Origin of the sequence: Embleya scabrispora DSM 41855, from assembly GCF_000372745.1 — a bacterium.
Lineage (GTDB): Bacteria > Actinomycetota > Actinomycetes > Streptomycetales > Streptomycetaceae > Embleya > Embleya scabrispora.
In genome coordinates this window covers 57,672-260,837 of the sequence record NZ_KB889741.1, presented here as the reverse complement: position 1 = coordinate 260,837, position 203,166 = coordinate 57,672, and the positions used below count along the sequence as shown (strand labels likewise).

150 protein-coding genes, 4 pseudogenes and 3 riboswitches (1 of these 157 cut by a window edge) are annotated in these 203,166 nt (G+C 71.6%); of the genes and pseudogenes, 75 read left to right on the top strand and 79 right to left on the bottom strand.

The window, feature by feature from the left end:
• Both A3IC_RS61300 and A3IC_RS0150545 read left to right on the top strand, forming a co-directional pair.
• Window positions 1-1,071: pseudogene (locus A3IC_RS61300) on the top strand (M4 family metallopeptidase); the annotation flags it as partial.
• Window positions 1,072-1,717: 646 nt separating this feature from the next.
• The gene (locus A3IC_RS0150545) at window positions 1,718-3,013 is read left to right on the top strand and encodes a YhgE/Pip domain-containing protein (RefSeq protein ID WP_020557683.1); all 1,296 of its coding nucleotides are present in this window, start codon (window positions 1,718-1,720) and stop codon (window positions 3,011-3,013) included.
• A 3-nt stretch (window positions 3,014-3,016) separates the two neighbouring features.
• On the opposite strand, the gene A3IC_RS0150540 is transcribed toward A3IC_RS0150545, so the two are convergent.
• The gene (locus A3IC_RS0150540) at window positions 3,017-3,754 is read right to left on the bottom strand and encodes a TetR/AcrR family transcriptional regulator (protein ID WP_020557682.1); all 738 of its coding nucleotides are present in this window, start codon (window positions 3,752-3,754) and stop codon (window positions 3,017-3,019) included.
• 186 nt (window positions 3,755-3,940) lie between these two features.
• Between A3IC_RS0150540 and A3IC_RS63760 the strand changes: the two genes are divergently transcribed.
• The 4 genes from A3IC_RS63760 to A3IC_RS0150520 all read left to right on the top strand — a co-directional run bounded on the left by A3IC_RS63760 (window position 3,941) and on the right by A3IC_RS0150520 (window position 9,364).
• Complete coding sequence (locus A3IC_RS63760; RefSeq protein WP_020557681.1) at window positions 3,941-4,798, top strand: FAD-dependent monooxygenase; 858 nt, start codon at window positions 3,941-3,943, stop codon at window positions 4,796-4,798.
• Window positions 4,799-4,883: 85 nt separating this feature from the next.
• Entirely contained in the window at window positions 4,884-5,483 is a 600-nt protein-coding gene (locus tag A3IC_RS0150530; RefSeq protein ID WP_020557680.1) for a VOC family protein, read from the top strand.
• A 49-nt stretch (window positions 5,484-5,532) separates the two neighbouring features.
• Window positions 5,533-9,120, top strand: coding sequence for an indolepyruvate ferredoxin oxidoreductase family protein (locus tag A3IC_RS0150525; protein ID WP_020557679.1), 3,588 nt, complete (start codon window positions 5,533-5,535; stop codon window positions 9,118-9,120).
• Window positions 9,083-9,364 carry a hypothetical protein gene (locus A3IC_RS0150520; RefSeq protein ID WP_020557678.1) on the top strand — a complete coding sequence of 94 codons (282 nt, stop codon included), beginning with the start codon at window positions 9,083-9,085 and terminating at the stop codon, window positions 9,362-9,364. Before A3IC_RS0150525 ends, A3IC_RS0150520 begins: the two co-directional genes overlap by 38 nt.
• On the opposite strand, the gene A3IC_RS0150515 is transcribed toward A3IC_RS0150520, so the two are convergent.
• The 6 genes from A3IC_RS0150515 to A3IC_RS0150490 form a co-directional block, all read right to left on the bottom strand.
• The gene (locus tag A3IC_RS0150515) at window positions 9,342-10,187 is read right to left on the bottom strand and encodes an isocitrate lyase/PEP mutase family protein (protein ID WP_020557677.1); all 846 of its coding nucleotides are present in this window, start codon (window positions 10,185-10,187) and stop codon (window positions 9,342-9,344) included. The two genes, A3IC_RS0150520 and A3IC_RS0150515, sit on opposite strands and share 23 nt — an antisense overlap.
• 61 nt (window positions 10,188-10,248) lie before the next feature.
• Window positions 10,249-10,593 carry an ACT domain-containing protein gene (locus A3IC_RS0150510; protein WP_020557676.1) on the bottom strand — a complete coding sequence of 115 codons (345 nt, stop codon included), beginning with the start codon at window positions 10,591-10,593 and terminating at the stop codon, window positions 10,249-10,251.
• A 395-nt stretch (window positions 10,594-10,988) separates the two neighbouring features.
• The gene (gene menC / locus A3IC_RS0150505; protein ID WP_020557675.1) at window positions 10,989-12,089 is read right to left on the bottom strand and encodes an o-succinylbenzoate synthase; all 1,101 of its coding nucleotides are present in this window, start codon (window positions 12,087-12,089) and stop codon (window positions 10,989-10,991) included.
• Between the two features lie 35 nt (window positions 12,090-12,124).
• Entirely contained in the window at window positions 12,125-12,910 is a 786-nt protein-coding gene (locus A3IC_RS0150500; RefSeq protein WP_020557674.1) for a hypothetical protein, read from the bottom strand.
• Window positions 12,907-14,052 (bottom strand): M20/M25/M40 family metallo-hydrolase, encoded by a 1,146-nt coding sequence (locus A3IC_RS0150495; protein ID WP_020557673.1) that lies wholly within the window; start codon window positions 14,050-14,052, stop codon window positions 12,907-12,909. The genes A3IC_RS0150500 and A3IC_RS0150495 overlap by 4 nt, the downstream gene beginning before the upstream one ends.
• Window positions 14,049-15,086, bottom strand: a complete 1,038-nt coding sequence (locus A3IC_RS0150490) for a dipeptidase (RefSeq protein WP_020557672.1) — start codon at window positions 15,084-15,086, stop codon at window positions 14,049-14,051. The genes A3IC_RS0150495 and A3IC_RS0150490 overlap by 4 nt, the downstream gene beginning before the upstream one ends.
• Before the next feature lie 396 nt (window positions 15,087-15,482).
• On the opposite strand from A3IC_RS0150490, the gene A3IC_RS0150485 reads away from it, so the two are divergent.
• Window positions 15,483-16,676 carry an acyl-CoA dehydrogenase family protein gene (locus A3IC_RS0150485; protein ID WP_020557671.1) on the top strand — a complete coding sequence of 398 codons (1,194 nt, stop codon included), beginning with the start codon at window positions 15,483-15,485 and terminating at the stop codon, window positions 16,674-16,676.
• On the opposite strand, the gene A3IC_RS0150480 is transcribed toward A3IC_RS0150485, so the two are convergent.
• From A3IC_RS0150480 to A3IC_RS0150460, 5 genes are read right to left on the bottom strand one after another with little or no spacing between them, the layout of a single operon-like run.
• The gene (locus tag A3IC_RS0150480; RefSeq protein WP_020557670.1) at window positions 16,673-17,587 is read right to left on the bottom strand and encodes an ECF transporter S component; all 915 of its coding nucleotides are present in this window, start codon (window positions 17,585-17,587) and stop codon (window positions 16,673-16,675) included. The genes A3IC_RS0150485 and A3IC_RS0150480 overlap by 4 nt on opposite strands.
• Entirely contained in the window at window positions 17,584-19,383 is a 1,800-nt protein-coding gene (locus A3IC_RS0150475) for an ATP-binding cassette domain-containing protein (RefSeq protein ID WP_020557669.1), read from the bottom strand. The genes A3IC_RS0150480 and A3IC_RS0150475 overlap by 4 nt, the downstream gene beginning before the upstream one ends.
• Complete coding sequence (locus tag A3IC_RS61290; protein WP_020557668.1) at window positions 19,380-20,588, bottom strand: CbiQ family ECF transporter T component; 1,209 nt, start codon at window positions 20,586-20,588, stop codon at window positions 19,380-19,382. The genes A3IC_RS0150475 and A3IC_RS61290 overlap by 4 nt, the downstream gene beginning before the upstream one ends.
• Before the next feature lie 23 nt (window positions 20,589-20,611).
• Entirely contained in the window at window positions 20,612-21,634 is a 1,023-nt protein-coding gene (locus A3IC_RS72870; RefSeq protein ID WP_020557667.1) for a hypothetical protein, read from the bottom strand.
• Window positions 21,634-23,115: a prenyltransferase/squalene oxidase repeat-containing protein gene (locus A3IC_RS0150460; RefSeq protein ID WP_020557666.1), complete on the bottom strand. Its 1,482-nt coding sequence runs from the start codon at window positions 23,113-23,115 to the stop codon at window positions 21,634-21,636. The genes A3IC_RS72870 and A3IC_RS0150460 overlap by 1 nt, the downstream gene beginning before the upstream one ends.
• 62 nt (window positions 23,116-23,177) lie before the next feature.
• A riboswitch (cobalamin riboswitch) is annotated at window positions 23,178-23,313 on the bottom strand.
• Between the two features lie 672 nt (window positions 23,314-23,985).
• On the opposite strand from A3IC_RS0150460, the gene A3IC_RS0150455 reads away from it, so the two are divergent.
• Window positions 23,986-25,080 (top strand): prenyltransferase/squalene oxidase repeat-containing protein, encoded by a 1,095-nt coding sequence (locus A3IC_RS0150455; RefSeq protein ID WP_020557665.1) that lies wholly within the window; start codon window positions 23,986-23,988, stop codon window positions 25,078-25,080.
• A 107-nt stretch (window positions 25,081-25,187) separates the two neighbouring features.
• On the opposite strand, the gene A3IC_RS0150450 is transcribed toward A3IC_RS0150455, so the two are convergent.
• The 8 genes from A3IC_RS0150450 to A3IC_RS64040 form a co-directional block, all read right to left on the bottom strand.
• Window positions 25,188-25,718: a hypothetical protein gene (locus A3IC_RS0150450; protein ID WP_020557664.1), complete on the bottom strand. Its 531-nt coding sequence runs from the start codon at window positions 25,716-25,718 to the stop codon at window positions 25,188-25,190.
• An 87-nt stretch (window positions 25,719-25,805) separates the two neighbouring features.
• Window positions 25,806-25,941, bottom strand: a riboswitch (cobalamin riboswitch).
• Between the two features lie 299 nt (window positions 25,942-26,240).
• Complete coding sequence (locus A3IC_RS61285) at window positions 26,241-27,032, bottom strand: ferritin-like domain-containing protein (RefSeq protein WP_020557663.1); 792 nt, start codon at window positions 27,030-27,032, stop codon at window positions 26,241-26,243.
• 59 nt (window positions 27,033-27,091) lie between these two features.
• Complete coding sequence (locus A3IC_RS63755) at window positions 27,092-28,105, bottom strand: YrhB domain-containing protein (RefSeq protein ID WP_020557662.1); 1,014 nt, start codon at window positions 28,103-28,105, stop codon at window positions 27,092-27,094.
• 188 nt (window positions 28,106-28,293) lie between these two features.
• A complete protein-coding gene (locus A3IC_RS0150435) occupies window positions 28,294-28,500 on the bottom strand; it encodes an MbtH family protein (protein ID WP_020557661.1) in 207 nt (68 codons plus the stop codon).
• On the bottom strand, window positions 28,497-34,160 hold the full coding sequence (locus A3IC_RS0150430; protein ID WP_020557660.1) for a non-ribosomal peptide synthetase/MFS transporter: 5,664 nt from the start codon (window positions 34,158-34,160) through the stop codon (window positions 28,497-28,499). The genes A3IC_RS0150435 and A3IC_RS0150430 overlap by 4 nt, the downstream gene beginning before the upstream one ends.
• Entirely contained in the window at window positions 34,157-37,477 is a 3,321-nt protein-coding gene (locus A3IC_RS0150425; RefSeq protein WP_020557659.1) for a non-ribosomal peptide synthetase, read from the bottom strand. The genes A3IC_RS0150430 and A3IC_RS0150425 overlap by 4 nt, the downstream gene beginning before the upstream one ends.
• Window positions 37,474-40,632 carry a non-ribosomal peptide synthetase gene (locus tag A3IC_RS0150420; RefSeq protein WP_020557658.1) on the bottom strand — a complete coding sequence of 1,053 codons (3,159 nt, stop codon included), beginning with the start codon at window positions 40,630-40,632 and terminating at the stop codon, window positions 37,474-37,476. The genes A3IC_RS0150425 and A3IC_RS0150420 overlap by 4 nt, the downstream gene beginning before the upstream one ends.
• 2 nt (window positions 40,633-40,634) lie before the next feature.
• Window positions 40,635-43,988, bottom strand: coding sequence for an AMP-binding protein (locus A3IC_RS64040; protein WP_020557657.1), 3,354 nt, complete (start codon window positions 43,986-43,988; stop codon window positions 40,635-40,637).
• Window positions 43,989-44,448: 460 nt separating this feature from the next.
• On the opposite strand from A3IC_RS64040, the gene A3IC_RS0150410 reads away from it, so the two are divergent.
• Together A3IC_RS0150410 and A3IC_RS0150405 are read left to right on the top strand one after the other, a co-directional pair.
• Entirely contained in the window at window positions 44,449-44,652 is a 204-nt protein-coding gene (locus tag A3IC_RS0150410) for a DUF6229 family protein (RefSeq protein ID WP_020557656.1), read from the top strand.
• Window positions 44,653-44,741: 89 nt separating this feature from the next.
• Window positions 44,742-47,648 carry a type 2 lanthipeptide synthetase LanM family protein gene (locus tag A3IC_RS0150405; protein ID WP_020557655.1) on the top strand — a complete coding sequence of 969 codons (2,907 nt, stop codon included), beginning with the start codon at window positions 44,742-44,744 and terminating at the stop codon, window positions 47,646-47,648.
• 163 nt (window positions 47,649-47,811) lie between these two features.
• On the opposite strand, the gene A3IC_RS61270 is transcribed toward A3IC_RS0150405, so the two are convergent.
• From A3IC_RS61270 to A3IC_RS63750, 11 genes are all read right to left on the bottom strand, one after another.
• Window positions 47,812-49,707: an ABC transporter ATP-binding protein gene (locus A3IC_RS61270; RefSeq protein ID WP_086018569.1), complete on the bottom strand. Its 1,896-nt coding sequence runs from the start codon at window positions 49,705-49,707 to the stop codon at window positions 47,812-47,814.
• Between the two features lie 269 nt (window positions 49,708-49,976).
• Window positions 49,977-50,570: a YbhB/YbcL family Raf kinase inhibitor-like protein gene (locus A3IC_RS0150395; RefSeq protein ID WP_245600008.1), complete on the bottom strand. Its 594-nt coding sequence runs from the start codon at window positions 50,568-50,570 to the stop codon at window positions 49,977-49,979.
• 211 nt (window positions 50,571-50,781) lie between these two features.
• Window positions 50,782-53,772 carry a helix-turn-helix transcriptional regulator gene (locus A3IC_RS0150390; protein ID WP_106669264.1) on the bottom strand — a complete coding sequence of 997 codons (2,991 nt, stop codon included), beginning with the start codon at window positions 53,770-53,772 and terminating at the stop codon, window positions 50,782-50,784.
• Window positions 53,773-53,790: 18 nt separating this feature from the next.
• Entirely contained in the window at window positions 53,791-54,132 is a 342-nt protein-coding gene (locus tag A3IC_RS0150385; protein WP_158696447.1) for a hypothetical protein, read from the bottom strand.
• 18 nt (window positions 54,133-54,150) lie between these two features.
• Window positions 54,151-62,166 (bottom strand): RHS repeat-associated core domain-containing protein, encoded by an 8,016-nt coding sequence (locus A3IC_RS0150380; protein ID WP_158696446.1) that lies wholly within the window; start codon window positions 62,164-62,166, stop codon window positions 54,151-54,153.
• 385 nt (window positions 62,167-62,551) lie between these two features.
• Window positions 62,552-63,367 carry a chitosanase gene (locus tag A3IC_RS0150375; protein WP_020557649.1) on the bottom strand — a complete coding sequence of 272 codons (816 nt, stop codon included), beginning with the start codon at window positions 63,365-63,367 and terminating at the stop codon, window positions 62,552-62,554.
• A gap of 234 nt (window positions 63,368-63,601) precedes the next feature.
• Complete coding sequence (locus A3IC_RS0150370; protein ID WP_158696445.1) at window positions 63,602-66,472, bottom strand: bpX6 domain-containing protein; 2,871 nt, start codon at window positions 66,470-66,472, stop codon at window positions 63,602-63,604.
• 62 nt (window positions 66,473-66,534) lie between these two features.
• Complete coding sequence (locus A3IC_RS0150365) at window positions 66,535-68,202, bottom strand: hypothetical protein (protein WP_020557647.1); 1,668 nt, start codon at window positions 68,200-68,202, stop codon at window positions 66,535-66,537.
• A complete protein-coding gene (locus A3IC_RS72265; protein ID WP_020557646.1) occupies window positions 68,199-68,885 on the bottom strand; it encodes a bpX5 domain-containing protein in 687 nt (228 codons plus the stop codon). Before A3IC_RS72265 ends, A3IC_RS0150365 begins: the two co-directional genes overlap by 4 nt.
• A 29-nt stretch (window positions 68,886-68,914) precedes the next feature.
• On the bottom strand, window positions 68,915-70,066 hold the full coding sequence (locus tag A3IC_RS0150355; protein ID WP_026219687.1) for an AAA family ATPase: 1,152 nt from the start codon (window positions 70,064-70,066) through the stop codon (window positions 68,915-68,917).
• A gap of 212 nt (window positions 70,067-70,278) precedes the next feature.
• The gene (locus A3IC_RS63750; protein ID WP_205354021.1) at window positions 70,279-71,214 is read right to left on the bottom strand and encodes a cytochrome P450; all 936 of its coding nucleotides are present in this window, start codon (window positions 71,212-71,214) and stop codon (window positions 70,279-70,281) included.
• Window positions 71,215-71,416: 202 nt separating this feature from the next.
• Here A3IC_RS63750 and A3IC_RS61260 point away from each other — a divergent pair, with 202 nt between their 5' ends.
• Together A3IC_RS61260 and A3IC_RS0150335 are read left to right on the top strand one after the other, a co-directional pair.
• The gene (locus A3IC_RS61260; protein WP_245600004.1) at window positions 71,417-71,836 is read left to right on the top strand and encodes an ATP-binding protein; all 420 of its coding nucleotides are present in this window, start codon (window positions 71,417-71,419) and stop codon (window positions 71,834-71,836) included.
• Window positions 71,837-72,202: 366 nt separating this feature from the next.
• A complete protein-coding gene (locus A3IC_RS0150335) occupies window positions 72,203-72,451 on the top strand; it encodes a hypothetical protein (RefSeq protein ID WP_020557641.1) in 249 nt (82 codons plus the stop codon).
• 53 nt (window positions 72,452-72,504) lie between these two features.
• Here the strand turns inward: A3IC_RS0150335 and A3IC_RS0150330 are convergent, their stop codons facing one another.
• The 4 genes from A3IC_RS0150330 to A3IC_RS0150315 all read right to left on the bottom strand — a co-directional run bounded on the left by A3IC_RS0150330 (window position 72,505) and on the right by A3IC_RS0150315 (window position 75,128).
• Window positions 72,505-72,738, bottom strand: a complete 234-nt coding sequence (locus A3IC_RS0150330; protein WP_020557640.1) for a hypothetical protein — start codon at window positions 72,736-72,738, stop codon at window positions 72,505-72,507.
• On the bottom strand, window positions 72,735-73,073 hold the full coding sequence (locus A3IC_RS0150325) for a DUF6247 family protein (protein WP_020557639.1): 339 nt from the start codon (window positions 73,071-73,073) through the stop codon (window positions 72,735-72,737). Before A3IC_RS0150325 ends, A3IC_RS0150330 begins: the two co-directional genes overlap by 4 nt.
• A 184-nt stretch (window positions 73,074-73,257) precedes the next feature.
• Complete coding sequence (locus A3IC_RS0150320) at window positions 73,258-73,824, bottom strand: GNAT family N-acetyltransferase (RefSeq protein ID WP_020557638.1); 567 nt, start codon at window positions 73,822-73,824, stop codon at window positions 73,258-73,260.
• On the bottom strand, window positions 73,824-75,128 hold the full coding sequence (locus tag A3IC_RS0150315) for an NsdA family TPR-like regulatory protein (protein ID WP_026219685.1): 1,305 nt from the start codon (window positions 75,126-75,128) through the stop codon (window positions 73,824-73,826). Before A3IC_RS0150315 ends, A3IC_RS0150320 begins: the two co-directional genes overlap by 1 nt.
• Before the next feature lie 409 nt (window positions 75,129-75,537).
• On the opposite strand from A3IC_RS0150315, the gene A3IC_RS0150310 reads away from it, so the two are divergent.
• From A3IC_RS0150310 to A3IC_RS0150285, 6 genes are all read left to right on the top strand, one after another.
• Window positions 75,538-75,771 (top strand): hypothetical protein, encoded by a 234-nt coding sequence (locus tag A3IC_RS0150310; protein ID WP_158696441.1) that lies wholly within the window; start codon window positions 75,538-75,540, stop codon window positions 75,769-75,771.
• Window positions 75,768-76,181, top strand: coding sequence for a hypothetical protein (locus A3IC_RS0150305; RefSeq protein WP_158696440.1), 414 nt, complete (start codon window positions 75,768-75,770; stop codon window positions 76,179-76,181). Before A3IC_RS0150310 ends, A3IC_RS0150305 begins: the two co-directional genes overlap by 4 nt.
• Before the next feature lie 85 nt (window positions 76,182-76,266).
• Window positions 76,267-77,109 (top strand): radical SAM protein, encoded by an 843-nt coding sequence (locus A3IC_RS66525; protein WP_245600002.1) that lies wholly within the window; start codon window positions 76,267-76,269, stop codon window positions 77,107-77,109.
• The gene (locus A3IC_RS72260; protein ID WP_245600000.1) at window positions 77,064-77,378 is read left to right on the top strand and encodes a hypothetical protein; all 315 of its coding nucleotides are present in this window, start codon (window positions 77,064-77,066) and stop codon (window positions 77,376-77,378) included. Before A3IC_RS66525 ends, A3IC_RS72260 begins: the two co-directional genes overlap by 46 nt.
• A gap of 169 nt (window positions 77,379-77,547) precedes the next feature.
• The gene (locus A3IC_RS72255) at window positions 77,548-78,402 is read left to right on the top strand and encodes a hypothetical protein (RefSeq protein ID WP_245599999.1); all 855 of its coding nucleotides are present in this window, start codon (window positions 77,548-77,550) and stop codon (window positions 78,400-78,402) included.
• 26 nt (window positions 78,403-78,428) lie between these two features.
• The gene (locus tag A3IC_RS0150285) at window positions 78,429-78,764 is read left to right on the top strand and encodes a MazG-like family protein (RefSeq protein ID WP_020557630.1); all 336 of its coding nucleotides are present in this window, start codon (window positions 78,429-78,431) and stop codon (window positions 78,762-78,764) included.
• A gap of 75 nt (window positions 78,765-78,839) precedes the next feature.
• On the opposite strand, the gene A3IC_RS0150280 is transcribed toward A3IC_RS0150285, so the two are convergent.
• Together A3IC_RS0150280 and A3IC_RS0150275 are read right to left on the bottom strand one after the other, a co-directional pair.
• Complete coding sequence (locus A3IC_RS0150280; RefSeq protein WP_020557629.1) at window positions 78,840-79,409, bottom strand: cytochrome P450 family protein; 570 nt, start codon at window positions 79,407-79,409, stop codon at window positions 78,840-78,842.
• A 177-nt stretch (window positions 79,410-79,586) separates the two neighbouring features.
• On the bottom strand, window positions 79,587-80,906 hold the full coding sequence (locus A3IC_RS0150275; protein ID WP_020557628.1) for an MFS transporter: 1,320 nt from the start codon (window positions 80,904-80,906) through the stop codon (window positions 79,587-79,589).
• Window positions 80,907-81,180: 274 nt separating this feature from the next.
• On the opposite strand from A3IC_RS0150275, the gene A3IC_RS0150270 reads away from it, so the two are divergent.
• Window positions 81,181-82,272, top strand: coding sequence for a DUF5937 family protein (locus A3IC_RS0150270; RefSeq protein WP_026219684.1), 1,092 nt, complete (start codon window positions 81,181-81,183; stop codon window positions 82,270-82,272).
• A 40-nt stretch (window positions 82,273-82,312) separates the two neighbouring features.
• Here the strand turns inward: A3IC_RS0150270 and A3IC_RS0150265 are convergent, their stop codons facing one another.
• Together A3IC_RS0150265 and A3IC_RS0150260 are read right to left on the bottom strand one after the other, a co-directional pair.
• Window positions 82,313-83,398, bottom strand: a complete 1,086-nt coding sequence (locus A3IC_RS0150265) for a helix-turn-helix domain-containing protein (protein ID WP_020557626.1) — start codon at window positions 83,396-83,398, stop codon at window positions 82,313-82,315.
• A gap of 157 nt (window positions 83,399-83,555) precedes the next feature.
• Window positions 83,556-84,539, bottom strand: coding sequence for a quinone oxidoreductase family protein (locus tag A3IC_RS0150260; RefSeq protein ID WP_020557625.1), 984 nt, complete (start codon window positions 84,537-84,539; stop codon window positions 83,556-83,558).
• 182 nt (window positions 84,540-84,721) lie between these two features.
• Here A3IC_RS0150260 and A3IC_RS0150255 point away from each other — a divergent pair, with 182 nt between their 5' ends.
• Complete coding sequence (locus A3IC_RS0150255) at window positions 84,722-86,104, top strand: MFS transporter (protein WP_245599997.1); 1,383 nt, start codon at window positions 84,722-84,724, stop codon at window positions 86,102-86,104.
• Window positions 86,105-86,278: 174 nt separating this feature from the next.
• On the opposite strand, the gene A3IC_RS0150250 is transcribed toward A3IC_RS0150255, so the two are convergent.
• The gene (locus tag A3IC_RS0150250) at window positions 86,279-87,391 is read right to left on the bottom strand and encodes a winged helix DNA-binding domain-containing protein (RefSeq protein ID WP_026219682.1); all 1,113 of its coding nucleotides are present in this window, start codon (window positions 87,389-87,391) and stop codon (window positions 86,279-86,281) included.
• Window positions 87,392-87,712: 321 nt separating this feature from the next.
• On the bottom strand, window positions 87,713-88,954 hold the full coding sequence (locus A3IC_RS0150245) for an ROK family transcriptional regulator (protein ID WP_020557622.1): 1,242 nt from the start codon (window positions 88,952-88,954) through the stop codon (window positions 87,713-87,715).
• Window positions 88,955-89,155: 201 nt separating this feature from the next.
• On the opposite strand from A3IC_RS0150245, the gene A3IC_RS0150240 reads away from it, so the two are divergent.
• The gene (locus tag A3IC_RS0150240; protein ID WP_020557621.1) at window positions 89,156-90,634 is read left to right on the top strand and encodes a carboxylesterase/lipase family protein; all 1,479 of its coding nucleotides are present in this window, start codon (window positions 89,156-89,158) and stop codon (window positions 90,632-90,634) included.
• Between the two features lie 158 nt (window positions 90,635-90,792).
• On the opposite strand, the gene A3IC_RS61240 is transcribed toward A3IC_RS0150240, so the two are convergent.
• Window positions 90,793-91,209 (bottom strand): SDR family oxidoreductase, encoded by a 417-nt coding sequence (locus tag A3IC_RS61240; protein WP_158696439.1) that lies wholly within the window; start codon window positions 91,207-91,209, stop codon window positions 90,793-90,795.
• 412 nt (window positions 91,210-91,621) lie between these two features.
• Between A3IC_RS61240 and A3IC_RS0150230 the strand changes: the two genes are divergently transcribed.
• The 4 genes from A3IC_RS0150230 to A3IC_RS0150215 all read left to right on the top strand — a co-directional run bounded on the left by A3IC_RS0150230 (window position 91,622) and on the right by A3IC_RS0150215 (window position 95,535).
• Window positions 91,622-93,091, top strand: a complete 1,470-nt coding sequence (locus tag A3IC_RS0150230) for an MFS transporter (RefSeq protein ID WP_020557618.1) — start codon at window positions 91,622-91,624, stop codon at window positions 93,089-93,091.
• Window positions 93,088-93,552: a MarR family winged helix-turn-helix transcriptional regulator gene (locus tag A3IC_RS0150225; protein ID WP_020557617.1), complete on the top strand. Its 465-nt coding sequence runs from the start codon at window positions 93,088-93,090 to the stop codon at window positions 93,550-93,552. The genes A3IC_RS0150230 and A3IC_RS0150225 overlap by 4 nt, the downstream gene beginning before the upstream one ends.
• A gap of 218 nt (window positions 93,553-93,770) precedes the next feature.
• Complete coding sequence (locus tag A3IC_RS0150220) at window positions 93,771-94,865, top strand: serine hydrolase domain-containing protein (RefSeq protein ID WP_020557616.1); 1,095 nt, start codon at window positions 93,771-93,773, stop codon at window positions 94,863-94,865.
• A 58-nt stretch (window positions 94,866-94,923) separates the two neighbouring features.
• Window positions 94,924-95,535, top strand: a complete 612-nt coding sequence (locus tag A3IC_RS0150215) for an isochorismatase family protein (protein ID WP_020557615.1) — start codon at window positions 94,924-94,926, stop codon at window positions 95,533-95,535.
• Window positions 95,536-95,677: 142 nt separating this feature from the next.
• On the opposite strand, the gene A3IC_RS72250 is transcribed toward A3IC_RS0150215, so the two are convergent.
• From A3IC_RS72250 to A3IC_RS61230, 8 genes are all read right to left on the bottom strand, one after another.
• On the bottom strand, window positions 95,678-96,049 hold the full coding sequence (locus A3IC_RS72250; RefSeq protein WP_020557614.1) for a zinc-binding dehydrogenase: 372 nt from the start codon (window positions 96,047-96,049) through the stop codon (window positions 95,678-95,680).
• Between the two features lie 11 nt (window positions 96,050-96,060).
• Window positions 96,061-96,915 (bottom strand): hypothetical protein, encoded by an 855-nt coding sequence (locus A3IC_RS72245; RefSeq protein WP_020557613.1) that lies wholly within the window; start codon window positions 96,913-96,915, stop codon window positions 96,061-96,063.
• A complete protein-coding gene (locus A3IC_RS61235; protein ID WP_020557612.1) occupies window positions 96,915-99,035 on the bottom strand; it encodes a right-handed parallel beta-helix repeat-containing protein in 2,121 nt (706 codons plus the stop codon). The genes A3IC_RS72245 and A3IC_RS61235 overlap by 1 nt, the downstream gene beginning before the upstream one ends.
• 383 nt (window positions 99,036-99,418) lie before the next feature.
• The gene (locus A3IC_RS0150195; RefSeq protein ID WP_040878870.1) at window positions 99,419-100,399 is read right to left on the bottom strand and encodes a hydroxyacid dehydrogenase; all 981 of its coding nucleotides are present in this window, start codon (window positions 100,397-100,399) and stop codon (window positions 99,419-99,421) included.
• Between the two features lie 77 nt (window positions 100,400-100,476).
• Window positions 100,477-101,421, bottom strand: coding sequence for a carbohydrate ABC transporter permease (locus A3IC_RS0150190; RefSeq protein WP_020557610.1), 945 nt, complete (start codon window positions 101,419-101,421; stop codon window positions 100,477-100,479).
• A complete protein-coding gene (locus A3IC_RS0150185) occupies window positions 101,418-102,323 on the bottom strand; it encodes a carbohydrate ABC transporter permease (RefSeq protein WP_020557609.1) in 906 nt (301 codons plus the stop codon). The genes A3IC_RS0150190 and A3IC_RS0150185 overlap by 4 nt, the downstream gene beginning before the upstream one ends.
• Window positions 102,324-102,432: 109 nt before the next feature.
• Window positions 102,433-103,770: an ABC transporter substrate-binding protein gene (locus A3IC_RS0150180; protein WP_020557608.1), complete on the bottom strand. Its 1,338-nt coding sequence runs from the start codon at window positions 103,768-103,770 to the stop codon at window positions 102,433-102,435.
• Between the two features lie 119 nt (window positions 103,771-103,889).
• On the bottom strand, window positions 103,890-105,041 hold the full coding sequence (locus A3IC_RS61230) for a substrate-binding domain-containing protein (RefSeq protein WP_020557607.1): 1,152 nt from the start codon (window positions 105,039-105,041) through the stop codon (window positions 103,890-103,892).
• Window positions 105,042-105,245: 204 nt separating this feature from the next.
• On the opposite strand from A3IC_RS61230, the gene A3IC_RS0150170 reads away from it, so the two are divergent.
• A complete protein-coding gene (locus A3IC_RS0150170) occupies window positions 105,246-107,165 on the top strand; it encodes a DUF2264 domain-containing protein (protein WP_020557606.1) in 1,920 nt (639 codons plus the stop codon).
• A 198-nt stretch (window positions 107,166-107,363) separates the two neighbouring features.
• Here the strand turns inward: A3IC_RS0150170 and A3IC_RS0150165 are convergent, their stop codons facing one another.
• A complete protein-coding gene (locus A3IC_RS0150165) occupies window positions 107,364-108,023 on the bottom strand; it encodes a class I SAM-dependent methyltransferase (protein ID WP_020557605.1) in 660 nt (219 codons plus the stop codon).
• A gap of 142 nt (window positions 108,024-108,165) precedes the next feature.
• Between A3IC_RS0150165 and A3IC_RS0150160 the strand changes: the two genes are divergently transcribed.
• On the top strand, window positions 108,166-108,753 hold the full coding sequence (locus A3IC_RS0150160; protein WP_020557604.1) for a helix-turn-helix domain-containing protein: 588 nt from the start codon (window positions 108,166-108,168) through the stop codon (window positions 108,751-108,753).
• Window positions 108,754-108,824: 71 nt separating this feature from the next.
• Here A3IC_RS0150160 and A3IC_RS0150155 read toward each other — a convergent pair whose 3' ends face one another.
• On the bottom strand, window positions 108,825-109,415 hold the full coding sequence (locus A3IC_RS0150155; protein WP_020557603.1) for a lytic polysaccharide monooxygenase auxiliary activity family 9 protein: 591 nt from the start codon (window positions 109,413-109,415) through the stop codon (window positions 108,825-108,827).
• A 266-nt stretch (window positions 109,416-109,681) separates the two neighbouring features.
• On the bottom strand, window positions 109,682-110,410 hold the full coding sequence (locus A3IC_RS0150150) for a FadR/GntR family transcriptional regulator (protein WP_026219679.1): 729 nt from the start codon (window positions 110,408-110,410) through the stop codon (window positions 109,682-109,684).
• 145 nt (window positions 110,411-110,555) lie between these two features.
• On the opposite strand from A3IC_RS0150150, the gene A3IC_RS0150145 reads away from it, so the two are divergent.
• From A3IC_RS0150145 to A3IC_RS0150125, 4 genes are all read left to right on the top strand, one after another.
• Window positions 110,556-111,080, top strand: a complete 525-nt coding sequence (locus A3IC_RS0150145) for a gluconokinase (protein WP_026219678.1) — start codon at window positions 110,556-110,558, stop codon at window positions 111,078-111,080.
• Window positions 111,077-112,477, top strand: coding sequence for a GntT/GntP/DsdX family permease (locus tag A3IC_RS0150140; RefSeq protein ID WP_020557600.1), 1,401 nt, complete (start codon window positions 111,077-111,079; stop codon window positions 112,475-112,477). Before A3IC_RS0150145 ends, A3IC_RS0150140 begins: the two co-directional genes overlap by 4 nt.
• 177 nt (window positions 112,478-112,654) lie before the next feature.
• Complete coding sequence (locus A3IC_RS0150135) at window positions 112,655-112,900, top strand: TetR family transcriptional regulator C-terminal domain-containing protein (protein WP_020557599.1); 246 nt, start codon at window positions 112,655-112,657, stop codon at window positions 112,898-112,900.
• Between the two features lie 208 nt (window positions 112,901-113,108).
• Window positions 113,109-114,893 (top strand): arginine--tRNA ligase, encoded by a 1,785-nt coding sequence (locus tag A3IC_RS0150125; protein ID WP_020557597.1) that lies wholly within the window; start codon window positions 113,109-113,111, stop codon window positions 114,891-114,893.
• Between the two features lie 165 nt (window positions 114,894-115,058).
• On the opposite strand, the gene A3IC_RS0150120 is transcribed toward A3IC_RS0150125, so the two are convergent.
• Both A3IC_RS0150120 and A3IC_RS0150115 read right to left on the bottom strand, forming a co-directional pair.
• Window positions 115,059-115,877, bottom strand: a complete 819-nt coding sequence (locus A3IC_RS0150120) for a hypothetical protein (protein ID WP_020557596.1) — start codon at window positions 115,875-115,877, stop codon at window positions 115,059-115,061.
• Window positions 115,878-115,881: 4 nt separating this feature from the next.
• Window positions 115,882-116,550 carry a papain-like cysteine protease family protein gene (locus A3IC_RS0150115; RefSeq protein ID WP_020557595.1) on the bottom strand — a complete coding sequence of 223 codons (669 nt, stop codon included), beginning with the start codon at window positions 116,548-116,550 and terminating at the stop codon, window positions 115,882-115,884.
• 235 nt (window positions 116,551-116,785) lie between these two features.
• Between A3IC_RS0150115 and A3IC_RS0150110 the strand changes: the two genes are divergently transcribed.
• Window positions 116,786-117,721: a hypothetical protein gene (locus A3IC_RS0150110; protein ID WP_020557594.1), complete on the top strand. Its 936-nt coding sequence runs from the start codon at window positions 116,786-116,788 to the stop codon at window positions 117,719-117,721.
• A gap of 267 nt (window positions 117,722-117,988) precedes the next feature.
• A complete protein-coding gene (locus A3IC_RS0150105) occupies window positions 117,989-118,303 on the top strand; it encodes a hypothetical protein (RefSeq protein WP_020557593.1) in 315 nt (104 codons plus the stop codon).
• 9 nt (window positions 118,304-118,312) lie between these two features.
• Here A3IC_RS0150105 and A3IC_RS61225 read toward each other — a convergent pair whose 3' ends face one another.
• Both A3IC_RS61225 and A3IC_RS72865 read right to left on the bottom strand, forming a co-directional pair.
• A complete protein-coding gene (locus tag A3IC_RS61225) occupies window positions 118,313-119,725 on the bottom strand; it encodes a hypothetical protein (protein ID WP_079027208.1) in 1,413 nt (470 codons plus the stop codon).
• A gap of 61 nt (window positions 119,726-119,786) precedes the next feature.
• Entirely contained in the window at window positions 119,787-126,692 is a 6,906-nt protein-coding gene (locus A3IC_RS72865; protein ID WP_052174155.1) for an RHS repeat-associated core domain-containing protein, read from the bottom strand.
• Window positions 126,693-127,056: 364 nt separating this feature from the next.
• Between A3IC_RS72865 and A3IC_RS0150090 the strand changes: the two genes are divergently transcribed.
• A complete protein-coding gene (locus A3IC_RS0150090; protein WP_158696437.1) occupies window positions 127,057-130,296 on the top strand; it encodes an FG-GAP-like repeat-containing protein in 3,240 nt (1,079 codons plus the stop codon).
• Between the two features lie 146 nt (window positions 130,297-130,442).
• Window positions 130,443-131,384 carry a ribose-phosphate diphosphokinase gene (locus tag A3IC_RS0150085; protein ID WP_020557590.1) on the top strand — a complete coding sequence of 314 codons (942 nt, stop codon included), beginning with the start codon at window positions 130,443-130,445 and terminating at the stop codon, window positions 131,382-131,384.
• A gap of 236 nt (window positions 131,385-131,620) precedes the next feature.
• On the opposite strand, the gene A3IC_RS0150080 is transcribed toward A3IC_RS0150085, so the two are convergent.
• Window positions 131,621-131,911, bottom strand: a complete 291-nt coding sequence (locus A3IC_RS0150080) for a hypothetical protein (protein ID WP_020557589.1) — start codon at window positions 131,909-131,911, stop codon at window positions 131,621-131,623.
• A 219-nt stretch (window positions 131,912-132,130) separates the two neighbouring features.
• Here A3IC_RS0150080 and A3IC_RS0150075 point away from each other — a divergent pair, with 219 nt between their 5' ends.
• The 6 genes from A3IC_RS0150075 to A3IC_RS0150050 all read left to right on the top strand — a co-directional run bounded on the left by A3IC_RS0150075 (window position 132,131) and on the right by A3IC_RS0150050 (window position 139,344).
• A complete protein-coding gene (locus A3IC_RS0150075; protein ID WP_026219677.1) occupies window positions 132,131-132,823 on the top strand; it encodes a type 1 glutamine amidotransferase in 693 nt (230 codons plus the stop codon).
• 1,016 nt (window positions 132,824-133,839) lie between these two features.
• Complete coding sequence (locus A3IC_RS0150070; RefSeq protein WP_026219676.1) at window positions 133,840-134,907, top strand: phytanoyl-CoA dioxygenase family protein; 1,068 nt, start codon at window positions 133,840-133,842, stop codon at window positions 134,905-134,907.
• Window positions 134,889-136,202 (top strand): DUF6271 family protein, encoded by a 1,314-nt coding sequence (locus tag A3IC_RS0150065; protein WP_020557586.1) that lies wholly within the window; start codon window positions 134,889-134,891, stop codon window positions 136,200-136,202. Before A3IC_RS0150070 ends, A3IC_RS0150065 begins: the two co-directional genes overlap by 19 nt.
• An 18-nt stretch (window positions 136,203-136,220) precedes the next feature.
• On the top strand, window positions 136,221-137,462 hold the full coding sequence (locus tag A3IC_RS0150060) for a type III PLP-dependent enzyme (protein ID WP_020557585.1): 1,242 nt from the start codon (window positions 136,221-136,223) through the stop codon (window positions 137,460-137,462).
• The gene (locus A3IC_RS0150055; RefSeq protein ID WP_020557584.1) at window positions 137,463-138,083 is read left to right on the top strand and encodes a GNAT family N-acetyltransferase; all 621 of its coding nucleotides are present in this window, start codon (window positions 137,463-137,465) and stop codon (window positions 138,081-138,083) included.
• 10 nt (window positions 138,084-138,093) lie between these two features.
• Window positions 138,094-139,344, top strand: coding sequence for an MFS transporter (locus tag A3IC_RS0150050; protein ID WP_020557583.1), 1,251 nt, complete (start codon window positions 138,094-138,096; stop codon window positions 139,342-139,344).
• A gap of 197 nt (window positions 139,345-139,541) precedes the next feature.
• Here the strand turns inward: A3IC_RS0150050 and A3IC_RS0150040 are convergent, their stop codons facing one another.
• A complete protein-coding gene (locus A3IC_RS0150040; RefSeq protein WP_020557581.1) occupies window positions 139,542-140,111 on the bottom strand; it encodes a MarR family winged helix-turn-helix transcriptional regulator in 570 nt (189 codons plus the stop codon).
• Between the two features lie 466 nt (window positions 140,112-140,577).
• Here A3IC_RS0150040 and A3IC_RS72235 point away from each other — a divergent pair.
• From A3IC_RS72235 to A3IC_RS61210, 7 genes and pseudogenes are all read left to right on the top strand, one after another.
• Window positions 140,578-140,820: pseudogene (locus tag A3IC_RS72235) on the top strand (glutamine synthetase family protein); the annotation flags it as partial.
• Window positions 140,807-140,944: pseudogene (locus A3IC_RS68175) on the top strand (cytochrome P450); the annotation flags it as partial. The pseudogenes A3IC_RS72235 and A3IC_RS68175, both read left to right, overlap by 14 nt.
• Before the next feature lie 61 nt (window positions 140,945-141,005).
• Window positions 141,006-141,623: a hypothetical protein gene (locus A3IC_RS68170; protein ID WP_020557578.1), complete on the top strand. Its 618-nt coding sequence runs from the start codon at window positions 141,006-141,008 to the stop codon at window positions 141,621-141,623.
• 330 nt (window positions 141,624-141,953) lie between these two features.
• Window positions 141,954-142,292 (top strand): hypothetical protein, encoded by a 339-nt coding sequence (locus tag A3IC_RS72230; RefSeq protein ID WP_245599995.1) that lies wholly within the window; start codon window positions 141,954-141,956, stop codon window positions 142,290-142,292.
• A 94-nt stretch (window positions 142,293-142,386) separates the two neighbouring features.
• A complete protein-coding gene (locus tag A3IC_RS0150015) occupies window positions 142,387-145,668 on the top strand; it encodes a lantibiotic dehydratase (protein WP_245599994.1) in 3,282 nt (1,093 codons plus the stop codon).
• On the top strand, window positions 145,661-147,019 hold the full coding sequence (locus A3IC_RS0150010) for a lanthionine synthetase C family protein (RefSeq protein ID WP_020557575.1): 1,359 nt from the start codon (window positions 145,661-145,663) through the stop codon (window positions 147,017-147,019). The genes A3IC_RS0150015 and A3IC_RS0150010 overlap by 8 nt, the downstream gene beginning before the upstream one ends.
• A 61-nt stretch (window positions 147,020-147,080) precedes the next feature.
• Window positions 147,081-148,148, top strand: a complete 1,068-nt coding sequence (locus A3IC_RS61210; RefSeq protein ID WP_158696435.1) for a PI-PLC domain-containing protein — start codon at window positions 147,081-147,083, stop codon at window positions 148,146-148,148.
• Window positions 148,149-148,554: 406 nt separating this feature from the next.
• On the opposite strand, the gene A3IC_RS0150000 is transcribed toward A3IC_RS61210, so the two are convergent.
• From A3IC_RS0150000 to A3IC_RS0149985, 4 genes are all read right to left on the bottom strand, one after another.
• Window positions 148,555-149,253 carry an HU family DNA-binding protein gene (locus A3IC_RS0150000; RefSeq protein ID WP_020557574.1) on the bottom strand — a complete coding sequence of 233 codons (699 nt, stop codon included), beginning with the start codon at window positions 149,251-149,253 and terminating at the stop codon, window positions 148,555-148,557.
• A gap of 2,140 nt (window positions 149,254-151,393) precedes the next feature.
• A complete protein-coding gene (locus A3IC_RS61205; RefSeq protein WP_245599993.1) occupies window positions 151,394-152,473 on the bottom strand; it encodes an LLM class flavin-dependent oxidoreductase in 1,080 nt (359 codons plus the stop codon).
• Window positions 152,474-152,755: 282 nt separating this feature from the next.
• Window positions 152,756-152,845, bottom strand: coding sequence for a putative leader peptide (locus tag A3IC_RS73995; protein WP_425387412.1), 90 nt, complete (start codon window positions 152,843-152,845; stop codon window positions 152,756-152,758).
• Window positions 152,846-153,000: 155 nt separating this feature from the next.
• Window positions 153,001-153,387 carry an MmcQ/YjbR family DNA-binding protein gene (locus A3IC_RS0149985; RefSeq protein ID WP_020557572.1) on the bottom strand — a complete coding sequence of 129 codons (387 nt, stop codon included), beginning with the start codon at window positions 153,385-153,387 and terminating at the stop codon, window positions 153,001-153,003.
• 285 nt (window positions 153,388-153,672) lie between these two features.
• Here A3IC_RS0149985 and A3IC_RS72860 point away from each other — a divergent pair, with 285 nt between their 5' ends.
• The 9 genes from A3IC_RS72860 to A3IC_RS0149935 all read left to right on the top strand — a co-directional run bounded on the left by A3IC_RS72860 (window position 153,673) and on the right by A3IC_RS0149935 (window position 161,446).
• On the top strand, window positions 153,673-154,200 hold the full coding sequence (locus A3IC_RS72860) for a gamma carbonic anhydrase family protein (protein ID WP_020557571.1): 528 nt from the start codon (window positions 153,673-153,675) through the stop codon (window positions 154,198-154,200).
• A 755-nt stretch (window positions 154,201-154,955) separates the two neighbouring features.
• Window positions 154,956-156,128, top strand: coding sequence for a globin domain-containing protein (locus A3IC_RS0149975; protein ID WP_020557569.1), 1,173 nt, complete (start codon window positions 154,956-154,958; stop codon window positions 156,126-156,128).
• Window positions 156,129-156,344: 216 nt separating this feature from the next.
• Window positions 156,345-157,451, top strand: a complete 1,107-nt coding sequence (locus A3IC_RS0149970) for a nitric oxide synthase oxygenase (RefSeq protein ID WP_020557568.1) — start codon at window positions 156,345-156,347, stop codon at window positions 157,449-157,451.
• 134 nt (window positions 157,452-157,585) lie between these two features.
• Window positions 157,586-157,795, top strand: a complete 210-nt coding sequence (locus A3IC_RS0149965; protein ID WP_020557567.1) for a cold-shock protein — start codon at window positions 157,586-157,588, stop codon at window positions 157,793-157,795.
• Window positions 157,796-158,147: 352 nt separating this feature from the next.
• Window positions 158,148-158,600, top strand: a complete 453-nt coding sequence (locus A3IC_RS0149960) for an SRPBCC domain-containing protein (RefSeq protein ID WP_020557566.1) — start codon at window positions 158,148-158,150, stop codon at window positions 158,598-158,600.
• Window positions 158,597-158,935 (top strand): ArsR/SmtB family transcription factor, encoded by a 339-nt coding sequence (locus tag A3IC_RS0149955; RefSeq protein ID WP_020557565.1) that lies wholly within the window; start codon window positions 158,597-158,599, stop codon window positions 158,933-158,935. Before A3IC_RS0149960 ends, A3IC_RS0149955 begins: the two co-directional genes overlap by 4 nt.
• Window positions 158,936-158,962: 27 nt before the next feature.
• Window positions 158,963-159,775: an SDR family NAD(P)-dependent oxidoreductase gene (locus tag A3IC_RS0149950; RefSeq protein ID WP_040878838.1), complete on the top strand. Its 813-nt coding sequence runs from the start codon at window positions 158,963-158,965 to the stop codon at window positions 159,773-159,775.
• 7 nt (window positions 159,776-159,782) lie between these two features.
• Entirely contained in the window at window positions 159,783-160,544 is a 762-nt protein-coding gene (locus A3IC_RS0149945; RefSeq protein ID WP_020557563.1) for an isocitrate lyase/PEP mutase family protein, read from the top strand.
• A gap of 197 nt (window positions 160,545-160,741) precedes the next feature.
• A complete protein-coding gene (locus tag A3IC_RS0149935) occupies window positions 160,742-161,446 on the top strand; it encodes a hypothetical protein (protein ID WP_020557561.1) in 705 nt (234 codons plus the stop codon).
• Between the two features lie 187 nt (window positions 161,447-161,633).
• On the opposite strand, the gene A3IC_RS0149930 is transcribed toward A3IC_RS0149935, so the two are convergent.
• Window positions 161,634-163,235 (bottom strand): ABC-F family ATP-binding cassette domain-containing protein, encoded by a 1,602-nt coding sequence (locus A3IC_RS0149930; protein WP_020557560.1) that lies wholly within the window; start codon window positions 163,233-163,235, stop codon window positions 161,634-161,636.
• 312 nt (window positions 163,236-163,547) lie between these two features.
• Here A3IC_RS0149930 and A3IC_RS0149925 point away from each other — a divergent pair, with 312 nt between their 5' ends.
• A complete protein-coding gene (locus tag A3IC_RS0149925) occupies window positions 163,548-163,751 on the top strand; it encodes a hypothetical protein (protein WP_020557559.1) in 204 nt (67 codons plus the stop codon).
• Between the two features lie 214 nt (window positions 163,752-163,965).
• Entirely contained in the window at window positions 163,966-166,008 is a 2,043-nt protein-coding gene (locus tag A3IC_RS0149920) for a S9 family peptidase (protein WP_020557558.1), read from the top strand.
• Between the two features lie 65 nt (window positions 166,009-166,073).
• Here the strand turns inward: A3IC_RS0149920 and A3IC_RS63740 are convergent, their stop codons facing one another.
• From A3IC_RS63740 to A3IC_RS61195, 5 genes are all read right to left on the bottom strand, one after another.
• On the bottom strand, window positions 166,074-166,937 hold the full coding sequence (locus A3IC_RS63740; RefSeq protein WP_052174153.1) for a DUF6777 domain-containing protein: 864 nt from the start codon (window positions 166,935-166,937) through the stop codon (window positions 166,074-166,076).
• A gap of 416 nt (window positions 166,938-167,353) precedes the next feature.
• A complete protein-coding gene (locus tag A3IC_RS0149910; protein ID WP_020557556.1) occupies window positions 167,354-168,181 on the bottom strand; it encodes an SDR family oxidoreductase in 828 nt (275 codons plus the stop codon).
• Window positions 168,182-168,527: 346 nt separating this feature from the next.
• Window positions 168,528-169,190, bottom strand: coding sequence for an SDR family oxidoreductase (locus tag A3IC_RS0149905; protein ID WP_020557555.1), 663 nt, complete (start codon window positions 169,188-169,190; stop codon window positions 168,528-168,530).
• A 326-nt stretch (window positions 169,191-169,516) separates the two neighbouring features.
• Complete coding sequence (locus tag A3IC_RS0149900; protein ID WP_020557554.1) at window positions 169,517-169,825, bottom strand: AzlD domain-containing protein; 309 nt, start codon at window positions 169,823-169,825, stop codon at window positions 169,517-169,519.
• 271 nt (window positions 169,826-170,096) lie between these two features.
• Window positions 170,097-170,807, bottom strand: a complete 711-nt coding sequence (locus tag A3IC_RS61195) for an AzlC family ABC transporter permease (RefSeq protein ID WP_020557553.1) — start codon at window positions 170,805-170,807, stop codon at window positions 170,097-170,099.
• 130 nt (window positions 170,808-170,937) lie between these two features.
• Here A3IC_RS61195 and A3IC_RS0149890 point away from each other — a divergent pair, with 130 nt between their 5' ends.
• Window positions 170,938-171,471: a helix-turn-helix domain-containing protein gene (locus A3IC_RS0149890; protein ID WP_020557552.1), complete on the top strand. Its 534-nt coding sequence runs from the start codon at window positions 170,938-170,940 to the stop codon at window positions 171,469-171,471.
• 240 nt (window positions 171,472-171,711) lie between these two features.
• Here A3IC_RS0149890 and A3IC_RS61190 read toward each other — a convergent pair whose 3' ends face one another.
• The 3 genes from A3IC_RS61190 to A3IC_RS0149875 all read right to left on the bottom strand — a co-directional run bounded on the left by A3IC_RS61190 (window position 171,712) and on the right by A3IC_RS0149875 (window position 174,311).
• A complete protein-coding gene (locus A3IC_RS61190) occupies window positions 171,712-172,503 on the bottom strand; it encodes a DUF3152 domain-containing protein (RefSeq protein WP_020557551.1) in 792 nt (263 codons plus the stop codon).
• Window positions 172,504-172,601: 98 nt separating this feature from the next.
• Window positions 172,602-173,516: a hypothetical protein gene (locus A3IC_RS0149880; RefSeq protein WP_158696433.1), complete on the bottom strand. Its 915-nt coding sequence runs from the start codon at window positions 173,514-173,516 to the stop codon at window positions 172,602-172,604.
• Between the two features lie 282 nt (window positions 173,517-173,798).
• Window positions 173,799-174,311: a SigE family RNA polymerase sigma factor gene (locus tag A3IC_RS0149875; RefSeq protein WP_020557549.1), complete on the bottom strand. Its 513-nt coding sequence runs from the start codon at window positions 174,309-174,311 to the stop codon at window positions 173,799-173,801.
• Between the two features lie 165 nt (window positions 174,312-174,476).
• Here A3IC_RS0149875 and A3IC_RS0149870 point away from each other — a divergent pair, with 165 nt between their 5' ends.
• The 5 genes from A3IC_RS0149870 to A3IC_RS0149845 all read left to right on the top strand — a co-directional run bounded on the left by A3IC_RS0149870 (window position 174,477) and on the right by A3IC_RS0149845 (window position 183,969).
• Complete coding sequence (locus tag A3IC_RS0149870; protein ID WP_020557548.1) at window positions 174,477-175,772, top strand: WS/DGAT domain-containing protein; 1,296 nt, start codon at window positions 174,477-174,479, stop codon at window positions 175,770-175,772.
• Window positions 175,773-176,033: 261 nt separating this feature from the next.
• Window positions 176,034-176,600 (top strand): NADPH-dependent FMN reductase, encoded by a 567-nt coding sequence (locus tag A3IC_RS0149865; protein WP_026219672.1) that lies wholly within the window; start codon window positions 176,034-176,036, stop codon window positions 176,598-176,600.
• A gap of 360 nt (window positions 176,601-176,960) precedes the next feature.
• A complete protein-coding gene (locus A3IC_RS0149860) occupies window positions 176,961-177,497 on the top strand; it encodes a cupin domain-containing protein (protein ID WP_020557546.1) in 537 nt (178 codons plus the stop codon).
• Between the two features lie 142 nt (window positions 177,498-177,639).
• Window positions 177,640-178,917, top strand: a complete 1,278-nt coding sequence (locus A3IC_RS0149855) for an MFS transporter (protein ID WP_079027214.1) — start codon at window positions 177,640-177,642, stop codon at window positions 178,915-178,917.
• A gap of 537 nt (window positions 178,918-179,454) precedes the next feature.
• Window positions 179,455-183,969 carry a hypothetical protein gene (locus tag A3IC_RS0149845; protein ID WP_020557542.1) on the top strand — a complete coding sequence of 1,505 codons (4,515 nt, stop codon included), beginning with the start codon at window positions 179,455-179,457 and terminating at the stop codon, window positions 183,967-183,969.
• Between the two features lie 19 nt (window positions 183,970-183,988).
• Here A3IC_RS0149845 and A3IC_RS0149840 read toward each other — a convergent pair whose 3' ends face one another.
• Window positions 183,989-185,011 (bottom strand): ABC transporter substrate-binding protein, encoded by a 1,023-nt coding sequence (locus A3IC_RS0149840; RefSeq protein WP_020557541.1) that lies wholly within the window; start codon window positions 185,009-185,011, stop codon window positions 183,989-183,991.
• A gap of 264 nt (window positions 185,012-185,275) precedes the next feature.
• Between A3IC_RS0149840 and A3IC_RS0149835 the strand changes: the two genes are divergently transcribed.
• Window positions 185,276-186,673, top strand: coding sequence for an aminotransferase class V-fold PLP-dependent enzyme (locus A3IC_RS0149835; protein WP_020557540.1), 1,398 nt, complete (start codon window positions 185,276-185,278; stop codon window positions 186,671-186,673).
• A gap of 40 nt (window positions 186,674-186,713) precedes the next feature.
• Here the strand turns inward: A3IC_RS0149835 and A3IC_RS0149830 are convergent, their stop codons facing one another.
• Window positions 186,714-188,393: an ABC transporter ATP-binding protein/permease gene (locus A3IC_RS0149830; RefSeq protein ID WP_040878855.1), complete on the bottom strand. Its 1,680-nt coding sequence runs from the start codon at window positions 188,391-188,393 to the stop codon at window positions 186,714-186,716.
• Between the two features lie 83 nt (window positions 188,394-188,476).
• Window positions 188,477-191,422 carry a helix-turn-helix transcriptional regulator gene (locus A3IC_RS72855; RefSeq protein ID WP_158696432.1) on the bottom strand — a complete coding sequence of 982 codons (2,946 nt, stop codon included), beginning with the start codon at window positions 191,420-191,422 and terminating at the stop codon, window positions 188,477-188,479.
• A 533-nt stretch (window positions 191,423-191,955) separates the two neighbouring features.
• Here A3IC_RS72855 and A3IC_RS0149820 point away from each other — a divergent pair.
• A complete protein-coding gene (locus tag A3IC_RS0149820; RefSeq protein WP_020557537.1) occupies window positions 191,956-193,758 on the top strand; it encodes a hypothetical protein in 1,803 nt (600 codons plus the stop codon).
• Window positions 193,759-193,887: 129 nt separating this feature from the next.
• On the opposite strand, the gene A3IC_RS0149815 is transcribed toward A3IC_RS0149820, so the two are convergent.
• A complete protein-coding gene (locus A3IC_RS0149815; protein ID WP_020557536.1) occupies window positions 193,888-194,262 on the bottom strand; it encodes a hypothetical protein in 375 nt (124 codons plus the stop codon).
• 245 nt (window positions 194,263-194,507) lie between these two features.
• On the opposite strand from A3IC_RS0149815, the gene A3IC_RS0149810 reads away from it, so the two are divergent.
• The gene (locus A3IC_RS0149810; RefSeq protein ID WP_020557535.1) at window positions 194,508-195,137 is read left to right on the top strand and encodes a hypothetical protein; all 630 of its coding nucleotides are present in this window, start codon (window positions 194,508-194,510) and stop codon (window positions 195,135-195,137) included.
• A 3-nt stretch (window positions 195,138-195,140) separates the two neighbouring features.
• On the opposite strand, the gene A3IC_RS0149805 is transcribed toward A3IC_RS0149810, so the two are convergent.
• A complete protein-coding gene (locus tag A3IC_RS0149805) occupies window positions 195,141-195,866 on the bottom strand; it encodes a flavodoxin family protein (RefSeq protein ID WP_020557534.1) in 726 nt (241 codons plus the stop codon).
• Between the two features lie 291 nt (window positions 195,867-196,157).
• On the opposite strand from A3IC_RS0149805, the gene A3IC_RS0149800 reads away from it, so the two are divergent.
• Together A3IC_RS0149800 and A3IC_RS0149795 are read left to right on the top strand one after the other, a co-directional pair.
• Window positions 196,158-196,559: a WXG100 family type VII secretion target gene (locus A3IC_RS0149800; protein ID WP_020557533.1), complete on the top strand. Its 402-nt coding sequence runs from the start codon at window positions 196,158-196,160 to the stop codon at window positions 196,557-196,559.
• A 3-nt stretch (window positions 196,560-196,562) separates the two neighbouring features.
• Window positions 196,563-198,689 carry a DUF6571 family protein gene (locus A3IC_RS0149795; RefSeq protein WP_020557532.1) on the top strand — a complete coding sequence of 709 codons (2,127 nt, stop codon included), beginning with the start codon at window positions 196,563-196,565 and terminating at the stop codon, window positions 198,687-198,689.
• Between the two features lie 162 nt (window positions 198,690-198,851).
• Here A3IC_RS0149795 and A3IC_RS61180 read toward each other — a convergent pair whose 3' ends face one another.
• A complete protein-coding gene (locus tag A3IC_RS61180) occupies window positions 198,852-199,487 on the bottom strand; it encodes a uridine kinase family protein (protein WP_020557531.1) in 636 nt (211 codons plus the stop codon).
• A gap of 124 nt (window positions 199,488-199,611) precedes the next feature.
• Here A3IC_RS61180 and A3IC_RS0149785 point away from each other — a divergent pair, with 124 nt between their 5' ends.
• From A3IC_RS0149785 to A3IC_RS0149775, 3 genes are all read left to right on the top strand, one after another.
• Window positions 199,612-199,932: a DMT family transporter gene (locus A3IC_RS0149785; RefSeq protein ID WP_020557530.1), complete on the top strand. Its 321-nt coding sequence runs from the start codon at window positions 199,612-199,614 to the stop codon at window positions 199,930-199,932.
• Entirely contained in the window at window positions 199,929-200,477 is a 549-nt protein-coding gene (locus tag A3IC_RS0149780; protein ID WP_020557529.1) for a TetR/AcrR family transcriptional regulator, read from the top strand. The genes A3IC_RS0149785 and A3IC_RS0149780 overlap by 4 nt, the downstream gene beginning before the upstream one ends.
• Before the next feature lie 260 nt (window positions 200,478-200,737).
• The gene (locus tag A3IC_RS0149775) at window positions 200,738-201,322 is read left to right on the top strand and encodes a TMEM165/GDT1 family protein (RefSeq protein WP_020557528.1); all 585 of its coding nucleotides are present in this window, start codon (window positions 200,738-200,740) and stop codon (window positions 201,320-201,322) included.
• Window positions 201,323-201,353: 31 nt separating this feature from the next.
• On the opposite strand, the gene A3IC_RS0149770 is transcribed toward A3IC_RS0149775, so the two are convergent.
• Window positions 201,354-202,202: a TIGR04222 domain-containing membrane protein gene (locus A3IC_RS0149770; protein WP_158696431.1), complete on the bottom strand. Its 849-nt coding sequence runs from the start codon at window positions 202,200-202,202 to the stop codon at window positions 201,354-201,356.
• Between the two features lie 204 nt (window positions 202,203-202,406).
• Here A3IC_RS0149770 and A3IC_RS68165 point away from each other — a divergent pair.
• Window positions 202,407-202,553 (top strand): annotated as a pseudogene (locus tag A3IC_RS68165) (LLM class F420-dependent oxidoreductase); the annotation flags it as partial.
• A gap of 410 nt (window positions 202,554-202,963) precedes the next feature.
• Window positions 202,964-203,122, top strand: a riboswitch (cyclic di-AMP (ydaO/yuaA leader).
• 6 nt (window positions 203,123-203,128) lie between these two features.
• Window positions 203,129-203,166, top strand: the start of a protein-coding gene (locus A3IC_RS63735) for a peptidoglycan endopeptidase (RefSeq protein WP_020557525.1). 934 nt of this gene lie beyond the right edge of the window; only the first 38 of its 972 coding nucleotides appear in the window; its start codon is at window positions 203,129-203,131; its stop codon lies beyond the right edge, outside the window.

Genomic DNA, 203,166 nt, shown 5'->3' with positions numbered 1-203,166 from the left:
AAGGAATGGAACATGCTCCGCGACTGGCTCGGTCGCAACGGCCACAACGGCACCGGCGGCAGCTGGCCGGTCAAGGTCGGCCTCAACGACGTCAACGCCTACTGGGACGGATCCTCCGTCTCCATCGGCCACAACCAGGCGAACCAGTGGATCGCCTCGATGGACGTCGTCGGCCACGAATTCGGCCACGGAATCGACCAGTTCACCCCCGGCGGCGCCGGCACCGAACCCGGACTGGGCGAATCCACCGGCGACATCATGGGCGCGCTCACCGAGGCGTACACCAACGAACCCTCGCCCTACGACGTCCCCGACTACACCGTCGGCGAAGCCGTCAACCTGGTCGGCCAGGGCCCCATCCGCTACATGTACAAGCCCTCCACCAACGGCGACCCCGACTGCTACAGCTCCTCCATCCCCAACACCGAGGAACACGCCGCGGCAGGCCCGATGAACCACTGGTTCTACCTGCTCGCCGAAGGCACCAACCCCGGCGGCGGCAAACCCGCCAGCCCCACCTGCAACAACACCACCCTCACCGGCGTCGGCGCCCAGCAGGCAGGCAAGATCTTCTACGGCGGCATGCTGCTCAAGACCAGCGGCATGACCTACAAGAAGTACCGCACCGCCACCCTCAACTCCGCCAAGACCCTCGACCCCACCTGCGGCCTGTTCAACAAGACCAAGGCCGCCTGGGACGCCGTCAGCGTACCCGCGCAGTCGGGCGACCCGACCTGCAACGGAAACCCGGGCCCCGACTTCTCGATCAGCGTCAACCCGACCTCGGGTTCGGTGCTCGCCGGTGCCTCGGTCTCGGCCACGGTCGGCACGACCACCACCTCGGGCGCGGCGCAGACCGTCGCGCTGACCGCCACCGGTCAGCCCGCCGACGTCTCGGTGACCCTGACCCCGAGCTCGGTCCAGTCCGGTGCCTCCGCGACGCTGACCGCGACCGCCGCCGCCAACGCCGCGAACGGCACATACGTGATCACCGTGACCGGTACCGGCCCCTCCGCCACCCACACCGCCCAGTACACGCTGACCGTCGGCAACGCGCCCCCGGGCAGCGCGATACGCAACGGCGGCTTCGAGGACGGCACCGCCAACTGGACGCAAAGCGCCAATGACATAACCAACAGCAACCCGGGCAACGCGCACGGCGGTTCCTGGTACGCGTGGATGATGGGCTACGGCTCCACCGCGACCGAGACCGTGAGCCAGTCCAACGTCACGATCCCGGCCGGTTCGCCGAACCTGCGCGTGTGGATCAAGACCACCACCCAGGAGACCGGCAGCACGGTCTACGACACCCTCAAGGTCAAGATCGGCTCGACCACGCTTGCCACCTATTCCAACGTCGGCGCCACCGGTGCCTACGTGCAACGCACGGTGAACCTGAGCGCCTACGCGGGCCAGACGGTCACCCTCACCTTCGCGGGTGCCGAGGACTCCTCGCTGACCACCACGTTCTTCGTGGACGACGTGAGCATCTCCTGATCACGCGCGACCGATGACGGCCTCGCTCCCGGCGCCCCACGCCGGGAGCGAGGCTTCTCGCCGTTGCCGCCGAAAGGAAGGGGGCCGGGCTTTCGCTCGTCCCGCGCATCCGGGGTTTGGTCCGCCGTGGACGGGGCGACCATCTCGCCCACGGCGGCCCCGCCCGCCGCCGTGCCTGCGCGCGGGTGGCCGGTCCGCCCCTCGGCCCGTCTGGAGAGTGATGGCCTCGAACCAGTCCGCCCCCTGGGTCGGCGCGTGGCAGGTATTGCGCAACCCGCGGATCTGGGTGATGCCTTCGATCATCGTCGGGCTGCTGGCCTTCCTGTTGTCCATGCTCTACATGGGCGGCATCCTCAACCCGCGCGCGGACCTGCACCGCCTGCCGATCGGCCTGGTCGACGCGGACCGGGGTGCGCCGGCGGGCACGGCGAACAACCTCGGCGCGCGGATCGTCGAGGGCATCGCCGCCGCGCCCGATCCGGGCGACACGGTGTCCTGGCGAGTCATGGACGAAGCCTCGGCCCGGCAGGAAATGGCCTCGGGCAAGCTGTACGGCGCGATCGTGGTGCCGGCGGGCTTCACCGCGTCGGTGGCCGCGCTGGGTGCCCCCGCGCCGGCGGCGCCGGCCGCGCCGACCCGCCCCACGGTCACCGTGCTGACCAACCCGGGGGCGGGCAGTCTGGCCTCGTCGTTGGCCACCGCCATCGCCCAACAGGCCCTGCACGCGGCCTCCTTGCAATTGGGCGCGGCGCTCACCGGCGCACCGCCGACCGGATCGGGGCAGGTCACCGCCGCGACCCGGCTGCTGCTCGCCGATCCGATCGCGGTCGCCATCGCGGTCGGCCATCCGATCGGCCCACACAGCGGACTGGGCCTGACCGCCTTCTACTACACGCTGCTCCTGGTACTGGCCGGCTTCCTCGGCGGCAACATCATCGGCAACGGGGTCGACGTCGCCCTCGGCTACATGGCGAGCGAGATCGGCCCGCTGCGTACCGAACGGCCGCTGGTGCACATCACCCGTACCCATCAACTCGCGGTCAAGTGCGCGATGTCCGCCGTGTTGTCGATGCTGACCACCACCTTGATCATGCTTGCCACGATCGGCATCCTGGACATGGACGCGGCGCATCTCCCGCTGCTGTGGGTGTTCTCGGTCTGCGCGACCACCGCGGTCGGCGTGGGCGTCCAGGCGATCAACGCGGCCTTCGGCGGGATCGGCCAGTTGGTCGGCATGTTCGTCTTCATCGTGCTGGCCCTGCCGTCCTCGGGCGCGACCATCCCGCTCCAGGCGCTGCCGCACTTCTACCGGGTGTTGTCCGTGTTCGAGCCGATGCGCCAACTCACCGACGGCGTGCGCGCCATCCTGTACTTCGACGCGCGCGCCGACGCCGGTCTGACCCGGGCCTGGCTCGGCATCGCCTTCGGCATCGTGGCCGGTCTCGCCTTCGGCTTCGCGATGACCACGTACTACGACCGCCGACAACTGCACCGCATCGCACCGAAGGCCGGGTAGCGCTCAGGCCGCCCGGTTCAGTTCCCGGAGCATCGCCGTGATGTCCGAGTGTCGGCCCTCCACGCTCCGCAGGCCGGCGATCAGCGTGTCGATGGACAACTGCACGACGTCCTCCACCGGAACGTCGCGGTAGGCCAGCCAGTCCAGGCTGATCTCGTCCAGGTAGCCCACCCATCCGCGCAGCGCGGCGCGCAGGATCGGCGGCGGCGGCTCGGACTCGATCTCGAACAGGTCCAGCACCAGGTCCACACCCGCCTGCCGGGCCGACTCGAAGATCCGCCGCACATCGGGATCGCCCAGACCGGTGCGCATGAACCCGATGAAGGTCTGGGTGTGCCCGCCGATGTACTCGAAGTGGCGCCGGACCATCCCGTACAGGCGCGCCTCGGCGCTCACCTCGTCCGGACGCGGGCGCTGGTAGTCCTGGATGTCGCGGGCGACCTGGCCCAGCGCCTCCAGGTAGATGCCGCGCTTGTCCTTGAAGTAGTAGAAGAGCAGGCCGTGCGCGACGCCCGCGGCATCGGCGATGTCGGCGATGAAGATGTCCTCGTAGGGCCGCGCGGAGAACAGTTCGACGGCCGCCTCCAGAAGTTGCCGGCGACGCTCGCCGCGCCGCCCGGTGCCCGGACCCGTGCCCGTGCCCAGCCGGTTCGACGTGCGCTTCTTCGCCGGCCCGCCCTTCGCCGGGCTGCGCCCGGCGGCCCTGGGTCGAGCCGCCTTCTCCTCTGCTCCCTCAGCCATTCCCAGAGCATATCGAGCCACGCGGTGCGCTCCGTGTCAACTCTTCGACTTGAACTCAAAGATTCTTTGACTTGAAATCAAACTCTGGTTAGCGTGGCTGCCACCTCGACCGACGCACCCGCCGACGCACCCCGTAGGCACGCGTCGCTCGTCGAGCACCGCGTTGGACCGACACAGGGAGTGCCGATGGCCGTACCGGACGTGGACGTGCCGGTGGTGGGAGCGGGCCCGGCGGGCCTGAGCGCCGCCGTGCTGCTCGGGCGGCTCGGGCGGCTCGGGATCGACACGCGCAGTCCGGTCCGCACGCTGCCGGGCATCGGCAACGACGAGATCGCGCCGGTGGGCCACCTGCTCGACGTCTACTTCGACGCCGACCTCACCGCGTACACCCGGGGCCGGCCGTATGCGGTGTGGCGGATCCTGAACCCGCAGACCCAGGGTGCGCTGATCGCGCCGGACGGCAGCACTCGGTGGACCTACAACCTCGCGTTCGACCCCGAGCGGGAGAGCCCCGCCGACTACCCGGCAAAGCGCTGCGCGGAGCTGATCCGGCACGCGGTGGGTGCTCCCGACCTCGCGGTCCGGGTACGCAGCGCGCTGCCGTCGCAGTTGGGGATCGCCATCGCGAAACGCTTCCGGTCCGGCCGGGTCTTCCTGGTCGGCGACGCGGCCCACCGGTTCCCGCCGACCGGTGGCTTCGGGATGAACACCGGCGTCCGGGACGCGCACAACCCGGCCTGGAAACCGGCCGCCGTGCTGCGCGGACAGGCCGGCGAGGACCTGCTCGCGAGCTACGAGGCGGAGCGCGTGCCGGTCGCCCGGTTCAACGCCGCGCAGAGCATGCGCAACGCCGAACGCATGGCCGGCACCGGCGTGTTGTTCACCGAACCTGGCGCACCGGCCGCGATCGAGGATGCCGCGGGGCACGAACCGCGCACCGGCCCGGCCACGGCTGTGGGGCATCGGGCCGCGCGGATGCGTGCTGCTGCGCCCGGACGGGCACGTCGCTGCGGGTGGCCGACGACCATGGCCCCGCCGACCTGACCGCACCGCTGCGCGCCGTCCCGGCCCGCACCGGCGGCGGCTTCGTCCGTACCTGACATTCACACCACGACAAGGGAGTTCGACGATGACCGCGACCCTGCGCCTCGCGCACACCGTGTTGCAGACCAACCGCAAGGCCGAGATGCGCGAGTGGTACACCCGGGCACTGGGCGCCCAGGTGGTGTACGAGACCGAGCAGATCGCCTTCCTGACCTTCGACGAGGAGCACCACCGGCTCGGGCTGATCGGCGCGCCGATTCCGTTCGAAGAGCGCACCCCGACGACCGTCGGCCTCGCGCACACGGCCTACACCTTCGCCACTCTCGACGCCCTGCTCGACCGGTTCGCCGGCCTGCGCGACGCGGGCATCCGGCCGCACGTGTGCGTCGCGCACGGCCCGACCACCTCGATGTACTACCGCGACCCGGACGGCAACACGGTCGAGTTGCAGATCGACAACTTCGCCACCGCGCAGGAGACCACCGACTACCTCACCGGGGCCGAGTTCACCGCCGACCCGGTCGGCCCGGCATTCGACCCGGACCGGTTGCTCGCGGCCTACGAAAGCGGCACCGCGATCGCCGAACTCACCACTCGGGCCTGGGCGTCGGCCGGTCCGGTGCACACCCACCCGCTGCTCGCGCTCACCGGCGACGAGCCCGCCCGGCCGGTGTGCGCCGGATGACCCGCGTTCTCGTCCGCCGCCCGCCCCGGCCGTCCAGGAGGAGCCCACAGTGAGCAGTACCACCCAGGACCGGGCGGGACCCGACGCCCGCTTCACCACGACGCAGGGCCGGGTCCTGTTGTCCGGCGTGCAGGCGCTGGTGCGGCTGGTCCTCGACCAGCGCCGTGCCGACGCCGGGGCCGGCGCCGACACGGGAGCGTATGTCTCCGGCTATCAGGGCTCGCCGCTGGGCACCATCGACCTGGAGTTCGGCCGGCAGCCCGCGCTGCTGGACGAGTTGGGCATCGTCTTCCGACCCGGCGTCAACGAGGAGTTGGCGGCCACCGCCATCGCGGGCAGCCAACTCGCCGCCGGTCGGGAGTCGCACACCGTCGAGGGTGTGCTCGGCGTCTGGTACGGCAAGTCCCCGGGGGTCGACCGGGCCGCCGACGCGATCCGGCACGGCAACCTGGTCGGCACCGGACCCACCGGTGGCGTGCTGATGCTGGTCGGCGACGACCCGGCGGCCAAGTCCTCCACCGTGCCCGGGGCCTCCGAGGCCCTGCTCGCCGCGCTCGGCGTACCGGTCTTCTCCGCAGGCGACGTACAGGAGTTGCTCGACCTGGGTCGGCACGCCATCGCCTGCTCGCGCGAGTCGGGTCTGTGGGTCGCGCTCAAGGTGGTCACCCGGGTCGCCGACGCGACCGCGACCGTCGAGGTCGGCGGCGAACACGCGCCCACCGGTCCCCCGGCCGGCCCCGGCCATCGGCCGGACGCGATGATGATCGGGCCGCGCCTGCTGAACATGGAGCGCGACCTGGTCGAGGTCCGGCTCGCCCGGGCCCGGGCCTACGGCCGCCGGCACCGCCTGACCCGAATCGCCCGGTCGGCGCCCACCGCGCGGGTGGGTGTGATCACCGCCGGTACCGCCTACTTCGACCTGTGCCGGGCGCTGGAGCACCTCGGTGTCGAGGACGACCTGGTGCGGGTGCTCAAGGTCGGCATGATCCACCCGCTGGATGCCGAGGCGGTACGGGAGTTCGCGGTCGGGCTGGACGAGGTGCTGGTCCTGGAGGAGAAGGGGCCGTTCCTCGAACCGCTGGTCAAGGAGGCACTGTACGGCGCGCCGAGCACGCCGCCGGTGACCGGCAAGCACGATCCGGCGGGCGCGCCGCTGGTCCCGCTCACCGGCGTGCTGGACGCGGGTGTCGTCGGCCGGGCCGTCGCGGCGCGACTGCTCGCCCACCACGACCTGCCCGAACTGCGCGCTCGTGCGGCCGAGTCGACCCCGCCGGCGCACCGGCGCACGCTGCCGCTGGTCGACCAGCGCACCCCGTTCTTCTGCTCGGGCTGCCCGCACAACGTCTCGACGAAGGTGCCTGCGGGCACTCTGGTCGGCGCGGGCATCGGCTGCCACGGCATGGTCACCGTCAACCGACAGGACCACGGCGACCTCACCGGGCTGAGCCAGATGGGCGGCGAGGGCGCGCACTGGATCGGCATGGCGCCCTTCCTGAACCGCACGCACCTGGTGCAGAACATGGGCGACGGCACCTTCGCCCACTCGGGCTCACTGGCGATCCGCGCGGCCGTCTCGGCGAGCGTGCACATCACCTTCAAGCTGTTGTACAACGACGCGGTCGCGATGACCGGCGGACAGCAGGCGCAGGGCAGGCTCTCGGTGCCCGCGATCACCCGGCTGCTCGAAGCCGAGGGTGTCCGGCGGATCGTGGTCACCACCGAGGACGTCCGGCGCTACCGCCGAGTCCGCCTCGCCGGCATCGCCAAGGTCCGCCCGCGCGAGCATCTGGAGGCCGTACAGGCGGAGTTGGCGGCCGTCCCGGGCGTGACCGTGCTGATTCACGATCAACTGTGCGCGATCGAGAAGCGGCGCCGGCGCCGGCGCGGCGAACTCGCCGATCCGGTCGAGCGGGTGCTGATCAACGAGTCGATCTGCGAGGGATGCGGTGACTGCGGCGCGAAGTCGGGCTGTCTGTCCGTGGAACCGGTGCAGACCGAGTTCGGCCGCAAGACCCGGATCCATCAGTCGTCCTGCACCAAGGACTTCTCCTGTCTTCAGGGCGACTGCCCGGCCTTTCTGACGGTGCGGGCGAAGGACGCGGGTGCGCTTGGCTCGTGGGTGAAGGGTGCGTGGGTGAAGGGTGCGTGGGTGAAGGGCTCGCGTCCCGGTGCGGCGCGGGCCGGTCGGGCGGATCGGGTGGGGCCGACCACGCCCGAGCCGCCGCGACCACCGGACCTGCCGCTGCCGCGATTTCGGGTCGAGGCCGAGGACCTTCGGATCCGCCTGGTCGGCATCGGCGGCACCGGCGTGGTCACCGTCGCCCAGGTGCTCGGTGCGGCAGCCGCCCTGGACGGCCTGCACACCGCCGGCCTGGATCAGACCGGATTGAGCCAGAAGGCCGGTCCCGTGGTGTCCGACGTGCGGATCTCCACGACCCCGGTCACCGGTTCGGCCACCGTGTCGGCCGGCAGCCTCGATCTGTTGCTCGGGCTGGACATCCTGGGCGCCGCGTCGGCGGCCAACCTGGCCAACGCGAACACCGGGCGCACCGTCGCGGTGGTCTGCACCGGCCTGGCCCCGACCGGCCGGATGGCCACCGACGTCACCGCGCCCGCGCCCGATCTCGTCGCCGCCCGGGAAGTGATCGACGCCTGCACCCGCGAGCGGGACAACGTCCACGTGGACGCGCGCGACCTGGCCGAACGGGTCTTCGGCGATCATCTGCCGGCCAACGTGATCATGCTGGGCGCGGCCTGGCAGCACGGCATGCTGCCGATCACGCTCGGCGCGATCGAGGAGGCGTTCCGCCGCAACGGGACCGCGGTCGAGCAGAACCTGGCCGCGTTCGGCTGGGGCCGGGCGGCGGTGGCCGAACCGGCCGCGGTGCAACGGCTGCGTGAGCCGGAGGAGGCCGTGCCGCTCTCGCCGCCGGCCGCCGCGCTGGTCGACCGGGTGTCCGGCACGCCGGGCGAACTGCGCCGGTTGCTGAGCGTCCGAGTGCCCGAGCTGATCGCCTATCAGCACGCCGGATACGCCCGCCGCTACGTCGACGTCGTCGCGCACGCGCACGCGGTCGCGGCGCGGCGTATCCCGGGCGACGACACGGTCGCCGAGGCGGTGGCCCGCGGGCTGTTCAAGCTGATGGCCTACAAGGACGAGTACGAGGTGGCCCGGCTGCACCTCGCGCAGGTCGCGGCGCTGCCGGCGGACCGCACGTTCGCGGTGCACCTGCATCCGCCGGTGCTGCGCGCGCTGGGCATGGATCGCAAGATCCGCCTGGGTCCGTGGAGCACCCCGCTGTTCCGCGCCCTGTACGCCGCCCGGCCACTGCGCGGCACCCGCCTCGACCCGTTCGGGCCCACCGCACTGCGGCGCACCGAGAGGGAATTGATCGACGAGTACGTCGAACACGTGCGACACGCGCTCGACCGACTCACCCCCGCGACCCGCGACGTGGTCGTCGAACTGTGCGAACTCCCGGACACGGTACGCGGCTACGAGGAGATCAAGCTGGCCGGTGTGGCCCGCTTCCGCGACCGGGCCCGGGCGCTGCGCGATCGACTGGCCGAACCATCCGCCCCGCCCCCCGGAGCCGAACATGCTGCCGCACCTGGTGCCGGCCCGCCGGAAACCTGACGTCCCCGCCGGGGACATCGCCGAACCGCCCGCCGAATTCCTGCGGTTCGCCGTCGGATATCCCGGTCGGCCACTGGTCGGTTGGGTCGAGGGCATCGACGAACCGCGCAACCCGATGCTCGCCCGGACGGCGGCCCCGGGGTCGATCCGGCCCCGGCCCCGACCGCACCTCGCGGTGCGCGCCCGCCGACTCGCCGACCGGTGCGAGTCGCGGCCGGCGGTCAGCGCAGGCGCCGGCGGCTGATGTTCTTCTCCAGCAGTGCGGTCGCGGTCCGGACGCCGACCGCGTCCGGACCGTCGGCCTCGGGCAATCGGCCGTCGGAGCGGATCAGTTCGGTCAGCGCCGCGTCGATGGCGGTGTGTGCGGCGAACAGGCACGGTGTGCTGTAGATCGCCGCGTCCACGCCGAGTTCGGCCAGTTCGGTGAGGGTCAGGCGTGGCGACTTGCCACCCGCGATCTGATTGAACAGCAGCGGCTTGTCGCCGACCGCCGCGCGGATCCGGCGGATCCACTCGACGCTGCGCACGCCGTCCACCAGGACCACGTCGGCGTCGGTCTTGGCCAGGGCCCGCGCCCGGCGCAGGATGTCGTCCGGTTCGGTGGCGTCGGTGCGGGCGACCACCACCATGTCGCCGCGGCAGTCCAGCACGTGCGCCAGCTTGTCCAGATACTCGTTCAGCGGAAGCACGAGTTTGCCGTCGGCGTGGCCGCAGCGCCGCGGTCGCATCTGGTCCTCCAGGATCACCCCGGACGCCCCTGCCCGAGCCAGCCGTTGCACCACGTGGCAGGCCACCTCCGGGTCGCCGTAGCCGTCGTCGATGTCGACCAGGAGGTGCTGCCGTGGGAAGGCGAGCCGCAGGCGCTCCACGAACGCAACCATGTCCGGCCAGGCGATGAAGCCGATGTCGGGCAGCCCGTAGTAGGAGGCGGCGAAACCGAAGCCGGAAACGAAGAAGCCGTCGAAGTGCCGGGCCGCGAGGGACGCGGAATACATGTCGTGAATGCCGACGAGGGGTGTGGTCTCCGCGCGGACGAGATCGTCCCGCAGGGCACTTCCGTAGAGCACGAGTTCTCCATGTGTAGTCATCCGACTACAGACGCAGTATGGAGATCGTGGTCGATTGCTGTCAATCTCTACCAACCACTCGGGTCACCTCCAGCGTCTCCACCATCCGGCGCAGCCTCGCCTCGACCCGGGCCGCGTCCCGGGCGCACACGGTGACCTCGACGGTGGCCGCGCCGAACTCGGTGGAGACGTAGCTGAGTCGGCGTACGCCATGGTTGTTGAGCGTGGTGGCGACCCGGGCGAGCACGCCGCGGCCGTGCCGCATCCGGGCCACCAGATGGGCGCTCTCGACGCCGGGGGCGATCCCCTCGGCGTTGGACCCGGTGGTGGGGGCGGGATCGCCCGGCATCGAGGCGACTTCCGCGAACCGGGGGGCTTCGAGGACCTGGGTGCCGTCGTCAACCATGGATCGGGCTCCTGTCGAAGTGGGGTGGCGTGGGATCGATTGGCTCGTGCGAATCGGAAAGAGTCCGGAAAACAGAAAGACCCCTCGCGAAGCGCGAGAGGTCTGCGTGCGGACGGTGGGCCGCAGGGAAATGGTCGTCCTGGTCAGCCCGGTGTCGGCACGCTGCCGGTAATAATCATCCGACGTCGCATGGTGTCGAAACTCGCACACCCGCCACGAGTCGTCCAACGTGTCTCATGATGCGGATGCCCAGGTCCGCTCCGTGGGCCGACGGCGACCGATCGATCAGCTGATCGATCGGTCGCCGTCGGTTGCTCGGAACATGATTCAGCGCAGGGCTCGGAGCCGGACTCGGAGCGGAGCTCGCAGCCGGACTCGGAGCGGGACCGCGATGCTCAGAACTTGATCCACTCGCTGGACGTGGTCACCGAGTCCAGGATGTCGACGATCGGGTCGATGCCCAGGCCGGGGCCGGTGGGCACGTCCAGGTGCCCGTCGGCGAGTTCGAACGGCGCGGTGATGTCGGTGGCGTAGTAGCGGCGTGAGGCGGAGGTGTCGCCCGGAAGAATGAAGCCGGGCAGCGCGGCCAGGGCCACGTTGGCGGCCCGACCCAGGCCGGTCTCCAGCATCCCGCCGCACCAGACCGGCACGCCGTGCGCCACACACAGGTCGTGGATCGCCTTGGCCTCCAGGTAGCCGCCGACCCGACCGGGCTTGATGTTGATGATCGACGCGGAGCCCAGGGTGATCGCCGCCGCGGCGTCCTCGACCGACTCGATGGACTCGTCCAGGCAGATCGGGGTCTTCATCTGCTTGGCCAACTGGGCGTGCTGGACCAGGTCGTCGTCGGCCAGCGGCTGCTCGATCAACAGCAGGTCGAACGCGTCCAGCTTGGCCAGCTGCCGCGCGTCGGCCAACGTGTACGCGGCGTTCGCGTCCACCTGCAACAGCAGGTCGTCGCCGAAGCGCTCACGCACCGCGCGCACCGGGGCCACGTCCCAGTTCGGCTCGATCTTCAGCTTGATCCGCACATAGCCCTCGTCGACGAACTGGCCGACCAGGTCCAGCAGTTCCGGAATCGAGTCCATGATGCCCACGGACACCCCGCACGGGACCCGGTCCCGGGAGGCACCCAGGAACGATCCGAACGACTGTCCGGCGGCCCGCAGTTGGGCGTCCAGGACGCCCGTCTCCAGGGCCGCCTTCGCCATCTTGTGGCCCTTGAACGGCTTCAGCGCGCGCTTGACCGTCAGCGCGTCCACCCGCTCGGGCAGCGCCGGGATCAGGAATCGCTTGAGCACGTCGACCGCGCCGTCCACGTACTCCGAGTTGTACAGCGGGTCGGACATCGCGACGCACTCGCCCCAGCCCTCCGCCTCCGGCGTGACCACGCGAAGCAGCAGGATGTCGCGTGCGGTCTCGACGCCGAAGGAGGTGCGGAACGGCGCGCGCAACGGCATGGCGATGCGGCGCAGTTCGATTCCGGTGATCTTCATGGTGCCTGGACTCCTGATCGATTGTCGGTCGGCGGTCACGCGGTGCTGTCGCGCGTGAGGATGTAGCGGGTCTTGTCCTGGAAGCCGATCACCCGGGCGCCGTCGGCGAGCAGTCCGCCGAACACCTCGCGCAGCGCGATCCGCCATTCCTTGGCGGCACCCGGGTCGGTGCGCCGCAGCGTCTCGATGTCCGCGGGAACCTCGACGAGCAGGTGTGCGGCGTCGGTGCGGCCCAGCAGCGGCCGCTCGTCCCGCACGGCCAGCGCGGTCACCGCGTCCGCCGGCACGGCGACCGGGATGGGCGTGGAGTTCACGGCCGCGATCACCTTGGGGTCGGCCAGATCCCAGACCACCAGGGCCCGGTCGGTGTCGGTGCCGCCGTTGATCGCGTCGTCGACCGAGCCGTAGAAGTTGGGCATGTAGCCGTCCGGACGACCGCCCAGCTTGGTCACGTTGAAGTGGGCGTTGCGCCGGATCAGCGGATCGTAGGTCCAGGTGATCCGGGCGACACCGCGGGCCAGCGCCCAGTTGCGCTGGTGCACCTTGAGCGCGAAGCCGGCCGCGTGGCCGGCGTGGGCGCCGGTGACGTGCGAGTGCAGCGTACGGGCGATCGGCGCCCCGAAGAACCCGACGGTGGCGCCGGTGAGACGCCCGTCCACGTAGGCCCCGGCGACGTAGTTCCCGGCGTGCGACAGTGCGCGCATCTGTTCGACGGACATCGGCGCGTTGCCCGGCCCCGTCCCCCAGATCTCGCAGAACAGGCGGAACGCGTCCTCGATCTCGTCGAGTTCGTGCAGTTCGCGAACGACCACGGCGCTCATCGGACCGCCTCGATCAGGCCCGCGAGCAGGAGCGTGCGCGGCGCCAACTCGGCCACGATCACGTGTTCGTGGTCGGCGTGCGCACCGCCGCCGACCGCGCCGAGGCCGTCCAGGGTCGGACAGCCGATGCCGGCGGTGAAGTTGCCGTCGGAGGCGCCGCCGACCGCCGCGGCGCGCAGCGGCGGCAGGCCGCTGCCGCTCGCGACCCGGTCGGCGAGGTCGAACAGCGCGCTGGAGGAGGACTCCTCCAGCGGCGGCCGGTTGGGGCCGCCGAGCACCTCGATCCGGGCGCCGGGCACGGTCGTACCCAGACCGCGGATCAAGTCGTCCACCCGCTCCTGGGCCTTGATCGTGGGCACCCGTACGTCCACGGTCACCCGCGCCCGATCGGGAACGGTGTTGGACACCGCGCCGGCCTCGACCACCGTGGGGGTCACGGTGGTGCGCCATCCGTCCAAAGCGCCCTCGTCCGCCAGGTCGGCCAGGGCGCCGAGGGCGAGCACCAGGTGGGCGGCCTCGATCGCCGCGTTGATGCCCTTCTCCGGCTCCAGGCCCGCGTGCGCGGCCCTGCCGTGCACGACCAACTCGTATTGCGAGCCGCCCTTTCGCCCGGTCTTCAGCGCCCCGCCGTCGGCGGACGCCTCCAGGACGAAGGTCGCCGCGCAGCCGCGTGCGGAGTCCTCGATCAGGGCGCGCGAGGTGGTCGAGCCGACTTCCTCGTCCCCGGTGATCAGCACGCCGATGCCGTCCAGCGAGTCCAACGAGGCGAGCGCGTGGAACATCTGGACCAGGCCGGCCTTCATGTCGAAGACGCCCGGCCCTCGGGCGATCCCGTCCACCACCGACCAGGGGTGGGTGGCCAACGAGCCCATCGGCCACACCGTGTCGTGGTGCCCGACCAGCAGGACGCGCGGGGTGCCGAACGTCCACTGAAGGTGGGTCACCCCGTCCAGCACGATCCGTTGCGGTTCGACGCCGAGATGGCGAGCGCCCTGGGCCGCGACCACCTCCGCGCTGCGCGCGACCGCTGCCAGATCGGCGGAGAACGACTCACACCGCACCAGTTCGGCCAGGTCGGCCAGCATCGCGTCGGTGTCGAACGCGTTCGAGCCGGCCGCGGAATCGGCCGTCGCGCCGGTCATCGGGCCAGGCCCAGCTCGGCACGGAACAGCCTCTGTACATTACCGCCAAGGATCGCCATGATCTCCTTCTCACCCAGTCCGCGCCGCACCAATGCCTCGGTGAGCGCGGGAAGTTCGGCCGGGCCGTTCAGCCCGGGCAGTTCGGCGGAGGCGTCCACACCGGTGTAGTCCGCGCCTTCGCAGCACGGTGGTGTGATGTCCGCGAGCACCTCTTGCAGGAAGTCGGGGCCGATCCCGACGTGGTCCACACCCACCAGGGAGATGATGTGCTCGATGTGGTCGACGAGCCCGTCGATGGTCTGCTTCGACCGGTCGGCGGACAGGAAGTCGGGCACGAAGTTGACGCACACGACGCCACCGGTCGCGGCCACACCCCGGATCTGCTCGTCGGTCAGGTTCCGGTGGTGGTCGCACAGCGCCCGGGCGCCCGAGTGGGTGGCGATCAGCGGGCGCGTGGCCTGCTCCAGCACGTGCGCCACGCCGACGGCCCCCAGGTGGGAGATGTCGAAGATGATGCCGAGCCGCTCCATCTCGCGCAGCGCCTCGACGCCGGCGTGGGTGAGCCGGCTGCCGGTGGCGTCCTCGCCGCTGCCGTCGCCCAGTGCGGACCGGCCCCAGTGCGCGATCGAGGCGACCCGTACACCGAGCCGGTACAGCGTGCGGAACAGTTCCAGGTCGGCGTCCACCCCCGGCGCGCTCTCCAGTGCCAGCACGAGCGCGATCCTGCCCTCGGCGAGCGCCGTGTCGACGTCGTCGCCGTCCAGGCACAGCTTGACCTCGTCCGGGTTGCCCTCGGCGATCGCGTGGGCGCACTCGACCATCCGCAGCGTCCGGCGCAGCGCGCCCTCCGGGCGGAACTGGTCGTCCACGAACACCGGCAATACCTGGATGTCCACCCCGCCCTCGCGCAGTTGGGGCAGCCACTGCTCTCGGAAGAAACTCGCCCACCTGCCTGGTGGTCGTTCCACCACGGCCATCAGGAGATCGTTGTGCGTGTCCGCCACGACGGCACGGGTGTGCAGTTCGGCGCTCATGTCGCGTCCTTCCGGTTGGTGTGTGAGCGACGCTAGGCCGCGCCACGTACCGGGTTCTTCGTCCGAATGACCAATGCTGTCGACACTTTCCGTCAGCGGGCACCAAAGCCACGACCGGCTCGCGGGACCGCCGTGCCGGCACCTCACCGCCGGATCCGTACCCCGCAGGAGCCCGGGCGAGGCCATAGGTGGGCCGCGACAAAGAACCCGGCTCGGCTTCGTCGCGCCGGACGATCCCCGGCCACCGGCTGTGCACCTACCGTGCGCAGGTGTCCTGGTATCCCCCGGCCCCGGTCCGGCGGGTCCGCGCCGCCAGCTCGGGGATCGTCCCCGGCCACGGCACCAGGTGAACCGGGCCTCCTTCCCGGCCCGCCCGTCCACCCCAGGGATGCGCCCGTGCCCGTCGACCGTCTGCTCCCCACCGACGAAGCCCACGACCTGATCGCCCGAACCCGGGCGTTCGCGGACCGCGAACTCGCGTCCCGGGTCGCCGGGTGTGAGGCCGACGCGAGCTACCCCACCGGTTTGTTCACCGCTCTGGGCCGGGCGGGCCTGTCCGGCCTGCCCTACCCGGTGCGGTACGGGGGCGGCGGCCAGCCCTACGAGGTCTACCTCCAGGTGGTGGAAGAACTCGCCGCGCGCTGGGCGGCGGTGGCCGGCGCCGTGGACACGCACACACTGGCCTGCCTGCCGACCGCGGCGCACGGCACCGACGCGCAACGCGAGCAGTGGCTGCCCGGCATGCTCGACGGCGCGCTGACCGGCGGCGGCAGCCGGTCCGAACCGCATGTCGGAGCCGATCCCTCGGCGGTCACCTGCCGGGCCGAGCGCACCCGCGCCGGGCACCTGCTCCAGGGCACCCAGTTCGCCCTCGCGCACGGGGGCCGGGCGCACTTCCACACCGTGTTCGCCCGCACCGGTCCGGCCCGACCGGACGTTTCCTGCTTCCTGGCCCCCGGCGCCGACGAGTACCTCTACTTCGCCGCTCCCGAGGAGGCGACCGCGTTGCGCGCCATCCCGACCACCACCGCCTATTGGGACGGGGTGTACCTGGAACCCGAGCGGCTGATCGGGGCGCCGGGTCGGGGTCTGCGGATCGCGTTCGACCTGTTGGACGCGGGCCGGTTGGGCGGCGCGGCGTGCGCGACCGGGCTGGCCCAGGCCGCGCTGGACGTCGCGGGCGCGTTCGTGACCGGGGCCGATCGGCACCTGCCGGCGGAGGCTGCGGCAGCGGTCGACTCCGCCCGGGCGATCTACCTGGACGCGGCCCGGCGCCGCGACGCGGGCATCTCGTACACGCGCCAGGCGTCGGTGGCCGAGTCGGCCGCGGTGGAGGCCGCGGTCAAGGCGACCGCCGCCGCGGTACGGATCCTGGGTGCGGTGGCCGACACCGACGAGTTCCCGGTGCGGCGGTATGCGCGCGAGGCGGCGGTGCTGCGCCGGCGGATCGCGGCGGCCGGGGGTGCGGGGGCCGGTGCCTTCGGCGCGGGCGGTGGGGGTGGCACGGGGGCGGCGGCCGGTGTACCGGTCGGCCGGCGCCACGGGTCCGGCCGTGGTGGGGCCTTGAGCGTGCGGGGGTCCGTGGTCTAGGCACAGGGCTGATGCGCGGTCTCGGTCTCGGTCTCGGTCGCCGTTGCCGGTTGCGGCGGGCCGACGGGCTCGACGCGCTCGACGGGCTCGAAGACGATCGGTGCCTCGAAGGCCGCCTTGCGGGCGGCTCTGCGCAGCGCGGCCAGCACCGCCGGGCCCACGAGCACGATGGCGACGCAGTTGGTGATCGCGCGTCCGGTGTCCCAGCCGAAGGTGGAGGTGAGCACGGTGAAGACGAAGAACCGGTGCAGGTTGTCCAGGACCGCGTCGCCGGGTACGAACGCCGGACCGACCATGCCCGGTGCGTCGGCCAGGAACGGCCAGAACCACATGTTGAGCAGGAAGCCGAAGGCGTAGGCGGAGAACACGCCGTAGCAGGCCAGCATAACGATCTCGCGACGGCCGCGCACCCGCTTGGGCAGCAGGCCGGCACCCAGCCCCACCCAGGCCGAGGCGAGCATCTGGAACGGCAGCCAGGGCCCGACCCCGGCGGTCAGCAGGGCCGAGGCGAACAGTGACGTACAGCCGAGCACGAAGCCGAAGCCGGGGCCGAACACCCGACCGGCGAGCACGAGCATGAAGAAGACCGTCTCGATCCCCGCCGTACCGGCGCCCAGTGGGCGCAGCGCGGCGTTGATCGCGGACAGGACGCCGAGCATGGCCAGCGCCTTCGAGTCCAGCCCGCCGCTGGTCATTTCGGCCAGTACCACCGCGACCACGAACGGCAGGGTGACCGCGAAGATCAGCGGCGCGTCCCCGGAGTGCGCGGCGGATTCGGGCGACGGCGAGGCGAACAGCGGCCACAGGAACATCGCCAGTCCGGCGATCGAGGCGATGGTGAGCACGAGCGCGGTGCGCGGGGTGATCCGGATCGCGCTGGTGTGACGCGTGCTCGGGGCCGGGGGGCTCATCGGGTCGCCTCCTGCTCGCGGGGGTGGGTCGGGGCAGGGAGCGGGCCGGCTTGCGGGGTGGGGTCGGGGTCGGCTTGCGGGTCCAGACCGGGGCTTGGACCGGTACCTGAGCCGGGACTTGGACCGGCACCTGAGCTTGGACTTGGGCCTGGACCGGTGCCGGGCTCGGGGCGGCGGCCAGGCTCGGGGCCGGGGTCCAGTGCCGCCGCCACGTCGGCGACGGTCAGCCACGGGAGCGGGGCCAGGATCTTGGCCACCTGCGGTGCGAACGCGGGTGAGGACACCACCACGTCCGGGGTCGGGCCGTCGGCCACGATGTCGCCCTCGGCCATCACCACGACCCGATCGGCGACCTGCGCGACGAATTCGACGTCGTGTGTGGCCAGGACCACCGTGCCGCCCGCGTCCGCCAGTTCGCGCACGACCCGAACGAACCGCCGCTTGGCGTGGTAATCGAGTCCGCAGGTGGGCTCGTCCAGCAGCACCACCCGTGGTGCGGCGACGAGTTGGATCGCCAGCACCAGCGCCAGCCGCTGCCCTTCGGAGACGTCACGCGGGTGCAGCGCGCCGTCGATGCCGGGCGCGATCCGGTTCAGGAGGGCGCGACACGAGCCCTGCTCGACCTCGGATTCCCGGTCCGCCTGGGCACATTCCGCATCCACGGTCTCCAGGTACAACAGGTCGCCGGAGCTTTGTGGGACCAGGCCGACCAGACCGCGCGCACGATGCGGCGCGGCCTTGCCCGGGTCCTCGCCGGCCACGTCCACGGTGCCGCCCTGGCGCGGCCCCGAACCCTGGAGGGCCCACAGGAGCGAGGACTTGCCGGACCCGTTGCGGCCCATCAGCGCGGTGACCCGGCCGGGGAACAGGTCCAGGTCCAGGCCGCGTACCGCGATCACGTCGCCGTAGCGGACGATGATCCGCCGCGCGCTCAGGAGCGGTCCGGCCGCTCGGACGGCGGCCCGCGCCTCGGGCGGCGTACGGTCGGCCAGACGCTCGCGCAGCGGTGGTGCCAGGCGCCGGGCGTCGCGGACCGAGAGCGGCAGCGGCGACCAGCCCGCCAGTCGGCCGAGTTCGACGACCGGCGGCGCGATGTCGCACGTGGCCAGGATCTCGGCGGGCGGGCCGTCGCGGACGGTGTGATCACCCGGCAGGTGCACCAGCCGGTCGGCGTACTGCACCACGCGTTCCATGCGGTGCTCGGCGACGATCGCGGTGATACCGAGGTCGTGCACGAGCCGGGTGATGGCGGCCAACACGTCCTCGGCGGCGGTCGGATCGAGAGCGGAGGTGGGTTCGTCCAGCACCAGGACGCGCGGATGCGCGGTCAGCACCGAGCCGATCGCGACCCGCTGTTGTTGGCCGCCGGAGAGGGTGCGCAGCGGCCGGTGCCGCAGTTCGGCGATGCCGAGCAGGTCGAGAGTCTCCTCCACGCGCTTGCGCATCACCGTCGACGGGATGGCCAACTGCTCCATTCCGTAAGCGAGTTCCTCCTCGACGGTATCGGTGACGAAACCCGCGAGCGGGTCCTGACCGACCACCCCGACCAGGTGTGCGAACTCGCGCGGCGGCTGGGTACGGGTGTCCACGCCGTCCACGAGCACGCTCCCGCGCAGGGTGCCGCCGGTGAAGTGCGGGACCAGGCCGTTGATCGCGCCGAGCAGGGTCGACTTGCCCGCTCCGGTGCGACCGACGACCAGACACAACTCACCTTCGGGGATCGTGAGTTCGACGTTGCGCAGGGCCGGTGCGCGCGCATCGGCGTAGGTGATGGTGACGTCGCGGAACCGGATCACCGGACGGATCTCTCCTTGCCGGCAGAGCCGGTCGCGGCCGGGCGGGGAGCCGGGCCGGGCTGGACGGATGGAACGGGTACGGGCGCGGTCGCGCCGAAGCGGGGTGTATCCGGCAAAGGCGGCGGGGCCAGCCACGCGGGCAGCACGCCGACGACCAGCGCGAGCACCGGGAGCGGGGCCAACTCCGGCCAGGCCAACGGGCTCAGCGACGGATAGAGGTTGCCGGCGTCGATCCGGCTGGTGAGGTGGACCAGCGCGCCGGCGCCGACCCCGCACCCGGCCACCGCGAACTCGGCGCTCCGCCAGCGGTCCGGCAGGTAGACACTGCGGTCGATCCGCCGGCCGGTCAGCACGAAGCCGATGCCCGCGATCACGATTCCGCCGGGCAGCATCGTCGCGCCCAGATAGCGTGGGGCGCTGCCGTCGAGCAGTGCGTACACCCCCACGCACACGCCGATCAGGCCCACCAGGGTCAGCATGCCGGTGAGCAGCCGGATCGATCGGGGCAGGTGCCGGTTGCGGCCGTAGCCGCGCGAGTCCATCGCGGCGGCCAGCGCGAGCGAACGATCCAGCGCGTCCTGGAGCACCGGGATGGCGATCGAGCGCAGCGCTCGCATGCCGCGCTGGGCACCGCCGCGCAGCCGGCGGGCCCTGCGCACCCGCTGCACGCTCTCCACCAACTGCGGTGCCACCGAGAGCGCGACCACCACGGCCGCGCCCACCTCGTACAGCGCCGCCGGCACCGCCTTGAGCATGCGCTTGGGACTGGCGAGTGCGTTGGCCGCGCCCAGGCAGACGATCATGGTGGCCAGGCGCAGCCCGTCGTAGAACCCGCCGAGCACGTGCTCCAGGACCACCGGGCCGAACAGGTGGATGCCCGCCGCCCAGGCGGGCAGCGGGAGTTCGGGCAGATCGAGGAGGACGTGGCCGCTCGCCGCGCCGGCGCCGAACAGGATCCGGAACAACACCCGCATCATGATGATGAACAGGCCCAGGAACAGGTACATCCGGAACGCCAGGGCCCACGGGGCATCGCTGCGCCGGTTGGCGACCACGTAACCGGCGACGGCCAGGATCAGCGCGAGCAGCAGCGGATTGGTGGTCCGACTGGCCGCGGTGGCCAGACCGAGCGCCCAGAGCCACCACGCGCCGGGATGCACGGTGCGCGGCAGGCGGCCCGCGGCGAAACGCGCGGCCACCGTCACCCGTCCCGGGCCTGCGGGCCGGTTCAACGCACCGCGCTCGTCGCGCGCCGACGTCGCACGACGGTGAAGGCGGCACCCGCGCACAGCGCGGCGAGCAGGGCGATGCCGATCAGGGTGGTGATCGGGATGCCGGAGTCCTCGCCGGTACGGGCGAGTTCCTCGCCACCGGTCCAGGTGGCCCCGGCCGGGGTGGTCCCGGAGGGTTGACCGGCAGCGGGTGGGCCGGCCCCTGGTTGGGTGCCGGTCGCGGTCGTGGACGGATCCACGACCGGCGGGGCGGCGGGTGGTGGTTCGGCTTCCATCGGGTTGCCCGCCACCCCGGGGCCCGGGGCGAGCGGGTCGACGGACCGGCTGCCGGTGGTGTCCGGTGTGTCGGTGCCGCCGGCGGGCGGCGGGTTGCCGGCCGGATCGGACCCCGGCGGTTGCGGCTTCGGCTGTTCCGGACCGGGCTGTTCGGGCTTGGGCTGTTCGGGCTTGGGGCGCTCCGACTCGGGCGCGTTCGGGGTGGGCTTGGGCGTGGGGCGGGTCGGGGCCACCCGGGGCGGCGGGTTGGAGGTCTCGGTCTTGTCCTTGGAGAAGGACCAGCCCTCGAAACTGCCGATCGGGGGCTTGCGGTTCAGCACGCCCCACTGGCTGTAGGTCCACGAACCGCCGTTGAGGGCATGCCAGTACGACCAGTAGGCGGAGGCCGGCGGCGTGTCGATGCACGGCTCGGAGTTGGCGCCCGGCTTGCCCTCGACCCGGCAGATGAACGCCTCCCCCCAGCGGGCGACACCGGTGATTTGCATGCCGGCGTTCTTCAACGCCGCCAACCCGGTGGCCTGTTCGCCCGGTGCGCAGCGCACGATGGTGGTGCCACCGAGTTCCTGGAAGTCGACGATCACGGTCACGCCGTTGCCGTCCGGGCAGAACCCGGGCGTGCCCTTGCCGGTGTCGACCGCGCGTGCGGCCGGTGCGGTGACGGTGAGTTGCGCGGTCGCGGGCAACACCAGGATCGCCAACGCGGCGGCCAGGCGGGCGATCCGGGCACGGTGCGCGGCGATCATCACGCGTGATCCCCGTTCCTGCGGCGGGCGCCCGCGCGCACCGCAAGGCCCGTACCGACCAGGCCGATCGCGAGCAGGGTCAGACCGCCGACCTGCGCGCCGGTCCGGGCCAGTCGGCCGCCGCCGGAGCCGGACCCGGCGCCGGTGTTCCCGCCCGACACCGAGCCGGGCGTGGTGATGGTCGAACTCGCCGAGGCGCTCGCGGTGCGGCCGGCCGACGTGGTGGCGCTCGGCGAGTTCGTGGCCGAACTCGCCGCGGAGGTGCTGGTGGAGGTGGTGGGCGAGGCCGTGCGCGTGGCGGTCGGCGAAGTCGTGGCCGTGGCCGTGGCCGACGTGGTGGCGGTGCCCGTGGGTCCGGTCGGGGCCTTGCCCAGGTCGCCGAGCGGGACGTCGGCGAGCACGAGCAGCGCCTGCGGCGTTGCCCGGCGCCACTGGTCGCGCTGAAACTCCGGGATGCCCTCGGCCCGGGCCGAGGTGAGGGCCTCCGCGTTGTAGGCGATCGTGCCGATCTCCCGGTCGGCGGCGCCCGCGTTGTCCTTGGTGATCTGGTGCTCCAGCACCCACGCGGCGGCCCGGTCCGACTCGGCCGGGTAGCCGGCCGCGTGCAGGGCCTGTCCGGCCAGGCCCGTGCTGTTGGTGTTCGAGGCCACCGTGGGACCCGAGCCACCGAACGAACCATCCGCGCGCTGCTTGGACTTGAGCCAGTCCGCGCCCTTCCGGGCCGCGGCGGCGGCGCCCACCGATTTGCTCTCGGTCGCGGCGGCGAGCAGGGCCTGCACCGCCATACCGGTCGAGTCCGGGTCGAGCACGGTCGTGGGCGTGTCCTGGCAGGTTGCGCCGGTGCTGCCCAACTGGCCCGGGTACAAGCGGAATCCGCCGCTCGGACACTGTTGCTTGATCAGGAAGTCCACCGCGCTCTGCGGCACTCCGCCGCTGCGAGCCAGGCCCAGCACGGCCAGCGATTGGCCGAACGCGTTGCCGGAGTCGGGACTGCCGGTGAGCTTGTCCCGGATGCGACCCGCGTCGTCGCCCGCGTCGGCCCCGGCGATCAGGTCGAGCGTCTCCGCGCGCATGTCGAGGCCGCCGAATCCGGTCGGATCGCGATCCGCGACCACCGCGGCGAACAGCACCTTCGCGGTCGCGCCGGCGATCCGCGAGCCGGGCAAGCCCCACTCCTCGGCGCTGGTGTACTTGCGCACGTTCGCCGCCACCGCGTCCGCCGCGGCGCCGAGCGCGGTCGGCTGCGAGCGAGTGGCGGCCAGCGCCATCATCGTGTCGATGGTGAGGCCCCAGTCGGGGCCCGCGAAACCGGGTATGCCGCCGGCGACCAGTTCCCCGGCCTGCCACTCGGCCGCCGCGGCGCCCGCCGCGGCATACGGGTTCGCTGCGTCGGCCGAGGCCGGCAGGACGGGGGCGACGGCGACGAGCACCGCGCCGCAGACCGCGACGGCGCAGGTGGGTGCGACGGTGAACCGGAACATCGGGGATCCTTCCGGGACTACACGAGTCCCGGTGTCCGACCGACACAGAGAGCGCCAGCGGTGGAATCCGGGCTTCAGCGTGCAGTCCACGACAGCTGGAGCCTTCAAAATCGTACGAACCCAGGCATTCCGACTCGTGGCGACCTGTCGGTCACCACCCACGGTTGCGGGACAGCGCCGGAATTCGACCGGCTTCCCCTGGGCTTCGAACTATGGAGTTGAGGTGCCGACGACATGCACCGGCGTGCGGAGCGTACGAGAGATACCGCCTCGCGGACAACCGTTCGCGCGTGCGCGGCACCATGCCGTTCGTCACCATCCGACGATGTCGGCCCCGATCCGGGGGCGGTTTCCAGCCGTTGCACGGACTCCGGGAAGGCTCCCGTTCCGGGCCCGGCCTCGGCTCGAACTGCGGGATCGACTTCGGCTCCGGCCCGAACTCCGGCTGTCCGGACGGTGATCGGGGCGAGGGTCGCCGAGCCCCCTGGCCGGAAAGCGAGTTACCCTCGGCGGCGAACTGTCCGTAGAGTGCGCAGCGTCTCGCCCGAGGATCTTCGGTGCGACGGCGGTGTCCACTCCCGGGCACCACCGTGTCCGGCCGGTTCCGGGGCGCGGCGAACCGAGTCGACTTCGGCCGCAGGGAAAGTCCGGTGTGATTCCGGCGCTGACCCGCAGCGGTGGTCCGTCCACGTCCGTGCGACGGCGAGCCCGAATGCCTGGGGCCGGAGCGTTCCACCTCCATTCCCCGTCGTGGTCTACGGGGCGGAGCCCTCGCGCCGCCGGGCCGAGACCGTCCCGCTCCCGGGTCACGGTCGAACGCGTGGCGAATTCGCCGGGCATGCCGCTTCGCAGGCCCGGAAAGGCTTCGTCATGACGCTCACCCGACCCGGCCGGAAGATCTCCGCTCTGTTCGGCGGACTGCTCCTCGCCACCGCGACCGCCGTCGTACCCGCGACCGCGAGCGCCGCCCCGGCACCCGTCGACCGGTCCGCGGCCGCTTCGATCCCGGCCGACAATCGCACCCGCGCCGCCGCCGGATGGCTGGCCCGGCAACTCGTCGACGGAGAGCGCTTCGAGACGACCTTCGACGGGGTGACCTACCCCGACCAGGGCCTGACCATCGACGCGATCCTGGCATTCGCCGCCGCCGGGGTGGCCGACGTCAACGGGGCCAAGGCCACCACCTGGCTGGCCCGCCCGGAGATCCTGTCCGGCTACATCGGCGACGGCACTGCCAACTCCTATGCCGGGGCCACCGCCAAGGCGCTGCTCGCGGCCGAGGTGCGCGGCGTGAATCCGAGCAACTTCGGCGGCGTCGACCTCCCGACCCGGCTGCGCTCGTTGCAACAACCCTCGGGCCGGTTCACCGACACCTCCCCGTGGGGCGACTACAGCAACGCGTTCAGCCAGTCGCTCGCGCTGCTGGCGCTGGACCGCACCGCCTCCGGCGCACCGTCCGCCGCGGTCGACTTCCTGGCCGGCGCACACTGTGCCGACGGCGGGTTCCCGCTGAACTTCGGCCTCGCGACCTGCACCAGCGACGCGGACTCGACCGCGATGAGCGTGCAGGCGCTGGCCGCCACCGGTCGCCATCAGGAGGCCACCGCCGGGCTCAACTGGCTCGCGGCGCACCAGCTTTCCGATGGCGGCTTCGGCACGTCGGGCGCCACCACGTCCAACGCCAACAGCACCGGCCTGGCCGGGCAGGCCCTGCTGTCCTCGTGGCGGGTGTTGCCCGGGCTGACCGCGCGGCACTTCCTCACCCAGCGACAGGTGGGCTGCACGGCCACGCCCGCCACGCGAGGGGCGATCGCGTACGACGCCACCGGGTTCGACCCGTCCACCGCGACGCGGGCCACCGCCCAGGCCGTACTGGGTCTGGCCGGCACCGGCTTCGCCGACCTGACGGCCGCGGGCGCCCTGCCCGGCGTACCGACCCTGCACTGCCCGTCGTCCGCGTCCTGACCCGGATCCGGACCACCCGCGTCGTCGGTCGCCGATCCGGGCGACCGACGACGCGGGGCCTTGCCAAGCAGGCTGAACAACCCCACATGGAGCGAGGTTCGGCCGAGCTAACGCGAAGGTGTCACGCGCGGCGGCGGGTTGGTCGAAGCGGTCTTGTCCTTGGAGAAGGACCAACCCTCGAAGCTGCCCAGCGGGGGCTTGCGGTTGGACGCACCCCACGAGCTGTACGTCCAGGTACCGCTGTTCGGCGCGTGCCAGTAGGACCAATAGGCGTTGGCCGGAGGTGTGTTCAGGCACGGCTCGGTGTCCGGGCCGGGCTTGTTCTCGATCCGGCAGATGAACGCCTCACCCCAGCGGGCGGTGCCGGCTATCTGGAAACCGGCGTTCTTCAGCGCGGCGAGGCCGGTGGCCTGATCACCCGGCGCACAGCGCACCAGGGTGGCGCCGCCGAGTTCCTGGAAGTCGACGACCACGGTCACCCCGTCGTTGGTCGGGCACACGCCGGCGCTGCCCTTGGTGGTGTCCACGGCGTACGCGCTCGGCGCCGACACCGTGACCTGCGCGGTGGCGGGCAGTACCAACAGGGCCAGTACGCCGATCAGTCGGCCGATTCGTCCCTTGTTCCGAAAGTTCTTCACGGACGGATTCCCTTCGTGCGATGGACGCGGGCGCGGACGGCGGGAACGGAGAGTCCCGGCGTCCGGCCGAAGACAGGCGTCGGCCGCGGAATCCGGGCTTCAGCGTGCAGTCCACGACAGCTGGAGCCTTCGGGATCGAATGAACCCAGGCATTCCGACTCGTGGCGACCTGTCGGTCACCACCCACGGTTGCGGGACAGCGCCGGAATTCGACCGGCTTCCCCTGGGCTTCGAACATTCGGTTGTCGCACGACGATCCGAGCGGGATCGCCGCGCGCCGACGAACCGCGTCGGCGTCCGGAGCGTACGAGAGAGCGCACCCCGCGGACAACCGTCGACCGCCGGACCCCACCGTGCCGTTCGTCACCCGACCGTTGTTGTCACCCGACGGTGTCTTGCGCCGGGGATTTCCGGATCGGACAGCATGGAGTCACGCACACACGATGTGTGATCACACGCCGGAACGAACGAACGGGTCCCGCTCCGAGGTCGGCTGATCGAGGACGCGGACCGGCGGATCGGCTACACCCCCGGCGGACGGCGATCCACCGGCGGTCGGGTCGGCAGGCGGCGGCGCGGATGTCCGGCAAGGGCGGCGGTACCCGGATCGGCCGCCCGGACCTGCGCCATCGCCGCGCGGGAGTGCGCGAAGACGTCCCGGGCGTAGCGGCCGCGGGTGGTCCGCAGGTGGGTGAGCGTCCGGCCGTGGTCGCTCACCACCATGGCCGTCGCCCCGGCGGCCAGGAACCACCAGCCGACCACCGCGGCCGCCCGGAACGCGGGCGGGGACGCCGCCAGGCAACCACGCAACCAGTCGCAGTGGAACGGGACATGGCGCTGTTCATCGGCCAGGATCCGGGCAGCCACCTCGGCGGTCAGCGGGTCGTCGACACCGTCGGCGATCGCCGCGTAGAAGGGGAGCACGACGATCTCCGAGGCCAGGATCAACATCATCTCCAGGCGCAGGCCGAAGGCCGGACGCAGCCGACGAAACGTCGCGTCCGCCCAATGACCCGTGATCCGCCCCGACCCGGCCGCGGCCAACAGATGGTCGAGCAGCCGGCCGTGATTGGCCTCCTCCGCAGCGAACAGCACGATGGCAGCGGCGTATTCGGGGTCGCCCGCCGCGACGGTCTTCGCGATCAGCAGCCGATTGTCGGTGTCCTCGCTGAACTGGAACCGCCGAAGGGTCTCGATCAGCACCGGGTCGAGACGGGCGCCCATCTCCCAGGCCGGATCCTGCTCCCCGGCCCGCCGCAACGCCTCCGCCTCGAAATTTGCCAACCACCGCCGAAAGTCCACCTCCACACCCATCCGACAGCGCTCCCCCACCGACCCCCGTCCGGCCGATGCCGAGACGATCCCGAATCACCCTACGCCGCCCCTGCGGTGCCGGTGCCGGCACCCAAATCACCCTCCGGCACGCGCAGTCGGTCCGCGGAAAGCTCGGGCGGGCGCCACTCCAGCTTCGCGGCATGGGCCAGGAAGCGTGGGTCGAGGGCCAGGTGGTACGTCTCGACATAGTGGGCGAGATCGGAGTACCAGAACCAAGTGCCGTCGGTGCGCACCGCCAAGCCGCCGATTGGCGACCGATCGCGGCTCAGTTCGTCGTAGGCCACGGTGGTGGTGGCCGCCAACACCGCACCGGCGCGCAGGTAGCCGACCACTTCGGCCTCGAAGGCGCGCGGAATCAGGCCGGCCACGTCGTGGATGCCAGGCGCCGCCGGGTCCCGACCGGTCAGCTCCCGGTAGACGCCGAGAGGTTCGTAGTCCGCCCCTTCCGGGGACCACAGCGCGGCGGGCTCCGCCGGCACGCCCGCCCCCTTCGCGCGCGGACCGGTCGGCGGCACGACCTCGAAGCATCCTTCCTCCTCCTCCGGCGGTAGCGCCCGGTCCACCACGGCTCGCAACTCCGCCTGCGGATCCTCCCCCGCCTGCACCGCCGTCAAATACCGCTGCGCCGCACTCGGCCCGAGCCCGCGCACCACCCGCCGCAACCGGCGCAGTGCGCTGATCCTGCCGTAGGTGACGATCAACGCCCGCAACTCGGCGTCGAGTTCGTCCCGCGGCCCGGGCATTCGCTCGCCCCGAACCCGAACCCGATAGGCCGACTCCCACGCCCCGGTGACGAAGTCGACCACGCCGAGCGCATGCAGGCCGCCGTCCTCGCCATCGACGATGTACGGCCCGGCGCCGATCAGGAGATATCGCCGATCCCCAGTGCGTACATAGGCCTTGGCCTGACTGGAGACGATCCACCCCAACGCGTGCCGCTCCACGTCACAAACCACCGGCCGCGAATCCGGATCCGCCGAATACGGCCGTCGCTCCCACTCCTTTGCCAAACACGCCTCGACCAACCGCACCGCGTACTCCCGCTCGATCACCGAACAAGCATGCGCCATACACACGCACCCCCGCCGGCGCAATTTCGCCACCTGAACGTCCGACCACTCGTCATGGACTCACCCGATCGCATGGCTCCGGCCGAGAACTCGGTTCCGTCGAGAACCTGTTGGGCCGATTGCGCCGACATCGCCGGTGAGCCCCGATCGGGCTCACCGGCGACGCCTCGTCAGCCGTTCATCGCTTCGCGTGTGCTGCGTGGGCGCATGTCGGTCCAGACCTTGTCGATGTGGGAGAGGCAGGCCGGGCGGGTGCCGGTGAAGCCTTCCGCGCGCCAGCCGGCCGGGATGTCGCGGTCGGTGGCCCAGATCGAGTACTGGTGCTCGTCGTTGATCACCACTCGGCAGGGGCGTTCGGGCTCGTCGTTCGTGGTCATACCTTCTCCAGCTCGGATTCGGGTTCGGGTTCGGGTAGTTTCCGGGCGAGTGGCGGCTGCGGCGTCGTCGCAGCGTCCGCCCGCTTTTTGCGGCGTTCCTCGATGCCGATCAGATCGTCCGGCATCGCGTCGGGGACCTCGTCGTCGAACCCGGCGATCACCCGATGCCGGAACGAGGCGAGTGCGAGCACGATCATCGCCGACGCGCACAGCAGATACAGGAAGCCCGTGCCGCGACCGTCGCCGACGCCGATCACTCGCCCGACGCTGGACGCCAGCGCGCCACCCGGGCTGAACAGCGGTTCGAGCAAGTGCACCGCGAGCGGCGCGATCACCCCGAAGCCCAACGGGAGCGTGGACCAGGCCACCATCGTGTTCAGCGCGATCACCCGGCCGTGGAACCGCTGCGGAACCTTGACCTGGATGATCGTCGCGTAGATGCCGTTGAGCAGGGACAGTCCGAAGAACACCCCGAAGAAGCCGATGCCGACCGGCACCGGCGAGGGCCGCAGACCGGCGACGAAAGCGAAGACCGCGATCAGCACGGTGGCCAGCAGGATGCCGCGCATCCGGTGATGCCGCGGGCCTCCCCACACCCCCATCGCCAGGCCGCCGAGCAGCGCACCCGCCCCCGCCGCCACACCGACCGCGCCCGCGGTGTGCACCGATCCGAAGGACAGGACCAGCGGTGTCATCAACACCAACATCGGCGCCAGGAAGACGTTCAACAGCGCGAAGTAGAGCAGCATGGTGCGGAATCCGGGGTGCCCCATCGAGTAGCGCACGCCGTTGGCGATCTCCTTGGCCAAGCTTTCCCGCCGGGTCTGCGCCATCGTGTCGGGGAACGGCACGAATGCGACGACGGTCACCGCGATCACGAACGTGGTGATGTCGATCAGCAGAATCCCGCCGAGTCCGATGCTCGCCAACAGCGCCACCGCGATCAGCGGCACCACCAACTGCGCCAGCCCCGTGCTCGTTTGCACGATGCCGTTGGCGTGCCCGAGGTAGCGTTTGGGCACCAGTTGCGGCACCGCCGAGTTGTAGGCGAGGCGTTGGAAGGTGGCGGTCACCGACAACACCACCAGGAGCCCGTATACCGCGCCCACGCCCAGATGGCCGCTCCACAGCAGCACCGCCATCACTACCTGCACGGCTCCCGCCGCGCAGTCCGCGGCCAACATCACCGTCCGGCGGCTGTTGCGGTCCACCACCGCGCCCGCCAACGGCGCCACCACGATCCCCGGCACCAGCGCCAGCACCGAGAACAGCGCGAATTGGGTGAGCGAATCGGTGCGCAGATAGATCCAGATCGGGATGGCGAACTCGGTCAGCGCCGACCCGGTGATCGAGGCGAGCTGCCCGAGGGCCACCGCCATGAACCGACCCATGCTCGGCCGCACGGCCGGTGTCCGGGCCGGCTCGGCATCGACAGTCGCCGATCCGACCCCGGCGACACCGGCGCCCGCGTCGGTGCCGGTGCCGCCCGAGACCCCCTCCAACCACCATCCCGCGTCCTGACCGCGCGCCGTCCGGGTCAGCGGCTCGGTCCGCTCACGAGCCATCGCCTCGTGCGTCGCGGTGACGATCTCGGCCAACTCGTCCGCCCGATAGCGCAGGAAGTAGTGGCCCGCCTCGTCGATCACCACCAACGCCGTGGCGTCGGCCATGAAGTGCCACTCCCGGTATCGCTCCTGGTAGAACTCGGTGCTCGGGTCGCGCTCGCCGATCACCGAGATCACCGGCGCGGCCAACGGCCGCATGCCCTCGGCCATCCGCCGGGTGAAGTACTCCTCCGAGGTCCGCCCGTCCTTGCGCATGTTGCGGATGATGAAGGTGACCTGCTCCTCGTCCAGGTCGCCGAGGTCGGCGCCCATGGAGGTCAGCCAGTTCAGATGCACCCGGTCCCCGCGCAACCGCTCCAGTCCGGCGAATCGCGACAGCGCGCCGAGCATGCCGCCCTCGGGTCGGGCGAACGGGAAGATCGCACCGAGGTACACCGCCTCCAACCGGCGCCCCGACTCCTCCAGGAGGTGCGCGATCTGCGCGGTCAGCGCGCTGCCCACCCCACAGTGCCCGTACAGCGCCAACGGCCCCTCGACCCGGGCCAAAATTTCGTCGGCGCACTCCCGGGCGACCTCTTCGATCGGCCTGGGCGCCTCCGGCATGGACAGGTCGTGGCCGGGGATCGCCACCGAGTACAGCGAGTGTCCGGCCGGCAGCGCATCCGCCAGCGGCTGGTACACCACCGCGCTCCCGCCGCCGTAGGGCACACACACCAGCGAGAGCACCTGCCGGCCGGCCGGTACCGGTCGGGTCAACTCGTGCAGGAGCGAACGTGGTTCGTCCTCGCCGGCCGGTCGGTCGATCAGTGCGGCGAGTTCGCGCACGGTGCGGTGCTTGAACAACTCCAACAGGCTCACCTGCCGGCTGCCGGGCGGCAACACCTTGCGCAGCCGGGCCAACACCTGCATCGCGAGCAGCGAATGCCCGCCCAGCTCGAAGAAGTCGTCGGTGACGCCGACCGGGGCAAGGTCGAGCACCGCGCACCAGATCTCGACCAGGGCCTCCTCGGTCGCGCCGGCCGGAGCCACCCGCTCGCCGCAGTCCGCCCCAACCCCGGCGTCCGGTTCCGGCAGCAGCGCCCGATCCACCTTGCCGTGCGCCTTCAGCGGCAGTCGGTCGAGCCAGACGAACCGGGACGGCACCATGTACTCGGGCAGCCGGACCAGCAGCTCCCGGCGCAGGTCGGCGCCGGCCGGCGGCTCGCCCGGATGCTCCTCGGCCGGCACCAGATAGGCGATCAGCCGCTGCGCCCCCGCCGGCCCCCGCGCGTCCACGACGACCTGCCCGACCGCGGGTTGCGCGCGCAACGCCTTCTCTATCTCGGCGGGTTCGACCCGATAGCCGCGAATCTTGACCTGCTGGTCGCTGCGTCCGAGGAACTCCACGTCGCCGCCGGGCAGATATCGACCCAGGTCGCCGGTGCGGTACAGCCGAGCGCCCGGCGGCCCGAACGGGTCGGGCACGAACCGGTCCGCGGTTGCCCCTGGCTGCCCCAGGTAGCCGCGCGCCAGCCGCTCGCCTCCGATGTGGATCTCCCCGGTGACCCCGATCGGTACCGGTTGCAGGTGTGCGTCCAGCAGGTACACCCGCGCGTTCGGCAGCGGTCGGCCGATCGGCGTCACCGTGGAGACCGGCACGTCCTGCGGTCGGACCCGGTAGGTGGTCACCCCCACCGTGGTCTCGGTCGGCCCGTAGTGGTTGACCACCGCACACCTGCCGAGCGCGGCCAGGTCGCGCGCCCACTCCCATGAGGAGCCCTCGCCGCCGAGAATCAACAGCCGCCTGGGCAGCAGTCGTTCGGCACCGGCCTCGGCCGCCAGCCCGGCCAGATGGGACGGCGTCATCTTCAGGTAGTCGACCGGGTGCCGATTCAGGTGGTCGGCGAATTCCGCACCGGACAACCGCGCGGGAATCAGGTGCAGTTCGCCACCGGTGGTCCAGGCCAGGTACAGCGCGGTGATCGCGAAGTCGAAGGACAACGACTGGGCCAGGCCATGGACCGATCCGGGCACCACCTCGAACCGTTCGCGTACACCGTCCAGATAGGCCAGCGCCTCGCGGTGTTGCACCGCGACGCCCTTGGGTCGGCCGGTGGAGCCGGACGTGTAGATCACATAGGCCAGGTTTCCCGACTCGGCCGCATCGGGCGAGCGGCCCGGATCCGACTCCTGGTCCGGGACCTGGTCGCAGGCGTCGATCGCGGCCCGTTCGCGGTCGAGCAGGATGAACGTGCCGGTGTGACCCGCCGTGCGCTCGCGCAGCGCGGTATCCGTCACCAGCACCCGCACATCCGCGTCGGCGAGCATGAACGCGAGCCGTTCGACCGGTTGTTCGGGATCGAGCGGGAGATACGCCCCGCCCGCCTTGAGCACGGCCAGGACCGCCACCGCGAGGTCGAGCGACTGCTCCAGGCACAGCGCGACCGGTGTCTCCGGGCCGACGCCGCGCCCGCGCAGGTATCGGGCGAGCCGGTCGGCGCGCGCGTCGAGTTCGCCGTAGTCGAGCGTGCGCCCCTCGTGGGTCACCGCCGGCGCGCGCGGATCCGAAGCCACTTGGGCCTCGATCGCGGCGGTCAGCGTGCGGTGTTCGGGCATCGGCCGAGCGGTATCGTTCCAGCCCGTGACGAGTCGGGCCCGCTCCTGCGGTTCGAGCAGGTCGATCCGGGACAACGGCGTATGCGGGTCGGCGACCACCGCCCGCAGCAGTGTGGTCAGGTGCCCGGCGAGCCGGGCCACCGTGCTCGCGTCGAACAGGTCGGTGTTGTAGGTGAGCAGGCCGTTCATCCCCGTCCCGGCCTCGAACACGAACAGGCTCAGGTCGAACCGGGTCACCCGGGAGTCGCCGCTGAACCAGTCGTGGCCCAGTCCGGTGAAGCCGCGCTCGCCGCGCTCGTAGTTCTGCAGCGCGAAGGTGACCTGGAACAGCGGCGTGCGGCTGACGTCGCGGGTCACGTTCTGGTCCCGGACCACCTGATCGAACGGCAGGTCCTGGTGTGCGTAGGCGTCCAGGCAGCTCTCCCGAACCCGGCCCAGGAGTTCGGCGAAGGTGGGATCCCCCGCCAGCGGGGCCCGCATGGCCAGCATGTTGACGAACATGCCGATCATCGGTTCCAGGTCCGGATGCGGACGCCCGGCGATCGGGGAGCCGACCGCGAAATCGTCCTGGCCGCCGTGCCGGGACAACACCGCCTGCCAGGCCGCGAGCAGGGTCATGTACGACGTGGCGCCGTGTGCGCGACCCAGTTCACTGATCCCCGACGCCAATTCCGCGTCCAGCGTGAAGCCGTGCGCGTCACCGCCGAACGTCTGCCGGGCCGGCCGGGGTCGGTCGGTGGGCAGCGCGAGCGTGCCCAGACCGGCCAATCGATCCCGCCAGTAGCGGGCGGCCCGTTCGCCTTCGGGACCGGCCAGCCGCTGCTGCTGCCAGGCCGCGTAGTCGCCGTACCGCACCGTCGGTTCCGGCACGGGCGATTCCAGGCCGGCCGTGAACGCGTCGTAGTCGGACATCAGTTCGTTGACCAGCAGGTGAACCGACCAGCCGTCGCCGACCAGGTGGTGCAGGACCACCACCAGCACGGTGTCCTCCCGGTCCAACCGCACCAACGCGGCGCGCATCAGCGGCGGTATCTCCAGGTGGAACGGGCGGGCGAACTCCGCACCCACCAGCGCGCTCGCCCAGCGTTCCCGGGCCTCGGCGTCGAGGTCCTCGGCAGGCGAGTGTCGGGCCACGGTGATCGGCATCGGCGGATGCACGGTGGCCACCGGGCCGCCGTCCGCGCTGGTGCCGAACGTGGTGCGCAGACTGTCGTGCCGGGACAGCAGCGCGTTCAACGCCCGTTCCAGCGCGTCCTCGTCGAGCCGTCCGCGCAGTCGCAGGGCGATCGGGATGGTGTACGCGGCGGTTCCCGGTGTCAGGTTCTCCATGAACCAAAGCGGGATCTGCGCTGAGGACAGCGGTACTCGCGCCCCATCCGGCAGGCGGGGGATCGATGCGGGGGCGGTCGTCGTGGACCTGCGCAGCCGCTGTTCCAGCAGGGTGCGCTTGGCAGCGGAGAGTTCGCCGGGACGACTCGGCGGCGCCGGGGTCGGCGTCATCGTGGGTCTCCTGTCTCGGCCTGCTCCAGCACCAGTCGTTCGGCGTCCGCTTCGGAGAGCGTGTCGAGTTCGGCCAGCAGCAGTTCCTCGATCGATGCGGCCAGACCGGCCACCGTGGGATCGGTGAACAGGGCACGGATGGGCACGGTCAGTTCGATCGCCGTGCCGATCCGGGCCACCACCCGGGTGGCCAACAGCGAATGGCCACCGAGCGCGAAGAAGTCGTCGAGCGCGCCGACCCGTTCCAGGCCGAGCACGTCGGCGAAGGTCTCCGCGACCAGTTCCTCGGCGCTGCCGCGCGGAGCCACGAACGAGGCCGCCGGCGTGGTGCGTTGTTCGGGCGCGGGCAGCGCGGCCCGGTCGAGCTTGCCGTTCGCCGTCAGCGGCAGGCGCTCCAGCACCACGAACGCGGCGGGCAGCAGGTACGCGGGCAGCGCTCGGGCCAGCGCGGCCCGCACCGCCGTCGGCTCCGGCGGCTCGGCCGCCTCGGCACCGGGCACCAGATAGGCGACCAGTCGTCGATCGCCCTGTTCCTCCCGCACCAGCACCGCCGCCTGGGCGATGTCCGGTTGCGCGACCAGGGCCGCCTCGATCTCGCCGGGCTCGATCCGGTAGCCGCGCAACTTGACCTGGTGGTCGGTGCGTCCGAGAAACTCCAGTTGCCCGTCCGGGCGCTGCCGAGCGCGGTCGCCGGTGCGGTAGAGCCGGGAGCCGGGTGGGCCATACGGGTCGGGCACGAAGTGCACCCCGGTCAGGCCCGGATGACCCAGGTAGCCCCGGGCCGGTCCGATACCGCCGATGCACAACTCGCCCGGCACGCCGGGCGGCACCGGTTCGAGATGCCGGTCCAGTACGTGCACGCGGGTACCGGCCAACGGGCGCCCGATCGGTGGCCGCGTGCCGTCCCACAGTTCGGCACGGGGGCCGGCCAAGGTGGCCGACGTGGCGATCACCGCGGTCTCGGTGGGACCGTACGTGTTGACCAGGTCGACCCGTTCGCCGAAGACCTCGCGCCAGCGCCGCGTCGAGGCGACGTCGGCCTGATCGCCGCCGATGATCAACAGCCGCAGCGCCTTCGGCCACGGCAGGCCCGGGGTCTGCGCGACCAGTTCGTGCCAGTAGGACGTGGGCAGGTCGAGCACGGTCAGCGTGCGACCGGCGTCGGTGGCGAAGAAGTCCGGCAGTAGACCGTCCGCGGGTGCCAGCACCAGGGTCGCTCCGTCCAGCAGTGTCGGATACACCTCCTCGACGTGCGTATCGAAGCCGAACGAGGCGAATTGCAGGACCCGGTCGGTGGGGGCGGTCCGGTAGCGCTCGCGCATCCAGGCCACCCGGGCGGCCAGCGCCTCGCGGGTGATCAAGGTGCCCTTGGGGCGGCCGGTGGAGCCGGAGGTGTAGACGAGGTAGGCGAGATGTTCGGGACCGGCAACGGAGGCGAGCGGTTGCTCCTGCGCCTCGTCGCCCTCGACGCCCCCGTCCCCGTCCCCGTCCCCGTCCAACAGCAGCACCGGAGGTGCGACGTCGGCGAACCGGTGCGCGAACTCGGCTCGGCACAGGACGCGTTCGGCCGCGCTGTCGGCCAGCATGTAGGCGATGCGCTCGGCCGGCAGCGCGGGATCCACCGAAAGGTAGGCACCGCCCGCCTTCAGCACGGCGAGCAGCGCGACGATCGTCTCGATCGAGCGTTCGGCGCACACCGCGATCACCGAGTCCGGGCCGGTGCCGCCGCGCCGCAGTTCCCGGGCCAGCCGGTTCGCCCGGGCGTCCAGGTCGGCGTAACCGATCCGGCTGTCACCGCACTCGACGGCATCGGCCCGCGGGGTGCGCAGCACCTGTACCTCGAAGGCCAGGATCGGGTCCGGGCAGTCGCCCGGGGGCGGGCCGGCAGCGGCGGCCGAGACCCGGGCCCGCTCGGCCGGTGGCAGCAGCGGCAACCGGGACAGCGGCGTGTCGGGTTCGGCCACGGCGCCCCGGAGCAACGTCTCGAAGCAGCGCGCGAGACGCGCGACGGTCTCGGGGACGAACCGTTCGGTGTCGTAGACGAACTCCACCACCAACTCGTCGCCTTCCGGCCACACCTCCAGGGCCAGGTCGAACTTGGCCTGCCGGAACCCGGATTCGAAGACCTCCGCGGTCACCTCGCCGAGCCGCAGTCCGGGGCCGGCGGGCGGGCGCAGGGTCAGCATGGTCCGGAACACCGGCGGGTCGTCCGGATCGCGGTCCACGTGCAGGGCGCCGAGGAGTCGTTCGAACGGCACGTCCTGGTGCTCGAACGCCTGGATTGTCACCGTCCGGGTGCGGGCCAGGAAGGCCCGGAACGACGGATCCCCCGCAGTGCTCCCGCGCAGGACCAGCGTGTTGAGGAAGTAGCCGACCAGCCCTTCGTACTCCTCCTCGTCCCGGCCCGCCAGCGGCGAGCCCACGCACACGTCCTCCTGGTCGCAGTAGCGCGCGAGCAGGGTCTGGTAGGCGGCGAGCAGGGTCATGTAGAGGGTGACTCGTTCGCGGCGGGCGAGCTGCTCGATGCCCGTGCGAAGGTCGGCGGACAGGTGGTGGGTGACGGTGCCGCCGCGCCCGGCGTGCGCGCCGCCGACGCGCGGACGGTCGGCGGGCAGATCCAGGGGTGGCGCTCCGGTGAGTTGCCGGGTCCAGTAGGTCAGTCGTTCGTCGAATTCGGGCGAGTCGACGAGTTCGCGTTGGCGCCGCACGTAGTCGACGTAGCTCAGCGGCAGCGGTTCCAGCGGCGAGGGCCGACCGGCCGTGAAGGCGGCGTAGACGGCCGCGAGTTCGCCGTCCAGGACGTTCATCGACCAACCGTCGGCGACGATGTGGTGCAGAACCAGGCAGAGCACGTGATCGTGTCCGTGCTCGTCCAGGCGCAGCAGACTCGCCCGCACCAGGGGTCCCCGGGCCACGTCGAAGGGGCGGTTGGTGCGTTCGGCGACCAGTTCGCGGGCGTGCCATTCGCGTTCGCCCGGCACGCCGTCGACGACCACCCGTTCCAGGACGAAGTCGCCGGACGGGCCGATCACCTGGGCGGGCACGCCGTCTTCGTCCGGGAAAGCCGCACGCAGGCTGTCGTGCCGTGCGACCAGTTCGGCCAGCGCTCGCTCCAGTGCGTCGGCGTGCAACGGTCCGCGCAGTCGATGGACCTGGAACATGTTGAAGGCGGCGTCGCCGGGGTTGAGCCGATCCAGCAGCCAAAGTCGTTCCTGGCCCGCCGACAGCGGTGTGCGCAGCGGGCGTTCGGGCCGGTTCGTGGGCTGCTCCGCCGGTCCGTGCCGGTGCGGGTCATGGTTTCGGGATGGGGTGTTCATGGCCGCCGTTCGCTTCGCATCGCGGAGACCGCGCTGGTGAGTCCGGTGATGGTCGGGGATTCGAAGAAGACGTGCAGCGGTACGTCCACGCCCAGGCGCTTGCGGATGCGCGCGCCGATCCGGGTGACGGTGAGCGAGTGGCCGCCGAGGTCGAACAGGTCCTCGTCGGGACGGATGTCGTCCAAGCCGAGCACCTCGCGCCAGATGGCGGTGATCTCGGCGACCGGGCCGGGGTCGTCTGTCGGCCGGCCGGCCGGATCCGGAGCCGGGTCGGCCACCCGCACTCGTGGTGGCGCGGGCAACGCGGCCCGGTCCAGTTTGCCGTTGGGCGTCAGCGGCAGGCGCTCCAACGCGACGAAGGCGCTCGGCACCAGTGCGCGGGGCAGCGTCGCGGCCAGGTGTACCCGCAGTTCGGCCGGACTCGGGGCGGCGCCCGCGCGCGGTACCAGGTAGGCCACCAAGTGCGGGCCGTCGGCCCCGTCCTGCCTGGCCACCACGGCCGCCGTCGCGATGTCCGGGTGCTCCAGCAACGCGGCTTCGATCTCCCCCGGTTCGATCCGGTGGCCGAGGATCTTCACCTGGTGGTCGACTCGCCCCAGGTACTCGATCCGGCCGTCCGCGCGGTAGCGGGCGCGGTCGCCGGTGCGATACATCCGGGCGCCGGGCGGTCCGAACGGGTCCGGCCCGAACCGGTCGGCGGTGACGCCGGGCAGGTTTCGGTAGCCGCGAGCCAGACCGCTGCCGGCGATGTACAGGTCCCCCTCGACGCCGATCGGGACCGGTACGGCCTCGGCGTCCAGGATGTACATCCGGGTGTTGGCGATCGGGCGACCGATGGTCACCTCGTCGTCGTCCGGGCCGATCTCCGCCGTACCGGACCACACCGTGGTTTCGGTCGGCCCATAGGCGTTGACCAACCGCGCCGTCCGCCCGCGCAGTTCGCGGGCCAGTGGGACCGGGAGTGCTTCGCCACCGGTGACCGCGACCACGGCGGGCTCCGCGAAGCCCGCGTCGAGCAGCATCCGCCACCCGGACGGCGTGGCCTGCACATGCGAGACGTGTTCGTCCCGGATCAGCCGCAGTAGCGCCCGCCCGTCGCGGACTTCACCGTCCTGGGCGAGGACCAGCAGTCCTCCGGTGATCAGCGGCAGGTACAACTCCACGGCGGAGATGTCGAACGAGGCCGAGGTCAGTCCGAGCCACACCGCGTCCTGGTCGCTTTCCAGCGTGTCCCGCATCGAGGCGAGCAGGTTGCTCAGCGCACCGTGTTCGATCTCCACGCCCTTGGGCCTGCCGGTGGAGCCGGAGGTCGCCAGCACGTAGGCGAGAGCGCCGGGCATCGGAGGCGTCCACCGTCGCGCCGTCCCGGCGGTCGTGGTGCCGATCTCGTCGATCAGCAGCGCGTCGGCAACGTGTGCGGGGAATCGGCCGAGCAGATCGCGCTCGGTCAACAGCACGGTCGCGGCGCAGTCGCCGAGTACGGACGCCAGCCGCGCCGGCGGGTATTCGGGATCCAGGGGCAGGTAGCCGGCGCCGGACCGCAGGATGCCCAGCAGGGCCGTCGGCAGCGCGGCGGTGCGCCGCACGCAGACCGCCACCAGGTCGCCCGACCCGACGCCGGCGGCGCGCAGCCGCTCGGCGACCGCCTCCACGGCCGCGTCCAGGTGGGCGTAGCTCAGTCGTTCCGCACCGCAGTGCACCGCCGGTGCGTTCGGGGTACGGGCGACCTGCGCGGCGAACAGTTCCGGCAGCGTCGCGGGGTCTCCGGCCCTGGTGGTGTCGTTCCAGTCGAGCAGAATCGTGGCCCGCTCGCGATCGGTCAGCACCGCGAGCCGGGACAGCGCGGTGTCCGGGGCCGCGACGATCGCGCGCAGCAGGGTGCTGTAGTGGCCCGCGATGGCCTCGGCCGTGCCCCGATCGAGGGCGTCGGTGGCGAAGTGCAGGTGCAGCGCGAGCCGGTCGGGGTCGTCCAGGCATTGCAGGTGCAGGTCGCCGCGCACGGCGTGGTTGAACATGGTCCAGTCGATGGAAGCGGGCACACCCGCGAACTCGGGTACCTCGGTGCGCCGGCGATAGCTCATCGACACCGGTGCCGGCGCCAGGCGCGGCGTGAGACCGGCCACCGCCCGGCTCAGCGGCACGTCACGCACCCGGTACAACTCGCGCAGGTCCGCGCGCAGCGCCTGCCCGAAGGCGCCGAACGGCGTCTTCGGCGACGGGTGGGTGTGGACCGGCAGTTCGTTGACGTACGGGCCGATCCGGTCGCGGGTGTGCGGCGTGCGGGTGCCCAGGCCGACGGCCACCGTGGGGTGTTCGTTGCCGTAGCGCCACAGCAGCACGTGCAGCGCGCCGAGGAGCAGCGCGAACGAGCTGATCCCCAACAGCGCGGCGGTGCCGGCCAGATCGCGCCGCAGGTTGTGGTCGACGGGTATCGGCACCGACTCGCCGGGGCCGCCGTGCGTCTCGGCGCGACCTCGGCCGGGCAACAACACCGGCGGCGGGTCCAGGGCCTCGGCGGCGAAGCGCTCCTTGGCGAGCGTGACTCGACGGGTGAAATCCGCCGCCTCACGCGCGATGCGCTCGGCTTCGGCACCTTCCTCGTGGTCCGGCGCATCCGGCGGTGCCGGCTTGGTGCCGGTGTCGAACGCCGTGTAGAGCGCGCCCAGTTCCCGGACCAGGATGTCCTTGGAGGTGCCGTCGAAGGCCAGATGGTGGACGACGACCAGCAGCACCCGGTGTCCGGGGCCCGCGTCGAGCAGGGTGAAGCGCGCGGGTGGGCCGGTGGCGGGGTCGAACGGGCGCAGCGTCTCGCGCCGGATCAGCTCCGCGATGGCATCCGCGCGCCGTTCGGGTGCCGTCGCGGCGAGCTCTTCGGTCACGAGTCGGGGCATGGTGTCGGCTGGGACCAGCCACAGTTCGCCGTCGGCTTCGCGCAACGCGCTGCCCAGGACCGGGTGCCGGGCCACGAGCGCGTCGCAGGCGTCGGCCAGGGCGCCCGGGTCGAGGTCGCCGGTGAAGCGGATGGCAAGCGGCATGTGGTGGGCGGTGCCGGTGTGGCCGGCGAGTTCGGTGAACCGGATTCCGTGTTGCACGGGGGTCACCGCGGCGCGGTGGTGGGGTTCCGGCGGCAGGGATACCGGCTGGGACTTGCGCATCGTCAGCCCTTCTCGGTGGCGGTCGGTGGGTGCACAAGCGCGTCGACGTCCCCGAACACCGGCGCTTGGGGCTGGTCGAGCGCGAGCGCCCAGGCGTCGACGAATGCCTGGGCCAGGCCCTCGACGACGGAGGGGGCGAATGCGCGCTCGTTGTACAGCAGCCAGCCGGCGATGGTGCCGTCCGGTTGTTCGGCGAGGGCAAGTTCCGGCACACCCAGATCGGGACGGCCGCCGGGAGTGGACCATTCGGCGTCCAACTCGCGTGGCAGGTCGAAGGGTTCGGAGACCAGACCGAGAAAGTGCGCCCGGTTGGACCAGCTCTCGTAGCGAATCCAGGCCGCGTCCGGAAAGCGCGGGTAGAACTCGGCGAACGGGTAGGACTGGTGCTCGTTGGCGGCCAACGCGGCGCTGCGCACCCGGGCCAGCAGTTCGCCGAACGAGGGGTCGCCGCGCAGGTCGATCCGGATCAGCAGGGATTGCACCAGGCAGCCGATCAGGTTCTCGCTGCCCGGTCGCGAACGGCCCGGTACCGGTGACATCACCACGATGTCGCGGGTGCCGGCCGTCCTGGCCAACACGCTCGTCCAGCATGCGGTGGCCAGCATGAACGCGGTCGCGCCCTGCTCGCGCGCGCTCGTGCGCAGTCGGCCGACCAGGTCCGCGTCCAGGGTGAACCGTACCGATGCGCTGTGCAGCCGATCGGTGACGTCCCGGCCGGGAAAGGGGTCGATCGCGGCGGGTGCGCCGGCCAGGGACTCCTCCCAGAAGGGCCGGGTGCGCGGCCATTGGGCGCGGGCCCAGCGCAGGTGTTCCGCGCAGGTCGGCATGGGCGGCGTCAGCGGACTGGGCCGTCCGGTGCGAAACGCCGAGTAGATCAGCGCCAGTTCACGCAGCAGTACGCCCATCGACCATCCGTCGAACACCATGTGGTGTACGGCGATGATCAATACGTGGTCTTCGGCGTCGAGTTCGATCAGCAGGGCGCGCACGAGCGGACCGCGGGCCAGATCCCAGTCCTGTTCGCGTTCGATGCGGGCGTGTTCGTGGGCGAACCGCTCGCGCTCGGCCGGTGTACCGCCTTCGGCGCGCACCCGCCGCACCTCGGGTCGCAGTTCGGGTCGTACGAGTGCCTCCGGCGCGCCGTCGACGTAGCGAAAGACGGTACGCAGCGCCTCGTGTCGGCGGACGATCTCGGCCAGGGCGGCGGTCAACGTGTCCGGGTCGAAGGTGTCGGTGATGCGAATGCCCACGCTCACCGGGCCGACGTCGCGGGTCTCCTCGGTGGCGTGCATCCAGACGAAGAAGTTCTCCTGCTGCGAGCTGAGCGGCATCGGCGCGAGTTCGGCCGACGGTTGCGAAGTGCCCGGGCGGACGGGCCGGGGATCGGCTCGGGCGGCGTCGATCCATGCGGCCTGCGCGGCCAGTTCCGGCCGGTCGAAGGCGAGCGAGGAGGGCACGTCCAGGGCGAAAAGGCGCTCGACGGCGGCGGCGAGTCGGGTGGCCTTGAACGAGTCCCCGCCCAAGGCGAAGAAGTTGTCGTCCGGGCCCGCGCCGCACGAGCCGAGCACCTCGTCCCACAGACCGCTCACCGCCACCTCGGTCGCGGTCCGGGGCACGCTCGTGCTCGGGGTGTCGCTTTCGGCCAGCCGGGAGCGCAACTGTTCCTTGACCACCTTGCCCGCCGGATTCCGGGGGAGGGAGTCCACGCGCAGGAGTCGGGTCGGGATCTCGTGCCGGGCCAACCGCTCGCCCAGGAACACCCGCAGGTCCTCGGCCGACACCTCGGCCCGCAGCACCAGCGCGGCGGCGACCATCGTGCCCATCACCGGGTGCGGCAACCCGAACACGGATGCGTCGGCGACGGCGGGGTGTTCGTACAGCGCGGCCTCCACCGCGAGGGTGGAGATCCGCGTCGCGCCGGACTTGATCAGGTCGCTTTCCCGGTCGATCAGGTACAGGTAGCCGTCGGCGTCCAGGCGACCGATGTCGCCCATCCGCACCCAACCGCCGGTGAACACCTCGGCGTCGGCCCGGGCGTCGCGGTAGTAGGTACGCGACGCGGTGGGTGGGCGCAGCCAGATCTCGCCGACCTCGCCGGTGGGCACGGGTTCGCCGTCCGCACCGACGATACGCAGGTCGTCCCGGCCGGTGCCGCGGCCCACCGAGGTGGGCCGGTCGGCGTCGAAAACCATGGTGGTCTGCGCGGGCGCCGCCTCGGTGGAGGTGTAGGAGTTGACGATGGTCGCGTCCGGAAATGCCTCGGTCAGCGCGAGCGCGGTGGCCGGCGGCAATGCGGCGGCGGTGGAGCCGAACAGTTGCACCGTGCTCACGTCGTGCCGGGTCCAGGCACGCGAGTTCACCAACTCGGTGGCCATCGCCGGGACCGTGAACACGGTCCCGACCCGGTAGGCGGCGATCAGCGCACAGAACTCCTCGGCGTCGAACGTCGGTGCGCACAGTGCCGTCGGCTCGGCGGTCAGCGCGTTCAGCAACATCGTCTGGCCCGCGTTGGTGCCGATCGGGAACGCGTGCAGGAAGTGTCGCGAGTGGGCCAACTGGCGGTGTCTGGGCGTCGGTTCGAAGCCATGGGTGAGGTTGGCGTGGGTGGCGGCGACGCCCTTGGGCGTGCCGGTGGTGCCGGAGGTGTACAGGATCTGGGCGAGGTCGTCGGGACGCGACGCGGGCAGGCCGGACGGGCTCCGGCTCGGATTCCGGTGCTGCTCGGGTCGGCGTTGATTCGGGCGGTGCGGGTCCGAGCCGTGCGGGTCCGAGCCGTGCGGGTCCGAGCCGTGCGGGTCCGGGCCGTGCGGGTCCGGGCGGTGCGGATTTGCTGTACGGCCCTCGGCTCGGGCCGCGGCGGCCTCGAGTTCGGCGGCGGGCGAGTTCCACGCGTCCGTCGGTGCCGGCCGAATTTCGGCGCCGTGCACAACCGCGGTGGCGGCGCAGTGGGTGAGCATCGTGTGCAGGGCGGCGGGCGGCAGCCGCTCGGGAAGCGGCACCGCGACCGCGCCGGCCCGGTGCACCGCGCAGTAGGCGACGGCATAGTCGGCCCATTCGCGACCGGCGAAGATCAACCCGATCCGATCTCCTTCGCGCACCCCGCGCGCGCGTAACTCGCGGGCCAGGGACGATGATCGACGATCCCACTCGGCGAAGGTGAGCCGGCTTTCCGGCGTTCCCGGCAGCAGGAAGGCGACCCGGTCGGGGTCGACGAGCGCGCGGGCGGCCAGCAGTCCCGGCACAGTCGACCCCGGCGCGGTCGCTCGCACCGCGGGGGGCTCCGGGTCGGCCGACCTCCGGCGGGCCTCGGCGGCGGTCACCTCGCGGACCGAATCGCGGTGACCGGATGCGGGCATGGGTGAGTTCTGGCTCGGCGCATGGATGTGTCTCCGGGGTAGGAGTTGCGAAGTGCAAGACGCCATGGGCAACATCGGCCCACGCAGGGCAGCGGAAACGCCGTACGGGAACCGCCGATCCGGTCATGGAGCGATGACCGTCGGCGACATGTCCAAGACTGTCAATGGACTAGACCAATGACAAGAGCCGGACGGAATCCCGGTGCGGATCCGGGCCGGAATTCGCACACCTGGGTCGCCCCGAACGCCGCACGCACCCACACCGGTTGGTCGTCCGGCGTCGGGCAAGCCGGCCGAATCACGTGCTGGGACGGCGATTTCGCCATGCCGAGACAGGGTCTGTCGCCGCCGGGCTTCCGGCGCTAACGTGAGCCTGCCGCACTTCCCTAACCCAGGGTCGATGACCGGTGAACCCGGCGTACCCGCCGGGAACGACGGGCATCGGCGGAAAGGTATCGTCATGCGCACCGCATCGAATGCCGCTCGGAACACCGTCGTCAACGCCTGGCGCTCCGGCGCCGAATCGGCCGACGGCGTGGAGAACCCCGCCGGTTCGCTCTACATCGGCGGAACCGCAACCGAACAGGGCCTCACCGAGATCGACGTCGCCGCGATCAGCTGCGGCACCGCCTGCTCCTGGTCGCGCACTCGCGCCTGTTGTTGATCCGTACCTCAACGACCCGCCGTTCGCAGCCGTCGCGTCTCGACGGGCTCCGGGCGGCGGGTCCGTCATCGATGGGTGGCGATCCGCGCATGGCAATCCCGGTCCGGCCCCGCCCGGTGGTGACGTACGACGACGCAGGCGAATTCGACGCCGCGTTGGAGCCCTTGATCGAGCCGGCCCTGGACCGCTTCCGACGCCGGCTGCACGCGGTGCCGAAGCCCCTCTCGACGGCCGAGCGGGACATCCTGCAACGAGCCGCCCACCGCTCCCTGCTGGGCGCGGTCCGCCCCAAGGCCAACCGGCTGCTCCTGCTCGAACTGCACGCCGCACGGATGTCCGGCCGGCTCACCCGGGACACCAGTGAGCAGCGCTGGGACGAATTCCTCGAAGCCGCTGCCGAAGCCCACTTCTGGCGCGAACTCGACGTGGACTACCCGGCGTTCGCGCCGCGCCTGGACCGGGTGATCCGCAATCGCTGCGCGGCGCTGCTCGCCCTGGCCCGCCGCCTGGCCGCCGACCGACCGCGTCTGACCGAACTGCTCGGCACACCGCCCGGCGAGCTGGTCGAGATCGCTCTGGACGCCGGCGACTCGCATCGCGGCGGCCGAACCGTCGCCCTGGTCCGCTTCGAAGCCGGCCGCGCGGTGTACAAGCCCCGCCCGCTGGCCGTGGACATCGCGCTCGCCACGACCTTGGACGCGCTCCTGGCCGGCACCCCGCGCGCGGACCGGATCAGGGTCCCGCGGGTCCTGCTCGGCGACGACTACGGCTGGGCCGAGCACATCGAGCACCGCCACTGCACCGACGCGCGCGAACAGGCCCGCTTCTACCAGGGCCTGGGCGAGTGGATGTGCGTGATGCAACTGCTCGGCGCCACCGACCTGCACTCGGACAACGTGATCGCCCAGGGCCCCGTCCCGTGGGTGGTGGACTGTGAAACGTTGTTCAGCCCCGAACCGAACGTGGGCGCGAGCGGGCTCGGCGACGCCTTCGACACCGCCGCAGCCTCGGTCCGCCGGACCGTGCTGCGCACCGGGCTGCTGCCCATGCGGCTGGCCCAACTCGTGCTCCAGGGTGTGGACATGTCCGCCGTGGGCGCGCTGCCCGAGCAACAACCGCGCATCCCGGTACCGGTGATCTCCGGCGCCGGCACCGACCTGGCCCGCCTGGCGATGGAGCCCGCCGAGGTGGCCGGTTCGGCCAACCTGCCCGCCCCGGACGCGGATCCGATAGCTCATCAGGACGACATCGTGCGCGGCTACCGCGACCTGCGCGGCCGACTCGACGGCCTGGACCGGGCCGGCCGACTGCGTGCGATCCTGGACGCCTTCCTCGGCTGTGACCTGCGCGTGGTGCTGCGACCCACCCAGGTCTACGTCGAGATCGCCCGGATGCTCTGGCACCCCGCGTCCCTGCACGACGAACCCGCGGCCGTCGAGCGCGCCCGGGACGTGCTGACCCGACAGGCGAAGGCCCTGCACGGCGCGCCGTCCTCACCCGAGGTGGTCGGTGCCGAGGTCGCCGATCTCCTCGACGGCGACATCCCGTTCTTCGGCGTCCGACCCGAGGACGGCCGGATGGACGGGCCGCGCGGCACCACGTGGGGGGAACCGGTCCGGTTGATCGACGCGAGCGTCGAGCGCTGGCGGGCGGGCGACCCGGAGTTCGAGGAGGTGATGATCCGTTCCTCGCTGCTGGGCGTCTATCGCGATCGCAGCGCGATGCCGGAGGCGAATCGACGCCGGGACCTGCCGGTCCGGACCGGCCGGCTGGACGAACGCCGCCGCGACCTGGCCGCCCGGATGGCTCGGGACCTGTGCGCACGGGCCGTGGTGGGCACCGACGGCACGGCCACCTGGATCGGGCCGGTCTACACCGAAGGCGGGTTCAGCGTGCGGCCGTTCGCCGCCGACTTCTACAGCGGGCAGGCCGGTGTCGCACTGGCATTGCACGCCTATCTGGCCCAGTCGCGCACCGGTCGGGTACCCAGGGTGGTCGAGCTGGAAGGCATCGCCGACGGCGCGATCCGGGCACTCGCGGCGATGGAGGACGCGGTACCCATCATCCGGGTCGGCGCGTTCGACGGGATCGGTGCGGCGGTGCGCACCTGGCTGGCGCTGGGCGCGACCTCCGGCCGGCAGTCGTACCTGGATCGGGCGATCCGGCACGCGGAGCGCGCGTCGGATCTGTTGGCCCAGGACTCGATCCTCGACGTCGCGGGCGGCGCGGCCGGGCTCGTGGTCCCGCTGCTGGCACTGGCCGAGCGGACCGGTGACGATCGTTGGCGCGGGGTCGCGCAGTCCGCCGGGACACTCCTGGTCGAACGCGCGGTCGTCGAGGACACCGAGCACGGACGGGCCGCCCGCTGGCCGACCGCGCTCTTCCCGCAGGGCATCGGCGGGTTCGCGCACGGCGCGGCGGGCTTCGACTGGGCACTGACCCGCCTGGGTCTGGTCACCGACCACCCCGAGCAGCTCGAACTCGCCCGAATGGCACGCACGTTCCAGGAAAATCTGTATCGCCCCGAGGCCGGCGCCTGGCTCGACGGCCGAGAGGCGGACCAGGTCCTGTACCTGGACTCCTGGTGCCACGGCAGCACCGGCATCGGCCTGGCCGCATGGGATCTGTACGTACGCACCGGCGACCCCACCCACCTGGACCGCGCGCTGCGCGCCGCGGCGGCGACCTGGCGCACCGGCTTCGGCTGGGACTACACCCTGTGCCACGGCGACCTGGGCTCCTGGGAACTCCTGGACACCCTCCTCCAAGGCGCCCCCGAACACCTTCGCGCCCACGTCCCCGACGCCCCCACCCGCGATCACCTGAACGCCCTCCTCCTCACCGCCCTGGAAACCTACGGCCCCCTCACCAAGTCCACCACCGACACCACAACCGGCCTCCTCCCAGGCACCGCCGGCGCCCTCCACCAACTCCTCCGCCTGAACCACCCCCACCCACACCGCCCTCCGTCGCTACTGCTGCTCGACGAGCTGTAGGAGGGGGCACCGCCGCGGCAATCAGCCCGAGCGGCGTTCGAGGCCACCTCGGCCGAAGGTCGGGTCCAACCAGCCCGGCCGGCGCTCGAGGCCAAGTAGCCGGGCCGGCGCCTGAGGCCACTCAGCCCGGCCCACGCGTGAGGCCGCGACGCCAAAAGCGAGTTCACCCCGACTCGACATACGCCGCCGCCTGCAACCGATACAGCTCCGCGTACAGGCCCCCCTCCCGCATCAACTGCTCGTGCGTACCCTGCTGCGCCACCGCACCCCGTTCCAGCACCACGATCCGATCACACTCCCGCACCGAAGCCAGCCGATGGCTGATCAGCACCACCGTCCGCCCCGCCGCCAATCGCCGGATGTTCGCGTACACCGCGTGCTCCGCCCGCGCGTCCAACGCAGCCGTCGGCTCGTCCGCGATCAACAGCCGCGCATCCCGATAGAACCCGCGTGCGATGCCGATCCGCTGCCACTGCCCGCCGGACAGATCCACCCCGGCCCGAAACTTCTTCGACAACAACGTCTCGTACCCGTGCGGCAGCCGCGAGATCAGCTCGTCCGCGCCCGCGTCCCGCGCCGCCCTCTCCATGGCCGCGCCGTCCGGATCGACCCGATCCGCGCGCCCCAGCACGATGTTGCCCCGCGCCGTCAGCGGCCAGCGGGTCGGCTGTTGCATCACCAGCGCCACCTGCTCGCGGATCCCGACCGGGTCGACCTCGGCCAGATCGGCGTCGTCCCAATGCACCGTGCCCTTGTCCGGGTGGTAGAGCGCGGCCAACAGGAGTGCCAGCGTGGTCTTTCCCGACCCGTTCTCGCCGACCAGGGCCACCGTCTCCCCGCGCCGGATCACCAGATCCACCCCGCGCAACGCCGACTCCGCGCTGCCTGGGTAGCCGAAGTACACGTCCCGCAACCGGATCTCGGCGAAGCCGACCGGCACCGCCCGGGTCGCCGACGGCCGCGAACGCGCCCTCGCCTCGTCCAGGAAGGCGTGATAGTCGGTGATGTACAAGGACTTCTCATAGAGCCGGTCGACGGCCACCATCAACGTGGCCAGCGAACCGCTCGCGGTGCGCACCGCCAACACCGCCGTACCCGCCACCGCGAGCGGCACGATCTCGGCGCGCACCAGCAGACCCAGCGCGACATAGGTGGCGCCCAAGGCCAGGCCGGACAGGGTCCGTCCGATCACGCCCACCCGGACCTGCGCATAGCCGACCCCGACCTCGGCCCGTTCCACCGACCCGGCCAGCCGCCGGAATTCGGCGAGCAACGGCCGCTCGGCGGTACAGGCGCGCACCTCCGCCGCCGCCTCCCGGGCGCTGAGCAGATCGGCGAACAGCCACAGCCGCCGATACAGCGTCATCCGCTGCACCATGCCCTCGAAGCCGATCCGGGCCGAGCGCAGCGCCGCCCACCCCTGCGGCGCGATCGACAGGACCAGCAGCGGCAGCAGTACCGGATGCAACCCGGTCACCACGCCGATCCCGACCAGCAGGCCGACCAGCGCCCCGAGCAGCTCGACCGCGTGTCCCAGGGCCAGTTGCGCGTGGTCGATGCCACGATCCCGGGCCCGAGCCAGCGCGTCGTGCCAGTCCGCGTCGTCGAACGCGCCCAGGTCCGCGCCGACCGCCGCGGCGTGCAGCCGGTTCTCGGCCACCCGGCGAATTCCCGGCGACAACCGCGCCTGGGTCGCCGCGACCACCGTCTCCAATCCCGCCCGCACGGCCGTGGCCAGCACCACCGCGACCACCGCGGGCAGCGCCGCGCCGACCCGATCCGGCGCCGGCCCCGAGGCGAACAGTGCCCCCAACGCGCGTGCGGTGGCCAGCAACGCCAGTGCGGTGGCCACCCCCGCCGCCGACTGGGCGAGCACCAGCAGCCACGTGGCACGCCGACTCGCCGCCCGGGACAGCCGCCACACCTGCGCGAGCGCGACCGGCAACCGGGTGACCATCCGCCCCAGGCCCGCGTTCGCCGCGTCCCCGTCGAAGGGAGTGTCGTACCCCTGCCCCAGCTCGTCGAACTCTCCCATTTCCGCAGGCATTTGCCCGGTCATCCGCGAACCCCTCCCGGCCGACAAGTACGGTATGCCCGGGACCGGGGTGCGCTACGGGTGCCGATGGGTTGGAAAGCCCGGCGAAATGGATCCGAAAGGGCGTTCGGCCGACAGGTGGATCTTCCCGGTGAGTCCGCCTCGCGAGCGCCCCGACCCGGCCCGCGCGTCGTACCCCGGCGACACCGGCGTCCCGCTCCGCGCCATCCCCACGGATGCCGTCCCCCGTCACCGCCAACGCACCCCCCGACCCCCTGAGCGGTCGGAAAAGGCTACGACTCGCCGCGGATCCCGGCGGAGGCGATCGAGGCCGCGGCGATGGTCCTGGCGGCGGTCCGGGTGGACGAGCCGGAGTTCAGGCCGGGGAGGGACGGCTGGTCGAGTACGTAAACGACGAACTCGTAGGTGTTCACTGTCGAGGGTGAGCAGGGTCCCTGGTAGCCGTAGAGGCTCGCGCTTCCCCGGTAGTAGATCTGCCTGGCTCCCGCGGGGACCGAGGGGCGGTAGGCGTGGTCGACGTTTTGTGGGAGGGAGGTCGTGTTCGCCGGGATGTCGTAGACGACCCAGTGAATGAGGTCGGCGTTGTCGAGATCGCGCATGACGATCGCGTAGCTCCGGGCGGCGGCCGGGGCACCGGACCAGGTCAGGGGCGGGGACTCATTCTTCTTGGCGGGGTCGTTGCCGCCCCCGCTGGTGCACTCGTGGATCTTGGGGATGAAGCCGCCGTCGACGAAGGCGGCGCTGGACAGGGCGAACGCGCTCCGGCCTGCCGACGACGCCGGTGCGATCGACGAAGCGACGGCGGGTGGGACGCCGACGGCCCAGGTGACGAGCAGCGCGCACAGCACAATTCGTGTGCTTCTCACAGGAGGCTCCCGAGGATGCTTGTGGTCCCTGTGGTCCGTCCATGGAGTAAGGGGGATACGGGGCAAGTCGGAGTGGGGCAAGCGGGGATGGGGCGCGCGTCGTACGCGTGCGGTCGAACCAGCGTATGTACGCTGGATTCCGGCGGCCAATGCCACTTTCTCCGCGAACGATGCACTTTTCTCTTGCGAACCACGCATGCGCTGCCCTGTGTTACCAGTCCGGGATCAACCCGCTGCGTCGAGCCAGCGCCACCGCCTCGGTGCGGCGGGACGCGCCGACCTTGGCCATGATGTTGGAGACGTGCACACTCGCGGTCTTGGCGCTGATGAACAGTTCCTCGCCGATCTGCCGGTTGGTCCGACCCTTGGCCAGCAGCTGCAACACCTCCTGTTCGCGCGCGGTCAACATCACCTCGCCGGCCGGCGCCGAGTCGGGATCGCCCAGCCGCGCGCGCCGCACCGTCGCGTCCACCGCGTCCCGCAGCGGCACCGAGCCCAGCCGATCCGCCGTCTCCCGCACCCGCCGCGCCAGGTCGGCCGCCTCGTCCCGGCGGCCCGCCGCCACCAGCGCCTGGGCCAACCGCAGTTCGCTGCGCGCCGCCTCGAAAACATTGCCGTAGTCGTACGCCTCGACCGTCTTCTCCCACAGCGCGACGTCCGCATCGCCGGACACCCGCGACCACTCGGCCTCGGCGCGCAGCAACCAGGCGCGGCCCTCGGATCCGCTGCGCGGATAGCGCCGGCCCGGCCAACCGGCCGTGGTACGGGCCAGTTCGATGAACTCCCGCGCCGCGGTCACCGCTTGCTGCGCACCCTCGGCATCGCCCGCCGCCCGCAGGTCGGCCGCCGTGTCGCCGATCGCCGACAGCGCCAGGGCGGACAGCCGGATACCCACGTCCGGGTAGGGGTTGCGCTCCTCGGCCAGTTCGCCCAGCACGCGTCGCGCCCAGTCGGCCGCCGCGCGGGAATCGCCGCGCCAGACCGCCTCGTCGGTCAGCACCAGGCCGCCCACGAGCGTGCCCATCCAGTTGAACGGTCGCGCCTCGAACAGGGCCCGCGCCCGCTCCACGACACCTGGCTCGCCGCGACCCAGCGGGACGTACAGTGCCGCCGAGGCGACATGCCCGAACGCCGACGAGGGCACCGCCGAGGGCACCGCCGCCAGCGCGTCGTCCCATCGGCCCAGCGTGTACAGGAGTTGGGCGCGCAGGTAGCGCATGTCGAGCGGATGCGGCGACGAGGACCTGGTGGTGCGACGGGCCAGGTCCAGGCCGTCGTCCAACCAGCGCAGGCTCTCCTGGAGCAGGCCGGACTCGAAGCTGCCCATGGCCAGGTTGAACAGCGCCCGCAGCTCGATCGTCGTGTTGCCGGCGCGGCGAGCCAACTCGCGTGCCTGGCTCAGCCGTTCCCGTCCCTCGGGAGACTGTCGACTGTCCCATTCCAGGCCGGTCAGCGAGATGATCGCGTCGGCGCGGGCGTCGTCGGTACCCAGTTCCTCGGCGGCGGCCAAAACCTGGCGACCGACCCGTCGGGCGGTTTCGTCGTCCCTGGAGTAGTACGCGGCCTGCACGAACGTGACCGCCGCCCACAACCAGGTGCGCGACAGTGGCTCGGCCGGGATCATCGCCAGTGCCTGGCGGCTGTACTCGAACGCGGCCTGAAGGTCGTCCACGCTCATCAGGCTGGACGCGAGCGTGTAACGGACGGTCACCGCGAGGTCGATGTCCGCGTTTGCGCCGAGCCGGTCCAGGGCGGTACGCGCGAAGGCGACGGCACGGTGCGCCTCGCCGGCCCCGACCGCGGCCGCGGACGCGCGCAGCATCAGCGACACGTCGTCGGTGTCGGCCAACTCCCGCGCGTTGGGCACCGCGTCCCATACCTCCAGGGCGGCCTCCAGCCAACGCATCTCCTCGGCGGGCGCACCGACGCGCGCGGCGTGGTCGGCCGCCTCGACCGACGCGGAGAGCGCACCGGGCAGGTCGTGACCGGCCCGGTGATGAACGGCGCGCTCGGCCGAACTGCCCACCCGCCGTCCCGGGTCACCGAGCAACCGCGCGAACACCCCGTGGATCCGCACTCGTTCACCCGGCAACAGGTCCGCGTACGCCGCCTCGCGGATCAGCGCGTGCCGGAACGCGTAGGTGTCCCCCTCGGCGGCCACCAACAGGTGCCGCCCGACCGCCTCGCGTAGCGCGGTGTCCAACTCGTCGTCGGGCAGATCGACGGCGTCTCGGAGCAGACCGTGTTCGACTCGGCGACCGGCCACGGCGGCGGTACGGATCACCCGCTGGGCGGTGCCCGACAACTGCTCGATCCGGGTGAGCAGCACCTCGGCCAGGCCGCTGGGCACGCCGCCGGCCGTGGCATCGGTCGCGGCACGCAATTCCTGCGCGTAGAACGCGTTGCCCTCGGCCCGCTCGACGATGGCCCGCACGGTGTCCTCGGGCAACGGGTCGGCGGCCAGGCCGCGGACCAGGCTGGCCACGTCCTCGTCGTCCATCGGCCGCAGATCCAACCGCCCGACGGAGGGCAGCCGAACCAACTCGGCCAACAGCGGGCGCAGCGGGTGCCGCCGATGCAGGTCGTCGGACCGGTAGGACACGAGCACGGTGAGCCGCTGGTACGCCGCGCCGCCCGGGCGCTGCGGCAGCAGCCGACTGAGCAGGAAGCGCAGCAGATCGCGGGTCGACTGGTCGGCCCAGTGCAGATCCTCGACCACGAGCAGCACGGGAGCCCGCTCGGCGAGGTCACCGAGCAGCGCCGCGACGTCCTCCAGCAACCGCAGCCGCACACCGGCGTCGGGCAGCGCGCCGGCGTACTCCGCCGCACCCCCGCCGGCCCGCAGCAGCCGCTCGACGGCCGGATGCGCGGCCAGCACCTCGGCGTACCGGGCATCGGCGTCCAGCCCGCGCAGCACCTCGACCAGCGGCAGATAGGGCAGCCCGACGTCCCCCAGGTCCACACAATGCCCGGTCAACACGGTCGTCCCGGCCCCGGCGGCCCGAGCGGCGGCCTCCGCGAGCAACCGCGTCTTGCCCACCCCGGCGTCCCCGGCGAGCAACACGGCGCACGGATCCCCCGCCCGTCCCCGCGCCAACGCCTCGTCGAGCCGGGCGACCTCCTCGCCCCGCCCCACCAGCGCCACGTCCCAACCCACGTCAGTCACCGCGCAATCCTCACACGCGCCAACAACACAGGACATCCCAGCTCAGCTACCGGATCACTCGTCCCAAGGCATCGAATAGCGAGGGGCACCCGCGGGTCGGCCCTCGCCGGGCGCAAGAACGGGCACATCCCCGTAGTTGCCGTCATCCGGAAAGGTCACCGCATCGATGGGCACCCAGGTTTCGACGCAACCGACCTCGATCGATTCCGTATAGGGCTTCTCGGCGAGGACGTGTCGATACCAGATCCTCATCCTCACCCGCAGCCATTCGAAGCCTCCCGGCCTGGGTTCACGAGCCGTAAGTTCGGCCTGAACGCGGCCCGTCCCCCCTGGAAGGTCCACCATCACGAGACGCGTGTCGTCCCGATCGTCATCGGATGAGATCTGTAGCGACATGACCACTACCTCGCGTTTCTAACAAGGCGCGCTTCCGTTGAAGAATGTCGTGACTTCTCTTGCCGCCGAATTCCCGCAGATATATCGCAACTCGTGAGAGGTCCATCCGCTGCCATAATCTTTACCCGCCAGAATTCCCTCGACATCCTGAATTCCATCCAAATTGAAGCTGATTCTCCCTCCTCCCGCGACTACACGGTCGATCATCTTGGCCAAGCCGTCATGAGTGGCCATTCCTCGAGGCAGAATATCGTGGAAAGTTCCATCCTTATACGTCACTGCACTTTGCATCCGGGCAAACTTGTCGAGCGTTCCCACCCCTCTTCCCCGAATCGTCTCGAGACCAAGGGCCAGGTGTATCCCACAAGCCTCATCGGAAGAGTTGTGTACCAGGATCGATACCCGCACCGCCGACACGTAGTACGAATGCGCGACGTCGACGGTCAGGTCGTGGGTGCGCTGTCGGCCGTGTACATACCGGACGGCGCCTACCTGCACCCAGGTGCCGGCGGCGGTTTGGAGGAATTGGCCGGGCTGGAGGTCGCCGGCGTTTATCCATTGTTTGAGGTCGGGAGCCCAGAAGGGGTGGTTGGTGGTGGCGATGATGGAGGCGTCGCCCTTGTCGGTTTTGACGGTGATATCGACGAAGTCCTTGTCGCCCTCGGTGGTAATCGCCGCCAGAACGGTGCGGGGTTTGGTTTCGCCGGATTCCGGGTCGGTCGCCAGGACGGTATCGCCGGGCTTGACCTCCTGGATGGCCTTGGTGCTGCCGTCGGCCATCAGCACGCCGGTGCCGGCCGGGAAGCTGTGGCAGCTCGGGTCCGCACCGGTCGGTTGGGTGCCGACCGGTGCGTTGCCGGTGATGCATGAGGAGCCCGCGCCGGTGACGCCTCGGCACTTGGAGAGGCGGGTGTTGGGGTCGCCCGGGTCGCCGGGCGGGGTGTCGACGTGGCAGTCCTGCATCGCGTCGGGGCCGAACCGGCCGTCGCAGTCGCCGATCAGGTGCAGGTCACCCGGGCCCGGGCCGGACCCACAGGAGGCGGTCGAGCCGCCCGCGCCGCAGGTTCCGGTCAGGGGTGCCCCGGAGGGTAGGTCGGGTGCCTTCGCCGTGTCCGGCACCTGACTCACCTCGACCCGCAGCGCGTGGTCCAGGTCGATCAGGCGCCGGGCGATGGTCTTCCAGTAGTGCTCGAACAGGCTGGTCCACCCGCCCGAGGTGGTGTCACCCGTCGACCACTGGTTCCACTTGTGGGTCTCGGTGTAGCGGTACCAGTCGGTGCGTTCGTAGGCGAAGGTGCTGTCGAAGTACTTGTCGACCGTCGACCAGGCCTTCCAGGACGTCGTCGTGCTGGTGCCGGTGATGTACGGGGGTGGAGGCGGCGGAGGATCTGCGGGCGGCGGAGGCGGCGGGCAACATGCGGGCTGGACGTCCACCGGCGGGTCGGTGCGCACCGCCGGGGCCTCCGGCGTCCGGACGGGCGTGGTCGAGCCGTCCGCGTTGACGACGACCCAGACCACCACGCCGGTGACCAGCGCGACCAGGACCACCGCACCGACGACGAGCAGGACTTCGGGCGTGAGCACCGACGCGACCGCGAGGACCGCGCCGCGCAGCGCCACCCGCAGCCCGGCCCGTGCCACCGGCTTGGCGGCGGATTTCACGGCGTTTCCGGCGAGCGAGATCCCCTTCGAAGCCGCGTGTTCGAGCGTGCTGACACTGGGCGTGCCCGGGATACCCAGGAAGTGCCCGGTCGGATCCCACGTACTGGTCGGATTCCCCTCGCCGTATCCGTACCGGTTGGTCGACGCCGACCCGCTCATCGGCACCGCCGCCGTATCCCTCGACGCGAACGAGCCCGTCGTCGGGTCGTACCACCGCGCCTGTGCCTGGACCCGACCCGTCGTCTCGTCGGTCCACGACCCCTGGAAGCCGATCGGCGCCTGCGCCCCCGCCGACGCGGTCACCTTCCCGAACGCGTCGTAGGAACGCGACCCCGAGATCGCACCGGTCGTCGAATCGATCAGCGCGATGGCGTCATGGTGCGCGTTGGTCAGCACGCCGTACGCCGGCGCGGCGCCCGAGGGCGGATCCGCGGCATCCGCCGTCGACTTGCGCGCCGCGAACGTGGTGTCCGGCGGTCCGTCCCGGGCGCCCAGAACGGTATCCCCGCTGCGGGTGAACCACCACCGGCCGTCCGTCGCGGGCTCCTTGTCGAACCCGTTGTAGCCGAACCGCCGGTAGCCGGCCGGATCCGTGTTGCGCGACGTGGTCAATCGGTCCAACGCGTCGTACTCGTAGGACGCCGTACCGTCGGCGGTCAATCGGCCGAACGCGTCGAAGCTCTGGTCCACGGTCGACACCGGCGCGCCCACCGCCCGGCGCGTGGTCCGCGCCAGTGTGCCGTTCGCGTCCCACGTGTAGTCCGTGGTTCCCGCAACCGGATCACTGGCCTGGACCAGCCGGTTGCGTTCGTCGTAGCCGAACGAGCTGCCGCCGGTGGCCACATGCTGCTGCGGCGTGCCTTCCCATTTCGTGGCGGCCTTGCGGTTGCCGACCTCGTCCCACGTGTAGTCCGTGCCGGTCTGCGCGGTCGGGTCGAAGTCGCTCGACAACCGGCCGGCCTGGTCGTAGGTGTACTCCTGGGTCTTGGCGCCGGCGACCTCGCCCTCTGTCCTGGAACCGATCAGGTTGCCTTCGAGGTCCCAGCGGAAGGTCTGCTTCGCGGTGACGCCACCCGCCGGGTTGCGCACGGTGTCGGTGTCCACCCGACCGGTCGCGTCGTAGGTGTAGCTGCGTGTGGCCAACTGCTTGATGCCGCGTCTTTGTTCCTCGCCGGTGACCCGGCCCGCCGCGTCCCGCGTGTAGATGCGACTGAGCTGCGAAATCGTGTCGCCGACCGTGACCAGGTCCGAGTTCTCGTAGCACCACGAGACGCCGTCGGTCGCGGCCGGGCCGACGCTGCTCCTGACCCGGCCGTCGCCGTCGTAGGTGTACCGGGTCTGGCCCACGTGACCGGTCGAGAGCGTCATCAGCCCGCGATCGTCGTATTGGTACAGGGTTTCCGCGGTGCCGCTCTGCGTGTGGGTCACCCGGCCGGCGGCGTCGTAGCCGAAGGTGCGCTCCGTCGCCTTGTCCGCGCCCGTCCCGCTCTCGCGCACCGTCCGACCCAGTCGGTCGTACTCGAACCGCCGCACCACGCCGCCCGGTTCGGCGGCCACCGTCGGATTCCCGGCCACGTCGTAGGACGTGCTCCAGGTCCGGTCGGTAATCGCCGGGTGTGCGGCCGTCGCGGGCTCGCGCCGGGTGTTCGGCAGGTTCCACGTGTTGTACGTGGTGTACGTGGCCCGCCCGGCCGCGTCGGTGACCCGGGTCCGGTTGCCGACCGCGTCGTAGCCGAACCGGGTGATCAACACCTGTGCGGCGGCCGGGTCGACGCCCTCGGACAGCGCGATCACCCGTCCCGCCGCGTCGTATTCCTTGCTCTGGAAGGTCTGGCCGAGGGTCCCGCCCCGCTCTCCACCGACCCGGGTGGCGTTGCCGGCCGCGTCGTACTCGTAGTGCTTCTCGCCCGCGGGCGCACCGTCGCTTCCCTTGGCCACCGACTCCAACAACTTGCCGTCGACGTCCCACAGGTTCACCACGGTCCGCCCGACCGGGTCCACCGTCGTGCGCAGCCGACCGGCGATGTCATAGGAGTAGGTGGTCGGCCCGTGGCCGCGCACCGTCTCGGTCCGCACCTGCCCGTCGGCGGTGTAGGTGTAGGCCGTGGACTGCCCGCCGGGTGTGTCCACCCGGATCATCCGGCCCAGGTCGTCGCTGGTGTACGTGGTGGTGAAGCGGTCCACCCCGCCGCCCGGCAGCCGTTGGAGCGCGGTCGCGGTGCGTTTGCGGTCCATCCCGTCGTACGTCCACAACTGCTGGGCGCCGAGCGAGTCGAGCCGGGACACGACATTGCCGTTGTCGTCGTGCGTGGAAGTCACCACGTACGGCGAGGCATTGTCCGAGGCAGCGGGTGCCGTCACCTGGAACATCCTGTTACGGGCGTCGTACTTCATCGTCGTCGTTCGCCCGTAGCGGTCCTGATGCTGGGTCAGGTTCCCGACCCGGTCGTAGGTCCACTGCTCCACCGGGAACTGGACGGACCCGTCGGGGTTGGTCATCTGTGGATGGGTGACCTTCACCCGACGGCCCTGCGCGTTGTACTCGGTAACCGTCACCCGAGCCAACGCATCACGCTCGTGGGTGACTTCGCCGAATGTGTTGTAGCCGATGGTGACGGTCGGACGTGCCTGCCGGGGCGCCGCGCCGTCGCCGTCCTCGACCGCCACCGGCGGTTCGACGGTCTCCCGGGCGCGGCCCAGCACGTCGTAGGTCTGCTCGGTGGTGAACGCGGGGTTCGGCGGGTCGGTGGAGCCGATCGCCGGCACGCCGCGCGGGTCGGTCGTGGCGATCAGCCGGCCCGAACGATCGCGCTTGTACGCGGTCACCGACTCGCCCGAGCAGCACATGGTGCGCACGCCCGTTGCGACCAACTGCCCCGAGGTGTCGTAGATCTGCCGCGTCGCGTCGGCCGTGGTCTGCCCGTCCGACAACACCGTCGAGGTCACCGCGCCGGCCTTGCTGTAGCCGGTGGTGGTCACCCGGTTCAGGCCGCCCGGGTCCAGGGTCGTGCTGATGCTGCGGTTGACCGCGTCGTAGCCGGACGTGGTCACCAGGCTTGCCGCACCGGCGCCTTGCACGTCCTTGACCACGTTTCCGGCCGCGTCGTAGGTGTACGTGCGCAGCGGGATGTCCCGGGTCGTGTTGGTGACCGGGTCGTAGAAGCCGCGCAGTGTCTCGGTCAGTCGCAGTCCATCGGGCGTGTAGGTGTACCCCACCCAGTGGTTCATCGCGTCCGCCACCTGGCTGAGCCGGCCGCCCGGGTCGTAGCGCCGCGCGGCGACCCGGATATCCCGGGGATCGGTCCCGGTCACACTGAATTGCCGAAGCCACGTGTCGGTCAGCCGCGTCTGCGCGTCGTAGACGAAGTCGTACCTGGTGCCCAACGGATCGTAGTTGGTGCGTACTTCGCCGAGGTAACCGTAGACGAGCGAGCCCGTGTAGATCCCACCGCTGGTCACCGTGGTCTGCCGATCCCGCACGTCGTAGGTGTAGACGGTGACTCGCTCGCGGTCGCCGCCGGCCTCCGGCGGGGTCAGATCGGCCACCCGAACTTCGAGCAGATTCCCGTTGACGTCCCGCTTGTTGGTGGTGCGTTTGTGGTGGGTCACGCCGGAGATCGAGTTCGTCACGGCCGGCTCGGTGACCGTCTCCACGTTGCCGAGCGCGTCGTAGGTGAGGGTGGTCACGGCGCCGTCGACGCGCTGCTCGACGGGTTGGCCGACCCGGTTGTGCAAGACGTCGGTGACCAGTCCGGTGGGCGTCGTCGTGCGGGTCACGTCGCCGAAGCGGTTGTACTCGTAGCGGGTGGTGCGACCGTCCGGGTCGGTCCGAGTGCGGGCGAGGCCGCACGGCTGCACCGCGCCCGCCGGTGCCTGCGGGTCGTTGACCACCGGTGGTTGCGCCTCCGGCGGCACGCAGGTGTAGGTGAATCGGGTGACCCCGCCGTCCGCGGCCGTGGAGGACTGCACCAGAGCGCTGTACCGGCTCCCGTAGGAGGCGGGAACGTAGGCATAGGTGGTCTGGTGTTGGTTGGCGTCCTGCATCATCTCGGGTTGTCCGTTGAGCGGATCGCCGGGCAGCCCGAGGTGGTTGCGGATGTGGGTGTTGACGATGGTGTTGGCGTCGCGGTACGCGTTGTGGCCGGTCGGGCGGCCGGCGGTCCAGTACGTCTCGGTGACGTTCCCGTTCTCGTCGAGCGTGGACGAGGGCAGCCCGAACGCGTTGTAGCCCCAGATCTTCGTGTTCGTCTCGGTTGACGGACCGTTGCCGGTCCAGCGATACAGCAGCGACGCACGGGCGTTGAAGGCGTACGAGGTGCGCAGCTGGTTCGGGTCGGTGACCGCGACCACGAACGCGGTGTCGGGCGTGGCGGCCGGTCCGCGCGCATACCGCCACAGCGCGCCGTCCGCGAACGTCACGGTCTCGACGAAGTCCCCGGTGTAGGACACCTTCGTGTAGTTCTTCGGATCCGGTCGCGTCGACTTGGTCAGACGCCCCACGGCGGCCGGGCTCCCATGGTCGTTGTACTCGTACATGCCGCATGCGAGCCGGACATCGCAAACCCGGGTCAGATAGCCGGTGTTGTCGTGGTCGTAGCTGACGAACCGGCCTCCGTTGGAGGTGCTGCCGTCCGCGTTGTCGGCGACGTAGATGACGTCGGCGCCGAGCCAACCGAAGTACAAACCGCGGCTCCACGGTTCCAGACCGTCGCGGATGGACTGCACATGACCCGACGTGTCGTAGGTGAAGTAGTGGATCTCTCCGCTCACCCCGACCAGCTGGTTGACTCGACCGTTGTCGCCGAACCAGTATTTGGTGCCGTCCGCCGTGCGCAGGCTTCCCGGCCCGGTGACCTCCGCTCCGGCCGATTCACCGAAGGCTGGCGTCCAACTCCCGTCGGGGTTGCGGCCGTAGCGCACCTGTCGGCCATCCGGATAGGTAACCCGCAGGAAACCGTCGGGTTCCAGGATCGATGTCATGTCCAGGATCGAGGACCAACCAACCCCGAATACGCCGCGCTTGGGGTTGGCGCTGTTGTACACCCGGACGAGCTCCAACGCACCGCCGCGCGCCGGGATGCTCATGTCCTTTTCCTGCCGGGTGTAGTTGCCCCGGTACAGACCGACCCCGGCCGGGTCCACGGCGGCGGGGTCGATGCCGAGGCGGTTCCCGCCCTCGACCGCAGGGACGATGGTCGAGTAACGCGATTGTGCGCTCCACGGTGTGGTCGCGCTGTCGTCCCGGACCCTGAGCCGCCACAGGTAGGTGGTGTTCCAGGTCATCGCAGCGGCGGGTGGCCGCCATCGGTGGTACAGCGTGAAACTGCTGCCTGGCGTGCCCACGCGCAGCCAGCCACTGTCCTGGCACGGCTTCGCCGGCTCGCTCTGCGGGCACAGTTCGTATTGCACGTCAATCGGTCGGGAACCGTCGCCGTAGACGCCGATGGACAGTTCGGTGTCGAGGCTTGCGTATGTGGCGTCGTAGGGCGGGTCGTAGATCCGTGCAGACGGCGGCTGATGCGGAAGGGTGAACGCCATCGGCGTGGCGGCCGGCACGCCGCGATCGACGTAGTAGACGCCGTCGTCCTGCACGTCCCAGACCAACTTGAACGACCCTGCGGGCAACCGCTCGATCTGGGCGTAGATCTGCGTGGTGGCCCCGACCGGCACATCGGAGGTCAGCGCGGTCGGCGTCCCGAGGAAGTTGTACAGCGATCCGTCGGCTCGATAGAGGTGGTAGCTCAGCGCGAAACTGGAGTTCGCAAGCCAGGTGTAGTTCGACTTGTTGGTGAGTGAGACCCACACGTAGCCGGCTTGAGCATAGGTGGGCACGACACTGAAGTTCCCCCACGAGTACCAGACTCCGTACTGGGCGCCGGGCGGCGCCGACGCCGGCCCGCTTCGCACCGGCCTCGGCGCGTCCCCCGGACCCGGCTGCCGACTCGGGTCCGGCACCGGCGGGTCGTCGGCCGATCTGCCGTTGTTATGCGGGAGTTGCTCCAGTCGAGGGCCCTCGGTCACCCGCTTCGGCAGATCGATGTCGGGGTGCTCGGCCGTCGGTTCGTCGAGCGCGCGGCCCTGGCGGACCAGGGTTTCGTTGGTGGCCCGCATCTCCGGGCTCAGCGCGGTCGGCGTCGGGTGCCCGGATGACTGCCGTTCGGCGACGGTTTGGGCGACCCGTTGCCGGGCCTCGTACAGGGCGTCGCCCGGCTTGGCGTCCACTCTGGCCGGCGGCGCGGGTGGCGGTTCGGTCGGAGTGGCCGAAGTCGGCCCGGTCCGTTGCGGTTTGGCCAGGGACTTGTCCGCCGCGGCGGCGTCGGTCGGGCCGGACCATGGCGACAGAAAGCCCGCCAGGAGTGCGAGTAGCACCACGCCGACCAAGCCCAAGCGAACTCGGATCCCCACCATGTCCCCCTGCCGCGCGCGGACGCGGTGGGCACATGGTGCGCCCGCGGCGTTGCCCACTGTGGCCAACCGGCAGGCCGGTTGTCAGGAGTTGATCCTGGCTCGCTGTCGGAAGCCGCAACAGGGACTGGACGCAGGGTTCATCCGGCGTTTCCCCGGCGGATGTTCGGGCGACGGCCGGCTCCGCACGAACGGGTTCGACACCGGACGCGCGGAAGGCCACCGCGGGGGCGGTGGCCTTCCATCGTGCGGGACGAGCAGGGAGGCGGAACCGGCTCGGTTCCGAGTCGATCGGCGTGGAGGTGGGGAATGATCAGGTCCGGTTCGGACCGATCCGTCGGCGCCGTTTCGATCAGCTCTTGATCGAGTAGCTGTCGCCGTAGACCTTCCAGTTCAGCGGGGGGTCGAGGTCGAGGTTGCCGGCCTTGAGGAAGACGCGCTGTTCGGTGTCGACCCGGCTGGTGTCGCTGTGCGCGTCCTCGTGCTTCATCGCGACCTTGCGGGCGTCGAGGAAGGCGTTGAGGTAGGTGGTCTCGTTGCCGCCCTGGGCCGGCGGCTTGGCCTTCTTGAGCGCGTTCGCCCGGATCGAGCTGAAGCTGTCCCGGTCGCCACCGTCGCCGTGCATGACGATCGCGTCGTAGTACATGAACTGGCCCAGTGCGCCCAGGCCGTCGGACTTGCCGCGGTTGACCGCCGGGTTGAAGTACACCCGGTCCCGCTCGTCGTCCTGGGCCTTGCGGAAGTCGGCGTCGCCGGCGGCGGTCGCCCAGGCCTTCTCGAAGGAACTGCCCAGACCCGAGTGCGAATCGGTGCCGTTGACCTTGCGCAGCGCGGGCAGGTACTTGGCCAGCACGTTGCCCGGCTTACGCGCGGTGTACAGCTCGACCAGGTCGAGCATGTCGCCGGTGCCGGAACAGAAGCCGATGATGCCGGCCGTGTATCCGCGCCCGTCGTCGATGTCCTCGATGTACTTGTATTGCGCCTTCCAGTCCAGGGAGGAGTTCTCCGCACTGGACACCAGTTGCATGGCGATGTCCTTCTTGTGCGGGTCGTCCAACCCGATACGCGCGGCGGCCTGCTGCGTCACGTTGGTCGAACTCGACTGCGAGGCGCTCGTCGCCGCGTGGGCCAGCGGCCCGGGTGCGGCGATCAGCAGTCCGGTTGCCACAAGCAGGGTCAAACGCTTGCGGGATCGTCCGAGGTGAGATTGCACGTGCGTCTCCGTTCCGGCTCTACGGCCACGTTCGGGGGGCTCCGTGTCCATCCATTGTTAGGAAAGTTTCCTAACAAGGACGAGACACATTGAAGCACTGCCGGGTTCCGCCGCCAAGGGGACCGGGAACATCTCCTGCAAACTGATTTACCGCCATCCGAGTTGGTCACAAAGTGACCTTGGGAACGGTCAGGTTCGGAAGACGGCGCGCACCATCGAACCTTCCAACACCACGATCCGGCCCGAGCGGTCCCAGAGGGTGATCCGGCCGGCGTGCGCTCGGAAACCGATCGTGTCGGGAGCGGCGCCGGGAAAGGAGACCTTCGCGGTGGATTCGGCGTCCGTGCCCGAATGCAGCACCGCTACCGCATCCGCGACGTCCACGAACGCGTCTCCGGACACGAGGACCGACTCGAAGGTGACCGGAACCACTCGGCCGGTACCGGTGATCAGCGAACGGGGCGTCCCGCCCGGCAGGACGGATCTGTCCCGCAACGTCCAACCCGGCATGTCCCAGCGCCACTTGGCGAGGTCCGCCATCCGCTCGGCGCCTTCCTCGGTCTGTGCGAGCGCCGCGCACGAGGTCGCGGTCCGCGCCACGGAGAGGAAAGGCGCCGGCGCGGCCTCCTCGCGCCAGACGACCTGCGGCCGAGTGGTGAGCGTGTCGAGCACGGTGATGATCCCTCGGTCCAGCGTCACGAGGTGTCCGCCGTCGAAGGAGTCGGCGAACTCGCGCGCGGACAACGTGGCCCAGTGCCGGACCCGCCGGGTGACCACATCCAGGCGGTGGATGTCGCAGGACACACCGCGATTTCCGATCAGCAGCGCGGTCGAGCCATGGTCCGCCAGGACGATCCGATGCGCCGTTACGTCCCACCGCGCGCGTTCGCGACCGTCGCGGCCGAGCAGCCGGGTGCCGGCCGCACCGCACGCGACCAGGACCGTGCCGTCCGGTAGTGCGGCGGCGTTCCGGACCGGCACCCGGCCCGGGAAGTGGCCGGCGCTCACCGCGATCGGTTCGGGACGTCGAGCGCACCCCGGTTCGACCGGCGCGCGCAGATCCGCCGCGGCGAGTGGGTCGGCCCGAGCCCGGAGCGCATCGAACCGCCGACGCCCGCTCCCGGTCGCGAATCCGACCGACCGGGCGGGCCGCCCGGATGCCCGCGCCAGGGCGCGCGCGGCCAGGGTGGCGAGTTCGCGATCCCAGGCCGGGTCGACGGCCGACAGTTCGGCCAGTGCGGCGGCGAAGATGTCCAGGTCGGCGCGGTCGGCATGATCGGCGCGGTCGGAGACCGGGCCCGCGCCGACCGTGGGGACCCCGGCCCCCGTCGCGGCCGCACCCGCCGCCCGGGCGGTCGCCACAGGCCCAAGCGCCGCGTCACGCTCTGCCGCCACGTTTGCGCCAGCCGCCGCCCCTCTCTCGACGTCCGCTGCCAGAAAGGCCGATACCGCCGCCCTGGCCTGCCGGACCGGGGCCTCGGTGGCGAGAAACGCCAGGAGGCGTGCGCCGATCGCGCCGCCCTGCGCGATACCCGCCGTCAGATCGCCCGCAACGGCGGGGCGCAGCTCGGGCTCGGGCCAGGCCGCCTCGACCGCGCCGAGACGATCCCCGGCCGCCTGGCACGCCCGGACCCACGCAGCACGCAGTTCGCTCGCCGTCCTGGGGTCGCCGGGCATGAGCCGCTCGATCGCCGTCGCGAACGCGCCGTACAGTCGCGCGTGCGTCACCGCGCGGTCCCGCTCACCGGCGCGCCACCACAACCCGACCACCAGGTCCGGTGCGAGCGCCCGGCTCTCGGCCAACTCGGCGGCGTCGCGGAAACGGTCATGGCGCGTGTACACCTCGACCGCCGCGTCGGGTGAGTCGAGCAGGTCCGCGAGTACGAACGCGGCCTCGTCGATCCGGCCGGTCCGTTCGAGGCGTTCGGCGGCGTCCATGTACAGCACGCGCAGTCGCTCGAACATCGCGGTTCGAGTCGGCATCCGGGCGCCCCGCGGTCCGACCCGGGCGGCCGGCCGGAGTTCGCCCGTCCGCGGCCTGGGCAGCCCGAGGGCGAGCGGCCCGGAGTGCGCATCGGCCGGACCGTCGGACAGCGCGATCGCGTTCCGCAGCGCGATCTCGAAGCGACCGCGCTCGAACGCCCGCACCATGCCGTGCAGGTAGCGCTCCTGACGCCCCGACCACACCTGGACCAGGGGGCCGCGGAGCAACAACGCGGCCAGGCGACGGCCCGGGACACGCAGGCGCCGCGCGAGCCGACGCGGCGCGAATCGTCGGGCTCCGGCTGGGCCGGCCACCGGCGTCTTCGGCTTCCGCGTCTGCCCGGTAGTTCGCCCGTCGGCGGCATACGCGCCGCGCGTGCGCCGTCGCCACAGCAGTACGGCGCCCACCAGGATCGGGCCGAGCGTCGCGATCGGGGCCCGCCCGCCGCTCAGAGCACCGAGCCCGGCGATCACACCACCGGCGCCAAGGGCGACGAGGCCGACCAGCGCGACCGCCACGAGAAACGCGACCGGCGCGCTCCGCAGGTCCGGCAGCGCCTTCGTCGTGTTCGGCCCGGTCGATTCGACGTCCCACACTTCGGCGGCGATCCGGTCCGCGCGCGCGTCGCGCCGGCCCACGCCGGCCTTCGCCCGCTGGTTCGGACCGGTCCGCAGCGGTGGCTCGATCGGCACATCGGGACGCGGATCGGGCGCGTCCAGAGCCGGCAACCGGTGGATCGGCAGCCCGTCCACCCGCAACCACGCCGCAGGCGCCAGAACGGGCAAGCCGGACAGCGCGAGCGAGAGCCGCCGACCACCCGAACTCGCCACCACATGACCCTCGTCACCAGGATCCGGCCGCAACCCCGGCTCCGTCAAAGCCTGTTCCCGGGCGACCAACGGGGTGCCGGGCGCCTGCTCGGCCCGCACCACGCGCTCCGTCCCGAGTCGCAACAACCAGCGCCCGTCCGGCAGTACGTGCAGCCCGGCCCCCGGATCCCACAGCGCCAAGACCCGCGCGGCGGCCACGTCCGGGCCCAGTACGGGTACGTCCAGCAGGAAGCCCGCGGCCCGCACGGTCCCGCGATACCCGGTAGCCCCACCGCCGTCGCCGCGCGACCCGTCGCCTACCCGGTCCATCACGCCGTCGCCAGGGTCGCCAAAAGCGCGCCGGTCACCGCGTGGCCGACCCGAATGCGACCCTCTCGGTCCCGTCCGGCGATCAACGGCAACGTCGGATGCACCGTCACCGGGTCCGGTGCGTCCGACCAGGCGCGCAGCACCCGATCCCCGTCGGGGGTGTGCGTGCGTACCAGCGAATCGTGCGCCGAGGTGCTGATCAGCGCGGCCCGGCCGTCCTCGACGACCAAGCCGATCGCCCGTACGTCGGCCGGCAGGTGCAGGCACTGCTCGGGAACTTTCGGTGCGATGCGAATTCGCCACGCGGTCGGGTCCTCGGCGCGCCATGCGAACGCGCCGCCACCCAGCACGTGATCGGTGACGCCGACTGCCGTGATCGGCTGGGGCCATCCGGTGAACCGGAGGTTTCGCCCGCCCGCGGGGATGGTCAGCAGTGGTTCGTTCGACTCCCTGCCGACACCCGGCACGATCGACGCCAGGTCGATCCGTACCGGCGGCTCGTCCGCACGCAACCGCCACCACGCTTCGCCGATCCGGCAGATCAGCGCGTCCGCCACGTGATGGATCGGCCGAATCGGGGCGTCGTCCGACAGCGCGATCGCCTCCGGGCCGAATCCGTCGACGGGCCCACCGATGCCGACCAGCTCCGGCGCCGGGCGGCCGATGACGTGCACCGCGAACTCCCCCCGCGTGAGCGTAAGTACGATCAGGCGGCGCCGGACCCAGGACGCCGCGTACGCCGTGCCGCGGAACGTGTGCCGGGTGGGTCGGGCCGGTGGTCGCCCCTCGGTGGGGATGTAGAGCGAGAGCAGGTGGCCCGGCCCCTCTCCCCGCATCAGCAGTTGTCGCGGTCGCCCGGTGAACGCGGGCAACCGCAGCGGGCCGACCGGCGCCGTACCGCCGGCGGCGGTCGACTCGATCACCGCGAACTCCCGGCCGCGCAGGGCGGCGATCGCCATCTCGGGGGCCGGCAGCGGGAGTTCCACCGTCGTGTCGGCGATGGACACCTCGACGCGCGAGGCGCCCGCGGCCGTCCACCCGGTCTCACGCGCGGTGACCACCCGACCGCCCGCACCGTCCGTACCCAGGATCCACACCTCGTCGGCGTCGTCCGCCGCGGCCAGGTGTGCGGCGACTTGCGCGCGGGTCGGCACCTGATCGAGGCGGAAGTTCAACCAGGAGCGCAGTACTCGACGCAGATCACCGGTGAGCCGGACGTGCGGATCCGTCCCGATCACGTCGACCACCAGTTGTGTGCCACGCGCCTGCGCCTTGCGGGCCAGCACGATCAGGCACGCGAGGTGGACCAGGCGCGGGGCTCCGGCCTGGAGCGGGCCCGCGTCCACGAGCACGAGCACGCGTCCGGTCGGTATCGGATCAACGAAATCGTGGTCCAGGTACAGCAGTTCACCGTCGGCCGCGCGGCGCAGGAATTCGGTGCCCAACTCCTGGGCATACAGCCACTCGGAGGCGAGCAAGCGCTCCGGATGCCCGCGCCGGGCGATCCCGCCGTAGCCCGCGAACTCCCCTGCCGGCGCGGGGCCGGGATCCGCCACCGCCAACAGCGCGTCCAGTCGCCGAACCATCGGACCCAGGGCGGTGGCGAGTCGTGGAGTCAGCGCGTCCAGCGGTTCGGCCCAGGACGCCAGCCCGTCGGGCAGCCTCATGCGTCGTCACCGGGCGTCGCCGTCCTGGCCTCCCACGCCGGGGGAGGCGGAGAAGCCACGAGAACCTTCGAAACCACCGGAGTCGGAGGAGTCGCCAGGGCCGCCAGCCGCTCGCGATCCGCCGGGCCCACCGGCATCGGCGCCGTCAGGATCCGCTCCGGCAGCAACACCACGAGGTCATCGGGGCCGATAGCCGCGCGCCAAAGCTCCGCCGAAGGCTCGGGCCGCATCGTGGTGGGCGTCAGCGCCTCGCCGTCCCAACCGAGGTAGGTCACCGCGTCCAGCCACGGGAGGTTCTCCCCCATGACCACCAACCACGCGTGATCACCTGCGGCTCGGAGCGGATCTCCACCATCCGATCGCTCGACGATTCGCGCGGCGAGGCCCGCCACGGCCGCTCCCCGGGCCAGTACGGCGGCCACCGGGAGCGGAGACTCGCGAGGATGCCAAACGGGCACGGCGGGGCCGACCACGATGGGCTCGTCCTCCGCGTCGGCCCCGGAAGCCTCGCGCCCTCCGAGCGGAGAACTCTCGTCCCGGCCTTGGCCGCCTCGCTCAACCCTCCCGACTCCGCTCTGCCCACCGCTCCCGGACTCGGCCCGCCCGTCCCTCCATTGCCCGCCCCGACCGACCGTCGCCGACCGGATCGGCTCGACCGACCCCGGCCCACCCGGCTCGCCCATTCCGGGCCGAGTCCGTTCGACGCCGCTCGTCACGACTGCACGGCCGCGACCAGGCGGTCGCGGACAGCGGCCAGTTCGGCGCCGAGGTCGGTTGCCGCGAAGCCGGCGTCGATCTCGCGCAGCACCGCCTCCAGCCGCAACCGCCGGTCGCCGTCGGTCGGACCCGACCCGAAGCGGGCGAGCAGGTCCCGTCCGTTCTCCGCGAGTCGGCGCGCCCGCGCCGCGCTGCCGTGTGAGTACTCCTCGGCGGCGTGGCACAGGCTGCCGCTGCCTGCCGCGCCGATCAGGTCGGCCAACACGTCGCGCGCGGCCGCCTGCGCGTCCGGCGTCGATGCGATCAGCGGCAGTGTCCACAGGTCGCCCGGTTCCGCTGCCAGACGCCCGTCCAAGACGGCGGCCGCGGCCACCAAGCGTTGCGAGCGCACCGCCCGACGGTCGGTGATCGGCACCCCGGCCGCCCGCATCCGGCGCACCGCGGTGGCCAGCACGGGTCGCACCGAGGCAAGCCGGCATGATTGCGCAGCTTCGGAGAGGCGATCGATGCCGGACAGCGCATGCGGCGAAACCGGAGACACAAGCCCGGGGGTCGAGAACGTGTCACCCTCCTCCAGCAGTTCCTCCAACCGTGCGTCGGCGACCGGCTCGACGAACACCCGGGCCAGGAAGCGGTCGGCGAAGGCCGCGAGTGAGGGGTCCTGCGGAACGTGGTTCGCCGCTCCCACGCACACCCGCAGCGGCGCCGCGGACACGGTGGCACCGCGCCGGAAGATCCGCTCGTTGAGCAGGCCGAGCAGGGTATTCAGGATCGCGGTGGAGCCGAGGAAGACCTCGTCCAGGAAGGCGATTTCCGCCTCCGGCAACATCCCGGCCGTCCGGATCTCGACGACCCCCTCGCGCAGGCGACGCAGATCGACCGGACCGAAGATCTCGTTCGGTTCGGTGAATCGGCCCAACATGTACTCGAAGTAGCGGCCACCGAGTTGCTCGGCGATCCGCCGCACCGCCAACGACTTGGCCGTGCCGGGAGCCCCGATCACGAGCAGATGCTCACCCGCGACCGCACACAACGTCACCACTTCGGCGACCACCTCGCGATCGACCAGGCCCACCCGCGCTGTCGCCAACGCGTCGCGCACCGCGATCGCGTCCTCCTGAACCCGCATCGTCTCCGGAACGAACACTCGGAAAGTCTATGCACCGCACACCGCACACCTGTGCGCGTTTCGGCTTACGAACGCGCCCACCGCGTCCCCGACGGCCGCATGCCGGAATCGGCATGGGCTCGGGTTCGGCACGTACCCGGACAACCCGTTGGGGTGGATGTCGGCCGGTATGCGGTGCGGTGCCGGCGCCGGGCCCGGCAAGGGTCCGAATCAGCCGGGTAACCGGTTGATTACGGACTGATTCGGAAACGATGGCAGCCAACCGCGCCGTCGCGTGGCAGCATCGTGGCATGGACGAGCATCCGCAGCCCGAAGTCGAGCCCGAATGGCTCGACCACGACGACTTCGAACGGCTCATGGCCGAGGTTCTCCCCACCCCGGAGCCACAGTTGCCGCCGCTCTCCGACAAGCGCGTCTACGAGCGCACCACCGGCGGGGACACCGGCTGATGATCGACTCGGCCGAGCGGTATGCCGGTGGCCGATGTCGGAGGCACCGGCGTTCGTAGCCCACCCCGACCGCCGCGGATCAGCGCCGAGAGGCCGATGGTCGAGGTTGGTCAATCGGTGGTCGGGGTCGGCCCGTCGCGGAAAGGCCACCGCCGCTTCCAGGCGGGCGAGCATCGCGCCGACGCAGAAGTGGATCCCCGCCCCGAAGCTCAACGAGCCGCTCTCGGCGCGCCACGGATCGAACCGCTGTGGTTCGCGGTAGCGCACGGGATCCCGATTGGCGGCCCCGATCAGCATCAGTACCTCGCCGAAGCGCGGCACCGGCACCCCGTCGACCGAGAGGCCGTCCCGGAGCGCGATCCGCGAGGTCAACTGGATCGGCGAGTCGTACCGCAGCACCTCCTCGACGAAGTCGGCCACTGGCAGGGACCGGTCGGCGAGCGCAGCGCGCACGTCGGGATGCTCGCGCAACAGCGCGAGGCCGTTGCCGAGCAGGTTCGTGGTGGTCTCGAAACCGGCCACCAGCAACAGCACCAGGCTGGCGATCAGTTCGGCGTCACCGATCGCCTGCCCCGGGTCCTCGTCACGCAGCCGCACCAGCGCGCTGACCAGATCGTCCTGCGGTCGCGCCCGGCGTTCGGCCACCAAATCCGCGAAGTAGCCGCCGAGTTCATGCCCGGCGTGATCGGCCGCGGTCGAATCGGCGTCGAGCGACATGACCTCCAGCACCCTGGTCAGGTCGTGGGCCGGGCGCCGGAAACGATGGCGGTGCTCGTGTGGGGCAGCGTGTTCACGATCGTGGCCGGTGTCGTCACGGGGGTGTGGCGGCTGGGGCGGGCGGTCGCCCGTACCGGCCGGCGGGTGGAGACGTTCACGGACGACTCGTACGACGAGACGCGCGGCGGCGATCATGGCCGAGGTGTGCGAGTTCGAGGGCCACGGGTACGCCGAGGAGTTGGCGCGGCGGCCGGAGTCGGCCGGGGACGCGCGCCGGTTCGTGTCGACCGCGCTGCGGGTCTGGCGGATGGACCACGTGATCGAGGACGCGCGCCTCGTTGCCACCGAGCTGGTCACGAACGCGCTACGGCACGCCGAGGAGGGACCGGTCCGGGTGAGTATCTGCCGCAAGGCTGCCCGGCGACGGGTGCGGATCGCGGTCGTGGACCAATCCGACACGGTGCCGCTGTTGCGTGCGGCCGGGCGGGACGCCGAGGCGGGACACGGGTTGCTCATGGTGCACGAGCTGTCGGGCGGCTGCTGGGCGACGGACCTGCTCGCCGTCGGGAAGCGGGTGCGGGCCGACATCTACGTGGGGGACGGTCGGGGTGAGTGGACGTGACGGCGATGGTCACCGCGAACTCCTCTATGTCCTGGCGTTGCTCGGGCTCTATGCGCTCCTTGCCGTCGGCATCGCGTGCGGGTAGGCACGCCCGGCGGCGGCCGGTGCATCAGCGGTGGGTGATCGGTCGGTGCGCCCGGTGCGGTAACGCGGACGTCACCGTGGCCTGGTTGTGGTGTGTCGCCTCCGATCCCGCGTGCGCCGGGGTGGGCGTGTGTGTGCCGTGCGTGGGGCAGCTCGAACAGCTCGTGTGGGAGCGCACGTACACGTGGACGCTCGGGGGCGTGGGTCGGGAGGTGAGTGGTGAGGACATGGTCGTGCAGGGAGTGCGCGGAGTTCGCGCGGCGGGGGCGTGAGGGCTCGTCGGTGGCGCTGTACAACCTGGTGCTCCACCACATCCGGGTCCACAAGACGACCGGGCTTCGGGTCGTCGGGTGCGCGGTGTGCCTGCGGTGGGACAAGCCGACTCCGATGATCAAGCCGAAGTTCGCGGCCCGGCTGCGGTTGCAGCATCACGTCGAGCACGAACTACGGATCGTGTCGGACGACGGGCGGTTGAGGTTCGCCGATATGCCTTCCGCGCCGCGGCGTGGTCGGCGGTCCGCCGCATCTTGATCCATCGTCCGCTCCCGGCCGTGCGATTCGTCGCGCGGCCGGGGCAGGCGGACTCAGCGCACCTCGATGATGGTCACGGTGACGTGCGTGTCCTCGATCTGGAACGTCGCCTCGTACAGCTCGAAGAACCCCGTGATCCGGACGTTCTTGCTGCGGGTGGGGTTGCCGACGCGCCAGGGATCGGCGGCCAGGGATCGGGTCAGTGAGGCGTACGCGGACTGTCCTTCGGGGCTCAACGACCGGATTTTCTGCTGGACCTGCCAGAGCGATTCCACGCGGTAGCTCACGTGTCCTCCTGATCGGGTGGGGGCCAGGCGGTGACGGTGTCGACGGGAAGGCCCGCGTTCAGGCGGGCGATGATCTCGGCGTTGCGGTCGGCGTCAGGGCTGCGGCGGAGCCACATCTCTCCCTGCCACTGGGCCAGGACGTGGGCGAGCTGCGAGAGGTCTCCGAGGTCGTCCGCGACCTTGAGCGCGTGGCGGAACTCGTCGTCGAACTCGGCGCGTAGGTCGGCGGGGAGTTCGGCGCGGATCTCGCCGGGGTCCGGGTGGCGCGGCCCGCCGGTGTGGATCGTGACGTCCGGCGTGTGGGGGTGGGTGTCTCGAGTGTCGTGCTCGTCCATGGGGCCAGCGTGGCACCGGGTGGGGCTTGATCGGAAGCCGCGCGAAGGAGTGCGGTGGGGGGTTGCCGGGCGCGCTCGGGTGGAGACGACTCCGCCCCGCTTCGGCGGACCGGGCGGGGCGGACCAGCGTTCGTCGGTCAATCAGCTCGACGCCCGGCGAGGGGCGTCGGCACGTGCGGGCCGGTCAGGCTTGGGCGGGCTGCCCGCCGAGTTCGAGGACCATGGCGCTGTAGACCGGCGCGCCGTCCCAGGGCTGCGACAGGCCGACGGTGCGGTAACCCCACGACGCGTACGCGGACTGCGCCGGGGCCGCCTCCGGTTCCGGGCGGACGGTGAGTGTCACCCGCTCGACGTGCAGGCCATCGAGTAGCGCGGCGTGGAGAGCGGCGGCGATACCGCGTCGGCGCCACGCTTCACGGACCGCAAGTTCGAGGATCACCCACGTGCGGTTGCCGTCCTCGCGCGTGAAGTCCTCCGCAAGGACCTGCTCGACGTTGGTCCACCATCCGGTATTGCGAGGAAGGAAGTATCCATAGGTGAAACCGATGACCTCGTCGCCGTCGCGGGCGATGACCAGCCGCATCCCCGGCCGCTGCGTGTGGAGCAGGTAGTGGTCGATGAACTGGGCCACGTCGCTGGGGCCTTCGCAGTACGGGGGTTCGGCGTAGACCTCCTCGTAGGCCGGTAGGAAGGTGTCGAGTTGTCCTGCGGCCTCTCGGCCCTCGTATCGCCCGTAGGCCACCTCGGACATCACGCTGCCCCCTTCGTTTCCACGTATTCGGCCAGTTCCTCGGCGGCTTCCCGGGCGGAGACGGCGTCGACGGCGCGTAGCGCGCCGACCACCTCGGTGAGGCGTCGTTTGACGCGGCCCGACTCGACCTCTTCCAAATCGCCCAGGCTTCCCACGGCTTGGGCGGCGCCTTCGTCCACTTCCCCGGCGCCGATCAGGCCCCGGGCCAGAGTGAGGCGGTACAGGGCCCGGTTGCGTCCGTAGTTGGCCTCCTGGTGGGCAAGCGCGGCGCGGAGGAACCCGGTCGCCGCTTGGTGGTGGCCGAGTTCGGTGTAGAGGAGTCCCTGCGCGTAGTCCAGTTCGGCATGCCCGTGGAAGGCCGCCCACTCGGGCGAGGGGCGCCCGCGCCTGTTGCGGTCGACGAGCCGCATCGCCTCGCTCATTCGGCGTCGAGCGGATGTGTCGTCGGCCAACAGCGACAGGGCGCGTGCTTCCCGGGCGGCAATGAGGGACTGGAGGATCGGCGACCCGAGGCGGGTCGCACGGTCCTGGGCAGCGCGGGCCAGGTCGAGGCCGTCGCGGGGCCGGCCCTCGTGGCATGCCTGGAGGCTCATGGAGGAGAAGACCAGGATTTCGAGGTTGGTGTCGCGGAGCATGGTCGCCGTCGTCAGGGCCTCGCCCCAATAGCGTTTCGCGTTCTCTTGGTTGTCGGCGTCGTAGTACAGCCAGCCGCAGTGTTCGGCGATCTCCCCCGAGAGGAGCCGAAGCTGACGGCCGATCGTGTCCGGGTACTTGCCGGTGTTGATGATGCGGCGGACTCGGCTCAGGTGGCGGACGGCCAAAGATCGAACGTCCCTGCCCCCGTACGCCGCGTCGAGCTGGAAGAGGACGTGAAGACCAGCCCTGAGCTCCAGGAGATGTGTGGTGCCGATGGCGCCGGTGCCTCCGGCTGGGCTCCGTGAGAGAGCTTGGGCGGGCAAGCCAACAGCGGCGGCTGCGCCGATGGAGTCGGACAGGAAAGCCCGTCGATCCACGCCGGTGCCCTTCCGTGTGGGGAGTGGTGCACTCCCCACGGTGGCACCCGGTGGCGGTCCGGGGAACCCAATCTCACTCGGGCAGACGGCGAACATGGCGTGGAGGGTCTTCCAGGCGCGCGCCCGGGGTGCAGGTGGGTCGGGTTGACGCCACCGGCGGTACTGGCGGTCGGTCAGTGTGACCGCTTCGCCGAGCACGTCGGCCGCAGCGTGGAAGGCCCGTAAAAAGTCCGCCGGCTTGTCCCAGCCGTGCGCGAGACAGGCGACCTCGAAGGGGGTCAGCTCCGGCACCGCGTCACCTCCGTGATCTGCATCACGACGACGGTAGCGACTTCCGGGGCACCTAAGACCGCTGACCTCGAAAAGTCCGCCCGAAAAGTCCGCTTGAAGGTCCGGCCGGGTCGGTTTCCCGGGAGTTGGCTTGAAAGCGAGACCCACAGATTTGTCCCCTGCCGCCGTCCGTTCCCGGTCGCACGAGACGGGCGGCACCCGGGCCCGCAGTCCCCTTCGGGCGTGGCTGCGGGACCGGTCCCCCTTTCACCCCACGCCCGGCCTGGGGAAGCGCGCCCACCGCGCGGGGTCGGGCGTGGGGCACCGACGAGAGCACGACAGCGCGTGCATGGAGGTTCGAATGGTCGAGTTGATGTCCGGGTGCGAGACGTGCGCGGATCTGGCGAGCCGAGGGCGGCGGGGCCGGTCGATGGCTCTGCACGATCTGGTGACGCACCACATCGAGGTCCACGGGACCGTGGGCCGGGTGTTGCCCGGGTGCACGGGGTGCGCCGGGCGGCAGGAGTACGCGCACATGGTCGATCCGGCCTTGGCGGAGCGGTGGCGTGTGCGGCACGGGGTGGAGCACGCGCTGAGGATCGTCGACGACGGCCCCGACCTCCCCTTGCGGTTCGCGGACATGCCCCGGGGTGGTGGGTCGTGAGGGACCGGAGAGACGTCGACCCGGAGAAGTTGCGGCGCCTGGACGATGCGATCGAGAAGGCGGGCGCTGGGTGGTATCTGCCGCGTGAGCCTCACGACTCGTACCTGACAGAGGTGTACGAACACCCCGACCGTGGGGACCTGTACGACGCCCTCGACAACCCGGACGGGGCGAAGGTCACGGTCCTCAGGGAGTTCCCGTCGAGCGGGTCGGGGCCGGTCTGGTTCAAGGTGCTGCCGGCCGGCCTCGACGTGGACGACATCGGGGCGCGCCGGCTGGTCGGTACTCCGGCTCAGGTCCACGACTGGTACACGGACTACCGGCAGTTCCTGATCGACACCGGTTGGCGAATCGCCGAGTCGACGAGCATCAACGTCGAAGTCATCGAGCCGGCTCGGCTCGTCTCCTGATTGCCCATCGAACTCCCGCCCCCGGCCGTGCTGTCGTGCGCCCGGCCGGGGAGCGGGCCCATTCCATCTCATCGTGGGGGTGCACGTGACCGCACGTCCGATCAGCACCGGGGACCAAGCAGCAAGTTGCTACTTCCGAACGACGGTTGACCACCCGTACCGCAAGGCTCTCATCCAGGTCTGCGAGCCGTGCAACGAGACGTGCAAGCACTGCTTCGTCTCCGCGACGAAGCGCGGCGCGTACATGCCGCTGGACGCAGTTCGCGGCCGGCTCATCCCGCAGCTCGCAGCGGCACGCGTGAACCGCGGGACGTTGACCGGCGGTGAGCCGTTCATGCACGCGGACCTGATCCGAATCACGGAGGCGTTCCGCGCGGCCGGGATGGGTGTCGGTGTGTGCACGAACGCGACGATGGTCACGGCAGAGCAGGTCGCCCGTCTCGCCGAGCTGGGCGTGCACATGAACGTGAGCCTCGACGGGTTCTCGCCCGAGTCACACGGCGTGTTCCGGGGCCGGCCCGAGGGCTTCCAGGAAACCGTCGACACCGTCAGGGCGTTCGGGGAGGCGGGCATCCTGCAAGGGCTGTTGTGCACGCCGAACAACCTGGCCCAGGACGAGGAGTACGGGCAGCTCTGCACGTTCGCGAAGGAGCAGGGCGCGCGGTACGTGCTGATGAATCCGCTCGGGCCGATGGGGCGCGGGGCGTCCCGCGGCTCCCAGCGGCTCCGCCGGCCGGACGACCACATGCGGCACATCCGGGACCTGGCGCTCCCGTTCGCCGATGACGACTTGGACCTCACGCTCATCCGCTTCCCGAACGACTCGAAGCCGCTGGCGGGCTGCGAGGCCGGAACGATCATCTACGTGTTCACCGACGGTGCGTGGCGATCTGCCCCTACTTGGTTTTCGCCGCGCGGACGCGGGTGAGCCAACACCCGGACACGGATTTCCTCGTCGGCAACGTCTGGGAATACGACGACGTCGCCGAACGGCTCGACGCCTACGGGAAGTTCAGCGACCGGTGGGATCTCGGGGCGAATCCGACGTGCGGCGGCTGCTCGATGTCGGCCGCGTGCGGGAAGGGCTGCCCGGCCGCGGTCGTTGCCGCCGGGGAGCGTATCGGCGCCGTCGACACGGAGCAGTGCCCAGTGGTCCCGGGGCAGTCGCGCATGCTGCCCGTGGTCGGTGCGTCGTGAGCGGGGTGTTCGTCACGATCGACGGGCCGGGCGGTATCGGGAAGTCCACGGCCACGGCGGCCGTCGCGCTGGAGTTGCGGACGATCGGCGTCGCGGTGTGCCAGACCCGGGAGCCGAGCGATACCCGGTGGGGCTGCTCGCGCGGAACGGCACCGACACGTACCGGGGTATGGCAATGGCGTGCCTGATCGCGGCGGACAGGTACGCGCACCTGAACGAGGAGATCCGGCCGGCGCTCGCGCGCGGCGAGACGGTCGTGTGTGACCGGTACGTTGCCTCGTCGCTGGTGCTCCAGGTCTTGGACGGCGTGGACCTCGATGTGGTGTGGGAGCTGAACCGGCACGCCGACTTGCCCGACGTCGCCGTGATCCTCAACGCCCGCACCGACGTGATCAAGGCGCGGCTGACCAACCGTGGCGCCCACAGCCGGTACGAGCGCGACCCCGGCAGCACCGCGCGGGAATGCGCGGCGTTCCGCGAGGCCGCTACGTTCCTCATGGCCGCCGGCGTCCGCGTCCTCCGACTCGACGCGAGCGACGAAGGCCCGGCCGCCGTCGCCAGTGCCGTGGTCGCGGCCGTCAGGGGCCCGTGGCGGTGGCTGAGGGAGTGCGCTGCGGCGCTTCCCGACGGCCGGACCGGCGCCCGGGTCGTGCTCGGAGACCTCAACGTCCTGGAGCCTGATCACTCGCCGCGCTACCGATTCTTCGCCCCGTTCGAGTACGACTTCTACGGGGCGTTCGGCCGAGCCGGGTACGCGGACGCGTTCCGGACGCTGCATGCGGACGCGCGCGAGTATTCGTGGGTCGGGAAGACCGGTGACGGATACCGCTACGACCACGCGCACGTCTCGGCCAGCCTGGGCGGCACGCTCCTCGGCTGCTCGTACGTCCACGAGCCCCGCACCGGCCCGGACCGGCTGACCGACCACTCGGCGCTCACGGTGCGGCTCGCCGTCCCCGCTTCGGTGCCGCTGCCGGTAACCGACCCCACGCAGGCTGAGGAGCCCGTGGCCGCCCTGTTCTGACACCCGTACGACCGTGGGAGAAGTGGATGGACGAGAACACCTGGGAACAGATCAACCGGCTCCGCCGCTGGTTGGACGAGAACGCCGGCGAGCAGACCGAACGGGAACGCACGTTGCTGCGCGTGCTCAAGGTCGGCGAGGAGTACGGCGAGGTCGCGGAGGCACTGCACGGGGCTCTCGCCGCAAACCCCCGGAAAGGTGCGTCGCACTCGTGGGATGACGTGCGGAAGGAGCTGGTGGACGTCGCGGTAACGGCGCTCGTCGCACTGGCGACACTCGGCCCTGACGGTGAGAAGGAGTTCGACGCGCGGCTTCAAGACCTCGTGGATCGTGTCCTGTCTCCGTCCGCAGAGAACGGGTAGCGGCCTGACCGTGTTGAAGGCGCAGCAGTTTTGGCCCTCACGGCAACGGGGGTAACGGTCGCTGGGGCTGGTTCGTTAGTAGGACGGACGTGTTTCGGCCATCGGCCGGGGCGCGTCGGGTCGCCCTCCCTCGGGTGGATTGGTGGCCGGCGGGTGGCCGTGCTCCGCCAAGCCGGCGGCCCGTTGAGCAGGGGTTCGGCGTCGTATTCGGCGCCGAACCCCTGCCGTGTTTTCGGGGTGCGCCCGGCCGTGCACCCATGGGTGCACGGCCGCGTGACGATCCGGGTAGTGTCGGGCTGAAACGGGCCGAGACGGTTCGTGTTCGTCGAGGTCGCGGCGTTTGCGCAGGTCAGAGGTGCCGACAGGAAACAATGGTGGATTGTTCATCAGGATCGACCGGCCGAATAGTTCCCACGACCGGGGGCGCGGCTCGTCGCCCAGTACCGCCGCACTGGCCTCGCGGTCCAGCACGCCGAACTCGCGGTCACGCAACACCCGATCGGCCGCCGCGTAGCCGGTGACCAGCACGAGCGTGTCGGTCACCGGCAGTACGGGGCCGAGTTCACGGGCCTGTTCGTACAGCGGGAAGGGATTCGCCCGAGTCTGCGGAGCAGTGAGCTGGTCGAGCACCGCGATCGCGTCCATGTTTGCCCTCTCGTCCCCCGTCGCCGGCCGCCGCCCCGGCCGCTACTGGTAGATCAACTGCACGCAGGGGTATGGGAGTTCCCGTACCCTCCGGTTGGCTGGAAGCGCACTCCCGTGTGACCGGACAGACCTCGTGCGGCGAGTTCCGGCCGCGCGTCCCGGATCGGCGGCAGGTTTTCACGGTGTGGGCGGTCGGGCGACACGGACCGGATTCGCCCGCGTTCCGCTTGCCGGGGTGCGGTCGTCGGGGGCCCAGCGGTGGATTGCGGCGGCTGCCGTCAGGGTGGTGGCGGTGAGGGAGGCCCACAGTACGCCCGGGCCCCAGGCGAACAGTGCCGTCAACACCGCCGGTGACGCGGCCATGCCGATGCCGTGGCCGAGTTGGAATCGGGCCAGGGCCCGGCCCAGGCGGTGGGCGGGCGTGGTCGCCACGATGAGTGCGGTGGCGCTGCCGGTGTACATGATCTCGCCGGCCGTGTAGAGCACGGACACCAGCGCGATGGCCGCCGCGCCGGCCTGGCCGCCCAGGCCGCCGGCCGCCCAGAAGCCCAGGTAGGACACGCCGAGTACGAGGCCCGCGCCGGCCGGCGCCGAGCGTCGGGGGCGGCGGGACAGCCACACCACTACGGCGATCTGCGTGGTGACGACGATGAGCGTGTTGGCCACGAAGATGCCGGCGGACCAGGCCGGGGACGCGTGCAGTTGGGTGACGAGTACGGCGGGCAGCGCCACTTCCAGCACGTTGAAGCAGAACGCGTAGGGCAGGTTGGCCACATCGAGCACGCCGATCCGGCCGCCCGTTCGCTTGCCGCCCGTTCGCTCGCCGCGCGCCCCCTTGCCACCCACCCGCGTGTCGGCCACCCGCCTGTCGGCCGCCGGTTCAGCCGCACCCCGCGACCCGGGCCGGCCGGTGCCGGTCACGCGCATCGATCGGACCAACAGCGCGGCGACGGTGTAGCCCAGCCCGGTCACCGTCGCGAGCACCCGCAGGGCTCCGGTACCGCCGGTCATCGTCAGCGTCGCGATCAACGCGCCGGCGCCCAGACCCGCGTTGCGCAGCGACCGCCCCGCGGCGAGCGCGGCGTCCCGATAGCGCTCGTCGGCCACCGTGCCGACCAGCGCGGCGTGCGCGGGCGGCCAACACTGGTCGCCGATCCCCAGGAACAGCGCCGCGACGGTGAATCCCCACACGGCGGAACCGCCCACTCCGGCACCGGTGAGCAGCAGCGCCGCCACACCCAGGACCCGGATCAGCATCGCACCGGCGACCGGCGCGCTCCGGGCGCCGCGATCGATCCACCGGCCGAGGAAGGGCACCGTGGCGAGCCCGAGCAGCATGCCGATCGACATCGCCGTACCGGCCCGAGCCACGCCCAGTCCCAGCACCTGGACCCCATAGAGGAGCAGGAACGGCCGCAACATCCCGGACCCGAGCGCGTCCACCCCGAGCGCGACGGCGTAGCGCGGACCGCCCGAGGCACGCACCAGCTCGCCCAAGGGCGGCCGCTCCGGCCGGTCCGGCCGCGTCCGCCCTCTCGGGTCGTCACCCACAGGCGGGCCCGAAGCCACAGCCGCCCCCGCGGTCACCACCGGGCTCGCAGCCACCGCCGCGTCGGAAGCCGGTCGGGTCGCGAGTGGTATGGAAGGCGGTCGCGCCGGAGTCGTCGTCATGGGCCAAACCGTCGTCGGCCCGACCCGGCCGGGTCACCTCGATTGACCGTTGTCGTCAATCGGCTCCGGCCCGCCGACCGGCACCTGCGATGATCCCGCCGTGAGCCTGACCATCGACATCACGGGGGTACCGCCCGAGCACCTGCTGTTCGGGGCCTCCCCGCTCGCCGAGTTGACCGCGATGCTGCATGTGCTCGCCGAGCCCGGGCATCACCCGGCGCACCACGACTGGGTCGCCGAGACCCGGGAGGCGCTGCGACCGGAACTGGCGGACAAACTGCTCGAAGCGGAATTCCTGTGGCGCTCGTCGCGGGCGGACTTCCTGCTGCCGGGCAGGCCCGGAGCGACCCTGGCCGACGAATTGGACGAGGTGGACCGCCTCGACGACGACGCCTACGTGTCGACCGCGCTGGTCGCCACGTGCGGAACCGACCGATTGCTCGTCGGCAACCCGTCACCGTTGCGCGACTCGAACACGCGCGACCGCGTCCTGAACCTGGCGCACGCTCGCGGCCCACGTCAGGTGTCCTTCGCGGATCGGTTGATCGCGGATCCGCCGATGGTGCGGGCCCGGGTGCGTCGGATGTTGGAGGACTGCCGGGACGCGTTCTTCACCGCGACCTGGCAGCGGGTGTACCCGCGGCTGACCGCCGATCTGCGGTTGAAGGCGGATCTGATGGCCCGGCGCGGCGTCGCCGACACCCTGGCCTCGGTCTCCCGGGCGATCGACCTGGACGGGCCCCGGCAGCGGATCGTGGTGGACAAGCTCCAGGACCACGCGACCAGCGCGGTGGGCGACGGGGTGACGTTCCTGCCCACGGTGTTCGGCGCCCCGCATCTGGTCGTGGTGCACGCACGCGGTTGGCGTCCGGTGCTCCAGTACCCGGTCGCGGTCACCGACCGGGACGTCCGGCAGCCGGTCCCGATGGACCTGGCACGGCAGCGCTTGGAGGCGCTGTCGCATCCGGTCCGGCTGCGTCTGGCGCGCACCCTCGCCCGCGGCTCGCACACCACCGGCGAACTGGCCTCGGCCTGGGAGCTGACCGCGCCCGAGGTTTCCCGACACCTGGCCGTACTGCGCAAGGCCGGGCTGCTGCGAATGCGGCGGCGCGGCCGGTATGTGCTCTACGACCTGGACGCCTCGGCGACGGCGACGCTGGGCACGGACCTGATGGCGGCGATGCTGCGCTGAGGTCGACGGGGCGGCCCCGGGGACCGCTCCGGGGAGCGACTCAGCTCGCCGTTCGCACCCGAAACACCGACCGCCCGGCCGCCGGTCCCACGTGTTCCGTGAACAACTTGGCGACCAGTTCGCCCCGACTGGCCACACCGACCTTGGCCAGCACTGATTTGATGTGGTCGCGCACGGTGTGTGTGGAGATGTGCAGCCGGCGGGCGATGTCGTCGGTGCCCAGGCCGCCCGCGATCAGGCGGGTGATCTCGCTCTCCCGCCCGGTCAGTTCGTATGCCTCGACGATGATCGCGGCCACCTCGGACGCCGGGGCCGCCTCGATCATCACCACGGTGAACGCGTCGTCGCCGCTGAGCCGAGACGCGTGGCACACCAGCCAGCGGCCGGCCCGGGTGAGCACCCGCACCCGGCCGGTCCCGGCCGCGGCCAGGGTGGCGATCCACATCGGCAGCGCGCCGTCCGCGTCCTCGCCGACCACGCTCGCGATCCGGTCGCGGGCCTGCTCGTTGGCCGAGACCAGGCGTCCGGCCCGATCGAAGAGCAGTACGCCGGTCGCCTCGTCCGCCTCCGCCAACTCCTCGACGGTCGCCTCGCCCGGCCGCAGGAAGCCGCGCAACCGCCCGGCGAGGGGAGCCGACAGGCCCGCGACCAGTTCGGTGTCGGCGGCGGTGAAGGCCGGTCGGTCCCGATCCCGGAACAGACTCACGCTGCCCCACGGACGGCCGGCCACCCGCAACACCGCGCGCAGCTCGTCGCCGAATCGGCGCGGGCGCAGGTACGCGTCGTAGAGCGGACTGGCCTCGGGACGATCACCGGTGCTCTCGCGCAGTGCCGCCGCCGGGACCCGGGCGTGCACGAGGGCACGGAACGCGTTGACCGTGTCCGGGTCCGATTCGCTGGTCCAAAACGCCGCGCAGCCACCCGCGTCGATGTTCTCCACCCGAATCGGCGCGGCGATCAGCCCGGTGAGCGGGTCGGTCGCGCGCCACACCGCCGCGTCGAACGGCACCATGCGGCGCAGCCGCACCGACGCGGTCGCGAACAGCGCGAGCGCGTCGGGCGCCTCGGCGGCACGGGCCAGCAGTTCGTCGCGTTTCCAGCCGGCGCTGTCGGGTCGGCGGGTCATCGGGGCTCCGTTCCTGGTCGGACACGCGGGCGGGCTTCGGAGGGATCGGGTCGGCGGCCCGGAATCGGGTCGACGGCCCGGAGGGGGCGGCCGAGCCTCGGGTGAGGTCGGCCGTCGGGTCGAGCGCGCGCTCGGGCCGCCCGACGATCGCGTCAACCTACGGAATCAGCAGAAGCTTCCCGGTGCTTCGTCGGCTCTCCAGATCCTCGTGCGCGCGCCGCGCCTGCGCCAACGGGTACCGCCCGCCGACGTGCACCCGCAGCGCCCCCGAGAGCATGCGCTCGAACACGTCGTGCGCCCGGCCGAGCAATTCCGTGCGATCGCGAATGTAGTCGGCGATGCCGGGTCGGGTCAGGTACAGCGAGCCGGCGCCGAGCAGGCGGCCCGTGTCGAAGTCCCGGACCGGGCCGCTCGCTCCGCCGAGCAGGACCATGGTGCCGCGGGTACGCAGGCTCGCCAGACCGCCGTCGAAGGTCGCCGCGCCGACCCCGTCGTACACCGCGTCCGCGCCCCGCCCGTCGGTGGCCTCGCGGACGCGCTCGGCGAACCCCTCGTAGCCCAGTACCAGGTCCGCCCCGGCCGCGCGGGCCCGGTCGTGCTTGGCCGGGTCGGAGACCGTCGCGATCACCCGTGCGCCGCGGGCCACCGCGTACTGGGTGAGCAGCCCGCCCAGGCCGCCGGCCGCCGCGTGCACCACGACGGTGTCGCCCGGGCGCACCCGATAGGCATCGTGGGTGAGGTAGTGCGCGGTCAGCCCGTGCATCAGGATCGAGGCGGCCGACTCGGCATCCAACCCGTCGGGGATCGGCACCAGGCGGTCCGCGGAGACCACGGCGCGTTGCGCGTAGGCGCCGTGCGCGGTGGTCACCGAGCCGTCCATGACCCAGGCGACCGGGTCACCGACGGCGACGCCGGTCACTCCCGGGCCCAGTTCGACGACCGTCCCGGCGGCCTCGACGCCGGGCACGAACGGCGTGGGTACCGCGAACACGCCTCGGCGCTGGCTGATGTCGATGAAGTTGACCCCGCTCGCGGCGACCTCCACCAGTACTCGACCGTTGCCGGGACGCGGCTCGGGGTGTGCGGGCACGGCGGTCAGGACCTCGGGACCGCCGTGATCGATGGCGATGACGGCTTGCATGGCGGGTGCTCCTCGGGTGGATCGGTACGGACGTCCTCGATCCTGTGCCGCTCGCGTCCGGGCGCCCATCCCTCACCTGGGGGATGGGCGGTGGGAACGCGCCCGTCGAGAGTGGCCCGGGTCGGTGCCGCCGGCTCGATGGTCGGGCACATCCTGCGGCATCGCGGACGAGGAGCGCGGTCGTGACGACGAAGCAGGCGGCAGCGGACGGGAGTACCGGGGAGCGGGTGGCGGCGCGGGCACCGGCGATCGGCCGACCGGTTCGCGCGGCCGGGGTGCGACTCGGACTGCTCGGCGGCCCCTCGGTGTTCGGGGTCACCGCAGCCGGGGTCGCGCTGCCGGACGTGGGGCGCGCGCTCGCGGCCGGGCCGGCGTCCACCGGCTGGGTGCTCACCGTGCACGCGCTCGCGCTCGGCATGGGGACGGCCGTGTTCGGCCGACTGGCGGACGCCCGCGGTGTGCGCTTCTCGCTGTCCGCGGGTGGCGCGTTGCTGGCGCTGGGCATGGCGGTGTGCCTGGGCGCGCCCGACCTGGGCGTCCTGGTCGCCGGGCGGTTCGTCGCGGCGGCCGGTTCGGGGGCGATGATCTCCGGCGCGCTCGCCCTCGCGGTGGCCACGGACCCGGCCCGACGGGCCCGGGTCCTGGGCGAATTCGGGGGCACGATGGCGGTGTTCGGGGCCGGCGCCACCCTGGTCGGCGGCGTGGTCACCGAGTGGATCGGTTGGCGGGCCACCCTGGTCCTGCCCGCGCTGTCGCTGCCGGTGATCGGGCTGTGCCTGCCGCTGGTGCGGCGTACCGGGGCCGGTTCGCGGCGTGCGGTGGACGCGGTGGGCGCCGGGCTGGTCGCGGTCACGGCTACCACGCTGTTGGTGCTGATCCAGTCCCCCACGTTGTCCCTGAGCACCCCGACGGTGGTCGCGCTGGGCTTGGCCGCGGCGCTCGCGCTCGGCACCCTGATGGGGTGGACCCTGCGTCGACCGCACGGTTTCGTGCCGCGTGCGCTGGTCGGCGATCGCACGATCGTGCTCACCGCGGTGATGGGGATCGGCGTGTTCGGCGCGCTGTTCTCGGTGATGTACGCGGCGCCGCAGCTGTTGGTCCGGCAGTACGGGTGGAGCGTGCTCCAGGTGGGCGCGGCGTTGCTGCCCGGCGGCCTGATCGGTTTCGTCCTGGCCCGCCGAGCCGTCGGGCCGCGTGGGCGAGGGCTGTTCGCGGTGACCGCGGTGCTCGCGTCGGCGGGCCTGCTCACGGTCGGCCTGATCTCGGGCGCGTTCGTGATCGTGGTCGCCGCCTCGCTGTGCATCGTGGCGTTCGCGGTGAGCCAGGTCGTCACCACCGGACGGGTCGCGACGCTGGTGGACCCGGCCGTACGGGGTGGCGCCGTCGGATTGCTCAACCAGGTGTACTTCGTCGGCGGTGGAATGAGCGCGGCAGCGGTCGGATCGTTGTCGACGACGATGGACCCGGCGCATGCGCTTGCCCTGGTCGCCCTGCTGCCGCCACTCGCGGCGGGCGCGGCGCTGTGGCCGACTGCCGCGAACGGGCGGGTGGACTCGGGCGGGTGAGGTGGGGGCGGGACGGGGGCGTCAGGGGCGGTTCGAGGCGGACCCGGAGCGGCTCGGGACGGTGCGAGGCGCGTCGGGAAGCCGGTTCGGGGACGTCCGAGGCGGGCCGGGAGCCGTTCGGGGGCGGGTTCACCGCGATGGGTACGGCCTCCCCTTCGATGCGGGCAGGCCCGGTCACGCGGCGATGTCGACCCGCCGCGCGTCGGGATCCGCGATGGCGAACTCGGCCAGCCGGGACGCCTCTTCGGCGACCTGTCGCTCCTGGTCCGGCGAAAGCGGCCGAAACGGCCGTATCCGCAGGCCGGTGGCGTGCACGGACCAGGTGCCGTGGACGAAGCCGTCGACCAGGAACGTGGGCAGCACGAGCGCGCCGCCCGGCATGACCAGTCGGCGGTCCTCGTCGGCCAGGATCCGGGACCGATCGACATGCCCGAGCAGCACGTTGTCATACGCGGGCAGGAAGCGGACCGGCGCCGGCCGGTCCTCGTCGGCGAGTTCCGCGTCGGGCAGGTCGTACAGCTCGCGCCCGTCGACGTCGCGCAGCGCCCGTAGCGGCATGCCCTCGACCACGTCGCGCAGCCGCTTGAGCCCGGACCAGCCCTGCACGTCGGCCACCGTCGCCGGGCCGAACGCGGCGAGATATCGCCCGATCAACTCCCGTGCCGCGGGCGCCGGATCCATCGCCCGCCCGGTCCACGCCGGGGCCAACGCCATGGACACCGACGGGCGCGTACCCCAGCCACCCCATACCCCGTCGGGCGTGGGATGCACGATCGGCAGCAGCCGCTGTACCGCCGCCGTGAGCACGGCCCCGGAGCGGCCCGGATAGCGCTCCGCCAGGAGCCGGCCCAGTGCTCGCCTGGTCAGTTGTCCCTCCCCCAGCAACTCCCGTCCGGCTGCGGCAAGTTCGGCGGGGGCCAGGCCCCGGGTCTCGCGGGCGTAGTAGCTCGGGCGCAGCTCGGTTCCGGGAGCGGGTTGGAGCAGCGGCCGGATCCAGGCGTAGTCCTCGGCCGTCGCCATGTGTTGGGTGCCGCGCAGCAGTGGGCCGCGGACGACGGTGCGGTCCGTGTACAGGGCGGTCGGCTCCGCGTGCCGCAGGTCCGCTACTCGGGTCCACAGGCCCACATAGGGCCAGTTCGGCTCCTGTGCCTGCATGGCGACCAAGTGCCGGACCACCTCGGCCGAGCTGCGGCAGGTGCGCTCGGCGAGGAACTGACGCGTCAACAGGGTTCGGTTGAGCGCCCGACGGGTGAGCACGGTTCGGAACCGGCCGGAAGGGGGTTTCATGGTCACGATTCTGCGCGTCAATGCGGCCGATTCCCTGCCGCATTCGCCGCGCCGGCGGGGCGGGGACACGTTCTGTGGGAAGTCGCCGTCATGTTGCCCGGCGCCTGGAGTGAGTAGGGCGCACGCTCGGCGACATCGCAGGTCGGGACTGAGCCGGGGCGGGGACCGAACCGGGGCCGGGGCTGAGGCCAGATCTGGGCGAAGCCCGGGCGGAGGTCGGGGCCGGGCGCAGGCCGGACGGAGACCGGGGCAGAGGCGGGGGCAGAGGCAATGGCCGGGGCCGGGGCGGTGAGGGTGACGGGCGGAGGGCTGGTGACCGGGTCAGCCCGCCGGGGTCGGCTTGTCGAGGGTGGGAACGGTGGTGGCGTCGTCGAGGGTGGCCTCTCGACTGGTTCGCAGGGCTCCGTGCAGGGTCGCGTCCGGGCCCAACATGCCTCGTACGATGGCCGGTTCCAGGTGGGGGGCACCCGCGCGGCGGCCCGCCATGACGGCGTCGATGCCGGGGGTCAGCCACGCCGCCCAGGTTGCCAGGTAGCCGCCGAGGATCACCTCGCCCGGGTCCACCAGCCCGGAGATGGCCAGCACCGCCGCGCCCACCGAGCGGCCCGCGAACGCGAGCGCGTCGGTCGCACGCGGGTCGCCGGCGCGCAGTCGGCGGTCGAGTTCGGCCAGGGCTCCGTCGACCCCGTCCCGCGCGGCCACGTCGGCGAGCCCCGCGGCGGCGGTCAGCGGCTCGGGCCCGACGTACATCGCCAGGCACCCGCGCGCGCCACACGGACAGTCGGGGCCGTCGAACGCGACCGGGATGTGGCCCACTTCGCCGGCCATGCCGTGCGTACCGGTGTGGATCCGGCCGCCGACCACCAGGCCGCCCCCGACGCCGGTGTCGGCCTTGATGTACGCGACGGCACACGGGAGTTCGCCGCCCTGTTCGGCGCGCGCATGAAATTCGGCCAGGGCCGCGACGTTCGCGTCGTTGACCACGTCCAATGGGCAGGCGAGGTCGGGCAGGTGCGCCAGCACCAGTGCGCGCAGGTCGGTCCGCGACCAGCCGAAGTCGATCGCGGCGGCAACGGTATGCCCGGACCCGGTCACCGGTCCTGCCATCGCGATCACCACCCGGGCCAGATGCGCGTCGCGCCGAGCGCGCACGACCGCCTCGGCCCGCCCGATCTCGCGCGCGAGCACCGCGGCCAGTGGCTCGGGGTCGCCGAACGGCGCGCGGTGCGGTACGGATGCGCGATGCGCCACCGCGCCGGCAAGGTCCGCGGCCATCACCTCGACCCGCTCCAGCGTCACCTGTAGCGCGATCGCCACCACCCGCCCGGGCACCAGGCGCAGCAGCCGACGCGGCCGGCCCCGACCGCCGGACGACGCGGAGCCCACCTCGGCCACCAGACCACGCCCGATCAGGTCGGCGGCCAGGGCGCTGACCGACGCGTGCACGAGGCCGGTGGCCGCCGCGACCTCGGTACGCGCGCAGGGGCCGTGCGCGGCGATCTCGCGCAGCACGAGAGCCACGTTGTGACGTCGTACCGCGGCGGTGTCGGTGGGGTTGTTCACGCAACCGATTCTGCCCCTTCGCGACCCCCGGCCCTTCGCAGCTCCCGGCCTTGCGATCCTATGGAACGTGCGGGTAGTTTTTTCAACTCTTGTAATATTTAGCGTTCGGGACCGATACTCCCCCATGGAAAGCTCGGGCGTCACCCCCCGTGCCGACCGCCGGACCGCCAGACCGACCCCTCCGCGCAAAGGATCACCCCCGTGCCCCAGCAGCCGCTCGTCACCACCAATCTGGGTCCCGTCCAAGGGTTCTGGGAGGGCCGGTCCGCCCGCTTCCTGGGCATCCCGTACGCCAAGCCTCCCGTCGGCGACCTGCGCTTCGCCGCGCCCGAGGCTCCCGAGGCGTGGACCGAACCGCTGATGGCCACCGCGTACGGCCCCACCGCCCAGCGCCGCGCGTTCGGTGACGGGCCGACGATCATCCCGGAGCCGTCGATCCCCGGCGACGACGTACTGGGCGTCAACGTGTTCACGCCCGACCCGAGCCCGGACGCCGCGCTGCCGGTACTGGTCTGGATCCACGGCGGCGGCTTCGTCGCCGGCTCCCCCGCGAGCCCGTGGTACGACGGCACCGCGTTCAACCGGGACGGCGTGGTCCTGGTCTCGCTCGGCTACCGGCTGGGCATCGAGGGTTTCCTGCACCTGGAGGGCGCGCCCGACAACCGGGGCGTCCTGGACTGGATCGCCGCCCTGCGCTGGGTCCGGGACAACATCGCGGCCTTCGGCGGCGACCCGGCCAAGGTCACCATCGCCGGCCAGTCGGCGGGTGGCGGCGCGGTGCAGACGCTGATGGTCGCGCCGTCCGCGCACGACCTCTTCCGGGCCGCGATCTCGGTCTCCGGCGCGGTGATGGAGCCGCAGAGCCGCGCGGACGGCCTCGCCGTCGCCGAACTCTTCACCTCCCGCACCGGCCTGCCCGCGACCGCCGCCGCGCTGCGCGACCTCTCGCACGACGAGTTGCTGCGCTTGCAGGACCTGCTCACCGCGCCCGACGAGGGCGCCGCCGCGCTGCCGGGCCTATTGCTGGCGCCGTTCTCCGACGGCGAGTTGATCCCCGAGGACGTACACACGGCGTTCCGCGACGGCTCGGCCACACCCGCACCGCTGATGCTCGGTGCCACCCATCACGAGTTCAACGCCGTCGCCGAATTCGAGATGTCGGACGCCCCGATCGAGGTCGCCGTCGCCATCCTCGGCTCCGCCGGCCTGCCGCCCGAGGGCGTCGAGGCGTATCTCGCCCTGCACGACGGCGCCGCCCCCGCCCAGGTGATCGGCCAGGCGATCACCGACACCCTGTTCCGCGGCACCGCGGTCTCCATCGCCGAGGCCCGGGCGGGTCAGGACCGGCCGACCTGGCTGTACGCCTTCGAATGGCTCTCCACCTCACCGACGTTCGGCGGGAAGGCCTTCCACTGCCTCGACCTGCCGTTCGCCTTCGACCTGCTGGCCGCCGAGAACGCGAAGAACGCGACCGGCCCCGACGCGCCCCAGAAGCTGGCCGACGCGATGCACGGCGCGTGGGTCGCCTTCATCCGCGACCTCGACCCGGGCGCCCAGTGGCCGCGCTATACCCGCACCCATCGCGACACGATGGTCTGGGACGCCACCCCCCGGGTCACTCCGGACGTCCTGAGTGCCGAACGCAAGATCTGGACCGCCCGCCGAACCCCGACCGGCTGAGCCGAACAGCGTTGCCCCGCCGGGTCGACGGCACGGTGCCGAGCCGCAGCCGGCCGGTCCGGCGGCGGGGTGTCCGGCCGACCCCGGATCGATGAACACGCCCGCTGCGGGGCCATGAAACACACGCCAACCCGCGGCCGGAAGAACGAACCGCGGTCCTACGCCTGCGCTTCGAGCCAGTCGCGGTGGGTCGGGCCGGACAGGACGGCGTGCGGGGAAGGAAGCAGGCCGCCGTTTTCGAACACCTCGCGGTCCGGGTTGGCCGGGTCGCTCACCTCTTCGATGCGGACCTCGTGGCCGCGTCGGGCCGGCACCGGTTCGGCCATTGCGGCGAGGTTCTCCTCGCGGGGGCCGGCGATCTCCGCGAACGGGGTGCCCGGCGACTCGGCCACCGGCCCGTCCCCCGTGGCCAGGTCGACCAAGCCCTCCGCGACGGCGCGGGCGGCGATCAGTTGGGTGCGCGTCCTGGGCACTTGGCAGACCTCGCCCTGGATCCCCCAGCTCACGAGCTCCGCCACGAACTCGTGGAACTGCGCCGCGCGCAGGATCCGAACCGGCAGCGGACCGGCCGGCACGGCCTGCTCTGGGCCGACTTGGCGGCGTTGTAGCCCGCGGTCGAGGCGTCGATGCCGATGATCGAGGCCACCACCATCCGACGTACGCCGGCCTTGACGCCCGCCTCGTGCAGATTCCCAATCCGGCGGCACCGGATCGCGTCGACACAGCCCTGATGGACTTCGGCCCGAAGATGTGACAGCCCGGGAAAGAGAATCCCGATCGGCTTTTCCGGCAGTGCTTCGGCGACACGTCGGTTCGATATGCGCACCGCCGGGTGGTCCCCGCACACCCGCCCCGCCCGGCACGCCCGCCCCCCGCCCCAGGCGGTTCGAGGTTCGACGGGCAGCGCGAGATCGGGTCGGTTGACGACCTCCTTCAATTGGTTGTACAACCATAATGATTGTACTTCAGTAACGATTGGAGAGGTGCATGTCGTCCATCGGCACCGATCAGCGCAGAAAGCTCCTCGTTCTGTTGACCTGTTGCATGAGTCTGTTCATCGTCGGGCTCGACAACACCATCCTGAACGTGGCTCTGCCATCCATTCGGAGTGATCTCGACGCCTCGGTGTCGCAGCTTCAATGGACCATCGACGCCTACACGCTGGTGCTGGCCTCGCTGCTCATGGTGGCCGGCTCGACGGCTGATCGGATCGGTCGGCGTCGGGTCTTCCAGACCGGACTCGTGTTGTTCGCCGCGGGCTCGGTGTTGTGCGGCCTGGCGCCGGGGCTCGGGTGGTTGATCGCGTTCCGGGTGGTCCAGGCCGTCGGTGGGTCGATGCTCAACCCGGTCGCGATGTCGATCATCACCAACACCTTCACCGAACCCCGCGAACGCGCCCGCGCGATCGGCATGTGGGGCGCGGTGATCGGAATCGCCATGGCGCTCGGGCCGATCGTGGGCGGCGCGCTGGTCGACTCGGCCGGCTGGCGGTCGGTGTTCTGGATCAATGTGCCGGTCGCGCTCGCCGCCATGGTGCTCACCGCGCTCTACGTACCGGAGTCCAAGGCCGCGCGCCCCAGGCGGGCGGATCCGGTCGCTCAGGTACTGGTGTTCGCGTTCCTGCTGTCGCTCACCTACGCGATCATCGAGGGTCGCGAGGCGGGGTGGTCCGCGCCGCTGATCGTCGCGTTGTTCGCCCTGGCCGCGGCCTGCCTGGCGGGCCTGCTGTACTGGTCGCCGCGGCGCGCGGAACCGCTGATCGACCTGCGCTTCTTCCGCAGCGCGCCGTTCGCGGGCGCGACCGTGATCGCGGTGTGCACGTTCGCGTCGATGTCCGGATTCCTCTTCCTGAACACGCTCTATCTCCAGGAGGCACGCGGCTACTCGCCGACCGAGGCGGGTCTGCGTACGCTGCCGATGGCGCTGATGACGTTCGTGTTCTCGCCGATCTCCGGGCGGCTGGTCGGACGGGTCGGCCCGCGCATACCGCTGGTCGCGGCCGGCCTCGCCATCGCGGCGAGCGCCGCGTTGCTGGTCGGGCTGGCCGACGACACCTCCACCGTGCGGATGGTCGCCGCGTACAGCCTGTTCGGCATCGGCTTCGGGCTGGTCAACGCGCCGATCACGAACACCGCCGTGTCCGGCATGCCGCGCGCCCAGGCGGGGGTGGCCTCGGCGATCGCGTCGACGAGTCGCCAGGTCGGCCAGTCCTTCGGGGTCGCGGTGGTCGGCACCACCATGGGATCCGTGCTGTCCACACCCGGCGGCGCCGGCCTGGCCGCCGCGACGCACGCCGGATGGTGGATCGTGCTGGGCTGCGGCGTCTCGGTCGCGGGCCTCGGTATGCTCACCACGGGCCGCTGGGCCCTGCGCACCGCCGAGCGCACGGGCGCGAAACTGATGCCCGCGGCGGCGCCGCCCGCCGGGGCGCCGGAGACGACGGACGTGAGGCAATGACGGGTTCCCCCGCACGCGACGCGGCGAGCGACGCCCCCTCGGACGCCGCGGGACGGGTCTGGACCGGGATGCGCACCCTCGTCCTGGAGCGCCACGATCGCCGCCGCCAGGTCACCGAGGCAACCGGGCTCAGCTTCGTCCGCGTCAAGGCACTGCGCCGGATCGCCGCCGGTCCGCTGTCCATGCGCGAACTGGCCGCTCGGTTGTCCACCGACAAGCCGTACACGACTCTGGTCGTCGACGACCTCGAACGCCGCGGCCTGATCGAACGCACCATCCACCCCGCCGACCGCAGGCAGCGGATGCTGGCGGTGACCCCGGAGGGCCTGCGCATCGCACAGATCGCCCGCGGCATTCTGGACGACCCCCCGGAGATCCTGCGCGACCTCCCACGGGCGGACCTGGCCGCACTGGACCGGGTGATCACCGCTCTCGTCGAGGCTGAGCACCCCGCGGAGTAGGGCGTCCCGGAATCCCCGCGGCCGGGCGAACGCGGCTCGCCGACCCGGCGGCCCACCGGACCGCCACCCGGCAGGCGAGCAACAATCGGCGTGGCAAACCCGGCGCGGCAACCCGGCACGGCACGGTCGGCCGGGCAAAACTCGACGAGGCGTCACGAGGAAGCGCGACGATGCGCGTCGGGAGGCGAAAGGGCGACGGGTAGCCGATGAGGTGGGCGATGACATCCGAGTCCGCAGGCATCCGACGACTCGTGAACGCCGGCGTTCGAGACCGGGTCTACCCCGGCGCGGTATGGGCCGTCGGCGACGCCCGAGGCACCCGCGCGACCGGAGCCGGCGGCACCCTCGACCCGCTCGCACCGATCGGGCCGTTCACCCGCGGCGACAACCGAACCCGCGGGCGAGTCGACGTACGAATGAACCCGAACACCATCTTCGACGTGGCCAGCCTTACCAAGATCATCGCTGTCTGGGCCTGCGTGGGCGCCCTCTGGGAGGACGGCGTCCTGCCCCTCGACGCGCCCCTCGCCTCGTATTGGCCCGAGGTCGCCGGTCACCCGCTCGGCGACGTCACCGCCCGCCGGCTGCTCACCCACACCGCGGGCGTTCCGCCGCACGCGGACCTGGCCCTCCACTACGGCACCGACCCGGACACCATCCGCACCGGCGTCCTGCGCGAAGTCCTGCACCGCCCGCCCGGCGAAGCCGTCGAGTACACCGACCGGGCCGCGCTGATCCTCGGCTATCTCGTCGAACACCTCGCGGCCGACACCCTCGACCACGTCGCCGGCTCCCGAATCTGGCAACCGCTCGGCATGCGCGACACCCGCTTCGGCCCGCTCCCCACCGCGCTCGGCGCCGACTGTGCGCCCACCGAGCCCGACCCGGACAGCGGGGGCCGACTCCGTGGCACGGTGCACGACCCGTCCGCACGCCTGCTCGGCGGTGTCTGCGGCATCGCCGGCGCCTTCACCGTCCGCGACGACCTGGCCCGTTTCCTTCGCCACCTGCTCGGCGCGCCTCCCGCCGACCGCGGCCCCGCCCCCGGCTTCGGTCCCGCCTGGGTCGAGGAATCGCTGACCGTCCACACCGGTGACCTCGAACCCGCCCGGGGCCTGTTCTGGCATCCGGCCCCGGGCACCCATCCGGCCGAGGGCGTCTACGTCCACTACGGCTTCACCGGCACCGCCATGTGGATCTCGGCGCGACGGCGGCGCTGGGCGGTCCTGCTCACCAACAAGGTCTACTTCACCCGCGAACGCGAGCCGCTGGCCGCCATCCGCAACGAATTCCGCAGACTGGCCTTCGGATAGGGCGTGTTCGCGGACCCCGCGGATCGGCGGGGGAACTCGGCGGGCAGGATGGGGTGGCATGACAGCGAACATCGAACCCGTGTCCGCCCTGCTGGTCGTCGACGTGCAGATGGCCTTCGTCACCGGCGCCGGCGCGGTACCGGCGGCGGAGCGGGTGGTGGAGCGAGCCGCCACGTTGATCGCCCGGGCCCGGGCGAACGGTGCGTTGGTGGTGCATCTCCAGAACGACGGGCCGGTCGGCGCGGACGACGAGATCGGCACGCCCGGTTGGAAGTTGCGGCTGCCGGTGGCGGCTGGCCCCCGTGAGGTGGTGGTTCGCAAGACCGAGGACGACGGCTTCGACGGTACGCCGCTGGCGGACCTGCTGACCCGGGCGGGCGTCACGGGTGTGGCCGTGTGCGGGGTGATGTCCGAGATGTGCGTGGGCGCGACCGCGCGGGAGGCGCTGGCACGGGGCTACCGAGTGGTACTGCCGCACGACGCGCACGCCACGTACGACATCCCGGCCGCGCCCGGCATCAGCGAGGCGGTACCGGCGCCGATGGTCTCGCGGGTGGCCGAATGGGCACTGGGCGACGAGGTCGAGATCGTCGCGCACGTCGAGGAAGTGACCTTCACCGACGCGGGAATCGCCGACCGATCCGCCGAGGACCCTCGGAACCCGGCGTAGCACACCCGCCTACGACGCAGCGCCGGTCTCGCGAGCGGGAGTACACGCGCCCTGCGCGGCGCCGTGTGACACCGCGACCGGGTGCCGGCCCCGGCGCGACCGGGGCCGCGCCGAGACCAACCCGCGCTCCCGGCGGTGGCGTTCAGGGTTTGAGCACGACCCGGCCCACGAGATCGGTGTCGTCCTCCATCAGTGCGTGCGCCCGAGCCGCCTCGGCCAACGGGAACCGAGCCGCGACACGCGCACCGATCCGCCCGCGGCCGAGGAGGTCGAGCACCGCGAGGGCGTCGCGGTGGCGGGCGCCTCGGGTGCCGACGACGGTGATCTCCAGGCGGGTGAAGTCGTTGACGGTGATCGGGAACTGGCCGGGCGGGACCTGGTTGCCGGAGGCCGGACAGAAGCTGCCGCCCAGCCGCAATGCATCGACGGCCAGGCGCAGCACGCCGGCATTGCCGGTGTAGTTGACCGCGTGGTCCACGCCGTCCGTACCGCTCCAGGCCCGGACGTGCGCCACGGCCCGCCGGACTATTCGGCTCCGCCGATCACGGCGTCGGCCGCCGGCAGGGCAATCGTGCGCGCCGTGGCCACCCTTCGCGACAGTTCCCCGTCGAATGCGGCCGACAGGAGATCGAGCCGAATCCGGTCCCGGGCCTGCTCGAACGATGGCACCTCGGCCGACGGCCCGGCCGCACCCGCCAGTTCGGCGTAGCGATCGCGCAGTCGCGACTCGGACAGGTCCACTCGGTCCGACGGCGACTCGCGTAGCGCCCGCGCGAGTTCGGCCGCCTCGTTGCGTGCGAAGCCGTCCTCGTCGTAGCTCGGCACACCCGGCACCGGACGCCTGGACGCCCGGGCCGCCGCGCGGCGCGCGTTCTCGGCTTCGAATCGGGCCCGGAATCCGGCCTCGGTCGGGTCGGCCAACACCCCGGCCTGCTGCGCCCAACGCCGCAGCACCGAATCCTGCGCCGCCGCCCGCAACGCCCGCTCCGTCAGCACCTCGTGCGGCGTCCGACCCGCGATCGGCGTCCGCCAGTACTGGGCGCGCGCCCCGGTGATCGGGAACTCCGCGACCACCTCGGCCCGCAACCGCATCGCGGCCCGACGCAACTCACCAGCTGTGAGCGGTACTTCGTCGACCGTCGCGACCACGGCGGCCGAATTGACGGCCTCCGCCCGCGAGGCCGGGCCGCCGCCGGATGCGGGTGTCGCCCGTCCGGATGCCGAGGACGGGCCCAGGAAGGCCACCGAGACACCCACGACCGCGATCGTCGCGGTCAGTGCGGCGGCCCAGCCGAGCACGCGCCGCCGGCGGCGGCACGTGACGCCCGCCTGCGGCTCGACTCCGCGCGCCGGACTCCCGGCCCGTCCCCGGCCGGACATCAGGCGACGACCTTCAGATCGAACACGTGCAACCCGGGCCCGGCAATCGGGCCGCCCGTCGGCAGGGTCACCGAATCCACCGTCCGGGACGGGTCGATCGCCAATGACGCGACCCTTACCGTGACGTCCTCCTCGGACCGTGCCGTGGCCGGATTGCGGTAGTCGGTCTGCGGCTTGTGGTGATAGGCGGCGCGGACCGCGACCTGATCGGACGGACCGGCGGCGGTGCTCCACCAGTCGCCCAGGGTGAGCGTCGCGGTCGAGGACGTGCCGTCGGTGTAGGTGACGGTGACGGTGCCGCTTTGCGCCCCGTACGCGCCCGCGCCCAGCACCACGAGGCGACTGCCGCTGCCGGTCAGCGCGATGCGCTGCCCGGCGACCTTGACGTTGTCCGGCAGACCGTACGCGCGCGGGTGCCACGTGAATTGGGCGCCGCCCGCGCCGACCGTACCGCCCGGGACGTATCCGGCCGCCGCCAGCGCCGGCCCGGAGTAGCTGCGTCCGGACAGCCCGAGGCCGCCGGTGTTCGGGTTGGCGTCGTCGCCGACCCCGACGTTGTTGTAAGCGGCGGCGATCGACGAATAGCGCGGCGCGGCCACCGCCGAGCCGTTGTAGGCGCCCCGGTTGACCCCCGCGCCACCGCCCGTCACGGGATTGCCGAAGTAGTCGTGCGTGCCCATGCCCGGCACCGCGACTCCGCTGCCCAGCGCGGGAGATCCGGCAAGCAACGCGTAACCGCTCGCGTCGGTACGGCCGGTCGCGGTGCCGGGGGCGGCCAGGCCCGGGTCGCCGGTCACGGCCGAGGGGTCTCCGATGGGTACGGTGAAGCCGCCGTGGTAGACGTTGGCCTGATACCTGATCCCCGCTCCCGTGGGCAGCGCGCCCTGACCGGCGACGAAGACGTTGTTGGCGACCAGCGTGTCCGCCGAGGCGCCACCCGGGAGTTCGACGTCCATCTTCTTGCTCGGGCAGAAGAAGGTGTTGTTGTACATCCGCAGCGGGCTGGTGTTGTCGCCCGACGCGTTGGCCCGGATCCGGCAGTCGTCCTGGGCGATGTTGAAGCGCAGGATCTGGGTGGCGTGGAAGTTGCCGAGGGCGGTGCAGTTCTGGCAGCCGAGGTAGAAGCCGCCGCCGTTGTCGTGCGAGTAGTTGTACTGGTAGGTGCACGAACCGGTGATCGCGCCGTCGCAGTCCCACGCGGTCGAGTCGAAGATGGACGGTCGTTGCCGAGTGACCTCGTTGTACTGGAACACCGGGTCACGCGAGTTGATCGGCCACATCCCGGCGAAGTTCCCGTTGACGTAGGGGTACTTGCCGCCTCCGCCGTCGTCGAAGAGGTTGTACTCGACCAGCGGCGCGTCCGAGCCGTGCACCACGATCCCGTCGCCGCCGACGCTGCGGATGGTGTTCGCCCGGATCAGCACGTCGCGGTGGAAGTCGGCGGGCTTGACCGAGATCTTGATGCCGCCGCCACCGGTGTCGTGCACCTGGTTGTCGGCGATGGTCAGGCCCTCGATCGGGCCGGCGGTCGCCCGGCCGAGCACGACGATGCCGGCCGAGGCGGAGAACCAACCCGCGTTGGCACCGGTCTTGTCGCTCCAGCCGGCGACGTCGGAGACCTCCAGGTCGCGCAACACGATCCCGTACTTGCGCTCCGGGGTGGTGGTGTCGATCTGAACTCCGGTACGCAGGGCCTGCGTGGTCGCCGGGTTGGTCACGTGGAGGCCCTGCACGGTCCACCAGCTCTGATCGACCAAGCGCACGGTGGAGGGGCCGCCGATGCCCTGGATCACCGGGCGCGGGCCCTCGCCGTAGGCGCCGATCGTGATCGGGTTGCCCGCGGTGCCGGAGCCCTTCGGGGTGAGCGTGCCGGTGCACACGGTGCCGGCGCGGAACAGGACGCGGTCGCCCGCGGCGAAGGTGCGGGTGTTGATCGGGGCGAGGTCGCCCAGTGGGTCCTCGGGGGTGGTCCCGGTGGCGTCCGGTCGGCCTACGCCGCAGTCGACGTACGTCGTGGTCGGGGATGCGGTCGTGGCTCCGGCGGCTTGGGCGGTAGCCAGGCATGCCGTGGCCAGGAGGGTCGCCGAGAGGGCGAGGGTCAGGGGTCTGAAGCCGTGCATGTGACCTCCGGTCTGGGGGGTCGTGCAAGTGCCTCCGGCCGGGGCCGGAAGATTTGTGGGCCGGGTCTCTCGGCCTCAAGCGCCGGCCGGGCTAGTCGGCCTCGAACGCCGGCCGGGCTGACGGTTTCGGCGGACCTCGCGCGTCGGTTGCTCCGGGGTGGCCTCAAACGCCGGCCGGGCTGAAATCGCGGCCCTCACACTTGAGTCGGACCGAATCCGGTACCGAAGACCGACGGGGCTGAGATTGCGGGCATCGGGCTTGGGACGGGCCGAGTCGGTGCCGGGTGCCGGCGGGGGCGAGGTGGGGGACTCGGGTTAGTGGGGTCTTTGCCTCGAACACCGGCCGGGGCGGGTTCGCGGGCCGGCCGGCGTTCGAGGTTGCTTCAGGCCGAGTGGGTCAGCGTTGCCGGTTCGACTGCGTGGCTGAAGGGGACGCCTCGGGTGTAGCGGTCGAGTTCGTCCAGGGCCAGGGCGACCATGCGGCGCAGTTCTCCGCCCAGGGAGCCGGCGATGTGTGGGGTCAGGAGCACGTTGGGCAGGTCGTAGAGCGGCGAGGCGGCCGGGAGTACGTCCGGTTCGGTGACGTCGATGACGGCGTCGAGTCGGCCCGCGACCAGTTCCTCGGTGAGTGCGTCCTGGTCCACGAGGGAGCCGCGGGCGGTGTTGATCAGCGTCGCGCCGTCCCGCATCAGCGCGAGCCGGCGGCGGTCCAGGAGGTGTCGGGTGGACTCAAGTTCGGGTGCGTGCACGCTGACCACGTCCGAGCTTCGCACCAGTTCGTCCAGATCCACCCCGCGCGCGCCCAGTGCCGCGGCCTGATCGGCAGTCACATACGGGTCGTGCAGCAGCAGTTCGAAATCGAACGGGCGGAGCAATTCGAGCACCCGGCGGCCGATCCGGGAGGCGCCGACGATACCGATGGTGCGCCGGTAGTTGCCGAAACCCGGGAACCGCGCGTCCCAGTCCACCAGGCGCCGCTCCGCGCGGTAGGCGTCCCGGATCTGCAGGACCCGCTTGTTGGCGAACAGTACGGCGGCGACGGTGTACTCGGCCACCGGCAGGGCGTTGGCCGCGGCGCCCGAGGAGACGATCAGGCCGCGTTCCCAGGCGGCGTCGGTGACGTGGTGCTTGACCGAGCCGGCCGCGTGCACCACCGCGCGCAGTCGTGGTGCCCGGGCCAACACCGCGGCGTCCAGGCGGGCGCTGCCCCAGCAGGTGAACAGGACTTCCGCCTCGGCCAGCGCTGCGGCGGCCTCGGGGCTGTCGAAGTCGTCGGCGATCAGGTCGAGATCGACGTCGGCCAGCGCGACGAGTCGCTCGCGTGCCCGGGTGTCCAGGATGCGCCCGGCCACGGACGGATCCATCGCGAGCAGGAGTCGGGGTCGGTGTCGTGCCGGTGCGGGCGCGCCGGCGGCGGGCTCGAATCGGGCGGTGCCGTTGCTCACTTGACGCTCCCCGCGGACAGGCCCGCACGCCAGTGGCGCTGGAGCGAGACGAAGGCGACGACCAGCGGGACCACGGCCATCAGAGAGCCGGTGATGACCAGCGGATAGAACTCGGGGTACGCGTGCGCGTTGGTGTTCCACGAATACAGACCCAGGCTGACCGGGTACAGCTTCTGGTCGGAGAGCATCACCAGGGGCAGGAAGAAGTTGTTCCAGATCGCGGTGAACTGGAACAGGAAGATGGTCACGAAGCCCGGCATCATCATCGGCATGGCGACCGAGAAGAAGGTCCGGATCTCGCCGGCGCCGTCCATTCGGGCGGCTTCGAGCACCTCGCCGGGGATGTATCCGGCGCTGAACACCCGGGCCAGGTAGACGCCGAACGGATTGACGATGACCGGGATGAACACCGCCCAGAAGGTGTTGACCAGGCCCACCTTGGACGCGAGCAGGTACAGCGGCAGCGCGACGGCGGTGGTGGGCACGAGCACGCCCAGCAGCACGCCGCCGAACAGCTTCTCCTTGCCGGGGAAGTCGAACTTGTCGAACGCGTAGCCGGCGAGCACGCTGATGAACGAGCCGAGCGCCGCGCCGACGCCGGCGTAGAGCAGGCTGTTGAGGTACCAGTGCCAGTAGATGCCGTCGCCCTCGGTGCTGACGGCCTTGACGTTCTCGGTGAAGTGGAATCCCTCGAACGCGAAGCCGTCGCCGCCGAACAGGCCGCCCATGTCCTTGGTCGCGGCGATCAGCAGCCAGGCCAGCGGCAACATCATGTAGAGCGTGACCAGCACCAGGGCGCCGTTGACGGCGACCTTGCCCATCAGCGCCTCGGTGGCGCGGCCCTTGGCGCGTGGGCGGCGGGCGGGCCCCGCTGCGGGTTTACGGGTGGGCGCGGGCGCGTCGGCCGCGACCCCGTCCGGCTGCTGCACGGTGGTGCTCATGCGGTCCTCCGTCCGGACGACAGGCGGGTGACGCCGAACGACAGCGCCGCGGCGAACACGGCGAGCAGCACCGAGGCGGCCGCCGCGAGGCCGAAGTCGTTGGCGCGGAAGGCGGCCGAGTAGGCGTACATGTTGGGTGTCCAGGAACTGCCCACGGCGGGGTTGGCGTCGCTGAGGATGGACGGCTCGGTGAACAGTTGCAGCGAGCCGATGATGGTGAACAACATCGTCATCGCGACGGCGGCGCGGATCATCGGGATCTTCACCGAGACCGCGATGCGCACCGGCCCGGCGCCGTCGACGGTGGCCGCCTCGACCACCTCGCGCGGGATCGCCTGGAGCGCGGCGTAGAAGATGATCATGTTGTAGCCGATCCACTCCCACGTGGCGATGTTGACGATCGAGAACAGCGCGGTGTCCGAGGCCAGGAAGTCCCAGTGCAGGCCGCCGGATTCGAGCAGTTCCACGACCGGGCTCAGGCCCGGCGTGTAGAGGTAGACCCAGATCAACGCGGCGATGATGCCCGGGACCGCGTGCGGCAGGAACAGGGCGAGTTGGAAGAACCGACGCGCCCGGGCCAGCGCCGAGTCCAGCAGGAGCGCCAGGGCGAGGGCGGTGCCGACCATCACCGGGATGTAGAGGAGGCAGTACAGCCCGATCGCGACGAATCCGTCACGGAACTTGTCGTCGCCGAGCGCGTCGGCGTAGTTGCCGAAGCCGCTGAACACGCGTCTGGTGCCGCCGAAGCCCAGGCCCGAGGTCTTCTCGGTGAACAGGCTGAGCCAGATCGCGTAACCGATCGGCACGACCATGGTGGCGATGAACAGCGCGTAGAACGGGGTCAGGAACAGCGCGGCGGTGGTCTTCCGGCGCCGGCGTCCGGCGCGCAGGGATGTGTTCATGGAACTGCTTCCTCGTGGCGGTCCCCCGGTGCGGGGCGGCTGTGGCCGAGCGCACCGGGGGCCTGCGGATCACGGGTCGGGCCGAAGTGCGGCCGCGCGGGCCGAGCGGTCAGCTCTTGACCGAGATGCCGCGCTTCTTCAGGTCCTCGACGGTGCTCCGCTGGGCCTCCTCCAGGGCGCCCACGATGCTGCCGCCGCTGGAGAGCTTGCCGAACTGGTCCTTGAGGATGGTGTTGGTCTGGGTCATCGACGGACCCCAGGTCCAGCCGGCGCCGATCTTCCCGGTCGCCTCGGTGAACAGCGGGTAGATGTCCTGCTTGCCGAAGTAGCCGGTGTCGAAGAACTGTGCCGCGGTGGGCACCAGTTCGGTGGCGGCCGGGTACGCGCTGGAGGTGCCGGAGGCGATCCGCGCGGAGATGCCCTCCTTGGTGGTGGTCATCCACTCGATGAAGGTGAGCGCGGCCTTGCTCTTCTTGCTGTCCTTGCTCACCGCGAAGGTCGAGCCGCCGAGCATGCCGTTGGACGGGGTGCCCCAGTCCGGCAGCGGCGCGACCGCCCACTTGCCGGCCAGGTCGGGCTGGCTGCTCTTGAGCACGCCCGCGCTCCACGAGGCGCCGACGATGCCGACCGTGCCGCCGCTCTTGAGGTCGGCGTTCCACTGCTGGCTGAACGAGGGCTGCACGCGCACCAGGTCGTCGGTGACCAGCTTGTTCCAGTACTCGCCGACCTTGCGCGCGTTCGGGTCGGTGAGCGAGACCTTCCACGCGTCGCCCTCGGTGCCGAACCAGGCACCGCCGGCCTGCCAGGTGAGCCCGGCCATGGTGCTGGGGTCGTCCGGGTAGAAGGTGCCGATCCGGGCGTTCGGATCGGCCTTCTTGACCTGCTCGGCGGCGGCCCGGTACTCGTCCCAGGTCTTGGGCACGGCGATGTTGTGGTCGGTGAAGAAGTCCTTGCGGTAGTACAGCGCCATCGGTGCGGCGTCCAGCGGCACCGCCCAGGTCTTGCCGCCGAGCTCGGTCAGCTTGTTCACCGACGCGGGGAACTTCGACTTGAGGCCGGACACCTTCGACGTGAGGTCCTGCACGGCCCCCTGGCTGACGAAGTCCGGCAGTTGCGGGTATTCGATGGTGAGCACGTCGGGGGCGTTGCCCGCCTTGACCGCGTTGGCCATCTTCGCGTAGCCGCCCGCGTTGCCGGACGGGATCTGCTCGTACTTGACCTGGATGTCGGGGTGCGACTTGTTGAACGCGTCCACGACCTCCTGGGTGCCCTTGGTCCAGGACCAGAAGGTGAGTTCCTGCTTCTGGCCCGAGCCGCCGCCCGGGGCGGCGGGGGCGGCGCCGGCGTCCTTCTTCTTGTCGTCGCCGCCACCACAGCCGGTGACGAGGCTCAGGGCGGTGACTATGCCGACGAGAGCCGTGCCGAGTCTGATGGATGTGCGCTGCATGGACGCTCCTGGGTCGAACCTGCATCGAAGGCGATAGCGAGCATCATTCGGTCAGGAGCGAACAGCGTCAAGAGCAAATGAACAATCGATGAAAAACGAAACTCGCTATGATCGTTCGATCACAGAGTGGCTTGGTTACTTTCGCTTGTCCGCATCGGCTCGGCCGACTCGATCGACTCCCCCCGGTCGGCCGGCTCGGTGGTGGCCCGCAACCGCAGCCTGGGCACCAGCGAGATGTGCCGCGGCGCGCGCCCGTCGTCCCCGTCGGCCAACCGCGCGGCGAGCAGCTCGACCGCGATCCGGCCCACCTCGTGCTTGGCCGGCGCGATCGCACTCAGCGGCGGATCGGCCAGCGCGGCCACCTCGTCGTCGTACGCGATCAGCGCCAGGTCACCGGGCACGTCCAGGCCCGCCGCACGCAACCGGGACACCAGCAGCAGCGCGTCCTGGTCGTTGTGCACGAGCGCGGCGGTGGCCGCGCCCGAGCGGGCCGCCTCGATCACCCTGGCGACCGCCCGGTCGAAGCCGTCCGCGTCCTCACCCGGATGCGGCGTCTCCACCCCGGCCGGATCCGGCGGGGTCAGACCCGACGCGGCCATCGCGGCGGTGTACCCGGCGTGCACGGCGGGCGTGGTCGGACTGCCCAGCCGGGCCACGAGCAGGATGCGCTCGTGGCCCAGCGTGCCCAGCCGGCGGACCGCCTGCGCCGCGCCCAACGCGTGATCGGAGGCCACCCGGTCCAGGTGTTCGAGCCCGGAGCCGATCTCGGCGCGGCGCTCCACCAGCACGACGGGCACCGGCAGTCGCCCCATCCACGCGTCCTCGCCGCCCGGCCCCGGCGCCCGCGAGGGGGTCAGCAGCAGGCCGTCCACGCCACCGCGCAACAGCTGGTCCACCTGGTCGCGGTCCTCGCTGGGCAGATAGCGCGAGATACCCAGCACCAGCCGGCCGCCGATCGCCTCGACCGCGTCCCGGGCGCCGCGCACGACCTCCGGAAAGTAGTAGGTGGCGGACGGCACGAGCATGCCCACCGTCGGCCCGTCGTGGCCGTTCGCCGGCGGCCGGCCCGGCTCCGGCACGGACGGGCGCGCGTGCGGCAGGGTGGCGCCGCCGTGCACCCGGGCCAGCAGACCGCTCGCCACAAGGGCGGTCACGTCGCGCCGCACGGTGACCAGGGACACGCCCAGCTCCTCGGCGATCTCGACCACCTTGACGCTGCCCTGTTCGCGGGCCGTTCTGAGAATGAGTTCCTGCCGCTGTTCCGCCAACACCGTGGACGTCGTCCTTCCGAATCAGCGCACGCCCGGAACGGGCCGTGCCCCCCTGCGCCCGGCTGCTGTCCGGTCACCGGCTCAGCCTAGGGCATCGCCATTCGATTTTGATTGAAAAGGATCGTTCGATCAAACCGGCTCTTGACCTGATCGATCGACCCCCCTAGCGTGTCGACGCCCGGGAGCGTCCAGTCGAGGAGATCCGTGAACACACCGCACCCCTTCGTGCTGCCCCCGGAGGACCGCACCCTGAGCCCGTACACCGGCTGGACCCGGGCGCACTGGGAGGCGGTGGCCGACGGTCTGCTCACCGCGGTGCGCCCGTACCGCTCCCCGGGCGGCGCGCTGATCACCCTGCCCGGACGCACGAGTTGGTCCGGCGAGCGCTCGGACGGCCTGGAGGGCTACGCCCGTACGTTCCTGCTCGCGGCGCTGCGCGCGGCCGGCACCGCCGCCTCCGGCCGGCCCGTCCCGGCGGCCCTGCTGGAGCCGTACGCGGACGGGCTGCGCGCGGGAACGGCCGCGCCGGGCACGGCGGATGCGGAATCGTGGCCGGCCGTGGTCGATCGCGGCCAGGCGATGGTGGAGGCCGCTTCGGTGGCCCTGGCCCTGCACCTGACGAAGGATCAGTTGTGGGATCGGCTCGACGAGTCCGTCCGCGAGCGGGCGGCCGACTGGCTCGCCGGTGCGCTGCGGCACGAACCGGTGGACAACAACTGGTGGCTCTTCCCGGTCGCGGTGGGCACCTTCCTGGAGGCGGCCGACCGGCACACCGGACAGGCCCGGGCCGCGATCGACCGCGGCCTGGCCCGGATCGAGAAGTGGTACGTCGGCGACGGGTGGTACACCGACGGCGCCGGGCGGTACTTCGACCACTACAACGGCTGGGCCATGCACCTGTATCCGCTGCTGTGCGCGGCGGTCGCGGGCGAGCCGACCGACCCGGTGCGCCGCGAGCGGCTGCGCGAGTTCCTGACCGGATACGGCCGGCTCTTCGACCGCACCGGCGCGCCGCTGCACCAGGGGCGTTCGCTGACCTACCGGTTCGCGTCCGCGGCCCCGCTGTGGCTGGGCGCGCTCGTGGACGCCACGCCGTACTCGCCGGGCACCACCCGGCGCCTGGCGAGCGGCGTGCTGCGCCACTTCCTGGACCGCGGCGCGGCCCGCGACGGCCTGCTCTCGCTCGGCTGGTACGGCCCGGACGCGGCGACCGTACAGCCCTACTCGGGCTCGGCGTCGCCGTACTGGGCGGCCAAGGGCTTCGTCGGCCTGCTGCTGCCCGAGCGGCACGAGGTGTGGACCGCGCGCGAGAGCGCCGGACCGGCCGAGCAGGCGGACGCGGACCCTGCACTGGGCCTGCCCGGTCCCGGACTGCTCGTGCACGCCGGGCACGGCGTGGCCCGGCTGGTCAACCACGGCGCCGACCACCAGCCGGCCGTGCCGGCCGCCGCGCTCGACGCCGACGATCCGCTGTACGCGCGGCTGGCCTACTCGACGCTGACCGGCCCCACACGTTGCGGCGATCCGGCGGACAACCACATCGGGCTGGTACTGGCCGGCCGGGTGACCGAACGCGGCCGGATCGAGCCGCTGGGCGCGGGTCCCGGATGGGCCGCCTCGGCGCATTCGCCCACACTCGACGGGCACCCGGTCCCGGACACCCGGATCGTGTCGGTCAGCGTGGTGCGCGGGCCGTACGAGGTACGCGTGCACCACGTCCTGGCGCCGACGGGCACCGCGGTGCGCGCGAGCGGGTGGGCGCCCGCTGCGGCAGCCGGCGCCCGGTTGCGGTCCGCGGTCGAGGGGCTCGGCGCGCGGGTGGACACCGCGTCGGTGCGCAGCACGCTGACCGGCGCGCACGGCTGGGAGCGGGCGGCCGTGCACGCGGCGGCGCACGGAACCGCGTTCGGCGAGCAGGCCGAACTGGCCGTGCTGGAGGGCACGGTGGCGACCGGCCCGCTGGTCACCGTGCTGTCGCTGACCTGGGCGGACACCGCGCTCGTCCCGGCGCCGCGGGTGACGGTGACGGCGTCGGACGCGGACGTGTGGTGGGCCGACGGCGGCGTGAGCCGGGTCCGGCGAACGGGGGCGGACGGCTGCTCCGTCACGCACGAACCCGCCTGATCGGATCCGGAACTCGGCGCCGGACCGGACTCTCGGCGCCGGATCCGATCCCGGAGCCGGATCGAACTCCCGGAGCCGACCAGGCTCCCGGCGCCGCACCCGATTCCCGGGACCGGATCGAACTCCCGGCGCCGGATCGTACCCCCGGTGCCGGGCACGCTCCCGTGCCCCATCGGCTCCGGTGGTTCCGGAACCCGCTCAGCCGGTCGGGCGACGGCGCACCATCACGGTGTTGTCCGTGCGGGTGATCGGCCGGCCCTCGGGGTCGTTCTGGATCCGCTCGTGCTCCTCCTTGCGGAGCACCTCCCACTGCCCCTCCGGGAGTTCGAGCGCGGCGAGAACCTCGTCGGGGGTCGGCAGGACCACACCGGGGTGTGGGTTCTTCTCCCACGGCGGGAGCCCCGAGTGGCCGACGATCAACAGCACGCCGCCGGGCGCGACCGTCGTGGCGGCGGTACGCAGGATCGCTTCGCGGTTCAACTCGCCGTGCGAGTGCAGGAAGTGCGCCGAGACCAGGTCGAAGGTGCCGGCCGGGAAGGTCGCGCCCAGGTCGTGCCACTGCCAGTCGATCAGCTCGGCGACCTGCTCCGCCTTCGCGTGCTCGGCCGCCCGCTCCAGGGCGATCCGGGAGACGTCGGTGGCGGTGACCCGCCAACCCCGCTTGGCGAGCCAGATCGCGTCGCCGCCCTCGCCGCAGCCCAGGTCCAGGGCCCGGCCGGGCGGCAGGTCCGAGGTCTCGCGAACCAGGGCGGCGTTCGGGTTGCCGCTCCAGATCCGGTTGCTCTCCGCATAGCGCGCGTCCCAGATTTCCGCTGCCGAGGGCTGTTCGGCGTGCTCGGTGATCCGGTCGTCGGTCATCGTGGGGTCCTCCGTGCGGTGGCGGATGCGGCCCGACCACTCCCGATCGGGCCGGGCGACGTGTGGTTCGGCGCCCGCTCGACATGGTCCGCCTGCCGTACTTCGATTGACAAACGTTGTTGCCGAGTCGGCAAATGGAGCCATGAAAAATGGCGATCTCACCTCCGTCCTGACCGCGGTCGGCCCACGCCTGCGCGCCTTGCGCCAGGAGCGGGGCACCACCCTGACCGACCTGAGCGCGACGACGGGAATCTCCCCCAGCACGTTGTCCAGACTGGAGTCCGGGCAGCGCAAACCCACCCTGGAACTGCTGCTCCCGCTGGCGAAGGCGTACGGCGTGCAGCTGGACGAGTTGGTGGACGCGCCGGAGACCGGCGACCCGCGGGTGCACGCGCGCCCGATCCAGCGCTACGGGATGACCATCATTCCGTTGACCCGGTACAGCGGCGGGCTGCACGCGTTCAAGCAGATCCTGCCGCCCGGAGTCGGCGGGACCGAACCGGAGTTGCAGACGCACGAGGGCTACGAGTGGATGTACATCCTGTCCGGCCGGCTGCGGCTGTTCCTGGGCGAGCACGATCTCGTACTCGCCGCGGGCGAGGCCGCCGAATTCGACACCCGTACCCCGCACGCGTTCATCTGCGCCGGGCCGGAGCCGGTGGAGTTCCTCAGCCTGTACGGCAAGCAGGGCGAGCGCATGCACGTACGGGCCCGCCCCGGCGGCGGGTGACCGGGCCCTGCCGGCGGAACCCGACGGACCGCCGGACAGGTCCCGGCGGTCCGCGCGTGCGAGTGGGTCGATCAGAAGGTGACGTCGGTGCACTGGTAGAAGGCGTTGCCGGTGTCCGCGATGTCCCAGACCGCGAAGATCACCGCCTTGCCGCTGCGGCCGGCCGGGAGCGTGCCGGTGTGCGAGACGGTCGCGGCGGGCTGGACCCCGTTGTAGGGGACGGTCAGGAACGGGGTGCTCTCCAACTGCGCCCGGGTGATCGGCTGGCTGGGACTCCAGCCGGACTTGGTGACGAAGTAGCGGAACGACGTGGTGGCGTGCCGCGCGGTGAGCTTCCAGGTGAACGTCTTGCTCGACCCCGAGGTCACCGCGGTGCTCGGCCACGCGCCGCCACGCGGGTCGTCGAGTTCGGCGAATCGGCTGTTGCCGCCCGCACAGAGCCTGCCGTCGGCCGGTCCGCGCGCCGGGAAGCCCTTGGGGCCCTCCACGCTCTGCGGTTCCCACTGGATCTCACCGCAGTTGGTGACGGTGCCCTGGGCGCAGTAGGCGGCACGGCTCGGCGGGCTGGTGACCCAGCCGTGCGCACCCGCCGTACCGGCCGTCATCAGGGGAAACGAGACGGCGGGGATGGTCAGCGCCGTCAGGATGGTCCTTTTACGCATGGAACTCTCCTAGGGGACGAGTGAATGCGAAGGACGTTCGAACGGTCCGGGTCCGCGTCGTACGCCTTATTTCACCGGTTGTTCACATCCGTAGTGCGCTCCTCAAGTTAAGAGGTCCAGACCACTCGGTCAATGGTCTGGACCACGCCAACGGAAGCGAAGTCCCTTTCCGGACAAAGAGGTTGGTGATCCACCGACCCCGGCAAAGCAGGCCGCAGCCGGGCACGAGTCGAGGCGCAGGCCAGGTCGCGAGTCGTGCCGGCCGGCTAGAACCGATCGGCGCCCGTCTCGAACTGCGGTGCCAGTACGTCCAGTTCGGCCATCGCGCCGACGGTGATCCCGCGGGTCAGCCGCTCCGCGCCGGCCGCGTCGCCCTCGCGGATCGCCTCGGCGAGGCGCACGTGCAGCGTGACCGCGGTCGGGTCCGGGTCCGGGAACATCACATGGTGGTGGGTGCGTCCGGTCAGCACCTCGGCGACCACATCGCCCAGCCGGGCGAACATCTCGTTGCCCGACGCGGCCAGAATCACCCGGTGGAAGGCGATGTCGTGCACGAGGTACGCCGCCAACTGCCGACCGCGCGAGGTGGAGACCATGCCCAGCGCGTGCTCGGTCAGCGCCGCGCACTGGGTCGGCGTCGCGGACACGGCGGCCAGTGCCGCCGCGGCGGGCTCGATCGCCGAGCGCAGCGCGGTCAGCGACCGGAGCTGGCGCGGGCGATCGGCACCGGCCAGGCGCCAGCGGATCACGTACGGGTCGAAGACGTTCCACTGCTCGGGCGGGCACACGGTGACTCCGACCCGGCGCCGCGACTCGACGAGCCGCATCGACTCCAGCACCCGAACGGCCTCGCGGACCACGGTTCGCGAGACCTCGAAGCGATGCTCCAGCTCGTCGGTGCGCAAAACCGTGCCGGCGGGGTGGACGCCGGCCGTGATGGCCGGCCCGAGGGACTCCAGCACCTTCATATGCAAGCCCCGGCCCTCGTTCTCCATGGCGATCAGCCTACTGGGCGGGGTGCGTCGGGCCGCCCGGATTACGTATGACTTAACGACTCCCAAGTCTTGATTAAGTATCACCTATGCGTTTGGGTATGGGACGGCGCCCGAGCACGAGCCGGGCAAGGACAGCGAGGTATCGATGAACGCCCCCCACGTCGTGGTGGTCATGGGTGTGTCCGGCACGGGGAAGTCGACGGTCGGCCGGCTGCTGGCCGCCGAGCTGCGGGTGCCCTACGCGGACGCGGACGACTTCCACCCACCCGCCAACATCGCCAAGATGTCGGCCGGGATCCCGTTGGACGACGTGGACCGTGCGCCGTGGCTGGACGCCATCGGCGACTGGCTCGCCGCACACGAGCGCTCCGGCGGCGTGGTCGGCTGCTCCGCGCTCAAGCGCGCCTACCGCGATCGGCTGCGCCGGGCGGCACCCGGGGTGATCACCTTCCACCTCGTCGGCGACCGCGCGCTGATCGCCGCGCGCCTGCACGAGCGGACCGGCCACTTCATGCCGGAGGCCCTGCTCGCCTCGCAGTTCGCCGATCTGCAACCGCTGGAGCCGGACGAGGCGGGACTCGCGCTCGACATCTCGCCCGGCCCGGACGCCATAACCGAACAGGCCGTCGCCGCGCTGCGCCGTCTCGAAGCGAATCAGGGGAACTCGTGACCACCATCGACCTGCCGACGCTGGCGGCGGGGGCGGCGGTCGCGCCGATAACCTCGGCCGGGCACGCCCGACTGGGCCTGGCGGTACTCGTCGGCATCGGCGTGATCGTGCTGCTCATCGGCCGGTTCAAGCTGCACGCCTTCCTCGCGCTGACCATCGGGTCGCTGGCGCTCGGCGCGGTGGCGGCAGCTCCGCTGGACAAGGTGATCACCAGCTTCACGTCGGGTCTGGGCTCCACCGTCGCGGGCGTGGGCGTACTGATCGCACTCGGCGCGATCCTGGGCAAGCTGCTGGCCGACTCCGGCGGCGCCGACCAGATCGTGGACACCATCCTGGCCAAGGCGAGCGATCGCACCATGCCCTGGGCGATGGCGCTGATCGCGGGCATCATCGGGCTGCCGCTGTTCTTCGAGGTCGGCGTGGTCCTGCTGATCCCGGTCGTGCTTCTGGTGGCCAAGCGCGGCAACCACTCGCTGATGCGGGTGGGCATCCCGGCACTGGCCGGCCTGTCCGTGATGCACGGTTTGGTCCCGCCGCACCCCGGGCCACTCGCGGCCATCGACGCCATCCACGCCGACCTGGGCGTGGTGCTCGCGCTGGGCGTGCTGGTGGCGATACCGACGCTGGCCATCGCCGGCCCGCTGTTCGGCCGCTACGCCGCGCGCTGGGTGGACATCGCGCCGCCGCAGAGCCTGGTCCCGGAGCGCTCCTCGGCGGACCTGGAGCGGCGACCCAGCTTCGCCGTGACCGTGGGCACCGTGCTGCTGCCGGTGGCGCTGATGCTCGGCAAGGCACTGGTCGACATCGTCGTCGACGACCCCGCCGACCGTGTCCAGCGGGTCGCGGACGTGGTCGGCTCGCCGCTGATCGCACTGCTGTCGGCGGTGATCGTGGCGATGTTCACGCTCGGCCGAGCCGCCGGGTTCACCCGGGACCGGGTGTCGACCACGGTGGAGAAGGCGCTGCTGCCGATCGCCGGCATCCTGCTGATCGTCGGCGCGGGCGGCGGCTTCAAGCAGACCCTGGTCGACGTGGGCGTCGGCCGAATGATCCTGGACATATCCCAGGACTGGGCCGTCTCGCCGCTGCTGCTCGCGTGGCTGATCGCGGTGGCGATCCGCCTGGCCACCGGCTCGGCGACGGTGGCGACCATCTCGGCGGCGGGCCTGGTGGCCCCGCTGGCGGCGGACATGAGCAGCACGCACACCGCCCTGCTCGTACTGGCCGTGGGCGCCGGGTCGCTGTTCTTCAGCCACCTCAACGACGCCGGATTCTGGCTGGTCAAGGAGTACTTCGGGATGAGCGTGGGCCAGACGGTGAAGACCTGGTCCCTGATGGAAACGATCATCTCGGTCGTCGCCGGCGGCTTCGTACTGCTGCTGTCACTGATCTTGTAGCGCACACTCCCGGCGACGAAATGCTGCCGAAGATGCGCCCGGACGCCGACCGGCGCGGCCGTGCGCGGCGAACGTCGCCCGACCGGGCCCGGCGCGGAGTACGGTGCGGGGTCCGCCGGGATCGGCCGGCAAAGCCTTGGGCCGCCGACATGTCGGGTCGTCGGCGGCCGCTTCGGGATGGCCGCGCTGCGGAGCGGGCCGACCGACCCGCTTCCGCTGGACGAGGACCGCCGCCGGGAGACCGTGCTCGAGGTGACCATGTGGCATCGCGCCCTGGTCGCCCCGAAGGTCGCCGAGAGCAACCGCCGCGAACGCGAGCACCTGAGCGTGATCGTCCGCGGCGTGCTGCGCGACGCCCGGGACAACGGCGAACTGATCGACGGCGTGGACGTCGACCGGACCACGGCCGACCTGCCGGCCTGATCGACGGCCTGAGCGCGCACGTGCTGCTGTATCCCGACCGGCTGAGCCCCTCCGCCGCGGCCCGCACGCTCGACGCCGAACTCGACCGGATCACCCGCCCCGACGGGAGCCCGGGGACCCACTGACCCACCCCGCGCCCGGCTCGACTCGCCGGCCCGGGCGGGAAAATGGCATGAGGCCGCCGGGCCCGGTGGACTAGCTTCCGCACATGGTCACTCCGGAGAAGCTGCTCATCGAGCGGCTGGCCCCGGCGTTCGCACAGGTCGCGGGCATGCCCGCCGATCCGTCGATACGTCGCGGCCGGCACGCGGACTTCCAGTGCGACGGGGCCCTGGCCCTGGGCCGACGCCTGGGCCGCGACGCGCGCGAGATCGCGGCCGAGGTGCTCCGGTACGCCGTCTTGGACGACCTGTGTTCGGCGGTGGAGATCAGCGGGCCCGGCTTCGTGAATCTCACCCTCGCGCCGACCGGACTCGGCCGGCTGCTCGCCGAAATCGCCGCCGACGAACGGCTCGGCGTGCCGCGTACCGCCAGGCCCGAGACGATCGTCGTCGACTACTCGGGCCCGAACACCGCCAAGGAGATGCACGTCGGCCACCTGCGCTCGACGATCATCGGCGACGCCGCCGTCCGGGTACTGGAATGGCAGGGCCACACCGTGCTGCGCCGCAACCACCTCGGCGACTGGGGCACCCCGTTCGGCATGCTGATCGAACACCTCCTGGACGTCGGCGAGACCGAGGCCGCACACGAACTCTCGGTCGGCGACCTGACCGGCTTCTACCAGGCCGCGCGCCGTGCGTTCGACGCCGACGAGGCATTCCGGGTCCGGTCCCGGGAACGTGTGGTCGCGTTGCAGGCGGGCGATCCGACCACATTGCGGTTGTGGCGGGTCCTGGTGAGCGAATCCAAGAAGTACTTCATGGCCGTCTACGCCCGACTCGGTGTCCGGCTCACTGCGGACGACTTCTTCGGGGAGAGTCACTACAACGACGAACTGCCGCCGTTGGTCGAGGAGTTGACCGCTCTGGGGCTGCTCCGGGAAAGCGCCGGCGCGCAGTGTGTCTTCCCCGCGGGGTTCGTCAATCGCGACGGCGAGCCGCTGCCGCTGATCGTGCGCAAGAGCGACGGCGGATTCGGTTACGCCGCCACCGATCTGGCCACCCTGCGGCACCGGCTGCGGGACCTGGCGGCGGACCGGCTGTTGTACGTGGTCGGCACGCCGCAGAGCGAGCACCTGGAGATGGTCTTCGCCACCGCGCGCGACGCCGGCTGGCACAGGGCGACCGCGTGCGACGCGAGCGGGCCCGGTGCGACCGCACGCGACGCGGTTCGGGCCACCGCGGCCGCGCGGGTCGAGCACGTCGAATTCGGCTACGTCCTGGGATCCGACGGGAAGATCCTGCGCACTCGGGCCGGGGCTTCGGTCAAGCTGGTGGACCTGCTCGACGAGGCGGTGGCCCGGGCCGCCGCCGTCATCGCCGAGAAGAACCCGGACCTGGACGCGGATGCGCGGGCGGCGGTGGCCCGGGCGGTGGGCATCGGTGCGGTGAAGTACGCGGACCTGTCCGGGGATCGGCGCAAGGACTACCGCTTCGACTACGACCGAATGCTCTCCTTGGACGGCAACACCGCGCCCTATCTCCAGTACGCGCATGCCCGAACCCGCTCGATCCTGCGGCGAGGAGGTGTCGAGGCGCCGCAGCCGATCGAACCCCTGGTGATCGGGGAGCCCGCCGAACGGGCGCTGGCCCTGCGGCTTTTGGCCTTCCCGGACGTGATCGAGGAGGTCGGCGAATCGCTGGACTTCCACCGCCTCGCCCTCCACCTGTTCGAGCTGGCCACCGCGTTCACCGGCTTCTTCGAGAACTGCCCGGTGCTGCGCTCGGAGGGCGAGACCCGGTACTCGCGGCTGATCCTGTGCGACCTGACCGCACGCACCCTGGCACGCGGCCTGGACCTGCTGGGCATCGAGACGCCCGATCGCATGTAGCAGGCCACGCCCGCGCCCTCACCCGCGTGCTCGGCGGGCGCGGGCACGGGCACGGCGCGGGCGCGGGCGCGAAAGGGCCTTCCCGAACGGGGTCGACGTGGGGGAGGGCGTCGACCCCGCTCGCCGGAAGGTCCCGGCCCCGGTCGGGGCCGCCGGGCATCGGGATCAGCCGCGGCGCCGCCGAACCCTGACCAGCACGCCGGACACGCCGGCGAAGCCGAGCAGGCCGGCCGCGGCGATCGCGGTCGGCGCGACCGGGAACGAGTCGTCCGCGGTGTGCGCCGCGCCCGGGCCGGTGTCGTTCGGCCCGAAGCCGCCCGCCAGGCCCTTGGCGTCGTAGCCGGAGCCGGGCAGCTTGTCCGCATAGGCTCGGTGCACCCGGTCCCGGTACGCCGAGACGCCGGTCCCGCCCGCGCCGATCGCGCGCTTGGCATCGGCGTTCAGCGGCAACACCCGATCACCGTCCTGCACGTACCAGGCGTTGATCTGCGGCTCGCGGAAGACGATGCCGGCAGCCGACAGGCGGGCGCCGGCCGCGGCGTAGCGGGCCTCGTCGTCGCCGTCCGCGATGTTGACCACCTGCCGGCCCCGCGGGGTGTCGGCGGTCCACACCGACGCCTTGCGGCCGTCCGCGGCCACGACCGTGGCCGCCAGGAACTCCTGCCGGGCAATCGGCACCGGCCGGGCCCCGGGCCGGGCCGCGACGAACTCCGGGGCCAGCGTGTACACGGCGACCACGTCGCCCTCGATCCTGGGCGCCGCGTCCGCCGCGGCGAGCGCGCCGTCGCGGGCGAAGAACCTGGACAGCGTGTCGAGCGTGCCGGGCGCCGCGATCACGTCGCGTGCGGCGCCCACGCTGATCGCGTCCGGCGCCGGCGGCGCGGGTACGGACGCGGCGTGCGCGGTCTGCGGGGTAAGGGCCAAGGTGAGCGCCGCCGCGAGGGTACCCGCCGCGAACAGGCGCTTGATGCCGCCTCCGGTCATGGCGTCACGCTCCGATCCGGTAGAGCGAGTGGGTCCAGGAGAACTCGTTGTTGTCCACGTACCAGTCGTGCGCGGCCCAGTTGTAGCGGTAGTTGTCCGGCCACGGGTCGCCCCAGTAGACCCAGCTCTGGGCGGTGTCGTAGCCGTGGATCACGTGCATGTGTCCGCCGCCCGAGGACCACTGGATCCGAGTCTCGATCGGCCGGTTCGCGTTGATCTCGGTCTGCACGGTGCCGTACTGGAGCCAACCGCTGACGTAGGAACCGGAGTTGATTCCGGCCCAGCGCAGCGCGGTCTGCACGTTGCCCAGCGTGGCTTGCGAGTTGGGGCACTCGGTGCTCTGCGAACGGCCGAAAGCCGCGTTGCAGAACTGGTTCTGGCTGTAGGTGCGGCCGTACCAGGTGGCGATGGTGTTGCCCGAGCCCGCCCAGCACCAGTTGCTCTTCTGCTGGGCCTGCATGGTGATGTTCAGTTTCTTGGCGGCGAGCGCGAGCGGCTGCGCCTGCTCCGCCGAGGTCTGCGTCCGTGCGGCCGGGACGAAGGCGCCCGCGGTCGAGGCGGATGCGGCCGAGGGCACCGCGAGCAGCGCGGAGAGCAGCGCGACCACCGCGAGGGTCAGCGCCGAGGTGCGGCGGCCGGATACCAGGCCCGTTCGTGGGGACGGTCGAGTCATGACGTTCCTTCCGTGACGGAGGGACGAGGTGGGGCGTGGCGCGCGTCCGGACGCGGCAAGGTGGAGCATCGGGTGTTGTCGTGGTGTGTTTCAAGACGCTTCAATGCGGGGTGAAGCGGTGGTGTGAACGCCTGGACCGGCCTGTGAACGACCCGCGACCGGTCGACTGGAACACCTCGGTCGCGAGCGCCGATCCCGACCGGTCCGCCGTGAACGTTCACAAGGGAGGCGAGCGATGCCGCGGACCGACACCCGAAACGACCCGGTCGAGGCGGAGTTGGCGCGGGCGCTGCGCGCGGGCCCGTTCCATGTGGCGTTGCGCGCGGCACTGGCCGCCCGCGGCCTGGCGCTGCACCGGGTGCAGCACCGGCTGGCCCAGCGCGGCGTGCAGGTCGGGGTGACCAGCCTCAGCTACTGGCAGCAGGGCGCGCGTCGGCCGCAGCGGGCCGAGTCGCTGCGCGCGGTGCGAGCGCTGGAGGACGTGCTGGAGCTGCCGCCGCACGCGCTGACCAGGCTGTTGGAGCCGGAGGCCACCGAGCGCACCGCGTCGCGTCCCTACCGCGCGGTGGTGGAGGAATCCGGCACGCTGGGCCGGTTGTTGACCGACCTGGAGTCGCCCGCGGACGGCGGCCTGCACACGGTGTGCCAGCTCGAACAGGTCCGGGTCGGAGCCCGCCGCGAACTCCTTGACCGCGCCTCGCAGCACGTGGTCCGCGCGCATCGCGACGGGGTGGACCGCTATCTCGCCATCCACATCGGCGACCGCGGCTGCGCGCCCGAGCAGGTCCGGGTCCGGGCGACGGAGAACTGCCGGGTGGGGCGGGTGCGCTGGAGCCGGGACGCCGCCGTGCTGGTGGCGGAGCTGTTGTTCGACGCGCGGCTGCGCTCCGGGGACACCTACGTCTTCGGCTACGGCTTCGAGGACGGCACCGGCGGACCCAGCGACGAGTACGTGCGCGGTTTCACCTTCCCGTGCGGGCAGTACGTGCTCCAGGTGCGCTTCGACCCCGCCGCTCTGCCGGTGCACTGCCGCCGGTTCACCCGAAGCACGGCGGGCGCGCCGCGCACCGACCGGCGCGATCTGACCCTCAACGGCCGGCACAGCGTGGTCCACCTGGCCGAACGGGACGTCGCGCCGGGCATCCTGGGCATCGGCTGGGACTGGACCTGATCGTCCGGGAGCTCGGCCGCTCGGGTGCCCGGTCGGGCCGGCCGGGGGTCACCCGATGGACGCAACACCGGGAGCGCCCGGACGCGCGTTGGCGTTGGATGGGCCGGGGATTGGGCATCGACCGCCGGGCCCACCCCGCCCATCGAGCACCGGTACCCACCTTCGTGCCACCGGGGCACCTGCCATCCGCCGGTGCGAATGCGCGGGCCACCGGCACCCCATGGCCACGGTGCGCGAGCCGCGTACCCGACGAAAGGAGCGACTCGCGTGAGCGACGCGATCGAGCGACCCGTCCTGCGGGCCGCGGGTTCACACCTGTATCCGGGCGCCCTGGTGCGAGTACACGCGCCGGGGACGAACGACCCGCACCGGGCCGGGACGACGCCGGGCGACCTGCTGTTCGCGGACGGCTCGCGAACGACGGCGCAGGTGCTGGTCGACCCGGACGAGCGTTCGACGCTGTGGGTCGGGAAGTACACGACCGAGCGCGGCATCGCGGTGTCCGAGCGGGTGTGGTCGGTACAGCCGTCGCCCGACGGCTCGGGCGACGTACTGCTGCGCGTCGGCGCCCGGCTGCCGTAGACCTCGCGGTCAGCCGGTACGCGCCGCCCGTACACGCTCCAGCAGGTCGCCCATGACGGCGACCGGCAGGGCCGGGTTGGCGGCGGCCGCGCCGGCGGTGTCCGGGTCGTCGAGGAGCTCGGTCAGCCGGGCGAGCGGCAGCCGCGGATCGCGTGCGGCCTCGCTCCGTACCCACGGATCCGGGTCGTGGCCGAGCTTTTCGAGCACGGCCGGGTCGGCCTCGGGGTCCGCCAGGGCGGCCAGGCGCAGTCGTCGGTTCGGGTCGTCGACGAATCGGGCCAGGCCGGCCCGGGCGAAGGCGGGCATCCGGCGCAGCAGCGACCAGTCCCGGTGCGGGTCGCTCGCGTACATCGCGAGCAGCACCTCGTGCGGAGTGTCCGCGCAGGCGTGACAGAGCGTGTGTCGGACCTCGAAGTCCGGGTCGTCGGCCAGGAGTTGCACCACATCCGCAGGCAGCCGGGGCAGACCCGCGACGGCACGCCGGAGCAGCACGTGCGCGGATCCGGCCGCGCGGCGCATCGCCCGGGGATCCTCACGGCGCTCGAACACCCAGGGCACCGGCGGGGGTTGGCCTTCGGGGACGGTGTACTCCACGGCCGCGCGTTGCTCCTCGGTGAGCCCTTCGGCCAGCGACGCGGCCAGCCGCACGGTCGGGTCGGGGTCCGTCGCGAGGAGTTCGACCAGGTCGGGCGGCAGGTGTACGTTGCCGGCCACCCGGGCCCGGGTGGCCGCGTCCGGGTCCCGGACGAGCGCCTCGGCGAGGTCGCGATCGAGGTCGGCGTGCGCAACGGCGAGCCGGCGGCGGGCCGGTTCGGGTTCGTCGGCGTAGGCGGCCGCCGTGCGTGGCAGCGGCCGGTCTCCGCGTCGGGCCGCCGCGACCGCCTCTGCGATCCGGGGGTCGGGGTCACCCCCCAGTGCCGCGCGGTCCGTCGGAGTCAGCAGCGCCCACAGATCCGGGTGGAAACGGAGCACGGCCGCCCGGACCGTCGGGTCCGGGTCGCGAGCCAGGCGCTGCCACACGTCGTGGTGCGCCCCCGGCAACATGGCGGTGCGCCGACGGATCACCGGGTCGACGTCTCGGGCCGATGCGGCGACCGCTTCCACGGGCAGCGCCAGGTCGCGGTCGATCGCGGCCCGCAGGCAGCGCACGCGCACCCTCGGTTCGGGGTCGAGCGCGAGCCGGCCGAGCAGGTCCGCCGGCAGGTGGGGATTCTCCGCCACCGTCGCGCGCACCCCCGGGTCGGGATGCCCGACCGCCGCCGCCGCGCCGGTCGGCGACAGCGGCAGGCGGCGCAGCCACTCCGCGTCGTCGCCGGGCGACGGGACCAGCGCGAGCGCGCGCTCGGCCACCGTCGCCGGCGTCGCCGGGTTCTCCGCCAGTCCCGCCACCCAGGCCGTGTGCACCTCGGGTCGATCCGTCAACTCCGTCTGCCTTTCCCCGGACCGGGCGGCCCGCCGTCGTACCGTGGTCCGGGGTGTCGGATCACCACGGGGAGCCGAAGAGCCAGGCCCACTTCTCCATCATGTCCCGAATGGCCGCGTAGATCTGGAGCAGTTCCTCTTCCCAGTCGTCGTCCGGCGCGGGACCCATTTCGGCGGTGGAGACCTTCCGCCGGTTTCCGCTGCCGTCGCCGTCGAACCATTCGATGCTGCCCCACGAGCGCTTCTTCTCCTGCACGGCGCGGAAGACGGTCAACATCTCCCAGGCCGTCTGGTATCCGTCCGAGGCGGCCTTGCGCCATCCGTCCGAGTCCGGGTACCGCTGGGCCCACATGCCGCGCAGCACCGCGTTCTGGAACTTCTCCCGGGGCGTGTTCCCGGGCAGACCCTCCAGGGTGATGGACAGCCGGGTCGATTCGTTGTTGACGGCCGCCTGGACCGAGGTCATCCACGCCGGCGGCGCGTTGCCGTGCTGGTCTCCGCTCCTGGTGTTGTCGGCGCCCGTGAAGGACTGGTTGAACGTGCGGGCCTGGGGCGAGGGTTCTTCCGCGGGATTGGTCGGGTCGGACTGTCCCGCGCGGTAGTCCCAGGCCAGCTTGTCGGAATACCTGCCGACGCCGAGCACGACGTGCTCGCAGTTGTCGCTGCCGCCGTCGTTGTGTACCAGGACCGGAGTGTGGTCGGCCTGGACGAAGTAGGTGTGCAGCCGGTCGACGGTGAGGTTGTAGGTCTTCGCGGTGGTGCTGTACGGGCGGACCGAGAGGATCTCGGCCCGGCCGGTCGGGGTGCGCAGTTCCTCGCCGGCCTTGAGGTCGGCGGCCCGGGTCCAGGCACCGGTGGTGGCGTCGAGGAATCGGTGGTCGGCGGTCGAGGTGATGGTGCGCGGACCGTCGGCGGTGCCCACGGTGACGTCGACGAAGGAGGTGTCGTCGTCGGTGACGTGGATCGCGCTGACCTGCTCCGGCCGGACCGGCGGGTCGGTGCCGCTGGAGGTGTCGGCCTCCGGCGCCGCCGCGACCCGGTCGCCGACCCGGACCTGGTCGATCGGCTTGGCCGTGCCGTCGGCGAGCAGCACCGGGGTGGCCGCGACGAAGCTGTTCTTCTTGCACTTGTCGTCGCTCTGATTGCGGGCGGGAAGTTTGCCGCCCTCCTCGAAGGCCTGTTGGGCGAGGTACAGGCTGCCCGCGGTTAGCCCGAGTTCGGCGCCGACGGCCACCGCGCTGGTGCCGGCCACGATGCCCGCGCTCGCCGCGGCGGCCGGCACCAGCACCGGTGCCGCGACCACGACCGCGGTGACCACCACGGCGATGACCACCGCCACCGCGACGACCTTGGCCGCCTTCTTGAGGAAGCTGCCCCAGCCCATGCCGCTGGGGTCGGCGATGTTGACCGGATTGCCGCCGCCGTAGGTGTACGGGTTGAGCTGGGCCGGGTCCTCGGCGACGGTCTGCGGGTCGCGGGACATGAATCGGCCCGCGCCGGGGTCGTACTCGCGGGCCCCGATGTGGGTCAGGCCGGTGGAGGAGTCCTTGGGCGCACCGAGGAAGCCCTTGTCGTCCGGCCACACGGCGGGCTGGGTGCCGCGCGCGTCGCCGTAGGGCATCGAGCCTCGGCGGGTGTGGTTCATGCTCGCGTAGTCGACGGCGAGTTGGCTGGTGCCGTGCTGGTCGGCGATCAGGATCGACGCCCTGCCGTCCGAGGAGCGGACGAACTGCCCGCCCGCGCCCGCGTAGTAGCGGGTGCCGGTGACCGAGCCGGTCGCGCGGGTGAGCTTGAGCTCGGTGCTGCCCAGGTAGAGCGTGACGCCGTCGGGTTCGCGGCGCAGCAGCCGGGTGCCGTCGGGGTCGTAGACGAAGCTGCTGGTCCTGGCCTGGCCGGCGACGGTGGTGCTGGCTGTCGCCATCCGGCCCTCGACGTCCCAGGTCATGTTCCGGTCGTCGCCGCCGACGGTGCGGCGGGTGGTGTTACCCGCGTCGTCGTATCCGTAGGAGGTGCGGTTGACGCCCCCGGGCCCGGCCGCGTCCACCGAGTCCAGGCGGTGTGCGGTGGTGTTGTAGGTGCGGGTGACGTCCTTGGCGGTGTTGCCGGTGGGATCGTGCTGCTTCTCGGTCCGGCGGTTGCCCACCGTGTCGAAGGTGTAGGAGGTCCAGTAGGCGTCGACGCCGCCGACCTTGGGCGTGCCGCCCGCGGCCGGGCCGGCCGAGCAGTTGTCGGTCGCGGTCCAGGCTTCGGTCATCCGGCTGCGGTAGTCGTACGCGAAGCACTGGGTGTCCGTGCTCGTCGCGTCGTCGCGGTTGTTCACGACCCGGACGATGTTGCCGCCGGCGTCGGTGGTGTAGTTCAGGTCGTCGAGGGTCTGCGGCCCGGCCTTCTCCCGGTCCGCGACGGACCTGACCAGCCGGCGGGTGTCCTCGGCGTAGGTCATCGTGGCGATCGTGCGCCGGCCGACGTTGCCGAATTGGGTCTGGATCGCCTCGCCGAAGGGCGAGTACAGGGTGCCGTTGACGTAGCGGGTGTTGCCCGACACGAGCGAGTTGGCCAGGCCGAACTTCGTGTAGCCGTAGTCGAGTTTCTCGGCGGGCAGGCCGCCCCAGGACTGGCCGTAGGTGACCGTGTCGAGCAGGCCGGTGCCCGGGGTGAATGCGCTGGTGGTGGTGTATTCACCGGCCAGCTTCTCCTCGCCGGGTGCGGCGGGGATGGTGACCTTGACGCCGCTGGGGTGTCCGACGGTGTCGTAGCCGGTGGTCTCCGAGACGTAGCGCAGGCCGTTGTCGATCCGGGTCGAGGAGCGGGCCAGGCCCAGGTTGCCCGGCAGGTCGTAGGCCCACTCGGCACGTACCGGGCCGGTCGTGCCGCCTTCGCGCATCGAGGTTTTGCGGCCGAGTTCGTCGTAGGTGTAAGCGAGGGTCTTGCCGCGCGGGTCGGTGACCGTCTCGACTTGGTCGGCGCCGAGCCTGCCGCCGGGCACATAGGTGGTTCGGGTGGTGCCCTGTTCGGGGTCGATCGCCTTGGTCTGCCGGCCGCGCAGGTCGTACTCGTAGGTCCAGGTGCTGCCGCCCGCGTCGATCACCTTGGTCCGGTTGCCGGCGGCGTCGTAGCGGTAGCGTGTCGCGTCGTAGGCGCTGGGCGGCGCGTCGTAGCCGGGGACGGGTGCCCCGTCGGCGGGGTTGGCGTCCTTGTACTGCCGCAGTTCGACGGTGCGGCCCACCACGTCGGTGACCTTGAGCGTCGTGGTGCCGCCGGCGGGCGGCACGGTGGCCACCCAGTTGCCGCCGTACAGGGTCCTGGTCCGCCAACGCTCGTTGTTGAGCGACTTGAACACGGACGCGGTGGTGCGCCCTTGGCCGTCGTACTCGAAGGCGGTCTGCGAGGGGATCTGCGCGTCCGCGACGGAGAGCAGTTGGCCGGTGGGCGCCTTGGCGTTGAAGAATCCGGCGTTCTCCTTGGCCTTGCGGCCCTGGTCGTCGTAGAAGGTGTCCGTCACCACCCGGCCGTCGGCTACCTGGCTCTGTACCTGACGCGGCCTCAGCAGGCCGTCGGAGAGCGTGATCTCGGTGTGGTAACTGCCGTCGTCGAGGAGCGTTTTGGTGGTCACCGCGGTGGGCGCGGACTGGCTGGGGGCGTAGCTGTAGACCAGGTTCGCCGGGTCCTTGGTGGGTCGGCCGGATAACCACACCGAGGTCAGCCGGCCGAGCGCGTCGAAGGCGGAGGTGGAGCCGCGCCCGTTCGCGTCGGTCGACTTCAGGGTCAGGCCGCGTACCGGGTCGACGGTGGTGCGTCCCGTCCAGCCCTTGGGGTTGGTGACCGCGACCTCGGTGGGGTTGCGGCCGGTTGCGGGCGTGTACGTCGTCGTGTTGACCTTGCCGTCCTCGCCGGTGACGGTCGACTCGCGGCCGTAGGGGTCGTGGGTGGTGACCGCGGCGACGCCGTAGACGGGGGTGGTGCCGTCGAAGCGCTCCAGCCCCTCCTGCCGGGTGGTGTTGCCCTTGCCTGCCACGGGGGCCTGGCCCAGCGCCCGGCCGTCGTAGTAGTTGCGGGATTCGGCGATGGTGTTCGCCGGGGCGGCGGCGACCGAGCAGCGTGCGGAGGTGTGCAGTTCGGAGGCGGGGTAGGCGAGCAGCCACGCGGTGCGGTCGGCATCGACATAGGTGGTGCGGGTGCAGGTCTCGTCGCCGGTGACCGCGATGTCGCCCTCGTCGTCGACGGTGAGCGGTTGGCCGTCCTGGTCGAAGGTCCGGTTGGTGCGTACGCTCTGCCAACCGCCGTCGGAGAGGCGGACCTTCTTGGTCTCGGTGGTGGTCTTGACCTGGCCGGCGGTCAGCGCGGGCAGCCCGGCGAGCCGGGGCCGGGTGGCGGTCTGCCGGACCACCTGCGGTTCGGTGACGGTGGACGTGGCGGGCGTGCCGCCGCGGGCGATGTCCTTGTCGTAGCCGATCTGTTCGCGGATCTGCCCGGTGAGCTCGGGGCGGTCGGTGATGCCCTGGACGGCCGCCGAACGGGTCTTGCCGTCGGCGAGCCGGTCGCCGTCCATACCTCGGAAGAACACCGTCTCACCGAGCACCGGGTCGGCCTCGCCCTTGCGCACCCGCACCGTGCCGTAGCCGCGGAACTGGTTCCAGGTGCGGTGCTTGTCGAGGGTGAACTCGTCCTCGTCGCGGTGCCAGGCGGCTCCACCGAGGTATTCGTAAGAGGTGAGCACCGTCGCCGAGCCGCTGCCGGCGACCAGGTCGTCGTCGGCGACCCGGGTGACCACGTAGGTGTTGAACCAGTCCTTGACCGGATCGGTCTGACCGTCGGGGGTCCACCACACCGGGTAGCAGCGCCGGGTGTTGCTGTCCGGCGTGGGCAGGTCGGTGGGCGTGCAGTCCTGCGGGGAGTAGGTGACCAGGGTGTCCGCGCCGGTCTCCGAGTTGATCCGGGTGATCCGGTACTTGTACAGCGGCGGTAGGCCCTCCGCCCCATCCACCCGGTTGGGCATCAGGGTGCCCTCGAAGGTGATCTTCGGCAGGGTGATCGCCGCGCTGCCCGGAGCCTTGCCGGTGTGCGTGATCGAGGCCAGCCACAGGGCCTTGCCGCCCCGGTCGCCACTGCCGGGCAGGGTCTGCTCCAGGTCCCACGTGTCGGCAGCGGTGTAGGTGGTACCGCTGCCGGACCACACCGAGGTGTCGATCCGGGTCAGCCGCTTGCGGGTCCAAAACGTCGGCGACCCGATGTAACAGGTCTTGTCCTTCTCGCAGTTCAGATCGACCGGGACGTCCGGCCAGCTCGCCGCGTGGTCCTTGTCGAAGGTGGCGCAGTCGCTCAGGCAGCGCTCGGCGTAGGTGAAGTCGACCTTGGCGGGCGCGGGTGCGCTGTAGAGGGTGTCGGCGCGGTGGCCGTATTCGATCCGGATCGGGTAGCCGCCGCGCGTGTACTCGCCGGTGCCGGTGGTCGCGCCGCTCTTGGCGTAGAAGTTCCTTTCCCGGTCGTAGAAGTAGGCGGACGCGTTGCCGTGCACGTCGGTGACGAAGTCGAGGTTCCAGCGCCAGGCCTGGGTCTTCGCCGAATCGGCGAACGCCGCCTGATGGCCGGGCTCGCCGGGGTTGTTGCCGAAGACGGGTGCGGTGTAGACCGAGTTGGTCTCCGGCTTGCCCGTGCTCCAGCCCGCCATCCGGTTCTTGCCGAACCAGTACTGGGTGCCCTCGCCCGTGGTCACCCGCCAGTACTCGTTGGCGCCGTCCACCGCGTCGCCGTCGTCGCCGTTGCCGGTGTCGGCGGCGGTGCCGGTCAGGTGCTCGACGCGGGAGCCGTCGTCGTCGGAGAGTTTCCAGGTGCCGGACGTGTCGTCGCGGACCAGTTCGGCGGACTTGCCGTTGAGCGAGACGGTGACGAACTGGCCGCCGGCCCAGCACCAGTCGCCGTCCTTGGCCGTGTTCGACCCGGGCGTGTCCTTGTCGTCCTTGCACCCCCGGTAGCGCCGCTCGATGAAGCCCTGCTCCAGGCCGCCCCAGCCCTCGCCGATCACCGACGGCTGACTGGAGGTGGACGAGGTGCGGCCGTCGACGGCGGACGAGGAGTAGCCGAGCGCCAGTTGCGGGGCCAACGCGCCCGGCGTCGGCGGCAGCGGGATCGGATCGCTCCAGGTGAAGCCACCGGCGCTGCCGCCCGCACTCCAACTGCCGGAGGGGGACAGCGAGGTGGCCTTGAAGTCGCCCGAGCCGCCGGCGGTGCCGGCGGTGGCGGCCAGCACGGTGGCTGCGGCGGGCGCTGCGCGCGGCCCTGCGGGGTCGGCCGGCGCCGCCGGGTCGGGCGCCGCGGCGACCTCGGCGGAGAGCGTGTCCGTCGCACCGTCGTTGCGGGCGGCCAACGGGATGCCCACCCGGCAGTCGGGGTTGTCCGGGGTGGTCAGCACACAGGCCGGGAACTGCACCAGGCGCAGCCGGTCCGCCCAACCGGCGCCGTGCGCGGCCCGAAACGCCCGGTAGTCGAGTTCGACCCGGACCCCGCCGGGGGCGGCACCGCCGTCGGCCCGCTGGACCGACAGCAGCACGCCGTCCAGGCCCGCCCGTACGGCGGCCCGGTGGTCGGCGACCTGCACACGCAGCCGGCTCACCGGCGCCGCAGCGTCCGCGCCCTGGATCCGCGCGGCGGCGACGCCGGCCGGGGTCAGCGCGGCGACCTTGACCGGCAGGCCCGGGGCCCGGGCGACCGCACCGGCCTGGGGCGCCGCCGTCACCCGCGCGTCCCGGTCGCCGGTGCCGCCCAGGTCGACGGTGGCGGTGCCCGCGGCCGGCCACGCGGGCCGGGGGTCGGTGAGCGGCGCGTCGCGTGTGGAGTCGCCCGGCGGGCGCTTGGCGTCGGCGGAGATCGACGTGCCGTCGATCGAGCGCTCATGCTGCGGATCCCGGACCTTGAAGTGCGATCCGTCCGCATCGGGCGAGGCCGCGACCAGGGTGCCCACGAGCACCATCGCAACGCCCGTTCCCAACATCCGGCGTCGGGTCGAACCGCCCGCCGTGAATCCGCCCCATTCCCACCGAGACACGCGAAACCCCCGTTGTGGCGCCCGACCTCCGTGATCAATGGCCAGCGAAAGCTAGCAAATATTCTCCCGGACGAATAGAGCCCGGCTGCGCTTGTCGAACGACTTTGCCGGAGAATCGACAACGGAATCCATCGCACGGTTTTACGACCGTCGAAAACGATTGCCATGCGACCGCATCGGGGTAATACCGCTTAACTCGCCCGACCCCTCCCGCCGGCCGAAAGTCGTCGCTACGCTGCGGCGGTCGCGCGGGCCTTCCCGGCCCGCGGACGCTACGAGGGAGAAAGTCGTGCGAACTCAACACCGACGCGGGCGGGCCCTGCGACGGGGCTCGGTCGCAGTGGTCGTGGCGGCGCTGTGGGCGAGCGGCGTGAGCCGGCCCACGCATGCGGCCGAGCCCGTGCCCGCCGCCGACCCGCCTGCCGCCGGCGCCGGCCAATCGACGCCGGACGTATATGCGCAGGCCAAGGCGGCAGGCCGGCCAATCGAGATCGAGGCGGATCGAACGCCGAGCACCGAGAAGTGGGCCAACCCGGACGGTACGGTGACCAGTCGGTCCTACCTGCGACCGGTGCGCACCAACATCGACGGCACTTGGCGCCCGGTCGACGCGACCCTACGGGTGGGCCCGGACGGCCGAATTTCGCCGACCGCGTCGGTATTCCCGATCTCGTTTTCGCCGGGCGGCACGGCAGTCATGGCCGGCATGACAAAAAATGACAAAAGCCTTTCCCTGTCCTGGCCGCAGCCGCTACCCCGACCGACCCTCGAAGGTGCCACCGCACGCTATCCGGAGGTCCTTCCCGGGGTGGATCTTGAATTGATCGCGGACATCGACGGGATCAGCCAGCATCTGATCGTCAAGAATCGTTCGGCCGCGGAAAATCCCGCACTCAAGGAAATCCGATATGGCCTGACCGGGGCCGGCTTGAAAGTGACCGACGGGCCGGACGGCGGCCTCGCGGCCACCGACGCGGCGGGCACGGTCGTCTTCAAGGCGCCCGCCCCCGCGATGTGGGACAGCGGCACCCGAACCGACGCCGGCGTGGTCGGCACCCGTACGGCCGCCGCGATCGCGCCACAGGGACCGGTCGCGGGCGGCGCGGAGGTGCCCGTCGACGCGGTACCCGTAGCGGTCGCGGTGGACGGCGACACGCTGCGCCTCACTCCGGACGCACGCCTGCTCGCCGCCCCGGACACCGTCTTCCCCGTGGTGATCGACCCGGTGTTCTCGGATGGTTGGCGGGAGGACTGGACCATCGCCTACAAGCGCGACAACGACTCGGGCGTGGCCGGCACCTCGTTCTTCAACGGCCAGCACTTCGACGACAAGCTCGCCCGGGTCGGCTACGAGGACGACCCCGACGCACGCAGCTACGGCACGGCCGAGTCGTACTTCGAGCTCAACACCGACGGCCTGGGCAAATCCACGATCATCTCGGCCAACGTCAACTTCTTCAACCAGAAGTCGTGGAGCTGCACCAAGAGTTCCGTCGAACTGGGCCTGACCGGCACCATCTCGGCCGCCACCACCTGGAACAACCGACCGAACTGGATCCGCACCCTGCAGAGCAAGTCCTTCGCCCACGGCTGGAGCAGTTCCTGCACACCCGCCGGCGAGGACTTCAACGCCGCCGCGGTCAAGGCCGCCGTCCAGGAGGCCGCCAACGGGAGTTGGCCGAATATCACCCTCGGTCTGCGCGCCCCCGGAGCGGCCGGCAAGGACCACACCAGCTGGAAGAAGTTCGCCAACAACCCGGCCCTGGAGGTCACCTACAACCACGCACCGGTGATGCAGGAGCACGCCGCGTGGGCGAGCCCGTGGGCTCCCGGCGGATCGGGCAACGTCGGCATCCGCTGCGACGCCGACCCCGCCACGTGGCCCACGGTCGGCAACAACGACATCGTGCTGACCGCCCGGGTGTCCGACGCCGACGGCGGCAACGTCACCGATGCGTTCACGGTCTGGGAGTACGGCGGCGACACCGTCACCGCACCCACCACCACGGTCGGCCAGAACGCCACCGGGCATGTGACCATCCCGATCGGGCAACTCCAGGACGGCCACCGCTACAAATGGATGGCCCTCGGCCGGGACGGCAACACCGACACCGGGTGGACCGCGGCCTGCGGTTTCAACGTGGACAAGATCGCACCGGGTAAACCCACCGTGACCCCCATCGACGGCAAGCGCATCGACATCGCGCAAAGCCCCGCCCGGACCCCGCGCACACTGCGCCTGCGCGCCACCGACAACGTCGGCATCGCGTCCTTCTGCTACTTCCTCGACCGCTACCTTTCCACCGGCAACGAGGGTTGCGAGGACGCCGACCGGGTCGCCGCGCAGCCGGACTCGACCACGCCGGCGACCGACGACTATTACGCCGACATCACCGTCAGCCCGAACCGCTTCCCCGAATCCCGGCTCTACGTCCGCGCGTACGACAAGGCGGGCAACCGGTCCCTGATCAATGTCGGCAGTGACGACACGGCCCATCAACTCGACTGGGCCACCGTGCCCGCCGACGGCGATGCGGTCACCATCAAGACCCAGCCGATCGACTGGGTCACCGGCCTCGACTCGCCCGACACCGGCGACTGGGACGACCGCGACGGCGACCTGGACGGCGACGGCCGACCCGACCTGGTCGGTGTCGGCGGCAACGGCAGGCTGTACCTGTACCCGGGGGCCGGCGACGGCACCCTGCACGATCCCCGGGAGATCGGCGCGACGGGCTGGACCGGCGCGAGGATCACCCACCGCGGCGACTTCACCGGCCCGTACACCACGCAGGCGGCGCCGCTCGACGGCTACGAGGACTACTTCGTGGGGCTGCCCCAGACGGACGGCGGCTACCGGGTGTTCCTGTACGCCAACGACGGCACCGGCATACCGGACTACTTCACCCGCAAGGAGATTCCGCACCCCGGCGGCGGGAACTGGCCGGCCGGGCTCCAGTTGGTCGCCCCGGGGGACGCCACCGGCGACGGTCGCCCCGATCTGCTGACCACCGAGGGCACCGCACTGGTCCTGTACCCCGGCGACGGCAACGGCGGCTTGGACCTCGGCGCGCGCCGCGTGCTCAACACCTGGGGCTGGGCGCCCTTCGACCTGTACGCCGCGGGTGACGTGACCGGTGACGGCATCCCGGACCTGATCAGTCGTCAGCACACCGAATCGACCACGGCCAACTACTACGGCAAGCTCAACCTCTACCCCGGCACCCGCGACGCGACGGGCTATACCGCGCAACCGAGCGGCGTCTACGGGACGGCCGGGTGGAATCCCGCCAATCGACCGAGCATCGCGACCGTGCCCAACGCCCAGGGCGCGGTGGAGATCCGCAACGGCACCCGAGTCTGGGTGCCCACCACCGGCAAGGAGACCCCGGACTTCTACGCCACCGCTCCCGGCGGCGACAACGGTCGGGGCGTGCTGTACTTCTACGCCGGCGGGCCGCAGACGCACGCCCCCCAGGTCCAGGTCGGCAACTCCGGCTGGACCACCACCATCACCGACATCCACTGACCGGGTCGAGCGGGGGCCGGCGCCGCGCCCGCCCCCGCTCGACGACCGATCCGGGGCCGGGTCCGGCCGTTTCGGCGTCCGGGGCGCCGGCCCATAGCATGTGGCGACGGGCCCACGACTGCGACTCTAGAGAGCAAGGAGCGTTCGTGCGAGAGATCGCCGTGTTCAGCGGTAGCGCACATCCCGAATTGGCCGCCCAGGTCTGTGCGCACCTGGGTGTCCCGCTCAGTCCGACCCGGGTGAACAGATTCGCGAACGACTGCCTGGAGGTGCAACTTCAGGCCAACTGCCGCGAGCACGACGTGTTCCTGATCCAGCCGCTGGTCGCACCGGTCCAGGAGAACCTGGTCGAGTTGTTGCTGATGTGCGACGCCGCACGCGGCGCCTCGGCGGGCCGGATCACGGTGGTGATGCCGCACTACGCCTACGCCCGCTCGGACAAGAAGGACGCGCCGCGCATCTCCATCGGCGGCCGATTGGTCGCCGACCTCATGGTCGCCTCCGGCGCGAGCCGGGTGCTGGCGATGACGCTGCACTCGCCGCAGGTGCACGGATTCTTCTCCGTCCCGGTCGACCACCTGCACGCGCTGCGCGAGTTGGCCGAGCATTTCCGGCGCTACGACCTGTCCGACACCACCGTGGTCTCGCCCGACCTGGGCAACGCCAAGGAGGCCGCCGCCTTCGCCCGAATGCTCGGCGCCCAGGTCGCCGCGGGCGCCAAGCAGCGCTTCGCCGACGACCGGGTGGCGATCAGCGCGGTGATCGGCGAGGTCGCCGGCCGGGACGTGATCGTCTTGGACGACGAGATCGCCAAGGGCAGCACGGTCCTGGAACTGCTCGACCGACTCCGCGAGTTGGGCGCCCGTTCGATCCGCGTCGCGTGCACGCACGGCCTGTTCGCCGCCGGTGCCCTCAAGCGCCTGTCCGACCAGCCCGACGTGCTGGAGATCGTCTGCACCAACACGGTCCCGATCCCCGCCGGGGAACACACCGACAAACTGCGCGTCCTGTCCATCGCCCCCGCCCTCGCCGAGGCCGTCCGCCGCATCCACAACGGCGAAAGCGTCAGCGCCCTGTTCGACACGTGATCGCCGCGTGGCGGCCGACACTCTTGCCGTTTCGAACCTCCGCCTAGGATTTCGGCAGGAAGTCGGCCAGGGCCGAAGTGACCCGGTCGGGCCGTTCCAGGGATCCGGGCGGCCATCCCCTCGGTCTCGGTGGCCCGGGCCCGGGCCTCGAACCGTGTACGCGCGCACCGCCGTGGCCAAGTCGACGCACTGCTCGGGGCCGCCGGCCCGGCCGGTGGCCTTGGATTCGCGCGGCATCATCGCGGACACACCGCGGCGCCAATCGGGGTGTCGTCGACGGCGAGCGGCGGGCGGGTCGCGCCGAAGGCGCACGCGTGCGGGTGCGAGTCGTTGCTGCCGGGCAGCGCGGTACGCCCGGCCAGATCGACCACTTCGATCCCGGGTCCGATCAGCGGCCGGATTTCGGCGTCCGAGCCGACCGCGACGATCCGACCGGCGCGGACCGCGAGCGCCTCGGCGACGGTGAACGCGGCGTCCACGGTGAGTACGCGGCCGTTGATCAGGACGAGATCGGCGCAGACCGGCATACGGGTCTCCTTGCGTAGCGGCTACACACCGGGAGTCGGCACCCGATATTATTTGAGGCCAAACGATATGGATCGACCTCGGCCTCCACAAGCCCCCGGCCGATTCTTCGACTCCGAACGACGAGACCGGCGGGCGCGACCCCACACTCGACGCCGCGACCTTGTCATCCGCGTCGGGCCGGCTTATTGTTTGGGACCAAATCAGTCTCGGAGGCTTCGTTGCGCGCCTTGATCATCCGCCACGACCACCAGTCGCACGCCGGGTATGTCGGCGCGCGTCTGGCCGAACGCGGTTTCGTGTCGCACGAGGTGACGGTCGTCCCCGAGCAGCGCTTCCACTCTCCCGATGTACGCGTCGCCTTCCCGCGCCCCACCGACTTCGACCTGGTCGTGTCACTCGGGGCGCCGTGGTCGGTCTACGACACCGCGACGATAGGCACCTGGATCGGCGAGGAACTCGCGCTGCTGGCCGAGGCGGTCCGGGCGGACGTACCCGTCCTGGGGATCTGCTTCGGCGCACAGGCGCTCGCGGCGGCGCTGGGCGGGCGCGTGGAGCGGGCACCGAGGTTCGAGTTGGGGTGGCACACGATCGAGTCGGACGAGCCGGCCCTGATCTCGCCCGGCCCCTGGTACCAGTGGCACTTCGACCGCTTCACGGTTCCGCCGGGTGGGCGTGAGACAGCCCGGTCCGCGGCCGGCCCGCAAGCGTATGTCGTGGGTCGTTCGCTCGGCGTGCAGTTCCATCCCGAGGTCACCCCGGGGATCGTGGCCGCCTGGCTCGCCGGCGGCGGCGATGCCGAGGCCCGCGAACTCGGCCTGGAGGTCGCGGCGTTGCGCCGGACGGAGACGGGTGCCCGGGAGCGGGCCGACGCTCTGGTGGACGCCTTCCTGGCGGACGTGGCCAAGATCTGAGCCGCACCCGGCGCCGGCGCGGCCGAGCGCCTTCGGCGAGCCCGTCGTCGAGACACTCGCCGCCGACCGCCCGCCGCAGCCGCAGCCGCGCCGGACGACTCGTCGTGTTCACTCGGACTTGAGGCCGAACTCCCTTACTCGCAAGCACAGTTGGGCTATTCTCCCGCTTCCCGTGCCGCTGCCTCGCGCACCCTGACGCCACATCCGCATGCGTCACCGCGCGCCCGCGAGCGGTTGCAAAAAGGATCAACGCGGGGGTTGACACTGAAAGTTGGTCTAGACCAACCTAGTGGAACGGGGATCGGAGCGGTGCTCCGGCATGGCCGTCGGCCGACCAGGCGGACCGGCCGGTCGGCGCCGCGCGTGCGCCACGGGCGTTCCACGACCCGTGCGCGCACCGAGTACAAGGAGGTAGCAATCCCGGCTCTGTCATCACGGAGAACCAGAACCTCCACGGTGCGAACGGCCGGGCGCGGTAGCGCGCTCCCTTGCCGAGACCGCCTGTCGTAAAGCCGGCTCGTCCCTTCGAAAAGGCGTATCGCGGGTCGGCGGACTCGGAGTCGGAGTCGGCGGAGGGTTCATCACCGAACCCTGGTACTGCCGAACCCTGATACCGCAGTCGGCGACTGCCTGCGTCTGTGGGCGACCATCCACCGTTGTACGAACGAACTTCCGCAGCGGTCGGCCTCACGCAACGCCATTGTCCACAATCGGCGCGACCGCGCCTGGGCGCGGCGTGGGTGCTGCGAGGAGGTCGCGTCGACGGCTGCCCCTGATCGGTCCGCGGCACGCACGAGCCCGCCGGACACGCCCCCGGCCCTCCCCCATGTCCACCACGCCCACCCGTCACACGTGAACCGCGGTGTCGGATAGGCCATTTCGGCACGCCGCCGGACCGGCTACGGCCGGCCCCGGTGCGCCCGTACCCGACACTCCCCCACACCCGATCGATCAACCGCCCCGGTGCGGTCGATGTGCGATCAGCCACGGAAAAATTCGAGCCTTGGAGTAATCACATGGCGACGCCCGACGCCTATCCGTATAGAGCAGCCTCCGATATTCCCTACTTCAGCGCGGACGGCGAAACGTACCTGGCCCCGACGCCGCTGCGTGATCTCCGGAAGTCCCGGCCCCTTCGCGTGTTGTCCGAGCAGGACTTCGACTTCTGGCAGACGTACGGGTACGTCGTGGTGAAGGAGGCCATCCCGGCCGCCGCAGCCGCTCGCCTGCTGGAATTCGCCTGGGACTTCCAAGGACTCGATCCACGACATCCGCAGGGTTGGTACTCCGACGATCGGGAGTTCCGCTCCGATCTGGACCGGGAACTGCACATCTACGGCTTCGTCGAGGCATACCACCATCAGCTCATCTGGGACAGTCGCCAGACACGTCGCGTCTACGACGCGTTCGTCGACGTGTGGGACTGCGAAGAGTTGTGGGTGACCCTGGACCGCCTCAACCTGAACCCGCCCAACATCCGGGACCGTGATCGCGCACACATCGCGCCCACGGACAAGGGGTTCGACATCGAGCTGCACTGGGACGTCGACACCACCCTCGAGGTGCCGCCGCAACGGGTCCAGGGCATCATCGCGCTCGATGCCACGCAGCCGGATCACGGCGGATTCCAGTGCTCGCCCGAGCTGTTCCGCCGGTTCGGCGAGTGGAAGGCCGGCCAACCCGCGGATCGGGATCCGATCCGGCCCGCCGCCGACCGCGGCGAATTCCCGGTGATCCGACCGGAACTCGCGGCCGGCGACCTGCTGATCTGGAACGGGCTGCTCGCCCACGGGGTGGCCCGCAACACCTCCGCGGACGGCGTCCGGGCGGTCCAGTACCTGTCCATGATGCCCGCCTTGGAATCCCACCACGAGCAACGGCGATCCCGGATCGAGTCCTGGCGTCACCTGAGCACACCGGATTGGAACAAGACCCTCGTCGGCGACGCCACCAGGCACGAATCGCTCAGGTACGGCACCGCCACGCTGAACGACCTCGGCAGGAAGCTCCTGGGGCTCGAATCGTGGCGCGGGCTGGACACCGACCAGTTCACCGGAGAGCCGGCATGCACAAAATCTGCCTGACCCTGCCCACGAACCGGGCCTGCGCCGCCACGATATCCGCCATCGCCGAGGAAGCCGAGTACGCGGCAACGCACTTCGACGTCGAGGTGCACCTGCTGATTCTCGACTCCTGCGAGGAGTCCGCGTTCACGATCCATGCCAAGGTCGTCGACGCGACGCCCGCCTCGCCGAACGTGATCGTGCACCATCTCGACGAAGCCACACAGCGGAACTTCCTACGCAGGGTCGTCGACCGGGCGGGCGTCGACACTCCGGACCTGTTCCTCGACCTGATGCTGCCCGCCGCCGTCTCCTACGGCGCCTGCACCAATCGCGCCTTCCTGATCGCCGCCGCGCTCGGGTGTGCGTCGATCCACCGCCGGGATTCGGACAGCAACTATCAGACGCTGAACGGGGAACCGGTCTTTCCCATCCACCACGAGCTGACGTCGCTCGGAAAGCGGGCTCGCGACGCGGCGTCCGGTGTGAGCGAAACCGTCCTGGATCCGGCCCACGCCGACAGGCCCGTGGTGCTGGCCGGCAGTTCCTTCGTCGGCGAACTGTCGGTGGACATCGGCGAGATCCAACGCCTGGACCCCGAGACCTATTTCGACATCGTCAGCCTGTGGGCCCCACCCGAATGGTCCGAGCAACAAAAGCGACGGCTGGTCGAGGAATCCTTCACCGGAGCGGGCACCGACCCCTTCGTCCGGGACCACTCGACCCTGACCATCGTCGATCCGATGCGGCTGGACATGTGCAACATCGCCTTCCGTCACGAGGTGTACGAGCGGGTACCGCTGCCGCCGGCGACCGACACCATCGGCAGCGACTACTTCCTCATGCACCTGATCCACGACGCCGAGTTGCCGGGTGTACTGCACAACCGCAACATCGTGAACTTCTACACCGAGGAGCGCCGCACCGACTCGGGCTTCGTCGCCTACCAGCTGCGGCTGACCAAGTTCTTCCTGTCGATGCTCTACTTCAATGCCATCTACGCCGAGATGGCGACGGCCGCCGGTGCGCTGCTCGACGCCGAACAACGCCTCCGGCCCGCCGCCGTCGCCGAACTCGCCCGGGCCGCCGCCGGGTCGGATCGTGCCGAGAACGTGCACCGGCTGCGCAGCCTCGACCGCTCCTATCGCAGCCTGGGCGGCCGTTACGCCGCCTTCGCCGACACGCTGGCCGCCCGTGGCCCGCGCCTGCTCGACGAGGCCCGGTCGGATATCGAAGACTTCACGCTGCTGATCGAGGCGTGGGAGGCACTGATCCACGCCGGCAAGGCCACGAGCGTCCACGAACCGCACCGATAGTGGGGCCCGGACCCAATCATGCACATGAACGCACACCTGCGCGCCGCCCTGGCGGCTTCCACCGAGGACCGCATCGTCTTCGATCTGACCGGCATCGAGGAGCGATACGACTCGCTGCTCGCGGAGTTGCCCGACGTCTCGGTCAGATTCGCGATGAAGGCATGCCCCGTCGACGAGGTGCTTTCCTGCCTGGCCCGCAAGGGCGCCGGTTTCGACGCGGCGAGTCCGCACGAGATCGAGCAGGCCATCGCCACCGGCGTACCGATCGAGCACATCCACTACGGCAACACCATCAAGTCGGACCGGAACATCCGGGACGCATATAGGCTCGGGATCCGGGATTTCGCCACCGACAGCCTGGAGGACGTGCGGGCCGTCGCCGCCCACGCTCCCGGTTCCCGGGTCTTCTGCCGACTGGCCACCGGCGGCGAGGGGGCCCTGTGGGGCCTGAGCCGCAAATTCGGCTGCTCGGGCACGGACGCGATCCTCGTCCTGGCGGAGGCCCGGGCCCTGGGTCTGACTCCCGCGGGCCTGTCGGTTCACGTCGGCTCGCAACAGATGACCGCCGAGGCATGGCAGGACGCCTTCGACAAGCTCGCGGACGTGCTCGCGGCGCTGAACCGGCGCGGGATCGCGCCGGACCACGTCAATCTCGGCGGCGGCCTGCCCGCCCTCGGCTACCTGGATCGGCGCGGCCGGCGATTGGATCCGCCGCTGGACAAGATCTTCGTGGTGATCCGCGAGGGGATCCAACGGCTCCGCGAAGTCTCGGCGTCGCCCCTGGACTTCCTGATGGAGCCGGGCCGCTGGTTCGTCGCCGACAACGGCGCGATCCGGGCCCGGGTCTCCCGCCTGTCCGCCAGGCAACAGCTCGACGGCGAACGCCAGTTCTGGCTGTACCTGAGCTGCGGCAAGTTCAACGGCCTGTACGAGATGGACGAACTCCGGTATGGGCTGGTCTTTCCCACCCACGAGGACGCACAGTGCGTGCCGGCCGTCGTCGCCGGCCCGACCTGCGACAGCGACGACGCCTATCCGCACGAGGAGGACCCGGTGCCGGTGCCCGGGTCGGTCGCCTCGGGGGACCCGGTCTGGATCGTCTCCTGCGGCGCCTACGTCACCAGCTACACGACCCGGGGGTTCAACGGATTCGCTCCGCTTCCGTACACCTGCATCGGCGGCGACCACGACGACGGCAACCACGCTCGGCAGCGGAGTCCATCGTCCGCCATCGACGTACTTCCGGAAGGTGTGGTGTAGATGGGACGCGACGTGCGCATCCGGCACATCACCGAGGGCGACTGGGATGCCATCGTCGCACTGGAGGCAGCCGCCCATTCCGCCGGCGCGCTGTCCGAGGAGCGGCACGCGTTGGAGTCCCGGGCCCGGTCCTCGCCCGGCACGTGCTTCGTGCTGGACTTCGAGAAGCGACCCGCCGGTTACGTACTGGCCCTGCCCTACCCGATGTTCCGCTACCCGGACCTGTCCCGGGCGGAGGACGTGGTCCACCACTCGCGCAATCTGCACCTGCACGACCTCGTCGTCGCCGAGCACGTGCGGGGCAACGGATTGGCCCGTGAACTCCTGCACCGGCTGACCACGACGGCCCGGGCGAAGAAGTACGAACGCGTCTCGCTGATCGCCGTCGGCGGCAGCGAGGGCTTCTGGTCCGCGAACGCGTTCGACGCCGTGCCCGAGGTGGCGCTCGCGCCGAGCTACGGCGCGAGCGCGGTGTACATGTCCAAAGCGCTGCGCATGTCCGAAGCGCTGCGCATGTCGGAAGCGCTGTACCGGTCCGAACCGGTGCACGAGGACCGCGATGCGAGAAGGCGAAGCCAGCCGATGGTCCGGTCTACGGATCATCCCCGGAAGACGAAGTAGGCCGATACACATGTTTCGCGTTCGCGATGACTTCCGCCGAGCACAGGTGGCGATCGCAGCACTGTTCTGTTTTCTCGGGCTGCAGTACGCCACCTGGGCATCGCGGTTGCCCGCGATCAAGGCCGAACTGGACCTGAGCGAGGCCGAGGTCGGCCTGTTGCTGATGGCCTGCGGCGCGGGCGCGGCGGCCTCCTTTCCGCTCGTCGCGGTACTGACCAGGCGGCTGGGCTCACGCCTGCTGGCGCTGTCCTCGGCCCTGGTGCTGGGCCTGCTCCTGCTCGCGTTGGCCATGGCGCCGAACTATCCGGTCGCGCTGGTGATCATCTGCTGCGACGGGGTCGCCGTCGGCTGTCTCAACGTGGCGATGAACGCGCAGGGCGCCGCGCTCGAGGTCGAGTACGGGCGCACCGCGATGTCACAACTGCATGCGACGTTCAGCGCCGGTTCGCTGTGCGCGGCCCTGCTCGCATCCGGGATGAACGCGCTGACCTCGAACCTGGCCACGCACTTCGCGGTCGCCGCGGCGCTGCTGTTGTTGCTCCTGGCCTACGCCCGACCGGGGTTGCTGACCGCCGATCGGGCGGCGGCCGAATCCGCCGAGGCCGAGCAGTCGTCGCGGTCGGACCGGCGCGGGTTGACGCTGCCGTCCCGGATCACCCTCTGGATGGGCGGTGCGATGGCCTTCGGCACGGTGACCGAAGGCGCGATGAACGACTGGTCCGCGCTGTACATGAAGGATGTCGCGGACGCGAGCGCGGAGGTGGCGCCGCTGGGCATCGCGGTGGTCTCGGTGATGATGGTGTTGGCCCGCGTCTTCGCCGACGGGTGGCGCAGCCGTTGGGGCGACGGCCGGATCGTTCGGGTCGGCGGCGCGCTGGCCGGGACCGGGCTGGCGGTCGCGCTGGCGGCTGGTGGTGTGGTGCCGGCGCTGATCGGCTTCGCGTGTGTCGGGTTGGGCGTCGCCGCGGTGACGCCGTGCGTGTATGTGGCGGCGGCCCGGTCGGGTTCGGACGCGCTGGCCCTGGTCGCCGCCATGGGCACGACCGGTCTGCTCGCCGGTCCGGCCCTGATCGGCTTCATCGCGAGCGGCAGCAGCCTGGTGTGGGGCATGGGCGCGGTGGCCGTCTCCGCGATGCTGGTGTCGGTCTGCGCCACGCGGATCCGCTGGACCGGCCCGGAGGCGGCCGCGTCGGGCCCGGCGGTCGAGCCGCGCGAGCAGCCCGGGCCGGGGACGGAGGTCGAGCCGCTCACCGGTACCTGAGTCGCCGCCGGGCACAGGTCAGGCGACCAGTTCCCGGCGGTACGTCGCGGCCGGGGCGATCGCCCGCCCACCCGGCGCCACCACACCGACCCCACCCAACGCTCCCTCTTCACCGCCCTCACCGAAGCAGCCCACCACCGACACCGACACCCCGTCCCCGCCGACCAGCCCGCACCCGGCGCGCCGTGCCCGTGGCGTCAGCCCTTCGCGCGGCGGCCGCCTCGTCGGGGCTTGGGGGTGTTGCCGGCCAGGAGATCCTGGCGGCGTTCCTCGCCCTTGGCTTCGAGGCGGGCGACGATGCGGCGTAGCGAGTCGGCGAGGGTGAGGCATTCGTCGGCGCCGAGGTCGTCGGTGACGAATGCCTCCTCGGCGTTGAAGGCCGGGAAGACGTCGGCCATCAGTTCCTCGCCGGCGGGGGTCAGCGAAAGCAGGACGAGCCGGCCGTCGGTGGCGTGTGTGGCGCGGGTGAGCAGGCCGCGCGATTCCAGGGTGCGGGCCACGCCGGTGAGCGTGCCCTTGGAGATGCCCGCCTCCTCGGCGACGCGCCGGGTCTCGCTCTCGCCCCAGATCCACACCTCCCACAGCACGGTGAACGCGGTCCAGGTGAGTTCGGCGTCGCGCAGCACCGAGTTCTCCAGGTGCTGACGCACCGCGGCGGCGGCGCGGTAGATGTTCGACACCGCGGCCATCTGCTCTCGCCGCAGCGGGATGTCGCCCAGTCGTGCCTGGACGGCCTTCTCCGTTTCGGTGATGGACCGCTTGACCACGTGCTCCGCCCTTCCTCGTCGTCCGCGTCCGGGTGGTGCCCCGATACGCCTTCCGCATCCCGAAATCTAGTCCTTGTGGCGACCTGTTTGCATCCGTACGATCAGCGGCACCCGCAAACCGTACGGGTCCAAACGAATGGGCTTCCGCCCCTCGGAGGCGCCGGGCAAGACAATCGGACAAGCGTCGACGAACAGCCCCACCGCCCACGCGGCCGCCCCCTCGCGCGGCTCGCTCGGCGTCGCACACATCGTCTTCTTCGTGGTGGCGGCCTCCGCCCCACTGACCGTCGCCGCCGGCGGCATCCCGCAGCGCCTCGCGGTCACCGGCACCTCCGGCATCCCCGCGCTCTACCTCGTACCGGCCGCCCTGCCGGCGGTGTTCAGCGTCGGCTACGCCGCGATGAGCCGGCGCATCACCGGCGCCGGCGCCTTCTACGCCTACGTCGCGCAGGGCCTGGGCCGGGTGGCCGGTCGCCGCGGCGACCCGGACGGGCACCTGCTGCGCACCCTGCGCAACCTCGGCTCGCTGGGCATCGGCGCCACCACCGGCAACCACGAGTACTGTTTTGGCCGGTTCGAGATCAACCTCGACCACTCCGACGCGCTGGGCGCGGCCGACCGGGCCTTCCGGTTCAAGGCCGCGATCAAGGAACTGGCGTGCCTGGAGGGCAGGTTGGCCACGTTCATGGCCAAACCGCCTGGAGATGCGGATCATGTTCGAGGAACTGCTGCCCCGGATCGCCGACATCCGGCTCGCGGGCGAGGTCCGCCGAGTCCGGTCCAACTTCGTCAACGGCATCAAGGAACTCCCGGTGACGGTGACCCTGGCCTGATCCCGCCGCCCGACCCGCGGCGACCTCGGCACCGTCCGGGCCCTCGGTTAGGGTGCGCCGCATGGACACTCGTGGGGGATTCACCGCAGGGGTCGCACTGTTCGCGGCGCTGTTACTGGTCGGGTGCGGGAACACCGAGGCCGGTCGGAGCCCGGTGGCGGATCGCCCCACCCTCGCCGGTACACCGCCCGCGGCGGTCGAACCCCGATTCGTGCACGTCGTCGACGTGCCCGGCTACGTGCTCGCGCCGCAGTCGGTCGCGGTCTACGGGGACACCGGCTTCCAGTCGGTCTACGTATCGGCGCAGGGCGGGCAGATTCACCTCGGCGTGGACGCGGGCGACCCGAACTCCGCGGCCTGCCCGCCGAATCCGCCGGCCGGCGAGACATGCGTGGCCGACGGCGACGCTTGGTACCGCAGCACGCCGGCCGAGCACACCTACGCCCGCGCTGGCGACGGCCTGGTCGTGTGGGTGTGGGCCGACCCGAACGAGGTCGACCGGGTCACCCTGCACGCGGCGCTGCGGGACGCCCGCCCGGCCGAGGTCCCCGCCCCGGCTCCCGGCACGCTCACGCCCCGCCCGGGACCGAGCACCGCGAACACACCGGTGGAGCGCGGCGACCTGCCACCGGTCGGCGACGGCGCACCGATGAACGACCCCCCACACCACGGCTGGTGATCCGGCGGTTCCGGACCGGACACCCCGCATGAACGGTGCCGGATCGATCCGGAGATCACGGCCGCGACGTTCGGTGCCGAAGCGCGGGTGCGAAGTTCGGCTGCGGAAGATCCTTTTCGAATGGACCCGGCGGCGCATTCGAATAGATTGCGAAGACGATAGATACTCGCCGAAAAATTGCCGCGCGGAATGTTCACGATGCAGAAGATGCCAACGGAATCGGTTAACCGGGATTCACCGGACCGCCTCATCGCATCGCAGGGCAACCCCCTTGTGAAGACGCCGGACGAGCCCGCACCCGCTCGGCATCCTTGCAGGGTAGGAGCCTGATTGCGTTTTCCACAGGGAGATTTCCGGCCGGCGCGGATGGCTGGTAATCGTTCTTGTTCGGCCGCCTATTCAACGCTTAGCGTCCTCTCCGAGATCAAACAGGTCTCCTGGATTCGCGGCACCCACCAAAGCGCTGCGACCGATATCGCGGGAGTTGTCATGAACGACAAGATTCTGCTCGAAGAAACCACCGAGACGCGCGACTTCGCCGACTTCGACCTCGACGTCCGTATCGCGGAAGGCGAGCTCGAAGCCGCCGACTTCGGTGCGGCCGGCGGCGGCTGGACCTCGCCGAGCACGTACGGCGTGCAGTCGCGCTGCCCGCTCTGCTGCGCCTGACCTGCAATTCCGGGGGTGGGCGGTGGCGCCCGCCCCCGGGTGTCATCCTTCGGCGAGAGCCGGTCACACGGGCATGGGGTCGGTGCGGAACACGGTGCGACACTCCGAGCGGAATCCTGGGCACGTCGACGGTCCCTACACGGGACGCGACGACGCGCGAGACAACCAATACGAACCGGCCGGCCCCGTCTTCGTGCGGATGGCGAGCGTGCCGCGCGGCGGGACGGACCCGGGCCCCGCGCGCGCCGCACCGGTCCCGGACACGGCCGACGCGCACACCGCCGAGGGGCTGCGCCGGATCATCGCCGACCCGCTGCTTCGCGAGGCGGTACGGGTTGCCAGCGGCAGCCTGTCCGCCGCCCTGGACCGGCTCGACGCGGGCGCGGACCTCGGGCCGAAGCGGCTGACCGGCACCGCGCTGTCGGTGACCCGGTACGCGCTGCGGATGGGCGGCCGGCCCACCCCGTTCGGCCTGTTCGCCGGCGTGACCACCGCCCACCTGGGAACATCCGCACGAGCGCGGGTGCACGGCCCCGGCACCAAGGCGGTCCGCCTGGACGCCGGCCGACTGGACGAGCGGGTGCGGGCCTGGCTCGCCGCGCCCGAGGTCCGCCGACGCGTCGACGTGGTGCTCAACGACCTGTGTCGGGTACGCGGCGACCGGCTCGTGCTGTCCGGGCCCGAGCGGGAGATCTCGGTGCGGCACAGCCCACTGGTCGCACACATCCGCGCGGCCGCACCGCACCCCGTCCCGTACCGGACCCTGCTCGATCGAGCCGCCGAGGCATTCCCCGGCGCACCCCGCGACCGGCTCGACGCGTCGGTGGCGCAACTGCTGCAACACGGCTTCCTGCTCAGCTCGATCACCCCGCACCGGCTCGACGAGGCACTGCTCGATCGCATCGAGGCCGCGGTCGAGGAACTGCCCGCCGTGGCCGCCGAAGTCCGGGCGACGCGGGCCGCGGTGCGCGAATACGAGAAGGCCCGGCCCGGCGAGGGCACCGAGTCCTGGCACCGGTTGATGGCCCTGGTCGATCCGCGCGCGGACGCCGTCCGGCCGCCGGTCCAGGTGGATCTGCGGATGGACGCCGAACTGACCCTGCCCCGGGCCGTGGGCGAGGAGGCAAGCGCCTACGCCGACGCGATGTGGACGCTGTCCGACGCGTGGGTCACCCACGAACACATGCGCGACTACCGAAATCGGTTCATCGAGCGGTATGGCACCACCCGAACCGTCCCGCTGGCCGAACTCGTGGACCCGCATCGCGGCCTGGGCTTCCCGACCGGCTACGGCGAACGCCTGGCGCCGGGCGAACAGCCCACCACCGGTTACCGACCCGGCCGCGACCGGCGGGTGCTGATCGCCGAGTTGGTCCAGGAGGCGCTGTTGCGCGAGGACCGCGAACTGCGGCTGACCCCGGACCTGATCGAACTGCTCGCCGGCACCGCGCAGTCCGAGGGCGGCGAAGCCGCCGCACCGCCGAACTCGCTCGACCTGTGCTTCCAACTCCTCGCATCCGACGCCGCCGCACTGGACCAGGGCCGCTTCAAGCTGGTCGGCACCGCGCACGCGGGCTCCTGGGTGGCCGGCTCGATGGCCGGACGCTTCGCCGAACTCACGGACAGCGGCGACACGTTGGCCAAGCTGGTGGCGGCTGCGGCGGACGTCGACGCGGTGCCCGCGCAGATCTCGTTCCGGCCGCACACCGCCCGCGCGCTGAACATGATCCAGGTACCTCGCCTGCTGTCCCACGAGATCCCGGTCGGGGTGTACACCGATCGGCGCGACCCGCACAGCCTGGACTGGCGCGAGCTGCTCGTGGGTGTGGACCCGGCCGGTCTGAAGCTGATCCTGCCCCGGACCGGACAGCGGGTGATGCCCGTGGTGCCGCACATGCTGGCCCTCGATCGCGAGGCGCCCAAGGTGGTCCGACTGATGGTGGACATCGTCTTCGGCCGGTCCCGGACCTGGACCGGATGGGACTGGACCGGCCTGGAGGCACTGCCGCTGCTGCCGAGGGTGACCTTCGGCCGGGTCGTCGTCGCACCCAAACGCTGGACCCCGGACCGTGCGATGTACGCGGGGGCCGAGGACCCGCCCGAGTTCGACCGCGCGCTGCGCGAGTGGAGCGACCGCTACGGCGTGCCGGACCGGGTGCAGGTGGTGCACTGGGACCGGGTGTACGGCCTGGATCTGGCCACGCCCTGGCACCGCACGCTGCTGCGCCACGAGGTGCGCCGGGGCCGGGTCGCGCTGCTGGAGGATCCGAGCGAGGACGGCCGCGGCTTCGGCTGGGCGGACGGGCACAGCACCGAAGTGGTCGTCCCGCTGACCCGCCGCGCCGCCGCCCGGGCGCTGCCCACGACCGCCCCGGTCGCGCCCGAACCCGCCGCCGGGCCCGCCACCGGCTACCATCTGCCGGGCGAGGACTGGTTGTTCGCGAAGCTGTACGCGACGCCGGACACCCACGACGAACTGCTCCGGGTGCACCTGCCCGCGCTGCTCGCCGACGTCGGCGAGCACGTCGACCGCTGGTTCTTCATCCGATACCTGGACCCGGACCCGCACATCAGGATCCGCCTGCACGGCGACCCGGCCTCGCTGCGCAACCGGGTGCTGCCCGAATTGGCCAGGCACGTACGGGCAATGCGCGGGGCGGGCGCGATCCGCACGATGGCGCTGGACGTGTACGAGCCGGAGACCCAACGCTACGGCGGGCCGAACGGGCCGGCGGCCGCGGAGCGCCTGTTCACCCTGGACAGCAGGTCCGCGATCGCCCAACTGGGCCTGCGCGCACGCGGTGCGCTCGCGGTGCCGGACGAGGTGCTGATCGCGGTCAACCACGCACTGCTCCTGGAGAGCCTGGGCGACTGGGACTGGCCCTCGTGGGTGGAGTACGCGTTCGTCAAGGACCCGGACCAGAGCGCGTTCCGCCGACATCGGGCGCTGGTCCGGGACCTGATCCGGCCCGGCCACACCGCCGCGGCGGTCGGCGAGCGGCTGGGCGTCCCGGCGCTGGCCCGGTTGTGGACGCGGCCGGAGTACGGTCGTGCGTACGGCGCGACCGTGCTCTCCGACGCGGGCCGCCGGCCGGCCGGCGCCGCGCACGAGAACGCCGTACTCGGGTTGTTGCACATGCAGCACAACCGACTGATCGGCATCGACCGAGCGAGCGAACAGCGCGGCTACGCCATCCTGCGCGGAATCGCGAGTGACCATCTGGGCCGGCTCGCGCACGCGCCGGGACGGTCCGGGGCAGCGGGCTCGGGCGCCGATCGCACGGGCGCGAAGACCGCGACCGGCGACCCTGTTACCGCCGAACCCGTTGCCGCCGAGGCCGCGAACGATCAGGAGAGGGACGAGCGGAATGACTGAGCCGGCGCGGGAGGGTACGACGACCACGGTCGGCGCACCCGCCGAACCCCGCTTCGCCGACCAGGCGCGTGCGATGGTGGCGCGGGTGTTGGAGCGGCTCGCCGATCCGGCGGCGGTCGCCGCCGATACCGACGTCCTGGCCGAGATGTCCTGGGACGGCGACGATCAACCGCTGTGGGTGGACCTGTCGCTGTCCAGCGGATTCCCGGGCGTCTCGCTGGCCTTCAGCGGCAGCACCCCGCGCGGACCCGAGCACGCCGCCCGGGCACACGCCCACCTGGGCAAGGCGATGGAGGTACTGGCGGGGGAGCGTTTTCCGGCGGCCGGCATCTTCACCGGGCCGGGCTCGGTCGCGTTCGCCACGCTGGTCGCCCACCGCGCGACCGGCGGGTATGTGAACGCCCTGGCCCGTATGGACGAGCACCAGCGCCGGGTGGTCCGGGCGGCGCTGCCACGCCCGCGCACCAACGCGCCGCTGAGCACGAACGGCGAGTTCGAGACCGTCCGAGGGCTCAGCGGGGTCGGCCGCTACCTGCTGGCACGCGACGCCGCCGGCGACGAGTTGCGGATGGTGCTGTCCTACCTGGTCGGCCTGTCCGAGGGGGAGATCCTGCATCGGGGTCGCCGGGTGCCGCGCTGGTGGACCCTGGCCGCGCCCAAGCTGGGCCAGGAGGTGGAGATGCCCACCGGCCATCTCAACCTGGGCCTGTCGCACGGCATCGCCGGGCCGCTGGCGCTGCTCGCGCTGGCCTGGCGGGCGGACGTGCGGGTACCGGGACAACGCGCCGCGCTCGAACAACTGGTGGCGCTGCTCGCCGAGTGCGCCGTCCCCACCGGCGACGCCCTGTGGTGGCCGGCCTTTCGGACGCTGGAGCAGTGGGCGACCGCACCGGACCCGGACGCCCCGGCGCAGCGCCCGTCCTGGTGCTACGGCGCCCCCGGGGTCTCCCGTGCGGTCCAGTTGGCGGCGCTCGCCCTCGACCGACCCGACTGGCACGAGCTCACCCGCCGTTCGCTCACCGACCTGCTCGACACGCCGATCGCGGACTGGGGCATCGACGATCCGGCGCTGTGTCACGGCTGGGGCGGCCTGCTGCACCTGCTCGGCCTGCTGGGCGAACACCTGGACGACGCCCGACTGCCCGCCGTCCGGGACGAGTTGGCCGCGCTGGTGCTGGCCCAGTATCACGACGAGTACCGCTTCGGCTTCCGCTCGACGATGACGCGCGTCCCGCAGGGCGTGGACGTACCGGCCTTCCTGGAGGGTGCGGCGGGCGTCGCACTCGCCCTGGACGCGTACGCCGAGGGGCGGGCAACGGCCGGGTGGGATCAGGCGCTCCTGGTGGCGTGATCCCGGCTCACCCGGTCGACGGGGGTCACAACGCGACCGGTTCCGAGTACGTTCCCCTGCCATGGACTCTTCCAGCGGCATACCGGCCGCCACCCCAGGATTCGGGGAACGCCCCCGATCCCGCAGCAGGTTGCGCTTCATCGGCCGGCCCGGCCCCGGGCTCCTGGTCATGGTATTCGCGCTCCTGGCCGCCCTCGTCCCCTCGACCGTCTCCGGCACCGCCACCGCGGCACCCCTCACCGCCGCGGAGCAACGTTGGGGCAACGACCGCCTCGATCAGGTCACTTCGCTGACCACGCACAACTCGTTCACCAACTACGAGGACTCGCGATGGTCCTCGGTCAACCAGTCCGAGTCCATCCGCGGGCAGTTGGACCGGGGCGTACGCGGGCTGATGCTCGACACGCACTGGTACGAGCACAGCACCGGCCTGTGCATCATCAGTTTCGGCAGCGATTGCTACCCGAGCGACGTGTACCTGTGTCACGGGGACTGCAAGGCGTTCGCGGGGGTGACCTACGCGCTGCCCCGGCAGAGCTTCGCCGGGGCGATGCAGACCGTGGTCGACTTCCTGAACGCGAATCCGCTGGAGGTGGTGACCGTGTTCCTGGAGGACTACGTCGACACCGACCGGCTCCGTCGCTCCCTGGAACAGGTGCGCGGGCTGCCGGACCTGCTGTTTCGGCCGGACACCGCCGGCGTGCGGAACAACGGCTGGCCCAGGGTGGCGGACATGGTCACCGCCGACAAGCGCCTGCTGCTCTTCTCCGACAAGCCCGGCAAGGAGGGCCTGGGCGTGATGTACGACAAGGACTGGACCGTGCAGAACTACTGGAGCCTGGGTGACCTGGGCAACGACCTGGCCTGCACGAGCCGGTGGTCCGACGTCCCGCTGAACCGGACCGAACCCGGTTTCCGCCGGTTGTTCGCGATGAGCCACTTCCGCAATGTGCCGACGATCGGGACCGCCGCCCTGGACAACGGGACCAAGCTCCGCAACCGCATCGCACAGCAGTGCGAACCGGCGGCGGGGCGGAACCCGAACTTCGTCGCGGTGGACTTCCATCGGCAATCCGACGGGAGCGGACACAGCCCGGCTTCGATCGTCGGCGAGTTGAACGGGGGGTGAGCGGCGTCGGGGCGGGCGCGGCGGCGCGGGGCAGGGCCTGAAAGCGGCGGCGCCGGCGGGCCGAGGGGCGTCGTAGGCGGGGCGGCGCGGGGCAGGTCCGTGGACGGGGTGGGTCAGGGCGCGGAGCAGGGCCGTCGGGCGGGCCCAGGCGCAGGAAGCGGGGCGTGGCCCCTGGACGCAGGGCCCGAGCCCGGGGCACAAGGCCGGCCCGGGCCGCGCCGAACCCGTCCGCGGCGGCGTGATCCGGTGATTCTCGCCGGCCGGCGGGACGACCGGCGGCACGACCCGAGTGCCGGTCGGTCCGCCGTCGGAACGCTCCATCGGAACCTCGGCGCGTTCCGATCCGGCACCCCGGTCGGACCGCCCCGCGCGGGCGGTCCGACCATCGCATCCGACCGGGTGGTCCTCAGGCGCGCTTGGCGGTGCGAGCGCTCGTCGTGCGCTTGGCGGCCGTCTTGCGACCGGGGGCGCTGCGTGTGGTGGGCGTCTTGGCGGCGGCCTTCTTGGCGGTGGTCGTCTTGGCCGGGGTCGCCTTCGCGGTGGTCTTCTTCGCGGTGGTCTTCTTGGCCGCCGTCGACTTGGCGGCGGTGGTCTTCTTCGCCGCGGTGGTCTTCGCGGTGGCCTTCTTCGCCGCGGCCTTGCGGGCCGGAGCAGCGGTCTTCGCCGCCGTGGTGGCCCGCGTGGTCGCCTTCTTCGCGGCGGCCTTCTTGGCGGTGGCCTTCTTCGCGGTCGTCTTCTTCGCTGCGGCCTTCTTGCCGGCGACGGTGGTACCGCCGGTCACGGTACCCGGCGAAGCCTTCTTGATCGCGGTCTCGCCACGGGTCAGCTTCTTGGTGCCGCCGGTGAGGTCCTTGAAGCCCTGGCCCGGGCGGAAGCGCGGCACGGAGGTCTTCTTGACCCGAACCCGTTCGCCCGTCTGGGGGTTACGAGCGTACCGGGCGGCGCGCTCGACCTTCTCGAACGAGCCGAAGCCGGTGACCGAGACCCGGTCCCCGGCGACGACCGAGCGAATGATGGTGTCCAGGACCGCGTCGACCGCTTCCTCGGCCGCAGCCCGACCGCCGAGCTTGTCGGCGATGGCTTCGACGAGTTGTGCCTTGTTCATGAGATGCCCTTCTCGGTGCGGGGGTACCGATCGCTTTCGACCGGCCGGACCATCCGACCGATCGGGTCGAACGCCGTTGCGCCAGTACCCATTTCCATGACTGTAACTCTCCGTCACACGGGGGGCATTTCGAACCACACCAAAGAAGCGCCCGAAACACCCCCTTGGATCAACGACGGGGACCCACGCGGGGATCCGCGAAACACTCGGCAAATCCTCCTGTCCGGTCCCGACGTTGACCCACCGAGGGGCAGTTTCCCCTTGTGGCGCAAGGCCCAAGGCCCCTCCCGGCGGCTTCCCGCCACTGCTCGACGACCGCCTCCACAGGTGCGGTAATCGGGAAATACTCGCCGACCCGAGCTTCCGCCGAACGGATTTCGCACTTTCGGCGTGGCAACGTCCGTCCGTGGACGTGATCCGCCTCCCCACGTCCTGCCAACTCACCGAAACCGACCCACAATCGATCCGTCCGCCCACCCCCGGGACGGCGCCGGCCGGCAAAAACGCACCCCGCCCCCGCCCAAGCGTGGAATCCCTTCTCGCCCTCACCACCACAACGCCACCACAGGCCGGTTGACGTGCGCAAACGCGCTCCGGAGCGGTTGGCATGTCGGGCGCGTGGCGCGCGGCGTGCCGGAGAGCACACACGAGACGCCCAAGAGCGACCGACTCCGAACCCCGAACCGGGCCTTCCCGCAGCCCCCGCCCAGGCGCAGCAAATCCGCCCGTCACCAGCCCGACCCGCGCCCGAATACGCCAAATCGAGCCCCCATGGCCCGTGAGCACGAAACCCGACCGCCGAAAAGCGCCCGATCCGAGCCCGAAACCCGCGAGATCGAACCGTCGCAGCCGCACCCAGGGGCCACCCAAGGCAGACCAGGCCCCAAAGCGCGGATTCCGAGCCCCCGCGGCCCCGCCGGCCACGCCGATGGAGCGCTTCGACGGCACTCCGGCGCAGACAGCCGAGCCCCGGTCACTCCGAACCGGATCCGCCCCGTCCGCAAGCCGGATCCCCCGCACGCACAGGGGAATCGCCACCGATCCAACCAATCCTGCGATCCCGCCACGGTTCGAGGCGGAGGGCCCTCCGCACACAGGGCGCTCCGGTCACCAAAAGTCATCAAGCGCGTCGAAGAGTGCACCGGACCCATCCGTGCGACAAGGCCCAGGACACCGGCATCCACCGCGCTCCGCGACTGGCCGGGGGAGGACCCGCCGCACCACGGACTCGACGCCCGAACAGGGCCCATGACGCCCGCACCCGCCGCAATCCCCCACAGGCGGCGGAAGGACGGGCCCGACACCGGAATCAACCACGAGGCCAGGCCATCTCAGCGGCGCCCGGTGGAACCCTCGTGGAGCCGCGGGAGGACGGGCTCACCAGCGCGATTTCCCCCCAAACCGGTGCGCCGCGCCGATCGAGGGCTGAATCCGCACCGGGACAAGGCGGCTACGACAGACCCGAAACGGACTCCGTGGCCGGGTAAGGCTCGTCGAGCGGCCCCGGCCCGATTCCACGTAGTGGCAAGCCGAGTCGGAATTCGGTAGCCGGCCGCCCCACCACCCGGCACTCGGCGCCACCCGCCTCCGCTGCTCGATCCGCCGCACCACAACCTGCCGTTCGACAAATCCCAACGCGGCCCACGCATCACACGGCGCACCCACACGGCCCGTTCACTCGGCGCGCCCGGCCCCACACCGCTGCGCCCCGGGCCGCCCACGGCCAGCCCACCGACGTCCCCGGCCGTTCGGCCCGCCGGGCCGCGAGGCGAATGCGCAACCCGGCGCGCAGCGAACGGACCACACCCCGGCCACGGAGTGGACGCGCACCACCAACAACACACACCGCACGCACCCGGCCACGTAGCGACAGGCAACCGGCCATACTGCCGCAGATGCCCTCATGCGCCCCGCACCCAGCCCTCCACGCGCCACGCAACCCCCCAGGCCCGCTCGCGCGGCACCGGGCCGCACACAGCCGTCCACCACACGACCCACCCCCAGCTCAACGGCCGCGTGGCGGACGAGCGGTTCCAGGCTCACCTGGTTCACTCGAATGGTCGTGGCCGGGCCGATCGGCACACCGCGGGTGGGTATGCACGAAGCTCTGCACGGGTTCGGGCGGCGTGATCCACCCGGCTCATCGGACAGGACGCGCGGGCGGAATCGGGTTCGGGTCGGTTCGCAGCAGCGGGACGACGCGTTCGCCGACCCGGTACGCCTCCTCCAGGTGCGGCCGGCCGGACAGGATGAACTCGTCGATGCCCAGGGCCGCGTACTCGGCGAGTCGTCGGGCGACCTGTTCGTGACTCCCCACCAGGGCCGTGCCGGCGCCCTCGCGGACCAGACCGATGCCCGCCCACAGGTTGGGCGCGATCTCCAGGTCTCGGGCGTCGCCGCCGTGCAGCGCGGCCATTCGGGCCTGGCCGACCGACTCCATCGCGGCGAACCGCGCCTGGGCGGCCGCGATTCGGGCCGCGTCCATGCCGTCGAGCAGGCGGTGTGCCTCGCCCCAGGCGGCCTCCGTGGTGTCCCGGGCGATCACGTGCACGCGCAGGCCGAATCGCAGCTCGCGCCCCTGTGCCCGGGCCTTCGCCCGGACCCGCGCCGCGCGTTCCGCAACGGCCGGGCCCGGTTCGCCGCACAGCAGGTACACGTCGGCGAAGCGCGCGGCCACGTCCTCGGCCGCGGGTGACGCACCGCCGAAGTAGATCGGCGGGTCGGCGCTCGCGCTCGCGCCGACGGTGGTCAGGCCGTCCTCGACCCGGTAGTGGGTGCCGTCGAAACCGTACGGTTCACCGGCCCACGATCGGCGCCGTACGGCCAGGAATTCACCGGTGCGGGCATAGCGATCCGCGTGGGTGAGGAAGTCACCGTAGGCGCGCTGCTCGTGCGGGTCGCCACCGGTGACGATGTTCACCGCGAGCCGGCCGCCGGAGAACTCGGCGAAGGTACGGGCCTGTTGCGCGGCCAGGGTGGGCAACACGAAGCCCGGCCTGAAGGCGACCGGAAAGCGCAGCGTGCTGGTTCGCTCGATCAGCGCCGAGCAGACGATCCACGGATCGGGGCAACCGGCGCCGACCGAGGTCAACACCGCGTCGAAACCCGCCTGTTCGGCCGCCGCAGCGATCTGTGCGAGGTAGCCGAGCGTGGTCGGCCGGGTGGGTGTGCGCGAGCGCGCCGACGGTGGTGGTGGCGGCGCCGACCTGGCGGCCGTCACCGGAAGTGGGCAGGAACCAATGGAATCGCGTACTCATCAGACTCATCCCGGCGGCCTGGTACGGCACGCCGACGCCTCGACCGGGCCCGGGCGGGCGCGCGTGATGCGCACCGGGGCGTGACGGGATGTCAGGACATGCGCGGCAATGGAGGAAGCGCCGTCGCGAAGGCTCGTCGATCGCGCGCCGAGCGGCGCGGCCGGAGATCGGTAATCACCGGTCGGCCGGACTTGACGGGAGCGGACGGGCGTTCGACGGCGGCGAGAGAGTAAAACGGGCGCCGATCAGGTACGGCGCGGGGAATCCGGACAGACCGCGGTCGCCACGCGCTGTAGATCGACATGAAGTCGTGCGACGAGGCGAACCGGATTCATCCGGCCGAGCGTACCGGAGCCGGCCCCCGGGCGACATGGGGCTCGGTCCCAAGGTCTCGCCTCTCGCCCGCGGTCGGGGCCCAGGGATCAGGAGCCCTCGATCGGAAATCGAGCACTCGGCCACGGCCCGGTCGCACTCGGTCGGCCCGGAGCGGCTACGCCTCTTCCGGTCGTTGTCCGGGCCAGTCCAGCTTCAGCCGTTGCAGCTTCGGCAGTTGGGCGACCACGAGGTCGTAGGAGTCCTCGATCAGGTCGCGCACCATCGTCTCCGGCAGCGAGCCGTCCAGGGTCACGGTGTTCCAGTGCCGCTTGCTCAGGTGGTAGCCGGGGGCGATCGCCGGGTGTTCGGCACGTAGTCGGATGGCGAGTTCCGGGTCACACTTCAGGCTCACTCGCAACGGTGGCGGATCGGTCAGCGTCGAGAACGCGAAGATCTTCCCGCCCACCTTGAACGTCGACAGGTCCGGATTCCGCCCGAACGGAAACTCCTCCACGGCCCCATTGAACTCGAGGCACATGCCGCGAAGCCGCTCGGCTCCCATCCCCGCCAACCCCTGCGCATCGACCATCCCGCCAGTATGCCCACAGCACAAGTCCCACCCACACAGGGCAGCACACCCGGCCCGAGGCGAGCGGCCCACGGCCGGACCCGCCGGCCCGCACCACACCGCCCGCCGCCCGCAGCCCGCCACTCATCGCCTCCGCCCCGACCCAGCCTCACCCCCGGCCGGGCCCACCCCATCTCGGCGATCCGGCGCCCGAGTCCCCCGCACTAGAGTTCGCTCGCGACGGGCCTTGCCGTGGTCCGCCCACCGACAAGGAGGACCATGACGAACCCGCTGATCGCCGCCGTGGGCGGGCATGAGCCGCAGATCGATCCCGCCGCCTTCGTCGCCGCCAACGCGACGGTGGTCGGTGCCGTCACGCTCGCCGCCGGCGCGAGCATCTGGTACGGCGCGGTGCTGCGCGGCGACGCCGAATCGATCGCGGTGGGTCCGGACACCAACATCCAGGACAACTGCACCGTGCACAGCGACCCGGACTTCCCGACCGTGATCGGCGCGCGTGTGTCCGTCGGCCACAACGCGGTGCTGCACGGCTGCACGATCGAGGACGACGTCCTGGTCGGCATGAACTCCACGGTCCTCAACGGCGCCCACATCGGTTCGGGCGCCCTGATCGCCGCCGGGGCCGTGGTGCCCCAGGGCACGCGCGTACCGCCCGGCGTCCTGGTCGCCGGCGTACCGGCCAAGGTCAAGCGCGAACTCACCGAGGACGAGCGCGCCGGCATCAAGGCAAACGGCGCCGGCTACCGGTTCCTGGCCCGAGCCCACGGCGAGATCGCCTTCGACTGACCTCGGGGCGGGCCGTCGCGGCATCGCGCAGTCGTTGCTCCACCCGGGAGAGCACGTCGGTCGACGTCATCCGGGTGGAGTCGATGTCCGTGACGTCCTCGCCGCCGCACCGGACGCCGTCGTCGGGCATGCCGGAACTCCCCGGTCGGCGTTCGACATCCGCGCCGGACCGAACTCCATCGCCGGCAACTCCACCGCGCTCGGCGGCATTCGCAACAACACGTGTGCCGTGTGACGTGTACCGCGGCTCGATTCGGCAGACCGGTATCCGGGACCACCGCATCCAACCCCAACCCGAGCCGGTGCGCAAGGGTGGCCTTGCCGGCGTCGGCCGGCCGGCCGACGGAAACCGAGGTCTCGGGCATCGGTCCTCACCGTCGTCCCGGACCGGGCGCTCCGCCCGATTTCATCCCATGCCTCGGGCCCGCGTCCAAGGAACCTCACCCCGTCGTGCGGCGGTCCGTCCGGGGCTTCGCAGCGGCCGTCGTGCGCGCCCCGCGCCGGCTTGAATTCGCCCTCCCACCAGGCATTTCATCGCTGCCATACGTGACCGTATGGCTGCGGAGAGTGCCGGGTGAAACGGCATCAAAAGTCGCAAAGGGGACTTCTGTCGATCCATAACCGGAACCGGGCCTTCGACTTGACGCCGGTACGACAACCCCATGATCGTGTTCCGGCCGCCGATGTTCCGTGAAGGACTTTCGACGGAACCGGCCGGACAACCCTCATGCGGAAGGGCTACCGATGGGCCGATTTTGGAATCTCAAGACGCAGAAATCATCCGACAAAATCTCGCGGTCGTCGCCCCCCGGGCCGCGGATGTCACGTCCCACTTCTACGCACTGCTGTTCCTTCGCCGACCCGACCTGCGCGACCTGTTCCCACCGGCGATGGACGTCCAGCGCGACCGCCTGCTGCACGCGCTGATCCGCATCGTCGGCGACTTGGAGAATGCTCCGGCACTGGCCGGATTCCTCGGCCAACTCGGTCGTGACCATCGCAAATTCGACGTCATCGCCGAACACTACGATCTGGTCGGCGAGTGCCTGGTCGCCGCGCTCGCGCGATTCAGCGGCGACACCTGGAACGACGCGGTACAGAACGCCTGGGTACGTGCGTACGGCGCGGCCGCGGGCATCATGATCGGCGCGGCCGACGAGGATGCCCTGACCAACCCCCCGCACTGGACCGCGGAGATCGTCTCGCACGAGAAGCCCGCCGACGACATCGCCCTGGTCACGGTGCGCCCCGACATACCGTTCCCCTACCGGGCGGGCCAGTACACGTTCCTGGAAACCCCGTGGTGGCCGCGCGTGTGGCGGGCGTACTCGATCGCCAACGCGCCAGGCCCGAACGGCCTGCTCACCTTCCACGTGCGTTCGGTGCCCGCGGGTTGGGTCAGCAACGCCCTGGTACACAAGGCCAAACCGGGCGATCGCATCAAACTGGGCGCCGCCATGGGCGAGATGGTCGTGGATCACCTGGCGCCCAATCCGGTGTTGTGCGTGGCGGGCGGTACCGGCCTGGCGCCGCTGAAGGCGATGGTCGAGGAACTGGCCTACTACGGCACCGATCGCTTTGTCGACCTGTTCTACGGCGCCAGCGCGCACAGCGGGCTGTACGGGCTGGAGGACCTGTTGCGACTGTCCCAGCGGGTGTCCTGGCTGCGGGTGCGTCCGGCGCTCGACGACCTGACCCTGGCCGGGATCAGCGGAGGCGTCTCCGACGTGGTCCGGGAGTACGGGCCACGCTACGACTGCGACGCGTATCTGAGCGGGCCGCCCGCGATGGTGCTGGACAGTGCCCGCGTGCTGCGCCGACTCGGCCTGAGCAAGCGACAGATCCACCATGACCCGGTCGTCGGCGCGTACTCCGCCGATGACGCGGCCCAGCCGGCCGTCCCGGTGGCCGCGGAAGCGCCGGGCTGACCCGCGGGCCGCCGCCGGCTCGTACCCCCACCAGACCCGAAACAGGCTCCCGCGACCCCCGGTCGCAGCGCCGAGCCGGTTCCCAGGAGAGCGTTGACCGAGCACAGCATCACCCGGATCCGCGGCGACCAGCCGTCGTGTCCCGTACCACACCACCCCCAAGTCCCCGCCCCGCAGCCCTCGTCCGCACTACCCGACGCCCCTCCCGAGGGCGCCGTGGACCCCGCCCGAGCCCTCGCGTTCCTCGAACGTTTCCATCGGGAGACCGGGTCACCGGTGGATCGGGACGCTCGTCGGCGCGAGATCGTCGAGCAAATCCGAGACACCGGCACCTACATCCACACCTCGGCCGAACTCGTCTGGGGTGCCCGGGTCGCCTGGCGCAACTCGGCCCGATGCATCGGCCGGTTGTATTGGAACAGCCTGGTCGTCCGGGACCGCCGGCACGTGAGCCGGCCGGACGAGGTCGCCGCCCAGTGCGCGGGACACCTGCGCGAGACCTGGCGCGGCGGCCGGATCCGGCCGACGATCACCGTGTTCGCGCCGGACGCCCCCACCGGGCCGAGGGTGCGGATCTGGAACGAGCAGTTGATCCGCTACGCCGGCTATCGCCGGGCGGACGGCGCGCTCGTGGGCGACGGCCGCAACCTGGGCGTCACCGAGCTCGCTCACGAACTCGGCTGGCGCGGCGCGGGTACCGACTTCGACCCGTTGCCCCTGATCATCGAGGGCGCGGACGGCCGGCTGCACTCGTACACGCTGCCGCCGGACGCGGTCCGGGAAATCGCGCTCACCCACCCCGAACACCCCGGATTCGCCGCCCTGGGCCTGCGCTGGCACGCGATCCCGGCGATTTCCAACATGCGCCTGGAGATCGGCGGCGTCTCCTACAGTGCGGCGCCGTTCAACGGCTGGTACATGGGTACCGAGATCGGTGCCCGCAACCTGGTCGACGCGGACCGCTACGACATGCTCCCGGCGATCGCCGCGTTGTTCGACCTGGACACCTCCAGCGAGCGCACGCTGTGGCGGGATCGGGCCTCGATCGAGCTCAACCGCGCCGTGCTGCACTCGTTCGACGCGGCCGGCGCGACCATCACCGACCACCACACCGAATCCGACCGCTTCCTGCGGCACGTCGAACGCGAGGCGGAGGCGGGCCGCACGTGCCCGGCGGACTGGAGTTGGATCGTGCCCCCGGTCTCCGGCGGCCTGACACCGGTGTACCACCGCTACTACGACGATCACGACGAGAGCACCCGGAGCCCGGCCTATCTGCTCGACGAGGCCGCCGGCCACCGCTCGGCGGGCCGGCGCGCCTGAGCATGCCCGGCCGCCGGCCGGGCGGGTGTTTCGCCGGTGGTGGGGCGGGAAATCTCGGGGGCCGCAGTCGCGACGAGGCTCCGGCCGGCGCGTCCCCCACGACACGTCGTGGCATCAGGTGAAGGAATGGATCGATGGCTACAGGCAAGGTGAAGTGGTTCAACGCGGACAAGGGCTTCGGCTTCATCGAGCAGGACGACGGCGGCCCGGACGTGTTCGTGCACTTCTCGGCCATCCAAAGCTCGGGTTTCCGCCAGCTGGAGGAAAACGCCAGGGTGGAATTCGATGTCGTCCAGGGGCCGAAGGGCCCGCAGGCGGAAAACGTCACCGTCACCACGGACTGACGCATCGCGACACGGACGAATGAGAACCGGGGCACCGCCGGGAACGACCTCCCGGCGGTGCCCCGATTCACGTCCGTGCCCGCGCCCGGACACCACCTCGTCGTCGACGGGTGACCTCCGGCGATCGGCCCGCGGCCGGCCGCGTCCAGGGCTACCGGGCAGTGCAACTCGACCTGAAATCAACAGAGTTCGTGATCCGGATCGAGTGCTCGGCTCAGTCGATCCGAGGTCGCCTGCGCCTGGTCGAATGCTCCCCCGCGTCGAGCTCGCGGTCATCACGCAACATAAGGTTGCGGATTGCTCACCCCATCGTTAGAGTCATGTGCAACCGATGGTTGCTTATTGGAGGTCCATGATGGAGTTCGGAAAGTTGGAACGCGAGATCCGCATCGACGCGTCACCGGAGATCGTGTTCGACGTGGTGAGTCGTCCCGAGCACATCAGGATGTGGTGGCCCGACGACGCGTCGTTCGAGCCTACGCCGGGCTCGGTCGGCGAACTGGTGTGGGGCGAGCGCGCCGCGGTTGAACAAATCACGGTGGTCGAGGTGGATCCGCCCCACACATTCGCGATCCGCTGGATCGCTCCCGACGGTCGACTGCCCGATGCGGACAACTCCCTCCTGATCACCTTCGAGCTGGAGCCCTCCGGTGACGGCACGATCGTGCGCCTGACCGAGAGCGGCTGGCGGGAGAAGGGCTGGGAAGCCGCTGTGCTCGAGGAGGCCTTCCACGACCACGAGCGCGGGTGGGACATGTTCCTGCCCCGACTGCAGAGCTACGCCGCTTCCGTGGTGGCGCAATGACCGTCGCCGTCGACGACGAACTGTGGTCGGCGATCGGCGATCCGATCAGGCGTCGCCTGCTCGACCTGCTGCTCGCGGACGGAGTCGGTACGCCGACCAGCCTGAGCGATCGTCTCCCGATCACGCGCCAGGCGGTCACCAAGCACTTGGGCGTCCTCGATCGCGCCGGTCTCGTGCACGCGACACCGATGGGCCGCGAGCGGCGCTACGAAGTCGACGAGGTACAGCTCGGCCGCGCCGTCCGGCAACTGAATGAAGTCGGCAAGACCTGGGATGCGCGACTGAACCGCATCAAGCGCATCGCGGAAGAGATCCAGCGTCAAAAACGCGACTGAAGAACCAATCACCTTCGGAGGACACACATGAGTGGATTGTTGCTCGGTGACAAGAACGCTGTGATCTATGGGGGCGGGGGCGCCATCGGCGGCGCGATCGCACGGGTATTCGCCCGAGAAGGCGCGCGGGTCTTCATCGCCGGGCGTACGCAGGCGAAGCTCGACGCCGTGGCGCGTGACATCACCGCCGCGGGCGGATCAGTCGAGACCGCGCAGGTCGACGTTCTCGATCAGCAAGCGGTCGAAAAGCACGCCGATGCGATCGCGGCAACGGCCGGCAGCATCGACATCGCCCTCAACGCCGTGAGCGTCATGCACGACCAGGGGACTGTGCTGGCGGACCTTTCGCTGGAGGAGTTCATGCGGCCGATCGACGGCTTTCTGCGGACGCTGTTCATCACGAGCAAGGCCGTGGCACCGCACATGGGTCGCGAGCGTCCCGGCGTCATTCTGACTTTGTCCGAGCCGGGTTCCAAACTGGCCGTGGGCGGCATCTTGGGACACAGCGTGAGCGCGGCCGGCAAGGAGGCATTCTCGCGGGTTCTGGCCGCGGAGCTGGCTCCCGCCAACATCCGGGTGATCTGCATCCGTCCGCACGCTGTGGTCGATGCGCCGGCGGCGGGTTCCTACACCAAGGACCTCTTCAAGCCGATCGCGGCAGCGGCCGGGCAGTCGGTCCAGGAGTTGCTCGAAGGCGGGGGGATGGCGCAGGGAACGCTTTTGAAGAGGTTGCCTACGCTCGCCGAAATCGCAGAGACGGCCGCGTTCCTGGCTTCGGATCGAGCCGGCGCCATGACCGCAACGATCGCCAATCTGTCCGCCGGCGCACTTGTCGACTGAGGCCGCCGTGTGCGATCAGGCCGACAAGGCCGAGCTGCTTCGTTCCCTGCACGTCCCGGGCACTCCGCTGGTGCTGCCGAACGCCTGGGACGTGGGCAGCGCCCGCGCCGTCGTCGGCGCGGGCTTCCCGGTGGTCGCGACCGCGAGCAACGCGATCGCCGCCGCTCTGGGCTACGACGATGGTGAGGGCGCCCCGAGCGAGGCGATGATGTTCGTCGCCCAACGCATCGCAGCCTCTGTCGAGGTGCCGGTCACCGTCGACGCCGAAGCCGGCTACGGGATGGCACCGGAGGAGCTGGTCGAACTGCTGAGCGGGATCGGAGTCGTCGGCTGCAACGTCGAGGACAGTGATCACGCCAACGGCGGTCTGATCGGCGTCGATATTCACGCCGCCTACATCGCGCGGATGCGCGCGGCCGCCGACCGCGTCGGGGTGCCGCTGGTCATCAATGCCCGGATCGACTCCTTCTTCCCCACCTCGCCTCTGGCCGAGGATCACAAGCGCGCCGATGCGATCAGCCGGGCCGAGGCGTACTGGTCGGCCGGCGCCGATTGTGTGTTCCCTCCCGGGGCCGGGCCGGACGACCTCCGGGCCGTCATCGCCGAGGTCGGTGCGCCGGTGAACGCGGGCCTTCCACTGAAAGGCGGGTCGCTGGACGAGCTTCGGGCGATCGGTGTCGCCCGGGTCTCCGTGGGACCCCAGCTGTACCGCAGCGCACTCGACCACCTGCACACCGATCTCCAGTCCCTCTTCGAGGCACGGAAGTGACGGGCCGGCTCGACTTCTTGCACTGCGGCAGCGGCGCGAGAATTTGCCCGGTGTCGGCGACGCGCCGGTATGTTGACTGCTTCGTGATCATGTGACGCGTTCGATTCGCTCCGGTCCGAACGCTCAGGGTGACTCGTCGCCATGGGCGTTCGGCACCGCTGTCGTTCGCAGCGCCCGACCACCCAGGGGGAACCTCGATGAAGCGTTGGCCGGCAGCCCTCGTCCTCGCGTTCGGCATCACCATCGGAGCCGGCGGCGCCCGGACCGCGGTCGCCGCCGGCTCGCACAGCCCGGCGTGCGTGGCCGACGCGTCGCCCGGACACACCCGCCGGCACCTGCCGGAGGCGGAGATCTTCGTCACCGACAACACCGCGGTGATCAGCGACCCCAACGACCCGCGACTGAACACCCGACTCAACGGGTTCGCCTGCGAGGTGCGCGCGATCATCCGCGCACACGGCTCCGATCCGGAGAAGTCCTCGCTGCTCGACGGCGTGTTCTGGTCCGGCGAGCTGCAGAACACCACCTACGAACGCTCGCGCGATTTCGACGTGGACGACATCGACGCCGCGCAGCTCAACCACGTCGCGGACGTGCTGCGCAAACGCTTCGCCCAGGAGTCGGTGCTGACCTTCGAATACCTGCGTATCGACTCGCCGCGCGCGGACGCGATCGAGGTCGAGGTGCCGGGCGTGGACGTACAGCGCCTGCACGACGGTCTGGCCGCCGACCCCGAGGCGCGCGACCGTCTGTTCGGCGGGTCGGTCACGGTGCGTGGCGGCAAGCTGATCCTGGTCGCCGACCGTGCGGACGCGGGCCTGGTCCAGCGCTTCGTCGGCACCCTGGGCGGCGACTGGTCCAAGGCCACGATCCACTACGGAGACCGGGAGTTCGTCGGCTAGAGCACACTGCGATGGGGTCGGCGCGGCGGGTGGGTGGGCGACCCGATCACCGCCGCGCCGGCGCGTTTTCGATCCGTCGCTGCCGCGCGGCCCGCGCGTCGTGCGCCTCGGGTGTGAAACGACGGGCGGGCCCGGGCGTACCCGGACCCGTCCGTACCGCTCCGGCCGGTCAGGCCGCTCCGGCCGGTCAGGCGAGCGTGACCAGGTCCAGGTAGTCCCGGCGCCACAGGTCCTCGGTGGCGTCCGGGAGCAGCAGCACCCGGTCCGGGCGCAGTGCCTCGATCGCGCCCACATCGTGGGTGACCAGCACGATCGCACCGGGATAGTCGCCGACCGCCGCGAGCACCTCGTCCCGGGAGGCCGGGTCGAGGTTGTTGGTGGGCTCGTCGAGCAACAGCACGTTGGCGCCCGAATGGACCAGGCCCGCCAACGCCAACCGGGTCTTCTCGCCGCCGGACAGCACCCCGGCCGACTTGTCCGCGTCGCCCCCGGTGAACAGGAACCCACCCAACACCTGCCGCACTTCACCGTCGCTCAGGTGCGGGGCGGCGGCGGCCAGGTTGTCCCGGACCGAACGGGTGAGGTCCAGCGTGTCGTGCTCCTGGGCGAAGTAGCCCAGACGCAGACCGGGGCCGACCACCACCCGACCTCGATCCGGCGTCTCGCGCCCGGCGAGGACGCGCAGCAGGGTGGTCTTGCCCGCGCCGTTGAGGCCCAGGACGACCAGTCGGCTGCCCCGGTCGACGGCCAGGTCGACGTCCGTCAACACCCGGTGGTCGCCGTAGGACTTGGTAAGCGCGATCGCGCCGAGCGGGATGCGCCCGCAGGGGGCCGGTTCGGGCAGCCGGATCCGGGCGACCCTGTCGGCACGCCGGGCCGGTTCCAGCTCGGCCAACATGCGATCCGCGCGACGGACCATGTTCCGTGCGGCCACGGCCGTCGCCACGTGCGCGCGCATCTTGTCCGCCTGGGCGTGCAGCGAGGCGGCCTTGCGCTCGGCGTTGGCCCGTTCGCGGGTGTGTCGGCGTTCGTCCGCGTCGCGTTGGGCGAGGTAGCCGGACCATCCGGTGTTGTGCACGTCGACTGCGGCGCGGTGCGGGTCCAGGCGGAAGACCCGGTTGACGGTTGCGGCCAACAGCGCGGTGTCGTGGCTGACCAGCACCAGGCCGCCTCGATGGCCGACCAGGAAACCGCGCAACCAGGCGATCGAGTCGGCGTCGAGGTGGTTCGTCGGCTCGTCCAGCAGCAGCGTGCCGTGGTCGGCGAACAGGATGCGGGCCAGTTCCACGCGGCGTCGCTGCCCGCCGGAAAGCGCGCCGACCGGCTGGTCGAGGACACGTTCCGGCAGCCCGAGCCCGGCGGCGACCCGGGCCGCCTCGGCCTCGCCCGGGTAACCGCCGCGGGCCTGGAATTCGGCCTCGGCTCGGACGTAGGCGCGCATCGCCCGCTCCAGCGCGGCCGGGTCCACCGCGTCGGCGAGCCCGGCCTCGGCAGCCCGCAGCGCGTGGTCCGCCCGGTCCAGGCCGCGCGCGGAGCGGATCCGGTCGGTGACGGTGACGCTTTGGTCGGATACGCGGGAATCCTGGGCCAGGTAGCCGAGCGAGCCGGTGCGGGTGACGGTGCCCGCCGCAGGTGGAATGCGGCCGGCAACGGTGTCGAGCAGGGTGGTCTTCCCCGCACCGTTGCGGCCGACCAGGCCGACCCGGTCACCGGGGGCGATATGGAAGCCGACGTCGGACAGCAGCAGGTGGGCGCCGACGCGCACGTCGACACCACGAAGGGTGATCATGGGATAACGCTCCGAAACAGCAAAGGGACACACGGGTGACGTGTAAGCGGGTCCCGTTGCTAGGAGATTCGGGGCGTAGACATGCGGGCCACGGTAACAGCCGACGTGCGGGGGTTGTCGAAGGCTTTTCGCGCAGGCTCGCGAGGTGGGATGGATCCGGAGGCAGGGCGGTCGGACCGAGGCGTGCGCGGCCGGGCGGAGGGGTTGGGCCGGCCGGGGTGGTGCCGGTCAGGTGCGGTCCGGCCGGGCGCGGACAGGTCCGAGTGGGTGATAGGGCGTAGCCCGTGAGGCGGTATCGCCGTTGAGGATGGCATGACGCACACTCGACGCATTCTCGCCGCCGTCCTGCTGGCCGCAGGCGCCGCCACGCTCGCCGCACCGGTCGCGAACGCCGACACCTCCCAGGACATCGCACTCAACACCTCGGACCCGACGGCTCCGGCCGGCACCGGCCCCAACGCGTCCGACGCCCTCAACACCGCGGTGACGTCTCTGGTGGGCGGCCTCACGAGCTGACGCCGCGCGAGGCATCAAGCCGCAACGGGCCTCGGCCGTTCGGCGGCCGCGGTCCCGGGCAGATGCGCAGGCGGGTAGGCGCGGCTGGGCAACTGCGCGAGCGCGCCGACGGTTTCACCCGCCCGGATCCCGCCGACCGAGCTTTTGCCGACCAAGGTTTCGCTGCTCCGCGAAAGTGTGGAGAGGTCGGTCGGTCGGGGTCAGCCTGAGCGGCATGTCGACGATCGAGTTGCCCCGCCAATTCGTACGTACCCGGCGCTTCTCCGCCGGTATCCCCACCGCGTTCACCGTGTCCCCGGACGGTGCCTCGGTGCTGTTCCTGCGCAGTCGATCCGGGGACGACCCGGTCGGCTGCCTGTGGCACCTGGACCTGGACTCGGCGACCGAGCGGCTGCTCGTGGATCCGGCCGCGCTGCCCGGATCGGCCGGCGAGTCCGGGATCACCGGCTACGCCGGCGACGACGCGGCGGGCCTTGCCGCGTTCGCATTGCCCAGTGGCCTGTGGGTGGTGGAGGTCGCGACCGGTCGAACCCGGCGGCTGCCCGTCGAGGGCCCGGTGCTCGACCCCCGACCGGACCCGACCGGTCGGCGGATCGCCTACCTCGCCGACGGCGCGTTGCGGGTGATCGACGTTGTCGGGTCCAACGATCGGGCGCTCGCCGAACCGGACGGCGCGCACGTGCGGTTCGGCGTCGCCGAGTACGCGGCGACCGCGTCGATCGGCCGATCGCGCGGCTACTGGTGGGCCCCGGACGGCACTCGGTTGCTGGTGGCTCGGGTGGACGAGAGCGCCGTGCCGAACTGGCACGTGTCGGACCCGACCCGCCCGGCCTCGCCGCCGCGCACGCTGCGCTACCCCGTGGCCGGCGGCGCCAATGCGCAGGTCACCCTGCGGCTCGTCACCATCGCCGGAGAGCACACGCAAGTAGATCGGGACCACCACGAGTTCGAATACCTGACGCATGCCGGCTGGGATGCCCTCGGCCCGTTGGCCGCGGTGCAGAGCCGCGACCAGCGCACCGTGCGCACCCTGGCCGTGGACCCGGCGACCGGTCGCACCCGCCCGCTCGCCGAGCAGCACGACCCCTACTGGGTACACCTGTTGCCCGGTACCCCGGTGCGGACCGAGTCCGGCGCGCTGGTCGCGCACAGCGACGCGGACGGCACCCGACGGCTGACCCTGGACGGCGTCCCGGTCACCCCGCCGGGGCTGCATGTCCGCGAGGTGTTCGGCGTGGACGGCGACGACGTGCTGTTCGGCGCTTCCGGCGAACCGACCGAGGTACAGCTGTGGACCTGGCGACCGGGCACCGAGCCGCGCCGGCTGGACACCGAACCCGGTGTACACACCGCCGTCCGCCGCGCCGGGACCCTGATCCACACCGCGCGCACCTCCGACCGACCCGGTGCCCGTACGGTGGCCCGGCGCCCGGGCGGAACCGCCGTCCCCGTGCACTCGTCGGCACACGACCCGGTTCTGCGACTGCGCGCCACCAGCTTCACCACCACCGAACGCAGCCTGCAAACCCAGTTGTTGCTGCCCTCGTGGCACCGCCGGGATACGCCGCCGCTGCCCGTGCTGGTCGATCCGTACGCCGGCCCGGCCCTCCAGCGGGTCACCGCCCAGCAGTCCCCGATGGCTTTCGTGTCGCAGTGGTTCGCCGAGCAGGGCTTCGCGGTACTGATCACGGACGGCAGCGGCACACCCGGGCGCGGGCCCGCGTGGGAGCGTGAGGTGTACGGGGACATCCTCGGGCCGGTGCTCGCCGATCAGGTGGCCGCGTTGGCCGAAGTCCTGGCCACCCGAAGGGAGTTGGATGCAAGCAAGGTGGCCGTCCGAGGCTGGTCGTTCGGCGCGATGTTGGCCATGGCCGCGGTACTGCGGCGACCCGACGTGTTCCACGCGGCGATCGCCGGGGCAGGCGTCAGCGATCAGCGGCTGTACGACACACACTGGCGCGAGCGTTTCCTCGGCCTACCCGACGAACACCCCGAACGCTACGCCGCGTGCTCGCCGCTGTTCGAGGCGGCGCGGCTGAGTCGACCCCTGCTGCTGGTTCATGGCCTGGCCGACGACAACGTGTTCCCGGCGAGCACCCTGCGGCTGTCCGGCGAACTGCTCGCCGCCGGACGGCCGCACGAGGTGTTGCTGCTGCCGGACACCGGTCACGCACCGTCGGACGAGAACCTGTTCGAAAAGCTGCTCCTGCATCAACTCGACTTCCTGCGACGGCATTTGGCTATACCGGCGGCCTGAGGTCGGTGCGGCGGGGGCGTCCCGGCCCGGCTTCCGGGCCGGGCCGGCCCGTTGCGGCGGTACGGTCAGCGCAGCGCGGGGGCGATCGACGCGGCTGCCGGACTCCCGGGTTCGGCGGATTTGCCGCCTGCGCCTCCGGGGGTGGTCGGCCGCCGACTGCCGGTCGAGGTGGAGGTGGACTTCGAGTTCGATGTCGAGGAGGCGCTTCCGGTCGGGCCGGTGACCGCGGCGGTGCCGGTGGACCCGGTGGGGGTCGCCTTCTTGCCCCGCTCGGGCAGCGGCGGCGGGGTCGCGGTGGGCGCGTCGCGGTCTCCCGCGCTCCCGGGTGGCCGGGCAACGGCGAGGTCGGGCCGGATCGGGTCGGTGATCACGAACGTCTTCACCGGCTGCTTGGCCTTCTTTACCGCAGTGGGCTTGGATCCGGTCCGCTTCCAGCCGGCGTCGGTGGTGTCCAGGCGTACGCGGCCGGGGTCCTTCTCCGGCTCGGCCAGCGGGTTTCCGCAGTTGCACTTGACCACCGGTTGTCCGTGTTCGTCGATCAACACGGCGGTACCGGCCTGCAGGATGGCGTCGAAGGCCACCAGCGCGCCGTTCTTGAGCGTGTGGTTGCGCACGAGGGTGTCGGTCCGTAGTACGACCGGCGTAAGCCGCGCCACGAACGCACGGATGGCCGGCGTACCGGCGATCTTGAGGACCTTCATCCACCGGGTCGCCGGTACCAGGTTGGCGGCCAGGCCGAGGAACCGGATCAGCTGCTCCTTGTCGCAGATCCGCGCCTTGTTGGTGCCGCCGAACAGGCCCGGGGTGTCGCCGGACAGGTTGGCGGCGGACACCTTGGGGCGCAAACCGAGGGTGTCCAGTCCGAAGTTGACCGAGAAGAACGGATCCGCACCCGGGTCGCCCGCCACGACCCCGAGCACCTTCGACACCTTCGGATCCTCACAACCGGACGCGGCACCGAGCAAGAGCGCACACGCGGTACACACGGCGACGAGCGCCGCGCGCCACGGACGCCGCCGCCGATCGGTCCTCCTCCACGCAGGCGGTGGCCAAACCTCCATCGAATCCCCCCGAAACAGAGCGGGACTTCTCCCCGATCCCGCCTCCTTCGCCCCATGATGCGCCCGAATCCTCCACAGAGTCGGCCAAACCATCACGTTTGCCGCTCCATCGATCGACCCGCCACCGCTACCCGATGCACGAAACGACGGGGCCACGCAATGGCAGGACGGCGCCGGGCGGGGCGGGGGGCTCGACATACGACGAACGCGCCCACGTCTTCCACGCCACCGTCATCGTTGCGGCGATCCGACTCCGGCTCCGCAGATGATCCGCCGTGCGGAACCTAGGCTCCCACCGCAAGGAACTCCCGGGCACCTCGCAGGGTGGTGCCCAGTCGCCCTTGTGTGGCACGGCTGTCCAGGCGAACGTCGAGTGCGCCCGGCATGGCCGCGTCGACGCGTCGTCCGACGGGAAGCTGGCAGGGGTCGAGCCCATCGCGGCGGGCGATGAGCACACCGAGCGCATGGCGGCTCAGCGCGTCCGCTCCCGCGACGTGCCGCACGCCGCCTTCCTCGGATCCCGCCAACTCCAAGAGAGCGGCGGCCAGGTCCGCGACGTGCACGGGGCAGCGGACATCGTCGGTGAACAGCACGCCGCCGCGGGTGCCGGCGGCCAGGGCATGTACGAGGCGTTCGTGCGCGGATCCGCCGTCGCCGATGATCAGCGAGGTGCGAGCCACCACGGCGTGCGGAGCGACCAGCCGAACCCCCGTCTCGGCTGCGGCTTTGGCCGCGCCATACGGGGTGACGGGGTCTGGCGGGCAGGTCTCGTCGTAGTGGATCCGGGCGCCGGAGAACACCGCGTCGCTGGAGACGTGGACCAGGCGGCAACCCTGTCGGGCAACGGACATCGCCACCCGAATCGCGCCCTCGGCGGTGACCGGCCAGTCGGCCAGGCCGCTGGATGCATTGACGACGGCACAGGGCATCACGTCCGCGATCACCCGAGCCACCTCCTCGGCCTCCCGGACATCGAGGCGATACCACCGGGCAGCCGTGGCGGAGCCGGCCCGGGTGGCAAACGTCGCGGCCGTCTCCATCCCCGCCGCCGTGGCCTGGCGTACCAGCTCACTGCCCAAGAAGCCGCTGCCGCCGATGACCAGGACCCTCATGGCATGCCACCGTAGGGGGCGCAGACACGATCCGGCCCCACCTTCGGAACATGATTCGCCGCACAGGCAGCCGGGCCGGGAGGTGGGGCGGGCGCATGGGACCGGGCCGGCCCGGCGCGTCGCCGAACCAGCCAAGCGGGCCCGGGATCGGCCGATCCGGCTGTGATCGGCGGCTTCGTGGAAAGGCCGCGTGGTCGGCCGGTGTCGGAGCGGCCCGGGCGAGCGAGTTGCACGAGGCGGTCGAACCGGGCGATGGGCGCTCACCCGGGCATGGGGCGTGCCGGCCGACGTTGGGCCCCGCTCCTGCCCGGGGCGAGTCGGCGGATGGTTCCGGGGGTTGCGGAGGTCAGGATCGGGTGAGGGTGGTGATTGCCTGCGGGATCGTGGCTTTGCCGTCGATCAGGTCCAAGCTGCGGCCGGCCGTGGCAGGTTCGTCCAAGAGGGCCACCAGAACCGCGGCGACGTCGTCGCGGGGAATGGCTCCTCGATCGGTGTGTTCGGCGAGGGTGACCAGCCCCGTGCCGGGGTCGTCGGTGAGTCGGCCGGGGCGCAGGATCGTCCAGTCCAGCTCGGGTCGAGCCCGCACGTCCGCGTCCGCCGCGCCCTTGGCCCGGAGGTAGGCGGCGAACACCTCGTCGGTACCGGCGGGCGGTTCGTGGTCGACGCCCATCGCCGAGACGACCAGGAAGCGCCGCACGCCGACCTGCTCGGCCGCATCCGCGCATAGCGTGGCGGCGGCTCGATCCACGGTGTCCTTGCGGGCGATGCCGCTGCCCGGTCCCGCGCCGGCCGCGAACACCACGGCGTCGGCACCCGCCAGGTACTCGGCCAACTCCTCGACGGGAGCCGCTTCGAGGTCGCAAATGATCGGCTCGGCTCCCACCGCGACCAGATCGTCGGCCTGCGCCGCGCGGCGAATCAGCCCCACCGCCTCGTCCCCGCGTCCGGCCAGCAACTTCGCCAGCCGGAGCCCGATCTGCCCGTGCCCACCCGCGATGACAATGCGCATGCGGTCGATGCTAACGCGCCTCCGGCGCCTCGCCCCGGCACGACGACACCCACGAACGCGACGGCCGGCGCGAACCCACCGGGCCACGCCGACGACGCGGTGGGCGACAGAAGTGCCTGCGCCCGGGCGCGCGGCCGGCTTCGCCGAGGCCGACGGGGATCGCGAGCCCGTATGCCTGCCGACGCCGCCACCGACCGGGGCCGCCGTCTCCCGGCTGACACAGTGTCGGGCAAGCGATCGTTCACGGTCCGTTGTGCAGATCGTCGGTGGCGGGTCGTCGGCTTCGGTCACGAGAAGGGGACGGCACTCGGCCGAAGAACACTTGCTCAGGAGGCCCCGGCCAGGCGCAGGAGCGCCGTCGTACCGATCGCGGCAACCACCACCACCGGGAACGGCGCCCGGCGGATCGCCAGGACGCCGGCGACCAGTACACCCGCCGGCCTGGACCAGCCGGCGAAGTCGTGCCCCTCGGTGAAGGTTCCGACGCCGACCAGGGCGATCAGGAGCACGGCGGCAGCGATCCCGAGCAGTCGGTGCGCTCGCTCGGGCAGGTGTACGCGGTCTCGGGAGAGTGGGCCGACCAGGCGAAAGGCGTAGGTCCCGGCGGCGACGACGGCGATGGCGAACAGTGGCATCAGGAGGACTCCCGGTCGAAACGGTGTGTGCCGGGCGGTCGCCGGGACGATGTGCCGGCAAGCGCGACGGCCACGTCGAGCAGCGGCATCGGGCCGACTCCGGAGGGGAATCGCCCGGCGTCGGGCCGCGTGCGGCCTGCGCCCGGAGGCACATCAGGACCGCTCCCGGGCCGTGTCGGCCCGTGCGCGCGGTGGCCGGATGGTTCCCGTGGCCGTCCACGAGCCCCGTGGATCCGCCCGAACCACCTGCGGCTCGCGCCCGGCACCCGCATCAGGCCGACCCCCCGGGCTGGTCGGGCCAGGTCGGGCGAGGTGGGCGCAGATAGGGGGTCAGGCCGAGGAGGGCGAGTAGGACCGGTACGCCGGGTGGCAGGTATGGGGTTGCGGCGAGGGCGATGGTGGCGCCGAGGAGGGCCGCGGTGCGGGTGGCGCGGTCACGGAGAGCGGGTAGGACAAGGGCCAGGAGTACGGCGGGGAAGGCCGCGTCCAGGCCCAGTGCGGTGGGGTCGCCGAGGCCGGTGCCGGCCACCGCACCGCCCGCGACGGCCAGGTTCCAGGTGACGAACAGGGCTATTCCGCACAGCCGGAAGACCGCCCGGCGCCGCGCCGGGTCGGTGTGGCGCAGCGCGAAGGCCACCGTCTCGTCGGTGATCAGGTGCGCGCCCGCCAGTCGGGTCCACCGGCGTCGCCGATCGTCGAGCACGTCCGCGACGGCGAAGCCGAACGGCAGCAGCCGGGCATTGAGGACCAGGGCGGCCAGGACGGCGGCCACCGGGCTGCCGCCGGCGAGCACCACGCCCACGGCGGCGAACTGGGCACCACCGGCGAATACCAGCACGGACATGACGATCGGTACCCATGGGTCGAGGCCGCCGGTGACGGCGATCGCGCCGAAGGAGGCACCGACCACGGCATCGGCGACGCAGACCAGGAGGATGTCGCGGACAGTGCCGCGATCGAGTGTTCGGTATGACGAACGCATGTCCGGTACAGTGAACGAAGCATTGCCCGTTCGTCAAGCCGAACGAAACGACGTCTGGAGCGAACACTTGGCCCGCCACACCCCGTCGTCCGCCCCCGAGCCCTCCCCTGCGCCGGCTGCCGGCCCGATCATGCTGATCGCGGTGTCGGTACGGCGCGAACGCGAGCGCGCGAGGTTGTCGCTGACCGAACTGGCCAAGCGGGCCCGGATCGCCAAGTCCACGCTGTCCCAGCTCGAAGCGGGCCTCGGCAATCCCAGCGTGGAGACGCTGTGGGCCCTGGCCGTCGCCCTCGGCGTACCGGTGAGTCGGCTCGTGGACCCACCGCGCTCCAGCGTCCGGGTGATCCGCGCCGGTGACGGGCCCGTCACCCACTCGGAGCAGGCCGACTACGCCGCCACCCTGCTCGCCACGTGTCCGCCCAACGCCCGCCGCGACCTGTACCGCGTCGTCGCGCAGCCCGGCGCACCGCGCGCCTCCGAACCGCACACGCCCGGCACCACCGAGCACGTGGTGCTCGCCACCGGCCGTGCTCTGGTCGGCCCGATCGAGGCCCCCGTCGAACTCGCGCCCGGCGACTACATCACCTACCCGGGCGATGCCCCGCACATCTTCGAGGCGCTGGCCCCGGACACGTCCGCGATCCTGATCAGCGAACACATCTGAGTCGAACGCACTCGGATCGAACGCACGTGGACCGATCGCGTCGGCATCGGGCGCGGCGGATCGAGCGCGGCCGGATCGTGAGCGCATCCGGGTCGAGCGGGCGCCGACGCCGCCGGCCGCCGCCGCGCACGTCGATCCCACTCTCCGTTGCCGCGCCCGAAGCGGTGGCTTGCGGGACCACCGTTGCGGACCGGCGGCCGGACGTCTTGGAGCAAACCGACGTCCGGCGCGCCGACCGGGTCAGCCCGCGGTGGGATACGGCCACGGATTGGCGCCGCACACCTTGCCGTTGCCCGCCTCGCGGCTCTTGGTCTGCTGCATCATCACCGGCGCCAGGCCGCCCGGACCGCATCGGGTGCTGTGCTGGTGGCCCAGCCGATGGCCGACCTCGTGATTGATCAGCATCTGCCGGTAGCCGCGGATGTCGTCGCCGTACGCGGTCGAACCCTGGGCCCAGCGCCAGCCGTTGATCATCACCCACGGCGTTCCGTTGGCGTTGCAGGACACGTTGGACCTGCTGGTGTCACCCACGATGGGCGAGCAGATCCGGTGCAGGGTGCCGGGACTGGACAGCCGCACCACAAAGGACGCGGTCGTTCCGTCGGTGCGATCGAAGGCCAGGGAGTCCCGGCTCCAACTGCGCGGATCGTTGAGGGTGTGCTGCACCATCGCGGCGAACAGCGTGCCGTCCAGTGCGAGGCCCTCCTCGATCTCCACCCGATAGGTGAACCGCTTGTCCGCGGCCGGCCCGGTGTCACTGCCCGGCACGGTGACGAACCGCCCACCGAGCCTGAGGGTGGGCTCCAACGGGAAGCGCAGCCCTGCCTGCGTGTCGGGATCCGACGACGCGGATGCCCGAACCGGCAGGTCTCGCTGGGCCGACGGCTGCTCGGGCAGCGGTATCGACTCGGGCGCTCGGGCGCTCGGCACCGGAGTGGCGCCGATGTCGACGGCCGGCGCGCCACCGCCGGAGATCCCGAGTACCACCGCCATCACGCATAACGCCGCGGCCATCGCGCCCACGCCGAACATCGCGCGACGTACGACGCGCGGGCGACCGGCGGAGCGGGCGTGGCCGCCGCTGCGGGCGGCGGCACGCGGTTTGGCCCGACGGCCCGTACCGCGCCGGCTCACCCCGCCCCCACGCCGGGTTCCGGAAGACGCCGGGCGACCGGTTCCCAACGGGCGCTCCGGGAGATCTCCGCACCCTCTTCGTCGGTCAGCGGCGGTCTCGGCTTGGCGTTCTGCGGCATCTTCCCGTCCAGCGGCCCGTTGGCCCAGATCAGCCGGAGCACGGTCGTACCGACCGCGACGTGCCGCCCCTGGGCCCGGAAGACGCCGTCCGGACCGAGCACGGTCTCCATCGCGAGCGGCTTACCGTCCCGTCCCGGTGCCACGCACTTGATGCTGTGCTTGAGCCCGAATTCGTCCGTGCGCTCGGCCGGGGTCTGCAAAGTGCTGGGACAGTCCGCCAAATCGCCGGGTCGCAACGACACGGAAACCACCCCGCCCGACCCGAAGGCGCCTTCCCGGGTCACCTCGGCCGAGATGCCGGTGTCGGGGTCGTAGCCGATCCGCACCGCCGACCAACTCCCCTCCGGCAGCAGGCCGGTCAGCACCTCACCGAGGTCCCGGGCAATCGCCGTGCGGGCGAGGTCGGTCCGGCCGTCGGCGGTCGCCGAGTTCGGCCGGGCCGCCACCGAGGCCGGTGTCGCCACCTGCTCGGGAGCCGCGTCGCCGTTGTCCACGGCGACCGTGGCCGCCCCTCCGATGACCACCACCGCAGCCACCGAAGCCACGATGCCACCGGTACGGATCAGGACGCGCCGTCGCCCCCGGGAGGCCGCGCGGGCCACCACCTCGGCCATCGAACGGCTGCCCTGGTGCGCCAGTTCGTCGTCGAGCCGGCGCCGGAAGGCGCGTTCCAGGTCGAGGTCGAACTCGGCATCGATGCCGAAACCGGGGCCGGAATCGGAACCGGAATCAGAACCGGGACCGGCTTCGAAATCGGCTCCGGAGCCGGGAATTGCCTTGTCGCGTGCCATGGTCACCCCCTCTCTCGTTCGATCATCGATCGGCCCCGCCGGGGCCCGTCGATGCATGTCGCCACTTCAAGTCGGCGGTGCATGTGTCCACTTGCCTGTACTCGGTGCACGTCGCTCTCTTCGGTGCACGTGTCCCCGCCCTCGGTACACGCCTTCCGTACACGCCTTCCGTGCGCGTCTTCGGTGCGCGTCCCCGACCGACGCACGCGACCGATGCGCGCACGCCGAGGGGCGAACTCGACGGCCGACCGCAACCACCGCCGGCAGCCCCCGTCGGCCGGGTCAGCCGACCAGCGGGTTGACCTCCAGCGTGCCGCGCAGTCGGGCCAGTGCGCGCGGCCCGGCGCTCTTGACCGCGGAGGTGGACATGCCGAGCATCTCGGCGACCGACTCCACGCTGTGGTCCTCCCAATAGCGCAGGACCACCACCGCTCGATCGCGTGGTGGCAGCCGCATGAGCGCGTCGATCAGCGTCATTCGCACGTCCGGGAGATCCGCGTCGGCCGCCGTGTCGGGTCGGCGCTCCAGGGCCGAAGCGTCGATGCCGGGCAGTTCGGTGGAGCTGCGACGGCGTCTGCGGTCCAGGTATGCGTTCAAGAGCACACGCTTGGCATACGCGTGCGGTTGGTCGGTGTGTTCTATCCGGCGCCAGGCCACGTAGAGCTTCTCCAGCGCGATCTGGGTGAGGTCCTCGGCGAGATGCCAATCGCCGCACAACAGATATGCCGTCTGACAGAGGCGGTGTGCCGAGGTCCGGGCGAACTCGGTGAACCCCTCGCGGCCCTGTGGGCCCATCCCGTCCTCCCTTCCTGCCGCTTCCGTCCTTGATCCATACGCATTCGAGGACCGATAGGATGCATGTGGCCTGTGTCACAGCGGGCAACGGCCCGGTCGTCCGCCGCGTCGACGGCGGGCCGGACGTGCGCGGCTGCCTCGGACCCACCACCGGAGGTTCGGAACGTGCCACGCACCCCGCCGAATCCGAGCCATCCTGCGCCCGGCGACCTGCCGTTCGTCGTGCACGAGTGGTTCGGCAGCCCCGGTGACCCCTGGTTCTACGTGCTGGTGCGCCTTCGGGGCGGCGCACCGGAGTTGGCCGACCTGCGCGAGTTGGTCCGGTCGCGCTGGGGGCCGGTGCCCCGGATGCGGCTGCGGGCGCGCCCGACGCCGACCGGACGCCGGCGCGGACGTCCGCGTTGGTTCGTGGCCGACGGCCCGGACTCGAAGCAGCACGTCGTCGCCGCGCCGGTCCCGCCCGGCCCGGACGCGCTGCGCGAGCGAGTCGGCGAGCTGCTCGGCGAGCCGCTGCGATCGACCGTGGCCACATGGCGGCTGTACCTGCTGTCCGGCCCCGAAGTCGACGAATTCGCGGTGCTGTTGCGGGTGCACCACGCGGTGGCCGACGGCGTCTCGGTGATCCGGCTGCTGGAGCGGCTGATGGGCGACGGTGCCGAGGCGGGAGTTTCCCGGCCCGGCAGCGCGGTGCGCCGGGTGCCGCCGGGACCGGCCTCGCTACGCGGGGTTCCGGCCACGGCCGCCGGGGTGCTCCGACCGAACGCGCGCCTGCCGTTCAACGGCCGCCCCGGCGAGGGTCGCCACCCGGCCTGGGTGACGGTGTCCGCGCAGACGGTACGAGCCGCCCGGCACGCGGCTCCGGGCACCGCGCGCCCGACCGTCAACGACGTGTACCTGGCGGCGGTTTCCGGGGCGCTGCGCACGGTCCTGGCGGACCGGGTGATACCGGGTCGTGTCGCCGGGCTGGTCCCGGTGAACATGCGGGCGGCGGACGAGGCGTCCCGGATCGGCAACGTGGTGTCCTTCTTCCGGATCCCACTACCGCTTACCGAACCGGATCCGCGTGCCCGGTTGGCCCGGGTGCACGCCGAGACGGCGCGCGCCAAGTCGATCGGACAGGCCGCCGTCGCGCGAACCGCCGTCGAGGTCGCCGCCCGCCTACCGCTGCACGTGACTCGACTCGCCGGCCTGATCACCATGTCCGCAGGCCATGCGAACACCAGTTGCACCAACTTCCCGGGCCCGAGGACCCCGTTGGTTCTGCTCGGCCGGCCGGCCGTCGAACTGATCGTGGCGCCGCCGCTGATGGGGTCGCAGAACGTGGTCTTCGGCTTCACGAGCCACGGCGACACGTTCACGGCCGGCGTCACCACGGACCGCGCCCATCGCGCACTGGCGGACCGGCTCGCCAGGGCCCTCGGCGCCGAGTTCCAGAAACTGGCAGCGGCCGCGGCGCCCTGAGCCGAACTTGAGCACCCTCCTTCGACCCTGCGCCGACCGGCGACGGAGGGCCGGCCGAAGACCGCGGGTCGGCGGGCGCGTGTCGCGATCGGTCCCCTGTGTGGCATGTCGGGCCATCCGTGTCGGCCCCGTCCGGGTCATACGTTTCTCGTGTACCCCGGAACGGGCACGCCGCCGATCGGTCCGGTCGCCGGCCGCTTCGCCGCGACCTCGACAGTGCGCGCCCGCCCGAACATCGAACCCCGCGAAGGAGCGCTCGCGATGAGTGACATCAAGATCCTGGGCATTTCCGGCAGTCTGCGTGCCGAGTCGCACAACACCCTGCTGCTGCGTGCCGCGCGAAAGTTCGCCCCCGGCGGCATCGACATCGAGATATACGACGGCCTGCGCGAGATCCCACCCTACGACATGGACCAGGACAATCCGGACGATCGTCCCGCCGTCGTCGCCGACCTGCGCCGGCGGATCACCGAAGCCGACGGCCTGCTGATCGCCACCCCGGAGTTCAACTACTCGATCCCCGGCGTACTGAAGAACGCGATCGACTGGGTGAGCACGGACTGGACCAAGACCGAGGGCCTGCCGCTGTTGCGCAAGCCGACCGCGATCATGGGGGCGGCGCCCACCCACTTCGGGTCGGTGCGCGCGCAACTCGCGCTGCGCCAAGTGTTCGTCTGGACGCACACCGACGTGGTCGGCAAGCCCGAGGTGATCGCCTTCCGGTCGCACGAGCGCTTCGACGACGCCGGGAACCTGATCGACGAGGCCACCATCGGCATGCTTCGGGACCTGCTCGACGCACTGGCGGGCAAGATCGACGGCAAGTAAATCGATCGATCGAGGCCGAAGTCCGCGTTCGCCCACCGGGCCGCCGGGATCCGACCGCGGGGAGCGCCGTCGGGCCGTGACGCGGTCCCGATGCGCGCGAGGGAGGGGTTTCGCCGTCACGGGGCGGCGAAACCCCTCCCGCCCGGCGCGCCGGCGCGTGCCCGCGCTGCCCCCGCTCGCCCGCCGCTCTCGAATTGACCCATCATTCCGGCATGGAAATGCACCCTTCCATGGGTCGATAGCCGCCATAGATTGATACCAACGAACGGCGCGGCCGGGAGTCGAAAGCCAAGCAGCGCACACCGACCGGCCCACCGATCCACTCGACCGACCCACCTCCTCACCTTCCAGGGAGTCACCATGTCCACGCACGCCTCGAACACCGCCGGCAACACCGCGAACGCCGCCGCCACCGCCACCGCCACCGCCACCGCTCCGATCCTGGTCCGCACCCAGGAGGCGGACATCGTCCAGGACGGTCCCACCAGCCTGATCACGTTGCTGGCCGACACCCCCGGGATGACCGCCAACCTGGCCACCTTCCACAAGGGCTCGCCCGGCGCACCCGCCCACTTCCACACCCGGGCAAGCGAGATGTTCCACGTCACCGAGGGCACGATGCGCATCCTGCTCGGCGAGGAGATCGTCACCCTCGAAACCGGCGACTTCCTGCTGGTGCCGCCGCACATGCCGCACGCCTTCGCGCCGGCGCCGGACACCGAGGCCAAGATGCTGGTCGTGTTCACCCCGGGTATGGACCGCTTCGACTACTACCGGCTCCTGGAGCGGGTGTACCGCGGTGAGGCCGACGTCGCCGAACTGCGCGAGACCTCCGAGCGGTTCGACAACCACTACGTCGACAGCCCGGTGTGGCGCCAAGCCCTCGCCGGTGCGTGAGGTCCCGGTCCGATCCGGCGTCGGTCGCCTCGTCCCGACCCCTCATGGGAAGGCGGGGCGACCGTCCTGCCCCGCCTTGCCCGCGGCACGGCAGCCGCGCCGGCCGCGCAGCCGGCTTCCCCACCGTTCCGAGGAGTCCATGATGCGAACCACGTCCATGCCGACCCGGCCGGTGCCGGCGCTGCGCATCCCCGGGCCGGCCGGCACACCGTCCCGCCCGCTCGCCGGACACCCCGCCGCACGGCCCGAACGCCGGGTGCCCGCCCTCGCGTTGGCCCTGCTCGCCGCACCGCTCGCGATCAGTGCCAACAGCCCCGTGCTGATCCTGCCGGACATCGCGGCCGACCTGGGCGTCTCGTCGGCCACCGGTTCGTGGCTGGTCAGCGTGTTCGGCTGGGCGGTCGCGATCGGGACGCCGTTGGCCGCCGCGCTGATCCGCCGGCGGGGCGCTCGGTCCACACTGACACTGTCCGCGGCCATGGCCGCGCTCGGCACGGTGGCGGTCGCCCTCTCGCCGTGGTTGCCGCTGTTGCTCGCCGGGCGGGCGGCCCAGGCGTTCGGCGGTGCCGGGCTGACCGCCGTCGCGCTGAATCTGGCCGGTTCGGTGCGCCGGATGGGCGTGATCACCGCGCTGTTCGGCATGTGCGGCGCGGTCGGCCCGACCGCCGGCGTCGTGCTCGGCGACGTGCTCTCCTGGCGTGTCCCGCTGATCGCCTCCGCCGTGGGCCTGTTGGCCGTACCCTTCGTCGCCCGTCGAGCGCCGGCCCGGCCGGCCGCCGCCGACGCCGATCGGTTCGACCCGGTGGGCGCCCTGCTGACGACCGTGCTCGTGTCCGCGCTCGTGTTGGTGCCGCAGTATCCGCTGCCCGCGCTGTTCGGCGCCCTGATCGCCGTTGCCGCGCTGGCCCTGCGTCTGCGGGTGGCGCCGAACGGCTTCGTGCCGGTGGCGATCCTGCGCAGTCCGACCTTCGGCTTGGCTGCCGGCGTCACGCTGGCGCTGTCCACGTCGTACTTCACCCTGCTGTTCGCCGTCCCGCGTCTGCTCGCCCGGGACACGGCCTGGAGCACCGGACGAATCGGCCTGGCCCAACTGGTCGCGCTGCTCGTCGGCTCGGCGGCCACGTGGGGCTTCGCCGCCGTCTCCGGCCGGCTCGGCCGGCGCACCGTCCCGGCCCTGCTGATCACACTCGGCGTACTCGCTCCGCTGGCCGCCCTGGTCGGCGTCTGGGCTCCGCTGCTCCTGGTCGTCACCGCACTCTCGGTCTTCGCCGCGACCTCCGGTCAAGCCACCCTCGCGGTACTCGCCGCCGGGTCCGTCGCGCCCGAGCAACGCCCGACCGCCATCGGCCTGTTCAACCTGTGCTACCTCCTGGGCGGTGCCTTCGGCCCGGCCATCGCGGCCCTGCTCGCCGTCCACTGAACGGCCGACTCCCGGTGCGCCCGGCGGCATCCGGCCGGTGCGGATCGGGGTGTCCACCGAGCCGCCGCCCGAATCGGCGCCCATCGATACTCAGGACAGACGTTCGGTACTCAGGTCGGCGGCCGAGTAGCCGGGCGGATGGTTCGCGTCGGTGGGCGCCGTCAGGATGTGGTGTGCAGGCAGCGGGCGCGGGTGGGGCGGGACCGCCGACACGGGGTGGCGGAACGGGCGTCGGGACGGGTGGGTTGTTCGAGGGGTGGGGTTTCGCCGCCACGGGGGCGGCGAAACCCCACCCCTTCATCGGTTGTCCACGCCTCGGATCGGCGCCCGGCCCGCCGGGAGTGGTCTTGTACGATCTCGGCCATTCCGACCGCCGGGCGCCGAGGCCGGCTCCCACGAGGCCACCCCTATCCGGCCCCCTACCGATGGCCGCCGAGGCCCAACCGTCGGTGAGTTGTGGTGGGGTGGTCGTCGTGAACCCGCCCGGAACCGGGGAACGGCGGTGGACGGGTCGGCCCGACGAGGGGAAATCGAACAGTGACGCATGGAGCCGCCCGCCGGTACGACCCGGCCGCCGAGGTGCTGCTCGGGCTCGCGGTGGCGAGCGGCGATCCCGGGGACGCGGGCCGATTGCGGCATCGACTCGGCGTAACCGACCCCGCCTACCTGGCCGACGCGTTGTTGCCGATCGCCGCGCGCACCAAGGCCGTTCGCGACTCGGACGTGCTGGTGCGGCGTGCCGTGGCGCGCAACCCCCGGGCCACCGCCGCCGACCTGGCCGCGCTGTTGGATCGGCCGGACCCGGTGGTGGATCGGCTGGTGTACCGGCATGCCACCGCGCTGCCGTGGATGCGCCGCAAGGTGCTCGCCCCGGGGCGACATCCGGATCCGGCGGCGCTCACGGTGTTGTTGGAGGAGATCCGGGCCTGCGCCGAAGACCCGCCGGATCATCCGCACTTCGTCGGCGCCGCCGTGGTGTCGGACGTGCCGGCACTGGTTGAGCACGCACTGCGCGCGAGCGGCTCGCGACTGGCCCGGGCCGAACAACTTCGGGGCGTGCTCGGCCTGTTCGCCGACCCACCGCGGCTGGCCGGGTTGCTCGCGGAAACGGCGACGCACACCGACCCGGGCCGCGGTCGGCTCGGATCGCCGATCGAAGCCGACGGCGACGGCGACGGCGACGGCTTCGGTGCGCCGATCGCCCCCGACGTCGCCGATCTCGCCGCGCACGCCCTGGCCTCGGGGCGGGTCGCCGACCTGCGGGCCGCGGTGTTCGCCGCCGAGGGCACCGCCGGCCTGATCGCCGGTCTGCGCGCCGGTGAGCCGGAACCGACCTGGCGCCGCGACCTGGACTGGGCCCGGCTCCTCGCCGCCCACCGGGCCGAGCCGCTGCCCGAGGCGGCCTGCGCCGCACTGGCCGGGCGAACGGACTGTCCCGATGCGCTGCTCGTGGAGCTCTACCGGGCGCACCCGGAAACCGTGGCTCGATCGGCTCGTCCCTCGGCCGCCCTCCTCGAAGCCGCCGCGCACTGCCCCGGCCACCCCGAGGTGGCCCGAATCGCCGCCTCGGCCGCCGCAGCGGGGCTCACCGGCGAGCGACACACCACGCTGGTCGTGGAGACGATCGCCCCCGCCCGGGCGGCGATCGCCACGCTGGCCGAACTCCCGGCCGGCCGGCCGCTCACCGACCTGATCCACCGTCACCTGGGCGGCTCGGCAAGCCGTTGGGCCACTGTGCGGGTCGCCCTCTCGCGCCACAGGGGCACCCTGGCCGAGTTGCTGGCCCACGTCGCCGACGGATCCGTTCCGGATGCCGGTGCGGCCGTTCCGCCGGCCCTGTCCAGGCCCTATCGGTTTCTTCTCCATGCCGCCGACCCCGAGGACCTGCGCGCGTTGTTGCCCCGGTTGCCCGACGAGTTGCTGCGCGACCTGCTGGGCAGGGGGCCGCTGCCGGCGCACGCGCTCGACGTCGCGCTGGCCACCCGCGATCCGCGAGTGTGCGCGGCCGTCGCACACAACGCCGGCCTGGATCCGCGCGAGCTGGGCCGGCTGGTCGCGCTGGACGAACCCAGCGTCGACGCGGCCGTGTACCGCAACCATCGCACCCCGCTGACCCTGCGCCGCACCATCGCCTCCGGCGTGCCGCGCACCCCGGGCCGCACCGAACCCGTGCCGCTGGACCCGGGGTTGCGCGCCGACCTGCTCGACTGCCGGGACCAGCGCCGGCTCACGCCGCTGGCGGTCAGCGGCGACCCGGAGCTCGTGCACGCCGCGCTCCACGCGTTCCCGTCCGCCGACACACGCTGCTTCGCGTTCCTGCGGGTGTGGCGGCGCGGCGGCCCCGACGCGGTCCGGCGCCTGGTGGAACTGCTCGGCGAGCCGGGTCACTGCGACCGAACCGCCGCCGTCCTGAACGCGCTCGAAGCCCCAGGCGGGCCGAGCCGCTTGGGCCCACCGCGCATCCCGTACGAAGATCCCGAGGCGCTGCCTCGCGTATTCGCCGCCGCCAGGGGACGCAACGCCACCCGCCGACTGATGGCCACCCTGGTGCACGAACCGTACGTCTACGACCTGCCGCGCCTGGTCGCCCGGCATCGCGAAACGCCGTATCCGCCCGAGCCGATCGACGAACTCCTGCGCCACGAGCACGCCGACGGCGAACTCGGCCGGCTGCTGCGGCTCGCCCTGGTCAACCGCACGTGCGGCTCCGGGGCCGAGGATCTCAACCGCGAGCCGGTCGACCGGCTGGGCGCTGTCGCGTTCGGCCGCGCCGACGCCGCGTGGGTGAACGACTGCGTGGATCACGGCCTGCTGGACCCGGTGCGGTTGGTGGACACCGCACGGCCGGCCGGCGAGGTGCTGCGCGCGCTGCCCAAGCTGGCGCCGGAGACGGTGGCCGCGCCGATCCACGCACGGCTGGCGGAACTGGTCCGGACCCACCTGGCCGGCCACGTCGAGGCCACGGTGATCGGACTCGGCCTGCTCGACTCGTTCGCCGGCACCGTCGCCGAGCTGATCACCGTCGCGGCGCAGGCGGCCGGCCGCCCGCCCGGGGCCGCGCAACGCGCCCTGCACGACGCGGAGATCGCCGAGTACGCCCGCACCCTCGCGCGGCACGCGCCGACGTCGCACACCCGTGCGCCGGCCGGGCCGGCACTGCCGACCAGACGCGGTCGGCGCAACACCCCCGATCGGGGCTGCGCGCTCGCGGCCGCGCAGCTGTTGCGGCAGGTCGTGCCGGATGCGCCGATACCCACCGACCCGGCGGTACTCGCGGTGTTCGCGGAGACCCCGGAAGCGGACCTGCCCGGGCTGCGCCACCCGAACTGGCTGGTCGCGGCATGCGCGGCCGACGCCGGCGACCTGCCGCGGGAACGGCTGGCCCGGCGGGATCCGGCCGGCTTCCGGAACACCGCCTCCGCCTCGGTGCGCTACCGCGCGGGCCTGGTCGGGCCGGCCGAGATGATCGCCACCACGCCGGCGCGCGCACTCGGTACGGCCCGCCCTGGCGAGTTGTCGCAGTTGGCCCGGAAACCGCTCACCCGGGCCGTGCGCGCACTGCTCGCCGCCCGACTCGGCCACGATCGCGACCGCTGGCTCGCCGCGTTGGCCGCGATGGACACCGACGCCGGCGAACTGCCGCTGCCCGCACTGCTCGACCGGGTGACCACCGGTGCCGACCGCCGATCCGAACCCGCGCCCGCGACGCTGTCGAGCGCGGGTTCGGCCCTGCTCGTGTACGCCGACATGCACGTGCTCCGCGCCGTGCTCCCGTCGCTGGGCCCGCGGGCGGCGGGCACCCTGGCCCGCGACGCCAAGCGCACCCGGCATGTCGGCGACGACCTCGTCGGGTACGTACTGGGTCTGGCCGACGCGGGTCCCGCACTGATCCTGGCCGAGGGCGACTCGCGCTCGCCGCACACCCGACACATCCGGGAAAGGCTGCTCGATCGGGGTGATCCGGTGCTGGAGGACCGGTTGTACGGCGACGTGAAGGGGCACGGGGACGTGGCCGAGCGGCGTCGGATCCTGGCCCGCGCGGCCGAGGACACCCGGCCGTTGTCGCCCGTGCTGCGCGAGCGCCTGCTCGATCCCGGGGTGTTCTCCAAGTACTGGGCGGACTCGTTGCGGGTGACCGTTGAGGCGGCGTGCCCCGACGTGGTCGAGCTCGCGCTGGCCGGTCTGGCCGGGAAGTTGTCGCTGCCGGACCAACTGCTCGCGGCCCGCAACACGTTGCGCTTCGGCGGCCCGAACCGGCTGCGCGCGCTGATCGACCGCGGACTGCTCGGCAGCGGTGCCGCCGGGGTCGCCGCGAAGGCACTGGCCGGCGGCGACCCGACCGGGGCCGGCGTAGCGGTGCTGACCTCGCGGATCGACCGCGAACTGTCCCCGACCCGGCTGGTCGCCAGGCTGCGTGGCTGTCACCGGCTCGCGGATGCCGAACGCGTCCTGGACCGCCCCTACCGGCGCGACTGGACGTTGCTGGCGAGCGAACACACCCGCGAGCCCTGGCCGGCCGGTGTACGGCAGGCGCTGGTGAGTCGGCCGGACGCGCCCGAGGAGTTCGTCGTGACGATGCCGACCGACCTGCGTCCCGCCGAGGCGTTCGCGGCGGCCCGGCGCGGCCCGCGGGCGGCTCGGACCGTCGCCGCGTGGGTGCTGCCCGACGGCGGCACCGCCGAATGGCACGTCGAGATCGAGCGATTGATCGAGGCGGGCCTGCTCACCGGCCACGACCTGGTACACGAGGTGGGTCACGCCGACCGCGTGCTGCGCTACCTGGCCGACGCCCGGGCGCGCATCGACCCGTCCGAGCCGGTGCGGGTGGCGGTGGCGGCCGCGTACACCGAGGTCGCCGCGTTGACCGTGGATCTGCTCGGCACCGAGGACCGGTCCTGGCAGCGCCTGTTCGGCGCGCTGACCGAGCGCGACGCACACTGGCGTCGTGCCGAGGGGCCGGCCGCGGGAGTCGCCGCACTGCTCGCGTACGCGGCGCGCGAGCCCCTGGGGCGTGTCTTCGATCCCCCGCCGGGCGCCGCGTCGGGTGGTTGACCGGGCCGTCTGTTCGGGCTCAGCCGATCAGGTTCTTCTCCAGGTCGCCCAGGATCGAGTTCGCCGCGACCACGCCCAGGCCGAGGTACCAGGTCTCGTCGGGGACCGTGACGGCCTTGCCCTTCTCCACCGCGCCGAGCTTCTTCCACAGCGGGTTGTCGGTCACCCGGGCCTGCGCGGTCTTGTCCGCGGGGCCGTAGGTGCCGACGAAGATCCGATCCGCGTCGGCCTCGGTGATCCGCTCCTCGGACAACTCCACGGCCAGGTCGTCGATGTTCTGGTTGGCCGGGCGCGGCAGGCCCACGTCCTGGAGCACGGTGCCGATCAGCGACTTGTTCGCGTACAGGCGGATCTTGCCCGGCATGAAGCGGACCATGGAGATGGTGGGCTTGTTCGAGCCCAACTTGTCGCCCAGCGCCTTGGCCCGGGCCTGGTAGGCGTGCAACTGCGCTTGGGCCTCGGCGGTCTTGTCCAAGGCCGCGGCGTTGAGCAGGAAGTTCTCTTTCCAGGTGTAGCCGGGGCGCACCGAGAACACGGTCGGCGCGATCTTGCTCAGCACCGCGTACTGCTGTTCCGCGCGCAGCTTGCTGCCCAGGATCAGGTCCGGCTTGAGGTTCTCGATCGCCTCCAGGTTCAGGCTGTTGATCGTGCCGACCTTGGCCGGCTTGCCCGCCTTGCCGCCCAGGTAGGCCGGGAGTTCCTGGGATCCGTCGGTGAATGCGACGCCGACCGGCTGCACGCCCAGGGCCGCGACGTTGTCCAACTCGCCGGTGTCCAGCACGACGACCCGCTTGGGCTGCGCCTTGAGCGTCACGTCGCCCATCGCGGTGCGGATCGTGCGTGGGTACTGACCGGGCGCGGCATCGGTGCCCAGGCCCGTGGTCACCTGGCCGGCGCTGCCGAACTCCTTGCCTCCGGCTGCGACGGCGGGCTTGCCACCGCCCTTGTTCCCGTCGGACGAGTCCGAGCCACAGGCTCCGGTGAGCAGGGCGGCGGACAGGGTCACGGCGACGGCGGCGATCCGGCGGCGAGGTTTCGGCATGGGTCCTGGTTCCTTGGCACGTGTGGGGACACGAGCCGGGCGCCGCGACGAGGCGGCGCTCGACCCGCACTGCGGAGGCAGGGCGATCCGCTGAGGCAAGCCTTACCTTCCCCAACCCTAGGGGATCCTTGTCGCGGATCAACCATCAGGGGTGAGAACGGGCACCGGCAGGCCCGAACCCGGTCCGCGACGCGCGGCCGGCCCATCCGTTGACGCTGCCGCCGGTGCGGCGCAAGACTCGGCAGACCCGGGGAGGTGAGGCCGGTGGTGGTCGCCGACGTGCTCGGTCCGGACTTCGACGCGATCCGACGGGAGGAGTACGGCTACCTGGACGACGAGGGCCTGGTCTACCTCGACCACACCGGAGCGGGGTTGGCCGCGCGCAGCCAACGGCGGGCGCACGCGGAGCGGCTGTCCGGGGCCACCTACGGCAACCCGCACTCCGAACACCCGGCCTCGGTCGCCTCCACGACGCTGGTGGAGAACACCCGCCACGCGATCCTGGATCACTTCAACGCCGACCCCGACCGCTATGCGGCCGTGTTCACCGCGAACGCCACCGGCGCTTGTCGACTGGTCGGCGAGGCATACCCGTTCCGCCGCGGCACCCGCCTGGTGCTGCCGATCGACAACCACAACTCGGTGAACGGGATCCGCGAATACGCCCGCGCCGGCGGCGCCCGCACCCAGTACATCGGCCTGACCGGCGCGGAACTGCGCCTGGACGGCGCTGCGTTGCGGGCAGCACTCGCCCGCCACCGAGGATTGTTCGCCTATCCCGCGCAAAGCAACTTCACCGGGGTCCGGCACCCCCTGGAGTGGATCGGCGTCGCCCAGGAGCACGGCTACGACGTGCTCTTGGACGCGGCCGCGTACACACCCACCAATGTGCTCGATCTGAGCGTGGTGCAGCCGGAGTTCGTCGCGGTGAGCTGGTACAAGGTATTCGGCTACCCGACCGGCGTGGGCTGTCTGCTGGCCCGCCGGGACGCGCTCGCGCGGCTGCGCCGGCCGTGGTTCGCGGGCGGCACGATCGAGGCGGTCAGCGCGCAGGGCGGCTGGCATCGCATGGCCGGCGACGAGTCCGCCTACGAGGACGGCACGCTCAACTTCCTCGCCATCCCCGATGTCGCGCACGGCCTGGCCTGGGTGGACTCGCTGGGCATGCGGGCGATCCACGACCGGGTCGCCGATCTCACCGCCCATCTGCTCGCCGGATTGGCCGAGTTGCGCCATCACTGCGGCGCGCCGCTGATCCGGGTGTACGGGCCGGACACGGTGAGCGCCCGGGGCGGCACGGTCGCACTGAACATCCTGGACGCGGCCGGCGCCGTGGTCGACGAGCGCATCGTCGCCCGCGACACCGCCGCCGCGGGGATCTGCGTGCGCACCGGCTGCTTCTGCAATCCGGGCGCGGGCGAGGCGGCGTTCGCGATCGGGCGCCGGACGCTGCGCGGCGCGGTGTTGCGTACGGCCGCCTCCGGCGGGACCCTCGACGACTATCTGACCCGCCTGGGGCTGCCCTCCGGCGGCGCGGTGCGCGTCTCGCTCGGCCTGCCGTCCACGACCGCCGACGTGGACGCCTTCCTCGACTTCGTCTCGCGCACTTACCGCGACCGGGCCACCGACGCCCGGGGGCTGGCTCCTCGGCTGCGCTGCTGACCCGCCCGACTCCGTCGGGTGCGCGCTCGCGGGTGTGCGCTCAGGACCCGGCCCGCGGACATCGGCGGGCCAGCACCGCGCAGGTCGCGGCGACGAACAGCACGGCGCAGCCCGCGAGTATCACCCAACCGAGCGCGGGCGGGTGGTCGAAGCTGTCGCCGTAGGAGGCGAGCAGCGGCGGGCCGAGCGCGGAACGGCTGTGTGCCCAGCGCCCCGGCAGGTCCAGATCGCCGCCCAGTGCCTCGAACGCCCACCGGTTGGTCATCGCGTAGCTGAGCGCGTGTCCGATCACGGGCATCCGGGGTACCGGCACGAACGCGCCGGAGAAGAGCACTTGGGGAAAGCACAGCAGCGGCAACATCAACGTGGCCTGGCCCACCTCGGTGACCGCCGCGGAGGTCAACAACCCGAGCGCGAGCGCCGCGGCGGACGCCAGCAACAGCGTCGTCAGCAGGGACCCGTAGACCCCCCAGGACGCGGCGGGCAGCCGGTCCAAGGCGCGCAGCACGGCGAGCAGCAGCACGTCGGCGAAGGCCAGGACGGGCAGCAGCACGGTGAACTTGGCCGCGACGTAGGGCCCGATCCGCAACACGGTCAGCCGTTCGCGGCGCACGATCGGCAACTCCACGCAGATCTGCAACAGCCCGTAGGTCAGCCCGAAGAAGAAGCCGCCGAAGGCGATCCAGAACAGGATCATCGCGGCACCGGACGGACTGGGGTCGGCGGGGTCGAACGCGCCGGGCCGAAAGAGCATCGCGAACATCGCCACGATCACCAGCGGTGAGCCGATCAGCATCGCGGCGGCCAACCGGTCGCGGGTGATCAGTTCGAGGTCGCGGCGGGCCAGGATGGCCCACTGCCGAAGCGCCCGATCGGCTCGCGCCGCGGGCCGATCCGCCGCCCCGGCCGCCTCCGGGCCCGGTCCTGGTCCCAATTCCGGTTCCAGTGCCCCCACTTCCGGTTCCAATTCGAGTTCCGGCTCGCGTTCCGCGTCCGCGCTCGCACCGCGCGAGGCCACCGCGGCGTATACGTCGGCCTCGGTCTCGACGCCGAAGTGGGCGCGCATCGCCCGCGGGTCCCCCACGTACGCGAGCCGCCCGTCCGGGGCCAGGAACACCACCCGGTCGCACCGGACCAGATCGGCCGGCGCATGGGTGGTCAGCACGACGGTGGTGCCGGCCCGGGCCAACTTACGCAGTACGAGCATCAGTTCCGCTGCGGCGGCCGGGTCCAGGCCGGACGTGGGTTCGTCCAGGAACAACACCCGGGGCCGGGTCAGCAACTCGACGGCGATGCTCGCGCGTTTGCGCTCGCCGCCGCTGAGCGCGCCCACCCGCCGATCCGCGCACGCGGTCAGGCCCAGGGCGGCCAGCGTGCGGGCGACCGCGGCGTCCACGCCCTCGTCGACCGGCTCGCGCAACGCCGCGGCATAGCGGAGGCTGTGTGCCAGCGGCAGTGCCCGGTGCAGGATGTCGTCCTGCGGGACGTAGCCCAGCCCACGCGCGTCCGGTCGGCCGCCGTCGTGGCGCACCTCGCCCGCGCTGGGCAGCCGGATCCCGGCCAGGGTGTCCAGGAGCGTGGTCTTGCCCGATCCGCTGCTCCCGGCGACGGCGGAGACCTCACCGGCCTCGGCGACCAGCGAGACGTCCCGAAGTACGGTGCGTCCCGCGACCGTTCGGCTCACCCCGCATGCCGCGACGCGTACTCCGTGCTCCCCCACGACCACCCCCGACGGCATGCCCCCGAAATACCGAACGGACCATGTATAGCCCGTCCGACCCGACCAGGGCACCCCGCTCGGGCCTATCCGGCGAGGGGTTCGTCGTCCACCAGGCGCATGCGGTGGGCCAGTGCGGCGGCTTCGCCGCGCGTGGCCACCTCCAGCTTGGCCAGGATGTTCGACACATGCACGCTGGCCGTCTTGACGCTGATGAACAGGGTCTCGGCGATCTGCCGGTTGCTGCGCCCCTCGATCAGCAGACGCAGCACCTCCCGCTCGCGGGGCGTGAGGTCACCGGCCTGGTGCGCCGCACGTCCGGCACCGGTTCCAAGGCGGCCCGGCAGGTCGATCCGGGCCCGGCGGGCCAGCAGTTCGACCTGGTCGCGCAGCGGCGTCGTGCCCAGTCGCCCGGCGGCGCCGTGCGCCCGGGCCAGGGCCGCGCCGGCCGCGGCCCGATCGCCGGCGGCCACCAGCGCGGCGCCGAGGTCGGCGTGTGCCAAGGCGGTGGGATACGGCTGGGTGGTCGACTCCCAGGCCGCTACCACGTCCTGCCACTGCGCGACGGTGGCGCGGCCCTCGGCCCGGTCCAGGTGCGCGACCAACGTCAGTGCCTGGGTGCGGTCCAGTTCGCAGTGCACGGCCAGCGCGGCACCCGCCGCCCGGATCCGAGCCGACTCGGCCCGAATCGCCTCGGTGGGCTCGTCCTCGGCGTACGCGCGCGCCGCCTCGATCAGCAGCGGGAAGGCGAACCGCTGGTTGCCGACCCCGAAGCCGGCCCGCAGTTCCGCGTCCAGGATCTCGCCCACTTCGGCCCGTCGCCCCAGCGCCCGGGCCAGTGCGATCTCGGCGCCGGACTGCGGGATTCGGTGTTGTGCCTCCTGATACATGCCGCGTGAGCTTTCGCGCGCGTGCGTCAGGTGGCCGGCGGCCTCGGACACGTTGCCGCGAACCAGGTGGGCCATGGCCAGCACACGTTCGGCGTGTCCGGTGGCGCATCCGTCGGCGTCGTACTCACGGATGTCGTCCACCGTCTTGGCCACCTCGTCCCAGCGGCCGAGCGAGAACAGACTCTCCGCGAGGTTGCCCAGGACGAATGCGCCCGTGTTGCGGATCACGCCGCGGTCGCGGGACAGGTCCAGCGCCCGGCGGGCCGCCTCCACCGACTCGTCGTGTCGGCCGACCCCTTCCAATACCGAGGCCCAGTTGCCGAGCACGTAGACGAGCGTGTCCGGCTTGCCCTCCCGCGCCGCCTCGGCGACACGGACCGCCTCCAGTCCGTGCGCGAGCGCCTGCGACTCGTCGAGTTCGCCGCTTCCGGTGAGGAACCAGGACAACGTCTGGAGGGTACCGGCGATCATGTCCTGGTCGTCCAGTCGCCGAGCGATCTCCAGGACCTGCCGGGCGATCCGGGTCGCCTCCCCGGCGACCCCCTCCAGAAAGTGCGCGCGGGCGATCCGGATCATCACGTTCGCGTACTCGATCGATTCCGGCCGGTCCTGCAACAGCCGTTCCGCGTGCTCCAGTTCGACCATGCCCGGACCGCGACCCAACCGGCTGAGCGTCTTCGCCCGCTGGGTCCACAGCGCCGCCGCCCGGGCCGGCTCACACTCCTCGTCGACCAGGGCCAACGCCTGGCGCAGCAAGGCCAGTTCGCGGTCGCCGGAGTTGTCGTAGCGGGCCGCGACGATGGCGCCGTCCAGCACCTGCGCCAGCGTCGTGCCGGTCAGTTGCTCGGGATCGGGGACCTGGTCCCACATGGTGATCGCGCTCTCGTACAGCGCCCATGCCTCGCCGAACGCGTATCGGTCGGCGGCGGCGGCCGCGGCGGTCACGCTCGCGGGCAGCGCCAGGGCCGGTCGGGCGGCGGCGATCCAGTAGTGGGCCCGGCGGTCCACGTGGTCGCGGTGCGCCGGCAGTTCACCGCGCTCGACCAGGGTGTCCAGGGCCTCGGCGAACGCCGCGTACATCCGGGTGCGTTCGCCCGGAAGCAGGTCGCCCAGGGCCGCCTCGCGCACCAGCGCGTGCCGGAAGGAGTAGCCCTCGCCGTCCGCCTCCGCCACCAGGACGTGTCCGGACACCGCCGCGCGCAGCGCCGTCTCCAGCGTGTCCGGATCGAGGCCGGCCACCTCGGCGAGCAGCCGGTGCTCGACCCCGATGCCGCCCACGGCGGCCAGCCGCACCACCCGTCGGGCCTGCTCGGGCAGTTGCTCGATCCGGATCAGCAGCAGGTCGCGCAGCGTGTCGGAGAGACCGGCGAGCCGGCCGTCGCGGACTCCGGCGGCGAGTTCCTCGACGAAGAACGCGTTGCCCTCGGAGCGCTCGAACACCTGCTGGGTGAGGGCGCGCGAGGGGGTGCCGCCGAGCAGGCCGGTCAGGTGTTCCTCGACCTGGGGCATGGTGAGTCGGCCGAGTTCGAGCCGGGTCACCGTGCGGATCCGCTCCAGTTCGGCGACCAGTCGGCGCATCGGGTGGCTGCGGTCCATCGCGTCCGCACGCAGCGTGCCCACCAGCAGGATCCGGCCCCGGCGCAGCGAGCGGACCAGGAACGCGAGCAGTTCGCGGGTGGCCGAGTCGGCCCAGTGCAGGTCCTCGAAGGCGACGATCAGCGTGCGGTCCTCGCCGACCCGCTCCAGCAGGCGCAGCGCCGACTCGTACAGTCGGGCCCGCTCGGGCGCCGGGCCGTGGCCGGGTTCGGCGGCCAGGGCCGGCGAGATCCAGGCCAGTTCGCGGCGCCGGTCGCCGACGGCGGCCTCGAAGTCCTCGCCGAGCGCGTCGGCGAGGGTGCGCAGGATCGCCGAGAACGGTGCGAAGGGCAGCCCCTCGGCGCCCAATTCGAGACACGCGCCGACTGCGACCGTGGTCTGCTCGGCGCGCCCGGCCGCCTGGACCAGGAACTCCTCCAGCAACCGGGTCTTGCCGACTCCGGCCTCCCCGGTCGTCAGCACGACGCGGGGTTCGCCTCCATCGGCCTCACGAAGCGCCTCGACGAGTCGCCCCAACTCGGGCTCGCGTCCGACAAAGAGTGGCACACCGCCAAGAACAGTCACACGGCGCAGCTTCCCATGCGGCCCGCGGCGACGGGCAGAGCGGGTGGGTGGGCCGGCCGGGGGCCGGGGCGCAAAGGCTCATCCGGCGGCCGGCCCGGTCCCGGATCGGGCCCGGTCGGCCCGGGTGAGGGTGTACTCGACCCCGCCCCGGGGGGTCTCCAAAGGATCGACACCCGGCCATCCTCATCGAGCGCGCCCGATCGAGCCGGCGAATTTCGCCGCGCCCCGCGCCCGACGTCCCGCGCCCGGGCATCCCGCGCCGACCGAGCGGGGCAACCCCGCCGTACGGTCGACCGGCCGGCCCTCGTAGCATGGCCGGCGATCAACCGCCGTAGCGCGCCCCGCCGGGTGCTTCGGTCCCGGTACGCGCCGCGGGGATCGCCCCCATCGGTCGAGATGCGCCTCGTCGCCCCTCCCCGACCGGGTGCCGCAGCGCAGTCGCCCGGTACGGGCACCTCGCCCGGACCACGTGCACACCTGTGGCGAGCCGTAGCCCCCGGAAGGACCCGACACCCATGCCCGTCGCCGAGGCCCGGCAACGCACCGATCCCCGCCGGCTCGTGCGCCGGATCTCCGTCCGGCTGCGCGGCGGGCGCGCGGCGGACCTGTGGATCGGTGCCCTGTTCCTGGTCCTGGCGTGGTGGCTGTACAAGGACCTGTGGGCCGACCTCGACCGCGCCTACCTGGTCAACGGCGGCCAGGACCAGAACATGTGGGAGTGGTTCTTCGACGCCACCGCCGACGCGGTCCGCAACTTCCGCGACCCGCTGGTCTCGGACCTGCAGAACCATCCGCTGGGCGTGAACATGATGGCCAACACGGCCATGCTCGGCCTCGGCATCCCGCTGACCCCGGTCACCCTGCTCTTCGGCCCCACCACCACGTGGGCCCTGGTGCTCACCGGTGGCCTGGCCGGCAGCGCCTTCGCGTGGTATCGGTTGCTGGCCCGCCGGCTGGTGCGCGCCACGCCGGCCGCGGTCCTGGGCGGCGCACTGTGCGGCTTCGCGCCGCCGATCGTCTCGCATGCCAACGCGCATCCGAACTTCGTGGTGCTGTTCGTGATCCCGCCGATCATCGAGAGGCTGATCCGGCTGTGGCAGGACGAGCGGCCGATTCGCGACGGGGTCGTGCTCGGGCTGCTGATCGCGTTCCAGATCTTCATCGGCGAGGAGCCGCTGCTGTTCGCCGCGGTCGGGCTGATGGTGTTCGGGACCGTGTACGCCATGAACGCGCCGGACGCGGCGCGGGCGGCGGCCCGGCCGTTGGGCACCGGGCTGCTGATCGGCGCCGCGGTGTCGATGGCGCTGGTCGCCTACCCGCTGTGGGTGCAGTTCTTCGGACCGCAGCACTACTCCACGCTCGAACACGAGTCGGGCAACGACCTGGCCGCGTTCACCGCGTACGCGAGCGACTCGCTCGGCGGCGACCGGGCCGGCGCGGCGGTGCTGTCCGAGGGAACCACCGAGGAGAACGCGTTCTTCGGCTGGCCACTGGTGATCCTCACCCTCTTCCTGGTGGCCTGGCTGCGCCGACTGGCCGTCGCCCGCGCCGCGGCGATCACCGCGGCGGTGGCGGCGCTGCTGTCGCTGGGCCTGGAGATCGTGGTCGACCACGACGACACCGGCCTGCCCGGTCCGTGGCGGTTGGTGAACGACCTGCCCCTGTTCGAGTCGATCCTGGAATCGCGCTTCACGCTGGTCTGCGTCCCGGCCGTCGCGGTACTGCTGGCCCTGGCCACCGACCGGGTCCTCGACTCGGCGCGGTCCGTCCCCGAGGGGCGCGAGGTCCCGGTCCGGCTGATCTGGGCGGCGGTGCTGACCATGGCGCTGTTGCCGATCGCGCCCACGCCGCTGGATGTCCGGGACCGGCAACCGGTGCCGAAGTTCTTCGCGGACGGCGGGTGGCGGCCGTACGTGGACAACGGTTCCGTCGTGGTGGTGCCGCTGCCCAACGTCGGCGACGCCACCGCGCTGCACTGGCAGAGCGTGGCCGATCTGGGCTTCCCACTCGCGGAGGGCTACTTCGTCGGTCCGTGGGGTCCCGATCGGATCGGCGTCTACGGGGCGGACTACAGCCCGACCTCGGCGCTGTTGGGCCGGGTCGCCGCCGACGGCGCGGTTCCGGAGATCACCGAGGATCAGCGCCGCGAGGCCCGTGCGAACCTGGCCCACTGGCGGGCCGACGTGGTGGTGTTGCCCGAGCATCGCCATCGGGCCGAACTCGCGGCGACGCTGACCGCCCTGCTCGGGCCGGGCCGGCAGGTGGCGGACGTCCAGGTGTGGGACGTGCGGCACCTCGGCGGGTCGGCGGCGCGGTAGGGCGGCCGCTCGGTGGTCGGTTGCCCGGTCTGTTGCGCGGCTGTTCGGCCGTTCGGTTGCCCGGTGGTTCCCTTGGTGCCCGGCTGCTCGTGAGACCAATTGGACTCGCGCGCGACCGGCACCGTGCCGTTACCGCGCCTCGGTGGGGGTGGCCGCCGCCTCGTCCAGTTCGATCCTGAGCACCAGTGCGGCCGAGTCGCCGGCGACCTCCGCACCGGGACGCTCCAGCCGATAGCTCAATGTGACGTGGGCGCCCGCGTGCGGGAGGATCTCGGCGGCGGGCACCTTGAACAGGACCGGTCGGCCCAGCGCGTGCCCCGTGATCGGCACGCAGACGGTGAAGGCCGCGGTGTCCGGGCCGTGCCAGGACAGGGTCAGCAGGTCGCCCACCGCCATGTCGGGATACGGGTCCACTCGAACGGTCGCCTCCAGCGGGACCTGGTGGGCATCGAGGACATCCGCGACGGCTTGGTCCACGGTGGGCGGCGGCAACGGATCGGGCATCCTGGGCTCCTTCGCGGTGCCTGCGCGGCGGTGACGGCACGATCGGCCGCGGCCCGGCGCGCGCGGGACTTCGGTTCCGATCCCGGGTCGACCCCGGCCGACCCGGCGATCGGCGACCGCACGCCTACTCATGGTTGCCCAGAACCGCGCCGCCCATCCGTGCGTTCACGCCCTCGGCCCCGCACGTGCCGCTCGTTCGGCGGTATGACGGTACACTCGGCCGGGCAGGGCCTAGGCTGCGTCGGGTGGGTTGCGACCTGGTCTGGTATGCCGCGTACGGGTCCAACATGCACGCCGCGCGGCTGGACTGTTACCTGCGCGGCGGCCGACCGCCCGGCGGTATGCGCACCTATCCCGGCTGCCGGGACCCCTCCGCGCCACGCGCCACGCGCCCGGTGGTGCTGCCGGGCCGGATGTACTTCGCCTTCGAATCGAAGAACTGGACCGGCGGACTCGCCCTGTACGACCCGCTGGATCCGGGCCGCACCCCCGCCCGGGCCTACCTGCTCACCACGTCGCAGTTCGGCGACCTGGCCGCGCAGGAGATGTACCGCGCGCCCGGAGTCGACCCGGATCTGAGCACGCTCGCGACCATCGGACGGGCCACGCTGGGTCCGGGTCGCTACGAGACGGTCGTCCGGGTGGGGACCGCCGACGGGCATGCGATCCTCGCCCTGACCGCCCCCTGGCGCAGCGCCGACGCGCCGTGGAACGCGCCGGCCGCCGCCTATCTGCGGCACCTGAGGGCCGGCCTCGCCGAGTCGCACGGCTGGTCCACGCTCCGCGCGGCACGCTACCTGGCCGGCTGCCCGGGCGCGGCCGGCACCTGGACCCCCGAGGCGATCGCCGCGCTGCCGGACCTGCCGACGTCGTAGGGCTCAGCGATAGTCCGGGTTCTCGAAGTCGTAGCGACACCCCGCGGCCCAGCCGGAGCGCTGATTGCCGTACGCCGGGATTCCGCCCGCGTCCTTGAGCATTCGGGCCAGGTGCATCAGGTTCCAGGTCATGAACGTCGTGTTGCGGTTGGTGAAGTCGTTCCCCGGACCGCCCGAACCCGGGTCCAGGTAGGACGGCCCCGGCCCGACCTCGCCGATCCAGCCGGCGTCCGCCTGCGGCGGGATGACGTAGCCCAGGTGCTGGAGGCTGTACAGCACGTTCATCGCGCAGTGCTTGACGCCGTCCTCGTTGCCGGTGATCAGGCAACCGCCGACCCGCCCGTAGTACGCGTACTGCCCCGCGTCGTTGAGCAGACCCGAGCACGCGTACAGCCGCTCCACCACCCGCTTGAGCACCGAACTGTTGTCGCCCAGCCAGATCGGCCCGGCCAGGACCAGGATGTCCGCGGCCGACACCCGCTCGTACAGCGCGGGCCACTCGTCGCCGGGCCAACCCCGGTCGCTCATGTCCGGCCACACGCCGGTGGCGATCTCGTGGTCGACCGCGCGGAATTCGTCGACCGTGACCCCGTGTCGGGTCATGATGCCGCGGCTGAGGTCCACGAGCCCCTGGGTGTTGCTGACCTCGGGTGAGCGCTTGAGCGTGCAGTTGACGAACAGCGCCCGCAGGTCGTCGTAGCGGGCGGGCGGTGGTCCGTTGTCGGTCATCGGAGGCTCCCGGGTCTGCGTCGACGGGTACCACGACAGCGTCTCCCGCCCGCCCCGGGATCGCCGGCACATCGGCCCGAGCCCCGCACGAACGGCGGCACGTCACCCACTCGGGCGGCACCCGCCACCGGCACCGGCACGCCCGTCGAGCGCCCGTCGTCGAGATCCCGATCCGGCATCTTCCGCCCTGATGCCCGCGCATTGGTTGATCAAGTCGGCGCCGGTGGTCTTGGATGGCCGGGTACCACAGGTGTATGACGCGTATCGCACTGGTGACTCGGGGGTTACACCATGACGACCGACTTCGACTCGATAATCAATCCGGGGATGCCCCGGTTGGCCAAGAGTCCCTACGCCGCGACGAACACGCCCAACCCGCGCCCGGGTTGCGCGCCGCAGGCGCCGGATGTGCACGTCGAGCCCGGCACGCTCGACTCCGCCGCCGGCCGACTGCGGGAGATCGCGGGCGACTTCCGCAGTGCCGGCCTCAAGGGCGTCACCGCGCTCGAGCCGGCTTCCAAGGCGCTGGCCGGCTTCGATCTGGCCAAGGCGCTGGACGGCGCACACACGGCCTGGCACGACCGCACCATCGCGGTGGCCGACACGCTCGCGGGCCGGGCGGGCAATCTGAGCAGCACGGCGAGCAACTGGCGCAGCACCGAGAAAACCGTCTGCACGACGTTCGGAGGCTGAGCCGTGGTCGACTTCATCCACCTGCGCGATGTCGACCTGGGCACGCTGACCACCGCCGCCGAGGTGTGGGCCACGTTGCCCGACCGCATGCACACCCAGCACGGCGACGTGGACCGCGACGTGGTCTCCCCGCTCGCCAATGGCGCCTGGAAGGGCTCCGAGGCGAACACCGGGATCGGCGAACTGCGCACCATGTCGGGCCAGATCGAGGACGCGCACACCGAGGCGGCGGCGCTGCGCACCGTGCTGCTCGACGCCGCGGGCGACCTCAAGACCGCGAAGGAGCACCTGGCCAAGGCGATCGCCGACGCGGTCGACCAGAAGCTGACCGTGGACGACAGCGGCGGCGTGCACTGGACGGCGCCACCGTACGCACGCAACCTGCCGCCGGACGACTACGACGCGGTGACCAAACCGCTCAAGGAGGCGGCACAGGCCATCGCCGACCGGATCGGCAAGGCACTGACCGAGGCCACCGCCGCCGACCAGCGCGCCGCGTTCGCATTGAACGCGGACACCCGCGGCGAGGACCCGAAGAAGTTCAACGGCAAGGCGGTCGGCGCGGGGCCGGCCCAGGACGCCCGTCGGGCGACCGACCTGGCCAACCGGCTGATGATGCTCAGCCCGGCCGAACGCGGCGAACTGCGCAACCTGCTCGCCGCCAACGCCGACGATCCGGCGTTCGGTACGCCGTTCCTGAACCAGCAGGGCCCGCGCGGCACCCTGTGGCTGGCGGGCATGATCGCCAAGCTGGGCGCGGGCAGCGATGTGCCCAAGGACCAGCAGGAGGACCTCAAGGCCATCCAGGCCGATCTGGGCCGGGTGTTGGCCGCCGGGACCGGCAAGGGGCCCGGACCGCACGTCGATCAGAATTGGATCGACGAACTCGAGCGGGCCGGCCGGGAGAAGACCGACATCGGACTGTATTCGTTTCAGCCCTACGGTTACCAACTCCTGGGCACCCTGCTGGACACCGGGAATCAGGACACCGATTTCCTGCGCCGGATCGGCCAGGACATGCGTGCCATGGAGCGGGACGATCCCGCGGTATGGCTCAAGAACACCCCGTCGGGGGCGATGTACAACGGGTTCCGGCTCGACATCACCGACGGGCACGGCGCGGGGCTCGACCCGATGACCGGCCTGATGGCCGCGTTCGGCAACAACCCGGAGGCCGCGAAGGAGTTCTTCGATCCGGCCGAGCACCCGGGCGAGGTCGCCTACATGCTCAAGGACCGGCACTGGCTGATGGACTGGGACGGCGCCGGGCCGATTCCCGAGGGCTACACCCCGCCCGGCTACGACCAGTTGGGGCGCGCGTTGGAGGCCGCCGCCACCGGCCGGGTGCCCACCGGCGGCTACGGTCTGCCCGGCGGCGACCATCCCGTGCACGACGAGACGATGAAGCAGATCATGCGCGACACCGTCTCGGCGCTGGGCGGGGAGGACGGGAAGCAGGGCAAGTTCCCGGCGATCATGCGCGACAGCGTGGGCAACATGGTCGCGTCGTACATGGGCGACGGCGTGTACGACCAACTCGTGGCCAAGGACGGCCGGAACGGTTCGATGTTCCACGACCAGGACCTGATGCGGGTGATCACCGCCGCCGGCACCGATCCCGAGGCATTCGCGGTCATGCACGGCGCCACCGTCAACCATGCCGCCGACGTGTTGGCCCATCACCCGGTGGTCAAGGCGCCGGGCGCGTTGCCGGCCATGGACGTCGAGGCCCGGCAGGCGTTCAACGCGCTCGGGACCATGGACGGTCTGCGTGACGAGTCGATCGTCGCAGCGCGCGAGGCGGGGGTCACCGAGGCGACCTGGAACCGCAAGTTCCAGTACCTCACGACCGCGCAGGTCCTCAGCTACATCCCGCACGTCGGCATCCCCGCCGGCCGGATGATGGACTGGTACACGGCGCACGCGCTGGCCGCGGACACCGCCGGGCTCGAACACGGTTCGGGCCTCGGCCGCACCGAGAACTACTGGAGCGGCTGGTCGAGTTCGACGGCGATGGCCGAGGAGTACGCGCGGGCGAACAACGCCGATCCCGAGGAGATCGCCGACCTCGCCGAGGACCGCCGGTCCAACGCGATGGACGTCGCGCCACGCCGCCTCGGGCGCAAATAGGCGGGATTCGCGGGGACTTGCTCGTCCCGCGCCGGGGGTGAGCCCGCGCGCGGGACGGGCGGCGCGCGTGCGGTCCGGGGCGGTGTCCCCGGCGAGGTGGTGTCTGCGACCGCGCGCCCGGCCGGCGCCGCCGGCGTGTGATCCCTCCCCACCCCGAGGCGGCTACCGTCGACCGCCCCTGCCGGCAGGTATCCGCCGATCGGCGCCGGCCCCGGCCTCACCTGGCCCGCCGGTCCCGTCGACGCGCAGGTGCGGGCGGGTCCAGGGGCGGTCTTCGGCCAGGTGTGCGGCCTCGGCGGCGCGCCACAGCCGCCAGAACCAGGCGACCTGGGGACCGTCCCGGTCCAGGGTGCGAGCGGCGGCGAGCTCGCCGGGCGTGTCGACACGGATCCGCAGCGCGGTCACCGGGCCGAGCTCGCGCCGGGCCGCGCCGACCCCCTCCAGGATCAACACCGGCGCGGCCGGCACCTCGCTCCAGCCGCTGACCCGATAGCCGGCCCAGTCGTAGGTGTCGCAGCGGGTCGCCTCACCCCGGGCGAGCGGTTCGAGCAGTCGAGCGCGCAGTCGCGGCAGCCAGCCGAAGAAGTCCCCGGGCCGGGCGAAGTCGTCCAGACGCACCACGGGCGCACCCCCCAGCCGCACGGCGAGCGCATCGGCGAGCGTGGACTTGCCGGACCCGCCGATCCCGTCCACCGCAACCAACCGGGTCGCACCGATCGACGGCGGCGACGCGACGGCACGCGCGGCGAGTCGAGCGGCCGTCACGCCCCAGTGCGGATCCGGCCGTTCGATGGACACCGACGCAGCCTACCGACCGATTCGCCCTGGACATCCCCACACCTCGGACTTGTACATTTGTACTTGTACATCTGTACCACTGCGTCCGCAGCACTGCGTCCGCACCACTCGGAGGGAGAAGCTCGTGGCCTGGCTGTTCCTGGGACTGGCGATCTCGTGTGAGGTGATCGCGACCAGCCTGCTCAAGAGCACCGATGGGTTCACCCGGCTGTGGCCGACCCTGACGTGTCTGGCCGGCTACGCGGGAGCCTTCTACCTGCTGACGCTGTCGTTGCGGCAGTTGCAGGTGGGCACGGCCTACGCGATCTGGTCCGGCCTGGGGACCGTGGCGATCGCGCTGGTCGGGGCGGCGTTCCTGAACGAGCCGGTGACGCTGCTCAAGGCGTTCGGGATGGCGCTGGTGATCGCGGGCGTGGTGGTGCTGAACCTGGGTGGTGCGCATTGACCGCGACCCGCGATCCCGAGGGTCGGCGGCTGCGGATCGTACGGGGTGCGTGCGAGGTGATCGCCGAGGTGGGGGTGGGCAACACCACGCATCGCCTGGTCGCGGCCCGGGCCGGTGTGCCGTTGGGGGCGACGACGTACTACTTCGCGTCGCTCGACGACCTGGTCGCCGCAGCGCTCGCGTACGCGTCGGCGGAGACGGTGGCGCTGCTGGACGAGTGGGTGCGGCGGGCCCGCGACGCCGAGGACCTGCCGGCGGTGCTCACGGCGCTCACCGCCGAATACCTCGCGGACCGCCCGCGCGCGCTGGTCGAGTACGAGTTGTATCTGGCGGCGGCTCGCAGCCCGCAACTGCGCGGGTTCGCCCTGGCGTGGGTCGAGGGGGTCGGCGACTTCCTGTCCGCCCGGGTCGGACCGCGGGCGGCCGCGGCGGCGCTCGTGGTGCTGGACGGCACCATGTTGCAGGTGCTCACGCTGGACGCGGTGCTGGACGAGGACCAACTGCGCTGGTCGCTGGCCCGGGTCCTGGGATCGGCCGCGCCGTAGCCGGCCGGGTGGCGAGGTGCGGTAGGGTCTGCGGCAGCGAAGGGGAGTAGCCCCGCGAACCGGTCGTCGACATGCTGGAGTCCTCGGACTCCCGGTGGCCGGGCCCGTGCCTTGTGCGGGCGGGCGAGACCTTCGGCCAGGTATCGACGCATCCGCGTTCCGCGCGGGTGCACCCGTCGTGCCGGGCCGAGTGGTCCTCCGGTCGCCGAGCGGCGCCTTCGTGAAGATCCGGGGCCCGGCTCTCGCAGAAAGCCACCCGGATGCACCTCGACCCTCTGGCGATCCTGACCGCCTTCGGGCTCATCTTCCTCGCCGAACTCCCGGACAAGACCATGTTCGCGTCGCTTGCCATGGGCACCCGCATGCGACCGCTGTACGTCTGGTTCGGCACCTCGACCGCGTTCGTCGTGCACGTCGCCATCGCCGTCGGCGCGGGCGGTCTGCTCGGCCTCCTTCCCGGCTGGATCGTCAAACTCGTCTCCGCCGCGCTGTTCGGCTTCGGCGCCTTCATGCTGCTGCGCGGCGGGGCCGGCGACGACGACGAGGTCACCGCGGGCAAGACCGTCACCGGTTTCCGGACGGTCTTCTCGACCGCGTTCACAGCCGTGTTCATCAGCGAATGGGGCGACCTCACCCAGATCACCACCGCCAACCTGGCGGCCACCAACGGCACCTGGTCCACCGCGATCGGGTCGGCCGCGGCACTGATGTCGGTCTCCGCACTGGCCCTGCTCGCGGGACGGTTCATCGCCAAGCGGGTCCCGCTTCTGATCGTGCAGCGAATCGGCGGCGCGTGCATGCTCGGGCTGGCGATCTGGTCCCTGGTGGAGGTGTTCGCCGGCTGACCCGCGTTGCCGCTCGCCCGGGCCCGCCCGGTCAACTCGACGACGGCGTGGGAGGTGGCGACATCAGGGACGAGCGGACGATCGGATCAGGGATCGCTTCCGGGCCGAACACCGCGATCCGGGTCAGCACGTCCTCGTCGGTGTCGGTCCACACGGTCGGCGGCATCGTGCGGAGTTCCACGATCCGGGCCCGGCCGGCCATGGTCTGCGCGGCGAGGGACTTGGCGAACAGCCGCGGTACGAGGACGATCAGCGCGAAGAAGACGACCGCGGCCCAGGCCGGGGAGCCGCTCACCGCCTCGGCGAAGCTGAGCACGACGCCGAGCAGCAGGACCACGCACAGGCCGCCGATGCCGCGCGGGTCGACGTCCTGCTCGGTCAGCAGGAGTCCGTCCTGTTCCAGCCGGGCCCGCACCGGACGCCATCCGGCGGTCGGGCCGGGCCGGGCGACGGCGTCCACCACCGGCCCGACCAAGGCGGTGCGCGCCGGACCGACCGCGTCGAAGACCGTGCGCTCGATCTCGTCGTCCGGCCGTGGCGCGAGCAGGCTGACCCGACGATCCGCACCGATCACCGCCCGTCGACGGCGATGCATCGCCACCAGCGCGACCTGGGCGAACCGAGTCGGACCGCCCACCAGCAGCGCGATCTCCCAGACGTCGAGGGGGCGCCCGGCGGTGGGCGGCGCGGGGTGCCTGCGCAGCCGGTACGCGCGCGCGAAGCGGAGCAGCCAGGCGACCACGAAGTAGCCCACGCAGACCAGCGTCAGGACCAGGTACAGCCGAGCCGGACCCGTCGGCGCGGACCAGTCCGCCAGGTCCCGGCCCGCCTGCGGGTCGCTCGACGCCCACGCCGTTCCCGTAGCGACGCTCTCGCGCACTGCGGCGATCATGCCCCACCCCCGGTGTTCCCGATCGGCGCACTCGTCGGCCACGCCCGTGCGCACCACAGTGCCGCCTCGCCGCACGCGTGTCCGGTGGAAACCCCTCGGTCGCGACACGGGTCGTGGCGCGGCGCGGGCATCGCGCGGGTTTTCCGCCGAGCCGGTCGGACACCCGCGTCCCATGGTCAAGATCGGCTACACGACGTGGGCGCGTTCGTCGACGCGGTGCGCCCGTACGTCGAGGCCGGGTTCACCGAGGTCGCGCTCGTCCGGATCGGCGGTGAGACCCGGCACGCGTTGTTGGACTGGGCTCGAGACCGGCTCTTGGCGGCGCTGCGCGAGTTGTGACGGCGGGGATCGCGCCGGCGCGGAGCGGGCCGGGGGCGAATCGTTCGATCGCCGGCATGTCCGGCATGCCCCTCGGGCGAACCGTCCGAAATGTGATGTAGACCGCACGGATAAAACGGACATAAACTATATAGCCGACTTCATGTAGTAATTCATTTCCTGCCGCGCGCAACGAATCTCGATTATTTTCCGTGACCGGATGATCACGCCACTCTCCGAGATATGTCCTCGTCACCACCGGTGCGCCGAGCGAGACCGGGACGAGATGTCGCCTTTATTCCGCCTTTACGCCGGAGGCAAAGTCCGCGTTTCGGTTGTGATCCGGCATGCGCATTGCCTACCTTTCTCGCCGATTCACCTTTCGGGTGAACCCCGCCGCCGGTACGCCGAATCCCGTCGCCGGCAGCGGGAGGTCTACATCGAAGAATCCGACGGGAGCGGGGGAACCAGGTGAATCGCCGTGGCCGGGATCGTTCCGGTGACGGCTAGGGGTGAAGTCGCGTGTCGCGCGACCGGGCTGCTCCAGTCCGAATCCGACAGCTCACCTCGTAGGCGACAGGAGAGGACCCCATTTCATGCTGTCCGCAAACGCTCGCCATCGCGCCGCTCGACC

Coding starts and splice junctions, on each gene's coding strand:
- A3IC_RS0150545 (WP_020557683.1), top strand. CDS start 1,718: ATGGCCTCGAACCAGTCCGCCCCCTGGGTCGGCGCGTGGCAGGTATTG.
- A3IC_RS0150540 (WP_020557682.1), bottom strand. CDS start 3,754: ATGGCTGAGGGAGCAGAGGAGAAGGCGGCTCGACCCAGGGCCGCCGGG.
- A3IC_RS63760 (WP_020557681.1), top strand. CDS start 3,941: ATGGCCGTACCGGACGTGGACGTGCCGGTGGTGGGAGCGGGCCCGGCG.
- A3IC_RS0150530 (WP_020557680.1), top strand. CDS start 4,884: ATGACCGCGACCCTGCGCCTCGCGCACACCGTGTTGCAGACCAACCGC.
- A3IC_RS0150520 (WP_020557678.1), top strand. CDS start 9,083: ATGCTGCCGCACCTGGTGCCGGCCCGCCGGAAACCTGACGTCCCCGCC.
- A3IC_RS0150510 (WP_020557676.1), bottom strand. CDS start 10,593: ATGGTTGACGACGGCACCCAGGTCCTCGAAGCCCCCCGGTTCGCGGAA.
- menC (WP_020557675.1), bottom strand. CDS start 12,089: ATGAAGATCACCGGAATCGAACTGCGCCGCATCGCCATGCCGTTGCGC.
- A3IC_RS0150500 (WP_020557674.1), bottom strand. CDS start 12,910: ATGAGCGCCGTGGTCGTTCGCGAACTGCACGAACTCGACGAGATCGAG.
- A3IC_RS0150495 (WP_020557673.1), bottom strand. CDS start 14,052: ATGACCGGCGCGACGGCCGATTCCGCGGCCGGCTCGAACGCGTTCGAC.
- A3IC_RS0150490 (WP_020557672.1), bottom strand. CDS start 15,086: ATGAGCGCCGAACTGCACACCCGTGCCGTCGTGGCGGACACGCACAAC.
- A3IC_RS0150480 (WP_020557670.1), bottom strand. CDS start 17,587: ATGAGCCCCCCGGCCCCGAGCACGCGTCACACCAGCGCGATCCGGATC.
- A3IC_RS72870 (WP_020557667.1), bottom strand. CDS start 21,634: ATGATCGCCGCGCACCGTGCCCGGATCGCCCGCCTGGCCGCCGCGTTG.
- A3IC_RS0150460 (WP_020557666.1), bottom strand. CDS start 23,115: ATGTTCCGGTTCACCGTCGCACCCACCTGCGCCGTCGCGGTCTGCGGC.
- A3IC_RS0150455 (WP_020557665.1), top strand. CDS start 23,986: ATGACGCTCACCCGACCCGGCCGGAAGATCTCCGCTCTGTTCGGCGGA.
- A3IC_RS61285 (WP_020557663.1), bottom strand. CDS start 27,032: ATGGGTGTGGAGGTGGACTTTCGGCGGTGGTTGGCAAATTTCGAGGCG.
- A3IC_RS0150435 (WP_020557661.1), bottom strand. CDS start 28,500: ATGACCACGAACGACGAGCCCGAACGCCCCTGCCGAGTGGTGATCAAC.
- A3IC_RS0150430 (WP_020557660.1), bottom strand. CDS start 34,160: ATGACGCCGACCCCGGCGCCGCCGAGTCGTCCCGGCGAACTCTCCGCT.
- A3IC_RS0150425 (WP_020557659.1), bottom strand. CDS start 37,477: ATGAACACCCCATCCCGAAACCATGACCCGCACCGGCACGGACCGGCG.
- A3IC_RS0150420 (WP_020557658.1), bottom strand. CDS start 40,632: ATGCGCAAGTCCCAGCCGGTATCCCTGCCGCCGGAACCCCACCACCGC.
- A3IC_RS64040 (WP_020557657.1), bottom strand. CDS start 43,988: ATGCCCGCATCCGGTCACCGCGATTCGGTCCGCGAGGTGACCGCCGCC.
- A3IC_RS0150410 (WP_020557656.1), top strand. CDS start 44,449: ATGCGCACCGCATCGAATGCCGCTCGGAACACCGTCGTCAACGCCTGG.
- A3IC_RS0150405 (WP_020557655.1), top strand. CDS start 44,742: ATGGCAATCCCGGTCCGGCCCCGCCCGGTGGTGACGTACGACGACGCA.
- A3IC_RS61270 (WP_086018569.1), bottom strand. CDS start 49,707: ATGACCGGGCAAATGCCTGCGGAAATGGGAGAGTTCGACGAGCTGGGG.
- A3IC_RS0150390 (WP_106669264.1), bottom strand. CDS start 53,772: ATGTCCTGTGTTGTTGGCGCGTGTGAGGATTGCGCGGTGACTGACGTG.
- A3IC_RS0150385 (WP_158696447.1), bottom strand. CDS start 54,132: ATGTCGCTACAGATCTCATCCGATGACGATCGGGACGACACGCGTCTC.
- A3IC_RS0150365 (WP_020557647.1), bottom strand. CDS start 68,202: ATGAGGCTGCCCGACGGGCTGGCGTCCTGGGCCGAACCGCTGGACGCG.
- A3IC_RS72265 (WP_020557646.1), bottom strand. CDS start 68,885: ATGGGCGAGCCGGGTGGGCCGGGGTCGGTCGAGCCGATCCGGTCGGCG.
- A3IC_RS63750 (WP_205354021.1), bottom strand. CDS start 71,214: ATGTCGCTCGACGCCGATTCGACCGCGGCCGATCACGCCGGGCATGAA.
- A3IC_RS0150325 (WP_020557639.1), bottom strand. CDS start 73,073: ATGGACGAGCACGACACTCGAGACACCCACCCCCACACGCCGGACGTC.
- A3IC_RS0150320 (WP_020557638.1), bottom strand. CDS start 73,824: ATGTCCGAGGTGGCCTACGGGCGATACGAGGGCCGAGAGGCCGCAGGA.
- A3IC_RS0150310 (WP_158696441.1), top strand. CDS start 75,538: ATGGCTCTGCACGATCTGGTGACGCACCACATCGAGGTCCACGGGACC.
- A3IC_RS72255 (WP_245599999.1), top strand. CDS start 77,548: ATGGCAATGGCGTGCCTGATCGCGGCGGACAGGTACGCGCACCTGAAC.
- A3IC_RS0150285 (WP_020557630.1), top strand. CDS start 78,429: ATGGACGAGAACACCTGGGAACAGATCAACCGGCTCCGCCGCTGGTTG.
- A3IC_RS0150280 (WP_020557629.1), bottom strand. CDS start 79,409: ATGGACGCGATCGCGGTGCTCGACCAGCTCACTGCTCCGCAGACTCGG.
- A3IC_RS0150265 (WP_020557626.1), bottom strand. CDS start 83,398: ATGACCCGCCGACCCGACAGCGCCGGCTGGAAACGCGACGAACTGCTG.
- A3IC_RS0150260 (WP_020557625.1), bottom strand. CDS start 84,539: ATGCAAGCCGTCATCGCCATCGATCACGGCGGTCCCGAGGTCCTGACC.
- A3IC_RS0150250 (WP_026219682.1), bottom strand. CDS start 87,391: ATGAAACCCCCTTCCGGCCGGTTCCGAACCGTGCTCACCCGTCGGGCG.
- A3IC_RS0150230 (WP_020557618.1), top strand. CDS start 91,622: ATGTCGTCCATCGGCACCGATCAGCGCAGAAAGCTCCTCGTTCTGTTG.
- A3IC_RS0150225 (WP_020557617.1), top strand. CDS start 93,088: ATGACGGGTTCCCCCGCACGCGACGCGGCGAGCGACGCCCCCTCGGAC.
- A3IC_RS0150220 (WP_020557616.1), top strand. CDS start 93,771: ATGACATCCGAGTCCGCAGGCATCCGACGACTCGTGAACGCCGGCGTT.
- A3IC_RS0150215 (WP_020557615.1), top strand. CDS start 94,924: ATGACAGCGAACATCGAACCCGTGTCCGCCCTGCTGGTCGTCGACGTG.
- A3IC_RS72245 (WP_020557613.1), bottom strand. CDS start 96,915: ATGTCCGGCCGGGGACGGGCCGGGAGTCCGGCGCGCGGAGTCGAGCCG.
- A3IC_RS61235 (WP_020557612.1), bottom strand. CDS start 99,035: ATGCACGGCTTCAGACCCCTGACCCTCGCCCTCTCGGCGACCCTCCTG.
- A3IC_RS0150195 (WP_040878870.1), bottom strand. CDS start 100,399: ATGGATCCGTCCGTGGCCGGGCGCATCCTGGACACCCGGGCACGCGAG.
- A3IC_RS0150190 (WP_020557610.1), bottom strand. CDS start 101,421: ATGAGCACCACCGTGCAGCAGCCGGACGGGGTCGCGGCCGACGCGCCC.
- A3IC_RS0150185 (WP_020557609.1), bottom strand. CDS start 102,323: ATGAACACATCCCTGCGCGCCGGACGCCGGCGCCGGAAGACCACCGCC.
- A3IC_RS0150180 (WP_020557608.1), bottom strand. CDS start 103,770: ATGCAGCGCACATCCATCAGACTCGGCACGGCTCTCGTCGGCATAGTC.
- A3IC_RS0150165 (WP_020557605.1), bottom strand. CDS start 108,023: ATGACCGACGACCGGATCACCGAGCACGCCGAACAGCCCTCGGCAGCG.
- A3IC_RS0150160 (WP_020557604.1), top strand. CDS start 108,166: ATGAAAAATGGCGATCTCACCTCCGTCCTGACCGCGGTCGGCCCACGC.
- A3IC_RS0150155 (WP_020557603.1), bottom strand. CDS start 109,415: ATGCGTAAAAGGACCATCCTGACGGCGCTGACCATCCCCGCCGTCTCG.
- A3IC_RS0150150 (WP_026219679.1), bottom strand. CDS start 110,410: ATGGAGAACGAGGGCCGGGGCTTGCATATGAAGGTGCTGGAGTCCCTC.
- A3IC_RS0150145 (WP_026219678.1), top strand. CDS start 110,556: ATGAACGCCCCCCACGTCGTGGTGGTCATGGGTGTGTCCGGCACGGGG.
- A3IC_RS0150135 (WP_020557599.1), top strand. CDS start 112,655: ATGGCCGCGCTGCGGAGCGGGCCGACCGACCCGCTTCCGCTGGACGAG.
- A3IC_RS0150125 (WP_020557597.1), top strand. CDS start 113,109: ATGGTCACTCCGGAGAAGCTGCTCATCGAGCGGCTGGCCCCGGCGTTC.
- A3IC_RS0150120 (WP_020557596.1), bottom strand. CDS start 115,877: ATGACCGGAGGCGGCATCAAGCGCCTGTTCGCGGCGGGTACCCTCGCG.
- A3IC_RS0150115 (WP_020557595.1), bottom strand. CDS start 116,550: ATGACTCGACCGTCCCCACGAACGGGCCTGGTATCCGGCCGCCGCACC.
- A3IC_RS0150110 (WP_020557594.1), top strand. CDS start 116,786: ATGCCGCGGACCGACACCCGAAACGACCCGGTCGAGGCGGAGTTGGCG.
- A3IC_RS72865 (WP_052174155.1), bottom strand. CDS start 126,692: ATGGTGCTCGTGGGCACCCTGGTCGCGGCCTCGCCCGATGCGGACGGA.
- A3IC_RS0150080 (WP_020557589.1), bottom strand. CDS start 131,911: ATGCCGGTCTGCGCCGATCTCGTCCTGATCAACGGCCGCGTACTCACC.
- A3IC_RS0150070 (WP_026219676.1), top strand. CDS start 133,840: ATGGCGACGCCCGACGCCTATCCGTATAGAGCAGCCTCCGATATTCCC.
- A3IC_RS0150065 (WP_020557586.1), top strand. CDS start 134,889: ATGCACAAAATCTGCCTGACCCTGCCCACGAACCGGGCCTGCGCCGCC.
- A3IC_RS0150060 (WP_020557585.1), top strand. CDS start 136,221: ATGCACATGAACGCACACCTGCGCGCCGCCCTGGCGGCTTCCACCGAG.
- A3IC_RS0150055 (WP_020557584.1), top strand. CDS start 137,463: ATGGGACGCGACGTGCGCATCCGGCACATCACCGAGGGCGACTGGGAT.
- A3IC_RS0150050 (WP_020557583.1), top strand. CDS start 138,094: ATGTTTCGCGTTCGCGATGACTTCCGCCGAGCACAGGTGGCGATCGCA.
- A3IC_RS68170 (WP_020557578.1), top strand. CDS start 141,006: ATGGACACTCGTGGGGGATTCACCGCAGGGGTCGCACTGTTCGCGGCG.
- A3IC_RS0150010 (WP_020557575.1), top strand. CDS start 145,661: ATGACTGAGCCGGCGCGGGAGGGTACGACGACCACGGTCGGCGCACCC.
- A3IC_RS61210 (WP_158696435.1), top strand. CDS start 147,081: ATGGACTCTTCCAGCGGCATACCGGCCGCCACCCCAGGATTCGGGGAA.
- A3IC_RS0150000 (WP_020557574.1), bottom strand. CDS start 149,253: ATGAACAAGGCACAACTCGTCGAAGCCATCGCCGACAAGCTCGGCGGT.
- A3IC_RS73995 (WP_425387412.1), bottom strand. CDS start 152,845: ATGAATCCGGTTCGCCTCGTCGCACGACTTCATGTCGATCTACAGCGC.
- A3IC_RS0149985 (WP_020557572.1), bottom strand. CDS start 153,387: ATGGGAGCCGAGCGGCTTCGCGGCATGTGCCTCGAGTTCAATGGGGCC.
- A3IC_RS72860 (WP_020557571.1), top strand. CDS start 153,673: ATGACGAACCCGCTGATCGCCGCCGTGGGCGGGCATGAGCCGCAGATC.
- A3IC_RS0149965 (WP_020557567.1), top strand. CDS start 157,586: ATGGCTACAGGCAAGGTGAAGTGGTTCAACGCGGACAAGGGCTTCGGC.
- A3IC_RS0149960 (WP_020557566.1), top strand. CDS start 158,148: ATGATGGAGTTCGGAAAGTTGGAACGCGAGATCCGCATCGACGCGTCA.
- A3IC_RS0149955 (WP_020557565.1), top strand. CDS start 158,597: ATGACCGTCGCCGTCGACGACGAACTGTGGTCGGCGATCGGCGATCCG.
- A3IC_RS0149950 (WP_040878838.1), top strand. CDS start 158,963: ATGAGTGGATTGTTGCTCGGTGACAAGAACGCTGTGATCTATGGGGGC.
- A3IC_RS0149935 (WP_020557561.1), top strand. CDS start 160,742: ATGAAGCGTTGGCCGGCAGCCCTCGTCCTCGCGTTCGGCATCACCATC.
- A3IC_RS0149930 (WP_020557560.1), bottom strand. CDS start 163,235: ATGATCACCCTTCGTGGTGTCGACGTGCGCGTCGGCGCCCACCTGCTG.
- A3IC_RS0149925 (WP_020557559.1), top strand. CDS start 163,548: ATGACGCACACTCGACGCATTCTCGCCGCCGTCCTGCTGGCCGCAGGC.
- A3IC_RS0149920 (WP_020557558.1), top strand. CDS start 163,966: ATGTCGACGATCGAGTTGCCCCGCCAATTCGTACGTACCCGGCGCTTC.
- A3IC_RS0149910 (WP_020557556.1), bottom strand. CDS start 168,181: ATGAGGGTCCTGGTCATCGGCGGCAGCGGCTTCTTGGGCAGTGAGCTG.
- A3IC_RS0149905 (WP_020557555.1), bottom strand. CDS start 169,190: ATGCGCATTGTCATCGCGGGTGGGCACGGGCAGATCGGGCTCCGGCTG.
- A3IC_RS0149900 (WP_020557554.1), bottom strand. CDS start 169,825: ATGCCACTGTTCGCCATCGCCGTCGTCGCCGCCGGGACCTACGCCTTT.
- A3IC_RS61195 (WP_020557553.1), bottom strand. CDS start 170,807: ATGCGTTCGTCATACCGAACACTCGATCGCGGCACTGTCCGCGACATC.
- A3IC_RS0149890 (WP_020557552.1), top strand. CDS start 170,938: ATGCTGATCGCGGTGTCGGTACGGCGCGAACGCGAGCGCGCGAGGTTG.
- A3IC_RS61190 (WP_020557551.1), bottom strand. CDS start 172,503: ATGTTCGGCGTGGGCGCGATGGCCGCGGCGTTATGCGTGATGGCGGTG.
- A3IC_RS0149880 (WP_158696433.1), bottom strand. CDS start 173,516: ATGGCACGCGACAAGGCAATTCCCGGCTCCGGAGCCGATTTCGAAGCC.
- A3IC_RS0149875 (WP_020557549.1), bottom strand. CDS start 174,311: ATGGGCCCACAGGGCCGCGAGGGGTTCACCGAGTTCGCCCGGACCTCG.
- A3IC_RS0149865 (WP_026219672.1), top strand. CDS start 176,034: ATGAGTGACATCAAGATCCTGGGCATTTCCGGCAGTCTGCGTGCCGAG.
- A3IC_RS0149860 (WP_020557546.1), top strand. CDS start 176,961: ATGTCCACGCACGCCTCGAACACCGCCGGCAACACCGCGAACGCCGCC.
- A3IC_RS0149855 (WP_079027214.1), top strand. CDS start 177,640: ATGCGAACCACGTCCATGCCGACCCGGCCGGTGCCGGCGCTGCGCATC.
- A3IC_RS0149840 (WP_020557541.1), bottom strand. CDS start 185,011: ATGCCGAAACCTCGCCGCCGGATCGCCGCCGTCGCCGTGACCCTGTCC.
- A3IC_RS0149820 (WP_020557537.1), top strand. CDS start 191,956: ATGCCCGTCGCCGAGGCCCGGCAACGCACCGATCCCCGCCGGCTCGTG.
- A3IC_RS0149815 (WP_020557536.1), bottom strand. CDS start 194,262: ATGCCCGATCCGTTGCCGCCGCCCACCGTGGACCAAGCCGTCGCGGAT.
- A3IC_RS0149805 (WP_020557534.1), bottom strand. CDS start 195,866: ATGACCGACAACGGACCACCGCCCGCCCGCTACGACGACCTGCGGGCG.
- A3IC_RS0149800 (WP_020557533.1), top strand. CDS start 196,158: ATGACGACCGACTTCGACTCGATAATCAATCCGGGGATGCCCCGGTTG.
- A3IC_RS0149775 (WP_020557528.1), top strand. CDS start 200,738: ATGCACCTCGACCCTCTGGCGATCCTGACCGCCTTCGGGCTCATCTTC.